The 230,686-nt window shown below is 43.9% G+C and carries 209 protein-coding genes, 1 tRNA gene and 1 pseudogene (2 of these 211 cut by a window edge); 123 read left to right on the forward strand and 88 right to left on the reverse strand.

Annotated features, from left to right (window positions below; all coding sequences use genetic code 11):
* A protein-coding gene (locus tag K7G75_RS02840; protein ID WP_222982582.1) for a hypothetical protein crosses the window boundary here: on the forward strand, positions 1–51 show its 3' end. It extends 558 nt beyond the left edge of the window; 51 of the gene's 609 nt are visible here — the last part of the coding sequence; its start codon lies off the left edge, out of view; its stop codon occupies positions 49–51.
* On the opposite strand, the gene K7G75_RS02845 is transcribed toward K7G75_RS02840, so the two are convergent.
* Genes K7G75_RS02845 through K7G75_RS02855 form a run of 3 tightly spaced genes read right to left on the reverse strand, consistent with a single transcriptional unit; the run spans position 48 to position 1,843 of the window.
* Positions 48–524, reverse strand: a complete 477-nt coding sequence (locus tag K7G75_RS02845; RefSeq protein WP_262420227.1) for a GNAT family N-acetyltransferase — start codon at positions 522–524, stop codon at positions 48–50. The two genes, K7G75_RS02840 and K7G75_RS02845, sit on opposite strands and share 4 nt — an antisense overlap.
* The gene (locus K7G75_RS02850) at positions 491–1,408 is read right to left on the reverse strand and encodes a cation diffusion facilitator family transporter (RefSeq protein WP_222982583.1); all 918 of its coding nucleotides are present in this window, start codon (positions 1,406–1,408) and stop codon (positions 491–493) included. Before K7G75_RS02850 ends, K7G75_RS02845 begins: the two co-directional genes overlap by 34 nt.
* A gap of 3 nt (positions 1,409–1,411) precedes the next feature.
* Positions 1,412–1,843 carry an RpiB/LacA/LacB family sugar-phosphate isomerase gene (locus K7G75_RS02855; protein ID WP_222982584.1) on the reverse strand — a complete coding sequence of 144 codons (432 nt, stop codon included), beginning with the start codon at positions 1,841–1,843 and terminating at the stop codon, positions 1,412–1,414.
* Between the two features lie 591 nt (positions 1,844–2,434).
* On the opposite strand from K7G75_RS02855, the gene rnr reads away from it, so the two are divergent.
* The 3 genes and pseudogenes from rnr to K7G75_RS02870 form a co-directional block, all read left to right on the forward strand.
* The gene (gene rnr / locus K7G75_RS02860) at positions 2,435–4,618 is read left to right on the forward strand and encodes a ribonuclease R (RefSeq protein WP_222982585.1); all 2,184 of its coding nucleotides are present in this window, start codon (positions 2,435–2,437) and stop codon (positions 4,616–4,618) included.
* Positions 4,619–4,673: 55 nt separating this feature from the next.
* Positions 4,674–5,354 (forward strand): head GIN domain-containing protein, encoded by a 681-nt coding sequence (locus K7G75_RS02865; protein ID WP_222982586.1) that lies wholly within the window; start codon positions 4,674–4,676, stop codon positions 5,352–5,354.
* A gap of 1 nt (position 5,355) precedes the next feature.
* A pseudogene (locus K7G75_RS02870) lies at positions 5,356–6,006 on the forward strand (LysE family translocator); the annotation flags it as partial.
* Positions 6,007–6,046: 40 nt separating this feature from the next.
* Here K7G75_RS02870 and K7G75_RS02875 read toward each other — a convergent pair.
* The 6 genes from K7G75_RS02875 to K7G75_RS02900 form a co-directional block, all read right to left on the reverse strand.
* A tRNA-Cys gene (locus K7G75_RS02875) sits at positions 6,047–6,117 on the reverse strand.
* 52 nt (positions 6,118–6,169) lie between these two features.
* On the reverse strand, positions 6,170–6,526 hold the full coding sequence (folB, locus tag K7G75_RS02880; protein WP_222982588.1) for a dihydroneopterin aldolase: 357 nt from the start codon (positions 6,524–6,526) through the stop codon (positions 6,170–6,172).
* Positions 6,527–6,571: 45 nt separating this feature from the next.
* Positions 6,572–7,528: a PorP/SprF family type IX secretion system membrane protein gene (locus tag K7G75_RS02885; RefSeq protein WP_222982590.1), complete on the reverse strand. Its 957-nt coding sequence runs from the start codon at positions 7,526–7,528 to the stop codon at positions 6,572–6,574.
* Positions 7,529–7,551: 23 nt separating this feature from the next.
* Positions 7,552–21,213 (reverse strand): T9SS type B sorting domain-containing protein, encoded by a 13,662-nt coding sequence (locus K7G75_RS02890; protein WP_222982592.1) that lies wholly within the window; start codon positions 21,211–21,213, stop codon positions 7,552–7,554.
* Between the two features lies 1 nt (position 21,214).
* Positions 21,215–23,284, reverse strand: coding sequence for a PorP/SprF family type IX secretion system membrane protein (locus K7G75_RS02895; protein WP_222982599.1), 2,070 nt, complete (start codon positions 23,282–23,284; stop codon positions 21,215–21,217).
* A gap of 5 nt (positions 23,285–23,289) precedes the next feature.
* The gene (locus K7G75_RS02900) at positions 23,290–25,551 is read right to left on the reverse strand and encodes a T9SS type B sorting domain-containing protein (RefSeq protein WP_222982600.1); all 2,262 of its coding nucleotides are present in this window, start codon (positions 25,549–25,551) and stop codon (positions 23,290–23,292) included.
* A gap of 263 nt (positions 25,552–25,814) precedes the next feature.
* On the opposite strand from K7G75_RS02900, the gene K7G75_RS02905 reads away from it, so the two are divergent.
* Complete coding sequence (locus K7G75_RS02905; RefSeq protein ID WP_222982601.1) at positions 25,815–27,500, forward strand: glutamine--tRNA ligase/YqeY domain fusion protein; 1,686 nt, start codon at positions 25,815–25,817, stop codon at positions 27,498–27,500.
* Positions 27,501–27,752: 252 nt separating this feature from the next.
* Here the strand turns inward: K7G75_RS02905 and K7G75_RS02910 are convergent, their stop codons facing one another.
* The 3 genes from K7G75_RS02910 to K7G75_RS02920 form a co-directional block, all read right to left on the reverse strand.
* Complete coding sequence (locus tag K7G75_RS02910; protein ID WP_222982602.1) at positions 27,753–28,679, reverse strand: SPFH domain-containing protein; 927 nt, start codon at positions 28,677–28,679, stop codon at positions 27,753–27,755.
* An 87-nt stretch (positions 28,680–28,766) separates the two neighbouring features.
* Positions 28,767–30,284, reverse strand: coding sequence for a glutamate--tRNA ligase (gene gltX, locus K7G75_RS02915; protein WP_222982603.1), 1,518 nt, complete (start codon positions 30,282–30,284; stop codon positions 28,767–28,769).
* 57 nt (positions 30,285–30,341) lie between these two features.
* On the reverse strand, positions 30,342–31,388 hold the full coding sequence (locus tag K7G75_RS02920) for an alkane 1-monooxygenase (protein ID WP_222982604.1): 1,047 nt from the start codon (positions 31,386–31,388) through the stop codon (positions 30,342–30,344).
* Between the two features lie 320 nt (positions 31,389–31,708).
* On the opposite strand from K7G75_RS02920, the gene K7G75_RS02925 reads away from it, so the two are divergent.
* The 5 genes from K7G75_RS02925 (at position 31,709) to K7G75_RS02945 (ending at position 38,927) form a co-directional block, all read left to right on the forward strand.
* On the forward strand, positions 31,709–34,861 hold the full coding sequence (locus tag K7G75_RS02925) for a DUF4175 family protein (protein ID WP_262420228.1): 3,153 nt from the start codon (positions 31,709–31,711) through the stop codon (positions 34,859–34,861).
* Complete coding sequence (gene ybeY / locus K7G75_RS02930) at positions 34,854–35,273, forward strand: rRNA maturation RNase YbeY (RefSeq protein WP_222982618.1); 420 nt, start codon at positions 34,854–34,856, stop codon at positions 35,271–35,273. The genes K7G75_RS02925 and ybeY overlap by 8 nt, the downstream gene beginning before the upstream one ends.
* Before the next feature lie 2 nt (positions 35,274–35,275).
* A complete protein-coding gene (mnmG, locus tag K7G75_RS02935; RefSeq protein ID WP_222982620.1) occupies positions 35,276–37,144 on the forward strand; it encodes a tRNA uridine-5-carboxymethylaminomethyl(34) synthesis enzyme MnmG in 1,869 nt (622 codons plus the stop codon).
* A gap of 206 nt (positions 37,145–37,350) precedes the next feature.
* Complete coding sequence (locus tag K7G75_RS02940) at positions 37,351–38,181, forward strand: class I SAM-dependent methyltransferase (RefSeq protein WP_222982622.1); 831 nt, start codon at positions 37,351–37,353, stop codon at positions 38,179–38,181.
* A gap of 239 nt (positions 38,182–38,420) precedes the next feature.
* The gene (locus K7G75_RS02945; protein WP_222982624.1) at positions 38,421–38,927 is read left to right on the forward strand and encodes an OmpH/Skp family outer membrane protein; all 507 of its coding nucleotides are present in this window, start codon (positions 38,421–38,423) and stop codon (positions 38,925–38,927) included.
* A gap of 69 nt (positions 38,928–38,996) precedes the next feature.
* Here the strand turns inward: K7G75_RS02945 and K7G75_RS02950 are convergent, their stop codons facing one another.
* On the reverse strand, positions 38,997–39,392 hold the full coding sequence (locus K7G75_RS02950) for a DoxX family protein (RefSeq protein ID WP_222982625.1): 396 nt from the start codon (positions 39,390–39,392) through the stop codon (positions 38,997–38,999).
* An 11-nt stretch (positions 39,393–39,403) separates the two neighbouring features.
* Positions 39,404–40,555, reverse strand: coding sequence for a DNA polymerase III subunit (locus K7G75_RS02955; protein WP_222982626.1), 1,152 nt, complete (start codon positions 40,553–40,555; stop codon positions 39,404–39,406).
* A 131-nt stretch (positions 40,556–40,686) separates the two neighbouring features.
* Here K7G75_RS02955 and K7G75_RS02960 point away from each other — a divergent pair, with 131 nt between their 5' ends.
* From K7G75_RS02960 to K7G75_RS02970, 3 genes are all read left to right on the forward strand, one after another.
* Entirely contained in the window at positions 40,687–41,877 is a 1,191-nt protein-coding gene (locus K7G75_RS02960) for a phosphoglycerate kinase (protein ID WP_222982627.1), read from the forward strand.
* Positions 41,878–41,994: 117 nt separating this feature from the next.
* Entirely contained in the window at positions 41,995–43,575 is a 1,581-nt protein-coding gene (locus K7G75_RS02965) for a lytic transglycosylase domain-containing protein (protein WP_222982628.1), read from the forward strand.
* 12 nt (positions 43,576–43,587) lie between these two features.
* A complete protein-coding gene (locus K7G75_RS02970) occupies positions 43,588–44,577 on the forward strand; it encodes a DUF4837 family protein (protein WP_222982629.1) in 990 nt (329 codons plus the stop codon).
* An 88-nt stretch (positions 44,578–44,665) separates the two neighbouring features.
* Here the strand turns inward: K7G75_RS02970 and K7G75_RS02975 are convergent, their stop codons facing one another.
* From K7G75_RS02975 to tatA, 3 genes are all read right to left on the reverse strand, one after another.
* Positions 44,666–44,836: a DUF6747 family protein gene (locus K7G75_RS02975; protein WP_222982630.1), complete on the reverse strand. Its 171-nt coding sequence runs from the start codon at positions 44,834–44,836 to the stop codon at positions 44,666–44,668.
* A gap of 236 nt (positions 44,837–45,072) precedes the next feature.
* A complete protein-coding gene (locus tag K7G75_RS02980) occupies positions 45,073–47,121 on the reverse strand; it encodes an OmpA family protein (RefSeq protein WP_222982631.1) in 2,049 nt (682 codons plus the stop codon).
* Between the two features lie 222 nt (positions 47,122–47,343).
* Positions 47,344–47,538, reverse strand: a complete 195-nt coding sequence (gene tatA, locus K7G75_RS02985) for a twin-arginine translocase TatA/TatE family subunit (RefSeq protein ID WP_313777801.1) — start codon at positions 47,536–47,538, stop codon at positions 47,344–47,346.
* A 164-nt stretch (positions 47,539–47,702) separates the two neighbouring features.
* Between tatA and K7G75_RS02990 the strand changes: the two genes are divergently transcribed.
* The 25 genes from K7G75_RS02990 (at position 47,703) to purD (ending at position 73,750) form a co-directional block, all read left to right on the forward strand.
* Positions 47,703–48,572: a M23 family metallopeptidase gene (locus K7G75_RS02990; RefSeq protein WP_222982635.1), complete on the forward strand. Its 870-nt coding sequence runs from the start codon at positions 47,703–47,705 to the stop codon at positions 48,570–48,572.
* A 3-nt stretch (positions 48,573–48,575) separates the two neighbouring features.
* Entirely contained in the window at positions 48,576–50,072 is a 1,497-nt protein-coding gene (locus K7G75_RS02995) for a GH3 auxin-responsive promoter family protein (protein WP_222982642.1), read from the forward strand.
* Positions 50,073–50,129: 57 nt separating this feature from the next.
* The gene (locus tag K7G75_RS03000; protein ID WP_222983441.1) at positions 50,130–51,815 is read left to right on the forward strand and encodes a DUF6909 family protein; all 1,686 of its coding nucleotides are present in this window, start codon (positions 50,130–50,132) and stop codon (positions 51,813–51,815) included.
* A gap of 1 nt (position 51,816) precedes the next feature.
* The gene (locus K7G75_RS03005; RefSeq protein ID WP_222982643.1) at positions 51,817–52,818 is read left to right on the forward strand and encodes a hypothetical protein; all 1,002 of its coding nucleotides are present in this window, start codon (positions 51,817–51,819) and stop codon (positions 52,816–52,818) included.
* Positions 52,819–52,828: 10 nt separating this feature from the next.
* Complete coding sequence (rfbD, locus tag K7G75_RS03010; protein ID WP_222982646.1) at positions 52,829–53,605, forward strand: dTDP-4-dehydrorhamnose reductase; 777 nt, start codon at positions 52,829–52,831, stop codon at positions 53,603–53,605.
* 52 nt (positions 53,606–53,657) lie between these two features.
* On the forward strand, positions 53,658–54,728 hold the full coding sequence (gene rfbB, locus K7G75_RS03015) for a dTDP-glucose 4,6-dehydratase (RefSeq protein ID WP_222982648.1): 1,071 nt from the start codon (positions 53,658–53,660) through the stop codon (positions 54,726–54,728).
* Positions 54,725–55,594, forward strand: a complete 870-nt coding sequence (gene rfbA / locus K7G75_RS03020) for a glucose-1-phosphate thymidylyltransferase RfbA (RefSeq protein WP_222982662.1) — start codon at positions 54,725–54,727, stop codon at positions 55,592–55,594. The genes rfbB and rfbA overlap by 4 nt, the downstream gene beginning before the upstream one ends.
* Positions 55,594–56,124, forward strand: coding sequence for a dTDP-4-dehydrorhamnose 3,5-epimerase (gene rfbC / locus K7G75_RS03025; protein ID WP_222983442.1), 531 nt, complete (start codon positions 55,594–55,596; stop codon positions 56,122–56,124). Before rfbA ends, rfbC begins: the two co-directional genes overlap by 1 nt.
* Before the next feature lie 22 nt (positions 56,125–56,146).
* A complete protein-coding gene (gene cysQ / locus K7G75_RS03030) occupies positions 56,147–56,968 on the forward strand; it encodes a 3'(2'),5'-bisphosphate nucleotidase CysQ (RefSeq protein ID WP_222982666.1) in 822 nt (273 codons plus the stop codon).
* The gene (locus tag K7G75_RS03035; RefSeq protein ID WP_222982667.1) at positions 56,969–57,403 is read left to right on the forward strand and encodes a DUF2061 domain-containing protein; all 435 of its coding nucleotides are present in this window, start codon (positions 56,969–56,971) and stop codon (positions 57,401–57,403) included. It abuts the gene before it with no gap.
* Complete coding sequence (gene cysC, locus K7G75_RS03040) at positions 57,385–57,978, forward strand: adenylyl-sulfate kinase (protein WP_222982668.1); 594 nt, start codon at positions 57,385–57,387, stop codon at positions 57,976–57,978. The genes K7G75_RS03035 and cysC overlap by 19 nt, the downstream gene beginning before the upstream one ends.
* Positions 57,975–58,880 carry a sulfate adenylyltransferase subunit CysD gene (gene cysD, locus K7G75_RS03045; protein ID WP_222982669.1) on the forward strand — a complete coding sequence of 302 codons (906 nt, stop codon included), beginning with the start codon at positions 57,975–57,977 and terminating at the stop codon, positions 58,878–58,880. The genes cysC and cysD overlap by 4 nt, the downstream gene beginning before the upstream one ends.
* Positions 58,881–58,886: 6 nt before the next feature.
* A complete protein-coding gene (locus K7G75_RS03050) occupies positions 58,887–60,140 on the forward strand; it encodes a sulfate adenylyltransferase subunit 1 (RefSeq protein WP_222982671.1) in 1,254 nt (417 codons plus the stop codon).
* 52 nt (positions 60,141–60,192) lie between these two features.
* Entirely contained in the window at positions 60,193–61,476 is a 1,284-nt protein-coding gene (locus K7G75_RS03055; protein ID WP_222982673.1) for a flippase, read from the forward strand.
* Positions 61,477–61,640: 164 nt separating this feature from the next.
* Entirely contained in the window at positions 61,641–62,780 is a 1,140-nt protein-coding gene (locus tag K7G75_RS03060; RefSeq protein ID WP_262420261.1) for an oligosaccharide repeat unit polymerase family protein, read from the forward strand.
* A gap of 80 nt (positions 62,781–62,860) precedes the next feature.
* Positions 62,861–63,457: a LamG domain-containing protein gene (locus tag K7G75_RS03065; RefSeq protein ID WP_222982677.1), complete on the forward strand. Its 597-nt coding sequence runs from the start codon at positions 62,861–62,863 to the stop codon at positions 63,455–63,457.
* A gap of 83 nt (positions 63,458–63,540) precedes the next feature.
* The gene (locus K7G75_RS03070) at positions 63,541–64,650 is read left to right on the forward strand and encodes an O-antigen ligase family protein (RefSeq protein ID WP_222982679.1); all 1,110 of its coding nucleotides are present in this window, start codon (positions 63,541–63,543) and stop codon (positions 64,648–64,650) included.
* Positions 64,643–65,692, forward strand: coding sequence for a glycosyltransferase family 4 protein (locus K7G75_RS03075; RefSeq protein WP_222982681.1), 1,050 nt, complete (start codon positions 64,643–64,645; stop codon positions 65,690–65,692). Before K7G75_RS03070 ends, K7G75_RS03075 begins: the two co-directional genes overlap by 8 nt.
* Before the next feature lie 5 nt (positions 65,693–65,697).
* Positions 65,698–67,602 (forward strand): heparinase II/III family protein, encoded by a 1,905-nt coding sequence (locus K7G75_RS03080; RefSeq protein ID WP_222982683.1) that lies wholly within the window; start codon positions 65,698–65,700, stop codon positions 67,600–67,602.
* Between the two features lie 72 nt (positions 67,603–67,674).
* Positions 67,675–68,538, forward strand: a complete 864-nt coding sequence (locus tag K7G75_RS03085; RefSeq protein WP_222982685.1) for a sulfotransferase — start codon at positions 67,675–67,677, stop codon at positions 68,536–68,538.
* Positions 68,539–68,543: 5 nt separating this feature from the next.
* Positions 68,544–69,560 (forward strand): polysaccharide deacetylase family protein, encoded by a 1,017-nt coding sequence (locus K7G75_RS03090; RefSeq protein ID WP_222982687.1) that lies wholly within the window; start codon positions 68,544–68,546, stop codon positions 69,558–69,560.
* 45 nt (positions 69,561–69,605) lie between these two features.
* Positions 69,606–70,304, forward strand: a complete 699-nt coding sequence (locus tag K7G75_RS03095) for a WecB/TagA/CpsF family glycosyltransferase (RefSeq protein WP_222982688.1) — start codon at positions 69,606–69,608, stop codon at positions 70,302–70,304.
* A 114-nt stretch (positions 70,305–70,418) separates the two neighbouring features.
* Positions 70,419–71,462 (forward strand): MraY family glycosyltransferase, encoded by a 1,044-nt coding sequence (locus K7G75_RS03100; protein WP_262420230.1) that lies wholly within the window; start codon positions 70,419–70,421, stop codon positions 71,460–71,462.
* Positions 71,459–72,427, forward strand: coding sequence for a UDP-glucuronic acid decarboxylase family protein (locus K7G75_RS03105; protein WP_222982690.1), 969 nt, complete (start codon positions 71,459–71,461; stop codon positions 72,425–72,427). Before K7G75_RS03100 ends, K7G75_RS03105 begins: the two co-directional genes overlap by 4 nt.
* A gap of 51 nt (positions 72,428–72,478) precedes the next feature.
* A complete protein-coding gene (gene purD / locus K7G75_RS03110; RefSeq protein WP_222982691.1) occupies positions 72,479–73,750 on the forward strand; it encodes a phosphoribosylamine--glycine ligase in 1,272 nt (423 codons plus the stop codon).
* Here the strand turns inward: purD and K7G75_RS03115 are convergent.
* Positions 73,745–73,966, reverse strand: a complete 222-nt coding sequence (locus K7G75_RS03115; RefSeq protein WP_222982692.1) for a DUF6341 family protein — start codon at positions 73,964–73,966, stop codon at positions 73,745–73,747. The genes purD and K7G75_RS03115 overlap by 6 nt on opposite strands.
* Positions 73,967–74,143: 177 nt before the next feature.
* On the opposite strand from K7G75_RS03115, the gene K7G75_RS03120 reads away from it, so the two are divergent.
* The 4 genes from K7G75_RS03120 to K7G75_RS03135 all read left to right on the forward strand — a co-directional run bounded on the left by K7G75_RS03120 (position 74,144) and on the right by K7G75_RS03135 (position 77,786).
* Positions 74,144–74,938: a hypothetical protein gene (locus tag K7G75_RS03120; RefSeq protein ID WP_417949948.1), complete on the forward strand. Its 795-nt coding sequence runs from the start codon at positions 74,144–74,146 to the stop codon at positions 74,936–74,938.
* A 37-nt stretch (positions 74,939–74,975) separates the two neighbouring features.
* Positions 74,976–75,581, forward strand: a complete 606-nt coding sequence (locus K7G75_RS03125) for a DUF4254 domain-containing protein (RefSeq protein ID WP_222982695.1) — start codon at positions 74,976–74,978, stop codon at positions 75,579–75,581.
* Entirely contained in the window at positions 75,565–76,614 is a 1,050-nt protein-coding gene (locus K7G75_RS03130; RefSeq protein ID WP_313777803.1) for a glycosyltransferase family 9 protein, read from the forward strand. The genes K7G75_RS03125 and K7G75_RS03130 overlap by 17 nt, the downstream gene beginning before the upstream one ends.
* 251 nt (positions 76,615–76,865) lie before the next feature.
* The gene (locus K7G75_RS03135) at positions 76,866–77,786 is read left to right on the forward strand and encodes an SMI1/KNR4 family protein (protein ID WP_222982697.1); all 921 of its coding nucleotides are present in this window, start codon (positions 76,866–76,868) and stop codon (positions 77,784–77,786) included.
* 293 nt (positions 77,787–78,079) lie between these two features.
* Here the strand turns inward: K7G75_RS03135 and K7G75_RS03140 are convergent, their stop codons facing one another.
* Positions 78,080–78,700: a TetR/AcrR family transcriptional regulator gene (locus tag K7G75_RS03140; protein ID WP_222982699.1), complete on the reverse strand. Its 621-nt coding sequence runs from the start codon at positions 78,698–78,700 to the stop codon at positions 78,080–78,082.
* A gap of 326 nt (positions 78,701–79,026) precedes the next feature.
* Here K7G75_RS03140 and K7G75_RS03145 point away from each other — a divergent pair, with 326 nt between their 5' ends.
* Positions 79,027–80,373, forward strand: coding sequence for an amidohydrolase family protein (locus K7G75_RS03145; protein ID WP_222982701.1), 1,347 nt, complete (start codon positions 79,027–79,029; stop codon positions 80,371–80,373).
* Between the two features lie 170 nt (positions 80,374–80,543).
* Here the strand turns inward: K7G75_RS03145 and arsM are convergent, their stop codons facing one another.
* From arsM to K7G75_RS03165, 4 genes are all read right to left on the reverse strand, one after another.
* Entirely contained in the window at positions 80,544–81,512 is a 969-nt protein-coding gene (gene arsM, locus K7G75_RS03150; RefSeq protein WP_222982702.1) for an arsenosugar biosynthesis arsenite methyltransferase ArsM, read from the reverse strand.
* A 102-nt stretch (positions 81,513–81,614) separates the two neighbouring features.
* Positions 81,615–82,703: an arsenosugar biosynthesis radical SAM (seleno)protein ArsS gene (gene arsS / locus K7G75_RS03155; RefSeq protein ID WP_222982703.1), complete on the reverse strand. Its 1,089-nt coding sequence runs from the start codon at positions 82,701–82,703 to the stop codon at positions 81,615–81,617.
* 35 nt (positions 82,704–82,738) lie between these two features.
* Entirely contained in the window at positions 82,739–83,074 is a 336-nt protein-coding gene (locus K7G75_RS03160; protein WP_222982704.1) for an arsenosugar biosynthesis-associated peroxidase-like protein, read from the reverse strand.
* Positions 83,075–83,267: 193 nt separating this feature from the next.
* The gene (locus K7G75_RS03165) at positions 83,268–83,960 is read right to left on the reverse strand and encodes a TIGR04282 family arsenosugar biosynthesis glycosyltransferase (protein ID WP_222982705.1); all 693 of its coding nucleotides are present in this window, start codon (positions 83,958–83,960) and stop codon (positions 83,268–83,270) included.
* 301 nt (positions 83,961–84,261) lie between these two features.
* Here K7G75_RS03165 and K7G75_RS03170 point away from each other — a divergent pair, with 301 nt between their 5' ends.
* Positions 84,262–85,053 carry a patatin-like phospholipase family protein gene (locus tag K7G75_RS03170; RefSeq protein ID WP_222982706.1) on the forward strand — a complete coding sequence of 264 codons (792 nt, stop codon included), beginning with the start codon at positions 84,262–84,264 and terminating at the stop codon, positions 85,051–85,053.
* 25 nt (positions 85,054–85,078) lie between these two features.
* Here K7G75_RS03170 and K7G75_RS03175 read toward each other — a convergent pair whose 3' ends face one another.
* On the reverse strand, positions 85,079–86,128 hold the full coding sequence (locus K7G75_RS03175) for a ferredoxin--NADP reductase (RefSeq protein WP_222982707.1): 1,050 nt from the start codon (positions 86,126–86,128) through the stop codon (positions 85,079–85,081).
* 118 nt (positions 86,129–86,246) lie between these two features.
* On the opposite strand from K7G75_RS03175, the gene K7G75_RS03180 reads away from it, so the two are divergent.
* Together K7G75_RS03180 and K7G75_RS03185 are read left to right on the forward strand one after the other, a co-directional pair.
* Positions 86,247–87,716, forward strand: a complete 1,470-nt coding sequence (locus K7G75_RS03180) for a DUF5687 family protein (RefSeq protein WP_222982708.1) — start codon at positions 86,247–86,249, stop codon at positions 87,714–87,716.
* 9 nt (positions 87,717–87,725) lie between these two features.
* Complete coding sequence (locus K7G75_RS03185) at positions 87,726–88,421, forward strand: ABC transporter ATP-binding protein (RefSeq protein ID WP_222982709.1); 696 nt, start codon at positions 87,726–87,728, stop codon at positions 88,419–88,421.
* A 53-nt stretch (positions 88,422–88,474) separates the two neighbouring features.
* Here the strand turns inward: K7G75_RS03185 and K7G75_RS03190 are convergent, their stop codons facing one another.
* The 4 genes from K7G75_RS03190 to K7G75_RS03205 are packed head-to-tail and all read right to left on the reverse strand — an operon-like array spanning position 88,475 to position 90,190.
* Positions 88,475–88,843, reverse strand: a complete 369-nt coding sequence (locus tag K7G75_RS03190) for a nuclear transport factor 2 family protein (RefSeq protein WP_222982710.1) — start codon at positions 88,841–88,843, stop codon at positions 88,475–88,477.
* 38 nt (positions 88,844–88,881) lie between these two features.
* The gene (locus K7G75_RS03195) at positions 88,882–89,541 is read right to left on the reverse strand and encodes a DUF2461 domain-containing protein (protein WP_222982711.1); all 660 of its coding nucleotides are present in this window, start codon (positions 89,539–89,541) and stop codon (positions 88,882–88,884) included.
* A 6-nt stretch (positions 89,542–89,547) separates the two neighbouring features.
* Positions 89,548–89,874 (reverse strand): TfoX/Sxy family protein, encoded by a 327-nt coding sequence (locus K7G75_RS03200; RefSeq protein ID WP_222982712.1) that lies wholly within the window; start codon positions 89,872–89,874, stop codon positions 89,548–89,550.
* Positions 89,864–90,190: a hypothetical protein gene (locus K7G75_RS03205; protein ID WP_222982713.1), complete on the reverse strand. Its 327-nt coding sequence runs from the start codon at positions 90,188–90,190 to the stop codon at positions 89,864–89,866. Before K7G75_RS03205 ends, K7G75_RS03200 begins: the two co-directional genes overlap by 11 nt.
* Positions 90,191–90,301: 111 nt before the next feature.
* Here K7G75_RS03205 and K7G75_RS03210 point away from each other — a divergent pair, with 111 nt between their 5' ends.
* From K7G75_RS03210 to K7G75_RS03300, 19 genes are all read left to right on the forward strand, one after another.
* Positions 90,302–91,312 carry a GlxA family transcriptional regulator gene (locus K7G75_RS03210; RefSeq protein WP_222982715.1) on the forward strand — a complete coding sequence of 337 codons (1,011 nt, stop codon included), beginning with the start codon at positions 90,302–90,304 and terminating at the stop codon, positions 91,310–91,312.
* Between the two features lie 118 nt (positions 91,313–91,430).
* Positions 91,431–93,983 (forward strand): type IX secretion system periplasmic lipoprotein PorW/SprE, encoded by a 2,553-nt coding sequence (gene porW, locus K7G75_RS03215; RefSeq protein WP_222982717.1) that lies wholly within the window; start codon positions 91,431–91,433, stop codon positions 93,981–93,983.
* A gap of 7 nt (positions 93,984–93,990) precedes the next feature.
* Entirely contained in the window at positions 93,991–94,425 is a 435-nt protein-coding gene (locus K7G75_RS03220) for a bactofilin family protein (protein ID WP_222982719.1), read from the forward strand.
* Entirely contained in the window at positions 94,403–94,630 is a 228-nt protein-coding gene (locus K7G75_RS03225; protein ID WP_222982721.1) for an AtpZ/AtpI family protein, read from the forward strand. Before K7G75_RS03220 ends, K7G75_RS03225 begins: the two co-directional genes overlap by 23 nt.
* Positions 94,630–95,046, forward strand: a complete 417-nt coding sequence (locus K7G75_RS03230) for a hypothetical protein (protein WP_222982723.1) — start codon at positions 94,630–94,632, stop codon at positions 95,044–95,046. The genes K7G75_RS03225 and K7G75_RS03230 overlap by 1 nt, the downstream gene beginning before the upstream one ends.
* A 94-nt stretch (positions 95,047–95,140) precedes the next feature.
* The gene (gene atpB / locus K7G75_RS03235) at positions 95,141–96,274 is read left to right on the forward strand and encodes a F0F1 ATP synthase subunit A (RefSeq protein ID WP_222982725.1); all 1,134 of its coding nucleotides are present in this window, start codon (positions 95,141–95,143) and stop codon (positions 96,272–96,274) included.
* Positions 96,275–96,341: 67 nt separating this feature from the next.
* A complete protein-coding gene (gene atpE / locus K7G75_RS03240; RefSeq protein ID WP_045801726.1) occupies positions 96,342–96,533 on the forward strand; it encodes an ATP synthase F0 subunit C in 192 nt (63 codons plus the stop codon).
* An 83-nt stretch (positions 96,534–96,616) separates the two neighbouring features.
* Entirely contained in the window at positions 96,617–97,117 is a 501-nt protein-coding gene (locus tag K7G75_RS03245; protein WP_222982726.1) for a F0F1 ATP synthase subunit B, read from the forward strand.
* Positions 97,118–97,123: 6 nt separating this feature from the next.
* A complete protein-coding gene (gene atpH, locus K7G75_RS03250) occupies positions 97,124–97,663 on the forward strand; it encodes an ATP synthase F1 subunit delta (RefSeq protein ID WP_222982734.1) in 540 nt (179 codons plus the stop codon).
* Between the two features lie 55 nt (positions 97,664–97,718).
* Entirely contained in the window at positions 97,719–99,299 is a 1,581-nt protein-coding gene (atpA, locus tag K7G75_RS03255; RefSeq protein ID WP_222982736.1) for a F0F1 ATP synthase subunit alpha, read from the forward strand.
* 82 nt (positions 99,300–99,381) lie between these two features.
* On the forward strand, positions 99,382–100,242 hold the full coding sequence (atpG, locus tag K7G75_RS03260) for an ATP synthase F1 subunit gamma (protein ID WP_222982738.1): 861 nt from the start codon (positions 99,382–99,384) through the stop codon (positions 100,240–100,242).
* A 131-nt stretch (positions 100,243–100,373) separates the two neighbouring features.
* On the forward strand, positions 100,374–101,843 hold the full coding sequence (locus tag K7G75_RS03265; RefSeq protein WP_222982740.1) for a lipopolysaccharide biosynthesis protein: 1,470 nt from the start codon (positions 100,374–100,376) through the stop codon (positions 101,841–101,843).
* Positions 101,833–102,267, forward strand: coding sequence for a dUTP diphosphatase (gene dut, locus K7G75_RS03270; RefSeq protein WP_222982742.1), 435 nt, complete (start codon positions 101,833–101,835; stop codon positions 102,265–102,267). The genes K7G75_RS03265 and dut overlap by 11 nt, the downstream gene beginning before the upstream one ends.
* Before the next feature lie 3 nt (positions 102,268–102,270).
* Positions 102,271–103,221: a tetratricopeptide repeat protein gene (locus K7G75_RS03275; RefSeq protein ID WP_222982744.1), complete on the forward strand. Its 951-nt coding sequence runs from the start codon at positions 102,271–102,273 to the stop codon at positions 103,219–103,221.
* A 3-nt stretch (positions 103,222–103,224) separates the two neighbouring features.
* Positions 103,225–104,241 (forward strand): sugar phosphate nucleotidyltransferase, encoded by a 1,017-nt coding sequence (locus K7G75_RS03280; RefSeq protein ID WP_222982745.1) that lies wholly within the window; start codon positions 103,225–103,227, stop codon positions 104,239–104,241.
* A gap of 11 nt (positions 104,242–104,252) precedes the next feature.
* Positions 104,253–105,173 (forward strand): tetratricopeptide repeat protein, encoded by a 921-nt coding sequence (locus K7G75_RS03285; RefSeq protein ID WP_222982747.1) that lies wholly within the window; start codon positions 104,253–104,255, stop codon positions 105,171–105,173.
* Positions 105,170–105,961 (forward strand): lipoprotein insertase outer membrane protein LolB1, encoded by a 792-nt coding sequence (gene lolB1 / locus K7G75_RS03290; protein ID WP_222982756.1) that lies wholly within the window; start codon positions 105,170–105,172, stop codon positions 105,959–105,961. Before K7G75_RS03285 ends, lolB1 begins: the two co-directional genes overlap by 4 nt.
* A 1-nt stretch (position 105,962) precedes the next feature.
* Positions 105,963–107,189, forward strand: a complete 1,227-nt coding sequence (locus K7G75_RS03295; protein WP_222982757.1) for a murein hydrolase activator EnvC family protein — start codon at positions 105,963–105,965, stop codon at positions 107,187–107,189.
* 4 nt (positions 107,190–107,193) lie between these two features.
* Positions 107,194–108,027 (forward strand): aldo/keto reductase, encoded by an 834-nt coding sequence (locus K7G75_RS03300; RefSeq protein WP_222982759.1) that lies wholly within the window; start codon positions 107,194–107,196, stop codon positions 108,025–108,027.
* On the opposite strand, the gene K7G75_RS03305 is transcribed toward K7G75_RS03300, so the two are convergent.
* Both K7G75_RS03305 and K7G75_RS03310 read right to left on the reverse strand, forming a co-directional pair.
* A complete protein-coding gene (locus K7G75_RS03305) occupies positions 108,024–108,536 on the reverse strand; it encodes an acyl-CoA thioesterase (protein ID WP_222982762.1) in 513 nt (170 codons plus the stop codon). The two genes, K7G75_RS03300 and K7G75_RS03305, sit on opposite strands and share 4 nt — an antisense overlap.
* A gap of 57 nt (positions 108,537–108,593) precedes the next feature.
* The gene (locus K7G75_RS03310; RefSeq protein ID WP_222982764.1) at positions 108,594–109,538 is read right to left on the reverse strand and encodes an HU domain-containing protein; all 945 of its coding nucleotides are present in this window, start codon (positions 109,536–109,538) and stop codon (positions 108,594–108,596) included.
* A gap of 105 nt (positions 109,539–109,643) precedes the next feature.
* Between K7G75_RS03310 and dprA the strand changes: the two genes are divergently transcribed.
* Positions 109,644–110,750 carry a DNA-processing protein DprA gene (dprA, locus tag K7G75_RS03315; RefSeq protein WP_222982768.1) on the forward strand — a complete coding sequence of 369 codons (1,107 nt, stop codon included), beginning with the start codon at positions 109,644–109,646 and terminating at the stop codon, positions 110,748–110,750.
* Between the two features lie 123 nt (positions 110,751–110,873).
* Here dprA and trpS read toward each other — a convergent pair whose 3' ends face one another.
* Both trpS and K7G75_RS03325 read right to left on the reverse strand, forming a co-directional pair.
* The gene (gene trpS / locus K7G75_RS03320; RefSeq protein ID WP_222982769.1) at positions 110,874–111,842 is read right to left on the reverse strand and encodes a tryptophan--tRNA ligase; all 969 of its coding nucleotides are present in this window, start codon (positions 111,840–111,842) and stop codon (positions 110,874–110,876) included.
* An 88-nt stretch (positions 111,843–111,930) separates the two neighbouring features.
* Positions 111,931–112,173, reverse strand: coding sequence for a GlsB/YeaQ/YmgE family stress response membrane protein (locus K7G75_RS03325; protein ID WP_222982770.1), 243 nt, complete (start codon positions 112,171–112,173; stop codon positions 111,931–111,933).
* A 56-nt stretch (positions 112,174–112,229) separates the two neighbouring features.
* Here K7G75_RS03325 and K7G75_RS03330 point away from each other — a divergent pair, with 56 nt between their 5' ends.
* On the forward strand, positions 112,230–112,982 hold the full coding sequence (locus tag K7G75_RS03330) for a lysophospholipid acyltransferase family protein (RefSeq protein WP_222982779.1): 753 nt from the start codon (positions 112,230–112,232) through the stop codon (positions 112,980–112,982).
* Between the two features lie 40 nt (positions 112,983–113,022).
* Here K7G75_RS03330 and K7G75_RS03335 read toward each other — a convergent pair whose 3' ends face one another.
* The 5 genes from K7G75_RS03335 to recA all read right to left on the reverse strand — a co-directional run bounded on the left by K7G75_RS03335 (position 113,023) and on the right by recA (position 117,978).
* Entirely contained in the window at positions 113,023–114,192 is a 1,170-nt protein-coding gene (locus K7G75_RS03335; protein WP_262420233.1) for a histidine kinase, read from the reverse strand.
* 168 nt (positions 114,193–114,360) lie between these two features.
* On the reverse strand, positions 114,361–115,869 hold the full coding sequence (locus K7G75_RS03340) for a ring-infected erythrocyte surface antigen domain-containing protein (RefSeq protein WP_222982781.1): 1,509 nt from the start codon (positions 115,867–115,869) through the stop codon (positions 114,361–114,363).
* A gap of 12 nt (positions 115,870–115,881) precedes the next feature.
* A complete protein-coding gene (locus tag K7G75_RS03345) occupies positions 115,882–116,412 on the reverse strand; it encodes an RNA polymerase sigma factor (protein ID WP_222982783.1) in 531 nt (176 codons plus the stop codon).
* Positions 116,413–116,440: 28 nt separating this feature from the next.
* Positions 116,441–116,881, reverse strand: coding sequence for a hypothetical protein (locus tag K7G75_RS03350; protein WP_262420234.1), 441 nt, complete (start codon positions 116,879–116,881; stop codon positions 116,441–116,443).
* An 89-nt stretch (positions 116,882–116,970) separates the two neighbouring features.
* Positions 116,971–117,978 (reverse strand): recombinase RecA, encoded by a 1,008-nt coding sequence (recA, locus tag K7G75_RS03355; protein ID WP_222982786.1) that lies wholly within the window; start codon positions 117,976–117,978, stop codon positions 116,971–116,973.
* A gap of 288 nt (positions 117,979–118,266) precedes the next feature.
* Between recA and trhO the strand changes: the two genes are divergently transcribed.
* The 7 genes from trhO to K7G75_RS03390 all read left to right on the forward strand — a co-directional run bounded on the left by trhO (position 118,267) and on the right by K7G75_RS03390 (position 125,656).
* Positions 118,267–119,298, forward strand: a complete 1,032-nt coding sequence (trhO, locus tag K7G75_RS03360) for an oxygen-dependent tRNA uridine(34) hydroxylase TrhO (protein WP_222982788.1) — start codon at positions 118,267–118,269, stop codon at positions 119,296–119,298.
* A 102-nt stretch (positions 119,299–119,400) separates the two neighbouring features.
* Entirely contained in the window at positions 119,401–120,558 is a 1,158-nt protein-coding gene (locus tag K7G75_RS03365) for a PSP1 domain-containing protein (RefSeq protein WP_222982789.1), read from the forward strand.
* Entirely contained in the window at positions 120,548–121,030 is a 483-nt protein-coding gene (locus K7G75_RS03370; protein ID WP_222982791.1) for a gliding motility lipoprotein GldH, read from the forward strand. Before K7G75_RS03365 ends, K7G75_RS03370 begins: the two co-directional genes overlap by 11 nt.
* A gap of 2 nt (positions 121,031–121,032) precedes the next feature.
* Positions 121,033–123,360: a transglycosylase domain-containing protein gene (locus K7G75_RS03375; RefSeq protein WP_222982793.1), complete on the forward strand. Its 2,328-nt coding sequence runs from the start codon at positions 121,033–121,035 to the stop codon at positions 123,358–123,360.
* A gap of 98 nt (positions 123,361–123,458) precedes the next feature.
* Positions 123,459–124,160: a CoA transferase subunit A gene (locus tag K7G75_RS03380; RefSeq protein WP_222982795.1), complete on the forward strand. Its 702-nt coding sequence runs from the start codon at positions 123,459–123,461 to the stop codon at positions 124,158–124,160.
* A 3-nt stretch (positions 124,161–124,163) separates the two neighbouring features.
* Positions 124,164–124,817, forward strand: a complete 654-nt coding sequence (locus tag K7G75_RS03385; RefSeq protein ID WP_222982797.1) for a CoA transferase subunit B — start codon at positions 124,164–124,166, stop codon at positions 124,815–124,817.
* A 320-nt stretch (positions 124,818–125,137) separates the two neighbouring features.
* Positions 125,138–125,656 carry a GNAT family N-acetyltransferase gene (locus K7G75_RS03390; RefSeq protein ID WP_222982799.1) on the forward strand — a complete coding sequence of 173 codons (519 nt, stop codon included), beginning with the start codon at positions 125,138–125,140 and terminating at the stop codon, positions 125,654–125,656.
* Here the strand turns inward: K7G75_RS03390 and K7G75_RS03395 are convergent.
* Positions 125,642–125,962, reverse strand: coding sequence for a hypothetical protein (locus tag K7G75_RS03395; RefSeq protein ID WP_222982800.1), 321 nt, complete (start codon positions 125,960–125,962; stop codon positions 125,642–125,644). The two genes, K7G75_RS03390 and K7G75_RS03395, sit on opposite strands and share 15 nt — an antisense overlap.
* A gap of 144 nt (positions 125,963–126,106) precedes the next feature.
* Here K7G75_RS03395 and K7G75_RS03400 point away from each other — a divergent pair, with 144 nt between their 5' ends.
* The gene (locus K7G75_RS03400; protein ID WP_222982801.1) at positions 126,107–126,814 is read left to right on the forward strand and encodes a helix-turn-helix domain-containing protein; all 708 of its coding nucleotides are present in this window, start codon (positions 126,107–126,109) and stop codon (positions 126,812–126,814) included.
* Here K7G75_RS03400 and K7G75_RS03405 read toward each other — a convergent pair.
* From K7G75_RS03405 to K7G75_RS03420, 4 genes are all read right to left on the reverse strand, one after another.
* Positions 126,798–127,277, reverse strand: a complete 480-nt coding sequence (locus tag K7G75_RS03405) for a very short patch repair endonuclease (RefSeq protein ID WP_222982802.1) — start codon at positions 127,275–127,277, stop codon at positions 126,798–126,800. The two genes, K7G75_RS03400 and K7G75_RS03405, sit on opposite strands and share 17 nt — an antisense overlap.
* Before the next feature lie 72 nt (positions 127,278–127,349).
* Positions 127,350–128,096: a succinate dehydrogenase/fumarate reductase iron-sulfur subunit gene (locus K7G75_RS03410; protein ID WP_222982803.1), complete on the reverse strand. Its 747-nt coding sequence runs from the start codon at positions 128,094–128,096 to the stop codon at positions 127,350–127,352.
* A 7-nt stretch (positions 128,097–128,103) separates the two neighbouring features.
* On the reverse strand, positions 128,104–130,107 hold the full coding sequence (locus K7G75_RS03415) for a fumarate reductase/succinate dehydrogenase flavoprotein subunit (protein ID WP_222982804.1): 2,004 nt from the start codon (positions 130,105–130,107) through the stop codon (positions 128,104–128,106).
* A 2-nt stretch (positions 130,108–130,109) separates the two neighbouring features.
* The gene (locus tag K7G75_RS03420) at positions 130,110–130,778 is read right to left on the reverse strand and encodes a succinate dehydrogenase cytochrome b subunit (RefSeq protein ID WP_222982805.1); all 669 of its coding nucleotides are present in this window, start codon (positions 130,776–130,778) and stop codon (positions 130,110–130,112) included.
* Between the two features lie 240 nt (positions 130,779–131,018).
* Here K7G75_RS03420 and K7G75_RS03425 point away from each other — a divergent pair, with 240 nt between their 5' ends.
* Positions 131,019–131,906, forward strand: a complete 888-nt coding sequence (locus K7G75_RS03425) for a RimK family alpha-L-glutamate ligase (protein ID WP_222982806.1) — start codon at positions 131,019–131,021, stop codon at positions 131,904–131,906.
* A 74-nt stretch (positions 131,907–131,980) separates the two neighbouring features.
* Here K7G75_RS03425 and K7G75_RS03430 read toward each other — a convergent pair whose 3' ends face one another.
* From K7G75_RS03430 to K7G75_RS03440, 3 genes are all read right to left on the reverse strand, one after another.
* Positions 131,981–132,421: a hypothetical protein gene (locus K7G75_RS03430; RefSeq protein WP_222982808.1), complete on the reverse strand. Its 441-nt coding sequence runs from the start codon at positions 132,419–132,421 to the stop codon at positions 131,981–131,983.
* A 100-nt stretch (positions 132,422–132,521) separates the two neighbouring features.
* A complete protein-coding gene (locus K7G75_RS03435; RefSeq protein ID WP_222982810.1) occupies positions 132,522–132,911 on the reverse strand; it encodes a DUF2721 domain-containing protein in 390 nt (129 codons plus the stop codon).
* Entirely contained in the window at positions 132,912–135,755 is a 2,844-nt protein-coding gene (locus tag K7G75_RS03440) for a sialidase family protein (protein WP_222982812.1), read from the reverse strand.
* An 88-nt stretch (positions 135,756–135,843) separates the two neighbouring features.
* Here K7G75_RS03440 and K7G75_RS03445 point away from each other — a divergent pair, with 88 nt between their 5' ends.
* The 4 genes from K7G75_RS03445 to K7G75_RS03460 all read left to right on the forward strand — a co-directional run bounded on the left by K7G75_RS03445 (position 135,844) and on the right by K7G75_RS03460 (position 139,509).
* Entirely contained in the window at positions 135,844–137,136 is a 1,293-nt protein-coding gene (locus tag K7G75_RS03445; protein WP_222982815.1) for an aminopeptidase P family protein, read from the forward strand.
* Between the two features lie 269 nt (positions 137,137–137,405).
* A complete protein-coding gene (locus tag K7G75_RS03450; RefSeq protein ID WP_222982816.1) occupies positions 137,406–137,987 on the forward strand; it encodes a hypothetical protein in 582 nt (193 codons plus the stop codon).
* Positions 137,988–138,047: 60 nt separating this feature from the next.
* A complete protein-coding gene (locus K7G75_RS03455; protein WP_222982818.1) occupies positions 138,048–138,224 on the forward strand; it encodes a hypothetical protein in 177 nt (58 codons plus the stop codon).
* A 346-nt stretch (positions 138,225–138,570) separates the two neighbouring features.
* Entirely contained in the window at positions 138,571–139,509 is a 939-nt protein-coding gene (locus tag K7G75_RS03460; protein WP_222982820.1) for a tetratricopeptide repeat protein, read from the forward strand.
* Positions 139,510–139,558: 49 nt separating this feature from the next.
* Here K7G75_RS03460 and brnQ read toward each other — a convergent pair whose 3' ends face one another.
* A complete protein-coding gene (gene brnQ / locus K7G75_RS03465) occupies positions 139,559–140,839 on the reverse strand; it encodes a branched-chain amino acid transport system II carrier protein (protein ID WP_222982822.1) in 1,281 nt (426 codons plus the stop codon).
* Between the two features lie 245 nt (positions 140,840–141,084).
* Between brnQ and K7G75_RS03470 the strand changes: the two genes are divergently transcribed.
* A complete protein-coding gene (locus K7G75_RS03470) occupies positions 141,085–141,339 on the forward strand; it encodes a hypothetical protein (protein WP_222982824.1) in 255 nt (84 codons plus the stop codon).
* A 134-nt stretch (positions 141,340–141,473) separates the two neighbouring features.
* Here K7G75_RS03470 and thiL read toward each other — a convergent pair whose 3' ends face one another.
* Positions 141,474–142,520 carry a thiamine-phosphate kinase gene (thiL, locus tag K7G75_RS03475; protein ID WP_222982826.1) on the reverse strand — a complete coding sequence of 349 codons (1,047 nt, stop codon included), beginning with the start codon at positions 142,518–142,520 and terminating at the stop codon, positions 141,474–141,476.
* 64 nt (positions 142,521–142,584) lie between these two features.
* Here thiL and K7G75_RS03480 point away from each other — a divergent pair, with 64 nt between their 5' ends.
* The 12 genes from K7G75_RS03480 to K7G75_RS03535 all read left to right on the forward strand — a co-directional run bounded on the left by K7G75_RS03480 (position 142,585) and on the right by K7G75_RS03535 (position 153,327).
* Positions 142,585–143,874 (forward strand): choice-of-anchor B family protein, encoded by a 1,290-nt coding sequence (locus K7G75_RS03480; protein WP_222982827.1) that lies wholly within the window; start codon positions 142,585–142,587, stop codon positions 143,872–143,874.
* A 4-nt stretch (positions 143,875–143,878) separates the two neighbouring features.
* Positions 143,879–145,219 carry a hypothetical protein gene (locus K7G75_RS03485; protein ID WP_222982829.1) on the forward strand — a complete coding sequence of 447 codons (1,341 nt, stop codon included), beginning with the start codon at positions 143,879–143,881 and terminating at the stop codon, positions 145,217–145,219.
* A 116-nt stretch (positions 145,220–145,335) separates the two neighbouring features.
* Entirely contained in the window at positions 145,336–145,665 is a 330-nt protein-coding gene (locus tag K7G75_RS03490) for a HesB/IscA family protein (RefSeq protein ID WP_222982831.1), read from the forward strand.
* A 44-nt stretch (positions 145,666–145,709) separates the two neighbouring features.
* Entirely contained in the window at positions 145,710–147,155 is a 1,446-nt protein-coding gene (gene sufB, locus K7G75_RS03495; RefSeq protein WP_222982832.1) for a Fe-S cluster assembly protein SufB, read from the forward strand.
* Between the two features lie 13 nt (positions 147,156–147,168).
* Positions 147,169–148,044, forward strand: a complete 876-nt coding sequence (locus tag K7G75_RS03500; RefSeq protein ID WP_222982838.1) for an N-acyl homoserine lactonase family protein — start codon at positions 147,169–147,171, stop codon at positions 148,042–148,044.
* 19 nt (positions 148,045–148,063) lie between these two features.
* Positions 148,064–148,816, forward strand: coding sequence for a Fe-S cluster assembly ATPase SufC (gene sufC / locus K7G75_RS03505; RefSeq protein WP_222982839.1), 753 nt, complete (start codon positions 148,064–148,066; stop codon positions 148,814–148,816).
* A 72-nt stretch (positions 148,817–148,888) separates the two neighbouring features.
* Complete coding sequence (sufD, locus tag K7G75_RS03510; protein ID WP_222982840.1) at positions 148,889–150,205, forward strand: Fe-S cluster assembly protein SufD; 1,317 nt, start codon at positions 148,889–148,891, stop codon at positions 150,203–150,205.
* An 85-nt stretch (positions 150,206–150,290) separates the two neighbouring features.
* The gene (locus K7G75_RS03515; RefSeq protein WP_222982841.1) at positions 150,291–151,532 is read left to right on the forward strand and encodes an aminotransferase class V-fold PLP-dependent enzyme; all 1,242 of its coding nucleotides are present in this window, start codon (positions 150,291–150,293) and stop codon (positions 151,530–151,532) included.
* Positions 151,533–151,559: 27 nt separating this feature from the next.
* Complete coding sequence (locus tag K7G75_RS03520) at positions 151,560–151,982, forward strand: SufE family protein (RefSeq protein WP_222982842.1); 423 nt, start codon at positions 151,560–151,562, stop codon at positions 151,980–151,982.
* A gap of 6 nt (positions 151,983–151,988) precedes the next feature.
* Entirely contained in the window at positions 151,989–152,318 is a 330-nt protein-coding gene (locus tag K7G75_RS03525; protein ID WP_222982843.1) for a DUF59 domain-containing protein, read from the forward strand.
* Between the two features lie 99 nt (positions 152,319–152,417).
* Positions 152,418–152,792 (forward strand): four helix bundle protein, encoded by a 375-nt coding sequence (locus tag K7G75_RS03530; RefSeq protein ID WP_222982844.1) that lies wholly within the window; start codon positions 152,418–152,420, stop codon positions 152,790–152,792.
* Between the two features lie 28 nt (positions 152,793–152,820).
* Positions 152,821–153,327 (forward strand): DUF2480 family protein, encoded by a 507-nt coding sequence (locus K7G75_RS03535; RefSeq protein WP_222982845.1) that lies wholly within the window; start codon positions 152,821–152,823, stop codon positions 153,325–153,327.
* A 215-nt stretch (positions 153,328–153,542) separates the two neighbouring features.
* On the opposite strand, the gene K7G75_RS03540 is transcribed toward K7G75_RS03535, so the two are convergent.
* Together K7G75_RS03540 and K7G75_RS03545 are read right to left on the reverse strand one after the other, a co-directional pair.
* Positions 153,543–155,297: an Ig-like domain-containing protein gene (locus K7G75_RS03540; RefSeq protein ID WP_222982846.1), complete on the reverse strand. Its 1,755-nt coding sequence runs from the start codon at positions 155,295–155,297 to the stop codon at positions 153,543–153,545.
* Between the two features lie 230 nt (positions 155,298–155,527).
* Positions 155,528–157,423, reverse strand: a complete 1,896-nt coding sequence (locus tag K7G75_RS03545) for an Ig-like domain-containing protein (RefSeq protein WP_222982847.1) — start codon at positions 157,421–157,423, stop codon at positions 155,528–155,530.
* A 402-nt stretch (positions 157,424–157,825) separates the two neighbouring features.
* On the opposite strand from K7G75_RS03545, the gene K7G75_RS03550 reads away from it, so the two are divergent.
* Positions 157,826–158,758, forward strand: a complete 933-nt coding sequence (locus tag K7G75_RS03550; RefSeq protein WP_222982848.1) for a DUF3078 domain-containing protein — start codon at positions 157,826–157,828, stop codon at positions 158,756–158,758.
* A 270-nt stretch (positions 158,759–159,028) separates the two neighbouring features.
* Here the strand turns inward: K7G75_RS03550 and hflX are convergent, their stop codons facing one another.
* Entirely contained in the window at positions 159,029–160,240 is a 1,212-nt protein-coding gene (gene hflX, locus K7G75_RS03555) for a GTPase HflX (RefSeq protein ID WP_222982849.1), read from the reverse strand.
* Between the two features lie 33 nt (positions 160,241–160,273).
* Between hflX and K7G75_RS03560 the strand changes: the two genes are divergently transcribed.
* Both K7G75_RS03560 and K7G75_RS03565 read left to right on the forward strand, forming a co-directional pair.
* Complete coding sequence (locus K7G75_RS03560) at positions 160,274–161,278, forward strand: endonuclease/exonuclease/phosphatase family protein (protein WP_262420235.1); 1,005 nt, start codon at positions 160,274–160,276, stop codon at positions 161,276–161,278.
* A gap of 155 nt (positions 161,279–161,433) precedes the next feature.
* Positions 161,434–163,629 carry a S8 family serine peptidase gene (locus K7G75_RS03565; RefSeq protein ID WP_222982850.1) on the forward strand — a complete coding sequence of 732 codons (2,196 nt, stop codon included), beginning with the start codon at positions 161,434–161,436 and terminating at the stop codon, positions 163,627–163,629.
* Between the two features lie 81 nt (positions 163,630–163,710).
* Here the strand turns inward: K7G75_RS03565 and K7G75_RS03570 are convergent, their stop codons facing one another.
* Positions 163,711–164,424, reverse strand: a complete 714-nt coding sequence (locus tag K7G75_RS03570; RefSeq protein WP_222982851.1) for a 3'-5' exonuclease — start codon at positions 164,422–164,424, stop codon at positions 163,711–163,713.
* Positions 164,425–164,507: 83 nt separating this feature from the next.
* On the opposite strand from K7G75_RS03570, the gene K7G75_RS03575 reads away from it, so the two are divergent.
* Complete coding sequence (locus tag K7G75_RS03575; protein ID WP_222982852.1) at positions 164,508–165,611, forward strand: hypothetical protein; 1,104 nt, start codon at positions 164,508–164,510, stop codon at positions 165,609–165,611.
* Here K7G75_RS03575 and K7G75_RS03580 read toward each other — a convergent pair.
* From K7G75_RS03580 to hemA, 10 genes are all read right to left on the reverse strand, one after another.
* Positions 165,608–166,078 carry a methylated-DNA--[protein]-cysteine S-methyltransferase gene (locus tag K7G75_RS03580; protein ID WP_222982853.1) on the reverse strand — a complete coding sequence of 157 codons (471 nt, stop codon included), beginning with the start codon at positions 166,076–166,078 and terminating at the stop codon, positions 165,608–165,610. The genes K7G75_RS03575 and K7G75_RS03580 overlap by 4 nt on opposite strands.
* Positions 166,079–166,098: 20 nt before the next feature.
* Positions 166,099–167,199 (reverse strand): CNNM domain-containing protein, encoded by a 1,101-nt coding sequence (locus K7G75_RS03585; protein ID WP_222982854.1) that lies wholly within the window; start codon positions 167,197–167,199, stop codon positions 166,099–166,101.
* A 76-nt stretch (positions 167,200–167,275) separates the two neighbouring features.
* Complete coding sequence (hemB, locus tag K7G75_RS03590; RefSeq protein ID WP_222982855.1) at positions 167,276–168,265, reverse strand: porphobilinogen synthase; 990 nt, start codon at positions 168,263–168,265, stop codon at positions 167,276–167,278.
* A gap of 54 nt (positions 168,266–168,319) precedes the next feature.
* The gene (hemF, locus tag K7G75_RS03595) at positions 168,320–169,222 is read right to left on the reverse strand and encodes an oxygen-dependent coproporphyrinogen oxidase (protein WP_222982856.1); all 903 of its coding nucleotides are present in this window, start codon (positions 169,220–169,222) and stop codon (positions 168,320–168,322) included.
* Complete coding sequence (locus tag K7G75_RS03600) at positions 169,212–169,742, reverse strand: GNAT family N-acetyltransferase (RefSeq protein ID WP_222982857.1); 531 nt, start codon at positions 169,740–169,742, stop codon at positions 169,212–169,214. Before K7G75_RS03600 ends, hemF begins: the two co-directional genes overlap by 11 nt.
* Positions 169,743–170,237, reverse strand: a complete 495-nt coding sequence (locus K7G75_RS03605; RefSeq protein WP_417950007.1) for a DUF6973 domain-containing protein — start codon at positions 170,235–170,237, stop codon at positions 169,743–169,745.
* The gene (gene hemE, locus K7G75_RS03610) at positions 170,234–171,259 is read right to left on the reverse strand and encodes a uroporphyrinogen decarboxylase (RefSeq protein ID WP_222982859.1); all 1,026 of its coding nucleotides are present in this window, start codon (positions 171,257–171,259) and stop codon (positions 170,234–170,236) included. The genes K7G75_RS03605 and hemE overlap by 4 nt, the downstream gene beginning before the upstream one ends.
* Positions 171,252–171,917 (reverse strand): uroporphyrinogen-III synthase, encoded by a 666-nt coding sequence (locus K7G75_RS03615; RefSeq protein ID WP_222982860.1) that lies wholly within the window; start codon positions 171,915–171,917, stop codon positions 171,252–171,254. Before K7G75_RS03615 ends, hemE begins: the two co-directional genes overlap by 8 nt.
* Complete coding sequence (gene hemC, locus K7G75_RS03620; RefSeq protein WP_222982861.1) at positions 171,895–172,821, reverse strand: hydroxymethylbilane synthase; 927 nt, start codon at positions 172,819–172,821, stop codon at positions 171,895–171,897. Before hemC ends, K7G75_RS03615 begins: the two co-directional genes overlap by 23 nt.
* Complete coding sequence (gene hemA, locus K7G75_RS03625) at positions 172,818–174,074, reverse strand: glutamyl-tRNA reductase (RefSeq protein ID WP_222982862.1); 1,257 nt, start codon at positions 174,072–174,074, stop codon at positions 172,818–172,820. Before hemA ends, hemC begins: the two co-directional genes overlap by 4 nt.
* 210 nt (positions 174,075–174,284) lie before the next feature.
* Here hemA and K7G75_RS03630 point away from each other — a divergent pair, with 210 nt between their 5' ends.
* The 3 genes from K7G75_RS03630 to K7G75_RS03640 are packed head-to-tail and all read left to right on the forward strand — an operon-like array spanning position 174,285 to position 177,328.
* Positions 174,285–175,163 (forward strand): helix-turn-helix transcriptional regulator, encoded by an 879-nt coding sequence (locus tag K7G75_RS03630; protein ID WP_222982863.1) that lies wholly within the window; start codon positions 174,285–174,287, stop codon positions 175,161–175,163.
* Positions 175,164–175,173: 10 nt separating this feature from the next.
* Entirely contained in the window at positions 175,174–175,938 is a 765-nt protein-coding gene (locus K7G75_RS03635) for a ThuA domain-containing protein (protein ID WP_222982864.1), read from the forward strand.
* Between the two features lie 10 nt (positions 175,939–175,948).
* Entirely contained in the window at positions 175,949–177,328 is a 1,380-nt protein-coding gene (locus K7G75_RS03640) for an MGH1-like glycoside hydrolase domain-containing protein (protein ID WP_222982865.1), read from the forward strand.
* Here K7G75_RS03640 and K7G75_RS03645 read toward each other — a convergent pair.
* Both K7G75_RS03645 and K7G75_RS03650 read right to left on the reverse strand, forming a co-directional pair.
* Positions 177,318–178,157 (reverse strand): N-acetylmuramoyl-L-alanine amidase-like domain-containing protein, encoded by an 840-nt coding sequence (locus K7G75_RS03645; protein WP_222982866.1) that lies wholly within the window; start codon positions 178,155–178,157, stop codon positions 177,318–177,320. The genes K7G75_RS03640 and K7G75_RS03645 overlap by 11 nt on opposite strands.
* Positions 178,147–179,214, reverse strand: coding sequence for a mechanosensitive ion channel family protein (locus tag K7G75_RS03650; protein ID WP_222982867.1), 1,068 nt, complete (start codon positions 179,212–179,214; stop codon positions 178,147–178,149). Before K7G75_RS03650 ends, K7G75_RS03645 begins: the two co-directional genes overlap by 11 nt.
* 151 nt (positions 179,215–179,365) lie before the next feature.
* On the opposite strand from K7G75_RS03650, the gene hemH reads away from it, so the two are divergent.
* Together hemH and K7G75_RS03660 are read left to right on the forward strand one after the other, a co-directional pair.
* A complete protein-coding gene (gene hemH / locus K7G75_RS03655; protein WP_222982868.1) occupies positions 179,366–180,400 on the forward strand; it encodes a ferrochelatase in 1,035 nt (344 codons plus the stop codon).
* The gene (locus tag K7G75_RS03660; RefSeq protein WP_222982869.1) at positions 180,401–181,789 is read left to right on the forward strand and encodes an MATE family efflux transporter; all 1,389 of its coding nucleotides are present in this window, start codon (positions 180,401–180,403) and stop codon (positions 181,787–181,789) included.
* A gap of 2 nt (positions 181,790–181,791) precedes the next feature.
* On the opposite strand, the gene K7G75_RS03665 is transcribed toward K7G75_RS03660, so the two are convergent.
* The 3 genes from K7G75_RS03665 to K7G75_RS14815 form a co-directional block, all read right to left on the reverse strand.
* On the reverse strand, positions 181,792–182,220 hold the full coding sequence (locus K7G75_RS03665) for a nuclear transport factor 2 family protein (RefSeq protein ID WP_222982870.1): 429 nt from the start codon (positions 182,218–182,220) through the stop codon (positions 181,792–181,794).
* A 12-nt stretch (positions 182,221–182,232) separates the two neighbouring features.
* The gene (locus tag K7G75_RS03670; protein ID WP_222982871.1) at positions 182,233–183,396 is read right to left on the reverse strand and encodes a PQQ-dependent sugar dehydrogenase; all 1,164 of its coding nucleotides are present in this window, start codon (positions 183,394–183,396) and stop codon (positions 182,233–182,235) included.
* A 72-nt stretch (positions 183,397–183,468) separates the two neighbouring features.
* Positions 183,469–184,485 (reverse strand): helix-turn-helix domain-containing protein, encoded by a 1,017-nt coding sequence (locus tag K7G75_RS14815; protein ID WP_222982872.1) that lies wholly within the window; start codon positions 184,483–184,485, stop codon positions 183,469–183,471.
* Between the two features lie 66 nt (positions 184,486–184,551).
* On the opposite strand from K7G75_RS14815, the gene K7G75_RS03680 reads away from it, so the two are divergent.
* Positions 184,552–185,658, forward strand: coding sequence for a lactonase family protein (locus K7G75_RS03680; protein ID WP_222982873.1), 1,107 nt, complete (start codon positions 184,552–184,554; stop codon positions 185,656–185,658).
* An 8-nt stretch (positions 185,659–185,666) separates the two neighbouring features.
* On the opposite strand, the gene K7G75_RS03685 is transcribed toward K7G75_RS03680, so the two are convergent.
* From K7G75_RS03685 to K7G75_RS03730, 10 genes are all read right to left on the reverse strand, one after another.
* Entirely contained in the window at positions 185,667–186,953 is a 1,287-nt protein-coding gene (locus tag K7G75_RS03685; RefSeq protein WP_222982874.1) for an SMP-30/gluconolactonase/LRE family protein, read from the reverse strand.
* Between the two features lie 96 nt (positions 186,954–187,049).
* Positions 187,050–187,511, reverse strand: coding sequence for a nuclear transport factor 2 family protein (locus tag K7G75_RS03690; protein WP_222982875.1), 462 nt, complete (start codon positions 187,509–187,511; stop codon positions 187,050–187,052).
* A 93-nt stretch (positions 187,512–187,604) separates the two neighbouring features.
* Positions 187,605–188,366: a LytR/AlgR family response regulator transcription factor gene (locus K7G75_RS03695; protein ID WP_222982876.1), complete on the reverse strand. Its 762-nt coding sequence runs from the start codon at positions 188,364–188,366 to the stop codon at positions 187,605–187,607.
* 140 nt (positions 188,367–188,506) lie between these two features.
* A complete protein-coding gene (locus K7G75_RS03700; protein WP_222982877.1) occupies positions 188,507–189,127 on the reverse strand; it encodes a hypothetical protein in 621 nt (206 codons plus the stop codon).
* A gap of 18 nt (positions 189,128–189,145) precedes the next feature.
* A complete protein-coding gene (locus tag K7G75_RS03705) occupies positions 189,146–189,352 on the reverse strand; it encodes a hypothetical protein (protein WP_222982878.1) in 207 nt (68 codons plus the stop codon).
* 65 nt (positions 189,353–189,417) lie between these two features.
* Entirely contained in the window at positions 189,418–190,509 is a 1,092-nt protein-coding gene (locus K7G75_RS03710) for a TFIIB-type zinc ribbon-containing protein (RefSeq protein WP_222982879.1), read from the reverse strand.
* Between the two features lie 152 nt (positions 190,510–190,661).
* A complete protein-coding gene (locus K7G75_RS03715; RefSeq protein WP_222982880.1) occupies positions 190,662–191,789 on the reverse strand; it encodes an SPFH domain-containing protein in 1,128 nt (375 codons plus the stop codon).
* Positions 191,790–191,899: 110 nt separating this feature from the next.
* On the reverse strand, positions 191,900–192,988 hold the full coding sequence (locus K7G75_RS03720) for a DmpA family aminopeptidase (RefSeq protein WP_262420236.1): 1,089 nt from the start codon (positions 192,986–192,988) through the stop codon (positions 191,900–191,902).
* A gap of 57 nt (positions 192,989–193,045) precedes the next feature.
* The gene (locus K7G75_RS03725) at positions 193,046–194,470 is read right to left on the reverse strand and encodes a Gfo/Idh/MocA family protein (RefSeq protein ID WP_222982881.1); all 1,425 of its coding nucleotides are present in this window, start codon (positions 194,468–194,470) and stop codon (positions 193,046–193,048) included.
* Between the two features lie 10 nt (positions 194,471–194,480).
* Complete coding sequence (locus K7G75_RS03730) at positions 194,481–195,272, reverse strand: 3-keto-disaccharide hydrolase (protein ID WP_222982882.1); 792 nt, start codon at positions 195,270–195,272, stop codon at positions 194,481–194,483.
* 108 nt (positions 195,273–195,380) lie between these two features.
* Here K7G75_RS03730 and K7G75_RS03735 point away from each other — a divergent pair, with 108 nt between their 5' ends.
* The 9 genes from K7G75_RS03735 (at position 195,381) to K7G75_RS03775 (ending at position 207,270) form a co-directional block, all read left to right on the forward strand.
* Entirely contained in the window at positions 195,381–198,515 is a 3,135-nt protein-coding gene (locus tag K7G75_RS03735; RefSeq protein WP_222982883.1) for a WD40/YVTN/BNR-like repeat-containing protein, read from the forward strand.
* Between the two features lie 87 nt (positions 198,516–198,602).
* A complete protein-coding gene (locus K7G75_RS03740) occupies positions 198,603–199,151 on the forward strand; it encodes a CopD family protein (protein WP_222982884.1) in 549 nt (182 codons plus the stop codon).
* A gap of 182 nt (positions 199,152–199,333) precedes the next feature.
* A complete protein-coding gene (locus K7G75_RS03745; protein WP_222983448.1) occupies positions 199,334–200,758 on the forward strand; it encodes a sensor histidine kinase in 1,425 nt (474 codons plus the stop codon).
* 33 nt (positions 200,759–200,791) lie between these two features.
* Positions 200,792–201,574: an enoyl-CoA hydratase/isomerase family protein gene (locus tag K7G75_RS03750; RefSeq protein ID WP_222982885.1), complete on the forward strand. Its 783-nt coding sequence runs from the start codon at positions 200,792–200,794 to the stop codon at positions 201,572–201,574.
* 27 nt (positions 201,575–201,601) lie between these two features.
* Positions 201,602–203,155 (forward strand): hypothetical protein, encoded by a 1,554-nt coding sequence (locus K7G75_RS03755; RefSeq protein WP_222982886.1) that lies wholly within the window; start codon positions 201,602–201,604, stop codon positions 203,153–203,155.
* Between the two features lie 322 nt (positions 203,156–203,477).
* Positions 203,478–204,212 (forward strand): collagen-like protein, encoded by a 735-nt coding sequence (locus tag K7G75_RS03760; RefSeq protein WP_222982887.1) that lies wholly within the window; start codon positions 203,478–203,480, stop codon positions 204,210–204,212.
* Between the two features lie 134 nt (positions 204,213–204,346).
* Positions 204,347–205,414, forward strand: a complete 1,068-nt coding sequence (locus K7G75_RS03765; RefSeq protein ID WP_222982888.1) for a PA0069 family radical SAM protein — start codon at positions 204,347–204,349, stop codon at positions 205,412–205,414.
* Positions 205,415–205,604: 190 nt separating this feature from the next.
* Entirely contained in the window at positions 205,605–205,955 is a 351-nt protein-coding gene (locus K7G75_RS03770) for a YciI family protein (RefSeq protein WP_222982889.1), read from the forward strand.
* Positions 205,956–206,010: 55 nt separating this feature from the next.
* Positions 206,011–207,270 (forward strand): RNA polymerase sigma factor, encoded by a 1,260-nt coding sequence (locus tag K7G75_RS03775; RefSeq protein ID WP_222982890.1) that lies wholly within the window; start codon positions 206,011–206,013, stop codon positions 207,268–207,270.
* Positions 207,271–207,279: 9 nt separating this feature from the next.
* Here K7G75_RS03775 and K7G75_RS03780 read toward each other — a convergent pair whose 3' ends face one another.
* From K7G75_RS03780 to K7G75_RS03805, 6 genes are all read right to left on the reverse strand, one after another.
* The gene (locus tag K7G75_RS03780; RefSeq protein ID WP_222982891.1) at positions 207,280–207,951 is read right to left on the reverse strand and encodes a hypothetical protein; all 672 of its coding nucleotides are present in this window, start codon (positions 207,949–207,951) and stop codon (positions 207,280–207,282) included.
* An 84-nt stretch (positions 207,952–208,035) separates the two neighbouring features.
* Positions 208,036–209,493, reverse strand: a complete 1,458-nt coding sequence (locus K7G75_RS03785) for a vanadium-dependent haloperoxidase (RefSeq protein WP_222982892.1) — start codon at positions 209,491–209,493, stop codon at positions 208,036–208,038.
* An 81-nt stretch (positions 209,494–209,574) separates the two neighbouring features.
* The gene (locus K7G75_RS03790; protein ID WP_222982893.1) at positions 209,575–210,999 is read right to left on the reverse strand and encodes a Gfo/Idh/MocA family protein; all 1,425 of its coding nucleotides are present in this window, start codon (positions 210,997–210,999) and stop codon (positions 209,575–209,577) included.
* A gap of 54 nt (positions 211,000–211,053) precedes the next feature.
* The gene (locus K7G75_RS03795) at positions 211,054–211,713 is read right to left on the reverse strand and encodes an HD domain-containing protein (protein WP_222982894.1); all 660 of its coding nucleotides are present in this window, start codon (positions 211,711–211,713) and stop codon (positions 211,054–211,056) included.
* A gap of 1 nt (position 211,714) precedes the next feature.
* A complete protein-coding gene (locus tag K7G75_RS03800; protein ID WP_222982895.1) occupies positions 211,715–212,446 on the reverse strand; it encodes a lysophospholipid acyltransferase family protein in 732 nt (243 codons plus the stop codon).
* 87 nt (positions 212,447–212,533) lie between these two features.
* Complete coding sequence (locus tag K7G75_RS03805; RefSeq protein ID WP_222982896.1) at positions 212,534–212,944, reverse strand: BrxA/BrxB family bacilliredoxin; 411 nt, start codon at positions 212,942–212,944, stop codon at positions 212,534–212,536.
* A gap of 124 nt (positions 212,945–213,068) precedes the next feature.
* On the opposite strand from K7G75_RS03805, the gene K7G75_RS03810 reads away from it, so the two are divergent.
* The 4 genes from K7G75_RS03810 (at position 213,069) to K7G75_RS03825 (ending at position 216,561) form a co-directional block, all read left to right on the forward strand.
* Positions 213,069–213,803 (forward strand): tellurite resistance TerB family protein, encoded by a 735-nt coding sequence (locus K7G75_RS03810; RefSeq protein ID WP_222982897.1) that lies wholly within the window; start codon positions 213,069–213,071, stop codon positions 213,801–213,803.
* A gap of 9 nt (positions 213,804–213,812) precedes the next feature.
* Complete coding sequence (locus tag K7G75_RS03815; RefSeq protein ID WP_222982898.1) at positions 213,813–214,397, forward strand: HupE/UreJ family protein; 585 nt, start codon at positions 213,813–213,815, stop codon at positions 214,395–214,397.
* Positions 214,398–214,481: 84 nt separating this feature from the next.
* Positions 214,482–214,919 carry a deoxycytidylate deaminase gene (locus K7G75_RS03820; protein WP_222982899.1) on the forward strand — a complete coding sequence of 146 codons (438 nt, stop codon included), beginning with the start codon at positions 214,482–214,484 and terminating at the stop codon, positions 214,917–214,919.
* Between the two features lie 13 nt (positions 214,920–214,932).
* Positions 214,933–216,561 carry a S41 family peptidase gene (locus tag K7G75_RS03825; RefSeq protein ID WP_222982900.1) on the forward strand — a complete coding sequence of 543 codons (1,629 nt, stop codon included), beginning with the start codon at positions 214,933–214,935 and terminating at the stop codon, positions 216,559–216,561.
* On the opposite strand, the gene K7G75_RS03830 is transcribed toward K7G75_RS03825, so the two are convergent.
* Both K7G75_RS03830 and K7G75_RS03835 read right to left on the reverse strand, forming a co-directional pair.
* The gene (locus tag K7G75_RS03830) at positions 216,558–216,761 is read right to left on the reverse strand and encodes a hypothetical protein (RefSeq protein ID WP_222982901.1); all 204 of its coding nucleotides are present in this window, start codon (positions 216,759–216,761) and stop codon (positions 216,558–216,560) included. The genes K7G75_RS03825 and K7G75_RS03830 overlap by 4 nt on opposite strands.
* A 16-nt stretch (positions 216,762–216,777) precedes the next feature.
* Positions 216,778–217,356, reverse strand: coding sequence for a MarC family protein (locus K7G75_RS03835; protein ID WP_222982902.1), 579 nt, complete (start codon positions 217,354–217,356; stop codon positions 216,778–216,780).
* A 119-nt stretch (positions 217,357–217,475) separates the two neighbouring features.
* On the opposite strand from K7G75_RS03835, the gene K7G75_RS03840 reads away from it, so the two are divergent.
* Complete coding sequence (locus tag K7G75_RS03840; protein ID WP_222983450.1) at positions 217,476–218,048, forward strand: DUF3109 family protein; 573 nt, start codon at positions 217,476–217,478, stop codon at positions 218,046–218,048.
* Here K7G75_RS03840 and K7G75_RS03845 read toward each other — a convergent pair.
* Both K7G75_RS03845 and K7G75_RS03850 read right to left on the reverse strand, forming a co-directional pair.
* A complete protein-coding gene (locus K7G75_RS03845) occupies positions 218,038–220,005 on the reverse strand; it encodes a tetratricopeptide repeat protein (protein WP_313777808.1) in 1,968 nt (655 codons plus the stop codon). The genes K7G75_RS03840 and K7G75_RS03845 overlap by 11 nt on opposite strands.
* A 14-nt stretch (positions 220,006–220,019) precedes the next feature.
* Positions 220,020–220,754: a LytR/AlgR family response regulator transcription factor gene (locus K7G75_RS03850; protein ID WP_222982903.1), complete on the reverse strand. Its 735-nt coding sequence runs from the start codon at positions 220,752–220,754 to the stop codon at positions 220,020–220,022.
* 889 nt (positions 220,755–221,643) lie between these two features.
* Here K7G75_RS03850 and K7G75_RS03855 point away from each other — a divergent pair.
* Positions 221,644–222,630, forward strand: coding sequence for a ribonucleotide-diphosphate reductase subunit beta (locus K7G75_RS03855; protein ID WP_222982904.1), 987 nt, complete (start codon positions 221,644–221,646; stop codon positions 222,628–222,630).
* A 121-nt stretch (positions 222,631–222,751) separates the two neighbouring features.
* Positions 222,752–225,220 carry a ribonucleoside-diphosphate reductase subunit alpha gene (locus tag K7G75_RS03860; protein WP_222982905.1) on the forward strand — a complete coding sequence of 823 codons (2,469 nt, stop codon included), beginning with the start codon at positions 222,752–222,754 and terminating at the stop codon, positions 225,218–225,220.
* 166 nt (positions 225,221–225,386) lie between these two features.
* Here the strand turns inward: K7G75_RS03860 and K7G75_RS03865 are convergent, their stop codons facing one another.
* Entirely contained in the window at positions 225,387–226,046 is a 660-nt protein-coding gene (locus tag K7G75_RS03865; RefSeq protein WP_222982906.1) for a gluconate 2-dehydrogenase subunit 3 family protein, read from the reverse strand.
* Positions 226,046–227,764: a GMC oxidoreductase gene (locus tag K7G75_RS03870; RefSeq protein ID WP_222982907.1), complete on the reverse strand. Its 1,719-nt coding sequence runs from the start codon at positions 227,762–227,764 to the stop codon at positions 226,046–226,048. Before K7G75_RS03870 ends, K7G75_RS03865 begins: the two co-directional genes overlap by 1 nt.
* Before the next feature lie 141 nt (positions 227,765–227,905).
* On the opposite strand from K7G75_RS03870, the gene K7G75_RS03875 reads away from it, so the two are divergent.
* The 4 genes in view from K7G75_RS03875 to K7G75_RS03890 are tightly spaced (at most 24 nt apart) and all read left to right on the forward strand, a layout consistent with a single transcriptional unit that may run on beyond the window.
* Positions 227,906–228,904, forward strand: coding sequence for a sugar phosphate isomerase/epimerase family protein (locus tag K7G75_RS03875; RefSeq protein WP_222982908.1), 999 nt, complete (start codon positions 227,906–227,908; stop codon positions 228,902–228,904).
* Positions 228,905–228,926: 22 nt separating this feature from the next.
* Complete coding sequence (locus tag K7G75_RS03880) at positions 228,927–229,370, forward strand: DinB family protein (protein WP_222982909.1); 444 nt, start codon at positions 228,927–228,929, stop codon at positions 229,368–229,370.
* 24 nt (positions 229,371–229,394) lie between these two features.
* On the forward strand, positions 229,395–230,621 hold the full coding sequence (locus K7G75_RS03885; RefSeq protein ID WP_222982910.1) for a nucleoside permease: 1,227 nt from the start codon (positions 229,395–229,397) through the stop codon (positions 230,619–230,621).
* Between the two features lie 4 nt (positions 230,622–230,625).
* Positions 230,626–230,686, forward strand: the 5' portion of a protein-coding gene (locus K7G75_RS03890) for a Gfo/Idh/MocA family protein (protein ID WP_222982911.1). Its footprint extends 1,076 nt past the window's final position; 61 of the gene's 1,137 nt are visible here — the first part of the coding sequence; it begins with the start codon at positions 230,626–230,628; the stop codon falls past the right edge of the window.

Raw genomic sequence — 230,686 nt, forward strand, 5'->3', positions numbered from 1 at the left:
TTGAAATTGGATTATTTGATTGCCGTTGGCGTGGCAAAAAGATTAATTTAACTTGTCTGGAGCATCCTTACGTGCGGAATACCATCCTCCAAATACTCCTCCCCAATCGCCTTAAAGCCCAATTCCGTATAAAACTTGGTCAAATAGGTTTGGGCGGAAATTTCTATGGTAGGATGTGTGTACCTTTCCTTGGCAGCGGATAAAGAGGCTTGCATGATTAGTTTCCCATAACCGAATTTTCGTTGGTCCGGGGCCACAACCACCCTGCCAATGCTGGTGTTTTCAAAATAATCTCCCGGAGCAAACATCCGTGTGTAAGCAACAAGTTGTCCATCATCCTTGCCCATTACATGGATTGCCTTATGGTCCTTGTTGTCCAAATCCTGGTATACACAATCCTGTTCCACCACAAAAACGGCGGATCGCAATCGCATTATTTGATATAATTCGCTTGTGGAAAGCTCATCGAATGTCTTGACCTGTACCTGCATCAGTCCTGAACTATTACACTTTTGGAATCGCATTTGTCAAATTCCGGTTGGATATTGACATGGTTGATACCGTGTTTATGGTAAACATGTTCTTCTATTTCTTCCAAGATCTTATCGAACTCCGATAGCTTAATGTCTTCCTTGAAATCAATGTGGGCTTCCATATGGACTTCCTCTTCATTGAGCTGCCATATATGCACATGGTGCACATTTTTGATGGGCTCTAAGGTGCAGATGGACTCCACAATTTCCTGAACAACTATTGACCTGGGGGTGAACAGCATCAAGACTTTTGTGGATTCCTTCAGCAGATCATAACCCATATAAATAAGGTAAACACCTATCAACATTGTTAACACCGCATCCACCCAATACACCTGATATAACTTCATTAACAATCCCCCTACCAACACCGCCACTGATGCCATCATATCCGTCAATAAATGCAGATAGGCCGATTTCATGTTCATGTTTTCCTTGGAGTCCTTTTTTAGCAGCAATACACTGAAACCGTTGGCCACAATGCCCAAAATGGAGAGCCATATTACAAGGTTTGATTCTATTTCTTGGGGTTCCAAGAGTCGCTCTACTGCTTCTTTCATCAATACTACGGCCACCACGATCAAGGTGGCGGCATTGACAAAGGCTGCCATGATCTCGGCCCGTTTATATCCGAAGGTCTTTAAACTGGATGCTCTTTTTTTGCCCAATCGTGCTGCCACATAGCTGATGATCAAGGAAAGAACATCACTGAAGTTGTGCAAGGCGTCCGACAACAGTGCCAAACTCCCTGAAATGATTCCGCCCACAACCTGGGAAACGGTTATGGCGATGTTTAGAAAAATGGATATAAGAAGGTTCCTTCCCTTTAAGTCGTTATGGGAATGTGAGTGATCATGGTGATGGTGGTGGCCCATAGATTAGCGACAGGATATTTTCTCTATTCTTCGTTCATGACGACCGCCATCAAAATTGGTGTTCAAAAACGTTTCCACCATCTCCAATGCCTGTGGCAAGGAGATGAACCTTGCCGGAAGGCTTAGAATGTTGGCGTCGTTGTGCTCTCGGGCCAATGCGGTAATTTCCTTGTTCCAACAGAGCGCACCACGAACTTTTTGGTGCTTGTTTATGGTCATTGTGGCCCCATTTCCACTACCGCAGAGCACTATGCCCATATCCGCATTGCCCTCTTCCACATCTTTGGCCACGGGATGGGTAAAATCAGGATAATCCACACTGTCCGTCCCGTCCGTCCCATAATTTATTACCTCTATGCCCTTGGATTTTAAAAGTCCGACAATGGCCAGTTTATAGTCTGTTCCTGCATGATCGTTTCCTATGGCAATTTTCATATCCCTTATATTAAAAACCTATATTACAAAGGTACAATTCTTTTTAAGCAGGGTTGTTGATATGATTATTTAAAATATATCCACTGGGTTAAAAAACAGTTGATTACATTTTTCAGTTGCTTGTTGATCATTTGATGAAAACTTACAAAAAATGAATTTTGATTTCTGGGAATATTTTTGGAATAGACTATTTTTTTATTTGGTCAAACAGAATTGATCTAAAAACAATCAACCAGTTAAGAACACGTTTTGTGAGTAATCAACACTAAAAGCTGTATTTACTTTTCAATAGAATGTTGTTGAAACCATTTATTAAAAACCGTTCATAAAACACCTAATCTTTTGATTTTGAAATCAAACATGGGCTGAGAAATTGTGGATAAACTCTTTTACCTGTTCAAGACAACTATTTGGATGGAAATTTATACCACAAATCAACAAGCTATCATCACCACCATTTTATATTAAATTTTAAAAAAGGAAATATTTAGTATTTAATTAATGTTGATAAATACGTATTTGGACGTGTTGCTCTTTATTTCCTGTGTATGCCGGTTTATAATTTGTATTTTTCGCAAAACAAAAATGTAAATGTCAAAGCAAAGAAAGCGGGTAAGGAGTCAGAGGAAGAATGAGATTACAAAGGGCATTTTCAAAGTATTGGAAAAAGATCCGAACCAAAGCTTTAATTACAAACAGCTTGCCACCAAACTTGGGATAACGGATACCCAGGACAGGAATTTGCTGATTAAGCGCCTTGGCCAACTGAAGGCCACGGACAGGATATCGGAACCGGAAAGAGGAAAGTATAAAAAGAAAGCTACCTCCCACACTTTTTTTACAGGAAGGGTAGACTTGACCAGTAGTGGTAACGCCTATATTTTGATAGATGGGGTGGATGATGATGTTTTTGTGCCGAACAATAGATTGAACAGAGCGTTGCATGGCGATACCGTGGAAGTATTCATAAAACCAAAAAGGAACGGAAGAAAGGCTGAGGGAGAGATTTCCAAAGTTTTGGAACGTAAAAAGGACACCTATGTGGGTATAGTGGACAAACAAAAGACCTTTGCCTTTGTTCGACCAACGGATTCTCGGATGTATACCGATATTTTTGTTCCCCTTGACAGATTGAAAAAGGCCAAGGATGGTGAAAAAGTTTTGGTGCGTTTGGGTGACTGGCCGGAGGATGCCGATTCACCTTACGGAGAGGTAATTGACGTTTTGGGAAAACCTGGGGAGCACCATACCGAGATACATTCCATACTGGCTGAATATGGACTGCCCTATGAGTTTCCCTATGAAGTGGAACAGTATGCAAATTCCTTGGATACCTCTATTTCTAAATCTGAGATTGCCAAACGAAGGGATATGCGCGAAGTACTCACCTTTACCATAGACCCTAAGGATGCGAAGGATTTTGACGACGCACTCTCTTTCAGCATCTTGGATAATGGGAATTATGAAATAGGTATCCATATTGCCGATGTGTCCCATTATGTAAAAACGGACACTATTCTTGAGGAAGAAGCCTATAATAGGGCCACTTCTGTATATTTGGTGGACAGGGTCGTGCCCATGTTGCCCGAAGTACTGTCCAATATGGCATGCTCGCTCAGGCCCCACGAGGAAAAATACACTTTCTCTGCCATCTTTGAGATGGATAAAAACGCCCAGATACGGAATCAATGGTTTGGAAGGACTGTAATCAACTCCAATGAGCGTTTTGCATATGATGAAGCACAACACATTATTGAAACCGGCGATACAACAATTCCTGGGGAAATATCTATCAGAGGGGAGGCTTATTCTGTGCCCAACGAGGTAAAGGAAGCGGTCCTGACCATGGATAGATTGGCAAAAAAGATGCGGAAAGCGAGAATGGATGCCGGAGCCATTTCCTTTGATAAAATTGAAGTGCGTTTCAATTTAACGGTGAACAATGAGCCTGAAAGTGTGTATTTTAAGGAAGCCAAGGACGCAAATAAGCTCATTGAGGAATTTATGCTCTTGGCAAACCGTAAAGTGGCCGAGTACATTGGAAAAAAGAAAAAAACGTTTGTCTATCGCATCCATGATGAACCCGATGAGGAAAAGTTGATTGCCCTGAATGGTGTTATATCAAGATTCGGACACAGCATCAACCTGAGGGATAGAAAAAGCATCAACAGCTCTTTGAACCAACTTTTGGAAGATGTAAAAGGCAAAAAAGAACAGAATTTAGTGGATACCCTGGCCATACGAAGTATGAGCAAGGCCATTTACACTACCGAGAACATAGGTCACTATGGTCTGGGATTTGAATACTATACCCATTTTACATCGCCCATTAGAAGATATCCCGATGTAATGGTACACAGGTTGCTTCAGCATTATTTGGATGGCGGCAAGCCACCTAAGGCCGTATTGTATGAAGAAAAGTGCAAACATTCCACAGATATGGAGATACTTGCCTCCAATGCGGAAAGGGACTCCATTAAGTACATGCAGATCAAGTTCATGGAAGACCATAAGGACCAGGAATTTTTGGGAGTCATTTCGGGGGTTACGGAATGGGGCATTTATGTAGAGATCATTGAGAACAAATGCGAGGGCATGGTTCGGATTAGGGACATAAAGGACGATTATTATGTGTTTGATGAGCGTCAATATGCCATTGTGGGCGAACGGTTCAAACGCGTTTATCAACTTGGTGACGAAGTTTACGTCATGGTAAAGGATACAGACCTCATAAAAAGACATTTGGATTTTTCCTTAATTGGGAAAAAGGAGTAATCGATACTATATTGTAATATAATTTGTTATCGTATCGACAACCAAATTTTGCCGTATGAAATCTATTACATTATTGTTTACAGTGCTGTCGATACAGTTGTTGGCGGCCCAAGAGACGGAAATCATCAAAAATCTGGAAAAGTTTACGGAAATAAAGGTTTTTGATGGCATATCGCTGCAGTTGATAAAGTCCAATGAGAACAAGGCCGTTATTTCGGGTGCAAATACCGATAAGGTTGCCGTGGTGAACAATGAAGGCGTTCTTAAAATAAGAATGGAATTGGACAAAATGTTCAGTGGTTATAGAACCTATATTGATGTGTATCACAAGGAAGACCTGAAGGTGATAGACGTAAATGAAGATGCCAGAATCTCCTCGGACCAAACCTATGTTCTGGATGTTTTGGACCTAAGGGCCCAGGAGGGCGGGGAGATAGAGTTGAATTGTCAAGTGGATCAACTTTTGATCAAAGCGGTTTCCGGAGGAGAAATTACAGTTTCCGGATTTGCAAACACCCAGGATATTATCATAAATACCGGGGGTACATATAATGGAAAAACGTTCAAGACCAAGTATACCACCATTGATGTGAGTGCTGGGGGCAATGCGGAAATTTATGCCACTGACTACGTAAAGGCCAATGTAAAGGCGGGTGGAGGGGTGTTGGTCCATGGAAATCCGGCCAAAATGGACGAAAAGAAAGTTTTTGGAGGAAAAATAAAAAGGATGGACTAGTATGATGGAGGATATCCAAACGGCGATTCCACTGGGATTCCTATTAAGTTTTATGATAGGCCCGGTGTTCTTTGTGCTGTTGGAAACCAGTGCCACCAAAGGTTTTAGGGCTGGAGTCTGTTTGGATGTTGGGGTCATCATGGCCGATATTATTTTCTTGCTGATAGCTTATTTTACCAGCTTTCAACTATTGGAGAACCTGAGCAATCAACCCGGACTATTCGTGTTTGGGGGGATGATACTTCTTGTATATGGTATTGTAATCTTTACAAAAAAGGAATCAAAAAAGGCCAGTTTAAAGGTCACCAAGGGAACTTATTTCACATTGATCGTAAAAGGTTTTTTGCTGAACTTCATTAATATTGGCGTGCTCGCCTTTTGGTTGGGGCTCATAGTCATCGTGGGCCCAAGTCTGGACAATGATTCACAAAGAATCTTTATTTTTTTTAGCACGGTCCTCGGCGTTTATTTTTTCACTGACCTTATAAAGATTGTATTGGCTAAACAGTTAAAAAAATACCTTACAAAAGAGAGGATAATCTTGATTAAAAAGGTACTTGGCATTGTACTGATAATTTGCGGTATCTTTTTGATTGTCAAGGGTTTTTTACCAAAAGACAAGTTTGATATCCAAGAGGGCATCGAGCGGATAAGCGGCACAAAAAAACCCAACGAAAAGTTGGGTTTTCCAGAGGCATCGAGCGGATTCGAACCGCTGTACAAGCTTTTGCAGAGCTGTGCCTAGCCACTCGGCCACGATGCCATTTTTACGCTGCAAATGTACTACTTTTTTTAGCTTGCCAAAACCCCTAATGTTACCTTTGGGCATTCAGTACAACGGCTACGCTCTCTACATCACCACCAATGGGGGGGTTTATTTTGGATACAATTACTTCCACGTGGGTAACCTGGGATATTTCGGACAAAATTCGGTCTATAATACGTTGTGCCACATGTTCCAATAAATTGGACCTAGTGGCCATCTCATCTTTTACAATATTGTTCAGGTGGACGTAATCAACAGTTTCGTTGAGTTTGTCGGATTTTGAAGGCTTGGTCAAATCGGCATCTACTTCCAGGTCTACCCGATAGTCACTGCCAATAAGCATCTCTTCTTTAAGGCACCCGTGGTTGGAATGCACCCTTATGTTGTTCAGCCTGATCTTGCCCACTATGGTTTGGTTTTGCCGCACAAAAATAGGGCAAAAACCATCAAATCAGTACATACACCTACAATTGCTAATACCCTGGAAGAGATCCATACCTATGGTCACCACATGCGTACCTATGTTGTAACCGGATATTTCATTGGTCAAGATTTGATAGGAATATCCAAAATATAGGTTGTTTTTCTTGAGTCCCGCCATTGGGGAAAGATAAAGAGGGGTCAAAGGTTGACTTGGGTCATTGAGAAAACGGTACGTGGCACCCACATAATAATAATCCTCAAAATCATGAAAACGGAACTTGGCATTCAAATCGGTTACGGACCTGCTGTCGCTTTCAAACCATTGGAAAAAAATGGAAGGCTCGATCTCCAACTTGCTGTTCTTGTTTTTCATAATGCTGTAGCCCGTGTAAACGTAATAGTTTCTAAGGGTATTTGGTTCAAAAACCGGATTAAAACTTTCAAGGTTTTTAGGCAGGATGTTGGCTGCATTTACGGTCACAAAGAAACGGTCCTTTCTATATAAAAAACCGATATCAAAATTATGGTTGGTGGTTGCCCTATCGTCCGTGGGAAGCTGACCGTTTTGCTCTGTAAAGTTTTCCGTGTCGATACGAAATTGATTGAAATTATATGAAATACCAAAGGATAAAAACTGATCATCATACCGATCCAAGGTTAAATGGTGTGCAAACGACACCCTGGCCCCTCGCTGTTTGGTGAACCCATTGCTGTCGTTGTACAAGAACATGCCCAAGCCTGAGCGGTTTCCAATACGGGCGTCGGCACCCAATGTTTGTGTGTCCGGGGCATCCTCAATACCCACCCATTGGGTAAGGCCGTTCAATCGAACTTTTATGTGGTCTCCTATTCCCGCATAGGTTGGCGATATCAAGAACGGATTATCAGCATTGTACTGGGAATGCTGGGGCAAGGTCAACTCCTGACCACGGGCCAAAAAGGCCAGGAGCATTAAGATCACGGTTGAATATACTTTTTTGAACATTGGGCTCAGTAGGTTAAGCATTGTTATCTATAGAGGGTAAAGTGACCAACAAATTCACGGTCATCGTTCTCACCATTAAGGCGTATCACATACCAGTAATCTCCGGTTGGAAGGGCTTTTCCATCATATTCCCCATCCCATCCTTGGGAGTCGCGTGTCATCTTCTCCACTACTCTACCATAACGATCATAAATGGTAATTAGTACGTCTGGGAAGCCTTCCATGTTGTCAGGAATCCACATATCATTCAGACCGTCACCATCTGGCGTGAAGAAGTTGGGCATCTCAATATCAATGAACTCCATAAATATTTCCGCCCGAACCTCACAACCATTCTGATCAATTACAGTGACCATGTAGGTGTCCGTTCTGTTGATAAAGAAGGTATTGTCCGTTCCATTATTGACATCGCCAAAATAGAAGGTGTAATCCTCCAAGCCGCCTTCTGCCACGGCAGTTATTTCATTGATGTTGTTGTTTTCAAGCACCAAGGTCAAAGGCTCGTATCCCTGAATGGTGAAGTCATAGGTCACCATGCAGCCATTGGCGTGTGCAATGGTAATATAATGGTCACCAGCGGGGATGTTGGTAAAGTCTGCCGATAATTGCATGTCGGCAGGGTCAGTTGAATCCAGCGCATAGAGCACATCGGCAGAAACGGTTGGGTCTTCAAAAACGATTTCCAAAGCGTTGTCGGGAATGTTGCCCGTACACTGGTACATTGGGGTTACCGTGGCCTCCAGGTTAACACCGGGCTCTATCTGCACAAAAACGTTGGTATCGCACCCTTGCGAATCACGGATAAATACCACATGGGTTCCCGCAGGAAGGTTTTGGAACAGCACTTGGTCTTGGACATAATCGGCATCGGCATTGGAATTCAACGCAGTTTCGTATGGCGCCGTACCTCCCATAATTTGAAGTTCAAATGAACCATCAGCACTCTCAAAACAAACTTCGTGCATGATGTTTATGGCCTCAGCCTGAACAGGTTCTGGTTGAAGGATCTCAAATTGGAAAGTCATGAAACATCCATTCTGGTCCTGTGCGATGACATCATAGATGCCAGGAGCCAAATCTTCAAAAACATTCACCGTATCAAACTGATTAAGGTTAGGTGTGATGGCATAGAAAATCTCGCCCGTACCACCTGAAACCTCTACCGTGATTGTTCCATCGTTCAGCCCCGCACAAGTTACATTGGTAAACTCTTCACGGTCTATCTGCAACGGAGCTGGGTCCGTGATGATTATCTCTGGGGAAACTTCCACACAATCCTGGCTGGTAACCCGCACGTAATAGCTTCCCGCCACTAAACCGCTAAAGGTGTCATTGGCTTGAGGACCAGCTATTAGGTTGGTCAGGGCAGCATCCCCGAAGAGTTCATAGCTGTAGTTGCCCAATCCACCCGTGGCGTTGGCAACAATAGTGGCCGAAGCTTCTGCTGTACAGTTGATCATTGCTGCAGAATCGTCTATGTCTATGGTCAAAGGCGGAACCATGTCAACACTTATTTGGTTGGAAATTTGGGCTTCACAGCCAAAAGCATCCCGCACATGGTATTGGTAAACACCGGCACCAACGCTGAATGTGTGGGTGCTTCCACCGCTCATGGCAAAATAGGCAACCCCATCCGTGCTGTATTCGTAAGGTCCCGTTCCCCCTGAAGCGGTAAGTCGCAACTGGGCTTGATTGGTACAGGTAAGTGCACTCAACTGGATCAATGAAGCCATTACATCTGTTGGCTCGCTGATGGTCACCTGAGCCGTCTCCACATCACAATTCCAATTGTCAGTAACTGTAATGCTATAGATTCCGGCACCCAAGTTGTTGAAGGTTGGGGACGACTGTTCACCAGAAGTAAACACTATGGTTGTCCCCGTAGGATCGTAGACATTGAGTTGATAATCATAAACACCCTCACCTCCGGCCATGTTTTCGGCCCAGACCGATGCATTGGTATCACCATAGCAGACCAAGGTTGTTGGCGTAGCATTTATATCGGCAGTTATCGGAACAGGTTGAACAAGTACAATTGGCTCGTTAATGATGCATCCATTATTGTCGGTCACCTGCACATCAAACGTACCAGCAGACAAACCAGTGAACAAGTAGCTTGGCACATTATTGACGGTATACACCTGTGCTGTGGTAGTGTTTGTCAATATAATATCGTAAGGAGCATAACCACCCGTAGGTGCCACCAACATTTCGCCCTGATCGTTGCTACAGGTCACATTGGCGACTTCCTGGGGAATTAGCGCAAGGGCGCTGCTAGGCGAAACGATGGTAATGACATTGGAGTCCTCCACGCATAGCGGGTTGGCGGTCTGCGTTACCCTAACAAAGTAGTTGCCACCCACTAGTAAGGGGTCTGTAATGGACAAGGGGTTGGTGGATGTGTTTCCACTTCCAGTGATTCCCGTCACAGATCCGTCACCCCTGAAAACCTCATAGTCGTAAGTGCCCGAATATCCTGTTACGTTGATTTCCAAAGCACCCGCATCACCAAAACATATGGCAGGAGCCGTTGCCGTTGCAACAACGTCTATCAAATCATACGGAGCAATAGTGTGTATGGCTTCCACGTAGCAACCTGTTGCGTTGTCCGTTACCCTGAATGTGTAATTCCCAGGGGAGGTCAAATCAAATGTGGCCGTGGTGTTCGTGGGTGTTGCGGTCAAGGAACCATTTGGATTGCCCAAGGGCAGTAATTCAAAAGTATAGGTGTTCCCTGGGTTTCCATCATCAGAAACGGTCAACAGCACCTCTTCTGGATTGACACAGCTAATGGCCACATTTTGTGTAATGCCTAACGTAAATGTGTTTATGGTAGGCACAAACACGGGGGCTGTGGTTGTACATCCATTGGCATCTTCAATAAAGATGGTAATATTTTGGTCCGCTCCAGTGTCAACTATACCAAACGTGTTGGCCGTCTGGAAGTTTATATTGTCCATGCTATACAAGTATGGACCTGTTCCACCGCTGGCTGTTACCGTTACGGTCGATGTGTTTACGGTGTTGTTAGGGTTACACACGAAGGCCGTAGCTGCGGCGGAGGCAGACAATGTGGTTGGCTCAGTAACAGTAACATCAAAAAAGTCATCACAAGCCCTGGAGGATATGACACGCACGCGATAGTCTCCTGCAGGGAGATTATCAAACGTTGGACTGGTCTGCGCAAATCGATACGGGGTCACCAAATTGGACATTTGGTATAGCTCATAGGTATATACGGGATCAGCCATGGTGGCAGGATCCAAAACCACGGTCAAACTACCATCGGAGCCACCGTTACAATTCACTGGGTCCATGGGCACATCATCGATAATCGGGTCAACCTTATCGTCAAGTTCTTGGGTAACCACAAATGTACAAGGTGTAGCAGTGTCATTGTCGGTTACCGTAAAAGTGTATATGCCAGGCTGCGTGAGTCCGGTAAAGACCCCTGTTGTGTTGTTCGCCGTGGTGAGCCCATCGGGGAAGAGCACATCAAAAGTAAGGTTGGAAGAACCTCCATTTACCGTTACCGTAACGTGACCACCAGGATCAAGAGTACAGTCAATCGGTTTCACAACTGTGGTTGCTGCCGTCATGGCATTTGTTAGTACTACAGGCCCTATGGTTGTGGCACATGACCATTGGTCGGCAATCAAGACTTCGTATGAACCGGCACCTAATCCTGAGAAAACAGGACTTGTTTGTGGCGACCCAACATTTGAACCGTTTCGCATTAATTGATAGGTGTAATTGGCGCCTTGTCCACCCGTTGTTCCAACCACCTCGATTTCACCTTGAAGGTCGGTACAGTTTTCCTGGTTGATTTGAAGCACTGCAGCTATAAGAGCAGGGTCTTCCAGGGTAACATTTGGCAATTGGAATACACATCCATTTTGATCGGCCACCCAAACTTGGTAATCCGTGCCCGGTGTAGCTCCGCCAGAAAGATTGGAGAACAAAGGAGATGCCTGATAGCTTCCAGGATAAATCGGCGCTGGATTTGAGGCAAGGTCCACAAAATAGGTGTAGCCTCCCCAACCCCCAGAAACGTTGATGATTTCAATGGCACCATCATTTAGGGCACAAGTAACCGGGGTAACCGACGTATTTGCGGCAATGGGTGCACTTGGGCCGGCAATATTGAACACAGCACTGTAAACACAAGCGCTTCCAGGAGGGTTTGTGTCTGTGACCTCTATATAATATGCTCCTGCGGCAAGACCTGTAATGGTGAAGCTGCCATCAGCATCAGAACCTGAAGAGGTGACATCGTCAGCCAAATTACCCGGAGTGTTGTTAATGTCATAATAAAGGGTGTAACTAGTGGCACTTGGATAGGTAACGCTGGAAGCGTCGACCAAATTGAGCTCCACAGAACCATTGGAATCACCAAAACAAGTGATGTTTACCGTATTGTCCACATTAAGATCCAACACTTCAGGGTCGGCCACCGTGTGAGAAACGGTGATGACACATCCGGTAACCGTGTTTCTCACTTCAAAATTGTGCGTTCCAACGGCAAGGCCGGTAAAACTTCCCGAAGCTTGGAAAGTACCCGCGGGCAATATCCTAAACTCATAGTTTGCTGGATCTGTTGTTGAATTTGTGATGGAACCGATGGCGGTTATCGTTATGTCTTCGCCCGCAACGCAGGTCGCCACGGCATCGACAACAATATTCGCAGAATCCAGGCTATCAAATGGAGCAATAACCGCAGTTGTTGTTCCCAAACAGCCATTGGTGTCATATACATTTACGATATAGCTTCCACCCACGAGAGCGGTTTCAATATAAACATTGTTGGACCCGGATTGGACCACAACATCATCACCAGTGGCAGGTGTTCCCTGATCGTTGATGAATTCGTAGATCACATACGTGCCGCTGCCTCCACTGATTGAGGCCGTGTCAATAGTGATAGAAGCATTGTCCGTATTATTTCCGGAAGTGCAGCCAAATTCTACAACGTTGGCATTGACATTGGCAATTGGGTTGGGTTCGTTAATGATGATGTCAAAAATATCCACAAAACAGCTGTTGGAACCAACACCCCGCACGCTATAAGTGCCAGCTGGAAGGTTTTCAAAAGTTGTTCCGTTCAACACGGCACCTGCCGGCATTGGCGTAAGTGTGTACACCAAGGGGTTGATGCCATTGTCCACTTCGGTAAGCGTTATGCTTCCATCATTGGCCCCGTTACAGGTAACATCCATATGTGTTTCCGTGAAGCTTGGGAGTGGAGCATCGGGCACGCCCACGGTTATTGTTTGCGAACAATTTGGCGGAGCGGTTCCTATGTCGAACACAGTTACCTGATAGCTTCCGGCGGCGGCCGCCCCGGTCCAAGTAAATGGATTGGAAGGAAGCACTATTCTGGCTTGGTCATTGGCCCCAGGGCCATCAATAATGAACTCGTAGTTTCCAGATCCGGAAGTCACTTCTATTTCTATTTCTGCATTGGCCGCAGACCCAGGCTCGCAGTCCAGTGCCACAGTTTGAATGGCGGTGAACTCCAATAGCGGATATACATCGAAGGTGTCTGTGTCTGTACAACCGTTGCTGTCTATGATGGAAACATTGTAGGATCCAGGGGCCACATTGTTGAAAACCCCTCCATTATCCACATAGGTAACGCCTCCATCTATAGAATAGAAAATCTGTGGAGCGGTGCTCGTGGCATTTATGGTCACAGAAATTGGAGTTGTACAGTTATTTACAACAACAGAGTCAACTGTTGGGTTTGGTGTTAGTGTCAATGGAACTGTTCCCAAGTTCACGGAACAACCATACTGGTCCTCCATGGTCACATCGTAATTTCCAGCAGGTGAGTTCGCTGGAATTTCAATGGGATTATCCGATGTGGACACGATGGTTACAAATGGAGCGGGCCCGGTTACGGTATAGGTGTATATTCCACCACCGCCCAACGGGCTTTGGATTTGGATCAACCCCGGAGTGTCACAGGTTATGTTTTGTAAAACTACAGGAGTTCCGGTAAGCGGATTTAATTCCAGTAGCAATTCGTTCTCGGTTGCGCCGACACAACTATCCGCACCTCCATCAACTTCAATGACCTCAATGAAATAGTTTCCTGGAGACAGTCCGCTTACGGTCACATCTTGAGGAGAGGAATAGGGAACGTTGCCGCCACTGTTAGCCACCGCAACAGCAGAGCCAGAGGACATATCGTACACCGTCCACCTAAATTCTGTTCCAAAGGGCGCTTGATTGTCGGTAACGGTATACGTTATACTACCATTATTTGCACCATCACAGCTTGGGGTAATGGCAGAGGTTATTTCCAAGGGAACCGTGATAATGTCATTTACGTTCACATTACTTTGACGCACGCATCCCGCAGCATCCCGCACATAGAATGTATAGGTCCTACCAGGAACCAATCCTGTAAAAGTATGTGTAGTTCCCAAAGGCAACGGGGCCGTCCAGGTTGTGGTTGCTGGGTTAAAGTTTGCAGGGTCATCCGAATAGGCATATTCGTATGGCGCCGTACCATTCTGTCCCCTTACGGTCACCTGAAGTTCATTACAATTGACAACGATTGGCAAAATGGTAATGTCCAGGTCATCCAAGGGATAAGGAATTATGTAGGGCAGCAAGTCTGTTTGACACACCGTGTTGCCAAAACCATCAACCGTTCTCATGGAAGGATAGACAGTTTGCCCCGAAGTATAACCCGTAAATTGGTCTGAAGTTCCAGGGGTTGTATTGTCACCAATCCATGTGGCACCACCATCATCACTGAATTCAATAGTTCCCAAGGTGGTTGGGTATCCTGTGAAACCAAATCCAAAATCATTAGGGTCTCCGGTACATGTAGCTGGGGTTATACCAAACACGCTTCCAGTAAGCTCATCAGGATTATTGATGGTTACCGGGGTCTCAGTGACCACGCATCCTGTTGCATCGGTCACGTTTATGGTGTAGTTGCCCGGCATCAAATTATAATAGGTTCTGCTGGTATTCAGCACGTTGGTATCGGTTTGATCTCCAGCGCCCCCATTATCCAGATCAATTACTTGAATGATAAAAGGAGCGATTCCAGAGGTAACATTCACCAAAATGGATCCCGTACCATCATGACAAAGCGGGTCTGTCGGGGTAGCGGTAATTGTCAGCGGCGTAGCCGGATTCACAGTTACTGTTTCCATGTATTCACAGAACGGAACAGTAGCGGAGTTGTCCCTTACATAAACATCATAGTCTCCTTCGTTACCAGCAGTTACAGCGAACACATTTGTTGTGGAGAACAGACCGGTAGGGTCAGTTGTGGTTGGCACAAAGGCATATTCCAGTGTAGGAGCGCCTCCCGAAGCGGTTACGGTTATGCTTCCATCGGCACAAGGACTTACATCCACAACATCCACGGTGGCCACCAAGTCGTCGTTTATGGTGACATTTTGAAGCGTTCCCACACAACCAAAACTGTCCCTGACATTGATGGTATAGTTTCCTGCAACAAGATCGGTGAACGTGTGTGTTGTGGCCGTAGCGGGCGATGGTGTAATCCAAGGCCCTCCGTTAAGGCTAAATTGGTAATCCCCGTTCCCTGAGGTAACATCAACCTGAATGGTTCCATCATTGTTTCCACTATAGCAGGCAGTTGGGGTTGTAGTAAATGTTATTGTGGCTGCGGGAACGACCGTTATCACCGCATCAATGGGGTCTTCACAAAGGTTGGTGTCCCTGGCACGAACAATATAATTACCCGCTGCCAACCCGTTGAACACAGTAGAAGATTGATAAGGAACCAAAATTGCTCCCAAATCGTCCTCCAATTGGTACTGATAAGCTGGGGTTCCACCGGTTGCTGAAGCGGTGATGGTTGCCCCACCATTGGTACAGGTCATTACATTGGTTATTGAGGCGGATGCTGTCAACACAACAGGTTCAGACAGTGTCTGATTTAACACTATGACACATGTTGGGTCCCTAAGATCAACAACGGTAATCGTATAATTTCCGGCACTGAGTCCATTTATGGTGAGGGGACTTGCGAATTGCGATGGGGATACCGGACCGGCATCAACTTGGTAAGTAAAGCCGATTCCAACAGCGAAGTTTTCCACCTCGAAGGTAATTTCGCCATCTGCGCCTCCATTACAGGTAATATCCGAAAAGGCAGTAATTGCCGCATCGAAGGCATTGCCGGGCTCCACAACAACAGAAGTTTGCGTGATGCAATCGCTGCCATAGTTGACATCGATAGTATGGGTGCCCACTGCAACGTCACTGAAAATGTTTCCAGCTTGAAAAGCACCTCCATCAAGACTGTAGGTATAGGAAGGGTCATTGGGCAGTACGGTGATATCTCCAGTCCCATCACAGTTATAAACCACGGAAGTGGTTAATGTGGGTTCAGCTGGAAGAGGCGCAACAATGACATCTGGCAAGGTGATGAAACAATCTATTTGATTGGCATCCCGCACACGAATGGAATAGGTTCCATCAGTTAATCCACCAAAGACGGTTCCGCCAGTGGTTGAGGCCGTCCATGGACCTCCATTCAAACTATATTGATAGTCACCAGAACCACCAGTGGTTGGGGTGACGCTTCCAACGGTTATTTCTCCAAGCTGAATACAAGTATAGGCTTGGGTCAAGGCTGCTTCGGCAACAATTTGGTTTGGTTGATTTACTACAACTGTCAGCGTGGCCTCGCAGTTGTTGACATCCCTGATCCTGGCATCGTATGATCCGGCACTGAGGTTTGCAAAACTGTTGGAGGTTTGATAGTTGGCACCATTGTCTATGCTGAACAAATAAGGACCTTCACCTCCGGACGCGCTTAGGGATATTGCTCCATTTGAACCACCGAAACAAGTAACATCGGTCACCGTTGGTGTTATGACAAGAGGTGCATCTTGTATAATTGAAATGTCGTAGTTTGCTTCACAGAAGCCAGCGGCCCCGTTATTGTCCCGAACGTAGACGTCATAATCCCCAATCGCGGAGACGGTCACAGGGTTAGTGGTTGAGAAATCCCCAGCCACGGGCGTAACCCCATCGGCGACCACAGCGTATACATAATTCCCGTCTCCACCGGCAGCTGTAATTGTAATATCGGTGTCGGTACCGCAAGCGGTAATGTTTGGAGCTGAAGCAATCACACTCAATTCAGGATCAATGGTAATGGTTGCCGAATCGGTGCAATCATTTCCATCACGAACATCAATGGTATGGGTTCCGGGAGTTAGACCGGCAAAAATATTGCTGACTCCAAAAGGACCACCGTTAAGGCTATATTCAAAGTTTCCATCGCCACCGGAGGTAACGTTGGCGGTAAGTGTCAATCCTACCACATCATCATAACAAGGATTGTTGGGCACTATGGCAAGGACAGGTGCTACTGCCGGATTGAGCGTAAATGTGGTCGTTGCCACACAGCCGTTGGCGTCCGTCACCGAAGCGGTATAGGTCCCGGTCTGGGCCAATCCGGTGAATATACCAGTGCTATTTGTTCCAAAAGGAGTAGTGTCTGGATTGGTCAACGAGAAAGAATTGCCTCCCCAGCCCCCGTTTGCGGTGAGCGTTACGTTGCCCGCTGATACACAGGTGGGTTGGACTTCTGAGGCGGACAAAGTCAAAGCTGCTGGAGGCGCATTGATAGTAACGCTGGCCGTATCGGTACAGCTGGTTAGGTTATCGGTAACAGTGATGGTATATGTGCCATCATCCAAACCGGTCAATGAAACAGTTCCACTTGATTCGTTACTTCCCGAAAAGCTCGCTGGTCCGGTAACGGAATAGTTGTAATCGGTATTGAAGTCGGTTATGGTAAACAACAACTCTCCATCCATATCATTAAAACAGGTGATGTTGCTTATGAGCTGTCCGCTGACATTTATTTCGGTAACCGGGCTTATGGTAAATGACTCATCATAAAAACAACCCTTGTCATCGGTAACCCTAAAAGTGTATGTGTTTGGTGCCAATCCGTCAAAATTAGCCGTACCTCCGGTTATGGAGGTGGCCGGTATGGCGGCAGGGGCTATGATTTCAAAAACATAGGGTGCATTGCCATCCACAACAGTTACCGTAACATCAGAAGTGAATGTGGGGCAGTTTGGTGCCGATGCGGTAAAGGTAAGATCGGTTGGAGGATTAAGTGGATCTAAGGTAATGGAGTTTGTTGGGAATGTACATCCATTGGCATCCCTAACGGTTATGGTATATGTGCCATCAGTTAAGTTGCTGAAAGTTGGACTTGCCCCAAAGCTTACACCGTCAATGCTATATTCGTAGGGTGCTGTACCGCCTGTAATATTTTGCGCTTCTATAATGCCGTTTTGCAGACAGGTATAATCCTGAATGAGGATCGCATCCGCATCAAGCCCATTGGTTGGACCAGAAATGGTATGGTACTCGAAATAGTCACAAGCGGCACTTCCTTTACGTTGGTTGATTACCACTACATAATCTCCAGTTGGCAGCCCTGGGAAATTACCTGAAGCATTGGTGGCCAACGCATTGGTTATGTCAAAGTTGTCCTCATCAAAACCAGCGGCATCAAACAGGTAATAGGTGAGCTGGTAACCATTGCTGCTTACCAGATTGAAGTTTATGGATCCTGTGGAATCACCAAAACAAGAAACGTCAACCACGGAGGTTGCATTAAAATCTGCGGCCGGTCTAAACTCAATAGTTACTGTGTTTGAAATGTCATGACAGTTGTTCCTATCGACCACAACAAAGGTATAATCTCCGGGATCTAAGATGTCAAAAATGACGCTTGTTTGATATTCGCTTGGTGGAATATCATTTACCGAGGGATAGGAAATGATGGTGTTGCCCCCGTCGTCCACATAGGACCAAATGGCATAGGTGTGGGGCGTACGCCCGCCTGTGGATTCCATTTGAATGTTCCCTTCCCTACAGGTAATGTGCTGTGAAACCCGAGCGGTAAGCTCCAGGTCGTTAAGATCTTGAATGGTAACCTGTTCGGTATAGGTACAGTTGTCATCCGTTCTTACGGAGACATCGTAAACGCCGTCGTTAAGGTTATTAAAGGTATAGTTGTTGTCGTTGGATGGGCCAAACGTATCCACAATGGTTCCGCCTTGCGATATTTCATAGTAGTATTGTGGAAACACGTTCAATGCAGAGATGGATATGGACCCAAAGCCATTACAGTCCGTATCGGTAGTGGTCACGTCAACCTGAAAGTTCCTTTCAAGTATTCCAATGTTCTCCAGGATGAAGACGCATCCATCAGTTACGCCTTGCTGTCTCATTTCAACACGGTAGGCGCCGTTATTGGCTATGTCGAAGCTTGGGCTGGAATTGTATGGAACAATAATGTTGCCAGTGGTTTGGTCTATGAGCTGAAACTCATAGTTCAACGGCATGTTCGTCACAGTGATGTTTCCATCCGTGTCACATACAATATCCCTTGTTGTGTACTGGGGGTCCAGCGGGTTTTTAAAAATATTGAAGTAAAATCGGCTGAAACACCCATTTTGATAGTTGATGACCAATCGATATTCCCCCGCATCCGAAGCGGTGAAATCATTTCCTGTGTCAACGGTGTTCCAACCACAGGAAGGGTTGGTGTTGGCACAGTCCTGCGTTGCTGCAGCACAACTCGACTCGTCCAGTTGTTGCCATTCAATGCTTTGGGCATCTGGAATGTTTACTTGGATAAGCTCAGTGTCATTTAATCCGCAAAGAAAAATCTCTGGCAGTTCGCTACCGTCGTTAGGGCAGATAACGATTTCACCCTCCACCGTATTCGAAGGATCGTTTATTAGGGCAGAGATTGGATTGGATTGTGTGGCTCCAAAAAGCTCAACAATGATTATTTCTTGGAATCCTTTACAAGGATCTGCCACTTCTTTGTCCACAATATAGGTTCCTGTATCGCTTACGATCAAGGTGCTGGGGTCACCATCGGGGTCTCCGTCGCTGATGACAGTGTCAATACCGAGGTCTATTAAGCCGTTTCCGTTTTCATCCCTATACCAAGTGTAGGCGTCAAAATTATCACCTGCATCCAAAAGCACGGTATCACCACAAAGCTGAACCGTTCTGGTGAAGTCACAGCTTTCTAAGTCATCCAGCAGAAAGTTGGTGGCTCCCGGGGTGGTAAATCCACAACTATCAAAATCCGACACACTGGGGTCGTCGGATATTTGGTTGTTGTTGATGACTCCTTGATAGGTGGAATAGGCCAGGTTTTGGATTTGATCGGTACATGCATCGATAAAGTCAAAGCAATTTTCCGCCACTTGTACCCGCATCCTTATTTCGGAAATGGGATCACCTGCCTCAACGAGGTTATCTGGAATCATGAAAACAATCTCGCGGGTCGGGGCATTGTAAGTATAGGTTACGCCAGGGGGCAATGTAATGGCGGTTTCATCCAGGGCGGTATTGATGGGCAACACATCCCTGATGGTATAGTTGGTCGCATCATCGTTTCCAGTGTTCTCAAAGGACAGGACATAGTCCAGATATTGTCCAAGGTTCACCCCAGCTCCAGTGATATCGTTTCCAGCAATGTCCTCAACACGCTTTTCCAATACAATTTCCGGTTCAATAATCTCAATATTGAAGGAATTGAAAAAGGGGTAGTACTGGTCACCACTGGATGTGAAACGAAACGTTGCCGCCGTTTCACTGTTTGGGATTACGGAGTTTAAGGGGTTGTTGAGCAAGAATATATCCGTGTCATAACCCAAGGTGTTGATGCTATTGACATCCCTGTTCGTGGTAACCACGCCATCCAGGGTGATATTACTGTTGAAAAAGTTGTTGGCCGGATTGGTGGCATTGCTAATGGTGGTAAAGGAACCGTTACTGGCTGCCCGTATGCGCATACCATCCCCGGTAATTCTGTTATCACCTTCAAGGGCCGCGACACCAATATTGGCGTTCACTGGTCCTGCGGGAATGGTGTTGAATCCACTATAGTTTATATTAACCGTAGGGTTGCCACTGTTTACACGGGCAAAACCATCAAAAGTGGTGATCAATTTCCCCGTCAAAGTCGGGTTTTCATAAACAACGATAAGGGTCCATCCAGCGGATGCTCCACCACCAGGGGAGAGCGAGCCTGTGACCGACCGAACGTTGGCGATTGTATAATCTCCCTGGGGATTGCCCAAGGGGGCCACCAAAGCGGTAACATCCGCATAACATGCATAAGGACTGTTTTGCCTCATGGAGGAATCACCACTGGTAAAACCATCATATATTACTTCATCGGCGGTAATGTCCACATAGGAACCACCGGGCACCATGAACTTTACTTGGTTAAAGTCGGTTTGCCTGTTTGTGCCCACTGCCTGTCCTGCTTGTTCGCTGGGATACGTTCCTGCCCAATACAGACCTGCGTAGCGGATTAGGTTACAACTGGCTTGTGGAAAGGTAAACGTTGCCCTACTGGAACTGAACGTGGTTGGGTCGCTGTCCACATCAACGTATTGCATATCCAGCCAATCGTTGTACGTAGAGGAGTTTCCTGTAACGTTGTATGGGTCTTCAGGTTCCGTTGAGCCAGTACCCCCATCTCGGTTGACAATATTGTTGGCTATAAAGGTAAGGTCACCCTTAATGTTATCCTGATAGCGTATATCAAAACTGTTGTATTCCTGCGATAAGAGGGTGTGGGAAATAAGCCCTACAGCTAGGGTTAGAACCGATTTTACAATATGTTTTGTCATTTTAGCTGTTGAAGTTTGGTTTTACTCGCATGATCCACATTTCGTCATCATACGAGGCATTTAGTTTGGAGTAGTATGAGGTTAGGGCATTGCTCCAGGTTTCATGTTTTTTGAGATAAACGTATCTTAGGTTATCTTCTGGATTGATGAAATAACTGGCATGAAGGCCCTTGGCATTCAAATCTTTTACAAAACGGGAGGCATCCGAGGCGGACTCGAACACGTTGGCAATGATATAGTACCCCTCTGGAAGCCCGTTCACCTTGTGAGGCGCATAGGAAACCTTGGCTACATTCCCCTTGGAGCGTGCAATGTTCTTACTGAGGAAATCGTCCCCGTACTTGGATTCGGCACGATTTTTTACCGCCACATAATTAATGTGTGAACCAACATCCATGTTGTTCACGTTCATTACCCAGGCATCACCTTGGTACGAACCTTTAAATTGGGTGTTATGTGCCTTTATGGCCTCTTCCTTGTTTTGATAATTTTCAAGGTAAACGTAGTTGAGTCCGTTCTTTGGATTTTTAAAGTAATCGGCATTTATTCCCTTAGAACGCAGTTCACCTATAAAGGCCGTAACATTTTCTGGGTTCTTGAAAACGTTGGCAATCAAATAATGTCCGCTTTCCACTGCCGGGATTTCGAAAGCCTTGAAACGGGCCCTGCTCTTGGTAACACTTCTATTTGTTCTATCCTTTTTGATGGATGTGTTTTTGGCTATAGCCGTACTGGTTTTTGGGGCTTCATCCAATCGAATTACCTTTTTGGTGGCAGCAGTGTTCGACAGGCCATGGTTTGCCAAGGGCTGTGAAGGACGTTTGGTGATGATATCCATACTGTCCATATTGGCAAAATAGACCTCTTTGGCTTTCTCTTCCAGTTCTGGACGCTCACCGCGGGTCTCGCGCCGTACCATTTTCATGACGGTTTCGAATCGTTTTTCAAGATCGGTCCTTCTTGTGGTTTCAATGGAATCTTGACGAAGTAGCAGCTCGTCCAAAATAGCATCGTTTTCAGCAAGCTTTTCTTTTAGTTCCGCTATCTGAATGTCTTTATCGGTCAGGTTCAGTGTTTCTTCAGGCGCAGTGTCTGCATCCACCAGATCTTCATTTTCTTTTTCAAGGAGCACCCTGTCTTCGGTCAAGTTTGGCGTGAAGGAATAGGCCAAGGAAATTTCATGGCTCACCCCAAAGTTTTCGAAGTTGTTTGTCAATCCTTTTTCCACGGTGTAACCTAGGGAAAGGTTTTTGTTAAGGTTGAAACCCAATCCGGCGGAAGCACCATAGAAGTCGTCGTAACCTGCTTGGATCCAACCTAGTTTGGGCAGGTCTAGAATTAGGTTTCCTCCCAGCACAAAATTTTCTTCACCAATTTTTCTAACTCGTGCCAAAGGCATTAACCGGCCTTGTTCCATGATGCCCGCGGCATTTTTAAACTGATGGGTATATTGCAGATGACCAGAATAGGTCTTTTCATTGAATTCTGTAACGGATTCGCTGCTTTTCAAGTTATAATCGAAGAGGTTTTCGGCGAAACCACCAATATCAAACTGACCAAAAGAAAGGTTGAAGCCTGGTTGAAAGCTTATCAGGGAGGAGCTCTCCAAGGTGTTCAGCAAAGGGTCTTCTTCCAGGGCGTTGGCCCGGTCTTGGTTAAATGCACTTTGATAATAGGAAAAATTGGCCCCAAAGGTGAAGTTGCTTTTTGGACTAAGGCGAACACCATACGCGTAGTTTGCATGTACACCAAAGTTGTTGAAAAGCCCTTCCCGATTGGTGAACAAGCTAAGTCCAACCCCACTCCTATCACTTACCCTACCGCTATAACTCAGAAAGTAAACCTGGTTGTTATCATTAAATGATACCGATTGGTTTCTATGGAATAGATTGATGTAGGACTTATCTTCCCGTACGGTGGAAAATGTTGGGTTTATCAAGAACCTGTTGAATTTTAGCAAGTTCTGTGATGGAACATTGTAATCCACAAAGGGCGCTTCCTCTTGGGCCTTTATTCCTGAAAAGGCCAAGAGGAAGAGCAAGATAAGAAGTTGAGGTTTTCTAGGTTGCATTAGTTTTATCTAATAACGGTTATGGTTCCCTGTTTTAAACTGGACCCGCCTTTGGTGATTTTGTAATAGAAAATCATGCTGGATCGGTTAAAAGAGGTTGTTGATTGCGGCCAATTGTTTTCGTAATTGGTTTGGCTGAATATTTCTTTTCCGGTTTCATCAAAAATGGTCACCAGAACATCGCTGTTCCTGGAATAGGTGTTGGGCAATACCCATAGATCGTTGATGCCATCGCCATTCACGGTTATTACGTTGGGCACCGCAAACGTATCCCTATAGGTGACCGTGATAACCTTGCTTATGGTACAGTTGCCAAAACTTGCGACCAGGAGATACTCTCCCTCTTGGTGGAAAGGGAAAAAGTCTTGGGTGGTCAGTAAAGTATTGTTTGCATCGAACCATTCGTAGGATTGCGCACCACTAGCTGTAACAGTTTCGGTCTCACCTTCAATTAGGATAAGATCTTGCGGTTTATCCAAGGAAAGCAAGGATTCATCAAAAGCATTCACCGCAATTGAATTTGAGGTCAAGGGACAGTCATTGGTAGTGATCACCAATTGATAATCGCCTACTGCATCGGCAACAATACTGTCAGAAGAAGTATCAACAACTTGTCCGTTTCGTAACCATTGGTAGGTTTTGTTGGTCAAATCCGTGGTCGTTGATAGCACTATGGGACCTGCACCTTCACAAAGCACAGTTCCGGTTGAGGAAATCAGCAACACTTCATCTGTTGGTAGTTTAACCTCAAGATTATTGGATGAGGTGTTGTAGCTGTTCAAGGCACCATCCAAAATATAGGCTCCGTTGTTGGCAGAATCCGATAACGTTATCGTTTTAGATGTCTCAGCGGGAATAATGGCATCGTCTTTTTTCCATTGATAGGCAAAGGAAGATTGTAGTGTGCCAGTAACATCGGTTTTGGCCCCTGAGGCACTTACTGCGTTTATTGTTGTAAGGCTAAGAGTCGCATCGGCGCTTTGGCAGGCGGTGTAGGTACCTACATAATCAATTACAAACTCAAATGAATCTGGGGAGGCGACCATTGTGGTTTCAGAAGCTATGGGAGAACCAGAGCATCCACCACTTGTTTCGGAGACCCTTGCATGATAGGTCCCTGTTTCCGTTATGTTTACGGAACTGGCCGTGGCACCCGATATGGGCGCACCATCCTTGTACCATTGATAAGTTGGTGATGTTGCGGTGGTGGTTACAGACAGTGTTGTGGTCTGTGATGGCAAGAGTACGATTTCGGCCGCATTTTGTCTTGTGACCTCAAAATCTCCAAGGTTATTGATGGTAACGGCGGCTGAACGCTCTACGCAAGCACTTGCCCCACTGATCTCAACTTCATAGCTTCCATCAAAACCACTTACTGAAGTATTCACGGGGTACGAATCTCCCTCCAATGTTGGGCCGGCCACAATTGCGCCATCTTTGTACCAAGTATAGGTCAGCCCCATTCCGATTAAACTGGCCTGCAAGGTATAGGCGTCCCCAGCACATAGCCCCACATTGCTAGAACCATTAATGGCAATGCCCATACTGCTGCCCGTTGTAATTTCTATGGTGTTGGAAAGCGTATTGGCCGATCCGGAACAAATTGAACCGTAATCAAGCTCTACGTAGTACATTCCCGCTGTTGACACGGTAATGCTTTCGGATTTTTCGGCTAAAGGCGTGCCGCTTCTATACCAGTTGTATTGGTAGGAGGATGCATTGGGAATGTTATGCGGTGCTAGGGTTACCGAAGCGCCCCCACAAAGCTGAATGGTCCCTCCAGGAGGAATGGAACCATTGCCATCCTGACTGATCAGTAAAGGTGAATTATAGTCTACGTAATACATGGAATAGGCATCTGAAGCCGGACTGGTTTTAACAGGGCTGGTACTACGCACCCTCATTTTATAGCTTTCTCCCCTGATATCCGTTGGCACGGCAAATTGGAATTCAAAATCAAAAACAGTGTTTTTATCACTTACACGGGCCAATTCTCTTGGGGAACCAAAGTTTCCATTGGCGTCGGAAAGTTCCAGGACAAATTCATTGTCGGAGTTTACCAAAGGCGGGCTCCAAGTAAAGTTTACGAAGTATTCGTTGAAACTTCCTGAGGCACAGGCGGCGGTCCAGGCAGAATTACCGGCAAGATTGGGATTGTCTGCGGCCACGGGCTTGTTCAGCACTTGGGCGTCAACTGGGTGGATACCGGCGACAATAATGGCCAGCACCAGTACCAGAATGTTACAGAGTGAACTACTTTTTTTCATCAGCGTTAGTTTTAAGAGGTTGTGGGCAATAATGCCCATAGTTTGTGCCCCTTAATCTTGTTTAGTTCGTTGAGACGTCTTTCGACGACGCATTTTCATATAACATTCCTAATAACAAATATGCCTTTATTTTGGTCGAAAGGAAAGATATTGTTGTAGCCGCTGCCAAAAGTGTTGTGAAATGGCTTTCTTTGTATACTCTGTGGGCGGATAAATGGTTGGGAACAGGGTATTTTACTACATTTGCCCTTCAAATTTTAGGTATGGCTGAAGATGTCAAATCACTGAATTTTATAGAGCATATCATCGAGGAGGATTTGCGTAGCGGATATGCCAAGGACAATCTGCGCTTTCGGTTTCCTCCAGAACCCAATGGCTATCTGCACATAGGCCATGCCAGCTCCATTTGTTTGAATTTTGGCCTGGGTCTGCGTTATGGTGCTCCGGTCAATCTACGTTTTGATGACACAAATCCCACCAAAGAGGAAAAGGAGTATGTGGATGCCATAAAAGAGGATGTTGCCTGGTTAGGATATGAGTGGGAGGCGGAGTGCTATGCATCGGACTATTTTCAACAGTTATATGATTGGGCTGTGGAGTTGATAAAAAAGGGAAAGGCCTACGTGGACAGCCAATCTTCCGAGGAAATTGCAAGTCAAAAAGGAACACCGACCGAGGCGGGAAAAGAGAGCCCTTATCGCAACCGTGCCGTGGAAGAGAACCTTCGCCTTTTTGAAGGAATGAGGAATGGTGAGTACAAAGAGGGAACCCATGTACTTCGCGCCAAGATAAACATGGCATCACCCAACATGCTAATGCGGGATCCGGTGATGTACAGAATATTGCACAAACCCCACCACAGGACAAATACCGATTGGTGTATTTATCCCATGTACGATTGGACGCATGGGGAAAGTGACTACATCGAGCAAATATCCCATTCGCTTTGTACGCTGGAGTTTTTGCCTCACAGAGAGCTGTATGACTGGTTTTTGGACCAATTGGTAGATTCTACAAAACTTCGCCCCAAGCAGCGGGAATTTGCGCGGAGAAACCTTAGCCATACTGTGGTTAGCAAACGGAAGTTGTTGCAATTGGTGGAAAATGGCGTGGTAAGTGGTTGGGACGATCCAAGGATGCCAACGATATCAGGTTTGCGCAGAAGGGGATACACACCAGAATCCATTCGTAATTTTGCGGACACCATTGGCATTGCCAAAAGGGAAAATGTGGTGGATGTGTCGTTATTGGAGTTTCATGTGCGGGAACACTTGAACAAGATTGCCCCTCGGGTAATGGCCGTATTGAATCCATTGAAAGTTATCATCACCAACTATCCTGAAGGCAAGGAGGAGTGGCTGGATGCGGAGAATAACCCGGAAGATGAGGATGCGGGAATGCGCAAGGTGCCGTTTTCCAGGGAGCTGTATATAGAGCAGGAGGACTTTAAGGAAGAAGCAAATCGAAAATTCTTCCGGCTCAAGTTGGGTGGCGAAGTTCGATTGAAGAACGGATATATCATCAAGGCTGATAGATGCACGAAAGATGCCAACGGAAAAGTTGTGGAGGTACAATGCACCTATGATCCAAGAAGCAAAAGCGGATCAGGAACGGAGGAGAGCCAAAGAAAGGTCAAGGGAACATTGCATTGGGTTTCCATTCCCCATGCGGTAACAGCCGAGGTCAGAATATATGACCGCCTTTTTACGGATCCTACACCTGATGGATACAAGGACAAGGATTTCATGGAATTTATTAATCCAGAATCACTGACTAAAATCACGGGCTATCTTGAACCGAGCTTGGGGCAAGCCAAGATTGGGGAGCAATTCCAATTTCAGCGTCTCGGTTATTTTAATGTGGACAAAGATTCAACAAAGGACAAACTGGTTTTTAATCGAACGGTTACTTTGAGGGACACCTGGGCCAAATTGGAACAAAAAGAGTAGCATAAACATTTTTTATCATCGACGGATCAAAGAATCTATTTTGTCTATAGTGAAGGCGTAAAAGAGGGGCTCACTATTGCGTTTTTTCTTTTTGGCCGATAAAGAACATGACGAGACACTTCAAGATTTCATACAAGGCCTTAAGATCAATTTTTTTTACTGAAGCACAAATTGTACGCTTCATGGAAGGCCATCGGGACCGAAGAACAAAAAAAGAGCCTTTAAGGCTCTTTTTTTTAGATGTGGTTCAAATTATTCTTCTTTCTTTTTGTTGTGCTTCTTCATGGCCTCTCCAATTTGGTTGCTCGCGGTAAAGGACGCCACCATATTGTTCAGCATGTCGCTACCGGCCTGTGGAGAGTTGGGCAACAAGATCAGGTTGGTGTTGGTTTCTTCACCAATGGCCTGTAATGTATCGTAATGCTGTGTCACAACGATCAGTGCGGAAGCTTCCTGTGAATTGATGCCCACTTTGTTCAACACTTCAACGGACTCTTCCAACCCACGGGCAATTTCCCTTCGTTGGTCCGCTATACCCTGCCCTTGCAAACGTTTGCTTTCGGCCTCGGCCTTTGCTTTTTCAACGATCAGGATACGCGCTGCGTCCCCTTCAAACTGGGCGGCGATCTTTTCCCGTTCGGATGCGTTGATCCGGTTCATGGCTGCTTTTACCTGGGCGTCGGGATCAATATCGGTGACCAAGGTTTTAATAATGTCATAACCGTAATCCAACATGGCGTCCTGCAACTCAGATTTAACGGCAATGGCTATATCGTCTTTTTTGACGAATACATCATCAAGTTTCATTTTGGGAACCTCGGCACGGACCACATCAAAAACATAGGAAGTGATTTGATCGTGCGGATACTCCAATTTATAAAAAGCTTCATAGACTTTGTCCCTAATGACCACATACTGAACGGACACCTTGAGCTTTACAAACACATCATCCAAGGTTTTGGTTTCAACGATTACATCCAATTGTTGGATTTTTAGGCTAAGCCTTCCTGCGATTCGGTCAATAAGGGGAATCTTCATTTGAAGACCTGAGTTTCGAATACTCTGGAATCGACCAAAGCGCTCAATTACAACAGCCGTTTGCTGTTTTACGATAAAGAAGAACTTAAACAGAATGATAAGTCCAATGAAAATAATAGGTATGTAGAAAAAATCGCCCATGGTGCTTAAGATTTAATTTTAGAAATGGAAATTACAAAACTCTGGCGCATTATAAGTGGCCATCCGTCAAGTTTTGTTACACATCCGTCAATTGGGCAAGTTGGAAATAGCTGTTTTTATCCGATGAACACTTTCCTCTTTACCCAAGAGTTCCAGAATATCGAACAAATGGGGACCTTTCATGTCTCCGACGATTACAAGCCGAAGGGGGGGCATTACCTTGCCAAAGGACAGCTCTTGGTCCGCTATCCACGTCTTCACTATGGTTTCTATATTGGAAGATTCAAAAGCGTCAATTTTTTCCAAGAGCGGCACTATTTGCTCCATTATTTCTGAAGTTTCCGCCTTCCATGCCTTGTTTACCGCCTTTTCATTGTAGGAAGAGGGCGTTAGAAAGAAGTAGCTTCCCAATTCCCAGAAGTCGGAAACGAAGGTCGCACGTTCTTTGATCAAGCCGATTACCTTGGTGAGATAGTCAAGATCCAAAGTCCTAACTGAAAAGCTCGTAAGGTTTTCCTGGACATAACTTAAGAACCATTCGGCAAGTTCGGGATTACTTTTCTTTTGTAGATATTGGTGGTTGTACCACTTGGCCTTCTCTGGATCAAACCGGGCCCCTGATTTGTTTACCCGGTCCAGACTAAATGCTTGGACCAGCTCATCCAACGAAAACAATTCCTGTTCCGTACCAGGGTTCCACCCCAGAAGAGCCAAAAAGTTGACCAGTGCCTCGGGAAGGTATCCTGCTTCTTTATACCCAATGGAATCATTCCATGAAAGTGGGAATACGGGAAAACCACCCTTTTCCCCGTCCCGTTTGCTCAGCTTGCCTTTTCCCACGGGCTTCATGATCAGGGGAAGATGTGCGAACTGCGGGGCTTTCCACCCAAAAGCATCATACAACAGCTGATGAAGGGCTAAAGAGGGCAACCATTCCTCTCCTCGGATAACATGGGATATGCCCATTAGATGGTCATCCACAATATTCGCTAAATGATAGGTCGGCATGCCATCACTTTTGAAGAGGACCTTGTCATCAAGAATATTGGTGTCAATGTTTATACGGCCCCGAATGAGGTCGTGTAGCACCAATTGTTCGTCCTGCGGCGATTTGAATCGGATGACATAATCTTCTCCTGCATTTAGTTTGGCCTTTAGCTCCAATGGAGATAGGGACAGGGAATTGGAGAGTTTTAAACGATTGTGCCAGTTGTAAATGAATGTTTTGCCCTTGGCTTCATGGTCTTTTCTATGAAAATCCAATCGTTCCGGAGTATCAAAAGCATAATACGCCTTACCTTCCTCAACCAGCCTTAAGGCATACTGATGATAAAGTTCCTTCCGCTCACTTTGTCGGTAGGGACCGCAATTGGATTCTTTACCCGGGCCTTCATCAAAGGGAATCCCGCACCAATTGAGCGCATTTATGATGTATTGCTCAGCACCTTCCACATAACGACTTTGGTCAGTGTCCTCGATTCTCAGAATGAAATCCCCTTTGTGCCGTTTGGCGAACAAATAATTGAACAATGCGGTGCGGACACCTCCGATGTGTAAGGGCCCCGTGGGACTGGGCGCAAAGCGCACCCGAACTTTTTCATTCATCGTTACTGCGATTAAGGCGTAAAGATACGGTGTGTTTTGTGATGAAAAAAGGAACCGTTATGCACTTGGTTTCATTTCCTGTGGAATTCTAGGGTTCATGATGCGGAACCACAGGGGAGGCACGAACGACAACACCATGGAAGTGGGATAGCCATAGGGCATTTGGGGCGCAATGTCATGACAATCCAACACTTGGTACTTTTTGGACGATTTATAGTGATGGTCACTGTGCCTAGTGAGCTCGTAAAGGATAATTCTTCCAATGACATGATTACTGTTCCAGGAATGACTTTCCCGTACCCGCTCATATCTGCCGGAAGGAAGTTTTTTTCGCATAAGGCCATAGTGCTCAATATAATTGACGGTTTCCAATAGGAGAAAACCGATGACCCCGGCAATCAAAGCAAAATATAGACCAGGGGCTCCAAAAAACAAGTAGACAGCAACAAGATAAGCGGATTGAAACAGTAAGTACCAAAGCATATCATTCTTTAGGCTGAGAAAAGGAAGCTTTGAACGTTCAAGAATCTGGGACTGTAATTTCCATGCGCTCAGGTATTGGCCAAAAACAGAAGTAAACCAAAAGGAATAAAGGCTCTGTTTATATTTAGCCGTGGCGGGATCTGTGTGTGTGGCGGCATTGGCATGATGGCCAAAATTGTGCTCAATATAAAAATGCATGTAAAAGGAGGGCAATAGCAGTAATTTGCCCAAATAGCGCTCAAAACTATGCTGGCGGTGTCCCAGTTCATGGGCTACATTTATGCCATTGACCCCAAGGACAATACCTATGGAAAGGCTCAAGCCTATAATTTCATATAGGTCATAGCTGTTGGATGAAATATTCCACAAGGTATAGATCAAGAAACCAAAGACTAGGGGAATATTGATGTATAGCATCCAATCGAAAATGGAGTTTTTGGACTTCGCATCGGCGACCTCTTCAGAAAGATTGTTCGCATCCAAAGGCATGAGCAGTTCCAGAACGGGAATAATGACAAAGGCGTAGACTGGCGTGAGGAAACTCCAGTAACCTTTTAGGTAAACCCCGATGGCACAAGCTAGGGGTATGGAAAGTGCTGATAGATACTTGAGGTCTTTCATAATAGGATTTAACAAAAATTTTCAGCCGAATTCAGCAGTATCAGGTATCTTGGGAATAAATATAGCACAATTTGGGCAGTTACGATCAGATATTGCATAAGCTGAATAGCTTCATTAGGAAGTACCACATTAAGCAATTGATTAAGGGGAGTTTACTTTTTATTGCTTTGGGACTACTTTTTTGGATAGTGGTCACATCTTTTGAGTTTCTACTTTGGCTTGACGGAGGATGGAGGCTTGCCCTGTTTTGGATTTTTGTTCTGATTGAACTTTTTTTGGCGGTCAGATTTATCATCTTTCCCTTGTTGCAACTCATCAGAATGCGAAAGGGACTGACCGAAAGGGAGGCCTCAAGGCTCATTGGAATTCATTTTCCAGAAGTGGGGGACAAATTGCAGAATCTGTTGGATTTAACAGAGAACAAGCAGAGATCTGAGCTTCTTTTGGCCAGTATCGAACAAAGAGCCAAGGCACTTGGTCCGGTTCCATTTTCGGAAGCGGTTGACCTTAAGGAAGGTTTTCGACACGGTAGGTATGTGTTGTTACCGATTGCGGTGTTGGGCTTCATTTGGGTATCAGGAAACATTGCCTCTTTTTTTAATTCGCACCAGCGTGTCGTAAACTACGACATGGCTTTTGAACGCCCCGCACCATTTCAGTTTAGGTTGATGAATGACAAACTGGAAATACTCGACACAGAACCGCTTACAATTTTAGCAGGTGTGGACGGGGACATGGTGCCCGAGGATATGTATATCGTGATCAATGGAGAACGATTGTTGATGAAGCGCCAAGGCGAGTTTTTTGCCCATACCATCGATGCCCCGGTATTGGAGGGTTCGTTTTTTCTTACTGCCAATGGTTGGGATTCGAGGGGTTACGATTTCCGAAGTTTACCAACACCATCGCTGTTGGATTTTGAAATGAAGTTGAACTTTCCGAAGTACTTGGGAAGGGATGAAGAGGCGATAAGCGGCACCGGAAATGCGATTGTTCCGGAAGGAACCTTGGTCACATGGACCATTAAGGGAAAAAATGTTGATGAGATTGGCTTCGTGGAGAGGGATACAACTGAGGCATTGGTACGCAGCGAGAACGAATTTGTCGGTAAGCGTAGGATTTTTAATGACCTGGAATACCAACTTAGTACATCAAACTTTCATGTCAAGGCTTATGAGAAACTAGAATATGCCTTACAGGTCATCAAAGACCGTGCACCTACAGTTAAGGTTGAACAGTATTTGGATTCGCTTAGCCCGAATGTTTCCTTTTATACCGGTCAGGCCTCGGATGATTATGGAATAAGAGAGGTCCGGGTTATTTGTTATCCTGTTGATGACAGAAGCCATAAGCAAGAACTCCTGATTGAATCACCAAGTGCCAATGTGCATCAGTTCTATTATACATTTCCTAGCGGGATGCGACTCGAGGAAGGAAGGAGCTACGAACTTTATTTTGAGGTGATTGATAATGATGGAATACGGGGCGGAAAAACTGCACGCAGCCAGGTGTTCAGAACAAAACTATATAATGTTAATGAATTGATTAACAAAGAGTTAGATGCGAAAAATGCTCTTATACGAAATATGGACAGAGAACTTAAAAACTATAAGGAGCAAGAAGAGACCTTATCCGAGATAAATAGGGATCAGAAAGAGGAGCGTACACTTTCATTTGAGAACAAGGATAAGATCAAGAAGTTTCTAGAGAAACAAGAAGAACAGGAAAGGTTATTTGAAAAGTTTAGTTCACAGTTACAAAAGGGCTTGGAGAAACAAGGAGAAGACAGCGAGATGAAGCGGCTGTTGCAAGAGCGTTTGGAACGACAGGAGAAGGAGGCGAGAAAGAACGAAAAGTTGTTGGAAGAACTTAACAAGTTGGCAGATAAAATTGAGAAAGAAAACCTTCAAAAAAGGTTGGAAGAATTGGGAAAGAAACAAAGTTCACAGGCCCGCAATTTGGAACAGATCCTAGAGCTTACCAAAAGATATTATGTTACCGAAAAGGCCGCACAGTTGGCAAAGGAGTTGGATGAACTTTCAAAAGAACAGGGTAAACTGGCCAATGAGATTGAGAAAAACACATTGGAGGAACAAGGGAAGCTTAACGAAAGATTTGATAAAACAGCAGAAGAACTCGAAGAGCTTAGGAAGGATAACGCATCTCTAAAAAAACCCACTGAGATTGAAGTAAGCAAGAAGGATGCGGATCAGGTAAAAGGCGATCAACAATCTGCCAAGGAACATTTGGAGAAAGGCATGAAGGATATGAAGGATGATGAAAAGGGCTCGAACGGAGAAGCCAAAAAGAAGCAAAAGGCGGCTTCCGATAAAATGAAGGAGATGAGCGAGAAGTTGGAACAGGGGGCTTCAGGAGCCGGAGGCTCATCGGTTACGGAGGATGCTGAAATGTTAAGGCAGATTTTGGACAATTTGGTTACTTTCTCATTCAAACAAGAGGCCCTATTTGATGAGTTGGAGGCTTCCGATTTCGAGATTGGAGAGTTTTCGGGCACGGTTAGGGAACAAAAGGAGTTAAGGAGAATGTTTGAGCATGTGGACGACAGCCTGTTCTCCCTTTCTTTACGAAGGGCCGAGCTGTCCGAATTTGTGAACGAGCAGATCACCGAGGTATATTACAATATTGACAAATCATTGGAAAGTATAGCGGAGGACCAGATGTATCAAGGAGCGTCTTATCAGCAATATGTGATGAATGCCACAAATGTGCTGGCGGATTTCCTGGCCAATATTTTGGAGAATATGCAACAGAACATGAGTATGGGCTCAGGAAAGGGTTCAGGCAGCGATTTTCAATTGCCTGATATTATTAAGGGACAGGAAGGCATCCAGCAAAAAATGGATGGCTCAGGTGAAGGCAACAAGGGGCAGGAAAGTCAGCAACAGGGAAAGGAAGGTCAGGGAGAGAAACAAGGCGAAGGCACGGAGGGGGAATCTCCTGGCGGAAATGATGGGAGAGGTCAGGGTAAGGATGGAGAAAATGATAATAGAGGAGCTGGAAACGGTGAACAGGAAGGAGGATATGGACAGGACGAGTTGGGCCTCAATGAGATTTATGAGATTTATAAGGAGCAGCAATATCTAAGACAGCAGTTGGAGAATCAATTACAGGACATGATAAATAACGACGACCGTAATTTGACCAAGAAATTGCTGCGTCAAATGGAGGACTTTGAGAATGATCTTTTGGAAAACGGCATTACAGAGCGCACAAGAAGTAAGTCAACTGCGATTCAAAGTCAGCTGCTAAAGTTGGAGAATGCTGTTTTAAAGCAGGGGGAAGAGAACGAGCGGGAGAGCAACACCAACAAGAGCGATTTTAGCAACCCAATTACGACCAAGCCGGAGCTTCTTAAGGAACAGCAGAACAATATTGAAATATTAAATAGACAAGCATTACCTTTGCGGCAAAATTATGAAAGGAAGGTAAAGGTCTATTTCAAAAATGATTGAGTTCCATTTTGAGTCGGATTTTGTATTGGAGAAGGAATCCATTTATTCCGATTGGGTAAGTAGAATTTTGATGTTTGAAGGGTTTAATGTCGGCCAAATTGATTTTATTTTTTGCGCCGACGAGTATCTTCTGAAACTTAACAAACAATATCTTCAGCATGACACCTACACGGATATTATCACCTTTGATTATACCAAAGACAAAACGGTGTCTGGGGACATTTTTATTTCAACGCAGAGGGTGATTGAGAATGCAGAAATCTATGGAACCACACCGGATGATGAGATGTTACGGGTCATGAGCCATGGCATTTTACATTTGATGGGATATGGTGATAAGTCGGAAAAAGAACGCATAGTGATGCGGGCGAAAGAAGAAGAAAAGATTAAAATGTTCCACGTGGAACAATAGCTATGTTTGAAAAGGAATATGATGTGATTGTTGTCGGCGGCGGGCACGCTGGAGCAGAGGCAACCGCGGCGGCCGCGAACATGGGGTCCAAAACACTGTTGGTCACCATGAACCTTCAGACTATTGGGCAAATGTCCTGTAATCCGGCAATGGGAGGAATTGCCAAGGGACAGATTGTTCGAGAAATTGATGCGTTAGGGGGCTATAGCGGAATCATTACAGACAAGTCCGCCATTCAATTTAAGATGCTAAACAAATCGAAGGGACCAGCCATGTGGAGCCCCAGGGCTCAGAACGATCGTATGCGATTTGCTGAAGAATGGAGGTTGGCCCTTGAGAACACACCTAATGCAGACTTCTATCAGGAGATGGTTTCCGGTATTTTGGTGGAGGGCGACAAGGTTGTCGGCGTCAGAACATCTTTGGGCATTGACATCAGGGCCAAGGCTGTGGTGCTTACCAATGGCACTTTTCTCAATGGGCTTATCCATATCGGGGAGAAGCAATTTGGCGGCGGAAGGGCAGGTGAAAAGGCTGCAACGGGAATCACCGAGCAGCTGGTTGATTTCGGTTTTGACAGTGGTAGAATGAAGACGGGAACACCTCCAAGGGTCGATGGGCGTTCGTTGAATTATGATAAGATGATACCCCAACCAGGGGATGAACATCCGGAAAAGTTTTCCTATTTGAACACGCCTGTGTTAAAGGAGCAACGAGATTGCCACATGACGCACACTAGCGCGTTGGTGCACGATTTGCTGCGTGAAGGGTTTGACCGCTCCCCCATGTTCAACGGACGAATAAAGAGCATTGGACCAAGATATTGCCCATCTATTGAGGATAAGATCAACCGCTTTGCGGACAAAGATTCACATCAAATTTTTGTGGAGCCCGAGGGCTGGCACACGGTAGAGGTTTATGTCAATGGGTTTTCCACATCATTGCCAGAAGACGTACAGTATCGTGCTCTGAAATCGGTAAATGGATTTGAGAATGTCAAGTTTTTTAGGCCGGGCTATGCCATCGAATATGACTACTTTCCTCCAACGCAGTTGAAGCACACTTTGGAAACCAAGTTGGTAAATAACCTATATTTTGCTGGACAGATAAATGGAACCACGGGTTATGAAGAGGCTGCTTCACAGGGATTGATGGCTGGTATTAATGCGCATTTAAAGGTAAATGAACAGGAACCCTTTATCTTGAAAAGGGACGAAGCCTATATCGGAGTTTTGATTGACGACCTGATAACCAAGGGAACGGAAGAACCGTATAGAATGTTTACATCCAGGGCGGAATACAGAACCCTTCTACGACAGGATAATGCGGATTTGAGGCTTACACCGAAAGGATATGCCCTTGGCTTGGCGAAGGAAGAACGTATGCGCAGAATGGAGGAAAAGCTGAACAAATCCAGAAGCTTTGTGGAGTTCTTTAGAAAAACAAGTTTTGCACCGGAGGAAATCAACCCGATTTTGGAAGAGGTGGATTCAGCTACGGTGAAACAATCGGATAAGCTATTCAAGGTCTTTTCAAGACCAAAGGTAACCATGGACCATATGCTGCAATTGGAGTCTGTGGCTGAATTTGTGGCCGAGAATGAGTTGAACTCTGAAGTTTTGGAGCAGGCGGAAATAGAGGTCAAGTATTCTGGATATATTGAAAAGGAGAAGAATAATGCCGATAAGCTGCACCGACTGGAAAATGTGAAAATCCCCGAGGATTTTGACTACTCCAAATTGAAATCTTTATCATTCGAGGCGAGGGAAAAGCTGGAAGACATTCGTCCCGTGACCATCGCACAGGCTTCCCGAATAAGTGGCGTCTCGCCATCGGATGTAAGCGTTTTATTGGTCTATCTGGGAAGGTAGAAAAAATGTTCCACGTGGAACAGTACCTGATGAAAGGCAAGCGCGAAATGAAATAGGTGGACTGATTCTGACCAAAAGTTTACCGGAAGCATTACAACTTGATTACATTTTGCACAACCGCAAAACAGAAACTCCTTTTTAATGAATATAGTTTTACCGTATTTTTGAAACCTGGGAAAACGAATACTTCTCCTCTTATAATAACTATGAAGTTGTTTTTAAAGACTAGAGATTTTTCCGTTACTGGCGAGCCCTTTGAACTTCATTGGGACAGCGATAGGGATATGCTCGTTACACATCCGCAGCCTACTGATATGGATCCATACTATGACAGTGAGGCTTATATTTCACACACGGATGCCAAGGAATCCTTTACAGATAAGCTCTATCAGACCGCAAAGCAGCAAAATCTCAAAAATAAAATTCAACTTATTGATAATCAGACACATAAAAACAAATCATTGCTAGATATCGGCGCTGGCACGGGAGATTTCCTAATAGCGGCGAAATCGGCTGGATATCAGACATCGGGAGTGGAACCTAACACCAGGGCGAGGCAATTGGCCACCGACAAGGGGATTACGCTACAATCTAGCATGAAGTATTTTGAGGGAAAGACGTTTGGGGTAATTACGCTTTGGCACGTATTGGAGCACCTTCCCGATTTGGAGCGGCAAATTCAACAAATGATTCAGCTTTTGGAGGAACAAGGCACCCTTATCATAGCCGTGCCCAATTTCAAGTCCTTCGATGCAAAATACTACGGCACGTACTGGGCAGGATACGATGTGCCTCGACACCTTTGGCATTTTTCAAAAACAACCATGGCCAAGCTTTTCAAGAAACATGATTTTGAAATCGTTGCCACACGCCCCATGTGGTTTGATGCTTTTTACGTTTCCATGCTCTCTGAGAAATATAAGGGAAGCAGGTTGTATCTTTTAAGAGCTTTTCTGATTGGTTTTTGGTCAAACCTTATGGCGCTTTTCACCGAAGAACATTCTTCACTCATTTATATCCTTAAAAAAAGAAAATAACCGTTCTCAGCCTTGCTCTTTGATTAATAAAACCCGAATGGCGGATTAACCCTAATAAGAAGAGAAAGGAACACAGAGGACCTTTTTTACGCCTCATTTTCAATAGAGAAAAACAATTGTTCTCACCCCGTTCAATTACTGTTGGCTATAAGGTCATCAAAAACCTTTTGTTGATTTCAGAAAAAGATAACCCCCATTTCAAAAGCTTTTCTATTTTTGCCCATCAATAAAACAGAACAATGAAGAATTATTTACTGTTGGTCATAGCAATCTTTGCCATGGGATGCCAGCAAAACAAGATTGGATACGTGAACAGCGTTAAGCTGATGGACAAATACCAAGAGAAAATTGATGTTGAATCCCGTTTCAAAACCAAGGCAGATGCCATGGCAAAGAAAAGGGATAGTATTTCCCAGGCTTTTCAATTAGAGCTACAGGAGTTCCAAACAAGGGCACAGCGCATTTCGCAACAGAGTGCGCAAGAGGAATATGCACAGCTTCAGCAAAGAGGTCAGTTTGTGGGTCAACAGTTGCAACAGGAAGAGCAGCAATTGCAACAGCACAGCCAGGCCGAAATGGATACTTTGGTCAAAAAAGTAAAAGAGGAAATACAAACGTATGGCAAGGCCAATGGGTACACGTATATTTTAGGTGGAGGTGAGGGTGGCGCCGTACTTTATGGGGAGGACACCCAAGACCTTACAGAGGCCATTCTCAAAATCTTAAACGACAAGTACAAAAAGTAACATTCTTGCTTATTAAATTGTAAAAGCCCATTCTTAAGAATGGGCTTTTTTGTTATTTCAAGGTCATCCCTACTGCATCAAGTACAACAAAAACACCGTGGGGATAAAATACACCACAATGGTTTGGGCCCCTGCGTAGTCCTTGGCCACACGTTGCCCCAATAAAAGCATCAGTAGTGTAATGGCGGATAGGATCGTCCCATAAAAACCGATTGGACTGTTTCCGTCAAAAAGAAACTGAAAAATGCCAACGGCACAAAGGGTCCCAGAAACCACTTCGAAAAAAAGTATGACACCCAATAATAGGGCAACCATACCCTTAAAGGGGGTCTGGGAAAAATGGTCGTTGAGCCACGACAGATTTCCTTTCCAATCCATTACCTTGTCCACGCCACTTTGCAAAAATGTGATGGACAAAAAAGCTAGCAGTATGATTTGTGCGGCATGTGCTGTAAAATTTTCCATTCGTAGTTTGTTTAGGCGGCCTTTATGTGCAAGAGCCGGGTTAATTTAATAGAGAGATCTGTAAAAATCAACTTGGAATTTCCGTTCCGTTCCACGTGGAAAATGGCAGTTTCCAATTCCTCCACAATATCCAAAATGTTGTTTTCGTGCACAAAGGGCGCGAATTTGTTCAGGTCAAAACCCTCCAAATGGATCCTGGCATATACCAGGTCGTTGGCCATATAATTGAGCAACAGCGCTTGGCGCATCATGGTAAGGCAATATCCCAGGAACTTTTTTTGTACCTCCCGGCCAGTTTTGGCCACCTCATCGCTCCATAAAATCAATTCCTGTACCGCACCTTTATTGCCCTTGGCCTTAAAGGCACTTCGCACCCACTGCACAAACCAACGTTCAAAAACCAAATCCTCCGAATCCTTGTTGAGCAAGTCCAGCGCTTTGTTAAAATTACCATTGGCCTCTTGGGCAATGGTATGGGCGTCACTTGCACTGACCCCTTTGCTCAAAAGGGCATCAATGATATATTGTTCCGACAAAGGGGGAAAATGCAAAATTTGGCATCGGGACCGTATAGTGTTGATTATCTGCTCCTCATCTTCCGCAAGTAAGAGCAGCACGGTTTTCTGGGGAGGTTCTTCGATCAATTTTAGGAGTTTGTTGGCCGCGGAGATGTTCATTTTTTCAGCCATCCAAAGTATGAGCACCTTGTAGCCACCCTCATAGGATTTAAGGGACAGCTTTTTTACTACATCCTGGGCTTCGTCCACCCCAATCTGCCCCTGTTTTTTTTCTATGCCGATGTGGCGATACCAATCAAACAAGTTGCCATAAGGTTGTTCCTTTACAAACTCGCGCCATTCCATTAAAAAATTGTCACTTACCGCATGCGATTTTACCTTATCCGAATTGGAGACCGGAAACGCAAAATGCAGATCGGGATGCGTCAAGGAATTGCACTTGGCATTGCATGCCACATTATCGCCTTCATTCTCCCCTCCCATATTCCTGCAAAGCAGATACTGCGCATAGGCAATGGCCATGGGTAATATGCCAGATCCCTCGGGCCCAACGAACAATTGGGCATGGGCCACCCTGCCGGCATCGGCAGTGGTAACCAGATGTTTCTTGAGGTGCTCCAGGCCTAAAACATTTTTGAACAGCATGATTCAAAGATACATTTTTTAGTTTCCACAACTTTTCCATCTTTTTTGTTGAAACCCTAAAATATGCCCCTGGGTTTCGAGGCAAAACATAGGAAATCTTTACATTTGGACTTCTTATAAAGACACAGCGGATGAAAACCTTGGACGATTACAATTTTGAAGATAAAAAGGCATTGATACGCGTTGATTTCAACGTGCCCCTGGATGGCGATTTCAAAGTGACCGACACCAGTCGGATTGAAGCGGCAAAGCCGACTATTTTGAAAGTGCTGGAAGATGGTGGCGCTGCCGTACTGATGAGTCACTTGGGCAGGCCGAAGGGAAAGTCCAATCCGGACATGTCCCTTTCCCATATTTGTGAAACCGTATCCGAAATCATAGGGGTAGAGGTAAAATTTGCATCGGATTGCGTGGGAAAAGCTGCTGATGACGCCGTGGCTGATCTGGAAATGGGCGAAATACTACTGTTGGAAAACCTTCGGTTTCATGATGAAGAGGAAGCCGGTGACGAAGCTTTTTCCAAGGCCTTGGCGAAACATGGCGACATCTATGTGAACGATGCCTTTGGAACGGCACATCGAGCGCACGCCTCAACAACCATCGTTGCTAAGTTTTTTCCTGGAAAAAAGTGTTTTGGGTATTTATTGGCCAAAGAGATCAAGGCCATAGAAAAAGTGATGCGGACCGGAGAAAAATCGATTACCGCCATTTTGGGAGGCGCCAAGGTTTCCTCCAAGATCACCATTATAGAAAACATTCTGGACAAGGTAGACAATTTGATTATCGGCGGCGGAATGACCTATACCTTCATCAAGGCCCAGGGCGGCAAAGTGGGCGACTCTATTTGTGAGGATGATAAGATGGATTTGGCTTTGGACATTCTAAAACAAGCTGAGGCAAAAGGGGTACAGGTTTATATGCCTGTTGATGTTTTGGCCGCTGATGCCTTTGACAACAATGCAAAAACCCAATTTGTCGATGTAAATGAAATCCCTGAGGGATGGCAAGGACTGGACGCCGGGCCCAAGAGCCTTGAAATCTTCAAACAAGTAATCTTGAATTCCAAGACCATACTCTGGAATGGCCCTGTGGGTGTTTTTGAGATGGAAAGCTTTGCGAATGGCACAATTGCAATCGGCAACTATATTGATGAAGCCACACAAAATGGGGCATTTTCCCTTGTCGGTGGCGGGGACTCTGTGGCCGCTGTGAAACAATTTGGTTTCGAGGACAAGGTGAGCTATGTGTCCACTGGTGGAGGTGCTATGTTGGAAAGTCTTGAAGGGCGCACGCTCCCCGGAATTGCCGCAATATTGGACTAAGTCGAACGTTATGGATTAATGGGGATGATCCACGTTTTGCTGTTTTAGCGCTAAATACTTTATTTTTTCAAAAAAAAACACCAAATTAGGCAGCCCCAGGAATCAAACCCAATCCAAATGAACCGAAAATTTAAGATTGCCGCATGGATAGCGCTGGTTTTCTCAGGTCCTTGCCTGTTGGCGCAGCAGGTAGATGAAATACAGACCGGTTTGACTGAACCGGAACCGCTGACCATCACCAATCCCATGATCGATGGTGAATCTGTGGCTTTGGGCCCCACCTCAAATGGCAAATTTGAATTGCATGATGTAGAGGAGGCCTCGCGATATGATAGTTTATGGCTCAGGGAACTTCACAAGAACGCCTCTCTTTTTAGCGACCTGCTTCTGGAAGTTTCCAATCCTGTGGAACTGGACTCAGGGATGGTTGACCTACCCACCGATACACTTAAGGCAAGGTTGGCCCGCATGAATGAAAAGACGCCTTTCAACATTGCATACAATCCATCCTTGGAAAGTGTTATAAAATCCTTTTTGGTTCGCAAAAAAGACTTGATGCAGCGGATGATCACGGCGAGCCAGTTCTACTTCCCTTTGTTTGAACAGGAATTGGACAACCACGACGTTCCTTTGGAGATCAAATATCTAGCCATCGTGGAATCGGCCCTAAACCCAAGGGCTCGGTCCCGGGTTGGTGCAAAAGGGCTTTGGCAATTTATGTACAGCACTGGAAAAATGTACGGACTGGATGTGAGCAGTTATGTGGACGAGCGCCACGATCCCATTATGGCTACCAAGGCCGCCTGCAAATACCTCTCCAAGCTACATGAAATTTTTAACGATTGGGATTTGGCCTTGGCAGCGTACAATTCTGGGCCAGGCAATGTGAACAAGGCCATCCGACGCTCTGGCGGCTATGAGAATTATTGGAACATACGCCCCTTTCTTCCGAGGGAAACTGCAGGATATCTTCCGGCCTTTTTGGCTACCATGTACATTTTTGAGTACGCGGATGAACATGGATTGCAATACAAAAAAGCGGAAAGGGCTTATTTTGAAACGGACACGGTCCATGTAAAAAACCTGATCACATTTGACCAAATATCCAAGCTGGTGGACGTAAGCCAGGAAGAGCTTGAAATGTTGAACCCCGCCTATAAATTGAACATCATCCCCAAAGTTAAGGGCAAGGAATATGCGCTCCGGCTTCCCAAATCAAAAATTGGAAAGTTTGTGGCCAATGAGGAACAGATCTATGCGTACGCGAAAAAGGAACTGGACTCCATTGAAAAACCATTGCCCCAGCTAACAACTGCAAACGACCAAATCCGCTACAAAGTGAAAAGTGGCGATTATTTGGGGAAAATTGCCGAGCGTTATGGTGTGGGAGTGAGCCAAATAAAACAATGGAACGGACTGCGAAGCAATAACCTGCGCATAGGACAGCGGCTTACCATCTACCCAAGGAAACCCTATATACCACAAAAAACGGTGGCCAAGAACACCACTTCCAAGTCTTCTTCGGGAACCGTGGCCAGTGGTTCAAAAGTGCACACGGTGCAACCGGGCGATTCACTTTGGACCATATCAAAAAAATATCCTGGAGTTTCTGTGGAAAACTTACGAGAATGGAACGGTCTTAGTGGCAATAACTTAAAACCGGGCACAAAACTTAAATTGTGCGATTGTTCTTCGTAAATTTAACTTGACATGAAAAAATTTGGAACACTAGCAAGCGCCATTCTTCTTTTGGTGCTCTGGTCCTGTAATGAATCTGGGACCAAACAACGATTTCTTCCGCCCTCTACTGGGGGCATCAATTCCTTGATGGTGGTAATGGATACCGAGCTTTGGAAGGGCGAGGTCGGAGATAGGGTTCGGGAGCATTTTGCCGCCCCTGTCCGAGGACTCCCTCAGGGAGAGCCCAAGTTCAGCATCACGCAAATTCCTCCCCAAGTATTCAAAGGGGCCACCACCTATTCCAGATCTGTGCTTTTTGTGGAACTGGATACCACAAACTTGGCCCATATCAAATCCGATGTTTCCGCAAAACCCCAAAAGATTGCCGTGGTCAAGGGCGAGACATATGCAGATTTGACCCATGGAATAGATTCATTGGCTTCAAAAGCAATAGCAGCTTTTAAAAAAACAGAGCTTGAAGAGGCCCAGAAAAGGTTTACCCGTTCATTGAGCAAGGATATGGCCTTCTGGGAAGAGTTTGGAATAAAACTGAATGTCCCCTCACTGTATAAGGTTGGAAAACGGGACAAAAACTTTGTTTGGATGGACATCCAGATTCCCAAGGGCACCATGAACATTGTGGCCTATGCCATGCCAGGGGATAGTTTTGCCAATGACTCAACTTTTGTGTCAGATATAGTGAAGATGCGTGATTCCATTGGAAAAAAGTATGTCCCAGGACCTTATGAGAACACCTATATGATTACCGAAAAAGCATTTGCGCCATATATTTTCCCTGCAAGGATAGATGGAAAAAAAGCTGCCGAGGTAAGGGGAATATGGGAAATAAGCGGTTACCCAATGGCCGGCCCCTTTCTGACCTATATCATCAATGACGAGGAGAATAATCGAAAGTTGGTGCTGGAGGGCTTCACATTTGCCCCTTCGGAAGAGAAAAGGGACTATATGTTTGAGCTCGAGGCCATTTTGAAGACCGTGGATTTTGATGCGACTCCGTGAGAGCGAATAATACGGTCCAATAAAATCAAAAAAGCCCGGAGAAATTAACTCTCCGGGCTTTTCCGTTCTTTAAATGCTTAAAGGTTAGTTAGTCAAAAGCAAAGCCAGTTGCCAATCTGTATACAAACGCATATAATACCACAAAGAACATCACAAAGCTGAACCAGGCAAAAGCCTTAAAGTATTTTTCTATAATGAAATGCCCCAAATTGCGGAATGCTTCTAAATAAATTTCTCTTACAAGTACTAGTTTTTTCATATTTCCGAGTTTTAAGATTTAAAGACACAGCAAAGATTGGCCCATGAAACGAGCAGTGAAAAACTATGGGGTGAAAAGCCAAAAAAGTCGGACGAAAGTTTTTTCCTATAAAAAATCTCTATGAAGCAATCAGTTTATGGGGTGTAATGCACCATTGGGAAAAGCCGTACATCGATGGGTTTCTCGATATAATGCATCTGGAACAAAAAAGAATGGAAAAGGCTTCTTTCCTCTACTTATTGGGAAACAATGATAAATTCCGAACGGCGGTTTTCCTGATGCTGGCTCCTAGAACATCGTATGCCATCACCACAGTGGTTCAAAAGACGTTCTTCCCCATAACCAATGGCACTCTGTATTCTTGAGGGCTCTATGCCCTGTGCAATGAGATAGTCCCTGGTGGACTTGGCCCTTCTATCCGAAAGGTATTTGTTGTATGCCTTGCGCCCAATAGCATCAGTATGGGATTCGATTTTAATGACCATGTCCCCATATTCGCGCATCACCTCCACCAGTTTGTCAAGCTCTCTTGCCGCATCGACTTTTATGTTGAAGCGGTCAAAATCAAAGTAAATCGTTTCCGTTTCCAGTTTCAATACGCCTTCATCCTCCTTGATTATGTCCTTCAACGGTTTCAACGGTTGCGAAATGGCAATATTGATGTTGCTCTGGGTATCCACGTTTTTCATGGCCTCAAAATATCCTTTTTTGGAGGTTTTGACCGTGTAGCGTACTCTTGGTTTCAGATTTTCAAATATAAATGTTCCATCTTTCGAGGTGCGGGCCTCGGCAATGGGAATCTGATCTTTGTCGAACAGCTGTACCAAGGCGTCTGGAATTGTATCACCGGTTATTTCATCGGTTATCAGCCCCGAAATGGCATTAAGATTTTCAAGGAACTTAAAGGAATAGATGTCATCATCACCTTTACCTCCTTTTCTGTTGGATGCGAAATAACCTTTTTCACCTTTGGTGTCGATTATATAGGAGAAATCATCCCTATTGCTGTTGATGGGTTCACCTAGATTGATTCCAACGCCAAAAATTCCGTTGGAGTGATCCGCTTTGTAGATGTCCAATCCACCCATTCCCATGTTTCTATCCGAGGAAAAGTATAGGGCATTGTCGGTAATGTAGGGGAACATTTCTTTTTTATCGGTGTTAACGGTCCTCCCCAAGTTCTGGGGTTCGGAAAATTGACCGTTTTCAAGCAGGTCCACCATGTAAATGTCGGTCTGGCCATAGCCACCTGGCCTGTCGGACACAAAGTAGAGCTTTTTCCCATCTGGACTTATGGATGGATGCCCGGTGGAATAGTTTTCGCTGTTGAAAGGCACTTCTTCTGCTTCGGTCCATGCACCTTCAATATATCTGGAACGGTAAATTTTTAGGTGGTTGATGCCATTTTTGCCTCGCTTGAGCTTCTTTTTGTAGTTGTTCCGGGTAAAATAGATGGTCTTTTGGTCAGGAGAAAAGGCAACGGAAGCCTCATGATATTTGGTATTGATGTTCTTGGAGAACTTTTTGGGCTGCCTAAGGTCGCCGTTTTCCTCATCTGCGCGAGCCACGTAAAGATCAAGGAAGGGTTGATTGGTCCACCTATATTTGCGGGTGGTAATAAAGGAAGAATCCTTGGCAGAGGCAAAGACAATATTGGAATCTTTATGGAACATGGGCGAGAAATCGGAATACTGCGAATTAATGGCCATGTTCTTTATTTCGACCAATGCTGGACCTTTCCAGCTATTATTTTCCCCACTTTGGTACTGGGCATTGGCGCCATTAAAGAGCTCTGTAAGTTTGGCGGCCCTCCGGTAGCGTCCAGTGCCCTTTAATATGTGGGCATACCTGAAGAACTTATCTGCTGTAATCTCATCTTTGTACAGTTCGTATAGCTGATGGTACCATTTGTGGGACTTTTCTAAATTGCCGCTGTAATAATGGGAGTCTCCTGCTTTGGAAAGTAGTTGGTAGGTTTGAGGCACATCCCCTTGCTCAAGTGCAATATCGTATACCCTGGCCGCTTCCGCATACCACATCTTATCGAAATATTCATTTCCCTTTTCAATAAGCTTGGCCGCGCTTCCCTTTTTCCGCAAAAACTCCTGCAATTCTTTATCCCCAAGAGCTTCTAGTTTAAGTGGGTGCACGCCATCAGCAGGGGCACCATCCTGTTTTTTAACCAGGTCGATGCTTGTATCATCCGTTTCCACGAGGGCAATCTCTTGCGACATCATGCCAAAGGCATAAAGCAAAAAGAAAAATGATAATAAGAATTGTTTCATTAACTACTCCGTCTGCGCAAATAATTCCCAAGGGAATCATTTGGAGGCTAAGCAAAAAGAGCTTAACATTCAGTTACAGAACCAAAAATAACATAAGCTGTAACGGAGCGTAACTTTTTGTTGTGAAAGAAGGGTTTTGTGGCGTGTACACGTAAAATATGTGGTTCTTCATCGATGAAGCCCTATGGGTAAAGGGCCTATCGCGAGGGAAAATCTAAAAAATCAGGACTTGGGCTCCTTGCCGCCTTCCAACTTTTCATCTTCCTTGGATGCATCCTTGAATTCCTTGATACCGCTTCCAAGTCCCCTCATAAGTTCCGGAATCTTTTTGCCCCCGAAGAGCAGAAGAACTACCACCACAATAAGGACAATTTGCCAAGGTCCGAGCATTCCCAGTAAAATAGTTTGAGCAATCATACAATCTACACCTTATAATTGAAAGTAAAATTACTAAAAAGAAGCGTAGTAAGCACGCAATTAACTAAAATTAGCATTGCATGTGCCAATTGGACCGCGTATTGACGTGCGATTTTTAAAATGCTTAACATCAAAATTAAAATCATGGGTTATCTTTGTCCATTATGGCAAAGCAAGGCAAAAAACGAAAGGAAATAAAACGAAAACTGTTGCACAAGTATCGTTTGGTCATTCTCAATGAAAGCACCTTTGAGGAGAAAATTTCTTTTAAACTGAGTCGACTGAATGTTTTTGTTACTGGAACGCTTTTTATCATTGCACTTATTGGCCTTACTACCCTGATAATCGCCTTTACCCCACTTAGAGAGTACATTCCGGGCTATTCTTCCACCAAACTTAAGCGACAGGCCACGGAACTGACCTACAAAACGGATTCCTTGGTTACTGTTTTAAATTATACCAATAGGTATTTGGATAATGTGCGCATGGTACTTCGCGGAGATGTTGAAAACAACGAGATGAACAGGGACTCGCTTTTTGAAAAATACAAGTTAGATCCTTCCTCAGTGGACCTAACCCCTATCCGCCAGGACCTACTCCTCAGGGAAGAAGTTGAATTGGAGGACAAATACAACCTTTTTGAACGGAACATTGATAATGTGGAGAACCTGTTGTTCTCTCCCGTAAGCGGAACGGTTACCCAAACTTTTGATCCGGCCAGCAAGCACTATGCTGTGGACGTGGTGGCACCAAAGGATACGCCGGTGAAATCCATTGCGAATGGAACGGTTCTTTTTTCCGAATGGACTTCCGAAACGGGTTTTGTCATTATCGTTGAACATCAAGATGGGCTCACATCGGTTTACAAGCATAACGGTTCGTTAACCAAATCACAGGGCGAACGGGTTCGAGCGGGTGAGGTCATAGCATCCGTGGGCAACACAGGGGAGCTCACAACCGGGCCACATTTACATTTTGAACTGTGGAGAGAGGGAAAGCCCGTTAATCCTTTGAACTACATCGACTTCAACTAGCGCATGTCACTTAAAGCGATAGCAGCAAAGCTTTTTGCCAGAAGAATTGCCCTCAAGACTGCAAAATGGGCAAAAAATCCTATTTCCACCCAACAAAGGATTTTTCAGGACCTCATTAAAAATGGCAAGCAGACCGCGTTTGGAAGGGCGCATGGCTTCGAAGGCATAGAATCACACCAGGATTTTGTAGATAACGTTCCAGTAAGGGATTACGAGGAGTTGAAGGATTATATCCAACAAATTATTGATGGTGAAAAGGATATACTCTGGCCTGGAAGGCCCATGTATTTCGCCAAAACCTCGGGCACCACCTCAGGCGCCAAATATATTCCAATTACCAAGGCGTCCATCAAACACCAGGTTGAAGCTTCACGCAATGCCATTCTAAGCTATATCCATGAAACCGGGAATGCGGATTTTGTGGATGGAAAGATGATTTTCCTGCAAGGGAGTCCCGTTTTGGAAGAAAAGGGAGGAATCAAACTCGGAAGGCTTTCTGGAATTTCGGCGCATTATGTGCCCAATTACCTTCAAAAAAATAGGCTTCCCAGCTGGGAGACCAATTGCATTGAGGACTGGGAGACCAAGGTGGATAAGATCGTTGAGGAAACCAAGGACCAGAACATGACGGTCATAGCTGGGATTCCATCCTGGGTTCAGATGTATTTTGAAAAACTCCACACGACCACGGGCCAGAAAGTGGGACAACTTTTCAAGAAGTTTCAACTTTTTATCTACGGAGGGGTCAACTATGAACCGTACAGGGCAAAATTTGAAAACCTTATAGGCCGAAAGGTGGACAGTATTGAGCTCTTTCCGGCCAGCGAAGGCTTTTTTGCCTACCAAGACTCGCAAAATGAGCAGGGTATGTTGCTCTTATTGAACTCTGGTATTTTTTACGAGTTCATAAAAGCGGATGAATTTTTTGATGAAAACCCAAGAAGACTGACGATTGCCGATGTAAAACAGGATGTGGACTACGCCATGGTCATATCGAGCAATGCAGGACTGTGGGCATATAACCTGGGAGATACCGTTCGGTTTGTTTCCATGGAACCCTACCGCGTGATTGTTTCGGGAAGAATCAAACACTTCATTTCAGCCTTTGGGGAGCACGTGATCGCAAAGGAAGTGGAAGAGGCACTGCAAATGGCAGTGGAAAGGACAGATGCCCTGGTAAATGAGTTTACCGTTGCTCCGCAGACCAGCCCTGAGGACGGAGAATTGCCCTACCACGAGTGGCTCATCGAGTTTGAAAGGCCGCCTTCCAATCCCAAGTTGTTTTCTGAATTGATGGAACAAAGCATGCAGAAACAAAACAGCTATTATTACGACCTCATCGCAGGAAATATTTTGCAACCCCTGAAAATTACCGAGATAAAACCAGGAGGATTTCAGGAATACATGAAGACCATAGGGAAATTGGGAGGGCAGAACAAGGTACAACGCCTTGCCAATGACCGTAAAGTGGCAGATGGCCTCCAGCCCTTCAAAATTTAGATACAACCAAATAGTTCCTCTTTCTTTGGAAATCGTGTATTTTTGCGCGAAGTTAGTATGGTATCAGAAATTAAACAGCCCACAAGGGCACAGGAATCCACCAACGCCATTGAACGTTTGTACATCACCATGAGGCATTTGCTGAACAGGGGATTCTACAAACCATCCGGAGTGTCGGGCAACGCCCTAAGGGACGCCCTTTTGGTGTTAAGACCTGAGATTTACGGGTCGGTTGCAGAGCAAAGAGCGGAACTTAACGGTTTGATCTATGTGCTGGAACGTTTGCCAGAGGGCATCGAGGAATGCCGATTCATCAACCTTACTTCGGACGAAGGCTTTTCCAAGTCACACTTAAAGCCCATTATCCCTCCAAAAAGAAGAAGAAATTGCTATCGCATTGACGGGGAGCAGATGAACATTGAGATTACCAGGGGACGAAGCGACATTTATGATATCCTTACCCACCTTACGTTTCTGTTCATTGAATCCGGGAAGATCAGTAAAAGGGTTTTGGTAGAGGATGGCAACGCCACAATTAGGGATTGGGAAAAATTGACCCAATTCTTAAATCAGAAGAAAAAAAATGCCGCCGAAAGGGAAGTGGCCATGATTCATGCCGCCAACATTTTGGGCAGGACCTTTGATGAAATTGTTGAAATGCAACAAAAACTGGGAAAACCCAACAACCCGGATAGATTTCTTCAAATAATCCATTGGCTTGGCAAATTGGCCTTAGAAGAGGAGACCACGGGCGATAAGCGCACCATTACCTTCAGTCCCATATTGCGGGAAAGATTGGGGCACCACATCCACGGGGAGCGCTGGGCATATAAAATAAAGAAGACCCTTTCGGAAAAGAAACTGTTGGATAGACCGATCCACATCATAAGTGCCAACATGCACAGTGTGATGAACTCGCTCTTTGCCAAGAAGACTCTGGCAAAGGAATTTCCAAGTGCAAAATCCCTAGAGATTTTTGAAGCCCTGAGTTCAGCCAAAAATGAGGGCCTTCGGGAAAAGATCAAGGCCGTTGGCGAAAAGAACGGCATGATTTTTATCGATGATAGAACCGGGGCCAATATCGATGTGCAGATTTTCGATACCTCAAAATTTGGTCAAGAAACCTGCTGCTACGAACTCCAAGAGGGCGTTTCTGATGAGGAAAAACCCGTTATCTTTGTTATGGACTATGCTTTTGGCGAGCAGGCCTATGAGACCATTGATGAGCTCTTGAAACCGATGGAAGAAAACGGGGAGAAAAAGTTTTTGAACGTACATTCCATTTCCATTATGGGAAAGGCCGGTATTTTGGAAGGAGGCAAAGGAGATTTGATGATTCCATCGGCCCATATTTTTGAAGGCACTGCGGACAATTACCCATTCCATAATGAGCTGAGCGCCAAAGATTTTGAGGGCAACGGGTTGAAGGTTATGGAAGGGACTATGGTAACGGTTTTGGGGACCTCCTTGCAGAATAAGGATATCCTCCGATTTTTTAACGAGTCCACATGGAACGTGATAGGTTTGGAAATGGAGGGTGTGCACTATCAAAAGGCAATACAATCCGCCTCAAAAATTAGGAAAAGCATTAAAAAGGATGTGAAGGTACGGTATGCCTACTACGCATCGGACAATCCCTTGGAAACCGGCAGCACTTTGGCCTCCGGTGGATTGGGAACCACAGGGGTAAAACCCACTTATTTGATCACGGACCGCATTCTAAAACAAATATTTAATTCATAATATGGCAGACCAACCAGTAAATCAGAACACATCGGATGAAATAGACCTAGGGCAACTATTTCAAATGATTGGAAAAGGGTTCAATAAGCTCGGAAATTTCTTCTTGCTAGTTTTTTTGTACTTAAAGAACAATGCAATTATCCTAATCAGCTTGGCTGTTATCGGTGCCCTTATCGGCTTCGGCCTGAAATTTATCACGGAGGACAAAAAGCAGATAGATGTAATAGTAAAACCCAATTTGGAAAGCAAGGACTATTTGTATGATGTGGTCGAGGAAATAGATGCCAACCTAAAGGACAGAAACGAGACCTTCTTCAATGAAATGGGAATTGCCATCGATGATACGAAAGGATTCCAAATTTCCATTGAGCCCGTTAAGGATGATGTAAAGAACACCGATAAGGAGCTGGAATATTTGCAGGTGCTTCAAAAGTTTGAGGGCACCGATTTGATTGCTGACGTATTGCGTCAAGAAGTATTGAAGAACACAGAATTGCACCATAGAATTAGTTTCTCATTCAAGGGTGACAAAGGAAATGAAATGGCAAAAAAGATGATGGAATACATTAATTCCAACGGCTATTTCAATGATTTGATTGCAGTGCAAACAATGAACTCATTGGAAACCATCGAGAGAAATGAGCGTTCCATAGCGCAGATAGATACGCTGATAGCAAACTATTCCAAAAAATTGAACAGGGAACAACAAGGAACCGATATTGGCAAAATAGTATTTGATAACGAAGATCGCTTGAACATTGGCTCTTTGTTGGGTTTAAAAAACCGAATGATAGGTGAGATACAGCTGGAGAGAATAGAACTTAAGTCCAAAACCACGCCATTGAGCATTGTCAATTTTGGAAAACCACACAAGACTTCCAAGCCCCTGTTCGGAAAAAAGATTGTTTTTATTCCTACCCTTCTTATTTCACTGTTTTTTCTTCTATCATTTTTAAAGTATCTAAACAAAAAGAGCAGTCAAATAGAGAAAAAAGCTCACTAACCATACTTTGATGGAAAGGGCAATCGTTACTGGATCTAATGGACAGTTGGGACGAACCTTACAAGAATTCGTGCTGGATGGGAAAAACGTGGTTTTTGATTTCTTCGACCATGAAAATCTTGATATCACGGACAAACAAAGCTTAGACCGCATTTTTAAAGAAAGGAAATATAATTATTGTATAAACTGCGCAGGTTATACCAATGTTGAACAGGCAGAAAAGACACCGGAAAAGGCATATAAAGTCAATGCTGAAGGGGTCAAGAACCTCGCGATGGCCTGCATGAAACATAAAACCATTTTGGTCCATATATCCACCGACTATGTTTTTGACGGCGAGAAAAAGGGGGCATATACCATTCACGATAAGACCAATCCTATTAACGAATATGGCAAATCCAAGTTAAAGGGGGAAGAACATATACGGGCACTACTACCGGAGCATTACATTATACGCACCTCTTGGCTTTACAGCAAAAAACATGGACATAATTTTTGTCGAACCATCTTAAAAAAGGCGATGGCCGGGGAAGAACTCCGTGTAACGGATTTACAAATAGGATGTCCTACGGATACCATGAACCTTTCCAAGTTTATTTTGGAAGGAATGGTTTTTGGGAAAAAGCCTTTCGGAACATATCACTTCTGCGACGGGGAAGCCATGTCATGGCATGGTTTTGCAAAGAAGATTTTGAGGGACCATGGCCTGGAGGAAACCGTTGAACTAATCCTGGACAGGAATTATCGTACCTTTGCCAAAAGACCAAAGAACAGTGTTCTTGCATAGAAAATTGCATAAAAAGATTAATGTAACCCACTGATTAGTTCTGAAAAGCTTCATGGGAAAGCACATCCAAAAAAAAATGTTGATCACAGGGGGAGCAGGTTTTATAGGCTCTCATACGGTAAGGCGCTTTGTAAGATCTTATCCGCAATATCATATCTATAATTTGGATGCGCTCACCTACGCAGGCAATTTGGAGAATTTAAAAGACATTGAGGGGGTATCAAACTATTCCTTTGTAAAAGGAGATATTACCGATACCCGTTTCATTTCGAAGCTGTTCGCCACTATAAATTTCGACGGGGTCATCCATTTGGCCGCGGAATCCCATGTAGATCGTTCAATAACGGATCCGTTATCTTTTGTCAAAACAAATATTTTTGGCACCGTGAATTTGCTCAATGCCTCTTTGGATTTAATCAAGCACAATAAAGATTTCGTTTTTTATCATATCAGCACCGATGAGGTTTATGGTACTTTAGGAGAAACAGGGCTTTTCGCCGAAACAACCCCCTACTGCCCAAACTCACCTTATTCAGCTTCCAAGGCGGGCGCGGACCATTTTGTAAGAGCCTACGGTGAGACATATGGTCTCCCTTATGTGATTTCCAATTGTTCCAATAATTATGGACCCAATCAGTTTCCGGAAAAGTTGATTCCCTTGTTCATCAACAACATCGTCAATAACAAACCCTTACCCGTTTACGGAGATGGGAATTATACAAGGGACTGGTTGTATGTGAAGGACCATGCTGTGGCCATAGATTTGGTCTTTCATGAGGGGAGAAAAGGCGAAACCTACAACATTGGAGGTTTTAACGAGTGGAAAAACATTGAACTTGTTAAGCTACTATGTGGCCTGATGGACAAAAAGTTGGGCAGAAACAAGGGAACAGCTGAAAAGCTTATCACTTTTACAAAAAATCGCCCAGGACATGATCTTAGATACGCGATTGATGCATCCAAAATAAACAGGGAATTGGGGTGGAAACCCTCGGTGACTTTCGAACAGGGCCTGGAAAAGACCATTGACTGGTACTTGGAAAACCAAGAATGGCTGAGCAACGTAACTACAGGAGGATATAGGGAATATTATAGTAAACAATATCACCAACTGGGCAAATGAAAGGAATTGTTTTAGCAGGGGGAACAGGCAGCAGGCTGCACCCACTTACCCTTTCGGTAAGCAAGCAGTTAATGCCTATTTATGACAAGCCGATGGTCTATTATCCTTTGTCCACCCTAATGTATGCGGGCATTCAGGAAATATTGATTATCTCTACACCAAAAGACCTTCCACTCTTTCAAGAACTGTTGGGGGATGGGAAAAAATGTGGCTGCTCTTTTTCATATGCGGTTCAAGATGCACCCAAAGGATTGGCCGAAGCATTTGTTATCGGAGAAGAATTCATAGGTAATGATAAAGTGGCCCTGATTCTTGGGGATAACGTTTTTTACGGGGCGGGGCTTGCAAAGCTTTTGCAATCCAACAACAACCCCGATGGAGGAATAATATATGCCTATAGGGTGAACGACCCTCAGCGCTATGGTGTCGTGGAATTTGATGAAAGTGGGAAGGTCATCAGTATTGAAGAAAAACCCAAAGTTCCAAAATCCAATTATGTGGTGCCTGGGATTTATTTTTATGACAATGAGGTTGTCTCCATTGCCAAGACCATTCAACCCAGTTCCAGAGGAGAATTGGAAATCACCGATGTCAATAAAGAATACCTCAAAAAAGGAAAGCTCAATGTAAGCATTTTGGACAGGGGAACCGCTTGGCTCGACACGGGGACATTTCAAGCATTGATGCAGGCCTCACAGTTTGTGGAGGTAATCGAGGAAAGACAAGGATTGGTAATAGGGTCTTTGGAGCTGGCCGCTTTTGAAATGGGATATATCTCGAAAACAGAGTTTATTGAGCTGGCCCAACCACTGACAAAGAGCGGTTATGGCAACAAACTATTGGGTATTTTGAACAAAGAGGTATGATCAAGGCCACTGAAACCAAATTGAAAGGGTGTTTTATCCTTGAGCCAGAAATCCATCATGATGAAAGAGGGTATTTTTTTGAGAGCTTCAATCAAAGAGACTTTTCAAAAGCCATAGGGATGGATGTAAACTTTGTTCAGGACAATATTTCTTTCTCCAAAAAGGGAGTATTGCGAGGGCTTCACTATCAAAAAGGAGAGCATGCCCAGGCTAAATTGGTTTCAGTGTTGGAGGGAAGGATTCAGGATGTTGTAGTTGATTTGCGCAAGGATTCGGACACCTATGGTCAGCATATCTCGATAGAACTGAGTAGTGAAAATAAAAAACAGTTGTTTGTTCCCAGGGTATTTGCACACGGATTCTTGACCTTGAGCAAAACAGCATCAGTATTCTATAAATGTGACAACTATTATAGCAAAGATTCGGAGGGGAGCATCATTTATAATGACGAGTCGCTTGGAATTAATTGGAAAATACCAAAGAATCGAATTATAGTTTCGGCCAAGGACAATATGGAAAAAGAGAGATAAGATCAAATAACGCGCAAGAACCATGAATCAAGAGATTACACACAATGACCTGACCAAAAACCTCGAAATAGCTATTCGCGCCTCCATTGATGCAGGAAAGGCCATTTTGAAAGTATATGATTCCTCTGATTTTGAAACGGTCCATAAAAAGGATGATTCACCTTTGACAAAGGCCGATAAGGATGCAAATGAGGTTATACTTTCATATTTAAAAAAGACACAGATGCCCATAATCAGCGAAGAGAATAAAACAATTGAGTATCATGTCAGAAAAAATTGGGAACTCTGTTGGATGGTCGACCCTTTGGACGGAACAAAGGAGTTTATCAAAAAAAATGGAGAGTTTACTGTAAATATCGCTTTAATTAGCAAAGGGGAGCCGATTTTAGGGGTCATTTACGCACCGGTCACTAAGGAATTATACTTTGCAAATGTGAAAGAAAGAGCCAGTTATAAAGTGATTGTGGACAAGATTGAGGAATTGCCGGAAAATCTTTTTTCATCTGAAAACCAAATCTCGGCCAAGAACGTAACAAATAATGTTGTGCGCGTGGTTGGAAGTCGTTCCCATATGAATGATAAAACGGAAGAATTCATTAGAGATTTGCAAAAAAAACAAAAAGAAGTATCCATAGTATCAAAAGGCAGTTCGTTCAAATTTTGCCTTGTCGCTGAGGGCAAAGCCGATGTATACCCAAGATTTGCGCCAACAATGGAATGGGATACGGCCGCGGGCCATGCCATTTGCAAGGCCTTAGGATATAAGGTCGAAAACTGGGAAACCAAAAACGAACTCACTTACAACAAAGAAAATTTACTCAACCCTTTCTTTTTAGTTCATTAAATGCCACAAAAAGTATCATATAAAAGGCACTTGGCAAAAACCGTAACATGGAGGGTGGTGGGCACTTTGGACACCATTGTTTTGTCCTGGATAATTACCGGTAATCCGTTCACAGGTCTAAAAATAGGAGTGGCCGAAGTCATTACCAAAATGGTGCTCTATTATCTCCATGAGCGGGCATGGATAAAAATAGGCATTGGGGATAGCAGGAGGCGACACATCCTTAAAACGATTACTTGGAGGGCCTTGGGGACCCTGGATACAATAATCCTGTCCTGGATTATTTCCGGAAACCCTTGGACCGGATTGAAGATAGGCTTGGCGGAAGTTATCACCAAAATGGTGCTGTACTATTATCATGAAAGGGCGTGGTATCGAATCAACTATGGACTTGACATTAGAAACAGAGCAAAAAGATGGAGGAGAACATCATAAAATATGATTATAAATTAGGGATAAAAGAACGGAGAAAGGTCAATGGGCACAGCTCCTTTCTAATTTTCTTTACTGGACTTTCCGGATCGGGAAAATCAACAATTGCCAATGCGTTGGAGCAAAAATTGTTCGAGCACAACATCAAGACTTATATTTTGGATGGGGACAATGTGCGAAGCGGACTAAATAAAGACTTGAGTTTTTCTCCCGAGGACCGATCGGAGAACAATCGAAGAATTGGAGAATTGGCCAATCTTTTTGTGGATGTTGGAATTGTAGTTCTGGCAGCTTTTGTGGCTCCTTATGAGAAAGACCGGAGTGTAATAAAAAATATTGTGGGCAAGGAGAACTATGTTGAGGTTTTTGTGAATACCAGTTTGGAGGAATGTGAAAGAAGAGATGTGAAAGGCCTATATGAAAAAGCAAGGAAAGGAGAAATAAAGGATATGACAGGGATATCCAGTCCTTATGAAGTACCTTTGCACCCTGATATTGTTTTGACGGAGAAAGATTCCATAGAGGAGTCCATCAAAAAGATATATGAATTGATTCAACCTAAATTACTGTTGAAGTGAGCAAGTATTATTTGAACTATTTGGATGAACTTGAATCGGAGGCCATATTTGTCCTCCGCGAAGTCTGGGCCCAGTTTCAGAACCCAGTAATACTATTTTCCGGAGGTAAAGATTCCATTGTTGTCACGCATCTGGCGCGTAAGGCTTTTTATCCCAGTAAGATTCCTTTCGCATTGATGCACGTGGACACAGGGCATAACTTCCCTGAGACTATAAAGTTCAGGGATGACCTTATTGAAGACCTGGGCGTTAGACTTATTGTCGGCTCTGTTCAAGAATCCATAGACCAAGGAAGAGTGGCCGAGGAAAAAGGCAAAAACGCAACTAGAAACGCACTTCAAATTACAACTTTGCTGGATGCCATAGAAAACCACAAAGTGGATTGTGCAATCGGTGGGGGGAGAAGAGACGAGGAAAAGGCACGTGCCAAGGAACGGTTTTTCTCGCACAGGGATGACTTTGGACAATGGGATCCAAAGAACCAGCGACCAGAACTATGGAACATCTTCAACGGAAAGCATTTTGAGGGAGAGCATTTCCGTGTATTTCCAATTAGTAATTGGACCGAAATGGATGTATGGAATTACATTAAGCGGGAAAAGATCGAGATACCCTCATTGTATTTCGCACATGAGCGTGAAGTGGTTTGGCGCAACAACTCCTGGATTCCAAATTCCGAGTTTCTAAAACTGGAAGAAGGGGAAGAGATATTCAAGAAAAAAATACGTTTTAGGACGCTCGGGGATATTACCATTACTGGGGGAATAGAGTCGGATGCAGACACAGTTGAAAAAATTGCCCAGGAAGTCTCTGCGATGAGACAGACCGAACGGGGCAACAGAACTGATGACAAACGTTCGGAAACGGCAATGGAAGACAGAAAAAAACAAGGATATTTTTAGAAATTTATGTTGGACAATAATCAACTTTTACGTTTTACTACGGCCGGTAGTGTTGATGATGGGAAAAGCACCTTGATAGGGAGATTGCTCTATGACTCCAAATCTATTTTTGAGGATCAGTTGGAGGCCATTGAAAATACCAGTAAGCAGAAAGGGCATGTTGGTGTGGATTTGGCTTTATTTACAGATGGTCTGCGTGACGAACGGGAACAGGGAATTACCATAGATGTGGCCTACCGCTACTTCACCACCCCCAAGCGCAAGTTCATAATAGCGGATACCCCGGGGCATATTCAATATACCCGAAACATGGTGACCGGCGCCTCCACTGCGAATGCTGCTATCATTTTGGTAGATGCCAGGCATGGTGTTATTGAACAAACAAAAAGGCACGCATTTATTGCATCATTGTTGCAGATTCCCCATGTGATTGTATGTATCAACAAAATGGACCTTGTGGATTTCTCTGAAGAAGCTTATAACAAGGTAATTGGTCAGTTTGAGGAGTTTTCTTCAAAAATGCTCGTCAGGGATGTCCGCTTTATACCCATAAGTGCCCTGCTTGGAGATAACGTTGTCAACCGTTCCGATAATATGACCTGGTATCAAGGTGCTCCACTGTTGCACACCCTCGAGACCATGCACATTAGTAGTGACATTAATAAAGTGGACGCTAGATTTCCCGTACAAACGATTCTGAGACCCCAAAGCGAAGAATTTAGGGATTACAGAGGCTATGCCGGAAGAGTGGCTGGTGGAGTTTTTCGAAAGGGCGATGAGATTACCGTGATGCCTTCAGGATTTACTTCTAAAATCAAGACCATAGATACCTTTTCAGGTGAGGTCGAGGAAGCGTTTGCACCCATGTCGGTTTCAATTACTTTGGAGGATGATATTGATATCAGTAGAGGAGATATGATTGTTCGTTCGAACAACAAACCTGAAGCTTTACAAGATATCGAGGTCATGCTGTGTTGGTTGAACAACAGTCCGGCCAAACCAGGGGCCAAATATACCATCAAGCATACTTCAAACGACCAAAAGGCGATGATTAAGCAGATTGTCTATAAAATAGACATCAACACCTTGAATCGAAGTTCTGAGGCTATTGAAATTGGAATGAATGATATCTGCAAGGTTAAAATCAGAACTACCAAACCGTTACTTGTAGACAACTACCGCGAAAACAGGACCACGGGAAGTGTTGTTTTGGTTGATGATGCGACCAACGAGACCGTTGCGGCGGGGATGGTAGTTTAATTGGAAACTTTGGTAATGCGGTTAACCGATGAAAGTATCTTGATGGATGACAATGGGAACCTCAAATAAAAGCGAGATTCTCAACAAAGGCGCCGGGGTATTTCTTATACGGGTAATCGGCTATGGAGCAGGATTTCTATTTGTGTGGGTCGTAGCTAACAAGTTCGGACCCAAGATTCAAGGAATATTCTCAATTGCTTTCTTGTTTTTGTCAGTAGGCGCTATGGTTGCAAAATTTGGCATTGAGACTGCATTGGTGAAGTGGATTGCCAACGCATCTACACTTGACCAGAAGAAGGGTGTCTATCTCAAATCGATAAAATTGGTCAGTATAAGTTCTGTACTGGTCGGAGGCACCATTTATCTATTGGCAGGGGCAATTGCCTGGATGTACGACAAGCCAGACCTCAAGGAAAGTATTGAATATGCCTCCATGGCGATACCATTTTTGGCTCTATTGGATGTTTCGGGAAGCTTTTTTAGGGGGGAACGGCGTATTAAAATTTTTGGAATTTACTTTCATTTTCTTAAATTTTTACTTCCACTGCTATTTGTCACTGCATTTTTTCTGGCAGGGGGGTTATTTAACGAAGCACCAATACTTGCATACCTAATGGGATTGTTTTTGGCGGCTTTCAGCATAATCACTCATATTGGCGTAGAACTCAGACACAGGGGCAATGAGGTTGAGTCACAATTTACAATAAGGTTCATGGTTCTGGAATCCTACCCTATGATGGTCTCATCGGCCATTGTCATGATAATGGGTTGGAGCGATGTGTTTGTTTTAGGGTTTTATGTTTCTATGTCTAATATTGGGGTATATAGCACGGCCATTAAACTGGCCACTATGGTATCTTTTGTATACAATGCCATTGCTACAATTGCGACCCCAAAGATTGCAGCTTTCTACAATAGCAAAGATCGGATGCAGCTCGAGGAGACCATATCGTATTCCTCAAAAATTATGTTCCTCTCCGGGATTCCCATGTTTTTGGCTATTTTTTGCTTCCCCGAATTCTTTTTAAGCTTCTTTGGCGAGGAATATGTTGCAGGTAAGCACGTCCTTCGCATCCTTTTGTTAGCTCAATTGACCAACGTGGTTACGGGACCTGTTGGACCCATTATGCAGATGACGGGGAAGCAAAGAAAACTGCAGCGATTCATTGCAATTGCATTATTCGTGAACGTTGCATTGAGCCTTATTCTGGTTGTTTTTTATGAAACGGTTGGAGTTGCAATTGCGAATGCTCTCGGCATGGTATTATGGAATGTCCTTGGGATGCTATATATTAGGAAAAAGCTAAAGTTGAAAACGTATTACAGCTTTAAATGACCATTGACAAAACCAGTTTTAAGATTTTATCGATTACAAGTGCACTTTTATGTAGCATATTGTTGTTTTATGGGCTAGTTTTTTTTGAAGCATCCATTGATCTTAAAATTGTGGGACAAGTCCTGATTTTCATGAACATCTTATGGATTCTCTGCTTGCTTCGGATGCATTTGTTCAAACCGTACCTTTTCATTCCCATTATCACTTTGGGATATGGGTTTTTCGGCGGCATAAACTTTATTAGAAGGGGGGAGTTTGTTGACTTCTATAATGAACTTTATTTCATGTTGTTCGTCTTTTTTATGATGCTTTCTTATACTATCCTAAAAATGTCAACTATACATAAAGCGACAACAAAATCGATATCCGGACCGTTCAACTTTGGTGCCACTACATTATTGTTGGATTTAATCGTGATTGCCGGCTTTGTAAGTGTTGCAATTGACTGGCACCTAATCGGAGGGATTCCGTTGCTGGGAGATTCAGAATCAAGGAAGGGAAGTGAGCCGCTGTTCAGGTTAATCTTTATAATATCCATGTTTTTTGCTTACTACAAAATGATTTTGAGTTATAAAACGCGCAATAAGCTCATATTGGGTGTGTTTTTGGTATTGGCAGTCCTTTCTGGCTATAGGACATCCATCTTTTTTATTTTGATAGTTCTTTTCTTCAACACTACCAGAACTGCCTATTTTAAAAGAAATGTCAAGAAAATTCTTCTAATATTCTTGTTGTTGTTCTTTGCTGCCAATCTGATTAAGCTCTATAGGGATGTGAATAGGTTTGGCCTGGAAGAATACTACGAGATCATGGACAATGAAGAGCTTTCAAGGACCTATTTTTTGGTCTCTCCAATAATCCATACCGTTAGGGAAGGACCTCAAATTTTCCAACAAATACGGAACAATATCGGAAATAACTATGGTGGAGGGAAGTATTTTTTGGAACATGTATCGACTGTGCTCCCGGGAGAACAAAGAAATTATGGCAAAATATACAATAACCTTATAAGTGCTGCCACCGAGAACACCAAAACGGGAACTATACTTAGCCCGTTCTATATTGATTTTGGAGTAGTGGGCATTTGTTTTTTAGGCTTACTTTTAGGTATTTTCAACTTTTTCCTTGATCTCAAGGGACGAAATTTACTTTATGCACATACTGTTTACCTCTTTTTCATTTCGTTTGAGATAACTTGGGTGCATGGTGGAGCTCCATTTTCCCCCACTTTTTTGTTGGCATTATTCACATTAGTATTGCTATGGCCCTTTCTTGGATTTTTACAAATAAAGTCTCCGAATTGATTATGCGTACATTAATATTAATAATGATTCTCCTTTTGGATTTGGGATGTGTGCAAAAGCAGAATAATCTTGAAACATTTATGACTAGTAAACAGCTAGGTTTTAAAACCGAACACGTGCAGGATCCCAGCCCAAAAAAGAAAACAACGGAACTTAATATTGGAAAACAAGGATTTACCCTTACCTTTTGGCTTCAATCCAGGAACAATTCCCGAAATGGGATCTTGGTTACATTGCACGAAAGGGGATTTTCGGGACTGAAAAACAGTTTCATTACTTTGTTGGTTTCCAAAGAAAGAATATCACTACTATCTGGAAAAAGGGATTATAGAAAAATTCATAATGAATTTGGCAATTACTTTTCAAAAAGCTTTCTTGACCTTCCTCATTTAAACCCCAATGAGAAATATTTTGTTTCCTGCACCTACACGCCGGCCACACGCACCATAAATGTAATGGTAGATGGAGAGTCATATTTTGAGCAGGTCTTGGAGGCAGGCACTCCCGAGGGGCCGGTAGCTCTTCGAATGGGCTACGCCACTGACAATTCGGTGAACAAATATTTTTTTAAAGGCCAGATAAATCAGTTTTACCTGTTCAATGAACTTTTGGATAAGAAGGAACAAGATTTATTGATGAATTTGACCTTAACGGAGAACTATCCTTTGCCTCAATGAAATCGTATCTCAGATCTTTTATTGCAACATATGGTTTTAGAAACCTGTTTTTTCTTGGATATGTTTTTTGCTTGATGTACCCCATGCTGGCAACCTCAACATTGTTGGTGCTGTATGCCATTGCTTCCGTGCTTGAGCGTAATAAGATTCTAGATAAAAAGATTGAAACCAAGGCAATTCTTTTTGGAGCGATTCCGGTTTTGATAGCGTTGGTGGCCTTATTGCGGTTTGGCTTTCAATACTATGGGCTAAAGGAACTTGAGAAGAACATCACCTTCTTGGTGTTACCCATATTTTGTACAACGGATTATAGAAATATCAAAAACTTAAATGTTTCCATAATCACCTCATTGTTCTTGGGGTTGGTATCGCTGGAAATTATTTCAACGATAAGCTTTTTGGCGAAAAATAATTTCAACACGCTTTCTTCATCTTTAGGAGCCATGCGTGCCTCCACATATCTTTCGGATTATGTAGATGTACACCACTCATATTTTTCTGTATTGCTTTCCATAGCCATATTAGGGGTTATCTATCATTACAAAAGCGTAAAAATTCCCAAAACCATCCTCAACGTTTTGATTCTATTCTCTATTTTTTATAATGTAATGTTGTTTGCCCGTACTCCACTGGTGCTTTTTTTGGGAGGCCTTGTGGCCGTGGCTATTATAAAAGAGCACTTCAAGCCCCAATTGTTGATTGTATTTGGCGTTCTTATTTGCTTGCTCTGGATGAATCGGGATTCCTATGCGGTAAGAAGAATCTATTTGGGTTCTGGAAACAGTGATGTTGAGAATAGGGTTAAGCTCAATAGGGCATCATGGGATGTTTTTTTGGAATCACCAGTGTTTGGTGTAGGGCCAGATAGGATACGATATGAGCGACTCGATAAGTATCGCGAGCTAAATCACGTTGCGGCTTACAAGTATCTTTACAATTCACACAACCAATACTTGAATTACCTAAGTGTGAATGGATTGTTCGGGCTTTTTCTTTTCTTGTTTATGATTGTGGTGACTATATATATTACTTGGAAAGAAAAACAATGGTTTTTGCTATTTTCCTTTCTGATTTTTTACCTTTCTTGTCTTGCAGAATCTTACCTTGCGCGCAACAAGGGAATAGTTATCCTAAGTTTTTTGATGGTTTTGTTTCTAGTATCCAATAGTAGCGTTTTCAGGAAAAATGAGTGAACAGTCAACTAAGAAAGTTTTGCTCATAAACAATGCATACCCAACTGAATTGTTTCCCAAAAGGGGCAACTATGTCTGGACTATTGAACAACGTCTCATTGCAGCGGATTTGGATGTAGAACGAATAGTTCTAGATTCTAGATACACCACTCGAGCACAAAAGCTATCATCCTATTTGAAGTTTTATGTCAAATTAAGTTCGTTCAAAGCATATGATAACTACGACTATGTTTATATTCATCATTTCCCCAATGTATTTATTGGCTTGATGGGAAAACTGGGGAAAATGAAAAATGTGGTCATCAATTTTCATGGAGGCGATATCGTCCCAACAGGCGGGTTTGCAAAATTGATGAACTCTATCGCATATCGCTTTTTGTCTCCAAAATATAGTTATATTGTTCCCTCGGAGTATTTTAGGAAACAGGTGATTCGGCGGATTCCTAAACTGGGGTCTTCTAAATTCCATGTTTCCCCTAGTGGAGGGATTGACACCACACTCTTTAGCGCTCATTATAAAACCAAGTCCAACCTAGGCAAGCCATTACATATAGGTTTTGCATCGGGAATCGATTACAATAAGGGTGTTGAGGAGTTGTTGCGTTTGATGGAAATGTACAAAACCAATGATTATCAGTTCCATATTATTGACTATGGCAAACACAGGCAAAAATACATTTCTAAGATAATCTCAAAGGCCAATGTTGTTGTTCATAAAACTTTCAAGAAAGTGGATATGCCTTATTTTTATGCATTGATTGATGTTCTGTTTTTTCCGACCAAGAGTGAAAGTTTGGGGCTGGTTGCCTTGGAGGCGATGAGCTGTAATGTTCCGGTAATTGGCCCGGACGATTTTGCTTTGAAGGAAATAATTGTTTCAAATGTTTCCGGTGAGAAATACGATCCTTCCATTACCGAGGATTACGTGGCCGCTTTTGATAGATTTATGGCCAACCAAGAAGTATATTCACCAAAAAAGTTGATTCAAAAATCTTTCTCAAAAGAATATGTTGTTCAACAGTTCAAAGAAATATTTGTTTAATTCTAATGTTAAAGAAAATCATTTGGCACTACAACAGGCTTAAACTTATGGGATTGAAGGAAATTCTAATCCATAGAATACCCCAGCTTGCACAAAAATTGATTTTCGGGCGCCTACAGAGCACAAGGTCCCCAAACCTGCTAAGCGTAAACAAACATTTTTTTGCGCCAAAATATGAAATTGGCCAAATAGAAGAACTATTCAAGGAAGCCCCATTTACTGCTACTTACGATTTTTTTGATGTAAGTATCAATGTCCTTGAAGTGGATAGTTGGAGGGCGGACTTGAAGCATGGGGTATGCTCGCCAATAAAGTACTACGGGAAAATTAAGCGACAGGATTTCAACACTTTTGGAGATATAAAGATTGTATCCGAACCTTCCCGATTCCACTTTCTTCCTTTTCTGGCATTTAAACATATAAGTGATCCGAAAGCACGTTACGATCAAGTATTGGAACAGATACTCTTTGATTGGATAGACCAAAACCCATATTTGAAATCCATACAATGGACCTCGGGCATTGAGGTTGGAATTCGAAGCGTAAACTTAGTATATGCCCTCATGATCCTTGCAGGATTCAATGCCCTTAGACCTACAACCGAGAGTGCCATTCTAACCCAATTGACGTTTAATTATGAGTTTTTAAAAAATCACTTGTCGCTCTTTTCTTCAGCCAACAATCATCTCATGGCTGAATTAATGGGACTCGTAGTAATCTCCTGTTACTGTAATGTCAAAATTTCAGAAAGGAACAAGTGGATCAAGATGCTTTATGGCCAAATTCATGCACAGATTAATGATGATGGGGTGCACATGGAACTATGTACCAGATATCATGCGGAAGTTTCGGATCAAGTATTGATTGCATTTCTCTTCACAAAAGCCTCTGGGAACGAAGTCCCATCCCATATTGAAAAAAAGCTCAAAAGCATGTACCGATTTTTGGAACATGTGGATTACCATGACTACAGTACAGTTTTTGGCGATAACGACGAAGGGTTTGTCATTAACCCCTATTTCCAACCAAATTTTTCGTTATATAGGTCGCAGTTGATGTCATGCAATTACCTATTTGGCACTAGTTACAGAAATGACGGAGTCATGGATTTCAGGAACTATTTGCTATTTGGGAACAAATTTAGGGCGGTGATGTCAGATAAATTGCCGGGAGATTCGTTTTTTAAAACATCGGGGTATTGCTTCATGTATCACCATAATTATGGAATAAAAATTGCTTTTGATGCTGGCAGGATAGGGGATTCCATTTCAGCTGCGCACGGTCATTCGGATTTGTTGCATTTTACCTTACAGCAATATACAGCTCCAATGATTGTTGATGCTGGAACCTACCAATACCATTCCAACCAAATTTTTTGGAGGAACTATTTTCGTGGCATTCATGCCCATAATACAATTAGTGTGAATGGAGCCAACCACGCCAAGATTAATAATAGGATGAGCTGGATTTCCCAACCTCGACCACCAAAATCTTCAACCAAATTTTTCCGGGATTACTCCATTTGTCAGGCTGAGCATGATGCATTTGAGGAATTGGGGATTGTACACAATCGGCGAATTGAGCTGGATAGGTCGCATCGCACAATCAAAATTATTGATATAATAAAAAAAAATTCGGAAACAGAGCAGAAAGGGGGCTTCCGTTTACATTTTCATCCTCGGGCAACGGTGCAAAATTCTGGAAATATACTTAAAGTTTGGATGGATAGTCAGGAGTTAACAATTGAAAACGATAGCTTTACCCAAGGAGAATTGGTTATTGGAGATAAAAAAGAACCACTTGGCTGGTTTTCTCCAAAATTCAATCTTATCGAACGATCCTGCTGCTTCCGTATGGATTTTATCATAGAGCATCAAATGCAATTGACAACATGTATTAAGTATCACTGAGTATTCACCTAAACGAACTATTTGGTTTGATGAGCGTAAGCTCTGGACTTACCGATATATAAACCTCTATTAATGAAAGAACAAGTTTCCATCAACTGCATATATCTTTTGGGCGCAGGTCGAAGCGGTACTACGCTTTTAGCCACTGTTATGAACAGCCATAAGGATATTTTGACTTTGGGGGAAATGAACCAATTTTATGAATACGTGGCGGAAAACAAGCCGGTCTCTAGCGGAGCGTTGATACTCGACTGTGAATACTGGGGCGAGGTTGTGCAACGTCTGGATATGGATGTGGAATTGGCCGCAAAATTGAATCAGATTTCCAAAGAGCAGGAGCATCATTCCAAAACTATCAAGTGGTTGTTGACCAAATCTAGCAGTAAGATATATTTCGAATATCAGAACAGTGTATTTCAGTCCATTCGGGTTTCGAGCCCAGGAAAGTGGTTCTTGGATTCCTCAAAATATATTAGCCGTTATTTGCTTCTTGGACAAAATCGACAGATTAGGACAAAAGGAATCTATGTGGTAAGGGATGTGAGAGGTGTAATCCACTCGTTTTCGAAAAAGGTCCAGACCTCGCGTTCACCCTTGTCAGCGATACTGTACTATACCGCAATAAACTTTTTGGGGCAAATGGTTTGTTGGGTGGACCGTAAGGTGATTAAAATCAAATATGAAGATTTTATGGACAATCCAGAAATGACGCTTGCAAAGATATATAACCATATTTTTGATAATGGAACAAGCCATGTTTCTTTACCAGCATCCTATGAGATGCCAATTATTATTGGGGGGAATAGAATGAAGGCAAACAAGAGCGTTGCTATTTCCAAGGATATTCAGTGGAAAAAGAAAATGACCCGTACACAGCAGATTTGCTACTATCTCTTTGCTTTTCCGCTTATGATTCTTAATGGATATAAAATGTAGGTGCATTGGATATTTTTATTACATTGGACTATGAACTTTTTTTTGGCAGTCTAAGCGGTACTCTGGACAATTGTATAATTAAGCCCACTGAGGCACTTATAAAAGTAGCGGATAGACATGGAATTAAGTTTACTTGCTTTGTTGATGTGGGCTACCTGGCACAATTGGAAGGTCAGAAAGGAAAACATGCTCAACTGGAAAGGGATTATGAAAAAATCTGCACGCAAATACGCTTTCTGGCGGACAAAGGACATGGAATAGAACTGCACGTGCACCCTCACTGGGAAGACTCATACTTTAACGGCGCAAAATGGATTTTTGACACCAAAAGGTATAAACTTAAAGACTTTGCTGATAACGAGGTGATGGAAATTGTGACGAGATATACCCAAATTCTACAAAGAATTTCTGGGAAGCCTCCAGTGGCTTATAGGGCAGGAGGGTGGTCCGCTCAGCCATTTGAACCTATTAAAAAAGCTTTGGAGGCCAACAAAGTATTTATAGATAGCACGGTTTATCCTCAGGGATTTTACGATTCTCAGAACCAGGCTTTTGATTTTAGAAAAGTTCGACCTTTTCAAGACGCCTACATTTTTTCCGATGACTTAACCGAACCGGATGAGAATGGACATTTTTTGGAATTACCCATCAGCTCCATTCGTGTAAGCCCATTTTTCTTTTGGAAGTTCTCCTTACAGAAATTGGGCAGGGCAAAACAGGACAAACCCTTTGGTGATGGACTTGCCTTGTCCTCATCAAAAAAAGAAATTTTACGTTTGTTGACCACATGGTCCTATTCTGTCGTTTCCGTGGATGGTTATAAGGCTTCTTTGATAGAAAGCGCATTTAAGAAATACGCAAAATCCTCTAAAGATAATAGGAACTTTGTGTTGATTGGACATCCTAAGGCTTTTTCAGCGTACTCTTTAAATAAACTTGAACGGTTTATCGAAAAAACGGTGGAGCAAAATCGGTATTCTACGTACTCAGATTTAGATTTTCTAATACTCCATGGAAAATAATAATTAGTGGTAATTTTGTTCCCTATCAAATGATCTGATACAACTATGCAAATTGAAAGTTGTCCTATCAATGGGAAACGGGTATTTGCGTTTACATCTAAAAAACAGTTTTTAGAATATATAAACGATCAAAAGAAAATTCTTGTGGCGCTTAATGCCGAGAAGCTGAACAAGAAGTCCAAGGTACTGGACAAAATCATCAATAGCAACATTGGATATCCAGACGGAATGGGTGCCGTTTGGGCGTTGAAAAGAAAAGGATTGGATTCTGTTAAGATTGCCGGGGCTGAGTTTTGGTTGGACATTATCAAAAAAAACCATAAAAACAAATCCATTTATTTGATGGGTTCAACTCAACATGTTATAGAACAGACTGTCGCCAAGCTAAAATCAGATTATCCAGCATTGAAAGTCACTGGCTATAGAGATGGTTTTCTAAAGGAGGGAGATAAAGAAAAATTAGTGGAAGACTTGAAACAACAAAAACCTGATGTAGTTTATGTCGCTATGGGTAGTCCTAGGCAGGAATTGCTAATGAATGAATTGATGTCTCATTATCCTGCACTGTATATGGGCCTGGGAGGCAGCTTTGACGTGTACATGGGTCTGAAAAAACGTGCGCCGGTCTTCTTCCAAAAACTCGGTCTGGAATGGTTTTATCGACTGTTAAAAGAACCTACCAGGATTTCAAGGCAAACATCATTAGCCAAGTTCCTGATTAAGGTTATATTTGATAAAATATAATTTACTTGAGTATTGTATTTCCTAGAAACCGCCATATTGGTCTTTATTGGGTCTTTTTTGTTGACTTACCTTACCATACCCAAAATTATCTGGGTGGTCGAGAAAAAACGGCTCATGGATGATCCTAATCATAGGAGTTCGCACCTTGCGAGGACACCTACCATGGGCGGCGTTGCATTTTTCTATACTATTATGTTGGCTTTATTTTTTATAAACGAAAAAGGTCTTTTCGAAGAAGCCACTTACTTGATGCCTGGCTTGGTTATTCTTTTTTTTGTTGGGATCAAGGATGATTTGGTAATACTTACTCCTGGAGCAAAACTAATGGCACAAGTTCTTGCCATAAGTTTTGTGTTAGCAAATGAAAGTTTTACCATTGAATCCTTGAATGGTTTCCTTAACATTTACGAAATCCCGTATTTTCTTTATTTGGGAATTGCCGGGTTTGTTATGCTCACCATCATAAACTCTTACAATCTAATAGACGGCATAGACGGTCTGGCCTCAATAGTTGGTATTGTGATTATGATTATCTATACCACTATTTTCTATTTGTCGCAAGAATATTTTTTTGCATTGACGGCTATAATTATGAATGCATGTTTGATGGCCTTCTTTGGATTCAATGTGTCTTCGGATAAGAAGATCTTTATGGGGGACACAGGATCTCTTATTGTTGGTTTTATAATCAGTGTTTTGACCCTGAAGTTCTTGGCACTAAAGCCAGAGTCTTATGAAGGATTGCCATTTCTTTTGGAAAATGCTCCCTTAATAGCCATTAGTATTTTGATTGTTCCGCTTTTTGATACAGCTCGGGTATTCACCATTAGAATTGCCAACAAAAGAGGGCCATTTTCTCCGGACAGAAACCACATTCACCATGTGCTAATAGATTTTTGGGGATTGTCTCATAAACAAGCAAGCTTCATTATAGGTTGTTTTAATTTGATCTTTGTGGTGCTTTTTATAATCTTGGGGAGTAAGGCCAAAAATTTGGGAATGGTAATAATGCTTGTCAGTGTCGTTATTTTTCTTGGATATATCTTCTTTAAATACAATTATAATTTTACCACATTGAAGCAAAAAATCCTCCTTAAACGGAAGATAGAGGCGTTGAAGGGAAAACAAGGAGCTGCTTCAAAAAAGAAAAAAAATTGAAAAAAACCCTAATAACAGGCGCTGCCGGATTTCTTGGCTCACACCTTTGTGACCGGTTCATTGCGGAAGGACACCACGTGACAGGGATGGATAATCTCATTACCGGCGACCTGAAGAATATTCAACATCTTTTCCATTTAGAAAGGTTTGAGTTTTACCATCACGACGTAACCAAGTTCGTCCATGTACCTGGCAAAATGGATTATATCCTACATTTTGCATCTCCAGCGAGTCCCATCGATTATCTGAAGATTCCCATTGAGACCCTAAAGGTTGGGTCCATGGGCACATTAAACCTTTTGGGATTGGCCAAGGACCACAAGGCCCGTATTTTGGTAGCCTCGACCTCGGAGGTTTATGGCGATCCTTTGGTGCATCCGCAAAGTGAGGACTATTTTGGCAATGTAAGTCCTATTGGGCCCAGAGGGGTATATGACGAGGCGAAACGCTTTATGGAGTCCATTACCATGGCCTACCACAGGCATCACGGTTTGGATACACGTATCGTTCGTATTTTCAACACCTATGGCTCCAGAATGCGATTGAACGACGGTCGGGTAGTCCCCGCCTTTATGGGGCAAGCGCTCCGGGGAGAGGACCTCACTGTCTTTGGGGACGGTTCACAAACACGCTCTTTTACCTATATCGATGATCAGATTGAGGGCATTTATCGTCTGTTGATGAGCGACTATGTGGAACCCGTGAACATTGGCAATCCGGATGAGACCACCATTCTTGAATTTGCACAAGAGATAATCAATTTGACGGGGACGGATCAGAAAATTGTTTTCAAGCCGCTGCCAAAGGATGATCCTGCTCAACGTCAGCCCGATATTTCAAGGGCCAAGGAAATCTTGGATTGGGAGCCCAAAGTGCACCGATCAGTGGGGTTAAAGAAGGCCTATGAATACTTCAAGGGACTTTCCCAAGAGGAATTGTGGCAAACACACCGAGATTTCTCCTGAAACGACTGGGCAAATCTTAATCTAGCCGTATTTTTGACAAAACCTTCATTTATGAACATCTTGGTCTTGGGTTCTGGTGGCCGCGAACATGCCATTGCCCTTAAAATTTCCGAAAGCCCAAAAACCTCCAAACTTTTTGTTGCCCCTGGTAATGCCGGAACAGCCAATATCGCCACCAATGTAGAGGTTGGGGTCAATGATTTTAAGGCCATAAAAGCACTTGTTCTCAAAGAAGACATCACTCTGGTTGTCGTTGGGCCCGAGGATTCACTGGTGAACGGAATCCACGACTTTTTTCTCGAGGATGATGAACTGCAGAAAATTTCCGTGATCGGACCGCGGAAAGCCGCTGCCGCACTCGAGGGAAGCAAAGAATTCGCCAAGGAATTTATGATGAGGCATCAAATCCCGACTGCGGCCTATCAGAGTTTTACCGCAGATTCCTTGACGAAGGGATATTCCTTTCTGGAAACCCTTAATCCACCCTATGTCCTCAAGGCAGACGGTTTGGCAGCGGGTAAGGGAGTCTTGATCATAAATGATTTGGAAGAGGCCAAAAAAGAGCTGAAATCCATGTTGGTCGATTCCAAATTTGGGAATGCCAGTGCCACCGTGGTCATAGAAGAGTTTTTGGATGGCATTGAGCTCAGCTGTTTTGTATTGACCGATGGCAATGATTACAAAATATTGCCCACCGCAAAGGACTACAAGAGAATCGGGGAAGGGGATACGGGTCTGAATACCGGTGGCATGGGCGCCATTTCCCCCGTTCCATTTGCCGATAAGGATTTTCTGGACAGAGTGGAGAAAGAAATCGTTAAGCCAACCGTAGAGGGGCTTAAAAAGGATAATTTGCCCTATGTGGGATTTATATTCATTGGATTGATCAAAGTGAATGGAAAGCCCAAGGTAATCGAATACAATGTTAGGATGGGCGATCCGGAAACAGAGGTCGTGATTCCGCGGCTAAAAACTGATTTGGTCCAAGTACTTTTGGCAATGGCCAATGGAACTTTAGGGGATATAACGCTTGAAATCGATGAGCGCGCCGCTACAACGGTAATGGCCGTTTCAGGAGGTTATCCAGGAGCCTACGGGAAGGGCAAGGTAATCACTGGGGTGGAGAACGTCAGTGAATCCTTAGTGTTCCATGCAGGCACCAAACTGGTGGACGGGAAAGTGGTCACCAATGGCGGCCGTGTTATGGCCATCACTTCTTTTGGCAGGGATTTTAGGGAAGCCCTTGAAACATCCTACAAAAACATACAAAAGATACATTTCGAGGGGATGTACTACAGAAAAGACCTCGGATTTGACCTATAGGTACGAGTGTGAGCTAATGCTCTTGTCCTCTTCCCCATTGTCGTTGAAAATTTTCAGTTGGTTCATCCAATAGACCATGGCCACGAACCCGATGACAAAGAATATCCAATTGATGCTGTTGGAACCCCACCAATTTTCCATGAAACGGAAGAAATCATAAGGGGCAAAAAGGTAGTTTACAAATAAGTCTTCTATACCGTAAAAAAACTTGCTCATCTTGGCTATATTTACTTTACAAAAGTAGCAAAAGATAGGATGTTTTCAAGCTTTTTCGCAAAAACTAAACCCATAAATTATTTTGTCCTATCCGGCTTTTTGTTGGGGCTCTATGCGTTATGCCTATTTTTTTCACTGAAGGGGGATTGGTCCCAAATGTTCCTGCCCCTCGAAATTATGGGGTTTGTAGCCCTATTGCTGTCCATTTTTGTGATAAATGAAATGGTGCGGACCGAAAAGGTCACCAATTTCAACTCCTTTGCCATGCTCTTTTTTGTGTTGCTGCTCCCCGCCTTTTCGGACACGCTTTCAGACAAGAACGCCATTTTTTCAAACTTTTTCCTGATGTTGGCGGTTTGGCGTTTATTGGGCATACGTTCCTTGCGAAATGTAAAGCACAAAATTTTTGACGCCACTTTTTTGATCGGGGTTGCCAGTCTTTTTTTTGATTGGGCCCTCATTTATCTGATTTTGGTCTTTTTGGTCATTAACCTCTATGATGGAAAAACGTTCAAGAACTGGCTGGTGCCACCAGTGGCCTTGGCCACCCTCTTTATTCTTACCCTCACATTGTTCATAGTATATGACAACCTTTCTTTTTTTGGTAACCAGTACCAATTTTCGCTTGATTTTTTGTTCAATGAGCCCTTGGCATGGTTATTTAGGCCAAAAGCTATGGTATATCTGCTATTGATGTTATTGGCAATCCTTTTTGTTTTTATGAGAACAAGAAAAAAGGGAGGTGGAAAGTTGGTTTCACTGCGTGTTGTGTTCATGGCCTTTATTCTGGGATTGCTCCTTGATGTGCTGAACAGTGACCAAACCTCCACCATTTTGTTCACTTTTTTCCCAGCATCCATTTTTTTGGCCAATTTCTTGGAAAGCGTCAAAAGGGAAAAAATACGTGAGGCGGTATTGGCCCTCTGCATCTTCATCCCTGTATTGCTTTTGGTCATTGAGTTGAACCGTTAACCGATAAAGCAATATCTTTGCCTCAAATTTGTTCACCATGTTCAGTGCCTTCGCCTTTAAGATTTTTGAAGAAAGCATCAATACGTATCACATTAAGGACGATGTGTACCAAGATTTTGTAAATCCGTATCCAAAGGATAAAGTGGAGCATCTTTTATATCGTAAAAATTGGATCGACACGGTGCAATGGCATTATGAGGACATCATCCGAGACCCCAACATCGACCCTGTTGCCGCGTTGGAGCTGAAGCGAAAGATTGATGCCAGCAATCAGGACCGTACCGATTTGGTGGAATATATCGACAGCTACTTTCTGGACAGGTATAGCGCTGTGCACGTAAAGGAAAACGCTACCATAAACACAGAAAGTCCTGCATGGGCCATTGACCGACTCTCCATTTTGGCATTGAAGATCTACCATATGCGCGAAGAAGCGGACCGGACTGATGCCTCACCAGAGCATATTGCAAAATGTAGGGAAAAACTTGCCGTACTTTTGGAACAGAAGAAGGACCTTTCCTCGGCCATTGATCAACTGCTAGCGGATATTGAAGCCGGGAAGAAGTACATGAAGGTCTATAAACAAATGAAGATGTACAACGACGACGAACTAAACCCGGTGCTCCGTGGGCAAAAGGGGTAAATCGACCCATATATTGGTCATTCGGCTTTCTGCCTTGGGCGATGTTGCCATGACAGTGCCCATTGTTCGTTGTCTCACCGAAAACTATCCAGAACTGCACTTGACCATTCTTACCAAGAAACATTTTGCCCCAATCTTCTCAGGATTGGAACGCGTAACGGTTCACCATGTTGATGTGAAAAGCGCCCACAAGGGATTTGTGGGACTTTGGCGTTTGTACAAGACGTTGAAAGCGTTGCATTTGGATGCTGTGGCCGATTTGCACAACGTATTGCGAAGCAATGTTTTGAAGCGCTACTTTACCTTGGAGCGAATCCCTTTTGCCCAAATTGATAAGGGACGCAGGGAAAAGAAGGCCTTGACCAGGAAAAAAGACAAGGTTTTTGAACAATTGAAGACCACGCATCAGCGCTATGCAGACGTATTTGCGGAATTGGGATTTCCCATTGATTTATCAAAGGCAAAATTTTTGGAACGAAAGCGGCTGTCTGAAAAAGTGGTGCAAGTGGTTGGAAAGGACACCAAAAAATGGATTGGGATAGCCCCATTTGCTGCGCATGAGGGCAAAATGTACCCCTTGGACTTGATGAAAGGAATCCTGAAAGCCTGTAATGGTACCGAAAAGTATAAAATTCTACTGTTTGGGGGAGGTGAAAAAGAAACCCAAATACTAGATGAGCTTTCCATAGGGTTCGAACACGCAACAAATGTCGCTGGGAGTCTGTCACTGTCGGAAGAGTTGGAGTTGATTTCCAATTTGGATGTGATGCTCTCCATGGATAGTGGCAATGCGCACATGGCAGCCAATTATGGCATTCCGGTAATCACTTTATGGGGAGTTACCCACCCCTATGCAGGGTTTTATCCATTTGGCCAGCCCTTGGAGCATGCCTTATTGGCCGATAGGGTCCAATATCCATTGATCCCCACGTCAATTTACGGCAACAAGGTTCCCAAAGGGTATGAAAAAGCCATGGGCACCATAAAACCCGAAAGGGTGATTGAAAAACTTTTCTCCTTGCTTGAGGGCTAGGCAAGCGATTCCTGCTCGGCTAACACCTTGTAGTACTGTTTGAGCTGTTGGAATTGAAGATCTTCACTATCCAAATTACTGGAATGTTTCTATCAATTAATGCGGGGGATTTGTCAATTGATAACGGCTATTGACCAATCCCCATTAATTTTTTGCAATAAAACTTGCCAACTTCAACCCACAGATACTCAAAGATAGAATCATATTGGCTCGGCTGCTGATAAAGCAAAATAATAAAGAACCATTGCACTATGGATTTTGATTTAATACTTAAACAACTTTCTTTCTTAAGAAAAAATGACACCGCCTTGATTGCATTTGGCTCAAGTGTGCACAAATACGAACTTAACCCAACACTAGAAGAGTCTGATATTCTCGCGTTTGAAAAAAAAGAGGGTGTAAAACTTCCAAAAGGTTATCGCGATTACCTAAAGAATATAGGAAATGGGGGAGCAGGCCCGTCTTATGGGTTGTATTCTTTGGAAGAAGCACGTAATGGAGCTGGATGGCATCATCCAATAAAGAGTTTAAACGATAAAACCGATGATGAAACGGAACATCCCGGAGAACTTTTGATTTCTCATAATGGCTGTGGCCTATTCACTTGGCTAAAAATTACTGGTTCCAATGGAGAAATTTGGTTTGATGGCAGGACAAATTGCCAAGAGCCTTATTGTATTGGGGATGATTTTTTAGTTTGGTATAAAAACTGGATCGATGGAATTTTTATGGAAAACTGGTTTATCACCAACTTAGGGAATGAAGCTTTGGAATTGGGCCAAAGAGGGTTGTTTAAGGAATCATTGGATTTGTTCAAAGTAGGGGTAAATATTGCATGTGAAGAGTATTTTGATGTACCTGATGAAGTAAGAAGCGCATATTTAGGCATATTTTGCAACGTATTGTATTTTCTTCAAAATGATAACACGGGATTACCAGTAGACAAGGAATTAAACAACTATTTTTTGGATAAATGTTTAATACATGCAAAAGACAATCCGGCAATTTACTTTAATGCTGCTTGTGTTTATAATGAAATGAAAGATTTTGATAATGTACTTATGTGTATTGAGTCTGCAAAAAAACATTATCCTGACTATGAAATGATGGCAGAGGCGATTAGGACCGAGGAATTGTTTTCTGAGTTTCGAGAAAAATACAGCTTCTATTAGTTTTTTATAAAAAGAGCCAAATCACACGACCATGCAATGTACTTTCCTCACCTGCGGTGCAGCCATTGCCATATTGGGAGATGATATCATGCGCAAAAGGCAAATTTTAAAGAATTCAAGGAAATTATTATACTACCCATCCGCTAGGATTATAATGAAATTGGTATAGAAAATAAAATCTCGAGTTCCCCTACTTCGGTTTATGGCAACAAGGCTCCCAAAGGGTATGAAAAAGCTATGGGCACCATAAAACCTGAAGAGGTGGTTGAAGAACTTTTCTCCTTGCTTGAGGGCTAGGCAAGCGATTCCTGCTCTGACAACACCTTGCAGTACTGTTTGAGCTGTTGGATGTACTGGTATTTGAGCTGTCCTTCGTTGCTATTGTCCATTAATAGGGAGCGCATGCCCAGATAGGAGGATATTATATAGGTGGCAACGCCCTCACAATCCACGTGACGGGCAATATGGCCATCCAATTTCCCCTTTTTCAGTACGGAGATGAGGTTTACTTCCCAAACATTCAGGATATCCTTTAAATACCGATGGATTTCTTTGTTCCGTTTATTGAACTCGGTCAAAAAATCATTCAGCATAAAGCCATAGGCCATTTCGTTGCCCTTGCTCGGTTCCAGGGCCCTTTCCAGGCTATCCACAATCACGTGCAAGGGATTGTCCTGGGTGTGCAGCGGCTCCACCAACAGGGCATATACTTTTTGGACCACGAGGTTCTGCACAATATTGATGAAAAAATCCTCCTTGGATTTGAAGTGGTGGTAAAAGGCCCCTTTGGAAAGGGACAATTCGTTTAAAATATCATCCAGGCTGGTATTGTAAAAACCTTTGTTATGGAAAAGTTCCAGTCCTTTTAAGCACAGCATGTGCATGGTTTCCCGTTTTTTCAAGGTTGTTTTCATAGGATTTGGGTTTAGGTTGAATTGGACCGTCAAGTCTGTTACAAAGATTTTACGGATTGGCCTTGCTTTGAAGAATTTGGGACGTAGCTGTAGGAAAAATCGTTTAAGTGCCCAAAAATTAAAGATTTTCACGATTTAAAAAATCAAAACCGACCAAGAGGTCGGTTTAATGGGATGTTTTACGGGGTGAATGAATGTCAATGGAAATGGGGCATTGGTCCATTTCATCTGGACTTAATCTTTTAAAATTCCTAACTTCACCTACCGCCGGATAATAAAGCATTGAATCGAGTCTATATCCTTAAAGGTTGGCGGTAATTAGATGAATGAAAATACTTAGCTTAATATTTCTCCTTTCTTTAATGGCCTGTTCTTCTGAAAAAGCGGAAGAATATGACTTAATAATTACAAATGTCAATTTGATTGATGGAACCGGCTCTGAAATTAGGAAAGGCGTAAATGTTTATATAAAAGAGAATACTATTGAATCTATCAATTCGGATAGGGTTGAGCAAAAGCGAAACACAATTGATGGCTCCAATAAATACCTAATACCAGGTTTGTTCGACTCTCATGTACATATTTCAAATTATCAAGATGAGTTTCCGAAGTTGATTCATTTTGGGGTAACTTCAATTTTTGTCCCTGGAGGTAAAATTGCCACAAACGATTATTATTCTCAGATGAGGGATTTGTCAAGTCAAGATTCTATTCCTGCGCCAAGAATTTACTACACTAGTCAAATATTTACAGTAGAGGGCAAACATCCTTCCTATGCAAACTCTTCAGGGGTTTGGCGTAATGGGGAAAACATTTATTTTATCTCAGATACTGTTCAAATTGAACAGCTGGTAAAGGAAGTAAACTTAGAGCCTATCCAAGGAATTAAGCTGGTAATAGAGGATGGTGTGCAACCACCTTTTTCTGAAAGAATTGAACAGAACATAATTAATAAAATAAATGATGAAGCGCTAAAGAATGAAACGAGAGTTTTTGCCCACATCAGTGATAATGTTGAGCTAAAAATGGCCCTAGATGCGGGTATTTCTAATTTTGTCCACTTTACAGGAGTTGATATTGATTCTTTGCGTGACAAACGATTATTAGAACAAATACGCGAAATGAATGTTTCGTGGGTTACAACTTTGATGTTGGATAAAAGTATGATTTACCCAAACCATCCTGAATGGGTGTCTTCAGAACTATTAGAAATTTATGACCCAGAAAATTTTAAAAATTTGACCAATCTTTTGTTCAAAGCTCGCGCCGCAGAAAGTATTCAATATTATAAGGATAATTATTCATTTGAAAACCCTACACTTAAAGAAATAATCAAATTTCAGGTAGATGACATGAAAATGCTCATTGAAATTGGAGTGAATATGGTTTCCGGTACTGATTCTGGCAATCCTTTTATTTTACCCGGCTATAGTATTCATGAGGAAATGCAGTTACTTGAACTAGGTGGAATGGACAGAATGAAAATAATTGAAATGACCACTCGAAACGCAGCAAAAATGTTAAACATTTCAGACAAATTAGGAACAATTGAAGTTGGAAAATTAGCTGACTTTTTGTTGTTGAATAAAAACCCTTTGGAATCGATTTCGAACACACTATCAATACATTCAGTATACAAAAATGGGAAAAAACAAACTAGAATTACCAATTAGAACTACCGCCAAAAAGCTGTATAATTAATAGCGATTTAAGTGATAAAATGAAAGTTCAAACATAAAACAAAGATCCATTCACATCTGAAAAGCTGTGAGTGGAAATTCGCTACCACTTATACATAAGACCGATAAGTGAACCCCAAATCTTTATGGGAAATCAGGCCAAACTAACAGCACCCTCCACCGTCATAATGAAACGTGGATTCACTGATAAAGATATCCTCCTTGCCCAAAGCGCCCAAAGCACCTGCGGTCTTGTCACAAACAGCCAACGGCTGGTTTTTTAACAGCACGTGCCCTTTTTGGTCGTCAAAATAATCTTCCCCACCATAGTAAATGGCCGCTTTGCCGGTAAAAACACACGGACCATCATCCGGCATGGGATCCTTTATCGCAGCCACTTCTATGGATTCAATGTACACCAGCTCTTCTGTTGGGTAATGTTTGGGGTCCAAAATGCGATAGGGTTTCCGCGCACGGATCTCAATGGTGCCAAAGCCTACATCGGTCAGGGCCTTTACATAATCTTTAATGGGAAGACTTCCACTTAGGCAAAGCGCCCGGAGCCGATCATCGTTTTTGAGGGTATCGTTCATGCCCTGTTCACAAACAGGGTCGCTCATAACCAGTCTGCCATGCGGTTTTAGCACCCGGTACATTTCCTCAATGGCGCGTTTCAAATCGTCCTCCTTAAAAATGTTGAAAAGGCAGTTCTGGGCAGCCACATCAATGGAGTTGTCTTCCACTGGAAGATTTAGGGCATCTCCTTTTCTAAGTTCCACAAACTCGGATTTGAACCAATCATTTTCTTCCTCTGCAATCTGGAAATTTTTCCTGCTGGCCTCCAACATTTCATCAACCACATCCACTCCAATCACCCCTCCCTTTTGCCTGCTGAAATAGGAAAACTGAAGCAATTCCATACCGCCTCCAACTCCAACGTAGAGTATTTTTGGGGTATTGGTAAGATCTCTTGCATGTACGGTACTGCCGCAGCCATAATTCATTTCCTGCATGATCTTTGGGATTTTGAGGCCGGGCAATTCCCAAATGGGATTGGTGGTGCAACAAAGGCCCACATCGGGCGTAATGGCTGCCTCTTTATAAAGGTCATGGGTAGCGTTCAAATAACTCATTGCTTAAAAATTTTGTCAGGTCGAGCGCAGTGGAGACCTAATTAATAGTGTTGTTTTGATGTTTTCTCGACTGCGCTCGAGAAAACATCGTGTTTGTTGTTTTTAGGCTACGGAACCCTGGCAGCTGCTTCCCGCACCTGCTGTACATCCATAGCAATGTTGTGATATAACAATGTTTCTGTCATTGAGAATGTCCTCATTGTAATCTTTGATGTGTTTTACCTTGCTGGCCACTTTCAATCCAAGCATTTGGTTAAAGTCACAGTCGTACAGCCATCCATCCCAGCTTACCGATATGGTGTTGGTGCACATTACATTCGCTACGGCAGCGGGATTGTAGGCATCGACCAAGGCGTACATATAATCCTCATAATTGTCCGAAGCAATGAGATAATCCAAAAAACGGGATATGGGCAGATTGGTTATGGCAAAAAGATTATGGAAATCAATATTGAAGTCTTCCTTGAGCGCTTTTTTAAAGTCCTTTTCCAAAGCGCCCTGGTCACTGGGCAAAAATGCACCCGACGGATTGTATACAAGGTCCAACCTTAAGGGGCTGTCTGGCAGACCATAGCCCACGGCATTCAGTTCCTGTAACGCTTTTATTGATTTGTCAAAAACGCCATCGCCCCGTTGTTTGTCGGTTTTCCCCTTGGTATAGTGTGGCATGGACGAAACCACGTGCACATTGTGCTTTTTGAAGAATTCCGGAAGGTCATGATATTTTTTGTTCGCTCGGATTATGGTCAAATTGGAGCGGACAATGAAATCTTGGATGCCCGCCTTGGCCGCCTCCTCCACAAACCACCTAAAGTCAGGGTTCATTTCGGGCGCACCGCCTGTCAAATCCAAAGTGTGCGCTCCAGTATTGCGAATTACTTCAAGGCATTGCTTCATGGTTTCCCGGGTCATGATCTCTTTTCTGTCAGGTCCCGCGTCCACATGGCAGTGCTCGCACACCTGGTTGCACATGTAGCCCACATTTATCTGCAATATCTCCAACGGCTTGGGCCGCAACGGAAACTGTCCTATTTCTGAAATCTTGTCCTTGAAAAAGGGAAGCTCGCCATCGGCAAATAGACCGCCGTTGAGAATTTCGAGCTGCTTGTTGGTTTTTGCCAGCTCATTTTCCCTGGCCTTCAACGATTTCTTGGCCGCTTTCTTAAGTTGTGGCATTATACTTTCTCCCATGAAATATTAATTTCAATTATAGTTTTGATGACAGCTTACATGGACAATTTGTTGTACTTGTTCATCATTTGCACGCCATGGACCAAGGTGGCCCCGCTTTCGATTGCAGCGCCCACGTGAACCGCCTCCATCATTTCCTCTTTGGTGACCCCACGCTGTAAACCATCTTTTGTGTACGCATCAATGCAATAGGGACATTTGACCACGTGGGACACGGCTAGTGCGATCAAGGATTTTTCCCGGGCACTGAGCGCACCCTCCTCGAATACCTTTCCATAATAGTCAAAAAATTTGGTGCCTAGTTCCTCACTCCATTCGGTGATTTTGGAGAACTTTCTCAGGTCTGCCGGATTGTAATAGGTATCTGCCATGATAGTTTTTATAATGATTGGTATAATTAATTGGATTCTTACGTGTTCCCTAACCAAGCGTGGTGCAATCCTCTCTTTTTTAAAGCACCCTGCATTTGGATACTTCTATTGTAATCAAAAAGTGTTGAAATCACCGTTGAAAGATGAGCCTGTTGGGTCATCCAAAAGAAATCAAGCCGCGTGGTTGGAAATTTCAGTGAAAAAGAAGTATTGGAGAGCCCTTGTTATGATTGGGACCAACATTTATGCGTTCCAAGATGGGAACAGGGGCATGGAAAGCTTGTCTTGTACGTTTAACAAAGCTTTTCAGTAGCTTGATGAGGTTTCCAGCTATGCTGTTCACGTGGTGCGATAGCAGAACAATATCGGCTTCCCTGTCCAAATCCTGCAATATGGGAAGCCTAAAAATGGCATTCCCCAAGCCTATGAACATTTTCTCCGTTGCGGCACGAAGCCCATAACGCTGCCAAGGGAGCTTGGAAAAGGAAAAGGCATCAAAATGGGAACGGTTCATACCCATCAGATAAAATCCACCATCCAAAGCGGGCCCCAGAACCGTTTTCCCCTGCTGCAACTCATAAAAGGCCTTTTTTATGTGCCAAGTTTTTAACTGGGGACTATCGTTGCCAATGGTGATTATATTCTGGTAGCCTTTGGCATAAACGGATTGGACGGCATTGGCAAAACGCTGTCCAAACGTCCAGCCTTGTTGCTCATTCTCCGTAAAATGAAAATATGGGAGTCCGGTAGCCTTGACCACCTTTAATGTTTGGAGGGTCATGGCATCGAATAGGGCGGCCTTTGCGAGCATGTTTTTGGCAATGGCATCCCTGGATGCGGAATTCGCAAAAATGAGAACAGCGGTATCTTGGATAGATTCTTTCAACTATTCGATGTAGAATTAGTCTAAACTTACAATATTATGCGCATAGTTTAGGTCGAAAACATGGGTGTGGAATTACATTTTTTCCTGCTCTGCAAAAAATTTAACAAACAGACTGCCGGGTCGGTTCTGATAATGAGCCAATTATAGTAATAGGGATAAAGCACAGAAACATTTCGATGAAAGTCGCAAAAGGCCATGGGCAGAACAAAATACAAACTCATCGGTCGGTAAAATAGCATTAAAATAAACTTGAAAAATAACAGTTTTCGGGACTAAGGCGGTAAATTTATGGGGTCTATACATGACCATTGACACGCACATGAAAATTTCGCATGCAAAATCCATTGGTTTGGTGCTTTCCGGAGGAGGAATCCGGGGGATGGCACATATCGGTTTGATAAAAGCCATGCAGGAACACGGTGTGGAAGCCCAAATGGTGGCGGGAACCAGTGTCGGAGCACTGGTTGGAGCTCTTTATGCCAATGGGAACAAGGTAGAGGAGATGCTTCAGTTCTTTAAGGACACACCACTCTTTCAATACAGCTTTTTTGCCATAGGCAAGCCCGGGTTTATTGATACGGAACGTTATTTTGGGATTTTTAAAAGACATTTTCCAAAGGACACTTTTGAGGGTCTAAGGAAACCACTATTTGTTGTGGCCACGGATTTGCTAAAGGGCGAGGAGCGTGTTTTTACTTCTGGAGAGCTGATCAAACCCTTACTGGCCTCGGCAGCATTGACTCCTGTGTTCAGCCCAGTGGAAATTGAAGGGTCCCTTTTTGCGGACGGAGGCATCATGAACAACTTTCCCAAAGAATATCTGGATGGTCAAACGGACTATATAATCGGGAGCAATGTTTCCATTGCCGGGGAGGTTCAAAAAAAAGACCTAAAAAACTCATTGCAACTGGCCGGTAGGGTCACCAGTTTGATGATTTATGCCTCCAATCACGGCAAATTGAGGGAATGCGACCTGTACATGGAGCCCAAAGAATTGGAAAAAATAGGTGTTCTGGACAAAAAAGGGATTGAAAATGCGTTCACCATAGGATATGAACACGGGAGCAGAATCCTGGAAATTGCCTTATCCTAAGCGGAGAAACCAGCCAGTTTGTACACTACACATCATCATAATCCAACTTTAAAGTGGGTGTCAATGGATGTGCCTGGCAGGTAAGGATCAACCCCTCGGCCACTTCGCCATCGGTCAAAATCTGATTTTTTACCATTTCGGCCTTACCTTCCTTGATACGGGCAATACAACTGCTGCATACACCGCCTTGACAGGAATAGGGTGCGTCAATGCCTTCCTTTAGGACGGCATCAAGCACAAGTTGTTTTTTGTCCATGGTAAGGGAAAAAGTCTCATCATCCACAACGACCTCCACTTGGGTTTTTCCCTCCAGTTCCTCAGCCAGCACATCTTCACTGTCGGAACTGGTGAAAAGCTCAAATAGGATTTTTTCCTTGGAAACACCATGCTCCATAAGAATTTCGCTGACGGTATTGATCATGGGTTCTGGGCCACATAGATAATGCGCATCAAATACGATATTCTTGAATTGGTTTTTGATCACAAAATTGACAGTGGAGCGTTCAATGTGGCCAAATAAGGCACCTTCCTCTCGAGTCCTACTGTAAACATGCTGAATAAAAAACCTATCGGTATATTGTTTTTTCATTCGCCGGATACTGTCAAGATACATGGTTTCGGAGGGACTCTGATTTCCAAAAACCAGAACAAAAACATTTTCTGGATGACCTTCCAATACGGTTTGTGCAATGCTCATTATGGGAGTAATACCGCTTCCTGCTGCAAAGGCGATAATGTTCTTTGGATTTCCAGCTGGCTCAAAAATGAAACGACCCTCCGGGGGCATTACCTCTAAAGTATCACCTTCTTTTAGGATTTCATTGGCGTAAACAGAAAACATACCATTTGGCATTTTTTTTACGCCGACTGTCAATATTCCCGAGGATGGAGCGCAGGAAATGGAATAGGCACGCCGTATTTCCTGTCCATTCATTTGATGTTTTATGGTGATGTATTGCCCAGCTTTAAAGGAAAACGTATTTCTCAAGGATTCGGGAACGGTAAATGTAATGGCAACCGAGTTGGGGGTCAATTTCTTTACAGCAGAAACTTGCAGCGCATGGAAATCACTCATAAAATTTTTTGCTGCAAAACTAAGGATTCCATGCTTTTCTAAAGGATAGTTTCCCGAAAATGACACAGAATGTAACATTTTTATGGTTCTTTATACTAACCAAACGAAAACCGCCAACATGTTCAAACAATTCATCGAACTGCAATGGAAGTCCTTTTTCAGGTCTTCTTCCATGGGCAAGGGTCTGATCCTGAAACTGCTCATGGGTTTCTTTGCCATTTATATATTGGCGATCCTTGTGCTCACAGGGGGTGGCCTATATTTCTTGCTCAAGAAGATATTTCCGGAGGCAAGCCCCATGTGGACATTGAGCCAGTATATGGTCTACTGGGTATTGGCAGAACTGTTTTTCAGATATTTCATGCAAAAGCTTCCCGTTATGGACATTAAGCCCTTACTGCTGTTGCCCATCAAAAAAAGTACAATAGCCCACTATATTTTGGCCCGCTCGGGCGTATCTGCCTACAACCTTATGGCACTTTTCTTTTTTATCCCCTTTGGAATGGTACTGCTATACCAGGGTTATGCCCCCATTAATGTAATGGTTTGGCTTGTTTCCATTCTTGGGGTTGTGCTCAGCATTAATTATATCAATTTTTTGGTGAACAAAAGTGAAAAGGCATTGATCTTGATCGGGGGTTCCATTATACTGCTTTTGGCCCTGGACTATTTTGAGATATGGTCCGTAACGGCCTTATTTGGGCCCATTTTTCATGGGCTGTATGCCTATCCATTCACAGTTTTCATTCCCCTAGCACTCGCGTTGTTGGCCTATGTTGTCAATTTCTCTTTTTTAAAGGATAGAATTTCGTTGGATCAATCTTTAAGGACAAAGAAGACCGAGGCCAAGGCCTCAGACTTGACCTGGACAAAAAGATTTGGCGACATGGCCCCATTTTTACAGCTGGACCTTAAATTGATTTGGCGTAACAAGCGCACCAAGACACAGGTCTTCATTTCCTTGCTTTTTGTTTTTTACGGATTGATTTTTTACACGCAAGAAGTATATGCCCAGATGTATTCCATATATGCGTTCCTAGGAATTCTTATGACAGGGATATTTTTGACCAATTTTGGGCAGTTCATCCCTGCTTGGGACAGCGCCTATTATAATTTGATGATGGCCCAGAACATTCCGCTGCGGAAATATCTCGAATCCAAGGTGCTGCTAATTTCCGTGAGTGTGGTTGTCATGTTCTTGCTGACCATTCCCTATGCCTATTTTGGATGGGATGTGTTGGCGATAAATTTTGCCACCGCCCTCTACAACCTCGGGGTCAATATTCCGGTGATTCTGTTTTTTGGCTCGTTCAACAAAAAAAGAATTGATTTGGACAAGAGCCCCTTCGGGAACATGCAAGGCACCAGTGCCACACAGTTTTTGATAATATTGCCCATTTTGGGTCTGCCCATTTTGTTATTTAGCGGGCTTTATTTTCTGTTTTCCTTGGAAGTGGCTGTAATTGCCCTTTCCCTTTTAGGGATAGCAGGACTGGCCCTTAGGACCAAACTGGCCCATTTGATTACACAACAATATCACACAAAAAAACACGGCATGATTGCCGGGTTTAAAGAAAAAAACGGCTAATACAATACTATGATAACCGTAGAGAACCTGACAAAAACCTACGCCTCCCAGACGGTGTTGGACCTTGAGCATCTTGAAATTCCAAGAGGGCAAAGTTTTGGATTGGTGGGCAACAATGGAGCTGGAAAAACCACCTTTTTTAGCCTTATGTTGGATTTGATACGCCCCAGCTCAGGTAACATAATCAACAACGGTATCCAAGTGAACACAAGTGAAGCCTGGAAACCGTTCACTTCTGCCTTTATTGATGAGAGTTTCCTTATTGGGTATCTTACCCCCGAAGAATACTTCTATTTTGTGGGGGAGCTTCGCGGCAGGAACAAGGCCGACGTAGATGCACTGCTCGCCCGATTCCAGGATTTTTTCCACGGGGAGATTCTGGGCCAGAAGAAATATTTACGTGACCTTTCCAAAGGAAACCAGAAAAAGGCAGGAATAGTGGCTTCCTTTATCGGCAAACCCGAGGTGGTCATCTTGGATGAACCCTTTGCCAACTTAGATCCCACCACCCAGATCAGGTTAAAATCCATTATAAAGGAATTGACCCAAAACAAGGAGGTTACTGTCTTGATATCCAGTCACGACCTGATGCATGTCACCGAGGTCTGCGAGCGCATTGTGGTGCTGAACAAAGGAAAAATTGTCAAGGACATGGCAACATCGGACCAAACCTTAAAAGAATTGGAAGCCTTTTTTGCCGGATAAAGTCTGGATAAAAAAGGGCACCCGGTTTTCAGGCGCCCTTTGCAGTTATGGTTTTAAAACATGGTGGAAGGATCGTAGTGAAATGAAGCTTTTTTGATCTTTCCATTTTCAACTTGATACATGCAAAGCTCCTCCATGTTCACCCTTCGGCCATCCTTAAAAGTCACATCGCTCGTCATGGGCACCACAAAATGGTTGCCTGCGACCACGGGTTCACCAACCGTTCCACCATGTGCCTCTTGAATATTGCCCGCCCATTCTTGAAAGCCTTTCAAAATATTGTCCAATCCTTTGGTCACCTCATTGGGCACTCCGGGCATTTCCATGCTTACGGCGTCCTTGGCGTAAAGGCCATACGCCTGATCATACTTGCCTTCCCTGCAAAGGCCCACTAGCTTGTCTGCAACTTCTTGTGTAGTCATCTTGTTTCTGTTTTTATGATTAATAAATAAACTTCAAATTAGGTCAGTGCCCCATCCAAATAAGAATTTAGGGGCTTAACGGCCTCAAAATGGTCGAGTATTTCCCCGACCAGTCGCTCCGAACCATAAAACGGCTCTAAAGGAAATTCGGCCATGGCATAGAACTGCTTGTTGAAAACCAAATCCGTTCTTTCGGTCGCCGGCATCAATTCCTTATCCAGGCGCTTGGCCTTTTCCCCTTTCAATCTCCCAAAGCTTGATGCAAATGACCTGGATTCCACAATGGACAAAAAAGTATCCGTATCCCCGGCGATGAACGTTCTAACCCTTTTCAATAAGGGAGGAGTCATCATAAAAAGACCTCCACCCACATGCACACTTTCAGCATCGATGCCCAAGTAGTACCCGGGCAGCTCCGATTTTTTCCCACCCGCTGAAAAACCGGCTTTCATAATGGTATTGTAAGGGGATTTGTCCTTGGAAAACCGGATATCCCGATTGATGCGGAACAGTGCTTTTTTGGGATCGGCAAAAATTCGATTGTCCCAACTCCGTAGTGTGGGAAGCAATTCTTCAAGCACATCCAAAAACGGACCCTTCACATCCGATTCGTATCTCTTCTTGTTGGCTTGAAACCAAGCCGTGTTATTGTTAAGTGTCAGTTCTTTAAAGAATGAACTGTAATGGGCATTGATCATTTGTTTTTATTTTTTTGATAGTTCAATGGCTTCTTTGGCCCATACCAATAAGGTTTCCGGGTCGTCCAAGATTTTATCGGGAACAGAATGATAGGGCATCTTACCATGTTTTTTCGACAAAAGAGCCTCATATTTTCCATATGACGAATCATCGGTCTTAAAATGGACAATTCCTTTCGAATCTACAATTCCGAACATTTTTCCCTGGTGGAAAACACCATGGCCGCCAAACATCTTTTTGATAGTCACACCCTCAATCCGCCCAAGCTTGGAAACCAGTAGATCGGCGGCCAGCTGACCTTCAGATGTGGCCCTGTCCCCTTTACTTCCCATGTGTGTCCAGTTTTATTTTCTCCAGTGCGGCCTGGGCCAGCAATTCCCATTTTTCATGATGTTCAAAATCCAGTTCATACCAACCTGTCAACGGTTTTTTGTTCTTGAAGGGATTGAACTCGGAAAGCGGAACATTCAAAACATTAAAAGAATGATCTGTACCCAACTTGAAGACCATTTTATGTTTGCGTGAGAAAAAGGCAAACACCTTTCCAGCATAATGTATGGCTGGGGAGCGCATCATGTTGCCCTCGGTGACCAAAGGGTGGTCGGCACACATTACCTTCCGGATTTCCAAGAATTTTTCAAACGCCATGCATCAAAGCTACAAAAGGGATTTCCGCATCAAGATGGCAGAACAAGCCAGTTTTAAGGGTTGATTCTGCCAACAATAACCAGTATCTTTAAAACATCAAAGCAAAGGGTTATGAAGCATGTTAGCATATTGGTGCCAAGGGGGAATTCCATATTGAGCAGTGTGGTGGGTCCCTATAAGATATTAATGGCCACAAATCAGTTCTTGATTCAGTCGGGAATGCGAAACGACAATTATTTTGATGTCCACTTGGTGGGTTTGGACCATGATCAGTCGTTGTACGAAGGACTTTTCAGCATTCATTGCGACAGCACAGTCCAAGAGACGCACAAAACCGATCTGATAATGATTCCCGCCCTTAGACCGGACAAACTCATGGAGGATTTGGAACAGAATGAGGCATTTGTTCCATGGATCAGGGACCAACGGAGCAGAAACGGGGCCGAGGTCGCCAGCATGTGCATGGGCGCCTTCGTTTTGGCAAAAACAGGCCTGGTTGATGGCAAACAGTGCGCCACGCATTGGGCTGCTATGGACGTGTTCAAAAAAATGTTCCCAAAGGTGCATTTGGTCTCCAATAAGATTGTGACCGAAGAGGATGGGATATACACCAGTGGGGGTGCCTTTTCATTTTTGAATTTGATGGTCCATTTGGTGGAAAAATATTGTGGCAGGGCTGCTGCCATCCATATTTCCAAATACTTTGAGATAGAAATAGACAGAAAGGACCAAAACCAGTTTGCCATTTTTCAGGGGCAGAAGGACCATGAAGATGAAGCCATCAAAGAGGCACAAAGCTATATCGAGAAAAACGTTCAGGACAAAATTTCTGTGGGTGAATTGGCCGAAAAATATGCCATCAGCAATCGAAACTTTGTCCGACGGTTTAAGAAAGCCACCCAGAACACACCCTTGGAATACATTCAACGGGTAAAGATAGAGGCCGCCAAACGCAGTTTGGAATCCACGGGCCAGAACATCAACGAAGTCATGTACCAAGTGGGATACATGGACCAGAAAGCCTTTCGTACCGTCTTCAAAAAATATGTTGGCCTTTCCCCAGTCGCCTATCGCAGCAAATACAATAGGCAACATGCCAACTTAGAGCGGGCCATGCTCTAATGCACATGCACGAAAACGGCAAAATGGCGAAGGGATAAAAAAAACTTGTATTTTGTCGATAACCCCTATAATAATCCACGTTTTTTTTAGTTAAGGATACACACGATCAACGTTGATTTTGAAGCTTCGGAAATTTCTTTTTATCGCAACCGCTTTTGTTGGGCTGTTTTTTAGTTCCTGTTCCACGCAAAAAGACGGTTTTGTCAATCGCAATTGGCATGCCCTGAACACCAAGTACAACACCTTGTACAATGGCAACATTGCTTTTGAACAGGGCCGTGAGGAATTGAATGCTACATACCGTGATGATTTTTGGGAAATATTGCCCGTGGAACGGCTTCAGGTGTCCAACGAAATCAAATTGGATTCCGAGGACAACAATCCCAACTTTATCCGGGCCGAGGAGAAGGCCACAAAGGCCATCCAAAAGCATAGCATGGACATAAAGGACGAGGAGCGCAACCCCCAGACGGACGAGGCTTTTCTGCTTTTGGGCAAAGCCCGCTACTTTGATGAGCGCTACATACCTGCACTTGAGGCTTTTAACTATATCCTTCGAAAGTATGCGGAGAGCAACAAGCTGAACGAGGCCACCATTTGGCGGGAAAAAACCAATATGCGGCTGGATAATCCAGAGGTTGCCATTAAAAACCTTAAGCGACTTTTTAAATATGAGTCACTGAAAAAACAGGAATATGCGGATGCCAATGCTGTTTTGGCGCAGTGCTATATCAACCTCAATGCTCCGGACACCGCCATCCAAAAACTTAAGATAGCCCAAGCCTACACAAAAAAGAATGCTGAAAAGGGAAGGTACCTGTTCATCATTGGGCAACTGTACAATCAATTGGGGCATAGGGACAGTGCCAATTATGCCTTTGATAAGGTCATTGACTTAAATCGAAAATCTCCTAGGGTTTACATGGTGAATGCCCATTTGAAAAAAATCCAGAATACGGAGCTTACCGACACCAACAGGGAAGCGATGTTGGAATACCTAACCGATTTGGAGGAAAACAGGGAAAACCGGCCCTTTTTGGATAAGATTTATAGGGAAATAGCACAGTTTCATTTAATGAACCAATCCGACAGCCTAGCGTTGGTTTATTATAACAGATCCTTAAGGGCAACCCAGGGCGAACGTAAACTAAATGCCCTCAATTACGAAAGCCTAGCAGAATATTATTTTGAAGAGGATGCCTATAAAACCGCAGGGGCCTACTACGATAGCACGCTTACCAACCTTACCGAAAACACGAAAACATATAGGAGCATAAAGAAGAAACTCGACAATTTGGAAGATGTGATCCAATATGAGGATGTGGTACAATATGCGGACAGTGTTATCACCCTATATGAAATGCCAGAGGCCGAGCGCACAGCCTATTTTGAGGACTACATAGCTGAGTTGAAAAGAAAGGAAGAGGCAGCCGCGGAAGAGGAATTGAAACGCACCACGGCCGGTTTCGCAACCTTTGCCCAGAGCAAGGGCGGCAAGGAGAACCAGGGCAAGTTCTATTTCTATAACATTACCAGCCTGGGTTATGGAAAGAATGACTTTAAAACCCGATGGGGAAGTAGGGCTTTGGAGGATGATTGGCGTTGGAGCAACAAGAACAAGATCTTGATTTCCGAGGCCACTGGAGAAGAAGTGGCCGGCACGGTACAGGCCAAACAAATCACCGAAGACCAAAAATACTCCATCGATTTTTATCTGGAACAGGTACCCACAGAAGTTTCCGTGATCGACAGTTTAAGGGCAGAACGAAATTTTGCCAATTATCAGCTTGGACTTATATATAAGGAAAAATTCAAGGACAACCTTTTGGCAGCGGCCAAACTGGAACGGGTTTTGGCATCCGATCCCGAAGAGCGGTTGATTTTGCCCTCCAAATACAACCTATTCAAAATTTATGAAGAATCGGGGAGTGCACTGGCGCAGAACATGAGACAGGACATCATCAGAAACCATCCTGATACCCGCTACGCTGAAATTCTTTTGAACCCACAGGCCGTATTGGAGGGAAACACGGACAGCCCCGATGCGCGATACGTGGCGCTTTACAAATTGTATGAACAACAGGAATATCTCCAGGTCATTACCCAGGCAGAGGCCTATATCAGCAAATTTACCGGAGACCCCATCGTGCCAAAGTTCGAAATGCTGAAAGCCAATGCCATAGGCCGGCTTCAAGGGTTTGAGGCTTTCAAGGAGGCCCTCAATTACGTGGCCTTGACCTATCCCAACAATCCCGAGGGCAAAAAGGCGGAGGACATGGTGGCCAACCAATTGCCAAAATTACAGGCAACCGATTTTTCAATTGAAACCGGAACCTCCGGCACTGGAAATTGGAAAGTGGTGTTCCCGTTTAAAATAAGGGACAACGAAAAAGCGTTACTATTGAAAGAACGGTTGGTGGAAGTGCTGGATGATCTGAACTACAAAAATTCGGTTTCAAAGGATATTTACAATCTGGAAGACCAATTTGTGGTGGTACACGGATTTAGATCCAGGGATTTTGCCCTGGGCTTTGCGGAGCTCATAAAAAACAATAGGGACTACCGCATCAAAGATGAGAATTTTGTAGTTTTATCCAACAATTATAAAATCATTCAAGTACACAAAAACCTAGACACGTACAAAGCACAAATTTTAACCCCAAAACCCTAGAACACAAATGTTTTCTGACAACAAAAAACCTCGACCTATGAACGAATTTGGAGGACAACCCAACAGAATTGAAAAGAACACCAAGATAAAAGGAGACATCACTTCCGAAGCCGATTTCAGAATTGATGGAAAATTGGAAGGCAATGTAAAGACATCCGGAAAAGTAGTCATTGGCAAAGATGGCTACATCAAGGGCAAAGTGGAATGCGTAAATTCCGATATTGAAGGAAAGTTCAACGGAGAGCTCATTGTAAAGGACCTGCTCTCGCTGAAGGCATCGGCGGTTATTGAGGGCACCGTTAGCGTGACCAAACTGGCCGTTGAGCCCGGAGCCACGTTCAATGCCTCCTGCACCATGGGCAAAGGCGCCATTGCACCTTCACCCGGCGTAGCACCAAAATTGGAGCCGACCAAAACCAATGAACCCGCAAAAATCTCCTAAAAAGGAAAAGTTTAAAAACGCAGCCATACTCACCGGCATCGCCTTTGAGATGGGTATCATAATCTATTTGTCCGTACAAGGCGGCAAATGGTTGGATGCCCAATATGAAAATGAGAAAAATATTTTCACCGTTATTGCCACGCTTGCGGGAGTGGCAATTTCAATTTGGCTAGTTTTGCAACAGTTGAAAAGGATTAAATACTGATGACAAAACTAAATCTGACCGCCAAGTTCTTGCTGCTATTGGATGCTTCATTACTTGTTTCATTTGCGGTCCACTTGTTCATTTTATATATGCGGGGAAATCCGCTTTTCGACAATTTGATCATTCAGTCCTACGTGGTCAATGGGTTTTTGGCCGCACTCATTTTTGTGCTGTTGTATCGTTTTCGGGAGCGGTTCAGAAATCAAATAGGCTTTTTGTTTATGTCGGGAAGCTTTGTAAAGTTTGTGGTTTTCTTTCTTCTTTTTTATCCTACCTACAAGCAAGATGGCGAACTTTCCAAACTGGAATTTGCAGCATTTTTTGTCCCCTATGCGCTCGCACTTTTTTGGGAGACTTATTTCGTGTCCAAACTAATGAAAATCATGGAGCAAAAGGACAGGGAAAAGCAGCCCTAAGATCCTTTAAAATAAAAGTTTGAAAGCTTTTTTCTTTTTAAGAGAATGGCTTACATTTGCACCGATTTTCAGAGACCGATATTTTTTGAGCGAAATGCGAAAAACTTTATTTACCAGATTTCTGCTTGTTATGATGCTTTGTGTTGGCCCGTTCGCTTTTCCGGCTGAAAAGGAAAACGAGCAGCATGGAGAGCAAGGTAAGGACCTAAAAACAGAAATTAAGGAATACATCTCCCACCACCTTCAGGATTCCCATGATTTTTCCTTGTTTTCCTACACCAAGGACAATGGTGAGCATGTTTATGTTGGATTCCCATTGCCAGTAATTTTGTGGGATAATGGGCTAAAAGTATTTTCCTCCTCCCAATTTCATCACGGTGAGACCTTGGCCGAGGTTGATGGGCAACATTATAAACTTTACCATTCCAAGATATATAAAACAGATGCCGAGGGCACTATCAATTATGATGAAGACCATCATCCGACCAATGCAAAACCCTTGGATTTCTCCATCACCAAAAACGTGGTAATGATTTTTATCACAGGTTTGTTGATGTTCTGGTTGTTTTCGAGCTTGGCGAGATCTTATGCCAAGAACAACGGTGTTCCAACAGGAGTGGGCCGTTTCTTTGAGCCCATAGTCCTATATATTAGGGATGACATCGCCAGGCCCAATATCGGAGAAAAAAGATATAAAAAGTACATGCCGTTCCTATTGACCATATTCTTCTTTATATGGTTCTTGAACATGTTTGGGATGACACCGCTTGGCATCAATGTGACTGGAAATATTGCCATCACAACAGCGCTGGCCATCCTTACTTTTGTTATTACCAATTTCACGGGAACCAAAGACTACTGGATGCACCAGTTCAATCCATTGGGCGATTCGTTGCCATGGTACGGAAAAATACCTTTATATATAATATTGGTGCCCATTGAGATGTTGGGATTGATCATCAAGCCTTTTTCCCTGTTGATTCGTTTGTACGCAAACATGCAGGCGGGCCACATCGTTATCGGAAGTTTGATTGGGCTGATGTTCATTTTCAAGAGCTGGATTGGAAGCCCATTATCATTTGGACTGGCTTTTGCCATTATGCTGATTGAAGTTCTTGTAGCTCTGCTGCAAGCATATATTTTCACCATGTTGAGTGCACTGTACTTCGGATTTGCCTCTGAGGAACACGAGCACGACCATGAGCACGAGGCAGAGATTGCCCATTAACAAGAATGTCATTTCTGCGAAAGCAGGAATCCAAATAGTGAATATTTAATTTTTAAACTAGATAGATATGGAAATTCCAGTAATGGTAGGTGCAGGTTTGGTAGTTATCGGTGTTGGTCTTGGTATTGGTAGAATCGGTGGTTCTGCTATGGAGGCCATTGCCCGTCAGCCTGAAGCTTACGGAAAAATCCAAACAGCGATGTTGATTGCAGCAGCGTTGATTGAAGGTATTGGTTTTGCTGCACTTTTTGCGGTATAATCAAAACATGTAAAAACGAAAGGCTGCAACGGTTGGTTGCAGCCCTAGTTTCAGTTTAAAGATTGAAGAAATAAATACAGAATATGGAAAAGTTATTGGAAGAGTTTTCGTTGGGATTGTTTTTCTGGCAGACCCTTTTGTTCGTGTTGTTGTTGCTCTTGCTTTACAAGTATGCATGGAAACCTATTCTTAATGCAGTCAACGATCGCGAGGAAGGCATCAAAAATGCTTTGGATGCCGCCGAGGCTGCCAAAAAGGAAATGCAGAATGTCACTGCCGATAGCGAAAAATTACTGAAAGAGGCCAGGGCCGAACGTGATGCCTTGTTGAAGGAAGCACGTGAAATCAAGGAAGGGATCATCTCCGAAGCCAAGGAACAGTCCAAGATAGAAGGGGACAAAATAATAAAGCAGGCCCAAGCCGCAATAGAAAGTGAAAAGAAAGCTGCCGTTGCCGATATCAAGGCACAAGTGGCCAACCTTTCCTTGGATATAGCGGAGAAAGTGATCAAAGAAGAGTTGTCCGACAAGAAAAAGCAGCAGAAGTTGGTAGAGGACATGTTGGGAGATATCAAACTGAACTAGTATTAGATGAACCAGAACAGGGCAGCAGTACGCTACGCAAAAGCAACTTTGGATTTCGCCATAGAGAAGAAAGCGGCAGAAGCCGTTGAAAACGATATGCGCAATATTGCCAAAACAATTTCCGAAAGCGGCGAGTTGCAAAATCTTTTGGACAGTCCGGTCATAAAAGGGGAGTCAAAGAAAAATGCACTCCAGGAGATCTTTAAGGGATCCAACGAGATTACCAAAGGGCTCATCAACACCTTGACCGACAACAAAAGAATTGCAATGTTGCAGGAAGTGGCCTATAAATACATTATTCTACACGAGAAGATAAAAGGCGAGGATGTGGCTTATGTTACCACGGCCGTTCCCTTGACCGCCGATCTTGAAAAGAAAATATTGGCCCAAGTGACAAAGCTTACGGGAAATAAGGTCACAGTGGAGAACAAAGTCGATGAAAGCATTATAGGAGGATTCGTGCTGCGGGTTGGGGATCTACAGTATGATGCCAGCATCGCGAACAAATTGAAAGGATTACAAAGAGAATTTACAAATAGTCTATAAATAAAGGACTTGGGATGGCTAACATCTTGGGTCTAACTTCTTATATCTAAATAAAATGGCAGGAGTAAAAGCCGCTGAGGTATCAGCAATATTGAAAAAGCAATTATCTGGGTTCGAAGCCACCGCTACTTTGGACGAAGTGGGAACCGTGTTACAAGTTGGGGACGGTATTGCCCGTATTTACGGACTTTCCAATGCCCAATATGGAGAATTAGTGGAGTTTGAAGGCGGAATGCAAGGTATTGTACTGAACCTGGAAGAAGATAATGTTGGTGTGGTATTGTTGGGTGCATCCAAGGAAATTATGGAAGGTGCCACAGTAAAAAGGACGCAGCGCATCGCATCCATCAATGTGGGTGAAGGTATCGTTGGCCGGGTTGTGGATACCTTGGGAACTCCAATTGACGGCAAAGGCCCCATCTCTGGCAAAACCTATGAGATGCCGTTGGAGCGCAAGGCGCCCGGGGTAATCTACCGTCAACCGGTAAACGAACCGTTGCAGACTGGGGTAAAAGCCATCGACGCTATGATCCCTGTTGGTAGAGGACAGCGTGAGCTTGTCATCGGTGACCGTCAAACAGGAAAGACCACGGTTTGCATCGACACCATCATCAACCAAAAAGAATTTTACGATGCCGGTGAGCCTGTATACTGCATCTATGTTGCCATAGGTCAAAAAGCATCTACAGTGGCCGGAATCGCCAAGATATTGGAAGACAAGGGAGCCTTGGCCTATACCACTATTGTGGCTGCCAACGCATCCGATCCTGCACCCATGCAGGTGTATGCTCCTTTTGCAGGTGCCGCAATTGGTGAATATTTCAGGGATACAGGTCGTCCAGCATTGATCATTTATGATGATTTGTCAAAACAGGCGGTTGCCTACCGTGAGGTGTCCTTGTTGTTGAGAAGACCTCCAGGTCGTGAAGCTTACCCGGGAGACGTTTTCTATCTTCACTCAAGATTGTTGGAACGAGCTGCCAAAATCATCAATGATGATAGTGTGGCAAAAAACATGAACGATCTTCCGGATGTATTGAAGGACAAAGTGAAAGGAGGCGGGTCCTTGACGGCGCTTCCAATCATCGAAACACAGGCGGGTGACGTATCGGCATATATTCCGACCAACGTGATTTCCATTACGGACGGACAGATATTCTTGGAGCAGGATTTGTTCAACCAAGGGGTGCGTCCGGCGATCAACGTGGGTATTTCGGTATCCCGTGTGGGAGGTTCCGCGCAGATCAAGTCCATGAAGAAAGTAGCAGGTACCTTGAAGTTGGACCAAGCCCAGTTCCGTGAATTGGAAGCTTTTGCCAAGTTCGGTTCCGATTTGGATGCCGCTACCTTGAACGTCATTGAAAAAGGACGAAGGAATGTGGAGATCTTGAAACAAGGCCAGAACGATCCGTTTACCGTTGAAGATCAGGTGGCCATCATCTTTGCAGGTTCCAAGAACTTACTTCGTGATGTTCCCGTGGACAAAGTAAAAGAATTTGAAAGGGATTACTTGGAGTTTTTGGGTGCCAAGCATAGAGATGTTTTGGACGCACTGAAAGCAGGAAAATTGACTGACGAGGTCACCGATACGCTTACTGCTGTTTGTAAAGACCTTTCAGGAAAGTACAGAGCATAGCATACAAATTGTCATTCCTGTGAAAACAGGAATCCAAAAACAAAAAGATTCCGCATCGAGTGCGGAATGACAAACGAAAAGAATGGCAAACTTAAAGGAAATACGGAGCAGAATATCTACGGTTTCTTCAACCATGCAGATAACCAGTGCCATGAAAATGGTATCTGCTGCTAAGTTGAAAAAGGCCCAGGATGCCATTACGGCCATGCGACCCTATTCGAATAAATTGACAGAATTACTGCAGAACCTGAGTGGTAGCTTGGATGGTGATTCTGGAAGCCAATATGCCAACAATAGGGAAGTGAAAAAGGTGTTGGTGGTTTCCATAACCTCGAACAGAGGACTTTGTGGGGCTTTCAACTCCAACATTATCAAAGAGAGCGTTTCCCTGTATCATGGCAAATATGGTGGGAAGCAGGTTGATTTTATGACCATCGGCAAAAAGGGCAACGATATTTTAAGAAAGAAGTTCAACATCGTGGGCAATCATGGAAAGATCTATGATGATTTGACCTTTGATAATGTCGCTGAGATTGCAGAGAATCTGATGCAACGTTTTATAGAAGGAGAATATGACCGTATCGATTTGGTCTACAACCGCTTTAAAAATGCTGCTACACAAATTGTGACGACTGAGCAGTTTTTGCCCATTGTTCCCATGGAAGGGGATACCTCAGCTAGCGCGGATTACATCTTTGAGCCTTCAAAAGAAGAGATTGTGGAACAATTGATTCCAAAATCCTTGAAGACCCAATTGTACAAAGCTATTCGGGACTCTTTTGCCAGTGAGCACGGTGCACGAATGACGGCCATGCACAAGGCCACGGACAATGCCGGCGAAATGAAGGCACAGTTAACATTGACCTACAACAAGGCACGTCAAGCAGCCATTACCAACGAGATTTTGGAAATTGTTGGGGGTGCGGAGGCACTGAACAACTAGGAATTCCAATATGATATCATGGAAAGCCACTTTCAAAGTGGCTTTTTTTATTGCCTTATTCGTAGCTAAAAGACTAGCACGTTTTGCGTAACTTGCATTTGCAATAAAGGAAAGTAAAGAACACGCACGCATTGAACCCTTTAAAAAGGCTTTTTAAACAAACATTTATCTACGGTGTGGCCACGGTATTTCCGAGGGTCATTTCGTTTTTCCTGCTTCCATTGTATACCTCTGTTTTTGAAAATGCGGCAGGGTATGGCCAGTACACCAATATCTATGCATGGATTGCTATTTTCAATGTGTTCCTGGCCTACGGCATGGAGACCGCTTTTTTCCGATTTTATCATAAAAGGGATGATAAGGAGAGCGTGATTTCCACATCATTTATTTCCTTGTTGGCTACCTCCCTGATATTTTTTGTGGTAGCATTGGCCATTAGGGATGGCCTGGCGGAATTCACCAACATTGATGCGGATTATATAAAATTTACCACGTACATTTTGGTGTTGGATGCCTTGGCAATTATTCCATTTGCCCTGATTAGGGCGCAGGAGAAGCCTATGAAGTATGCCCTGCTAAAGACGGCCAATGTGGCCATTAATCTGGGCTTTAATGTGTTTTTCCTGCTTATTTTGCCCAAGTTGGCAACAACTCCATCCGAAGGAGTATGGTCGTCAATTTATAAAGAGGGTTGGGAAATCCAGTACATTTTCATTTCCAACATCATTGCCAGCGGGGTTACACTTTTGATTTTGTTGCCGAGTTACTTTAAGGTTTCCTACAGGTTCAACGCAGTCCTTTGGAAGCAAATGTTGAAATACGCCGGACCGGTCATGGTGGCAGGTGTTGCGTTCACGGTAAATGAAGTGCTGGATAAAATACTGCTTACAGAATTGTTGCCAAGCGATGTGGCCGAAACCGAAGTGGGAAAGTATGGGGCCTGTTATAAATTGGCGCTTTTTATGACCCTGTTCGGAACGGCATTCAGAATGGGCGTTGAACCCTTTTTTTTCAGTCACGCCAAAACGGATAAACCACAAAAGACGTATGCCCAGATCACTAATTATTTTGTTGTTCTGGGGAGTGTAATTCTATTGGCTGTAGTGGTATTTGTTGAGCCATTGGGCAAGCTCCTTATCCGAAACCCGATTTATTGGGAAGCTTTGGATGTGGTACCCCTCATCTTGTTAGGGAGTTTTTGCTTGGGGATTTATCACAACCTTTCCGTTTGGTACAAGGTCACAGACCAGACCAAGTTTGGGGCCTACATTTCTTCAATTGGTGCCCTGATCACTTTGATCATAAATATTGGATTGATCCCCAAAATAGGGTATATGGCCTCTGCTTTGGCCACCCTCGCAGCATATGGTATTATGATGGTGCTATCCTATTTCTTTGGAAAAAAATATTACCCAGTACCCTATAATATGAGAAAAATACTTTTTTATATGGGTGTTTCAATAGGTTTTTCGGCACTCTCCTTCTACGCTTTTAATAGAAATTTAATAGCTGGGAGCATACTACTTTTGCTATTTTTGATGTTAGTTTACAAGATGGAGGGAGATAGATTAAAGACCATACTACTGCGGCGTGAAAATTAAGATTATCAATAGATCAGAATATCAATTGCCCAATTATGAAACCTTGGCCTCGGCGGGTATGGACCTAAGGGCCAATATTGCCAAACCGATAACGCTTAAATCGTTGGAGCGTGCCATAGTGCCAACAGGAATTTTCATGGAGCTTCCCGTTGGTTATGAGGCCCAGGTTCGACCACGAAGTGGTCTTGCGGCTAAAAAAGGCATATCGGTACTTAACGCACCCGGCACCATCGATGCAGATTACCGAGGTGAGGTAGGGGTCATTCTGGTGAATCTATCTTCTGAGGATTTTACCATTGAAAATGGGGAACGTATTGCCCAAATGGTCATCGCAAAACATGAAAGAGCTGAGTGGGAAGTTGTTGAATCACTTTCCAATACGGCTAGAGGCACAGGTGGTTTTGGAAGTACCGGTAAAAATTAGCAGATGCTGAAAAATTTTTTCACATTCTTTTTTTTGGTAGCAACTAACGTAATTTTTTTTGCACAGAATCAGATAGATAAAGTTTCTGACGATGCTTGCCCATGCATTTCACAAATCAGTACAGAAATAAAGGAAAAGAAGAAATACAAAAAGATAAAAGAGTGCATTTCATCATCCATTTTGAAGATTCAGATGAAAAATAGCCTTATAAAAATGACATCGAAGACAATGGACACTCTTAATAAGTATGCCTCAGAGGAATTGCCTGACTCTACTTTGTTAATGGAGGACAACTATATCATCGTAGTGGACAAAGATTATAAAGAAGTCGAAGAAAACCTTCTTCGAAATTGCCAGTCCATGAAAGTCTTACTAGCATCCCATGATCAAAAGAGACGGAACTCGGTCTCCAATAAGAAAACCGCGAATGAGCATTATGACCTTGGACAAATGTTCTTCAAAGAGGGCAAATACGCAATTGCCATAGAGCACTACAAAAATGCAGTTGCCGTAGACCCAAAGTTCGCTTTTGCCTGGGACATGATTGGATATAGTTATCGAAAACTGAATGAGTACAATGAAGCTATATATTATTATAAGAAGTCTCTTGAGATAGATTCAAAAGGCAAAATGCCCTTAATCAATATTGCGTATGCCTATGAATATAACAAAGATTATGATGAAGCTATAAATGCAATGAACAACTACATACATATTTATCCAAATGAGGGAGAGGGATATTATGGAAGGGGGCGCTTATATCATATAAAGGGAGATTATGAACAAGCACTTGATGATACGATCAAAGCATATTTGATGTATTCTGAAATAAATTCGCCTTATGCTAGAGACGCAGAATACAATATTAGTTTATTTTATAATGAACTTAAAGAAGCTGAGAGATTGGAAGTTTTTGACAAAATTGCGAAAAGGTATAATTTACAGATAGACTAACATATGAAAATAATTGTCCCCATGGCGGGAAGAGGTTCTCGATTGCGACCGCATACATTAACCGTACCCAAACCATTGATTCCAGTTGCGGGCAAACCGATTGTACATCGGTTGGTGAGCGATATTGCAAAGGTTTTGGGAGAACCCATTGATGAAGTGGCCTTTATTTTGGGCGATCCGGCCTTTTTTGGGGACGATGTGGTGGAAAGCCTACTGCAATTGGCAAAAAGTCTTGGGGCAAAAGGATCTATTTACAGACAGGACGAACCTTTGGGAACCGGGCACGCCATTATGAGCGCCAAGGATTCCCTGAGTGGGCCTGCAGTAATTGCCTATGCCGACACCTTGATCCGGGCCGATTTTGATTTGGATAGATCGGCAGATAGTGTCATTTGGGTGAAACAAGTGGGCCATCCGGAGGCCTATGGCGTGGTAAAGTTGAGTGATGACAATGAAATTGTGGAGCTGGTTGAAAAACCAAAGGAATTTGTTTCCGATTTGGCGGTGATTGGAATCTATTATTTCAAGGATGTAGGTGTGCTCAAGAAGGAGCTACAACATGTATTGGACCACGACATAACCCATGGGGGAGAGTATCAGATAAATGATGGCATCAAGCGCATGATGGAGAAGGGCATGAAATTTGTGCCTGGAAAGGTAAATGAATGGATGGATTGCGGAAACAAGGATGTGACCGTGGAAACCAATCAACGGATGCTTGGATTTCTGGAGAAAGATGGGGAAAACCTGATTGCAGATTCGGTAAAAAAGGAAAATGCCAACATTATTGAACCGTGTTTCATTGGGGAACATGTGGTAATCAAAAATAGCACGATAGGGCCCTATGTTTCCATTGGGTCTGGCACAGTGGTGGAAAACGCAACAATCAAGAACAGCCTTATCCAGGGCAACAGTAAGATCACAAATGCCAATTTGGACAATGCCATGATTGGCAACCATGTGGTTTTTGATGGCAACTTTGAAACTATCAGCATCGGGGACTACTCGGTTTTGGAATAAAAGAATGAAAAATGGACATGAAACAGCTTCTTGGAATGGGATTGATGGTGTCGCTATGCACCTATAGCCCGAGCTATGCCCAAGAAGAGGAAAGCGCAGAGGTGTATCTGGAAGAATATACCGATGAGTTTCAAGAGAATTTCTTTGAAGCCCTGAAACATAAGGGCATCCAAAACTACGATAGGGCCATAGCCTTGTTCCTGAAATGCAAGCAATTGCAGCCTTCATATAGCGTAATAGATTATGAGTTGGCCAAGGCGTACTATAGCGACAGACAGTACGTCACTGCCCAGGAATATGCCATAGAAGCGGTTAATGCGGAGCCCGAGGATTTCTGGTATCTTGAGAATTTGATGAAAATTATGGACGCCCAGGGCAATGCCATCGATGCGGTTGTGCAAAACATTCCCTTTGGCAATCAAAAGCTTCAGGAAAATCTAGCTTTGGTATTTTTCAAAAGCAAGAAGTACCAAGAGGCGCTAAAGGTGATTTCAACCCTGGATAATCAGATATGGGCTTCGGAACTTAAGGCGAAAATCAATGACTCGATAAACCAAAAGGGCGTCAACGCAAAACCCACGTTGCCAAAAATAAAAGAAAAGGAACCGGACGATAATCCAGTTACCGAATATCAGAAATATCTGGAAAGGCTATTGGAGGAGAAGGAATATGCGAAGCTAGTGGATGTTTCCAAAGAAGCGCTGGATGCTTATCCGCTGCAGCCCTATTTTTACTATGCCCATGGCGCCGCTTTGAACAACACAGGTGATGCCAATAAAGCCATAGAGGTATTGGAAAGTGGATTGGACTATCTTTTGGACGATGATGATCTGGCCAATTGGATGTATTCTCAACTGGCCAAGGCCTATACCACTGTCGGGAATGCAACCAAGGCGAACGAGTATATCAGCAAAATGAAAACAGGACTATGAGATTGCCCCTAAACATATTGAATAGCATAAGAAAACCCCTTGCGCCTGTCCTATTACTTATTGTGATGGGATCCTGCAAAAGCACAAAGAGCATAGCTGTGGGCGAAGCTGACACCAAAATGTCCACAAAGAGCATTATCAATCGGCATTATAGCAACCAGCCCAACTTTAAGACCCTGCGTGGTAGGGTTAAGATTGATTATTCCAACGGAAAGGAAAGCCAAGGCGTGAATGTAAGCCTTAGGATGGAAAAGGATAAGGTGATATGGATGAGTGCCCCTTTGGGTGTGGTAAAAGCACACATTACCCCAGAGAAAGTCTCTTTTTACAATAAATTACAAAATGAATACTTTGATGGAGATTTCAGTTATTTGAGCAGTCTCTTGGGAACGGAATTGGACTTTGAAAAGGTACAGAACATGTTGCTCGGCAATGCAGTGTTTGATCTGAGGAAGGAAAAGTATACGTCAGATATAAGCCAGGGCAACTATCAGCTTAAACCAAAAAATGCCGATATGTTATTTAAGACCCTGTTCCAGTTGGAACCAAAAAGTTTTAAGATAGCAATGCAACAAATCTCACAACCTGAAACCTATAAAGAACTCAACGCAAAATATACCTATCAGGATATTGCTGGAAACATTTTACCCGAAGAAATCCAGATATTGGCCGCCGAAAACGGGAACAAGACAAAGATAGATTTAAGTTTTAGGAATCTGGAACTCAACAAACCTTTGAATTTTCCGTACAAGATTCCCGATGGATATGATAAAATATCATTAAAGTGATATGATAAATAAAATTTCATATTGTGTTGTATTTTATCTAGTTATTTTATTTTTTCCCCTACTATCCTTTTCCCAGACCAGTGAACAGAAGGCGCTGGAGGCCAAGCGGGAACGACTACAAGAGGAGATAAAGGAAATTAACAGACTTCTTTTTGCCGAACGCAAAGAAAAGGGCAATGTATTGGATCAAATGGATGCATTGGACCAACGGATAAATGTCCGCCAGGAGCTCATTCGGGTAACCAATCAGCAATCCAATCTGCTCAATAGGCAAATCAATGTCAACATTAGAAATATAAGCAAGCTTCGAGAGGATTTGAAAATCTTGAAGGAAGACTACGCCAATTTGATTCAGCGGACCTATCAAAATAAATCACAGACCAATCGTTTGATGTTCCTGCTTTCCGCGGAGAATTTCTTTCAGGCGTTCAAGCGATTACAGTACATGCAGCAATATGCCAAGCATAGGAAGAAGCAAGGAGAGAGCATTGTAAAGAAAACGGAAGAGTTGGCCGGGTTGAACCAAGAATTGGTAAGGCAGCGCAAGGAAAAGGAACAGCTGCTAGCAGAGAACAAAGCCGTAAAGGACAAATTGTACAAAGAAATAGAAACACAGAAAACACTGTTGCGCAGCATTAGACAAAACGAAACACGATATGCCGCTGCAATTGAAGAAAAGCAAAAGGAATCCAGGAAGATAGATCGCGAAATAGAGCGACTGATCCGAGATGCCATTGCCAATTCAAACAAAGCATCGGGAAAGGCCAGCAGTTCCGTTACTTTTGCCCTTACACCCGAGGCCAAACTGATAGCGGATAATTTTTCGGCAAACAAGGGAAGACTTATATGGCCCGTGGAAAAAGGAATCAAAAGCCAGGGCTACGGTGTCTATGCCGACAAGCTATATCCCGGCATAAAGCATCGAAACAATGGGGTAACCATTACTACGGACCAGGGGAGCAAGGCAAGGGCCATTTTTGAAGGCGAAGTAATTGCCATAATTTCAGTTCCGGGGGGTGGCAAGGGCGTGACCTTGAAACATGGCAATTACATATCTGCCTATTACAACCTTACCAACATCTATGTTAAAAAAGGGGATAAAGTAGCTGCCAAGGAGGTATTGGGGGACATTAATACCAATCGGTTTGATGGCGCTACCAAATTGAAATTCTATTTATACAGGGACTCCGATAGATTGAACCCAGAGGAATGGATCTATCAATTGTGACAATATGAAAAAAATAACAGACTTACAAGGCACATTCCAATTGCACAATGGCGTACAGATGCCCTATTTTGGACTTGGAGTGTATCTCTCCAAAGATGGAAATGAAGTGATAAGTGCAGTAAAAAATGCCCTTGACCATGGTTATCGCCATATTGATACGGCCTCTATCTACAATAATGAAGAAGGTGTGGGAGAAGGAATAAAGCAGAGCAATGTAGGCCGGGGCGATATTTTTCTGGTCAGCAAGGTCTGGAACACCGATCAGGGATACGATACTACCCTAAGGGCCTTCGATGCAAGTTTGGAACGCTTGGGAACCGATTATCTGGATTTGTATTTGATACATTGGCCCAAGGAAAAATCCAGGGAAACGTGGAAGGCCATGGAAAGATTGTACCAGGAGAAAAGGGTACGTGCCATTGGAATCAGCAATTTTTTAAAACACCATGTTGAGGATTTGCTTGTTGAAGCCGACATTGTGCCCATGGTGAACCAAATGGAGTTTCACCCGTATCTAGTCCAGCAAGAATTAGTAGACTTTTGCCATTCAAAAGGCATACAGTACGAAGCTTGGTCACCCTTGATGCAAGGCCATATTTTTGATTTGGACAACATGAAACAGTTGGCCGAAAAATACAAGAAGAGCATCGCCCAGATTGTGTTGCGTTGGGATTTGCAAAAAGGAGTGGTAACCATTCCAAAATCCTCCAAAAAGGACAGGATCATTGCCAATGCCGACCTTTTTGATTTTGAAATTAATAATCAAGACATGCAACTGCTGGACAGTTTGGAACGTGGAAAACGATTTGGTCCGGACCCTGACAATTTTGATTTCTAATCCAAGAACAAGGCCTTGAGCTCTGTGGCTTCCGACGGAGGGAGTTTTCCGGCCAGTACCAGGCTCAGTTGTTTTCTTCGCAAGGCAGCAGCATAGCGCTCCTTTTCCAAATCGGTTTCAGGAGCCAGCGGGGGAACTTCGGTAGGTTTTCCAGTATCATCAACCGCCACAAAAGTATATATGGCCTCATTGGCCTTGGTGCGGTCCCCAGTGAACCGATCCTCGATCCAAACATCGATAAAAATTTCCATCGAAGTTTTAAATGCCCTGGAAACGGCTGCCTCAACGGTCACCACACTCCCTAGCGGAACGGCATGGTTAAAGGCTACATGGTTCACAGAGGCGGTAACGGTGATCCGACGACTATGCCTTCTAGCAGATATACTGGCTGCCCTATCCATTCGGGCCAACAGTTCACCCCCAAAAAGATTGTTCAAGGGATTGGTTTCGCTGGGCAAGACCAAATCCGTCATAATAGTCCGTGATTCACTTGGAGTTTTTGGGCGCATACCTCTGAATTTTGCGCAAAGATATTGAAGGGGAGACTGGTATTAAAGAAAAGCCGCTTATTTCTCCGAAAGTAGCCAAGCATCCTGGGAATCGGTGGTTTTTACTTTTCTAAGAAAGGCCAAAGCTTCCTTTGGATTCTCGAAACTGTCGTAGGCCACTTGGTGCAGTCCATATCTATTTTGCCCCAAATAAAAGGCATTATATCCTTTGTCCTTGAGTTGCGCAACCTTTTTCTCGGCATTTTCCGCTACCCTGAACGCGCCTGCAATGACATGGTGCTTGCCAAGCCGTCTTTTGGTCACATTGATGCTTATTGGAGGAAGTTCCAACGGAGCACTTTCAAAAAATGTAGCTTCTTGGATCAATCGAGATACCTGTTCCTGCGCCGCTTGCTGCACCACTACTTGATTCTGCTGAAAATCATCGTACATGCGATATCCCGTAACACCGAGTGAAAGGCACAAAAGAAGTACCGCGGCATATTTGAGCCAGGGCCGGAAAGCAGATGCCTCCCTTTTCTCAGGGGTGATGATGAACGGAATCCTTTCTTCCAACTCTTCAACAGCTTCCTTCATCACTTCACGCTGGATTGGCGTGGCCACAAAAGAAGTAAGTCCAAAAGAAGAAGTCAAATAATTGATTTTTTCCTCAGGCTGAAACTGGATGCGATTCTCCTTGTTGGCCCAAAGCTTCCCAATATTGAAAAGTTCGATGCTTTCACCACGTTCGAGCTTCTTTTTCCAGGTCTCTCCCACCAACTCAACCTCGTGCAACAGTTCCTCGTAGCCCAATCTCTTTTCTTGGGCGATATGGGACACCAAAAGCCCATCATTCTTGCTCAACTGGGCATTGAAGGAAATGGTCTTGAAAGGCGGGGTCAGGGTATGGGTCGAGGCATCCAGCTTTGCAGACTTTGCATGTGATAGGAACGCTCCAAAACCAGGTACAACGACGCAGTTGTGATTATAAAGCAACTGCTCTATGTAGAAATCAATCCGCATAGCCACAAATATTGTAAAAAAAGAAAGAGAACAAATTATGGAGTATCACTTTTTATTAACATTTGAAAATCTGTATTTTGTGAACAACTTAGAGTCCCGAATCAAATGACTGAACCTGAAATTATTGCAGCCCTTAGGTTGCAGGCCGTTCCCAATATCGGAGATATTACCGCCAAAAAGTTGATTGCCCGTTGTGGCAGTCCAGAAGCAGTTTTTAAGGATAAACGACAGCACCTACTAAAAATAGACGGCATAGGCCAACAAATCTTGAAGCATTTGTTCGATACTGCTTATTTGGACAAGGCTGAGGCTGAGATGTCCTTTTTAGTCCAGCAGCAGATTGAGACCTCCTATTTCATGCACCAAGACTACCCCGAGTATCTTAAACATTGCCCGGATGGCCCTATTTTGTTGTTCAAAAAAGGAAACATCGATTTAAGGAACAGGAAAATCATCAGCATAGTGGGCACCCGCAATATTACCAGATACGGGGAGGCTTTCTGCGAGACTTTTATTGAGGAAATTGCACCCTTGGACCCGGTCATTGTAAGCGGGTTGGCCTACGGAGTGGATATAACCATCCAAAAAGCGGCTATGGAGAAGGGTTTGCAAACTATTGCATGCCTGGCCCATGGAGTCAACCAGATTTATCCTCGAGCACATCGGAAATATGCTGATCGGATTGCCAAAAATGGAGGGTTCTTGACAGATTTTTGGAGTACAAGTACACCTGAAAGGGAAAACTTTTTAAAACGAAACCGGATAATTGCGGGCCTCAGTGAGGTCACAGTGGTCGTGGAATCTGCCGAAAAAGGGGGAAGTCTGGTCACCGCGGACCTTGCCAATGGATACAACAGGGAGGTTTTCGCAGTTCCGGGCCGCAGCACGGATAAGTACAGTAAAGGATGCAACGATTTGATCAAGCGCCAGAAAGCCCACCTACTTTTGTCGGCCGCCGAACTGGTCTATCTGTTGGGATGGGAATTGGAAGATCAAAAGCAGGAGAATACCATCCAAAAGCAACTTTTTGTGGAATTGACAAGGGAGGAAAATGAAATTTACGCGTACCTGCAATCAAATGGCAAACAACTCTTGGATGTGATCTCCTTGGAATGCAGACTGCCCGTGTACCAGGCTTCATCCACCTTGTTGAACATGGAGATGAAAGGAGTGATCAGGCCCTTGCCCGGCAAACTCTTTGAAGCGATCTGAAGTATTGATCGGAACCAAATCTAATTTTTAATGCCGCTTGGAATCTAATGAATGGGCGTTATTTAAAGCTAGGAATTGTCCATCATTACATGGGCAGGGCTTAAAAAAAGTGGGTGCGTTTAATCAATAACCAAGGTTCTTCCGTACCCTTTCCAAAACCCCATCGGCCACTTTTTTTGCTTTTTCGGCACCAATGGCCAAAACCTCATCCACTTCATCCAAATGGTGCATGAAGTATTCAAATTTTTCCCTGGGCCTCTCAAACTTGTTCAAAATCAATTCGTAAAGTGCCTGCTTGGCATGCCCATACCCATAATTTCCGGCAAGGTAGTTGGCGCTCATCTCCTCAATTTGCTCTGTGGAGGCCAACAATTTGTATAGGGCAAACACATTGTCCTTACCCGGGTCTTTGGGCTCCTCCATCGGGGTGCTGTCCGTAACAATGCCCATGATCTGTTTGCGCATTTTCTTGTCCGGCTGAAAAATATCGATGAGGTTGCCACGGCTCTTGCTCATTTTATGTCCATCGGTTCCAGGCACGTACATGGTCGATTCTTGGACCTGAGCCTCTGGCATTACAAAAGTTTCTCCCATTTGATTGTGGAAACGTGCGGCCACATCACGGGTCATTTCCAAATGCTGCAGTTGGTCCTTCCCTACGGGAACTATATCGGCATCGTACAGCAAAATGTCTGCAGCCATGAGCATGGGATAGGTAAAGACTCCTGCGTTTACATCTTCCAACCGATCCGCTTTGTCCTTGAAGGAATGCGCCAAGGTAAGCCGCTGGTAGGGAAAAAAACAGCTTAGGTACCAAGCTAGCTCGGCTGTTTGGGGCACATCACTCTGCCGGTAGAAAACCGTTTTCTCTACATCAATCCCGCAAGCCAACCAGGCGGCAGCTGTGGCATAGGTGTTGGTCCGCAGCAATTCCCTGTTTTTTATTTGTGTGAGGGAATGCATATCAGCGATGAAGAGAAAGGAGTCATTTCTTGGATCCTGCGCCATTTGTATGGCGGGCAAAATAGCTCCCAAAATATTTCCCAAATGTGGGGTTCCTGTGCTTTGGATTCCGGTTAAAATTCGGGCCATGCTAAATTTTTGTCCGTAAATGTAAGCAACCAAGGGGGATTAAAAAAGCGGCCGGAGCCGCTATTTCACATCAATATGGATAGGGTATCTATTTCTTGAAGAGTCCTGCGATGAAAAGAATTACAACTGCACCTATGACACCGGTTATAAGGTCGCCAACAACACCCGAACCAATATGCACGCCCAATGCACCAAAGAGCCAATTTCCAACCGCTCCACCGACAATTCCGATAATAATGTTCAAAAGCACGCCAAAACCACCGCCTTTCATGATTTTACCGGCCAGCCAACCGGCCAAGCCTCCTATTAATAAAGCATAAAGAATACCCATGTTCCAAGATTTTATGGTTAGTCCTCTAAAGATATACAAAAATTCTACTTTTGCGCATGCTGTTGTTTTTTAAAAATGTTGGTCACGCTGCGTATAGGATATGGTTCTATATTCTGGTTGTAGTCCCCATTTTTGTGTTTATGCCTTTTCTTGTGCTTGCCACCCTTTCTGAAAAAACCTATCCGCAATTTTTTTGGATGGCCCGTAATTTATGGGCTAGGACCATTGTATACGGCATGGGTTGCATCCCAAAAATAAAAAAGGAACAACAGCTTGAAAAAGGCAAAAGTTATATGCTCGTGGCCAACCACACCAGCATGTTGGATATAATGCTGATGTTGCTCGTGAGCAAAAACCCTTTCGTGTTTGTGGGAAAAAAGGAATTGGTGAAGATTCCCGTTTTCGGTTTTTTTTATAAACGGGTTTGCATTATGGTGGACCGCGAGGATGTCAAAAGCCGAACAGGGGTCTATCGGCGTGCGCAAAGGAGGCTGGACCAAGGACTCAGCATCTGTATTTTCCCCGAAGGTGGCGTGCCCGAGGAGCACATTCTGTTGGACGAGTTCAAGGATGGGGCATTCAAAATGGCCATTGAACACAAAATACCTGTAGTGCCCATTACTTTTTATGATAACAAGAAACGGTTTTCCTTTACCTTTTTAAGCGGTGGCCCAGGAAGGCTTAGGGTAAGGGTACATCGCTTTTTTGAAACAGGTATCTTGGGGGTGGAAGATAAGTCAACACTTCGCGAAGAAGTCAGGGAATTGATACTCAATGAACTGGAAAGTGATCAAGGGGGGAGGTCATGAATTGATGGCCTTATTGGGCCAAATTGCATCTCCTCTGTGTTCAAAGATCCCTTTGAAAGTTAGGTAGGGTTAGGACAATCATTTTTCCGAAGGCGGCATCATTTTTCCCTGTAGACGTTTCATAGGCAATGCCAAAGCCCTTTACATTATTGAGCAGTTCAATTTGCTCCTGCCACCGGACCATTCCTTCCCTATATTCCGGAGGGGTAGAGTTCTTCAAATTGTTCTCTTGATATTGGAGCTTCAGCATAACGTGGCCCTCCCCAACATGGAATTGTATGTCAAAGTATTGTTCCTTCTGTTGACTGAACATGGACTGTTCTATAATGTTCTCAAAGAGCGTAAGGACAACAAACGATGGAATAACGACCTTGTTTAAGTCCTTCCCATTATCTTCCAAGGAAATGGTATAGTCAAAGGAGTCGTTGTATCTAAGGCTTTGTAGTTTTAGGTAACTCTTTAGCATGTCGATTTCATCAGCCAAATGGATTGTGTCTTTTTCCAGCGTTTTTAGGTAAAACCGAATCAAATGGCTGAACAGGGACAAATATTCCAGAGCCTTTCTTTTGTTCTCAGAAGTCACAAAATATTGAATCGCGTTCAAGGCGTTGAACACAAAATGGGGATTCAGCTGGGAATTCAGCGCTTTGAGTTTCAACGCCACTATTTCTTCCCTTATTTTTAGAAGGTTCTCCTGTTTTTCACTGAGTTCCCTGTTGGCCCTCACAGCCTTGATTTTGATAGCACAAATGGAGGCCACAGCCGAAAGCATTTTAAGGTGGTGTTCGGTGAAGAAGTTCTTTTTGGGATGCTCGCAGTCGATCACCCCGTAGATTATGTTTTCATGGGCAATTGGGACACAGATTTCCGAAAACCGCATGGCATCATCTTCAATGTAGCGGGGATCTTTGGAGGTATCGTGCACCAATTCGGGAATACCAGTTTTGGCAACGTGGCCGGTTATTCCTTCTCCCAGAACTATTTCCACGGGGTTGTACAGTGTATGATCCTTGGGACTTTTTGGTCCGTAAGCTGCCTTTTGAACAAGCAATTGGTTGTTATCATCCAATAGATAGATCACGCAATCCACAAAACCGAGCTTGGCAATGCAGTTTTTGGCGAGATCCCAAAGAATGTCATCCTCATTTTCCTTGCCCAGCAATGATTCGGAAAAATAGATCAAAATGTCTTCGAATAGGTTGTCTTTCAAAACAATGCCATTTGCAGGGAAGGGTTAAATTAGTGATTTTTTTGTCTGATTGGATTACAGAGGGCAAATAACTGGTTCAACCACAGTGCAATAAAAACACCCCACAGGAATGTGGGGTGCTCGATTGATTGCTTAAAGGAGCAATCTTCCTAACCAACTTCTTTATATCTAAAACCTTAAACTTACACCACTGTAAACGCCAACCGAATAGGGCCTGAAAGGGCCGGCAGTTTCTGAAAACGTGTTCAGCTGATATTTAAAGACTGGCTCCAAGTTGAACTGGAGTTTTGGTGAAATTTCATAATTAAGCCCTATTCCAATATTGGTACTGTAATTTACCGAGTTGGCGTTGTTGGCCTCTCCCATTTCGGTCACAAGGTCCTGTGATTCCAGTAGCACGGAATTCTCCACAAGGAAAAGGGAACTTACTCCACCAATGAGGGCCACGCCCAGTTTTTTGTCCACCAAAGTATAGTTGAGTTCCAAAGGAACCTCTATGTAGCCCAACTGTTGGACCATTTTGCCCTCTAAGGCCGGAACTTCATTGGCGGCCAGCTCCACCGAAGCATCGTTCAGGGCCCTGCCCTGGAAATCATTTTTACTTTGCACCACGAGGGTACGTGATGTTTCACTGTAGTTAATATTGTCTATGGTCTGGTTCGTGGAGGATTCCAAGGAAGAGGAGAAAATCACATCGTTTGTATCATAACCGTAATTGACCCTGTGCACGCCGGACCGCACCTTGAGTCTTTTTCCAATGTTGTAGGCCACGGTCAATCCATAACTGAGGTTCACGTTACCGGATTTGGAATTTGAGGCAAAATTGGAATGTATGGGCGACCCCTCACCGGAACCGTTGAAATACACCGGGGCCAAGGACGGGCCGACAGACCATTTGTTTTGGGATGCATCCGCCACTTCAATTTCCTCTTCTTGTTCCGCAATGGCATCAAAAATGGATTTCTTTTCAAGTTCTTTTTCCTCCGGATCATTTTGTGCCACAACTTCCTCGACCTCCTTCTCATTGTCCAAGGACTTGTATTGAAAATTCTTTTTGGAATTTGGATTCTCGCTGGTCCGCTCGGCAATGGCCTCCTTACCTTCCACGTTTTCTAGAATTATGGACTCCTTCTCTTTGTTAGCATCACTGTCCGACACTAAAGAGGTCTCCTTATTTTCTTGGAAGTCGGAAACGTCCGAAGCTGCATTTTTTACATGGTTTTCTTCTTGGTCATGGGTCCGTGTTGCCAAGCCATCTTTGGAATCAAAATGGGGGCGGTTATTATTGCCGGAATGCCCCGTGTTCCTGTCATCGTTCTTTTGGGTTTCCTTGGAAGCATCCGTAACGGTCTCTTTTTGTGTTCCATCAAATGGATCCTTTGCGTTCAGGCTGTCTTTGGTCACAACTTCTATTTGAGGTGAAGCATCCTCATTTTCCACCTCGGTGATAATGGTTTCCACGCTTCCATCGGCTTTGTCCAATGGATTTATCACATAAAAGAGAAGTGCCAAAAGTGCTGCCACTCCTCCAAGGCGCCACCAAATAGGAACAACGCGCTTTTTTTGTTTCTTTCTGTCCAAAGTGGCTTCAATGGAATTCCAAACCTTTTCATCCGGTTTTTGATGAAAATCCTTAAAAGTGTCTTTGAACAATTGCTCTAAATTCTTTTTCCCCATCGTTATTGGTCTTTAAGCAATGTTTATGTTTTCTTTTTCAATTTTTTCCCTCAAGATCATTTTGGCCCTGGCCAAATTTGATTTTGAGGTCCCCGTGGATGTCCCCAACATCTCACTTATTTCCTTGTGGCTATATCCATCCAGAACATAGAGGTTGAAGGTCAACCTATACTTGTTTGGCAATTCTTGGATATATCCCAGAAGAGTGGACAGGCTTATGTCCAACCTTTCCGTATCCACCTCAACCTCTTCCCCATGATTTTCGGAAACTATGTTGAGGTGTTGTTCCTTTCTGTATTTCTGCAATACCGTGTTCACGGTGATTCTTTTGATCCAACCCTCAAAAGAACCTTTAAAACGATATTGGTCGATTTTGTTGAAAATGGTCACAAAACTGTCGTGCAGATTGTCTTCCGCTTCAGCCTTGTTTTTAGAGTATTTAAGGCACATACCAAAGAGTACGCCGGAATACCTGCGGTATAGTTCGGCCTGTGCCTCCCTTCTTCCTTTTTTACAATTATGTATGAGCTCTTCAAGATCCAAATGTTGGTCAATTTTGGATTGTTTTTGCCTAGTTTGTCGGTGCTTCCTCCACAGGAACCGTGTACTCTAAATATATGGAATCATTGTTTTCATCCTGTCCGCCATAGAACCTAAAATGATATTCACCTGTAAAAATCACATTGAACTTAAAAATCGCCGTGACTTCCTCAATGGCTTGGGTGCATGCGGTATTTTCATCGGTCAAAACGGTTCCAATGGCAACAACCTCCCTGTCTGTGTCACCCGTTTTGGTGACCTCGAAACCCTCAAAGAATGTACAGCCGTCGGGCCTTAAATAGGTCACTTCAATATCGTAGGTCCGGTTTACCTGGAACACCTCCGGAAAAGAGGCGGCCACAACGTTCAATGTCGTAAAATGAAAATTCGGAGAATCGTCATCAAGATCACAGGCATTGAACAGACTGGACAGCACAACTAGAAATATAGGCACTAAACCCTTTTTCATCATCAAAATCTTTTTTCTTAGATGATTGCAGTGTTTAAGGGTTGCGTGGGACTTTCACAACCTTTGCCTAAGCCAAATGGGAATTCTGAGGCCTATTGCCCAATGGCCGAAATGGCTTCCTTAATTTTGTCCTCCAGTTCTTCGGAAAGTTCGGGATTGTCCACCAAAAGGGCCTTTACCGCATCCCTTCCCTGGCCAAGCTTGGTGTCGCCGTAGCTGAACCAAGAGCCACTTTTCTTGATGATCTCGTAAGCAACGCCCAAATCCAACACTTCGCCTACCTTGGAAATGCCTTCTCCGTACATGATGTCAAACTCCGCGGTCTTGAATGGGGGCGCCACTTTGTTCTTCACCACTTTGACGCGGGTTTTGTTTCCTTGAATATTTCCATCCGTATCCTTGATCTGGGTAGATCGTCGAATGTCCAATCGTACAGAAGCGTAAAATTTAAGGGCATTTCCCCCGGTGGTGGTTTCCGGATTTCCGAACATCACGCCGATTTTTTCACGCAATTGATTGATAAAGATTACCGTACAATTGGTCTTGCTTATGGTGGAAGTCAATTTTCGGAGGGCCTGGGACATGAGCCGTGCATGCAAGCCCATTTTTGAATCGCCCATTTCCCCTTCAATTTCACTTTTGGGGGTAAGCGCGGCCACGGAATCCACAATTACAATATCAATGGCCCCTGACCTGATCAAGTTCTCTGTAATTTCCAAGGCCTGCTCTCCATGATCGGGTTGGGAGATGATCAAATTGTCGATGTCCACACCCAATTTTTTGGCATAAAAACGATCAAATGCATGCTCGGCATCGATAAATGCGGCAATACCCCCGGCTTTTTGTGCCTCTGCAATGGCATGCAAGGTCAAAGTGGTCTTTCCCGAAGATTCGGGACCATATATTTCAATGACACGGCCTCTGGGATAGCCTCCCACGCCCAAGGCAATGTCAAGACCTATTGATCCGGACGAAATCACCTCGACATCTTCAACCACACTGTCCCCCATTTTCATCACAGCGCCCTTTCCATAGGTTTTGTCCAGCTTGTCCAATGTAAGTTTCAATGCCTTTAGCTTTGCCTCTTTCTCGTTGCTCATGGTATTCGATTGTTAGGAAGGCTAAATTACACTTCTTTCGGCATGCGACAAAAGAGACGCAACCTTTTTCTAAGATTGAATCTAAAGTGTACTAACTCAAAATCCATATAGCGGATTTGAATTTAAAGTCCGCTCTGGTAGGCAATGGGAAAAATTGCGCTATGGAAAAGAGGATTTAAGTTAGAAAGGGCTCTATATGGAGCCCTTTTCTTTTTGGGCATTCCAGAATTTTTATCTTTGCAGAAACATACAGAATAAACCATTCTTTAACTTAAATATTGGTATAGCATGCAACTGTACAATACGTTAAGTGCCAAGGAAAGGGAGAAGCTCATTGAGGAGGCCGGTAAAGATCGGCTTACCATCTCTTTCTACAAATATGCGCACATCGGCAACCCTCAGATTTTAAGAAATCACTTGTTCATAGCCTGGAACGAAATGGACGTGCTGGGGCGGATTTATGTGGCCCGTGAAGGGGTGAACGCCCAGCTTTCCGTTCCCGCTGAGAACTTCAACATCTTCAAAGCACATTTGGACAGCATAACCTTTCTGGAAAATGTGCGATTGAACATAGCTATTGAACAAGACAACAAATCATTCCTGAAATTGAAAGTGAAAGTCAGGGAAAAAATTGTGGCCGATGGGCTTAATGATGACGCCTTTGACGTAACCAATAAAGGGGTGCACGTTGATGCCGAAAAGTTCAATGAGCTCATAGAAGATCCGGAGACCGTTTTGGTGGACATGAGAAACCATTACGAAAGTGAAATAGGCCATTTCAAGAATGCCATAACTCCCAATGTGGATACTTTTAGGGATTCGTTGGACATTATTGAAGAGGATCTGTCAGAGCACAAAGAGGACAAAAAATTGGTCATGTATTGCACAGGTGGTATTCGTTGTGAGAAGGCCAGTGCCTATTACAAGCATAAAGGATTCAAAAATGTGTACCAGTTGGAAGGGGGCATTATTGAATACGCAAGACAGGTTAGGGAAAAAAATCTCGAAAACAAGTTTTTGGGCAAGAACTTTGTCTTTGACCATCGAAGGGGAGAGCGCATTTCAGAGGATGTCATTTCCAACTGCCACCAATGCGGAAAACCATGCGACACCCATGTCAACTGCGCCAATGAAGCGTGCCACTTGCTCTTTATCCAATGCGAGGAGTGCGCAAGGGCCATGAATGAATGCTGTTCCGATGCGTGCAAGGAAATACATGCCTTGCCCTATGAAGAACAAAAGAAGCTGCGCAAGGGCAAAACCGTAAGCAACAAAATATTCAAAAAAGGGCGTTCCCCGGTATTGAAATACAAAAAGTAGCATTTCACCACTGCCACAATTTATGCTATATTTACATCTAGTAAATTTATGAACCCTATTTAAGGGAAAACTTTATCGATCCCTTAAACCAAGATACAAAATATGGGATGTAGCAGTTGTTCAACCGGAGGGGATGGACAGCCGCGTGGTTGCAAGAACAATGGTACTTGTGGCACAGATGGTTGTAACAAGCTAACAGTCTTTGACTGGCTTTCCAATATGGCGCTGCCCAATGGTCAAAAACCCTTTGACTGTGTTGAAGTGCGGTTTAAGAACAGCAGAAAGGAATTCTTCAAAAATGCGGACAATACCCCGTTGTCCATCGGGGATGTTGTGGCCACCCAATCCAAATCTGGACACGATGTCGGCATTGTGACCCTCACAGGAGAGTTGGTAAAGGTGCAGATGAAACGAAAGAAGGTTTCTGACGATAAAACGCTCCCAAAGATATACCGAAAAGCCACCCAGAGGGACATAGATGTTTGGCAAAAAAGCCGGAGCAAAGAAGAAGAAATTAAAAAAAGGGCCAGAGAGATTGCCATTTCCCTGAATCTTCAGATGAAATTGAGCGATGTGGAGTTCCAGGGGGACGGCTCCAAGGCTACCTTTTACTACACCGCAGAGGACCGTGTGGATTTTAGACAACTTATCAAGGACATGGCCCGCGCTTTTACGACAAGGATTGAGATGCGGCAAATAGGATATAGGCAGGAGGCCCAACGCCTTGGAGGCATTGGATCTTGCGGGCGCGAACTTTGCTGTTCAACTTGGTTGAGCGATTTCAGGTCGGTGAGCACGGCATCCGCACGATATCAACAATTGGCATTGAATCCCCAAAAGTTGGCCGGCCAGTGTGGCAAGCTCAAATGCTGCCTCAACTATGAGCTGGACACCTATTTGGAGGCCTTAAAGGATTTCCCTCCGCAGGACAGTAGATTGTTGACCAAAAAAGGACTGGCCTTTTGTCAAAAAACAGACATTTTTAAAGAGACACTGTGGTTTTCCTACAAGGACGACCCAGCCACTTGGCATGCACTCAAAAAAGACCAAGTATTGAAAATCCTGGAGATAAACAAGACCAATGAAAAAGTGGACAGCCTGGAGGAATATGCCCAGGAGAACATGGAGGATGAAAGCACGGTCTTCGAAAATGTTGTGGGACAGGATAGCCTGACCAGATTTGATAGGCCCAAGAAGCGAAGAAACAAGAAAAGAAGAAACAAAGGCCCTAAAGCAAAAGCCTCTCCCAATGCGAAATAGTCTGTTTATCCTCTTTTTTTTGGGATTTTTATCCTGTAATTCAAACTTGGTTTTTTCCGAATACCTATCCATGAAAGATGGAAAATGGGGAATGGACCGACCCGCCGATTTCAAGATTTCTGGATTGGACACGACCCAAACCTATAATCTGTACATAAACATTCGAAACGATGATGCCTATCAATTCAGCAACCTTTTTTTGATTGCCGAGTTGGAAGACCCCAATGGAAAAACATGGAAGGACACTTTGGAATACCGTATGGCGGAACCAACGGGAAAGTGGCTTGGGAAAGGGTTGGGCAGCATCAAGGAAAACAAACTATGGTTCAAGGAAAAAACCGTTTTCCCTGATTCTGGCGTATATACCCTGAGCATTGCCCATGCCATGCGCAAAAATGGAAATGTTGAAGGCATACAGGTGCTGCATGGGATTACCGATGTTGGTCTTGAAATAGAAAAAAGCAACCAATAAAAATGGCGAAATCTAAACAGCAAGAACAAAATGGCTACTTCAAATACATTAAGTGGTTCTGGATCTTATTTGGATCTGGTGTTCTTTTCATTACATTGATTTTTCTTTTGGCCTCATGGGGAGCTTTCGGCACCATGCCCACGTTTGAACGTTTGGAAAACCCAGAGACCAATTTGGCAACAGAGTTCATATCATCCGATGGGGAAACCTTGGGCAAACTGTACCTAAACGATAACAGGACACCTGTTGCCTATGAAAATTTGCCACAAAATTTGGTGGATGCTCTTGTGGCCACAGAAGATGCTCGATACTACAAACATTCCGGGATCGATGCCCGGGGAACTCTAAGGGCCTTGATCTTTTTGGGAAGCAAAGGAGGAGCAAGCACCATCTCGCAGCAATTGTCAAGACAACTTTTTGTAGGCGTTAGGTCAAAGAACAAGTTTCAGGCAGTAACACAAAAAATCAAGGAATGGGTAATTGCAACCCGTCTGGAGCGCAATTATACCAAAGAGGAGATCATAGCAATGTACATGAACATCTATGATTTCAATTACAATGCCGATGGAATCCGATCTGCGTCCAGAATATATTTTGGCAAGGAACCTTCAGAATTGAGGGTGGAGGAGTCAGCTGTATTGGTTGGCATGCTGAAGAATTCCTCACTTTACAACCCGATCCGTAGGCATGATCTGGTGTTGAACAGAAGAAACACTGTTTTGGCCCAAATGGCCAAATACGACTACCTAACTGAAAAAGAAAAGGATTCCCTCCAGCAGTTGAAAATGAACATTAATTTCAATCCGGAATCACATCGGGAAGGGTTGGCCACCTATTTCAGGATGTACATGCAACGGTTCCTGAATGATTGGGTGGAGAAAAACCCCAAACCTGATGGCGAGAAATACAATATATATTTAGACGGACTGAAAGTGTATACCACAGTGGATTCCCGTATGCAAAAGAATGCAGAGGACGCCGTACAGGCCCATATGAAGAACCTACAGGCCGAGTTTTTCAATCAAAACAAACCTGACAGGAACCCTACGGCTCCTTTTTTGGACCTGACCTCAGGAGCTATCGACACCATCATGCGGAGCGCCATGAAACGTTCTGCCAGATGGAGACATTTAAAAAGGGATGGCATGTCCGAAGAAGAAATTACAAAGACCTTCCACAAAAAAACGGAGATGACCGTCTTTGACTGGAACAGTGATTCCTTTGAAAAGGATACGATAATGACACCCGTGGATTCCATTAGGTACTACAAAACTTTTTTGAGAACTGCCATGATGTCAATGGAACCTCAAACGGGACACGTAAAAGCCTGGGTGGGCGGAGTGGATTACAAACATTTTCAGTATGACAACGTCATACAAGGGGCCAGACAGGCCGGGTCAACCTTTAAACCCTTTGTGTATGCTGCTGCCATCGATCAGCTCAGGTACTCCCCATGCGATTCACTTCCTGACAATCAATATTGCATAGAGCCATTAAAACACGGTAACCCCGAAGCATGGTGCCCAAAAAATTCCAATGGAAAATATACGGGTGAAAATCTTACGCTAAAAAGCGCATTGGCCAATTCCGTGAATACGGTCACTGCCCAGTTGATAGATAAGGTGGGTCCAGGATCTGTAGTTTCCATTGTAAAGAACATGGGACTGACGCGGGAAATTTTGGAAGTTCCAGCAATTGCATTGGGAACACCGGAGTTCAATGTGTATGAAATGGTGGGTGCCTATGGTACATTTGCCAATCAGGGAGTTTACGTAAAACCCGTGATGGTGACCCGGATAGAGGATAAGAACGGAACAGTACTCTACGAGTACACCCCCGAGACCAAGGACGTACTGAGCAAAGATGTGGCCTATGCCATGGTCAACCTAATGGAAGGCGTCACACAATACGGCTCTGGTGGCAGGTTAAGGCACTCGTTTGCCAAAAACCAGACCGTGTACAAAGAAATCATCACCGGTTATCCCTACGAACTGACCAACCCCATTGCGGGCAAAACAGGCACAACGCAAAACCAGAGTGATGGTTGGTTCATGGGAATGGTACCAAATCTTGTGACTGGGGTTTGGGTAGGAGGAGAGGATAGAGCAATACACTTTAAGAGCCTTACCTATGGGCAGGGGGCTTCCATGGCGCTTCCCATATGGGCCATGTATATGAAGAAGAATTATGAAAACGAGGAATTGGGCGTCTCAAAAGAAGCATTTGAAGAGCCAGAGGAACTGACCATAAATGTTGACTGTACCAAAGTGCTCGAAGATCGCAAGGAAGATCTGGACACCGAAGATGATTTGGAGGAAATTGACTTCTAACCTCCGAGACATAAAAAACAATGGCCCCGGGCACAATAAGTCTTGGGGCTTTTTTATTTAAATCGTATTTTCAGACAATAGGAAAACACAAGAATCTTATGATTAATAAAACAGTTTCGGACGTGCGAAAAGCCCTGGAAGGCGTTTCAGACGGAATGACCTTTATGTTGGGTGGTTTTGGCCTCTGTGGCATACCGGAAAATGCGATTGCCGAGTTGGTTCGCTTGGGGACAAAGGATATCACATGTATCTCCAACAATGCCGGAGTGGACGATTTTGGCCTGGGCCTGCTCCTTCAAAAACATCAAATAAAAAAAATGATATCCTCCTACGTGGGAGAAAATGATGAGTTTGAGCGCCAAATGCTCAGTGGGGAACTGGAGGTGGAATTGACCCCCCAGGGAACACTTGCGGAAAAATGCCGGGCAGCCCAAGCAGGCTTTCCAGCTTTTTATACCCCTGCAGGTTATGGCACCGAAGTGGCAGAGGGAAAGGAAACCCGTGAATTTGATGGTAAAATGTACGTTTTGGAACCCGCCTATAAAGCTGATTTTTCTTTTGTGAAAGCATGGAAAGGGGATGAGGCCGGGAATCTCATATTCAAGGGAACGGCGCGTAATTTTAATCCGTGCATGTGTGGGGCGGCAAAGATTACCGTCGCGGAGGTCGAGGAACTTTTTCCGGCCGGGAGTCTGGACCCCAATGAAATACACATCCCCGGAATTTTCGTGCAACGCATTTTTCAGGGAGAACGCTACGAGAAAAGAATTGAACAAAGAACCGTGAGAACAAAAGCATAACCTATGTTGGATAAAAACGGAATAGCAAAGCGAATAGCAAGGGAGGTAAGGGATGGTTACTACGTGAACTTGGGAATTGGCATCCCCACCCTGGTCGCCAATTTTGTTAGGGACGATATCAGCGTGGAATTTCAAAGCGAAAATGGGGTTTTGGGCATGGGACCCTTCCCATTTGAGGGAGAGGAAGATGCGGATATCATAAATGCGGGCAAACAAACCATTACCACGCTGCCGGGAGCTTCTTTTTTTGACTCGGCCATGAGTTTTGGAATGATAAGGGGGCAACATGTCCACCTGACCATTTTGGGAGCTATGGAGGTTGCCGAGAATGGGGATATCGCCAATTGGAAAATCCCCGGAAAAATGGTAAAGGGTATGGGAGGAGCCATGGACCTTGTCGCTTCGGCAGAGAACATCATTGTTGCCATGATGCACACCAACAAGGCAGGAGAATCCAAATTGCTTAAGCGGTGCACACTTCCCCTTACGGGAGTGGGCTGCGTAAAGAAAATTGTCACCAATCTGGCTGTACTCGAGGTTACGCCAGAGGGCTTTAAATTGTTGGAAAGGGCCCCCGGAATCTCAGTTGATGAGATTAGGCAAGCCACCGAAGGCAGACTGGTCGTAGAGGGCGATATTCCGGAAATGAAAATTTAACACCGACCGATGGGTCGGTTTGACAACAAAAATCCTGACTTTTGCAACATAAATTTTAGCAGCAATATAAGTTGGGTAAATTTGTAGGTATAGATTTTCACCCAAATTAACATCATAAAAAAACAACACCATGGCACCCGAACTAAACCACACCGCAATGGATGAAAATGTACAGATCTACAGAAACGATTTCTTTGCAGGGTTTGTACTCTTGATCAAGAAGCTTTTCATGCTTTAAAAACAAACAACAACGGAAAACACTTGAAGCCCACAATTTTGTGGGCTTCTTTTTTTATGATATTTTGGTAAAAAACCACACAATGGCGCTTCGGTTTCAAAAATGTGATGTTTCCCATTTGGAAGCATTGGTTCGGATTGCAAGGGAAACCTTTGTGGCCGCATTTGAAAAGGACAACGACCCGAAAGATTTTCAGGACTACGTGCAAAAAGCGTTCGATCCAGAAAGGATAAAACGGGAACTGAAGAACAAAGACTCCATCTTCTATTTCGTGTATGGGTACCAAGAGTTGGTGGGCTATTTCAAGTTGAACGTGGGTGACGCCCAAACGGATGTGCATGATGCCAATTCATTGGAGATAGAGCGTATTTATGTTTTAGAAGCCCATCAGGGAAAAAACTTGGGAAGCTTGATGTTGGCTAAAATTCAGGAGTTGGTACGGGAACTGGACAAGGAATATGTGTGGCTCGGGGTGTGGGAACGCAACTTGGGGGCCATACGTTTTTACCAACGTCACGGGTTCCAGAAGTTCGGGGAACATCCTTATTATATTGGAAGGGACCGACAAACGGATTGGCTGTTGCGCCTAAACGTTCAATAAATTGTTCAAAAAAATGATATCGGCTTCAGCTCGTAGTTTATAGGCCATGGAATTTTCAAACGCGGCATGCATCAGCAAACAAATGGCCGTGGCATTGGACTTTGTAAGACTGTTGGTGCGATAGACCACATCCCGAATCGTGGAGAAGCTCACATTGCTCCTAATGGCGATGTTGGCATAGTCATTTTTTGAGACATTTCTTCTCAAGATTTGCGAAAGGCGTTCGCTAATGGGCTTACCATAATCTTCTTCTTGGAAAATGTCCTCCCCCCTGATTACCAGCCCCAGATTTTTTGTTGATCCCATGGCAATGAATACGTGTTTTGTTGATTAAGTTCTCGGGGTCTGATCCGATTTTCTATATTTGGTTTGTAATCCAATTACAGAAATGTGGCGGATTGCTGCTAAAAACACATGATGTGTAATAATATTACACAATATAGTAATTTTATGTACATAATAAAACAATTACGCCGAAAAAAAAATATAAGTCAAACTGATCTGGCACGGGAAATAGGTGTAAGCCTAAGGACCATACAGCTTTACGAAAAAAAGGATGCCAACATCCCCATTAAAAACTTGACCCGGATCGCGGATTATTTTGAATTGACCATTGCCGAGCTCTATCTGCACGAGGTTAACGACATGGGTGAAAGCTACATCCGAAAGCAGCCATTCACAAAATATGGCAGCGTGTTCTATCCGTTGGACCATGGCAAGTACCTCATCATGGCACCTCTTGTGCTAATGGAACAATATAGCGGTTACCTGGAAAAACTCAAGACGGACACTTCCAAGAAGACGCCTTTTCAAATCGGTTTTGTGATCGACTTTTTGGAAGATCAGCGCTATACTGCATTTGAGATTGCAGGCGATTCCATGAACGACCTTGGTTTTGAGGCCATACCCAACAAAGCAATAGTTCTGGGCTTGGGTCTTGAAAAAGAAACGTTCACAAAGGACATGGACGACTTATGGTACAAATCGTACGTATTGGTATGCCAAGACCGCATTATTTGCAAGCAAGTCGTTGGATATAATAATAACAATGGGACCATCAAATGCCATAATTTGAACACGTCTCCCGAATACAAGGATTTTGAGCTTTCCCTTAACGATGTACTCCAGGTCTTTAAAGTTATCAAAAAGCAGCTTTGACGGATTCCAGATGTTCCAAAACAGTTTTTAAGGATGCATCAAGATTTTTTTTCACCTCACTTTCCCAAAAACGGAACACTTTATAGCCCAATTGTTCCAACGCTTTATTCACTTCGGCATCACGCTGCATGTTGCGCTCAATTTTTGGGATCCAAAACTCACGGTTGCTCTTTATTTTATCCCTGCGCTCTTCCCAGTTATGGCCGTGCCAAAATTCACCATCAATAAAGACCACGGTCCGATATTTTTTTAGGGCAATGTCCGGTTTTCCGATCAGTTTTTTATAATCTATCCGATACCTATACCCTTCGTTCCATAAGGCTCTTCGGAATGTGAGTTCGGGTTTGGTGTTCTTGCCCCGGATCTGTCCCATGATCTTGGAGCGCTCGGGGGTGGTATAAAAACCATCCTCCTCACGAAAACGGGGGACTTTTATTGTTTTCTCTGCATAGTTCTTGCACATAGACTGAAGATAATAAAAAACCCAAATTCCAAACGGAGTTTGGGTGTCTTGTGTGCTATAATGATTAATGGTTTACCCCTTCAGCGTGGCGGATAAATACTCCCGGTTCATACGGGCAATGTTTTCCAAGGAAATGCCCTTCGGGCACTCCACTTCACAGGCCCCGGTATTGGTACAGTTGCCAAAACCTTCCAAGTCCATCTGACGGACCATGTTCTGAACCCGTTCTGCAGCTTCCACCCTTCCCTGGGGCAAGAGTGCAAATTGGGAAACTTTGGCCGAAGTGAACAACATGGCACTTGCGTTTTTGCAGGCGGCCACACATGCCCCACAACCGATACACGTGGCTGCGTTGAAGGATTCATCGGCCTTGTCCTTTTCAATGGGGATGGCATTGGCATCCACGGGACGTCCTGAGGTATTTACCGAAATATAACCTCCGGCCTGTTGTATGCGATCAAACGCACTCCTGTCGGTAATAAGATCTTTGATGACCGGAAAAGCTGTGGCTCTCCATGGCTCAATCACAATTTCATCGCCATCGTTAAAGCTGCGCATGTGCAATTGGCACACGGTGATCATGGAGTCTGGACCATGGGGCCGGCCATTGATCATGAGCGAACATGTTCCGCAGATACCCTCACGGCAGTCATGGTCGAACTCCACAGGTTCCTCTCCTTTTGAAATCAATTCCTCGTTGAGTACGTCCAACATTTCTAGGAAAGACATGTCGCTCTCAACCCCATTAAGGGTATAATCTACCATGGCTCCCTTGGAGTTCGCATCTTTTTGACGCCATATTTTTAAATACAATTTCATAGCAATCTTATTTATATGAACGTGTCTTTACTTCTATATTCTCATACACCAAATCTTCCTTGTGCAGCTTGGAATCTTTTGGTTTGCCTACATATTCCCATGCGGCAACGTACTTAAAGTTCTTGTCATCGCGAAGCGCTTCGCCCTCCTCCGTCTGGTATTCCTCACGGAAATGCCCTCCGCAGGATTCGTTTCGCTTAAGGGCATCTAGGGCAAAAAGTTCCCCAAGTTCCAAAAAGTCCGCCACACGTCCTGCTTTCTCCAATTCTTGGTTTTTGGAATCCGGAGATCCAGGCACCTTCACATTTTCCCAGAAATCTTTACGCAATTCGGCGATTTCCGTAATGGCCTCTTTGAGTTCTTTCTCGTTCCTGGACATGCCACATTTGTTCCACATGATTTTGCCCAGTTTTTTATGGTAGTAGTCCACGGAATGTATGCCTCGTCCGGACATAAGCTTTTCAATGCGCTCCCTAACCTCTTTTTCCGTTTTTTCAAACTCGGGGGAATCGGTGGGAATGGCCCCGGTCCTGATATCGTCCGATAAATAATCGCCTATGGTATAGGGTAGTACAAAATAACCATCGGCCAAACCTTGCATTAAGGCCGATGCACCCAATCTGTTGGCACCATGGTCGCTAAAATTGGCCTCACCGGCCGCATAGCATCCCGGGATGGTGGTTTGCAGATTATAATCCACCCAAAGGCCGCCCATGGTATAATGCACAGCGGGATAGATTTTCATTGGGGTTTTATAAGGGTTTTCGTCCACGATTTTTTCATACATCTGGAAGAGGTTGCCGTATTTGTTCTCGACAACTTTTTCACCAAGCTCGCGGATTGTCTTTTCGTCTGGATCCTTCATTCCGGAGGTCAATGCTTTTTCCCTTCCATAGCGCATAATTGCCGAAGTGAAATCCAGATACACGGCTTCACCGGTTTTGTTGACACCATAGCCAGCATCACAGCGTTCCTTTGCAGCTCTCGATGCCACATCCCTGGGCACCAAGTTTCCAAATGCGGGATAACGTCTTTCCAAATAGTAATCCCGTTCCTCTTCGCTTAACTGTGTGGGCTTTAGCCTTCCTTCCCGAATTGCTTGTGCATCTTCCAATCGTTTGGGCACCCATATTCTTCCATCGTTCCGAAGGGATTCCGACATCAGGGTCAGTTTGGATTGATGGTCCCCGGAAACGGGAATACAGGTGGGGTGTATCTGAGTGAAACAGGGGTTGGCAAAGTAGGCCCCTCTACGGTGGGTTCTCCATGCCGCCATTACGTTTGCTCCCATGCAATAGGTAGAAAGAAAGAACAGGTTGCCGTATCCTCCGGACGCGATCACTACGGCGTGGGCCGAATGCCTTTCAATTTCACCGGTAACCAAATCCCTGGCAATAATTCCACGTGCCTTGCCATCGACCAAGACCAGATCCAGCATTTCATGTCGGGTATAGGATTTTATTTTCCCCCGTTGAATCTGACGGTTCATGGCGGCGTAAGCTCCTAGCAAGAGTTGCTGACCTGTTTGTCCCTTGGCATAAAAAGTTCTTGATACCAACACACCACCAAACGAACGGTTGTCCAAAAGACCGCCATATTCCCTGGCAAAGGGAACGCCCTGGGCAACACATTGATCGATAATATTGGTGGAGACTTCGGCCAGGCGATACACATTGGCCTCACGGGATCGGTAATCCCCGCCTTTAATGGTATCGTAGAATAGTCGGTAGACACTGTCCCCGTCGCCCTGATAGTTTTTTGCGGCATTGATTCCGCCTTGGGCAGCGATGGAGTGTGCCCGTCTAGGAGAATCCTGATAACAGAAAGTCTTCACATTGTAACCCAACTCGGCCAGGGTAGCGGCAGCGGAGCCACCGGCAAGACCTGTTCCAACCACGATGATATCTATATTTCGTTTGTTGGCGGGGTTAACAAGGTCAATTTCATTTTTATGTTTGGTCCATTTGTCGGCCAGTGGCCCCGATGGAACTTTTGAATCCAATTTGCCCATATTTAGTGTGTTATTGGGTTAAGGTAGTGATAGATGGCTATGAATGCGAATGCCAGGGGTACGACCACCGAGAAAAGTTTTGTAAATATTGTGATGCCCTTGCTGTACTTATTGTTTACCCCCATGGTTTGAAAGGACGAGGCAAAACCATGCCATAGATGCAGTGCCAAAAGCACGAACGATACCACATACAGGGCGGTTCTCCAGAAGGGAGCAAACTTTTCCACTGTTTCATGATAGTACCGTGTTGGGTCTTGGGGAAGTGCCTCCACATATTTATAGGTCATTTCATGCACCCAAAAGTCGTAAAAGTGAAGTCCCAAAAAAGCAAGTATCACCAATCCGGAATAGATCATATTTCTGGAAACCCATGGCGCATTGGCGCTACCCTTGTATTTTACATAGGCGATGCCACGGGCTTTTTTGTTCTGTATCTCCAGAACAAAACCCATAACAAAATGCACGATTACCCCAGCAATGAGGATGGGCTGCATCAAGAACTGAACAATAGGGTTGTATCCCATAAAATGGGAAGCCTCATTGAAAAAATCAGGTGAAATCACCGAAGCAAGGTTAATGGTCACATGGAGCACCAAAAAAATGACCAAAAAAAGACCCGAAAGTGCCATTACAAATTTTCGGGCCAGCGAAGACTTAATCAATCCACTCATTCGTCGTTGGTTTTTAACAAATTTAAGGCACAAACCAGTTTCTAACAAGTTTTAAACATTGGAATGGGCCATATTTAGATTAATTATAAGAATGCACAAATTCTTGTTTGATCCAGGGGTCATGATCATTCACATTAAAGACATTTGTGTTGAACATTTTTGGTGCTGATGGGAATCCCCTGAACACTTTTCTGGGATTTTTGCACGATATTACAAATCATTTTGAACCAAAACAATCGCATGGACATTGCCATTCTATCCGTTAGCCTCAATGTATATTCCACAAGAAGGATTGCCATGGAAGCACAAAAGGCGGGGCATTACGTGGAGCTTATTGACCACACCAAATGTTCTGTACGATTGGGTCATGGAAAACCCCAAATTTATTTGGGAGAGGAAGATGTTACCAACGAGTTCGATGCCATAATTCCCAGAATTGGAGCGAAGGTGACTCGACATGGAGCTGCCATTGTCAAACAGTTTGAGATGAACAATGTGTTCAGCACGGCAAGGTCGCTGGGGATAACACGGGCTAGAAACAAGGTGCGCACCCTACAGATTATGTCACGAAAGGGAATTCCCATACCGGAGACCTTGTTTTCCATCAACCCGGATAATATCGGGGAGCAGATTCGATTGCTCGGAGGACCACCGGTCATTATCAAACTGCAGGAGGGGACACATGGCCAAGGGGTGATTTTGGCAGAAAGCAAAAAATCGGCCAAATCCATTATAGATACGTTTTACAAAATGGACACAAGTATTCTTTTGCAACGATATATTGAGGAGGCGAATGGAGAGGACATACGCATTATTGTGGTCGGGAACAAGGTGGTAGCCAGTATGAAGCGTACTAGTGATATTGATGATTTCAGGTCCAATGTGCACCGAGGAGCAGATACGGAGGCCATCAAGCCAACGCCCAAAGAACAGCAGATTGCCTTGAATGCCACCAAATATTTGGGGCTTGGAGTCGCGGGTGTCGATTTAATGCGTTCCAAAAACGGACCTGTGCTCATTGAGGTGAATGCCTCCCCTGGACTCAAGGGAATTGAGGAAGCGACAAATATCAATGTTGCCAGTCACATCATTAAATATACAGAGCGAAATGCCTTGCGAAGAAAATAGTGACCACAGCAGAACAACTAAATGCTATACCGCTAACTAAAAGGTTTTCAGATTAATATGAATAAAGAGGGGCTTTATCCCACTGGGGAAGCAAGATTGCTTTTTTTGGATTTTATTTTCCCCAAGCTCCATTCAACCGCCTTGTCCAGTTCTGAAAACTGACGGATGGAGTTTCTAAAGAAGACCCGTTCAAGCACTAAGCTGGCAAAACTACCTTTGGTGTTCCCTACCACGCAATAAAAGTCCAACTGGTGCCTGTGGGAGTAGAACTTAACCCAATCAGCGGGCACAACATGGTAATTGTTCACCCTGTTGGAGATATAGGCAATGGGCATATCCTCACCAAAAATCTCATGCGCTGCATCAATCGCCTTTTTTGCCATTTCCCAACCAAAGGTTACCCCTTCGTTGATCTCGGAGATGACCAGACCATCAAAAAAGTAGAAGGTACCGAACTGGTATTCACGGATTTCCTTGATCTTTTTGAAAAACGCAAGTTGCTTTACACGTTGCATACAAATGTGATATACCCCAGTTTAATGTAGGGATGTAAAAATAAGAATATATTATATTTTTTAGTGTAAGAAATTATGGCGCTTGCCAGGTCATTTTTCCTCAGTTTTCCATGTTTTTCAACTGAATGCCCAATGCCTTGGTGGACAATTGCACCTCGAGTAGGGAAAGGATAAGGGAAATGACCAAAAAAACCAGACTGATCCCAAAAACAGCATTGGCCCAAATGGCCATTTCCACATAAATCAAAAACATGGTCACCGTGGCCAACAAAAAACTTATGATGGCTGTGGCCTGCATGTTCTTGATGATGCCCAAGCGCTTGCGCAATTGGTTTATCTGTTGTTTCAATGGAGGGGCCGAGGTCTCCTCAAACTGTTTGTGCAACTGCCTGATCAGGGCGGCAATTGCCAGGTAACGGGCATTATAGGCCAGCATGGTCAAGGAGATGGCCGGAAACAATAAGGCTGGGATACTAAGAGATAGTTGCATCTATTCTATTTTAAAATCTATTTTTTCCGTATGCCCGTTTCCGGAAATTTCAATGGTATATGCCCCCTTGGGCAGATAGGTCTTGCCATTTTTGGCTTCAGTCAACTTCATCTTGTTCTTCTTTAAAAAGCTGCTTTTGCCCTTTTTGGAAAAAGCTAAATCGTAGGACAAAAAATTCAAGCCTCTATCTACTTCCACTGATGAGGAACTGACTTCGGTACCGTCGGAGGATTTCACACTCGAGGTAAAAGTTCCGGGAGACCTGGAATAAAAGTGAACATCAAGCCCTGGGGTATCCGGTTTTTCCCAACTGCTCCAGGCGTTGCCCCAATTTTCGGAATGTGTAATATTTTCGGGTTCAAACATCACCAAATCTTTGGACAAAACCTCAGCGGTCATTTGTTGCAATGCCGATATATCCGCCTTGTATATACTCCTGCCATGGGTGCCCACCAATAGATGTTTGGCCTTGGATTGGATTACCAGGTCGTGCACCGCAACATTTGGCATGCCATTTTGAAACAGTTCCCAAGTACTGCCCCTATCAAAACTGGCATAAAGCCCGTTGTCCGTTCCAGCGAACAAGAGGTTCTCACTTTCAGGATCTTCCAATAGGGCATTCACTGGAGAAGACGGAATGTTACCCGCAATGTTCTTCCAACTTTTACCATAATCTTCGCTTACATATATATAAGGAGTAAAATCATCCCATCTATAACCGTTCAAAGCGACATACACGCGCTCTTTTTTATGCTTGGAAGCAGCCACCTCACTTACCCATAAATCCTTTGGAAATGAATCTGAAATTCTCTCCCAGCTCCCCCCTGCGTTTTTGGAAATATGGACCAGGCCATCATCGGTGCCTACGTAGAGGAGTCCAAACCTAAAATGGGACTCTGAGATACTTGTTATGGTTCCGTAAGCCACGTTCCCCTTTTTTCCTCCTTGCGTGAGGTCATCGGAAATGGCCTCCCAACCGTCTCCTTGGTTTAGGGAACGATGCAGTTTGTTGCTTCCCAGGTACAGAATATCCTGATTGTGGCTTGAAAGGAGAATTGGGGTTTGCCAGTTGAATCGATACGGGACCTCCCCTAGCTCATGCTTGGGTTGGATGGGTTTGCTTTTTTCCTCGGCCAGATTCAATCGATAGTAGTTGCCAAATTGGAACCCTGTATAAACGATATTGGAATTACGACTGTCAATCTGAACCTGCATGCCATCCCCACCCATTATCATCTGCCAGGGATTTTTACCGCTCTGCTGCCATTCGCTGTTTTCCTCGTTGTTGTGGGCTCCTTTCCACACTCCATTGTCCTGTAGGCCCCCGTATACATTGTACGGTTCTTCATGGTCCACATTGATGGCGTAAAACTGGCCTACTTTGGGTGAATTGTTCTTCATCCAATGTTCACCATCATCATACGTTATATTTACCCCGCCGTCGTTTCCGTTGATGAGGTGTCCCGGTCTGTTCGGGTTTATCCATATGGCATGATGGTCTGCGTGCACATTTTCTTTATCAATGTTGTTGAAGGTCTTTCCACCATCAGAGGAAGTGATCAAAGGCACCCCGGCAAGATATATTTTGTCCTTATTGGAAGGGTCTACACGAATTTGTGCAAAATAATATCCATAGCTATAGAAGAGATCATCAATATATTTCTCGTTCATTTTTTTCCAGCTTTTGCCACCGTCATCACTCCTATATACCTCCGCACCAATAACAGGAGTGTCGAACAAAAGGGAGTTGGCATCTTCCAGATATTTGGCCAGGTCTATGGGCCTTACCGCCCCATCACGCACCATGTTCTTAACGTTTTCTGCCCGATATTTTTCATGAAAGCCGTTGGTCTTCAGATAATCATTGAGCTTATCGTTGTCCAAGGCCAAAAAAGTGGCTTGGTCCATGGACTTGAAAGCATCTTTGGTGAGTTTATCGCCATCCTCTTTTTCCACGTCCTGTCTTCTAAACTGATTGTCGTGTACGACATAAACCTTATTATCATCAAAAACGGACAAACCGATTCGACCCACGCCATCTCCGGAGGGGAAACCACTTCCTGGGCCAGAGGTCAAAGTCCACGTGTTGCCACCGTCAACACTTTTATAGATACCGGAGGAAGGACCATTCCCAGTAAAATTCCAGGCCTTCCTATCCTTTTCCCATGCAGCGGCATATTGAATGTTGAAATTATTCGGGGCATGGGCCACATCAATAATTCCGGTGACGTCGTTTACAAAAAGGGTCTTTTGCCAGGTTGCCCCGCCATCTGAAGTTTTGTAGATGCCCCGTTCCTGGTTAGGTGAGTACAGATGCCCGGTGACCCCTACCACCACTTCGTTTGGATTGGCAGGGTTGATAATGATCCTGCCAATGTGATGCGAATCGTGCAAGCCCATATTTTGCCAAGATTGGCCACCGTCAGTAGATTTTAAAATCCCGATTCCTGCGTAGGAGGAACGGGAAGAATTGTTTTCTCCGGTACCTACCCAAATGACACCGTTGGTCCAATCCACAGCAATGTCGCCAATGTTCTGGGTACTTGAATTATCCAAAATCGGGGAAAAGGAAATACCGTTGTTTTGGGTATGCCAAAGTCCGCCGGATGCGTAGGCCACATAAAATTCAGTAGGGTCGTTTGGGTTCACATCCAAGTCCACCACACGCCCGCTCATGATGGAAGGGCCTATGTTTTTCAAGGAAAGATTTTTTACAATGGAATTTTCCGCCATTTTATCCTTTTCCACCAAGGCTTGCAGAACCTGGTCCGCAGTGGTTGAGGACTGTTGACTTAGGATGACATTAAAAAAGAGGGCAAAAGTTAGAAGGATTGCTTGTTTCATTCTAGGTTGGAATTTTGTTTGCATGGGGAAGGTATGAATTTGTCTTCAGCAGCGCAATTACCTACATTTGAAGAAACCATTTTTCAGTATGAAATATCATCCAATAGATAACCAACTCTTCATAAAGAACAGGAAGAAGTTCATGGCACAGATGCGGCCCAAGAGCCTAGCAGTGTTCAACTCCAATGATATTTATCCCATCAGTGCGGACAGCACCATGCCTTTTGAGCAGCACCGGGATATTTTTTATTTGAGCGGAGCGGATCAGGAGGAAACCATTTTGCTTCTCTTTCCCGATGCTTTGGACAAAAAGCACAGAGAGATATTGTTTGTTCGGGAAACCAACGACCACATTGCCGTTTGGGAGGGCGCTAAGCTGACCAAGGATCAGGCGACCGCGGTTTCTGGGATCGTCACCATTTATTGGCTGACCGATTTTGACAAGATCTTTTTTGACTTGATGACGGAAGCGGATACCATCTATTTCAATACCAATGAACATTACCGGCAAGCCGTGGTCACCCAAACTCGGGAGGATCGTTTTATAGAAAAGTGCAAGAAAGACTTTCCGGCGCACCAGTGGGCCAAGAGCAACACCATTCTTCAAAACATTCGTGGAGTAAAGGAACCCGAAGAATTGGATTTGATGCAACAGGCCTGCGACATCACCGAAAAAGGATTTCGAAGAATCCTGGAATTCACCCGGCCCGGGGTTTGGGAATATGAAATGGAGGCGGAGTTTCTGCACGAGTTCATAAGCAATCGGTCCAAGGGATTTGCCTATACACCAATTATTGCTTCGGGGAACAATGCCAATGTGCTCCACTACGTGGAGAACAACCAACAGGTAAAAGATGGGGATTTAATTCTAATGGATGTGGGAGCGGAGTACGCCAACTACTCCAGTGATATGACGAGGACAATCCCTGCAAATGGAAAGTTCACAAAACGACAGAGAGAAGTATATGAAGCCGTACTTCGGGTAAAGAACCAAGCCACAAAAATGTTGGTTCCCGGGACCATTTGGGCCGAATACCACAAAGAAGTAGGTAAGATCATGACCTCCGAATTGTTGGGTTTGGGCCTGTTGGACAAAGCCGATGTGGCAAATGAGAACAAAGATTGGCCTGCCTATAAAAAATACTTTATGCACGGCACCAGTCACCATATAGGTCTGGACACCCATGATTATGGTGAGTTGAAGACGGCAATGAAGCCCAACATGGTCTTTACCGTGGAACCGGGAATCTATATTCCAGATGAAGGATTTGGTATTCGAATAGAAGATGATGTAGTCATTCAAGAAACCGGGGAACCCAATAATTTAATGCGCAACATCCCCATTGAAGTGGAAGAAATAGAAGATTTGATGCGCTCCTGATTTTAAAGCAAGGATTTTTTTGTCATGTTAATTGGTGGATATATCCATTGATATGACGCATCCATCAATTTGGCCATTGGCGAAGACTTCAAAGACATAAATTTGGTTTTATTCAGGCTCACTTGTGAGGGCTCCAACAAAATAGATATAAATCAAATATTGGTCGTAGTATGGAATTTTTTATAAGGCTACTTGATTTTTTATCAAGCAATCGCTTTGTTTTTTTCACGTTCGCCATATTGTTTTTTTTGGTGCTTAAAGGAATGGCAATGTCAAAAACTCTTTCAAGTTCAATGAGGAAATTCATTAATTGGATAGCTGCTCTTTTGATGTTGTCATCAATTCTTATTTTCATTTTCGGCTCGGATTTCACGAACCTGCTCGTTCATCAATATGGACAAATTGGAGAGGGATTGGTTATTGATAAAGCTGAAACTGGAGACATGTATAACGAAGAGCCTATAGTGCAATACGATGTTCTGATTAAAACCAAGGATGGGGAAATGGTAAAGACGACTTTTAAAAACACCGATTTCAATTTGTACCCCACTCCAGACGGGGGGTATAGCTATCCACCCCAAGGGGTGGCTTTTACAGTGAAATACATGGAGAGTGGTCCAGAAACATTTATAATCATTACGGATGACAATAGTGAATATGCTACCAAAAAAACCTGTGCAGAACAACTTAGGAAGCTAAATATAGCAAAGAGTCAATACGATTTTGCCCCTGATAATGCTTCATATAGAGAAGACTATCTCAGAGCAATAGAGTTATATCTTCAACTTAAGTGTGCCAACAATTCTTCTGTTATTGATTTTTATGAGCAAGAAAAATCCGATCTCAAATAGTTTTGCCCGGCTATTTTGGACAAAAAGAGTGTATATTCGGAAAGATGAATATTACATATAATGGCGACCCTATTTTCCACTTTACAACAAACCGATATTGAAAAGAAGATGCAGGAAGCACCTGACAGCGCGTATGAAATAGGAGTTGTTATTGGAAGCTACCTGCCTTTTGTGGTATTGGTGGCTATAGCTTATGGGATATATTATTACAATAAAAAGAAAAAAGAATCAGAGTAGGAACCGGTATAGTGAATGATATTATCCTATTTGAGTGACCGTCCCATAGCATCATCGTTAAAAAGCTCTAGTGGTAGGATTTCACTTTGTTTTTTTATTGTTCTAACCCTTTTCTGCACGCAAACAACCCATCAAAGCTTTTTCAATTGATTCCTTTCTATCTTAGGAAGAGAGGTCAAAACATATCTTCCTAGAAAAGATTGTATCCGGTAGGACATCCGTCAACTAACATGGCCCATACATCAAATGGACAAGAATATTTTTCCTTTAAAATATTTACTTGATCTGTAATGTGGCCCATAGTGATAATCCGAGGGCACCTATCAATTAATCTTAATCAAGTAATATGGATCATAACAATGACATTGAGCTGATAAATGAAGGTATTTCCAACATGAGAAAAGGGAATTACAGCATAGCGGAACAATTTTTTAATAAGGCAATTGAGATGAAGGGAGCAAACTTGCCCATGGCCCAATATAACAAAGGTGTTTTGTACCACAAGCATCTCAATGATATGCAATTGGCTTTGGAGTGCTATAAAGAAGCGACATCCTTGCAACCAAATTATGGATATGCATGGCACAATCTCGGGGAAGTGTTATGTCATTTTAATTATTATGCTAAGGGGAAAGAAATGTTTCAAAAAGCAATAGATCAAATTCCCGATGAGCTTCCGCCACGTTTAGGGTTGGCCTATGCCCAAAATAGATTGGGCGAGTTTGCCAATAGCATCAATATCTTGGAGCAACTTTTGGAAAGGGATAACCAAGACAAAGAACTGCTCGCCAAAATAAACAGCGAGTTGGGACTGGCTTTGTTACAAACACAACAAGCGCAAAGAGCCTACAAACACTTTAAAAAGGCTTTCGACCTAAATGAAAAAGACTATCAGGTTTGCTACAATATTGCCTTTATAGCAGATGCATTTCAAAGTTACGAAGAGGCAATTGAGTTTTACGATAAGGCTATTGCTTTGAACGGCAAAGAGGCGAAGGGGCATCAGGGAAAAGCCTGCACCCTAATCCATACTAAGAGATATGGGGACGCTTTGGAATATATACAAAAGGCCATTGAACTAAATCCAGAAAATTTTGAAGGATATTATAATTTGGCTTGCATCCATGCTGGTTTGGGAGAAGAAGATGAATTGCTGAGCGCAATCAATAAAACGATAGCGTTGGCGCCACGTCAAATAGGAATAGAACGGCATATCCTAAACGACCCTGACTTCTTGCCATTTACCAAGCAGCAAAATTTTATTGCGGTTCTAACAAGGAACTAGCATGGCAGTGATTGATTAAAACAAAACTCGATTCAGAAAAGCCATAAGTTTAAGGATTTTTATCCCTAGACCGGCTTATTCCGTTTCCAATTATAAAAGTCAAAAAAGCAGGTAACAACCATCCCAAATGATATGCCCTTAACGGAATCCATCCCACGTATGGAGTTATTGAACTCCCTAAACCTATGGCGCCCAAAAAATCGGGGACGCTAAAAAAGATTGTGGCAACAACCACCCAACGGAACACTTTGGGCGATGTCAGCTTCTCTGGAGCTACATTCAATAAAATCAAGACAATGGTTATGGGGTAGATGAACATCAATGCGGGCAGGGCCACGGTAATGATGTACCCCACATTGAATTGCCCTACCAGTACGCCCAGTATGCAACCCACCAATGCGGTGATACGGTAGGCCATTTGCGATTCATTGAACCTACCTTTTACAAAATCTGCAGTTCCGGTAACGATTCCCACAGCGGTAGTGAAACAAGCCAGGCTAACCAATACGCCCAAAAAGAATGTGGCGTTACTGCCAAGGGTCACATTGCTTATGCCACTCAACAGTGCCGTGCGTGTAATATCCTGGTCAAAAGTGCCATTGAACGCGGCGCCCGTAAAAATGAGTCCAGCATATACCAAAAACAGTCCTAAACCGGCAAAAATACCAGCTTGGGCTATCAGTTTTCTTTTTATTTCATAAGTAGCATCATGTTGCTTCAGGTTAATGGATATGATAATTACCCCACCTACCACCACAGCGCCAATGGCGTCAAAGGTTTGGTAGCCCTCCAGCAGACCATGGCTCAAGGGATTTTCAAATTGCGAGGTTCCAAATTGAAACTCCTGGCCAAAAACGGTCATCAGCACAAGCAGCAATAGAATAAGGAGAATGGCAGGAGTGAGCCATTTTCCCACAACATCCAAGATCTTTGATCGATTGATTACAAATACATAGACCAAAGCGAAGTAAATCAAACTTGTCAACAAAGAAGGTGAATCCCAAATCGGTTGTATGGCCATTTCATGGGTCACCGATGCCGTTCTTGGAGATGGCAGCGCAATGGATATGACATAAACAATGTAACAGTAGACCAAACTGAATGTTGGGGAAACCTTTTTGGCAAAATCGAACATGGTCCCCTGTAGTTTTGCATGTGCCAAAATTCCCAGAATGGGAACCAATACGGCCGAAATACAGAAACCCAAAGTGACCCAGCCCCAGAGACTACCGGAATTATACCCTAATAATGGTGGAAGAATGAGGTTGCCAGCACCGAAAAAAAGAGAGAAAAGGGCAAAGGCCGTTACCGCAACGGCTTTTTTGTTCATAAACTGTTGATAATTATTTTTCAATGTCCTATATTTCAGCAAGGAAAGATAACCATTTGTTCACAGTGCATTTTATCGAAAAAAAGTTTTTAGTGTAACTGCGACAAAATAAAAAGTTATCAACAATCGTTCTGCTAGAAAGCCTTTAATTCAAAACTAAACGTATAAAGAAAAATTACAATAATCTAAGTTGCATTGCCGATCCCCAAATCGCATGAATGCTCCCCCAAAACAACACCAAACCTATGAAGACTTCTACTATCCAACATGGCAACAAATTTTCCTCCTTCTTCTGCAATCTGTTCGGTCACCACTACGTGGTATCCAAAAAAGTGACACAGCACATCAAAGAATACAAATGTGTGCATTGCCAAAAACAGGTCACTACCGATGTTAGCGGCAAGCTTTCGGCGCTTACTCCACAAATGCAGGAAATAAACAATACATTGGAAGATATGTATCAAAAAAGAAGGAGCAGGGTTGTGCAGAGTGTTGCATGATCTTTTCCTAGCCTTAGTTTTTAGAAAAGAAGTTTCCGAGTCTATCCCGAAAACTTGAGCAGTACCTTATGCTATGCGTCGCGTGCCCCAAGACCTACTAGTGAAGTTGCGCTCGATTTTCGGGATTTTTTGTTTTACGACTTGAAGGAGTTCCAACCTTGGGCCGTAATGGGGATTTTGGTGTTGGCCCTGGTGATTATATGTGCACCCTCCGTCTCTCCGGTCATGTGACCAATAACAGTAAGGTTTGGATTTGCTTTTATTTTATCAAAATCCTTTTGGGCAATGGTGAACAATAACTCATAATCCTCACCGCCACTCAGGGCAACCATGGTGGAATCCATTTGGAACTCTTCCGTGGTGGAAATAACCGAAGGGTCTAAGGGAATTTTGTCCTCAAAAAGATTGCATCCGACCCCACTTTGTTTGCACAGGTGCAAAACTTCAGAAGAAAGCCCATCGCTGATATCAATCATGGATGTGGGCTTTACCTTCAAGTTGTATAGCAGTTCCACAATATCTTTGCGCGCCTCGGGCTTCAATTGTCGCTCTACAAGATAAGCGTAAGGTTCAAGGTCGGGCTGACTGCTCGGATTCACCTTGAACACCTCTTTTTCCCGCTCCAAAACTTGTAGCCCCAAATAGGCTCCTCCCAAATCCCCGGTAACCACCAAAAGATCATTGGGGCCGGCCCCACTTCGATAAACCAAATCCTCTTGATTGGCCTCTCCTATGGAAGTAACGCTAATGATCATTCCTTTTGTAGATGAGGTTGTATCCCCACCCACCAAATCGATCTTATATAACTTGCAGGCCATAGCAACCCCTTCATAGAATTCTTCCAGGGCCTCAAGGGGAAATCGGTTGGAGACCGCAATGGAAACCGTAACCTGCGTGGCCATGGCATTCATGGCATAAATGTCAGAAAGGTTTACGATCACCGATTTATATCCAAGATGCTTAAGGGGCATATAAGCAAGGTCAAAATGAACGCCTTCGACCAACATATCCGTGGAAACAACAGTCATTTTGCTGGCAAAATCCAATACTGCGGCATCATCCCCTATACCTTTTACGGAAGAAAGATGTTTCAGCTCAAAGTTTTGGGTCAAGTGCGCAATGAGTCCAAACTCGCCCAATTCTTCCAAAGATGTACGTTGCGGATTCTTGTCTTCTAGCATGGCGCAAAAGTAAACAGGATAATTATAAATTGTATCTTTAATAGAAACTTAATGTTCCCTTGCTATGTGGAAAACTGCACTGCTTACCTTGCTTGCTGTGATTTTTGTTTGGGGCTGTTCCAACGATAACGGTACGGATCCCATGGGCAATAATGATGGCAATCCCAACTCGAATGGCAATGATGGCCCTACGGGGGATATGCCCAACATTGGAAATGGCAATGTAACCCTGGGCGCAACACCTTGCGAGGGAGGAATGGCCTCCGTGTATCCTTGTGACGGATACGATTTACTTTTTCAAATGAACTTGGCGGCGTTCAATGGAAATTCTGGGAATGACATTTGGGGGTGGACCGATACAACAACAAACAGGGAATATGCCGTAGTTGGTTTGGATAATGGAACCGCCTTTGTTGATATCACGGATGCTGGTGCACCCGTTTACCTCGGAAAACTGATGACTGCAACCACGGCAATTCTCTGGAGGGATGTTAAGGTTTATGGGGATTATGCTTTAATTGTTTCCGAAGCCCCGAACCACGGGATGCAAGTGTTCGACTTGAAACGATTGAGAAACGTGGCCAATCCACCAGAGGTTTTCACGGCTGATGCGCGATATACTGGAATTGGCAATGCCCATAATTTGGTGATCAATGAAGAAAATGCATTTGCCTATATCGTGGGCACGGCCCGCAATGATGCTTTCAATGGAGGCGTCCATTTTATCGACATACAAAACCCATCCAGTCCTAGTGCAGCCGGAGGATATGGTGCGAATGGATACACACACGATGCTCAGGTGGTAACCTATAACGGACCGGATGCTGATTATACGGGCCGCGAAATATTTATCGGTGCCAATGAAGACCAGATAGCCATAGTTGACGTTACGGATAAATCCAACCCTGTTGAGATAGAAACCTTGACCTATTCCGACTTGGGCTATACCCATCAAGGCTGGTTTACCGAGGACCAGCGTTATTTTTTGTTGGGAGACGAATTGGACGAGCTTCAGATTGGTGTCAATTCAAAAACCTTGGTGTTCGATTTTTTGGACTTGGACAACCCGGTGCTGCATACTACCTATGAGGGCCCAACTGGTGCCATCGACCACAACGGGTATGTTTTGGGAGATGAGTTTTTCTTGGCCAATTATGCAGCGGGCATACGCGTTCTGGATATTTCCGATATAGCCAATCAAAACATTACGGAAAAAGCCTTTTTTGATACCTACCCCGCCAATAACACTGCGGGTTTTGATGGGGTTTGGAGTGTATATCCCTATTTCGAGAGCGGAAAAATATTGGTGAATGACACTGCCTCGGGATTGTTCGTGCTTCAAAAATCCAATTAACGCTATGCAAAGAGGCCTCCTTTTTATCCTGGGGATTGTTTTGGTCTCCTGCTCAAGTGATGACAATGCACCTAACCTGATCGAGGAACTTGTAATTTCCGGAGCCGTTGAATGGGTCAAAAACTTTGGAGGTTCCGGAGAAGAATCTGCACAATCCATAATACAGACTACGGATGGGGGATTCGCTGTTCTGGGTTACACCAATAGCACCGATGGCGATTTGACCGGAAAAATGTTGGCCGTGAATGATTATTGGCTATTGAAGTTGGATGCCGACGGTAATCTGCAGTGGAACAAAACATATGGGGGCAGCAAGGACGATAGGGGGCAGTCCGTAATCCAGGCCGCAGACGGGGGCTATGCCATAGTTGGTTATGCCATGAGTGATGATGGCGATGGAAGCAACAACGAAGGCTTTCACGACAATTGGATTTTACGTTTGGATGGCCTGGGAAATGTGCTTTGGGAACAAAGTTTTGGATTTTCTGGACACGATCATTCGTATGATGTTATCCAGACCGATGATGGCGGCTTCTTTTTTGCCGGTTTTTTGGATGTGACCCAATCCAATGGGGAAGGGAACTTTGGAAAAGGGGCATACCTCACCCGACACGGGGTTGGAGAGTTTTGGGGGACCAAACTGCACGCCGATGGAAGTTTGCAATGGCGCAGGTACTTTGGAGGCACCAATAACGACAGGGCACATGGAGTCGTTCAGGCTGATGATGGGGGATTCGTTATGGCCGGATTTTCCGAGAGTGACGATTTCGATATTTCCAATACCAAAGGGAGCTATGACTTTTGGGTGGTCAAGGTCGATAAAAACGGAACCATGCTTTGGGAACGCTCGTATGGGGGCACCGGAATAGAGATAGCCTACGACATTGCCAAAACCCATGATGGAGGCTATGCCATAGTGGGAAATACCTTCAGCACGGACACCGATGTTTCCAAAAACAATGGCGAATCCGACCTGTGGCTCATTAAGATTGATGACAGCGGAGCCTTGCTTTGGGAAAAGACTTTCGGAGGTTCCGGATTTGAAGCCGGCCATGGTGTTCGCACCACGGCAGCCGGGGGTTTTGCCATCGCCGGAAACTCAAAGAGCAGTGATGGCGATGCTACCCAAAATCTGGGAGAGAATGACCTTTGGCTCCTGAAAACAGACTCCGAAGGGAATCTCGTCCATCAACAATCTTTTGGGGGATCACAATTGGATTTTGGATTTGACGTACTGGAAACCGAAGATGGCGGTCTGGTACTGGTCGGGGAGATGGGTAGCGAGGACTTCTTGGACCTGGATTTAAAAGGGATGACCGATCTGGTGGTGATCAAAATAAAGTAAGCCCTTCCCCATAGAAAACCCCTATGTAATTATTCGTTATTATAATGTTAGGAAACATGGTAAAACCCTACATATATCCTATATTTGTAGACTATTTAGAATAAATCCAAGTAAGAATGATCAAAGTTTCGGAGACGGCCAAACAGAAAGTCATCACCCTGATGACGGAAGAGGGGTTTGATGCTTCTACAGATTTCGTTCGCGTTGGTGTGAAGAGCGGGGGATGTAGCGGACTTTCCTATGAACTCAAGTTTGACAAATCACCCTCAGAATCGGACAAGGTGTTTGAGGACAATGCAGTTCGAATCATTGTGGACAAAAGAAGCTTTTTGTACCTAGTGGGAACTGTCCTGGAATATTCCGGAGGACTGAACGGCAAAGGGTTTGTTTTCAACAACCCCAACGCCCAACGCACCTGTGGTTGCGGAGAAAGCTTTTCGCTATAGTTGAATTGATAATTGGATATTGCCAATTGCATTATTGAAATAATATGGCATACACAGAAGAAGAACTAAAAAAAGAACTGGAGACCAAGGAATATGAATATGGTTTCTACACGGATATCGAGTCGGACACCTTGCCCAAGGGACTGAACGAAGACATTGTCATTGCCATTTCCAAAAAGAAAGAAGAACCTTCATGGATGACAGAATGGCGTTTGGAAGCTTTTCGCTCCTGGAAGGAGATGAAAGAACCCGAATGGGCCAATGTCAACTACCAGAAACCCAATTTTCAAGACATTTCGTATTATTCCGCGCCCAACAAGAAGCCCAAGTACAATAGTTTGGACGAGGTGGACCCCGAGCTGTTGGATACGTTCAAAAAACTGGGCATTTCCTTGGATGAACAAAAGAAACTGGCTGGGGTAGCCGTTGATATTGTGATGGACTCCGTTTCGGTTGCCACAACCTTCAAAAAGACCCTGGCCGAAAAAGGTATTATTTTCTGTTCCATTTCGGAAGCCATCCAGGAGCATCCAGAACTCATAAAAAAATACATAGGCTCCGTTGTTCCGCAAAAGGACAATTTTTATGCCGCTTTGAATTCAGCCGTCTTTTCCGATGGTTCTTTTTGTTACATTCCTAAAGGGGTCAGATGCCCGATGGAGCTTTCCACCTATTTCCGAATCAACCAGGCCGGAACAGGGCAATTTGAAAGAACATTGGTCATTGCAGATGAAGGAAGTTACGTAAGCTATCTTGAAGGATGCACGGCTCCCATGCGTGACGAAAACCAGCTGCATGCCGCCGTAGTGGAACTGATTGCCTTGGATGGAGCCGAGATAAAATATTCCACGGTACAGAACTGGTATCCCGGCGATAAAGAAGGTAAAGGAGGGGTATTTAATTTTGTTACGAAAAGAGGTCTTTGCGAGAAGAATGCCAAAATTTCCTGGACCCAGGTAGAAACAGGTTCTGCCGTAACCTGGAAATATCCATCCTGTGTTTTGAAAGGCGATAATTCCATTGGGGAATTCTATTCCATCGCGGTGACAAACAATTTTCAGCAAGCAGACACCGGGACCAAAATGATCCACCTTGGAAAAAACACCAAGAGCACGATCATTTCCAAAGGAATTTCTGCAGGGCATTCGCAGAACAGTTACCGAGGGTTGGTACAGGTGAACAGCCGCGCGGAGAATGCCAGGAACTTTTCGCAATGTGATTCGTTGTTGATGGGCAACCGCTGTGGCGCTCACACCTTCCCCTACATTGAGGTGAAGAACAAAACGGCACAGATCGAACATGAGGCCACGACCAGTAAAATTGGGGAAGATCAAATTTTCTACTGCAACCAACGCGGTATCGACACGGAAAAAGCCATCGCGCTGATTGTAAACGGTTTTAGCAAAGAAGTATTGAACAAGCTGCCTATGGAATTTGCTGTGGAAGCACAGAAATTGTTGGAAATAAGCTTGGAAGGATCAGTAGGATAATAAACACCACACCATGAAAAGAACACTTGCACTATTTCTTATTATCGCCATGGTTTCCTGCAAGCAAACCAAGAGGGAGACCGCTTCAAATAAGGATGAAAACCTTGAGATGGCCAAAACTGAGGTAAAATTATACACTTTCAGCGGAGGCACGGTCAACGCCAACAAGTTGGAGCTTTTTTCACAGGACACCACCTACACCGGACAGTCCCGGGAGTTTGCGGATGCCTTTTATGTGATCAGTCATCCCAAAGGGAATTTGATGTGGGATGGCGGACTTCCCGAAGGCTTGGTGGGAATGCCTGAGCCCTTCACTTCGCCCGACGGGGCATTTACGGTTTCCAGAAAAGATTCCGTTGCCCATCAACTCGCCAGTATCGGCATGACCGTGGATGACATTGATTATTTTTCAGTTTCCCATACCCATTTTGACCATATCGGGCACGCGAACGTTTTCAAGGGATCCACATGGTTGGTTCAGGAAAAGGAATATGATTTCATCACAAGCGAGGAGACACAAAAGAACAATCCGGACAACTATAACGCCATCAAGGAACTTACCAACATCAAGAAAATCAATGGGGATTATGATGTTTTTGGAGATGGCAGTGTTATTATGAAATTTATGCCGGGCCATACCCCGGGGCACCAGGTACTTTATCTGAACCTGGCGGAACACGGTCCACTTTTGCTTTCAGGGGACCTCTATCATTTTGATGAGAACCGCGAGTACCGCAGAGTGCCCATTTTTAATTATGATGTGGCCCAGACCAAGGAAAGCATGGCAGCTTTTGAAGCTTTTGCCGAGGAAAAGGGGGCCAAGGTGTACCTACAGCACTCCAAGGCCGATTTTGAAAAATTTCCCAAAGCACCCAATTATTTAAAATAAAACTTGAAGAAGAGATAGCATGTTAGAAATCAAAAATTTACACGCCAGCGTAGAGGACAAGAAAATCTTGAAAGGAATCAACCTTCAGGTGAATGCCGGTGAAGTGCATGCCATAATGGGACCGAATGGTTCTGGAAAAAGCACCTTGGCCTCCGTGATAGCAGGAAAGGAAGAGTTCGAGATAAAAAAAGGAACAATCACACTTGAGGGTGAGGATTTGGAGGAATTGGCCCCAGAAGAAAGAGCGCACAAAGGAATATTCCTGTCCTTTCAATACCCTGTGGAAATACCCGGGGTTTCCGTGACCAACTTCATGAAAACGGCCATCAACGAATCAAGAAAAGCCCGAGGATTGGAAGACATGCCTGCCAATCAAATGTTGAAATTGATCCGCGAAAAATCGAGCATGTTGGAGATAGACCGCAAATTTTTATCACGGTCATTGAACGAAGGATTCTCCGGAGGAGAGAAAAAGCGCAATGAAATTTTCCAAATGGCCATGATGGAACCGAAGTTGGCCATTTTGGATGAAACGGATTCCGGTTTGGACATTGATGCACTCCGTATTGTCGCCAATGGTGTGAACAAGCTTCGGGGCAAGGACAATGCCATTATCGTGATTACGCATTATCAGCGCTTGTTGGAGTACATCGTTCCCGATTTTGTGCATGTGCTTCACGATGGGAAAATTGTGAAATCAGGATCCAAGGACCTCGCCCTAGAATTGGAGGAAAAAGGATATGATTGGATCAAACAGGAAGCCACTGTATAGAGCTAATAAGACTTCTGATATCAGATTTCAGAAAATTGTTAACTGAACACTGATAACTGACAACTGATTAATATGGATTTGAAAGATAAATTATTGTCATCCTTTTTGGCTTTTGAAGATTCCGTGGATTTGGACCATCCAGTGCACGAAGTCCGCTCGGAAGCCATAAAGACTTTTGAGGCCAAAGGCTTTCCTTCAAAAAAAGAGGAGGCCTGGAAATATACTTCGTTGAACAATCTCCAAAAGGTGGATTTCAGCATTTTTCCAAAGGCGGAGAATACGCTGGAGTATCGGGATATCAAAAAATATTTCCTGCATGAGATAGACACCTACAAAATCGTGTTCATTGACGGCGTGTACAGTTCCTATCTATCGGAAACGACACATGATGGAGTGGATGTGTGCTTAATGAGTTCTGCGCTGACAAAACCACAATACAAGCCCGTCATTGATGTGTACTTTAACAAAGTCGCTTCCAAGGATGAGTCCCTTACCACATTGAATACCGCTTTCAGTCGGGAAGGTGCTTACATCTATATTCCAAAGAACAAAGTTCCCAAAAAACCCATCCAAATTTTGCATTTGGCGACCGGCAACGAGGCAGCTTTGATGTTGCAGCCCCGAAACCTGATCATTGCTGAAGAAAATGCCGAGCTTCAGGTGATTGAACGCCATCAAAGTTTGACAGGCAATGAAGTGTTCACCAACTCGGTGACCGAGATCTTTGCGGCCAAGGATGCCATTGTGGACTACTACAAGGTACAGAATGATGCCAATACCGCATCATTGGTGGACAACACCTATATCTCCCAAAAAGATAACAGTGTGGTTCGCGTCCATACCTTTTCTTTTGGAGGAAAGCTGACTCGAAACAACCTAAACTTCTATCAAAATGGGGAGCGTATTGACTCGACCTTGAAGGGCGTTACCATTTTGGGCGAGAAACAGCACGTGGACCATCATACCCTGGTGCACCATGCGAATCCCAATTGTGAGAGCCATCAAGATTATAAGGGAATATTTGGCGAAAGGTCCACCGGTGTTTTCAATGGAAAGATCATTGTGGACAAGATTGCACAGAAAACAAACGCTTTTCAACAGAACAACAATATTCTTATCAGCGATAAGGCAACCATTAACACCAAACCGCAATTGGAGATTTTTGCCGACGACGTAAAATGTTCTCACGGATGCACCATTGGCCAGTTGGATGAGGAAGCCCTTTTTTATCTCAGGTCACGGGGAATTCCCAAGAAGGAAGCCTCGGCTTTGTTGATGTATGCATTCGCAAACAATGTACTGGAAAGCGTTCGAATTCCTGAACTAAAGGCCCGAATAAACAAGATCATTGCCAACAAGTTGGGAGTTCGCGTTGGTTTTGAACTTTAACACCATAATTGAAGGTGTCCTTTCGAGCCGTTATCCTGCGGGTAGGCAAGAATCGTCCCAAAACTAGATTTTCACCTTGTTCAAAATGACAAATAAGAACACCATAGCAGCCAAATTAGATGTCGATGTGATCCGAAAGGATTTCCCCATCCTTAAACGGAAGGTAAACGGGCAGTCTTTGGTGTATTTGGACAACGCAGCCACCTCACAGACCCCGCAACAGGTGATCGATGCCATAGTCGATTACTATCAAAACTATAACGCCAACATCCATCGAGGCGTGCACAGCTTGTCCCAAGAGGCAACGGACGCCTACGAAACTGCCAGGGAAAAAATTCGAGCACATTTTAATATTGGAAAAAGGCATGAGGTAATCTTCACTTCGGGGACAACGCACGCCATCAATTTGGTGGCCTCTGGATTCACTCATTTTTTGAAAGAAGGGGACGAAATATTGGTTTCCGCCTTGGAGCACCATTCCAATATCGTACCCTGGCAAATGCTATGCGAGAGAACGGGGGCCAAACTGAGGGTAATTCCCATGACTATGAATGGGGAGCTGAAAATGGAAGAATACCATCGACTGCTTTCCGAGAGAACCAAGCTGGTTTTCTGTAACCATGTTTCCAATGCGCTTGGGACCATCAACCCTATAGAGGGGATTATTGGGGCTGCGCACAAAGTTGGTGCAGCTGTTCTGATTGATGGAGCCCAGGCCGCGGCACATATTAAATCCGATTTGCAAAAATTGGACGTTGACTTTTACACTGTTTCGGCCCATAAAATGTGTGGTCCTACCGGTGTGGGCATTCTATATGGAAAAGAGAAATGGTTAAACAAGTTGCCCCCGTATCAGGGCGGTGGTGAAATGATTGCCGAGGTTACTTTTGAAAAGACCACCTATGCCAATCTGCCGCACAAGTTTGAAGCGGGCACGCCCAATATCTGTGGAGGCATTGCCTTTGGTGCTGCCTTGGACTATATGAACACCATCGGGTTTGAAGCCATTTCGGAGTACGAAGATGCACTCGTTGACTATGCCACGGAGCAATTACTGGCCATTGATGGGCTCAAGATTTACGGAACTGCCAAGCATAAGACTTCGGTTGTTTCCTTTAATATAGAAGACATTCACCCCTATGATATTGGAACCATTCTTGATAAAATGGGCATAGCGGTCCGAACTGGGCACCACTGTGCACAGCCCATTATGGATTTTTATCAAATTCCGGGAACGGTCAGGGCCAGTTTCAGCTTTTATAACACCATGGAAGAAGTGGACAAATTGGTGGAAGCAGTCAAAAAGGCGAAAAGCATGTTGTTGTAATGCAGGCTAGTATAAAAAGGAAATAAGATGACGATTCAAGAAATACAGGAGGAGATAGTGGACGAATTTTCCATGTTCGAAGATTGGATGCAGCGGTATGAGTATATGATTGAACTTGGAAAATCGCTTCCGTTGATCGATGGGCAATACAAGACCGAGGACCATATCATAAAAGGATGCCAGAGCAAGGTTTGGGTGCATGCCGAAATGAAGGATGACAAAGTTGTTTTTACGGCAGATAGTGATGCCATCATCACCAAAGGCATCATTGCTATTTTGATACGGGTGTTCAGTAACCAAAAACCGCAAGACGTCATCAATGCAAGTACTGATTTTATTGACGAAATTGGACTGAAGGAACATTTGTCGCCAACACGGGCCAATGGGTTGGTGAGCATGATCAAACAATTGAAACTCTATGCGGTGGCCTATCAGGCGCAGCTAAATTAAAAAGGAATGAGCGAAGAAATCACGATAGACACGCAAGAACTGGGCGAAAAGATCGTAAGGGTACTGAAAACCATTTATGATCCAGAAATCCCTGTAGACATTTACGAGCTTGGATTGATTTATGATGTATTTGTAAATGAGGCCAATGATGTAAAAATCCTGATGACCCTTACCTCGCCCAATTGCCCTGTGGCGGAAACATTGCCCGTGGAGGTTGAGGAAAAAGTAAAATCTTTGGACGAATTGAACGATGTGGAAGTGGAAATCACCTTTGATCCCCCGTGGACCCAGGATTTAATGAGCGAGGAGGCAAAGCTGGAGTTGGGGTTGTTGTAGTTTTTCAGACATCAGACATCAGACATCAGACATCATAGAATTGACTAAATAATACAAACAAAGCATATATCGAACCCCAGATATTGGCAAAACAGATACATGGAAAAGGGGTTTGAACAACTAGTTTCGTGGCAAAAAGCTCGAAAACTAAACATAGAGATTTATAGAATTTCAGGCTTAGCAGAATTTTCAAGAGATTTCGGATTAAGAGATCAGATTAGAAGGGCTTCCATTTCAATTTCATCAAATATTGCCGAGGGATTTGGAAGAAAGTCAAACAAACAGTTTATATATTTTTTGAATGTTGCTTTGGCCTCCTGCTATGAAGTGAAATCTCAGCTATATCTTGCTATGGATATTGAATATGTGGAAAAGGACGAATTTGAAAAAACCTATAGATTGTGTGATGAGATTTCAAAAACCATATACGGGTTGATTAAGCATTTGGAACTAAAAGTAAAAACTGATATCTGATTTCGGATGTCAGAACGCTATTAAAAAAATGGAAAAAGAAATCATAAATAGGGTAGCCCAAAGCAAACTCATCACCTTCGATCTTGAAGATTACTATCCGGAGGGGAGAAGAGTAACTCTGGACATAAAGGACTGGTTGCACGAGGGGATCATCTTGCGCGAAAAAGAGTTCAGGGCTCACTTGGACGAGGAAGATTGGACATCCTATAAAGACACCTATGTTGCGATAACCTGCTCTTCAGAGGCCATTGTCCCAGGGTGGGCCTTCATGTTAGTGGCTTCAAGGTTGCAGCCATATGCCAAAAAAGTGGTGGTTGGGAGTTTGGAAGATTTGGAAACTTCCTTATATCAAGCTGTGTTGGGTGATTTGGATGTTTCCCAATTTGAAGATAAGCCCGTGATCATTAAAGGATGTTCCAACAAACCGGTTCCCCAAAACGCCTACATCATGGCAACCCTGAAAATACAAGAAGTGGCCAAAAGTGTAATGTACGGTGAGGCCTGCTCATCGGTACCACTTTATAAAAGTAAATAATTCGGAATTTAGCAATCGGAGGTCAGATATTGGATGTGAGTTCGAGCGCAGTGGAGAACTAATTAAAAGAAGACCAATCTTTGTTATTTCGAAATGAGTAAAGCGATTGGGAAATCTTGGAGCCAGATTACAGAACCATATAAATGAAGAGGGGCTACCTAAAAGAATAAAGAAGCCCGGCTAAAAGCCGGGCTTTTAAAATTTTATATAAAAGATTAATCAACAAAAACCGCACTGCTACCAAAAATCCCCGCATCATGGTTTGGGTTGTGTGCTAGATTGATGGAAGTCCCATTTTTCCACAATCTAGGCTCTATAATCCCGTTATTACGTGATTGTCCAGCTACATAAACATCCGATCCGTGCACAAACACTGAATGGCCCCAAGAGGTAATATCCCCCCCTTGCAGGTGGAGGGGCACTCCATTGGTCCATAAGGTAGCCCTCATATAGCCATTAATGAATTCATAACCAACCACATAAAGATTATTGTTGGCCATAACCACAGCTTCGCAACTACCACTTTGCTGGCTCAAAGTAGCTGGCATGCCATTAGTCCACAATCGGGCAGTTATCGTATTATTAACTATTTCATTTCCAGCGATATATATATTGTTGTTCTCCGAATAAATAGACCTGCCATTGGCATTGGTAAGACCCATTGTAAGATCAGTTTGAACCCCGTTGATCCAGAAACAAGCAAGATCATTGCCGTTCGATACCCTGGAGCCTGCGGCATATACATTTTGAGCACTTACAAAAACATCCCATATATGGGCATGATTAATTCCGTTGGAATAGACATTTTCAACCCCGTTGACCCATAACTTGGCCACACTGATGCCGTTTTCGAATTCACCACCTCCAGTATAAATATTATTTCCTTCTTTAACCACAGCGTAAAAATCTGAAGATAGCTGTCCATTTATTGGATTTGTCGGGTTGCCATTTACCCATAACTGGGCCTTGACTATCCCATTTATAGATTCTTGCCCTGCAACATATACATCGCCTTGATCTACCCACACAGAGAATGCCTGGGAATCTTCCATAGCATTGCCTAAAGGATATGCCACTCCATTTTTCCAAAGGGTGGCCACTTCCACGTTACCGTCATACTGAAATCCTACCACATATACATCGGGCTGTACGGTCACCTTACAACTCGCGCTGGCATTGTCTACGGTGACAAAAATGTTTGCCGTTCCTTTGGTAATAGCAGTCACATTCCCTTGTTGGTCCACGGTGGCTACTTCATCATTGTCGGTGCTCCATACCGGGTCACCGGGATCGGAGACATTGGCCTTTAGGGTGGCTATGGACAGGGTGGCACTTTCTCCAGTATACAGGTCAAGTTCGGTTTGGTCCAACGTCAATTTGGTCACAGGGCCATCGGCCACGGTCACTTCACAATTTCCAAAGGAGGTGCCCGCGCTAGCTGTTATTATCGCTGTACCAATGGTAAGAGGGGTCACCAGTCCATTCTGGTCCACGGTGGCGACGTTTTCGTTGCTGCTGCTCCAAACCACGGGACCGTTCACCTCGGTAACGACCCCCAATTGCTTTGCGTAGCGAGGGAAGGGATACAGTAATAACTCAGATTTACTTAGGACCAGCCCACCTTTAGGTGGTTTTCCAGTCATTGTGAAACTTCCACCTGTCACGGTATTCCCGTCAATGGTAATGCTCACCGATCCGTTGGTTGCACCTTTGGGCACAATGGCGCTGATCTCGGTATCTGAGATACTGGTGATGTTAGCCAGGACATTCCCAATCCTTACTGTGGTGGCCTCGGCCACGTTGGAAAAGTTCTGTCCGGTAATGGTGATTTGGGTACCTGAAGGCCCGGAAGCAGGGCTGATACCTGTGATCGAGGGTGAACCCTGCGGCACTTGATCTTCCTGGGAGCAGGAAATTACAAAAATCCCCAGCAAAAGGGCAAGGGATGTAAAAAAGATGATTTTTTTCATTTTCTCTTAAGTTTTATTAGCGGCCGCAATTAATATCATTTATGGCCTGTTGCAGTCTGCCAATTGATGTATAGGGGATTGGAATTGATGAATGCCTGTAACCGAGGGTTGGATTCTTACGATGAAAACAGATTTTGTAAGGGGAAAAGTACAGCTCAGGAGGACCCATAAAGAAAAAAACCCGGCCAAGCTTGGCCGGGGTCTTTTAAAGCAAACTGAATTTGGTCATGCTATTTCACAAATACTGAAAGGCCATATCCAGCGCCCAGGTTAGTTGGAACTCCGTTAATCCACAATTTGGCCACTAGCAACCCATTTTCAAAATCTTGACCAGCCACATAAACATCGGTGCCATGAACAAACACAGAGTTTCCACTTCCGGCAACGCCTGAGCTAGGCAGGTCTTCCACAATTCCATTTTTCCAAAGTTTGGCTGTATAAATCCCGTTCACATTTTCAAATCCCGTGACATAAACGTTGGAACCATCAATGAAAACTGAAATTGCATTGGCCGCGTTGCTCCCATCACTGAGGTCGGTTGCTACTGAGTTTTCCCAAAGTTTGGCCACATTATTGGATGCATTTGGATCATAGTAGAATCCGGCTACATAAACATTGCCACTCCTTACAAATACGGAATTGGCATTGCCGTTACTTCCTACCATGGTGAGATTTGTTGGCGTACCATCTTCCCAAATCCTGGCAATGGTATTATTATTTATGATCTCATATCCAGCAATATGAACCGTCCCGTTTTCTTCGACAAAGACGGAATTGGCCCTGGCATCTCCGAGTCCTGAGGAAGGTAACTGATTGGCGACCTGGTTGCGCCATAATACAGCTGACTCTGTTCCACCGTTGGTCAAATAGCCGACTACATAGGATATACCATTATCATCCACAACGACCGAATTGGCGTGTGCGTTGTTCACTCCATTGGAAAGTTGAATTGGAGTGCCATTTTTCCATATAATGGCCACATCTATTCCATTCACATTCTCATATCCGGCTACATAAATATCCTCATTGTGGATATATACGGAATGTGCTCGAGCATTGTTAAAGCCATCGGTAAGGTCCGTGGCATTACCATTTTTCCAAATCCGGGCCACATCTGTTCCATTTAAGGTTTTGTAACCCGCCACATACACATTTGGGTTTACCGTTACTATGCAGTTGGCAGAAGCATTATCCACTGTAACGGTGATGGTAGCGGTGCCAGCCGCTACAGCAGTAACGTTTCCATCTTGATCTACAGTTGCCACGGTCTCGTTATCAGAATTCCAAATAGGGTCACTAACTTGGGCCACGTCGGCCTCTAGTGTCGCAATGGAAATGCTTTCAGATTCACCGCTATATAGTTCTAGTTGAGTTGGGTCCAGTTCTAATTTGGTCACAGGACCATCAATGACCATAACTATACTTTGGGCCGAACCGTTGGCTACCTCCGCGGTTATTATAGCGTTGCCAATGGTCAATGGCGTAACCAAACCATTCTGGTCCACAGTGGCCACGGTCTCGTCGCTACTGCTCCAGACTACACTGCTCCCTTCCAAATCTGAAGTGACCATAAGTGTTTCGGCGTATAGGGGGTAGGGATATAGGGTAAGCTGTATTTTATCAAGTGTTACAGCTGTAGGTTCAGTAATGGTAAAGATATTCCCTGTCGCGGTATTTCCATTTACGGTGACACTAAGTTCCCCAGTAGAGGCCCCTTCGGGGACTATACATCTAAGCACCGTAGAGCTTGCACTGGTAACAGGTATTTCGGTATCACCAATTTTTACAATGTTATCTTCGATGGTACTGGAAAAGTTTTGCCCAGTTATGATGACTTTTGTTCCCACCGGACCTGCTTGAGGCGTTGAAGTAAAACGATTCAGTGATAAAGTGCCTTTTGTTACCGGTTTACTGGGAGTAACGGGGTCTTCGTTGGAACAGGATATGGAAAAAAGCCCAAAGAAGAGTAAAACTGCTAAGAGACATAAAGGTTTTTTCATGATTTTTTCGATTTTTAAGTGAAAGAAAGGATAATTGCCGAGAATCTGATCGGAGGAATTGATGAACACCTTTTTTGAATTGACGCATTGCCCTAAAATGGGTACAATACCCAAAATATTATCCATTTGCATGGGATTGGATTTACAACGAACAGTATGGAATAATTGAAATAAAAATCCGGCCAAGACAGCCGGGCTTTTTTGAAAGTTCTGAACTTTTTTATAGCATTATTTTGCAAAAACAGCATTGATTCCGTCTCCAAATACTGATTTTTCGGATCTAATGGTAGTGGCATCTATTGGGGGGTCCGGGCTGAAGCCTATTTTTATAGTTGCGGTGAGGGGCTATCACTTTTAAAACAGCATATTGCAATAAGCTAAAGCGAGAACACTAATAAAAAGAGAGATAAAAAAGAATCTTTCCAAAGTTTGGGCTGGAATTGGGTATAATGGTTTTCAATAGATGAAAACAAGAAATAAGATGGCATTTCTTACATTTACAACGCTATATTAAAAACCCTTGACACTATGAAAAAACACTTGCTATTAACTATGACTTTTTTTGGCTTTCTGTATGCACAGGCACAGACCGCCGAGGAGCTCAAAGCACAGATTGCCCCAAAAAAAGATTCCATCGCTGCCATTCAGGGTAGGGTGAACGCCCTTCAATCACAATTGGATGCCCTGCCAGGATGGAAAATCGGTGCCTTTGGCACCATCGGGGGAAGCATATCCGAATTTAACAATTGGTTCGCGCAGGGTATTCCCAATAACTCCTCGGGGAATATTGGCTTTACGGTGAATGCTTTTGCCAATCTACAACAGGAAAAATTCTTCTGGCGCAATGCGGCCAATGTGAATCTGGCCTGGGTGAAACTGGACGATAAAGATGACCCGACCGACAATGATGGTTTTCGTGAGGCGACGGATGTATTTAACCTATCCTCATTGTATGGAAGAAAATTGAGCGAAAAGTTTGCCATTTCCGGTTTGGTGGAATATCGTACCACCCTGTTGAGCAATGTGAACAATCCCGGATATCTGGATGTGGGTGTAGGAGCTACGTGGACCCCCATTACCAATTTGATAGTGGTAATCCATCCGCTGAACTACAATTTTGTGTTCAGTGATGAGGATACCATTTTTGAATCGTCCGCAGGGGCGAAGATTTTGGCGGACTATACCAGAAAAATAGGTGCGGTGAATTTTAAGAGCAACCTTTCGCTCTTCCAAAGTTATGAAGACGGTGATCTGAGCAACTGGACCTGGACCAATTCCTTTGCCTACACCTTATGGAAGGTCATAGGTGTTGGTTTTGATTTTGGGTTGCGGAACAATAGGCAGGAAACACTCAATTATATTGTGAACAATGCCCCGACCCCAGATCCGACCGCTACATTTGACACCATTGACAATGAACTGCAAACATATTGGGTGCTGGGCCTGAGCTATTCCTTTTAACGTGGGCCGCTGGATTGATATAAATAAAAAAGCCCTCAATGTTGAGGGCTTTTCTATGGGGTTAATGATTTGAGGTTGTTTATAAAGCCATGGTCTAAGTAGGTTAAGCTCGTTGAGATTTGGTTTGGACACTAAGACTTAAAAACAATATGAAAATAGACATTGGATGGATGTGCTTTGAATTTTTGTTGTGAACACCGCAAAAGTTGTGGTGGAAACATCCAAGGGGAGTCGTTTATCGATGAATATGGCAATTTGGCCCAATCATCCTCAGTATTCATCCAGGTGTTCCGGATATAGGAAGTTGTTGTACGGAAATCGGGTCACATGTATGTCCCTTACCTCATCATATACCCGTTTTCTGAATTCCTCCAGATTTTGTTTGTTCAGTGCAGAGATGAAGATGGCCCTGTCCCCTATTTTGTTGAACCAGGTATTTTTCCAGTCCTCAATGGTGAAGTGGACCGTGGTGCGTTCGGTTACCAGGTCATCCTCATCAATGGTTTCGGGTTTGTACTGATCTATTTTGTTGAAAACCATGATGGTTTTTTTGTCTGAGCTTTCTATTTCATCCAGAATTTGGTTCACCGAATCGATGTGTTCCTCAAAATTAGGATGCGAAATATCAACTACATGAAGCAATAGGTCTGCCTCCCGTACTTCATCCAGGGTACTCTTGAAACTTTCCACGAGTTGGGTGGGAAGCTTGCGTATGAAACCGACCGTGTCGCTCAACAAAAAGGGAAGGTTGCCGATGACCACCTTCCTTACCGTAGTGTCCAATGTGGCGAAGAGTTTGTTCTCCGCAAAGACATCGCTCTTGCTGATAACGTTCATTAGTGTGGATTTTCCCACATTGGTATAACCCACCAAGGCCACTCTCACCAGGGCTCCCCGATTGCCCCGCTGGGTTTCCATCTGTCGGTCTATTTTGGAGAGCTTCTTTTTTAGTAAGGCAATCCTGTCCCGAACGATTCTTCGGTCCGTTTCTATTTCGGTTTCACCGGGGCCACGCATTCCGATACCGCCCCGTTGTCGTTCCAAGTGCGTCCAAAGCCCTGTTAATCGAGGCAGAAGATACTCGTATTGGGCAAGTTCCACCTGGGTACGGGCATAACTGGTCTTGGCCCGCTGCGCAAAAATGTCCAGGATCAGCCCCGTGCGATCCAAGATCTTGCAGCGCAACAATTTCTCAATATTGTTTTGCTGCGCGGGCGAAAGTTCATCATCAAAAATAACGGAGCCAATCTCGTGTTCTTTCACGTACTGCTCTACCTCCTCCATTTTTCCGCTGCCTATGTAGGTCTTGGGATTGGGCACCTCTATGCGCTGGGTGAACCTCTTTTTTACTTCCCCACCAGCGGTAAAGGTCAAAAATTCCAGTTCGTCCAGATATTCATTCACCTTGGTCTCATCTTGTTCGGAGTTGATCACACCAATGAGTACCGTTTTTTCATATTCTATGGACTTTTTCTCTAGCATTGTTTCGATTAAAGTGCAAATCTAATCAATGTTTTGGAAGCGCTTTTTCGTACATTGGATTTAAATTGGAACAACGTTCCAAACACGGGTATTGTGGAAATCAAAGAGCATAAATATACCATAGCGTTCTATAACCTAGAGAATTTTTTTGACACGAAGAATGACCCAAATGCGCTTGATGATGATTTCACCCCCGACGGCTTTAAGAAATGGAACCTATCCAAGTTTAGGAAGAAGGTAAAGAAGATGGCCAAGGCCATATCGCAGATTGGGCTTGAGGAAACGGGAATTCCTCCGGTGCTGTTGGGCATGGCGGAGGTGGAAAACAAGGAAGTGATCAGGGAATTGCTTCTGGCCAAAGCGCTTCGGGATGAACCATATCATTTTGTGCATTTTGACTCGCCGGATGAACGGGGTATAGATACTGCCCTCATTTATCATAAAGACCATTTTGAGGTGCTGCATGCGGAAACTTTGCCGTTGCTAATCTCCGACAATAATGGAATAAGGGACTTTACCCGTGATATATTATATGTACATGGGCGGCTGCACCAGGAAGAGGTGCATGTGTTCGTTAACCACTGGCCGTCCCGAAGGGAAGGAGAGGAGGAAACGCGCTACAAAAGAGTTATGGCCGCAGAAACGGTTCTTCGGAAACTCAATAGCCTTGAGGAGGAGCACCACAGCATTATTATGGGAGATTTTAACGATGACCCCAATGCCGAAAGCATCCAGAAACTTATGGAAACAGGTGGCTTCATCAACCCGATGCAAAAGCTCTTGTCACCCGTTGCAGGAAGTGCGAACTATAAGGGAGCGTGGAGCCTTTTTGACCAGATATTGATTTCCTATACCTTTTTGAACCCTATGAAAGACACCCATAGTTTTGATAGCGCCAAAGTTTTTGCCCCAAATTTTTTAAAGGAATGGAAGGGAAAGTATAAAGGAAATCCCTTTAGAACTTTTGTGGGAAGAAAGTATTTGGGAGGATATAGCGATCATTTCCCGGTATATGTAGTCCTAAAACAGCACATTTGAAAAGAAAGAAAAGGATTACAAACCACATGAATCTGCATTTTCACAACAGGTTTGTGGTACAGGATGTGTAGTTCATCGAAATAAGCGGGGTTTTTATCGATAGTATTTTGTAGTCCATTTATATTTGTAGTCCAAATCTTACTTAAACTTATCCTATGGATTACAAATCAGTTTTCGACGCTATCGGAATTTATTCCTTGGTGTTGTTCCTTTTTCTAGGCGTTACCGACGTAGCTGGACAATCCAAAGTTACAAAGGAAAGTATCAGTTCCTCCTACAATCAAGACAAAATAAAACAATTGATTTCCACTTGGGAAGATGAGCAAGTTTCCAAAGCGGGAAAAATTGGTTTGGCACTTAAATCCAAAGGGTGGAAAAAATCAGAAAAAATGATGGATGGGTCCATTGTTTCCGTTCAGGAAATGGGAACTGATGGCACGCCCATTTTTTATACTACCCTGAGCACTTCAACAGGACAGTCGTCCCGAGCCAATGCCTTGCATACCAATGGACTGTTAAATCTGGGATTGGACGGTAGTGGCATGGAAGTAGGTGTTTGGGATGCAGGAGCTGCCCTAAGCACACACCAAGAGTTCGGTGGCCGTGCATTCAACTCGGACCATTCGGATGAAATAAGCCTGCATGGCACCCTGGTTACAGGCACTTTGATTTCCGCCGGCGTTAAGCCAGATGCCAAGGGAACTGCCTATGGTGCAACTGCCTTGACCCACGACTGGACGCGTGACAAAATTGAGGTGGCCCAGGCCGCTGCCCAAGGCCTTTTATTGAGCAACCATTCCTATGGAATAAAGACGGATCGTGTACCTGATTGGTATTTTGGTTCGTACATCAAAGTTTCCCAAGATTGGGACAAGATCATGTACAATGCACCTTATTATTTGATGGTCACCGCCGCTGGAAATGCACAAAATTCCTTTGACAATGCTGCACCCAATTTTGGCAAGACGGCGGATGGGTTTGATTTGCTTTTGGGATTTGCCGTTTCAAAAAATGGGCTAACCATTGCCGGTGCAAACACCCAAGTGGACAACAAGGGAGAACTGAAGGAGGCAACAGTTGCTGGTTACAGCAGTTTTGGCCCTGTGGATGATGGAAGGATAAAACCAGATTTGGCAGGTGAGGGATCTGCCATCCTTTCAACAGGTTCGGCGCACAATGCAAGTTATGAGGCATCCGCTGGAACCTCAATGGCGGCTCCCACAGTCACCGGATCATTGTTGTTGCTCCAGCAATATCACGAAGAACTTTTTGGAGGTTTTATGAAAGCGGCTACGCTGAAGGGCCTTGCCCTGCACACTGCTGATGATGTTGAAGGCAAGGGACCTGACTACAAAATGGGGTGGGGGGTGATGAATGCCAAGACCGCTGCAGAGGTTTTGCAGAATAGGGAATATACTACACTCATCAACGAAGAAAGTATTGCTGATGGGCAAACATTTTCAATTACCGTAACCGCCAACGGGCATGAACCTTTGATGGCTTCCATTTCGTGGACCGATCCAGAAGGGGAACATATCAATAGGGGCGAGTTGAACGCGACGACCCCATCCCTAATGAATGATTTGGATATCCGAATCACCAAAGAAGGAGAAGCCCATTTGCCATGGAAACTGAATCCCGCAAAGGCCAATGATGCAGCAACCCGTGGGGACAACAAAGTTGATCCTTATGAGCGCATTGATGTCCCACAGGCCCATGGTGTGTATACGATTACCGTTTCGCACAAGGGAGCGCTTAAAAATGGGATTCAAGATTTTTCCCTTATCGTAACAGGTGCACAAGTTTCACTTTGCGATGTGGAAATCCCCTCTGGGTTGGATTTGGCCTCATCAAACAGTGAAAGCACTACAATAACATGGTCCGAAGCAGAGGAGACTCTATTTGAAGTACAATACAGGATGTACGATACCGATTCATGGAACAGTGAATTGCTATGGGAGAACAGTGCGGTCCTTTCCAACTTGGAACCAGGAAAGATCTATGAGGCACGGGTTCGGTCCATTTGTTCTGAAAATGCCGTATCCGATTTTTCCGAAACCATCGAATTTGAATTTAACGGTGAGGAGACCCAATTGTACAACTACGAGACCTTGTCATTTACTAATGGACTTGAAGTTTCCGTATACCCCAATCCAGCTGTTGAGCAATTGACCGTGCATGCCGAACTCTCGAAAGATGCTGAATATTGCATAGTGACCACTTCAGGAAACATTATCAAAAAAGGAGGACTCAATGGCTCCATCAATGTTTCTTCCCTGTCTTCTGGACTATATGTGCTGGTTGTTCAGGACTATGCGGGCATCAAAAGCACCAAGTTTTATAAAAACTAGATGATGTTGGCTTCAATACAACAAAAGATATTTTCTGAAAGCGGGAATGCAAAACTATATGTGGCTGGTTTCCCTTCACCATCATACTTTTTTGATTTCTCTATCGCCCAATAACTCCTCATTGCGCAACCGCAGAAAAACCTGTGCTGTGGTGACCACGTCCAGTTCGCAGTAGTTGACAATGCGATCCAAATCCTTCTCAATATAAAATACATCCTTGACCATGCTGCCATCCATATCTTCCTTCGGGGATGGGATGCCGAGCACATGGGCCAACAGTTTCAGGGAGGTATAATGCTTATAATCGCCAAATTTCCATAGTTCCATAGTGTCCAAATGGGGCACTTCCCAGGGCTTTTTGCCAAATAGATCTAATTTATAGGGAAGCTCCATGCCATTGATGACCATTCTTCGGGCAATATAAGGGAAGTCAAATTCCTTTCCGTTATGGGCACAAAGCAGGTGCTTTGCTTGGCTGAAATGGCTTAGTAGAAGGTCCTTGAATTGCTTTAGGATCTGTAGCTCCTCACCATGAAATGAAGTGACCCTGAAGGTCCGTTGCGACCCTTTCAATGCGAAAAAACCGACCGAAATGCAAATGATTTTTCCAAACTCTGCCCAAATCCCAGCCCTTTCATAAAAATCCTCTGCCGATATCTCGTCTTTTCGCTGGTACGACGATTTTTGTTCCCAAAGCAGTTGGGTGGTCTCATCCAAGTCGGGGAACCCTGGTTTTTGTGGAACAGTCTCTATGTCCAAAAAAAGGACATGCTCCAAAGGTATTTTTTTGATCATGCGGTAAAATACTAATTTGGAAGGTACGAGGAGGGGGTGAATCAATAAATCGTATATTGTAATTGATAAAAAGTGCTTTGAAATTGAAAAATTGGATATGGCCGGCAGCACTGCTGTTACTTGGAGGATGTTCCAATGATGAAAATCCTGCTCCCAATGCCACTAATGCCGAAGCAATGGCATTTACGGTAATCGGGGAAGATTTGAACAGGGTATTCCAATTTTCATATGATTCCGAAACAAAGTCCGAGATCACTATTGACCTTTCCCAAGACCTGGGTGTCGGGCCCAATTATTTGACTTTAAGGCAAACCGATGACCTTTTGTCCTTCTACAGCTTTTCAGGGGGAAGGTTTTCAATTTCCCTTAAAGAGATTACTACCGGAAACACCAGGGTGTTCGATGATTTCTATACCAATACACCAGAGCGTTCCATTACATGGGGCATAAACAATGCCAACAAGGTATTTTTTGGATATTTCGGTCCTTTTGGCAATTCCAATTTGGGCCTACAGGATGTGGAACTTGAAGGACCGAACAGTTCGGACGTGGTGGTGGAGTTCAACGTGGGTGCCACCTTTGACCCATTGCTCTATGACAACAAGGTGTATATGGCGTTTAGGGACAATTTGGGCAACCATAAGCTGACCTATTACAATGTGGAAACCAAGTCCATGGGCCCTTCCTTAAGTTTTGGAACCACCCCTTTCGGTTTTTTTATCACAGGAGAAGGGGAGTTGGCCATAGTGAAAAACGAAGCCAATCCATCCTTGGAGCGCTATGATGCCCTGGACCTGTCGTTTCTGGAAAGTAGAACGTTAAATGTTGCCTTGGGTTTTTCCATAGGGGCGGTCAATGATGCCGTGCTTATCGAAAACCAACTTTATTTTAATTTTATATATCCACAGCCTTCCAGGTTTATTAAGGGACCTGCCATCTATGATTTGGACACCCAAGAAATCACATTGTTGGATATCGGGGGATTGGTGAATCAGGCGGAGGCGGAGGTTGGAAAGGCTATTCAGATCATTTCGCTGATATACGACCCTACGCAAAGCATTTTTTTGATTGGATATGGCACACTGGAAGATGAGGTAGAAGGTGGCGTGCTCGTGGTTTCAGAAACCGGTGACCTATTGAAGCAATTTTCCTTGCCCTTTTTCCCAACGTATTTTGTCAGAAACTAAAAAAGTGATTGCTGCTTGGCCGGATTTTCATGTTCCAGCAACCATTTTTTTCGATGGAGCCCCCCGGCATATCCTGTCAAGTCTCCGTTACTGCCAATTACCCGATGACAAGGAACCACAATCCAAAGCGGATTTTTACCATTGGCGGCAGCCACGGCCCGAATGGCTTTAACATCTCCCAACTGTTTGGAAAGTTCCAGATAGGAAATGGTTTTGCCGTACGGAATTTTCATAAGGGCGTTCCAGACCTTTTTCTGAAAATCGGTGCCCTCTGGATTCAAGGTTAGGTCAAAATGCTTTCGAGTTCCTTCAAAATACTCTCGAAACTGGTATACGGCATCTTCCAAAACCTCAGGGACTATACCAAAAGGTCTATTTTCGTCAATAACAGTGATGGAAGTCAATCCCTCTTCATGTCCCTTAAATTCGGCAATACCTATAGGTGTCTGTAAGTAAGCAACTTCCATTACCTTATCTTATGTAAATTTTAAATTATTCCCAAACGCTTCGCGCGGCTTTCCCAGTTCTTTCTTGCCAGCATTTGAAGGTCCTCCACGTTATCGCTCTCATCCATGATTTCCAATCCCAATAGGGTTTCAATAACATCTTCCATGGTTACCAGGCCACTTACTGAACCGTATTCATCAACGACCAATGAAACATGTTCGCGCTTCTTTACAAATTCCTCGAAAAGGTCGGGAATGGGCTTGTTTCTATTGGTAACAAGTATTTCCCTCTTCAAGGTTGCCAGTAGTTTGCTTCCATTTTTATTGATGATGGCCTCCATCAATTCATCTTTTAGAAAAAAGCCGGTGATATTGTCCATTCTGCCCTGATATAAGGGAATCCTTGAAAATCGCAATGGCCTGTTGGCCTCAAAAAATTCTTTGATGGTCATGTCCTCCGAGGCAATTTTCATTACGGTTCTGGGTGTCATTATGTCCTTGGCCAGGATCTCATCAAACTTGAGTAAGTTTTTAATCACCGTGGATTCCGATTCCTCGAAAACCCCTTCTTTATGGGCAATCTCGGTCATTGCTGTAAAATCTTCCCTGCTCAGCACACTTCCATGATGTCCTTTTTTCCCGATAAGGCGAGTGAAAAGTTGAAGCAACCACAAAAGACCTGTCCATTTTAACACAAAGACCATCAATGTCAATGCTTTTGAGGTAAAATTGGCAAGCTGTTTCCAATAGGTGGCACCAATGGTTTTGGGGATGATTTCGGAGGCAACCAGTATCAGTATGGTCATCACAGTGGAAACCAAGCCGACCATAAGGTCTTCCGTGAGCTTGAGTCCTAGGACAGTGCGTGTTGTTGTTCCGTACATATCCACATAGGCCACCTTGGCCTGCACACCCACCAAAATGGCGCCGACGGTGTGGGCTATGGTATTTAGTGTGAGAATGGCGATGAGCGGTTTGTCCACATCCTTTTTCAGCGATTCAAGAATGGTGGCATACTCTTTTCCCGCCTGTTTTTTCACATTGATGAATGTTGGCGTAACGCTCAACAGGACTGCCTCCAAAATGGAGCATAAAAAGGAAAAAAAGATGGAAATAAGGGCATAAAAGAATAAAAGTCCCATGCGTATTTATCTTAGGGACCAAGATAGCGAATAGCTATCAATTTTGTTGATGGAAAGTTTATTCTTATCGAAGACCTTAACCACAGACTCGAATGAAATCCTTTGCAAAATAACTGGCTATGATGTTGGCACCAGCCCTTTTTATGGCGGTCAACTGTTCCAACATTACGGCATCGTGGTTCAGCCACCCTTTTTCCGCCGCGGCCTTTAGCATGGCATATTCTCCGGAAACTTGGTATACGGCCAAGGGAACATCCACTTGGTTCCTGAGTTCACGGACGATGTCCAAATAACAGAGCCCTGGCTTTACCATCACAATATCGGCCCCCTCATCAATGTCCATTTGGGTTTCCCGAATGGCCTCATAACGGTTCGCAAAATCCATTTGATAGGTTTTTTTGTCCTTTGGTACGTTGACTTTATCAACGGGAGCGGAATCCAAGGCATCCCTAAAGGGACCGTAAAACGCACTTGCATATTTTGCAGAATAGCTCATGATGCCGGTATTGGTAAAGCCTTCGTCTTCCAAAGCTTCGCGTATGGTAAGTATGCGGCCATCCATCATATCGCTGGGCGCAACAAAATCAGCTCCTGCATTGGCATGGGATATGCTCATCTCTGCCAGTACCTCGGCGGTTTCATCGTTTAAAATCTGTCCGTTTGCAACGATACCATCATGTCCATAGGATGAGTAGGGGTCAAGAGCAACGTCCGTCATCACCAGCATTTCGGGGCATGCATTTTTTATGGTTTTTATGGCAAGTTGCATCAATCCATTCGGGTTGATGGCCTCGGTTCCCTTATTGTCCTTTAGTCTTTCATCCACTTTTACAAATAGGAGCACGGCACAGAGCCCCATTTGCCACAATTCCTTGACCTCTTTTTCCAAAAGGTCCAAGCTTAGGCGGAAGTAATTGGGCATCGAAGGGATTTCTTCCTTTATGCCCTTGCCTTCGACCACAAAAAGCGGCACTAAAAAATCGTCGGGTGTCACTATGGTTTCCCGGACCAATCTACGAATGGATTCGGACGTGCGGAGTCTTCGGTTTCTTATGAATGGATACATGGTATCTTAAATAGTTAGTATTGTATAATGGACGGTCTTCAACAAAGCTACATATTATACCCAACTTTTTGGAGCACAAAGGACATCGAGCAGTTTCTCTTCTTCACTACCAGCCTCTGGATGATGGTCATATTTCCATTGTACGTGCGGAGGCAAACTCATCAAAATACTTTCAATTCGACCATTGGTCCGCAGGCCAAAAAGAGTGCCCTTGTCGTGTACCAGATTGAACTCCACATAGCGTCCACGCCTAATTTCTTGCCAACTCCGTTGTTTTTGTGTGTAAGGCAAGTCCTTTCTTTGAAGAACAATAGGGACGTAGGCTTCTAAAAAACTATCGCCGACTTCAGTCACAAATTGGTACCAATCTTCCATTTGCATGGTATCGGTTGCTTTGCAATAGTCAAAGAAAAGTCCGCCAATTCCCCGGGCCTCGTTGCGATGGGCGTTCCAGAAATACGCATCGCATTTCTTTTTGTAGTTGGGATAAAATTCTAGGTTATGGGCATCGCAAGCCTTTTTACAAACGCTGTGAAAATGCTTTGCATCTTCCTCGAACAAATAATAGGGAGTAAGGTCCTGTCCCCCACCAAACCACTGGTCCACAATCTTGCCATCTTTATTGTACATTTCAAAATAGCGCCAATTTGCGTGTACGGTGGGCACCATGGGGCTTTTTGGATGGATGACCAAGCTAAGCCCGCAAGCAAAAAAGTCGGCATCTTTAACGCCAAAATACTCCCGCATGCTTTTTGGAAGTGCTCCGTGAACCTTGGAGATGTTTACGCCACCTTTTTCGAAAACAGCACCATTTTCTATCACCCGGGTCCTTCCACCACCACCTTCAGGTCGTTCCCAAAGGTCCTGTTTAAAGCTTGCCTTTCCATCCACTTCTTCCAGTTTGGAGGTGATGGTATCCTGCAAATGTTCTATATAGCTATAAAATTTATCCTTCATACGTTAGTTCATAAAGCTCCATGTTCAGGGGTTCTTCGTTGGGGGGTTGAAAGGATTTTGACAACGTTTTTTTCCATTTAAATCGACATTTTTCTGCCACTCGAATACTGGCAATGTTGGACTTGTGAGCGATAATTTTCAAAACCTTCAGTCCAAGTTCTTCAATTGCAAAACTAGATACTTGCTTTACGCTGGAGGTCGCCCAGCCCTTTCCATGTGACCTTTGGTCCAAACAATAGGCCAATTCGCCTTCAAGTGCTTTCCAATCTATATTCTTAAGAATAACCAACCCGGCCAGTGAGTTGTCATTGTTGCTCCTAATGGCAAATGTGTATTCGGATTTGGATTCGATTTCTTTTATTTTGTTCAGAATGAACGATTGAGAATCGGCAATACTTTGGTTTTGTTCCAAAGTTTTTGGGAAAAAGCGTTGGAAAGCTTCCGAGTTTGATGTCATCAACAAGCACAAACTTTTTGCATCGTTGGCACTCAGATAATTAAGTTTCAGTTCCTCTTTCATCTATTCTTCCGAAGTTATGTGCACTAAACACCTTTGAAGACCGGTCAAATCGGTATTGGCATCCACTTTTATGGACTTGTGTGCCATTTTTTTAAACAGCTCTACAATTTCCGTTTCAACGGTGTCTATATTTTCTTCAAAAATAAACCGTCCTACAGCATTGTTGTGCAAATCCATTTTTTTGGCCAATCCACGGTTTGGAAAAGCATTTTCATGCCAATCCGTAATTTTTTTGGTCCATGCCACAACTTTATGCTTGTTTGCTTTCCAATGATAGCATCTTTTGGCAATCAAAAAGTTCCACAACGCATGCCTAAATGCATTTGAAGGGCCATTTTTATGATGTAACCGCCCATAAAGGTCAGTGGAAATTTTCATGCACTGCTTGGTGGCCTGTAGGGTTGGCACTATATAGAGGGGATGACCCAAACCAATAAATATAACTTTCAGTATATTTTTAAGATCTACCCTTTTTAATACCGTGATAGGGTTCACTCTTTATATTCTTTTACCGCATCAATAAAGGCCTTGGCATTTTCCACGGGAATATTGGGCAATATACCATGACCTAAATTAACGATATATCTGTCCTTTCCGAATTCGCTGATCATCTGTGTGACCATTTTCCTGATTTCAGCAGGAGGTGACAGGAGTCTGGCAGGGTCAAAATTCCCTTGAAGGGTAATATTCCCACCGGTTAGATAACGGGCATTTTGAGCAGAGCATGTCCAATCAACTCCAACAGCTGAGGCCCCGGATTGTGCCATTTCCTTAAGGGCAAACCAACATCCTTTTCCAAAAACTATAACAGGGGCAATATCTTTGAGCGCATCCACAATTTGCTGAATGTAAGGCCAAGAAAATTCCAAGTAGTCCTTTGGGGAAAGCATACCCCCCCAAGAATCGAATATTTGCACTGCATTTACGCCAGCCCTTACCTTGGCTTTTAGATAAGCAACTGTGGTGTCCGTAATTTTCTGGAGCAATTCGTGCGCTGCTTCAGGCTGCGTAAAACAAAAACCACGGGCCTTGTCAAAACTTTTACTGCCCTGTCCTTCCACACAATAACACAGAATGGTCCAGGGGGAGCCTGCGAAGCCAATCAAAGGGACCTCATTGTTCAATTTCTCTTTGGTCACATGGATGGCTTCCATCACATAGCCCAAAGCATCCTCAACATCTGGCACAATTACCTTTTCCACATCTTTTTGCGAACGGACGGGTTTGGGCAAATAGGGTCCAAAATTGGGTTTCATCTCCACTTCAATATCCATAGCCTGCGGAATCACCAGGATATCGCTGAAAAGAATAGCGGCGTCCATGCCATATCTGCGAATGGGCTGTACTGTTATTTCCGATGCCAATTCTGGGGTCTGGCAACGAGTAAAGAAATCATATTTCTTCTTGAGTTCCATAAATTCGGGAAGATATCGTCCTGCCTGACGCATCATCCAGACCGGTGGGCGATCAACGGTTTCACCTTGCAATGCCCTTAGGAACAAATCGTTTTTAATCATACTTTTTAAAATGTTTTATCGCTTGGACCAAGACATTCTCCACGGTTGGTTTTGTGGCAACAATGATTTGGTCCGAATATTTTTTGGCCTCGGAAGCAGTGGTGCTACCGATGCAAAACAGCATTTCATTTTCTATGCAATTTTCCAAAAGATAACTCCTGATTCCACTTGGACTGAAAAAGAGCACACCATCAAACGCACGGGCAAATCTTTTTGGGACCAATTGAGTCTCATATAAGACCACTTCTTTGTACCGAACGTTATTTTTGCCCAGGGCTTTTGGCAATTCTTCCCTCCTTTGATTTCCAGACAGGAACAAGAATTGCTCGTTTTTATAATTTTTTACAATAAAATGGGCCAATTCAGACGCATTTTTAGCAGTTTTGACCACATTCAGTCCATTGTCCGCTAAAATATGAGCGGTTTTATCACCAACACAAAAAACCTTGTAATCGAAATAATTCAAGTCTCCGGTTAAATTAAAAAAGCCTTTAACGGCATTTTTGCTGGTAAAAATAAGGTTTTGATATCCCATTGGAATTTGGGCTTCCACAAAATCAATTCGCAGGGCATCATATTCCACCAAACCCAAACCCGAGTTTAGGAGCAACTCCTTTTGGGGAGAGGTCAATATTTTAGTGGATAGCACTGTTCTCATTTCTGATTTTCTGCATCAATCTGTCACCGCCTTTTTGCAAAACCTCGTGTGCGCATTTGGCTCCAAAACCGTCGATGGCAGATAGGGCGATGTCCTTTTTCACATCAAATTTTTGCTTTCCGTCCAGCGAAAACAGCACGCCTTCAAAATAAACCGATTGGTCTTTTATTTGTGCCAAGGCTCCTATAGGTGCCGTACAGCCACCTTCAAGGGTGCGCAGGAACTCCCGTTCCACGGTAGTAGCCATCTCAGATTCTTTGTGGTTGAGTTTTTTCAAGGCTTCCCTTGAATGGGAATCTTCCTTTTTCGCAACCACAACCATGGCACCTTGCGCGGGAGCTGGAATCATCCAATCCAGCAAAAGGGCATCCTTGGGCATCAGTTTTATGCGTTCCAGCCCCGCCTGCGCGAAAATGGCACCGTTCCAATCACTTTCAATGAGTTTGATTAGCCTTGTATTTACATTTCCTCTCAGGTCAACAACTTTGTGGTTTGGATATTTATGCAGCCATTGTGCTTTTCTTCGCAGACTTCCTGTGGCGATAGTGGCCGGGCGGGCGGATTTTAAAAAATCCACGCCCTTGTGCACCAGAATATCGTATGCTATTGCACGCTCAAGTACTGCGGCCTGAACAATTCCTTTGGGTAATTGTGTGGGGACGTCTTTCATGGAGTGCACGGCGATGTCTATTTGGCCCTTCAGCAGGGCAATATCCAAGGTTTTTGTGAAAATCCCAGTAATCCCAAGTTCATAAAGTGGCTTGTCCAGCACCTGGTCTCCGGTAGATTTTATGGGAACCAAGGAAGTATCGTATCCCAAACCTTCGAGTTTTTCCTGTACCGTGTTTGCTTGCCATAGTGCCAACTCACTATCCCGGGTACCGATTCGTATGATCTTGCTCATTTTGAATCGATTTCTAGCTGAAAGACTTTTTGGATGAGTTCCAAACTGTCCTCGGTATCAACTTCGGAACTTTTCAGGTGGTTGGCAAACTGTTTGGTAATTTTTTGGATGATGCGCTCGGATATGATCTCTGCCTGATCTTGGTTGAAATCGGATATTTTTTTGGAGTGAAAGTCAATTTCCTCCTCCTTCATGGTCTTTAGTTTTTCTTTTAAGGCATTGATCACTGGAGCAAATTTTCTGGTTTCCAGCCATTTTAAAAAATCTTTTTTGACCTTTTCTATAATGGCCTCGGCCTTGGGGACATATTCTTTTCGTTTGGATAAGGTATCGTCCGTTATCTGCGAAAGCTGATCTAGATGCACCAATGAAATGTTCTCTAGATCCAGAACGTCATCCGATACATTTTTGGGCACGGAAAGATCAAGGATAAGTAGAGGCTTTTTGGTGTAGATCAGTGCCTTGGAAACTGTGGGCAACTGTGCACCAGTGGCCACTACAAGAATGTCGGTTTTCCTGATTTCGGTCTGAAGGTCACCATAATCCTTTACAGTCAAATGAAATTTACCGGCAATATCTTCCGCCTTTTCCCTGGTTCTGTTTATTAGGGTGATATGTGAATTGTTGGAATGTTTGATAAGGTTTTCACACGTGTTTCTTCCTATTTTACCCGTTCCGAAAAGCAAGATGTTTTTTTCAGAAATGTTGGGGACATTGTCCAGGATATATTTGACCGACGCAAAAGCCACGGAGGTTGCCCCCGAGGATAATTCAGTTTCAGTTTTAATGCGCTTGCTTGCTTGGATCACCGCATTGCACAGACGTTCCATGAACGGGTTGGCCATATCGTGCTTCTTGGCACGAAAGAACCCCTGTTTTATCTGGCTGATGATTTCAAAATCTCCCAATATTTGGCTGTCCAGACCGGTCCCTACCCTGAACAAGTGCGAAATGGCATCATGGTTTTTGTACACATAGGCCACATCCTGGAATTCTTCCACAGTTCCCAGAGTTTGGTCGCAGAGTAGCTTTATAAGTTGGTAGGGGTGTTGCGCAAAACCGTACAGTTCGGTACGGTTGCAGGTAGAAATGACCAAAAGGCCATCTATTCCAAGCACTTTGGCCTTTGCCATAATAAGGTCTATGGCAGGAACATCCAAACTAAACTTCCCTCGCACCTCGGCATCTGCCTTCTTGTAACTCAGCCCAATGGCATAGAAGGAATTGTGTTTTGATATATGGTAACTCCTCATAAAAGGATTAAATCGCAGCACAAAAATAGGAGTGTTATTGATGAAAAAATAACGCTAGGGGAACTATGTCCCAAATGTCTCTGCCTTTTCCATGCACATGATATAAAAAAACTTCAGAAGCATTGATTTTATTACTAACTTTGATGTAATATAAATTTATTTAGAGTCATTCTAAATTGAAATTTTAATTTCATTTAATCAAGTTTAGCCATGGAAAATGTCGCCAAAGGTTCGTTTGATGAAATTCTGGTGGATGATGGGTTCTTTATCCTTAAAATTCAGAACGACACAAGGGAACCAAAAGAAATTGAAAGGGAAATTGACAGTTCCCACATCCAGTTTCATTTTTGCCTGAAAGGCAGGTCCAAGTTCAATTTTAATCAAGGGAACTACCATTTGGAAGTAACCGAGGAAAACTCATTGCTGCTTTATAACACCCAAAAAGATTTGCCGCTGCACCTAATGGTATACCCAAATTCTTGGCTGTTGTCCGTTGTAATGACCATCCGTATGTTCCATTCCCTTTTTTCCAAGGAAGCGGATTACATTCCCTTTTTAAGCAGTGACAATAAGGAAAAAAAATACTACGCACAAGAAATGGTGTCTCCTGCCATAGCTGTGGTCCTAAGTCAACTTATGAATTACAACCTTCACCCTTCAGTAAAACAACTGTACGTTAAAGGCAAGGTGTACGAGCTGGTTTCCCTTTATTTCAACAAAACGGAAGAAGCAGACCTCGAACAATGCCCATACCTGGCGGACGAGGACAATGTGAGGCGCATTAAGATGGCCAAGGAAATCATGATTTCCAGGATGGTAGAACCTCCAACCTTGACCGAACTTTCAGAGGAAATAGGATTGAGCCTAAGAAAACTTAAAGAGGGTTTCAAACAGATTTATGGCGATTCCGTCTACGGGTTTTTGTTCGATTACAAAATGGAGTACGCCCGCAAAATGCTCGAAACAGGAAAGCACAATGTCAATGAGGTAGGACTTAAAGTGGGATATAGCACCGCGAGCCATTTTATAGCCTCCTTCAAAAAGAAATATGGCACCACCCCCAAAAAATATTTAACTTCAAATGCTTAAAACCGACAGAATGAAAATGATTGTTCCATCCATAATTTGGATTGTCTGCGCTATTTTTCAGTTAAGTGCACAAGAAAATTCATTACCCAACCAAAACGACAGTATAAAAATGCCCGAACTCGTACTGGTTTTTACAAAAACCACGGGCTACCGACATACATCCATTGAAAAAGGGGTGCGAACCTTAAGGGAATTGGGTCGGGCAAACAGATTTGTAGTGCTACAAACAGATGCGGGAGAAGACTTCACCAATGAAAACCTCAAAAATTACAAGTTGGTCGTTTTCTTGAGCACCACTTTGGATGTATTGGACGATGCGCAACAAAGGGCTTTTGAAAACTACATCAAGAATGGAGGGGCTTTTTTGGGAATCCATGCAGCTGCCGATACCGAATATGATTGGCCGTGGTACGGCAAATTGGTGGGAGGCTATTTTGAAAGTCACCCCAACAACCCCAATGTGCTGGAAGCAAAAATCGATGTCCTGCGTAAAGACCATGCCTCCACGGCCCATTTAAACGATGAATGGTCCAGAAGTGACGAGTGGTACAACTATAAAGACTTGAATCCCAATGTCACGGTCCTACTCAATTTGGACGAAAACAGTTATTCCGGAGGAACCAATGGCACAAGCCATCCCATAGCCTGGTACCACAAATTTGATGGAGGCAGGACCTATTACACTGGAGGAGGGCATACGGAAGCCTCTTTTGATGAGCCTGCGTTTCGGCAGCATCTCCTGGGAGCAATTGAATGGTGTTTAAAAAGAAATTAAATCCAATATTATGGAACGAAGAGATTTTTATAAGACCTTGGGCTTGGCAACCTTGGGAAGTACTGTGGCTATAAGCTGCAAGGATGGTATTTCAGAAGAAGTTAAGTCCGCAACGCCTCTAGGCTTTCAAGTGACCCCAGAACTGAGCGAAAGAATGTATGCCAAGGCGTTGGAGATTACCAAGAGCAAGGTCCGGGGCGGGGATAGCGAAACTTTTTTCAAGAAACCCTTTGTTGATGCTGCCTTTTCAGATAACATATTTCTTTGGGACTCCTGTTTCATAGCTTGCTTTGCCAAATATCATATGGATGAATTGCCAGTGTATCAGGCGTTGGACAATTTCTATGAAAGGATGGAAGAAGATGGCTACATCTGTCGGGAATACCGAAAAGATGGCAGACCACTTTGGTCCAAGGAACACCCGGTGTCAATAAACCCACCTTTGTTGGGTTTGGCCGAGACGGAGATTTACAACTTGAAGCAAGACAAGGATAGATTGCGCTACGCCTATCCCTTTCTAAAGAAAAATTTTGAGTTTTTGGTGAATACCTACCAAGGTGAGGACAAGCTTTTTTGGGGAGATACCCTTGGCATGGGCATGGACAACATACCCCGCTCGCCCCGAAACTGGACCACAGACGAAGGCAATGGCATGACCCATCATGAATTGGGTGACAAACTTGGAAAAATGGGCGGTTCCACGGCGGAGGAAAGACTAAACATGTTCATTGCGGATTATGTGGAAACCTTACAGGGCGTTTGGAACAAACAGGGCAGATTGGTTGATTTCACCGCGCAAATGGCCATGCTTTCCAAGCAATTGCATTTCATTGCCAAGGAAATAGGTCGAACCGAGGACCTTGGGCAGTATGCTGCCTTTCATCAAGAAGTAAAAGAAGCACTGAACCAACTTTGCTGGGACGACCAAGATGCTTTTTATTATGATTTGGGTTATGGCAAGCAAATCAAAAGAAAGCATATCGGCATGTACTGGACCCTGCTGGGCGAATTGGTTCCGGAGGATAAGTTAGATGCCTTTGTCGCCCATTTGACAAATCAAGATGAGTTTTATCGAAAAATTCCACTCCCCGCACTTTCGGCTGATGATCCTGATTACAAAGGTTGGGGCGATTATTGGTTGGGGGGCGTTTGGGCACCTACCTCTTATATGGTTTTAAAAGGGCTGAGTGTAGTAGGAAAGGATGACTTGGCACAAGACTTGGCCGAAAAGACCTATTCGGCTATTGCCGAGGTGTTTGATGCCACGGATACCTTTTGGGAAAACTATGCTCCCGATTTAATATCCTATGGGATGCCTGCCAAGAAAGATTTTTGTGGGTGGACCGGGCTGGTTCCGATTGCCATGTATCACGAATACATCAAAACGTAGGGCGAGCTACAATAATTCCAATATTGCTTTTGATGCCCTTCAAATAGTCGGCCAAGGGTTCTTCCGTTATTTCCACTTCGCCATTTTTGCTGGAAGCGTGCAAAAGATGCAATCTCCCCTTATGTTGGATTGCAATTCCTGTATGGGTAACATCCAATCCTTTTATGGATGTTGCAAGTGCAATTATATCTCCGGAATAAATTAAATGTTCTTGTTTTTCAATTTGGTCCTTGGGCAAAATACAGAGTGTTTCTTCCGCCAGCTCCCTTTCCACTGCTTGCATTGCGGTAAAGTTGGCATCATTGGCCAAAAAGGGATATAAATTTCGGTGTGTTCCCATAAAGTTGATGGCTTTTTTCAACTCAGTTCCGCCCAGCTCAGAGGTTATGTCTCGTACAATACCCTTTTTCTCATTGTTTCGAATCCAATCCGTAAAATAATGTAAACGAGAGGGATAGCCATCCAAATTCCCATCACGATACCGAATGGTTTTTAAATTTTCCGTGAAATGGCTGAACGAACCTTCTTCCTGTTTCAATGTTAGCGCAAAGGCCAGCACATTTTCCACAAAAGTGGTACAATCAAGCCCCCCAAAATTAATCACCAAGGTTTCGGTTTCGCCCACTTCCAAGGTTTTTTCAACATAGGGAGTTCCCATGAATGATTTCCCCAATTGGATTATCATATCTCCCAAACTGGAAGTGTTGATTTTTTCTAGAGTTTTCATTTTTGCCCCAAATCGAACACTGTCCTCTGGGGAGCAGGTGATATGTTGACCGTTCACAAATACCGCCCAAAGCAAACAAATAAGGATACTCCTATTTTTCATTTTCATCTCCAACTTGCTGTAACATAACCCTGGTCCTTGCAATGCTTTCAGGATAGTTTTTTTGAAGGAATTCAATCAATTTTTCCCGCACGTGTACGCGAAGCTCCCAGGCCGTTGGGGAATCTTTGGCACTCATCAAGGCCCTAATCTCAACATGGGTGGGCTTGGAATCGGTAACCTGTAATACATTCACCTCGCCATCCCAATGTTCCGTATTTTCAAGTATCCTTGTCAACTCCTTTCGCAATGCATCAAACGGGACCATATAATCCACATACAGAAAAACGGTGCCCATGATATCCGCTGAGGTTTTTGTCCAATTTTGAAAAGGTTTGTCAATAAAATAGGGCGTGGGTACAATCAATCTCCTCTTGTCCCAAATACGCACCACCACATAGGTCAAGGTTATTTCCTCAATGCGGCCCCATTCACTTTCCACAATAACCACATCATCCAACTTAATGGGTTGGGCAATCGCTATTTGAATGCCCGCCAAAATGGTCCCGATAAACTTTTGTGCAGAAAACCCAATGATGATACCCGCAACCCCTGCTGAAGCAAAAATGCTGATACCAACTTCACGAATTTCCTGAAAGCTCATCAACGCCAAGCCAATCGCGAGGACAATTACAACAAAAATGATGATGCGCTCCAAAATGGTAAACTGGGTATAGATCTTCCGTGCTTTCAGATTGTCGGTTTCACCGACATCGTAATTCCTTAAAATAATTTCTTTGGCAATCGTTAGGACCCTTATCACCAACCAGGTCATGGCAAAAATGAAAAGCAAAGTGCTCGCCTTTCGGAACCAAAGCGTATAGTCTTCCAGGTTCAATAGGTCCCTCAGGGCATTCATCCGTAGGATGATAGATAGGAAAATCAGTACCAAGGATGGCGCCAATTTCCGGAAAGACCCATCAGGGAGCAAGTATTTTGGATTTTTGCCCAGACGTTTCAAAAGAAATGAGATCATCCAATACAAAAAAACCAGAACGGCAAGGGCAATTCCCAAGTATAGAAGGGATTCCTTGGAAACGTTTTCATAGAAGCTGTCCATAGAAACAAAAATAAGGTAGAAAAGTATACCAAGGGAAAGGGCAATGCCAATTCTGAATTGAAATTCATTATCTATCCATAAGAAAGTAATTTGTGCGGAAAAATGTTAAATGGGTGCCATGTCGTATTTTTGAAGCTTAAAAGAAATAGCCGTGCCAAAAGGAGTTCTATTGATCAATTTGGGTTCGCCAGACAGCCCAACCCCAAAAGATGTAAAACCATACCTGGATGAATTTTTGATGGATGAGCGGGTAATCGATGTCAATCCCATTCTTAGAAACATCATTGTAAGGGGGATTATCCTGAACACCCGACCCAAGCGCTCGGCAAAAGCTTATGCCAAGATTTGGCGGGAGGAGGGCTCTCCGCTCATCATTATTTCTGAAAGATTTACCGAAAAAGTGCGTCAACAGACTAATATTCCAGTTGCATTGGGGATGCGGTATGGCTCCATGAGCATCAAAAACGCTTTGCAGCAATTGAATGACCAAGGGGTGGACGATGCACTTTTGGTCCCCTTGTATCCACATTACGCCATGTCGTCCTACGAGACTGTGGTGGTAAAGGCGATGGAAGATCAGGAGAATCATTTTCCAGAAATGAAATTGACCACCCTTCCTGCTTTTTATCATAATGCGGATTACATAAAGGTACTTTCCAAAAGCATCAAAGAAGGCTTGGTTGACTTCGACTACGATCACATCCTATTTTCGTATCATGGGATACCCGAAAGGCACATAAGAAAATCCGACCCAACAAAATTCCACTGCAAAATTGATGGGAAATGCTGCTCAACCAATTCCGTGGCGCACCATACTTGCTATCGCCACCAATGCTATGCCACAACAGAACTGGTAAAAAAGGAGCTGGGACTTGACCCAAAAAAAATCAGCACATCCTTCCAATCCAGACTCGGAAGCGACCCTTGGTTGCAACCTTTCACTGATAAGGAATTTGAACGACTGGCCGAGGAAGGGATAAAAAAATTAGCCGTGATAACCCCTGCCTTTGTGAGCGATTGTTTGGAAACTTTGGAAGAAATCGCCATGGAAGGCAAGGAAGAGTTTCAAGAAGCGGGTGGAGTGGATTTCATTCACATTCCGTGTTTAAATGACCGTGACGATTGGGCAGCTTTAATGTCGCAATGGATCAAAGATTGGCAGACTGAAGAAAAACTGCCAGTGTAAATGGCAAAGGTCCGATCAGACGAACTAGGGACTGAACCTATTGGCAGGCTTTTGATCAAGCAAGCGGTACCGGCATCTATCGGTATTTTGGTCATGTCGCTGAACATCTTGGTCGATTCCATTTTTGTGGGCAATTGGATTGGTTCCATAGCCATCGCTGCAATCAATGTAGTCTTACCCGTTTCATTTTTTATTGCCGCTTTGGGAATGGCCATTGGGATTGGCGGTTCCAGCATAATTTCAAGGGCCTTGGGCGCCGACAATCGGGAGAAAGCACTAAAGACATTCGGAAACCAAATCACATTGACCCTGTTGGTCACCGTTACCATGGTGGCATTGGGACTCTATTTTGTGGATGAGCTTATCCCTGCTTTTGGGGGCAAGGGGAGCATTTTTGACCCGGCCAAAGTGTATTACACCATCATTTTGTACGGAATCCCATTTTTGGCCCTCTGTATGATGGGAAATACTGTGATCCGTGCAGAGGGGAAGCCAAAATTTGCCATGATTGCCATGATCATACCGTCGGTTGGGAACCTACTGATGGACTACATTTTCATCTATGTTTTTGATTGGGGGATGCACGGTGCCGCTTGGGCAACCACCGGGGGATATCTCCTTTGCTTCTTTTACATTTTCTATTTTTTTCTATCCAAGAATTCCGAACTGAAAATAAACCTGTCCCATTTTGGGTTGGATAAACCCATTCTCCAAGAAATAGGCTCGTTGGGTTTTGTTACCCTGGCCAGGCAGGCCGTCACCAGTATCACATATTTGCTCATGAACAATATCCTGTTCAACCTTGGCGGAGAGGCCATGGTGGCCGTTTATGCCATTATAGGAAGGATGCTGATGTTCGCCCTTTTCCCCGTTTTTGGTGTTACACAGGGCTTTTTGCCCATTGCAGGCTACAATTATGGCGCGTTGAAATATGAAAGGGTTAAAAAATCCATATACACAGCGATCAAGTACGCAGCTTTGGTGGCTACATTGGTATTCATTGTCTTAATGGCGTTTCCAGCAGAGATTACATCTTTGTTCTTGAGTGATAAGCCCGGACTTTCTCCGGAGGAACTCGCCGCCAATGCCTTTGTTTTGGAACATTCCTCCTTTGCCATGCGACTCGTTTTTGCTGCCACACCCATTATTGCACTACAACTGATTGGCGCTGCCTATTTTCAGGCAGTTGGGAAGGCCGTTCCAGCATTATTGTTGACATTGACACGACAAGGTTTCTTTTTTATCCCATTGATTCTTTTGTTACCACAATTATTGGGTGAGATTGGAGTTTGGATTTCTTTTCCCATTGCTGATGTGTTGGCGACCATTGTCACCGGATACTTCTTGAAGAAAGAAATAGACAGAAGCTTGAGAACGGGAGCAGTCTAAGACTACTCTCCATTGGGCATTAAAGTGGCTGCTTTACTGATGATTTTCCATTCTCCCGATAGTTTTTTGAGCAAGAAAATATCAATAAATCGCATGTTCCTGGATGTGATCCTTATTTCCGCTGTGGCGGTTGCAATGTTGTGGTGCAAGTCAATCGATAGTATGGTTGTTTCACGACCGTTAAATTTTCCTTTGGGCCGCACTTCAAAAAGTGCAGAATACTCTTTAGGGGTCAACACCCATAGTTCCTGCCCCTCTTTGGACAGAAATAGGTCAGCTTCAACATAAAATGCAGATTGGATCATCTCCGGGTCGCTGTAGGACGAGCCCTCCAAGTACTTATTGAGTGTTTCACGGACCAAATCTTCCTCTGACTGAGCACATAGTTGTAGACATAGCACTACGGCGATTAAGAAAAAAGTTGTTTTCATTTTTAGCGGGATTTATTGTTGTAATTTGGGTTTGATTCTGACGATTTTCCCATCTTCTTCATCCGTGAGCAAATACAGTTTGCCTTCGGGACTTTGGGCCACTTTTCTTGAGCGAACCCGTTCATCTAAAAAGAGTTCCTCGACACTTTTGATGGTATCTCCCTTAATACGAAAACGCCAAAGACTGCCCCGGGAAAGACCAGGTACGATGAGGTTGTTTTTCCATTGGGGAAACTCATCTCCTGTGTAGAAGCACAATCCAGTTGGGGCAACGGTATGTTGCCAGAACCAAATTGGCGGGCTAAAAACCACATCTTCGAGTTTGGGCGGGCTGTATTCTTTACTTCGTAAGCTACCTGTGGTTCGATTGGGCCAACCATAGTTTGCGCCAGCCTGAAGCAGGTTGATCTCATCCCCTTGGAGGGTACCATGCTCTGTAAACCATAAATTACCTGTTTCGGGCTGTAGGGCAATACCTTGCGTATTCCGGATACCTAAGGCAAAAATGCTTGGAACCGCATCCTTACCCAAGTCTGGATTATCTTTGGGAATGCTTCCGTCCAAATTAAAACGATGGATTTTACCCCGAGGATCTGATACATCCTGTGCAATTGGCATTTCAGGTTCGTCGTGCTCCCAGAACAGGCGTTCTCCTACGGTAAGATATAATTTGCCATCCGCTCCAATGGCCATTCCTCCGCCATAGTGATAATCGATGTCTGAATAGGGCTCAGCAACCAAAATGGTCTTCAAATCTTGAATTGAATCTTTGGAGAGTGTGGCCTGCGCAAACTTGGTGGTTTTGCCCTCACCTGGTTTTTTTGCGGCATAGGAAAAATAGATTTTCTGATTTTTTTTGTAATCCGGGTGAAGTAATACCTCAAAGATTCCTGAGTTATCACCAAAATGAACGGCACCTATACTGTCCGCGAGGTCAGTAGGGAATCCCTTGATGGTTCTTTTGGTCTTGGCAACTAGGTCTACTAGGACCATATCCCCATTTTTTTCGGTAACAAGTGCTTCCGTTTCATTGAGGAAAGCAATGCTCCAAGGGCGGTTCAATCCTTCAAATACCACTTCTTTTTTCGGGATAATAGGTTCTGTTTTCGATGCTAACTTTTCATGCTGCTGGCATGCGGTCAATATCAAAAGTAGGATGGTCAAAGCGTGTTTCATGGCCAAGAATTTTAGCCAAAGCACATGATTCTAACTCAAAGGGACTTTAAAAATCATGATTTTAAAAACGAATTATCCACTGTTCTTATGTTTCTTTTTGAATTCGGAAGGGGTCTGTTGAGTAAATGATTTAAATGCCAAATTGAACGAAGTGACATTGCCAAAACCTGAGTCATAGGCGATGGATGCCATTTTTTCATCAGAACTTTTTGGTGAAGAGAGCAATTTTTTGGCTTTTTCAATGCGATGATAATTCACAAACTCAGAGAAATTCATTCCTTTTTGCTGGTTGATTACCTGTGACAGCACTCTCGGGGATATTTGCAAAGTTTCGGCAACTTCGGACATTGCCAATTTGGGGTTTAGAAACACTTCGTTCTGCTCCAAAAGCATACCCAACGATTCCATTGCACTTTTGGCAGAGTCTGCATCAATCTTCGAGCCCTGGTATTTTTCAAGGGAAAAAGTATGATTGCGGAGCAATAAAAAAGAAAACATATAGACTAATAAAGTAAAGAAGAGCGCACCACCAATATAAAAGGGAATCAATCCAGTGATATTGCCAATATAGAACAACCAAATGAGGCCTACTCCAATAACTAGGTTTCGATACCATTGATGAAGTTTTGGTTGTGCGATATATCCATATTTCCGTAACAGGGAAGCAGCTAAAATTAGATAGACAAAAAGATGGCCAAAGACTGCATAATAGATTACATAGGAAAGGAGATCGGCTCGATTGGGAATCAATGGACTGAGTAGCATAAACAGCACATAAGGCAGGAAATGTGCATATTGGACACCCTGTATTTCTTTGAACCTATGAAACAGTAAACCTCCATAGAGCCATAATGAGGGTCCCACCAAAAGTATACCTGCTATGCCGATGTTTCGTTGCCAGGGTTCCAGATCCAGATAGACGTTGAGTATGGATTTGCCAATCCGCAGGACGAGTCCCAAAATCACCAAAACCAAAATCCGGTGTGCCATTTTGTTCCCTTTCTGAAGCGTTAGCAGATAGGCACAGAGAAAAAGGCCCTGGGCAATACCAAGGCTACATAGCACTAGGATTATGGTTTTCTGTTCCACGCAATAAAGATAAAAATTGAAAGGATTGGTTTTCTTTCAGTAATTTAGAAAGCAAATGAATAACGGATGAGACATTTCACCATAGCATGCGGTATGGCTATCTTACTTATTGTAGCTTGCAACGACCAACCCGAAAAAGAAACTATGCACACCCTTTTTATAGGCACCTACACAGATGGGGAGAGCGAAGGTATTTATAGGTATTCTTTCAATGCTGGTGATGGAAGTCTGACCCAGGATACTTTGGCCGCCAAACTTCCCAATCCGTCGTACTTGACCATTTCCAAGGATGGTTCACATCTTTACGCTGTTCAAGAAACCGCCGATTTTGATAGTTTAGGAGGTGGAGTCACCACTTTTAAACTAGATAATGGAATTCTGAGCGCGCTTAACAGTATGGGATCTCAGGGAGCCCATCCTTGTCACATATCGCTATCCGGTGATGGGTATCTCGCTGTTTCAAATTACACGGGCGGAAACGTTGCCATTTTTAATTTGCAACAGGACGGCTCGTTGGGCGATAACCCGCAAGTTATTGATCATAAAGTTTTAGATTCGACCCTCACGCCGCATGCACATATGGCCCAGTTTATCAAAAATGGACTTTTTGTGGCGGATTTGGGGCTACATGCCATAATGCGCTACCAAGAAGGGAATGGGAAATTTGTTCCAGGGAATCAGAAATCCCTTGTTTTGCCAGAGGGTGCCGGACCAAGACATTTTACTTTCAATGATGACGGCAGTATACTTTATGTGATCAACGAGTTGAATTCCACCGTTACTGTTTTTCAGGCAAGTACTGATGACGGTTACCATGAAGTGCAAACCATTGGGACCTTAGATGAAAACTTCGACGGGAATAATTCTTGTGCCGACATCCATTTGTCGCCAGATGGTAAGTTTTTATACGGCTCGAACCGTGGGGAAAATACCATCGTAATTTTTGGTGTTGACCCCAATACAGGAATGCTCGATTTAAAAGGCAGGGAATCCGTTCATGGAGACTGGCCCCGTAATTTTTCTTTGGATCCTTCGGGTAATTTTCTATTGGTGGCCAATCAAAGGAGCAACAATATTGTGGTATTCAAAAGGGATTTTGAAACCGGAACTCTGGAATTCGCAAGTGAAACGAAACAATCAAGTCCGGTTTGCTTGGCATTTTTGAATCACTGAAACCAGCTTCACTCGCAGCGATAGGTTTTTTCATTTAATGAGAATGTATTTGAATCATTGGGCCTAAGGGCACCATGCCAAGAATCTTTGTACCATTTTTCCGGTTCGTTTTCATTGCGATAATCCGCGGTAAAAAATGAAAAGTCCTCATTAAAGGTGATGACGATATCGCCTTTTCCGTCGGCATCATGCCATCTTCCGGTCATGATGTTTCCCTTTAGCCGCCCCCATACACCTCCAAGGGCCTTCTTATGGGCAAGATAATAGGCCCCCGCGACTTCATCATTATCAATCAGCAGGTCAAATCGGCCAATCTCTGTGCAATACCTTTTGGAGAACACGGTATTTTTTTCTGATTCTTTACCCTGATCTACCATATTATGAATAATCAGGCGGTAGTTTTCCAAAGTAGAGGCATCAATAATTTCACTGGTTTCTTGATTCAACACATCCAATTGGGAATCCCCAATAAAAAAGATAGTGTCACCATGTAGATCAAAGGTGGTTGGGATATCCGAGGAGCGGGCAAAGTTTTTCAATTTCTCTTTTTGGACCACCTCCGAGTTTTTTTCATTTAGGTAAAATCGATAGATACCATTTTGGGTGGCATCCCGTTTGCTGTTCACAATGGCAATCAAACTGTTACCGTAGAATTTCATGCCGTCAATTCCTTTGTGATCATTAGGTTTGTTGATCAGTTTTTTAGTGGCAAGGTCCAAAATGCGAATACCATGGGTGTACGAGGCAAAATACAGCAACCTGTCATCCGGCGAAATAGCAATCCCGTTGGGGTGTTTTATTTGGTCATCGGAGAAAAACACCTCTAGTTGATTTTTGGACTTGTTGATGGTATATATGTTGTTGCTTTCTGAATCTGTAATGAAAACATCGCCTTTGGAGCTGATTGCAATATCGTTGAGATAGATAAAATCCGGTTGGTTCAGTGAATAGGATCCAATCAACCTCCCCGAAGTGATATCCAGTAACAGCAAAATGGATTTATTGTTGGTTTTTGCAAGACTGTTGCCCAGGGCGTACAAAGTGTCCCCTTTTATGGTCATGCCAAAACCGGAGAGGTACCCATATTGACCTGTGCTTATAAAATCTTCCGGATGGGATCCATCGAGATTGCTTCGAACAATTTTGTTCTTTACCAGACTGTTGAGGTATACTTTATTCGATGGTAAATGCACAGCGATCCCTTCTGGAATCAAATCTTTTTCAAAAGCTAAATCAACGGTCTGCGCCTTTAAGCTTAATGAAATAATCATGAAAGACCACAAAAGTTTTTTCATGGGTTGCTTGTTTAGTACAATTTACTTGAAAAATGGACCTGTGCTCTTGAATAAAATGTTAAACTGAACAAGAATTTGAATGGACCGTGCTTGGAATCATTCCACCTTCTTAATCCCAGATACATGGGAAGCTATAGCTTTCCATACGCCCTTCCGCTTGATCAAAACGTTGCTGGATTGATAGATGGTCTCAATAGAATCGTTGAAAATATGGCCTGTACCGCAGATCATCGCAGTACCGTTGGGCAACACATCCAAACGTTTTATCTCATAAAAAAAGGAATCGTTTTCCATTGCATGTTCTTTTATCCATTCGAGCTCCATGGCTTTATTGGACCATTCCCCACTAGCATCTACCATCTGAAAATCATCTCCGAGAATGGCGTTCAGCAAGACGGTATCCTGTTCCCGATAGGCCTTGGGCCATTGTACTTCTTTTAAGTTTCTCAGGATTTTTTGGTCTTCTTGGGGAATTGTTATGTAAGTAGGGTCGATCTCTTTTTTGGTTTGGCAAGAGATCAGTACAATCAATCCAAGGGCGATATGGTAATTTTTCATGTTTCGATTTTTAGGATTGAAATTACTATGGCAAACTAAAACTTAATAAAATTAAGGTGTAAGCTGCGGAAAAAAAGGGGTTAGTTGCGGAATCTAGATATGTGATAGTTCCTGAAGATAGGTTCTACTGAACTTAAGGTGGTCTCCGGTTTTTAAATGAATTTTGCCGTCTCCGTTATTGTTTTTTTGGATTTGATCAATGAATTCTGAATTCACCAAATAGGAACGATGTATCCGTTTGAACGTATTTGGGCAAAGCGTTCGCGAAAATGAACGGAGGCTTTGGTATTTTACAAACCGGCCTTTTTCCGTGTGCAGAACAATACAATTGTTGCTCGTCTCCACATATACAATCTCATTAGGTTCCAACAAAAATTGAGACCCTTTTTTTGAGACAGTCACCCTCCTTTTTTGTGCTATCGTATCGTTTTGTTGGGGCACATGTTGGTCTTTTTTGACACTAACAAAATAAAAGAGCAACGAAAAATAGCAAAGCAAGTTCACGGCCACATTGTTAGTAAGGCTGGCATTGAGTATATTGAAACTGGGCGAGGTGCATTGGTATACAGTGGTCATTAGAAAAACAACCAACAACTGCCCTATAAAAATATTGATAACAGTTGCGGAAAACCCTATCCCTCCCTGAACGAGTATACTTTTTCCTGTTGTATCAAAAGCCCATTTTTCTGCCCAGACCTTAATTTGATTGGAAGAAATGTTCCAAAAGAAAAAACTGGTAATAGCAAGAATTGACAACTCCGAAAAACAAGTGACACCCAAGCTTTCTTGGAACATACGGCCAATGCCCATGTTGAGAAGAACAAAAAGGGTGATCAATGTTAGGCGCCTCTGCATGGCATAAAAATACAGAATCTATTGGTTGGGATGTCTGGTCTTTAACACAGTTTTGCAAGATAGGCCAGTAAAAAAAAGCCCACCGTGAATAGCGGCGGGCCTTTCTCTTCTGTTAAGACGCTTTTGGCAAAAAAAACAAACTACTGCACGCCTTCCACTTCCATTATTTTCTTGAGCTGTTCCTTTTTCATCAGAATCATTTCTTTTCCTTTTTTGATGCTGGCATCCAACTCGTCCAATTTTTGCTCTGCTTTTTTTAGGCTCTCTTCTTTTTCCAGGATTATCTCGGAATCCTCTCCTTTTTCCCTGGACTCCTCAACCCTTTTTTTCGCATCATCCAATGCCCTTCTTCCGCGTATTAGGGTCTCTTCGTCCTCCACCAACTTCCTCTCTGATTTCTCGATCATTTCCTTGGCCTGTGATGCGCGGTATTGTCCAAACTCTTTACCGGACATATCTCCTTTGTTCTTTCCGTAGGCATTGCCCTTGTTTTCCTTCTGCTTGTGCAATGGTTTTTCATCCATTGGGTTATCCTCTTCATTTCCAAGCTCCCGCTCATTGCGGTCCTTTTCTTTTTCGGTCTTTTCCTTTCGCTCTTTTATTTTTTCCTCGGCCTGTTCCTCAACGGCTTCTTTTTCCTTTTTTGTTTTTTTCTGGACTTCCTCGATCTTTTGCTTTCCTTTTTCTTGGGATTTCCCCTGAGCATTTGCACCAGCAAGTGCTGCCAAGAAGAAAAGGCTTACCAATAGAATACGTTTCATAAGTTTTGAGTTTTTTGGTTAAATACTGTCTAGTTCCTTAATCATTTCTTCAACTTCTGAGGCTTTTTGCTCCACTTGGTTCAACGTGGAATCAACGGCTTGTTCCACCGATTCGATTTGTTCCAATTTTTGATTGAGTTCTTGTTCATCTTTTTCAGAATTTTTGCACGCAACGGCAAAAACCAGGATGATCATGCTGGTTGCGAATAGTTTTTTTGTGGTCATGTTAAAAAAGTTTAAATATATACGAACAAAAAAAGAAGCATAGATCATTTGCCATCAATAACCGTCTATTTGCCGGCAACCAATATTATGATGGCAATTAGTATCAAACCCAATAGCACAACAAAAAATATCTTCCAAAAACTATACGGCCGGGTTCCGGAGATTTGCCCGTTTTCTCCATTGATGAAAAAATTGTATTCCTTGCCCTGATAACGGTACGCACTGACATAAACAGGCAGCAAAATATGTTTGAAAGTCTCCTCGGATAATTTCATATCCATGCCGGTAACCCGTTGCGTGTCACCACCTATATCCCTGCGGCACCATCGCTCGGCGATATCATTGGCGACATCTTTGGCAAGTAAATGCCCGTCCTTTAATGGGATTGTATATTTTTCGGTGACAAATCCAGATAAAAAGCTGCTATGGAAAGGCTGAAGCTTTTTAAGGTCCCAATGCGCAATTTTCATCGGAATTCGACCTGATTTTTGTTGGGATGCCTTGATCAATGTGTCGTCCACAAAGCTGGAAACTTGCCCCGAGGCAGGATACCATCGCGTCTTTCTTACCTGCTGGGTCACCATCTTTCCATTGGCATTGCGAACCCTACGGGTTTCATAATAATATTCCCCCCTTTGTCCTGTGTAAGAGGCAAAAAGCTGGGCATCGAAAGTCCAGTAGGGTAAATACAGCCCTTTCGTAAATTGGGGGTCCAAGGCCGCTTTCTTCAATTTATTTGGAGCGAACCAAAGACGTTTTACCCATGTTTGGAAAATAGTAAACGACTTCCGTTGATCAATCTGAAATGGGAGCACCGCACCTGGCAAGATCCAATTTTCGGTGTAGGCATCCTCCAATATCAATGGCATGCTGCAATACACACAGTGTAGCGATTTGTAGTTTTCCTCCACATGTTGGTTGGCCCCACAATTTTTACAGTGCAACATGGAGATTTCCTCACCATGCCGTTGCGCACCCATTTCCTTTAGATACGGATACAGCTCCTGCTCTTCAAACCCATTTGCATCAATTTTGATGGTTTCTTGATGGCCACAATATTCACAACTGATGTTGGTGGTCCCGGGCAAGTATTTAAGCTCCGCCCCACAATTGATACAGGCTTTTTTTAGTTCGGTTGTTTTTACAGTTTCTTCCAAAAGCGCTATTTGTAATTCTTAATGAAAAGAAGATTCCCATACACTTCCTTGTCATACTGAACGAAGTGAAGTATCTCATTGGCCCTTGTAGGTTCCGTGGGATTCTTCATCAACCTTTTGGTCGATTCAGAATGACGGAACGAGCGTTATTGTCATGGTAATGGAGGTGGCGTGTTTCCTCCCAAAAACGATTTCAGTTCTTCAACTTCCCTCAGAGGAGCCCATGAGGCCATGCCCTGTTTCCAGATCAAACTGTCCCTATTGATGGTACGCCCAGCAAAAAGTGCCTGTAGTTGCTCAAAGGAAACAGGTCCTTGCTGGGTTCCATTCACCGCATAAAAATATTGGACAGCAATTGGCATCGGTGGAGGAACAGAAGCTCCTACATGTTGCACTTGTGAAGCGCCACCCATTTGCGGATTCATCATCTGTCCCATTTGTTGCGCCAATACGAAGCCCATTCCCATTCCCATTCCGGCCCCGGCGGTACCACCTTCGTTTTTAGCTGCGGCCTCCATGGCCTTGGCGGCCTTGAATTGGGCCAATTTTTGCATGTCAAGTTTGTCCAATCGGCTATACTCAAAAATTTCCTTTTTGAGGTCTTCGGGCATGGAAACATTTTCAATGTAGAATTTCTCCAACGAAATACCCACACTTTGAAATTCGGGGGCCATCACTTCACGACAGGTGTCTGAAAGTTCGGTGGTGTTTGCCGCGTAGAGTTCGATGGGTAGATTGGCCTGGCCCACTGTATCGGTAAACCGTGTTGCGATTAAGCTTTTAAGGTGCTCATTGATCTCAAAATTGGTGAAGTTGCTATCTGTCCCCACAATGTCCTTGATAAACTTTCCGGCATCCGAAATCTTGAAGGCATAAGTGCCAAACGCCCGAATCTCTACCAATCCAAAACGGTCATCACTTAAAGTGATGGGACTTTTCGTGCCCCATTTTTCATCAGTGAACAGATGTGTGTTCACAAAATAGACTTCGGCCTTGAAAGGTGAGTTGAATCCATATTTCCAACCCTTCAAAGTGGCCAATATAGGTAGGTTTTTGGTGGTCAGGTCATAGGTGCCCGGGGTAAAGACATCGGCCAACTGGCCTTCGTTCACGAAGACAGCGGTTTGCCCTTCCCTTACAATAAGCTTCGCTCCGTTCTTGATCTCGTTTTGATAGCGTTCAAATCGGTGCGCAATGGTGTCGTCGGTATAGTCGAGCCACTCAACAATGTCAATAAATTCATTCCTGAGTTTTTCCTTGATTTTTCCAAAAATATCCATGGTGGTGTTTTTTAATGTGTTTGACCTTTAAAGCTATAAAAAAAGTATAAGGTTTTCATAAGGTTAGTATGAAATCGGGGCAGGTTGTTACAGTAAGTGATGTTGAAACCTCAGTCTACTTTTCCGGCAGCTTTCAATAGCTCCAAAACTTTTTTCTTGGGAAGTGCTTCAATGGTATGGCCACCCCTGCCTACCATGGTTTCCGCTGCGAACAAAGAGTTCAAAATGGCCTCTTCTGTGGCTTCAATGGTGGCCAGAAACAAAGGGGTCATGGCCTCATTTCGTAAAGAGGGCACAGTTTGAATGGGTTTGTCGCTTTCATACGGAATCCGGCAAGCATCCGCCGTGGAAGCGGCAATAACATAATCACCACTGCCATTGCTGGCTATGCCTCCTGTCCTTGCCAGACCCAACATCGCCCTTTTGGCCAAGCGTTCCAAATTTCTGGAGTCCAAAGGCGCATCGGTCATTACCACCATCATGCACGAGCCGTCCACAGCATATTTGAAGTTATCGGAATAATGTCCCAATTGTTTTCCCACATCAACTCCGGCCACTTTAATCATTCCCCCAAAATTGGTCTGTACCAGTACACCTACGGTGTATCCTCCCGATTTTTTTGGCAATATTCTGGATGATGTGCCAATGCCTCCCTTAAAACCAAAGCAGATGGTTCCGGTTCCGGCACCCACATTTCCTTCAGTAACTGGGCCAGATTTTGCACTTTGGATGGCTTTCAGCACATCTTTTTCTGATACATGCATACCACGAATATCGTTGAGATGACCATCATTGGTTTCTCCCACAACGGCATTGACCGAACGCACATTTTCATTACCGGAAAAATTTAAGGTATACTCTACCACTGCATTCACCGCAGTGGCCACCGAAAGGGTATTGGTCAAAACAATTGGGGTTTCCAAATTGCCCAATTCCCTTACTTGGGTATAGCCGGCGAGTTTGCCGAAACCATTGCCAATATAAATGGCAGCAGGAACTTTTTGTTGGAAGATGTTCCCGTCATAAGGTAATATTGCCGTGACACCGGTACGGATGCTATCACCCTGAATCAAGGTTGTATGACCAACTAGTATACCGGGGACATCGGTGATGCCATTTAAGGGACCGGGATGTAGTGCGCCAATTTCAATACCGTAATCCCGAAGGCGGTTTTGGGAAAAGGAAAGGAGTGGCGCCATGATGAAGACAACTAAATAATTTTTCCAATTCATGAATCGCATGTCCTGCTTCAAACTTTAAAAATCCCGATAATCCCCAGCTAGATATTGGTTGGCTTTTTCCTCTTTGAATCGTGCAGATTCTGCATCCCAATGCAGGGTCTCTCCGGGAAAACGGCCAGCAATGGTGCCCAACAGAATGGTCTCCGTCAATCGCGCAGCATAGGCAAAGGGGGCCGTGGTCTCTCCTTTGCCCAAACAGGCATCCACAAATTGGTGATAATGCTTGGGTCCTTCGGTATCATAGTTCCGAATGGGCTCGCCCAAATTATGCTCCTTGGAAACCTTTGCGATTTCTTTGGAAATATCGACATATTTACCCTTTCTAATTTTTTTGGGCAACTGCATAAAGTGGGGCAACAGTAAACGCCCCTTTTCCCCAACGAACATGGCACCTTGTTCTGGAAGCTCATTTTCAGCGGCCACTTTCGCATCCAAGGAAATTTTGTCCTTCATACGCTCATCATCGGATTTTTTGTCCTTTTTCACCTGCATACCGGGCAACATGAGGTCTTCATGCATCTCTGGTGCTCCCGGGCCATCATACCAAATCCATTTCAAGGATTCTGTGGTGTATTCGGTCGCTGGAAACTCGTAGGTAACGGTGTTGTTTTCGGGATACCCAAAACCATTGGATGGTCGACATTCGGTCATGATGGTTCTAGGCACATCCAGTTGAAGGGCGTTGTATGGGGTGTCAAAAATGTGAACACCCATATCACCCAGTGTGCCGCAGCCGTAATCCATCAGTTTGCGCCAATTTCCGGGATGGTACATGCCCTCTTTGTAAGATCTTTGTTTTGAGGTTCCCAACCAAAGGTTCCAGTCCAATTGCGGTGGAACGGGGTCTTCGCCTTCGGGCAATGGCCCATCGTACCCCCAGTTTTTGGGAGACCAGGCATGAACCGTATGCACTTTTCCAATAATTCCAGATTGAATCAATAATGTGGCCAATTTATAGTCATAGAAGGAATGCACCTGAATGCCCATTTGGGTCACCAATCCTTTTTCGGCAGCCAACTTTTTCATGGCACGGGATTCCGACACGTAATGTGTCAATGGTTTTTGGCAATATACGGGTTTGCCCATCTGCATGGCCAGCAAGGAAGCCGGGGCATGGGTATGGTCTGGCGTTGACACGATCACAGCGTCAATTTCATCGCCCATTTCTTCCAACATCACTCGATAATCAAAAAATATGCGGGCTTTGGGTTGCAATTTATGTGCTGTTGCCAAATTGATGGCATCTACATCGCAAAGGGCCACAACATCCACAGCCTTGTGCGACGAAATGGCATCAAGATCGGCGGCACCCATGTTTCCGACACCGATATGTGCCGTCCGTAACCTTTCTTTGGCCACAGATCCTTTCAGTAATGAAGGGACCATCATGATTCCCAAGGCGCCTACGCTGCTTTTTTTGATGAATTCTCTTTTATTCATGGTTTGGTGGTTATAGTTTTTTAATTTTTATGTTGCGGAACCAAATTGGGCTGGCATGGTCCTGAAGGGCGATGTACCCACTTTTAAACTTACCATAATCAGGGGCATTGTCCCATTTTCCCGAATTTTTTTTGGCGTTCCATTCTTCTGACCATGGTACAAATTCCAATAGTTTTTTGCCATTGAGCCAGTGCTCTACCTTCTTAGGGGTAAATACAATTTTGGAGGAATTCCATTCTCCGACCGGATTCAATTGCTTTTGTGATTCATCGGCGGTATGCATTGCATAATCGGCCCCAGTTTTCTGCCAATCTTGGAGCAACTCAGGATGCTCGGCACCAAATAGCGAGTTGTACCCCACCAAATCATGGATGTTGGCATAATTTTCATCATCGATGAGCTGGTATTCAGGAGCCACTACCGGAGGGCCATCATAGCCCTCCTTCACATGGTAGAAAACACCACTATTTCCCCCTTCGGGGATTTTCCACTCGAGGTAAAGTTCAAAATTATCAAACTCTTCAGCCCCGTACAGAATGTCCTTTCCACCAGTATAATTTTGCTCTAAACCCAGTTCGGTATCAAAGGTCAAAGTACTGTCCTTAATGGTCCATCCGGGAGGGAGGGAGTCCATGTTATAGCCCCGCCAGCCTTCCGTGCTTGTACCATCAAAAAGATAAACCCATTCGGAATCTTTTTTTGCTTCGATATGGGAAGTTTGTTCCTCTTCTGTTTGTTTGGATTGGTTCTTACAGGCCGCAATGAGTAAAATGAAGAGGGCAGCCTTGAAATAATTTGTCATGGAAATGTAATTGGGTTAAATACGGAAGGTTAAAGTACAAAATATTGGGAAACCTTTTTTCTCCCTTTTTCACTACATTTAATGCTGACTAATTCAACAAATACGAAAATGAAGACTTGCTTTCCGAAAGTCGGTTTAATGTTACTGGCTTTTTCACTATGTATTCCATCTGTTCAATCCCAACGAAGAAAGAATACCCAAACATCGCCTGAATACCCAAAAGAACTCTATTCCAGTTTGGAGTACCGTTTGGTGGGTCCGTTTCGGGGAGGTCGTTCCGCAGCAGTTACGGGTGTTCCTGGTGAACCCAATCTCTTCTATTTTGGGGCCACGGGTGGCGGGGTCTGGAGAACCACTGATGGGGGACGTACCTGGGAAAATATTTCTGACGGCTTTTTTGGCGGGAGCATTGGCGCTGTTGAGGTGGCCAAAAGTGATCCCAATGTCATTTATGTGGGAGGCGGTGAAAAAACCGTAAGGGGGAATGTATCCTCCGGATACGGTGTCTGGAAAACAGAGGATGCTGGAAAGACGTGGAAACCCATGGGGCTTGAAAAAAGTCGCCATATTCCCCGAATCAAAGTGCACCCGACCAATCACGATTTGGTCTACGCCGCCGTTATGGGCAACATCTATAAGCCCACAGAGGAAAGAGGAGTGTACAAAAGCGAGGATGGGGGGAAATCTTGGAAAAAAATACTGTACGTGAACGACCAGGCTGGAGCGGTTGATTTGACCTTGGACCCTACCAACCCACGGATTTTATATGCCTCAACTTGGAGAGTACAGCGTACCCCATACAGTTTGAGTAGTGGAGGTGATGGTTCGGCTTTGTGGAAAAGCACGGATAGCGGCGAAACCTGGACAGAAATTTCCAAGAATGAAGGCTTTCCCAAAGATACCCTGGGTATTATCGGAGTTGCAGTGTCTCCCAAAAACAGCGATCGAGTATGGGCCATCGTGGAGAACAAAGAAAAAGGAGGCTTGTACCGTTCTGAGGATGGAGGAAAAAAATGGTCACTGGTCAATGATGAACGCAAGCTAAGGCAACGTGCTTGGTACTATACCCGTATGTATGCCGACACGGAGGATGAGGATGTTGTGTATGTGCTCAACGTTCAATATCACAAGTCTACGGATGGTGGAAAGACCTTCAACACCTTCAACGCCCCACATGGGGACCATCACGATCTATGGATTGCCCCTGAAAATTCCAAACGCATGATCATTGGGGATGATGGCGGAGCACAAGTGAGCTATGATGGAGGTGAAACATGGAGTACGTACTACAACCAGCCCACGGCCCAATTCTATCGGGTGACCACGGATAACGCATTTCCATATCGGATCTATGTGGCGCAGCAAGACAATTCCACCATTAGGATCAACCATCGAAGTGATGACGAATCCATTGGCGAAGACGATTGGGAGGAAACAGCCGGAGGTGAATCGGCCCATATTGCCGTGGACCCTTTGAACAATGATATTGTTTATGGCGGAAGTTATGGTGGATTTTTGACTAGGGTGAACCATAATAACAATACCGTTAGGGGGATCAACGTATGGCCTGACAACCCCATGGGTTATGGAGCAGAAGGCATGAAATACCGATTCCAATGGAATTTCCCCATCATTTTTAGCAAGCACGATCCCAAAAAATTGTACACCTTTTCCAATCATGTGCACATGAGCACCAATGAGGGTCAAAGTTGGACCTTGTTAAGTGAGGACCTCACCAGAAATGACCCCGCCAAATTGGTCTCCAGTGGAGGACCTATCACACAGGACAATACCGGAGTGGAATATTACTGCACTATTTTTGCAGCCAATGAAAGCCCTTTAAAAGAAGGTCTGCTTTGGGTGGGCAGTGATGATGGATTGGTTCATGTGACAAAAGATGGGGGCAGTACATGGGAGAATGTAACCCCGGCAAATATGCCCGAGTGGAGCATGATAAATAGTATTGAACCCTCAGCTTTTGACGAAGGGACCTGTTATTTGGCGGCAACACGATATAAATTAGGAGATTTTCAGCCCTATTTATACAAAACCACGGATTTTGGAAGAACATGGGCAAAAATCACCAACGGGATAGATAATGAGCACTTTACGCGGGCACTACGTGAAGACCCAAAACGAAAGGGGCTATTGTATGCGGGTACTGAGACCGGAATGTACATTTCCTTTAATGATGGTCAAAATTGGGAAAAATTTCAATTGAACCTGCCCATTGTTCCCATTACCGACTTGACTATTAAAGACAATAATTTAATTGTGGCAACACAAGGGCGAAGCCTTTGGGTCATTGATGACCTCACCGTGCTCCATCAATTGGATGCTTCAAAAAAGTCGGCCAACGCCGTTTTATATCAACCTAAGGATAGCTATAGAACCAAAGGCGCCGTGGCAAAGGAACCCTCCAAGACGGAAGGACAAAACCATCCCAATGGCGTTATCACCCATTTTTATCTAAAGACTTTTTCGGAAAAAGACAGTATTGCACTTACCTATACCAAAATGAACGGTGACACATTGGCTTCGTATAGCACGTATGCAGAGGACAAGGACAAAAAGCTTAAACCGAAACAAGGGGGAAACACCCATGTTTGGGATACCCGGGGAAAGGGAGCTGAGAAACTGGACAGAATGATCCTCTGGTGGGCCAATTTGAACGGCGCCAAGGCAGTTCCAGGATCATACAAAGTTCATTTGAACGTCAATGGGGAAAGCCAATCACAAACCTTACGGATTCTTCCTGATCCGAGGGCTGAGGTTTCCGTGGCCGATATGCAAAAACAATATGATTTTATATCGGATATTAATGAAACAGTGGACAGGTCCCACCAGTCCATAAAAAAAGTACGGAAGATTACCAATCAGTTGGATGCTTTTATGAAGCAGTACAAGGACAATGGGACCACCAAAGAATTGGTTGAAAAAGCCAAAAAAATGAAGGAAGATTTCGGGGAGATCGAAAAAGCGCTATATCAAACCAAAAATAGGAGCAATCAAGATCCGCTGAATTTCCCCATTCGGTTGACCAACAAGCTGGGACATTTGAACAGCTTGGTATCCATAGACGATTTTCCGCCAACGGAACAGGATATTGCGGTCAAAAATGAACTTTCCACCAAGATCAAAGCACAACTAACCGCTTTTGATAAATTGGTGGATGATGAGATAAAGGCTTTCAATGCTGAGTTTAACAACCTAAAATTGAATTATCTCTTTGTTGAAGACTAAATTTGGTATTGGTGAAAAGGTAAAGGGTAAATGGGATTGGTTTCACATCTACTTTTTACCTTTAGCCTAAACACTTTACACATAGCCATGGAACTATACAATTATATCAAATCCCTGCACCTCATTTTTGTGGTCACATGGTTTGCCGGTTTATTCTATATTCCCAGGCTGTTCATCTATCACATTGAAGCCTCCCACAAGCCTTCACCGGATAAGGAAATCCTTTCTACGCAACTGAAGCTAATGACTAAACGATTATGGTACATCATCACCTGGCCTTCCGCTATTCTTTGCACCATATTCGCCATTTGGTTGCTTCTATTGATTCCAGAATGGCTCCAACAACCATGGATGCACGTAAAATTGGCATTTGTGGCGCTGCTCTTTGTATATCACTTGAAATGCCATCAAATGTTCAAGCAATTGCAGCGTGATGAGATCAAATACTCCTCAGATTTTATGCGGATTTGGAACGAGGTGGCTACTCTGGTGCTTTTTGCAGCTACATTTTTGGTTGTGTTGAAAAACGCATTCAATTGGATCTATGGCACGGTAGGAATTTTTGTGCTTGCCATTCTTTTGATGTTGGGAATACGACTGTACAAACGTATCAGGAACAAAAACCCCAACGCCTAATAAGTTCTAGCCTTAAGCTCAAACACAAAATTCAAGTGCAAATCAAAGCCCTTCACTTTTTTGAACCAGAACATGCACTTGGACCATAAAGGAGTATCATGGCTCGATAATTGCTTAAATTTACTCCAAATACGATAGGCTTGTTCAAGAAACTCTCGCTACGATCCCGGATTTTTTTCTCCATGATCCTTTTGGTGGTCATCGCTTCGGTATTGATTGCCGGGGTCACCATTTATCAATATAGGGAGCAGAGCCAGGACTATCATGAGAATAGGCTGGAGCGGAAAGAGGAACAGATCCTTCAAAGCGTAGCCTATGTTTTCCGGGAAACCACATATCCCATAACCGAGGAGAACCTGCAGTATATTTTTATGGACGAGATCTATAAGATTGCCGACGTCCAGAATGTCAATTTCAATATTTATGATTTGGAAGGAGGATTGGTGAAAAGTTCAAGGCCCAGCTTCGAAGCGGACTCCATTTCCAATTGCCTCGATGCTGAAATCCTGAACAATCTTTTGATCAGTCCCGATAGGCGGTATATGGAGGAAAAAACGGCGGCGGGGGACAAGTACAAATCGTCCTATACCTATATAAACGACAACAAGTTCAAGCCCATTGGCATCATGAACCTTCCCTATTTTGAGGACAATTCCTTCAACAACATGGAATTGAGGGAGTTTTTGTTCCGACTGGGAGGAGTATATTTATTGATGCTTCTTTCAGCCATTATTTTGGCCTATTTCATTTCAAAGTACATTACCCGTTCGCTACAGACCATTTCGGACAAGATGCAACAGACCAAGTTGACGGGGAGCAACGAAAAAATCAATATAGAGAATCCGGGAGAGGAAATCGGCAAACTGGTGGACTCGTACAATCGCATGATCGACAAGCTCGAGGAAAGTGCCGTGAAACTGGCCCGTAGCGAACGCGAACAGGCCTGGAGGGAGATGGCAAGGCAAGTGGCCCATGAGATAAAAAACCCATTGACCCCACTTCGGTTGACCGTACAAAACTTTGAAAGAAAGTTCGATCCCACGGATCCCAACGCACAGACCAAGATCAAGGAGTTTTCCAAGACATTGATCCAGCAGATAGACACCATGAGCAACATTGCAGGGGCGTTTTCAAACTTTGCGAATATGCCCGCACAGAAAAACGAGACCCTCAATGTGGTGAAGATCGTAAAGCTGGCTTTGGAAATATTCCACGAGGAGTATATCCATTTCATAAGCGATGAACAGGAAATCATTGCCAAGCTAGATCGCACCCAATTGATCAGGGTCATCACCAATTTGGTAAAAAATGCCATCCAGGCTTTACCCGATGTGGAATCGCCCCGAATTTTGGTCACGGTGGCCAGCGAGGGCAATTTTGTCAAGATTTCTGTGGCCGATAACGGAGTGGGAATTTCAGACGACCTGAAACATAAGATTTTTGAGCCGAAGTTCACTACCAAATCCAGCGGTATGGGACTCGGCCTTGGGATGGTAAAGAACATTGTGGAAAACTACAGGGGAACCATAAACTTTACCTCCCACATTGGGAAAGGAACGGTTTTTACCATTAAATTTCCGAAGGAAAAAAACACAAAAGAAGCGTGACGGGGCGTTGCCCAACTATTTAAAATTACACTTATGGACTTCGAAAATATCTATATCGAGGAAGAGAACCAGATTGGTACCATTACCATTGATCGGCCACAAAAATTAAATGCACTCAACAAAAGAACCATTGAAGAACTCCATGTGGCCTTCAAGGAGTTGGATGATGACGCGCAGATAAAAGTGATAATCATCACGGGAAGTGGGGAAAAGGCTTTCGTAGCAGGGGCCGATATCTCCGAATTTGCGGATTTTTCGGTTAGCGAGGCAAAACGGTTGTCGGCCGAAGGCCAAGAAAGACTTTTTGACCTAGTGGAGAATCTGTCCACTCCGGTAATCGCGGCCATAAATGGATTTGCACTAGGCGGGGGCCTAGAACTGGCCATGGCCTGCCATTTTAGGGTGGCCAGTACCAACGCCAAAATGGGACTGCCCGAAGTGTCGTTGGGGGTTATTCCCGGATATGGGGGCACGCAACGATTACCGCAGCTCATAGGCAAGGGAAGGGCCATGGAACTCATTATGACAGCGGGGATGATTGATGGCGGCACCGCCGTGGAATATGGATTGGTGAACCACGTGGTTTCTCCCGAGGAACTGTTGCCCCTATGTGTTAAAATCGCGGGCAGGATATCGAATAACTCATCCGTTGCCATAAAACATGCAATAAAAGCGGTAAATGCTGGTTTTAAGTATGATGTCGACGGCTATGCCGCGGAAATTGAAGCTTTTGGCACCTGCTTTGGCACCGATGATTTTAAAGAGGGAACATCGGCCTTTTTGGAAAAACGTAAAGCGGACTTTCCCGGATCATAGTGGTTGGCGGAATAACCCAACTGAGCTATGTTAAAAAAACAAACCGTCTTTTTGCTTTTATTTTTGGCAATATGGGGCATTGCTGCCCAAAATATGCCAGTTTCCTATGATTTTGGCGAAAAATACAGTGACCGGTATCGCTACTCCAACCTCCTCACTTTGGAAGAGGATGGTGCAGGGGGATATATTTTGGTCCGTGCATACTATCAAGGGCTGATTTTAAGGCCTAAAGGATACCTTATAGAAAGATACAACGACAAGTTGGAGCTTATGGAAGAGTACAACTATAAGTTGAAGGGCTTGGATTTTGTCGATGGATTTTTTAAGAACGGCCAGCTAAACCTGTTGTTCTTGAATTATAATTATAACAACGGCCAATACGAATACTGGGTACATACCAGTCCCATTATAGCCTTCAACTTTAAAGCCAAAAAGCTACTTTCCATAGCATCGGAAGAAGTGGAAGACCCGGTGGGCAAAAACTATTATAACCGAAACTTTTCCCGTGGGTTCTCAACTGCGGTGCTTTTTAACGAAACCAAGACAGGATTTATCATAAGCACCCATCACAAACGCGGAAAGACTGACAAGCACATGATCCATGTCTACGATACCGGGCTTAACAAAAAGTTCGAACACGATTTTTCCAACGAAATAGAGGAAAAAAACTACGCTTTTGAGAATGTGACCTTTTCCCAGGATCTACAAACGGCCTATATTGTTGGAAAAGCCTATTTTAAGAAAAAGCGTTTCAGTGTGGATGAGCGCAAGTTTCAATATGAGCTGGTAAAGGTTTCCCAAAATGCGAATAGTACACAATCCTTTGTGGATCCTGGTAAGTATCCAGAGGCACTTTACCCTATCTGGCTCAAGAACAGACTGGTCTGTGTAGGTTTTTATGCAGACAGAAAGGACAATCGCTATAACGGCATAGCCTATTTTGATGTGAATCCCGCTTCTTTGGAGGTGAACTCAAAAAGATACAACCCTTTTTCAGAACAATTCATGGAGGATAAATTCGGTCGCGAAGAAGAAAAAGTGATCAAGAATCTGGTGTTCAAGGGTATAGAAGTGACTGAGAACCAGGACATATTGTTCAATGCAGAAGAGTACTTTGTCACCACTGGGTTGGAGGTAACTGGAGCGGGCCAGCGCGTAAAAATTGAACGTTTTCACCATAACGACATCGTCAGTATAAAGCTGGAATCCAATGGTGAGATGATCTGGGCACGCAACATAAACAAGACCGAGGTCACCCAAGGTGATGGCGCCTATGCCTCTTACAGCTCTTTCTGCAAGAACGGAAAAACTTATTTCTTCATCTGCACGGCGGCCGACAATCCACAGTTGATCAACAACGAGCGCTTGATCTTTAAACAGGGACTTACAAGGAACCGCAACGTATTTCTGATTTCGCTGGATGAACAGGGCAAAATGGGCTATGAAAAGATCATTGACAGCCAAGAGGCCCGCCTACCCTTAATGGTCTCCAAACCCCTGAAGAACGATACCGATGACAACATGCTTTTTTACGCCAAGCGTGCGGGCAAAAAGCAGCTGGTAAAGGTGGCTTTTGACTGAAGGTAAAATACTGATTGCTCCTAAGCCGTAATAATTGTAACAGATCATGACAAAGGAACTATTCGTGGTTACAAAACATTGTTTTCACTATTGAGCGAATAGATCTAGCCATTTTTTAGCCTCCCGCATTCAATACGGTACTACCCCTACAATAATCTCAAGAAAATGGGAAGCGCTCCATTTGGAAGTGCCAAACAGTATCCTACCATCAACTCAAACAGTTGTTCTATCAAGCCGTAGCCATATTAAGTCAATTGAGGACCATGAAGCTCTATATGTCTTTTTAGCTTTGGTCTTATTTTGAAAACTAAAATTAAAAATTATGAAATCACTTAACATAATATTTTTGTGTGCTGTGTTGATTATGGTATCATGCTCCAAAGGAGAGGACGGTGCCACAGGACCTACTGGGCCAGCGGGAGCGAATGGAATTAACGGCACTGATGGTGTCGATGGAATAGATGGTGCCAACGGCACTGATGGTATAAGTTGCTGGGATCTCAACGGGAATGGTATTGGAGACCCGGAGGAAGACATGAACACAGATGGCAACTATGATGCCTTAGACTGTCAAGGTGCGGAAGGTCTACAGGGAGAGCAAGGTCCACAAGGATTACAAGGACCCAAAGGGGCTGATGGGAATGCAAATGTGGGTTACGCTGACTATGATATCTCAAATTTCTCTGGCAATCAACTGACCATAAATACTGGATATACCATATTGGAATTGAATACACGTGCTTTTCTTTTCTACCTTAAAAGGTTTAATCTTTGGTATTCCGTACCTGGTCCACTGGGTTTAAATACAACATATACTAGAGTGTTCCATACAGAAAGTCAAAATGGCAGTGATTTGGTGATTAACTTTTACCGCACTTCTGATGATACAGACTTTAATGTTGCTGTAAATACATATAGTTTCTTAAGGGTTGTAGAAATCGAGTTCGGATTCAATATTAATAAGGGAAGCCATGAGGACATTATTCAGCAACTTAAAGACAAAGGAGTTGATATTAACGACTACAATGCCGTGGCCAAGTATTTTGGTTTAGAATAGGACAAGGCTTACACCTCTTTTTTCATATAAAAGGCCGGGGATTCTCCGGCCTTTTTAGTTGACTTAGCATAAAAACCTCTCATTTGAATTTTTGGATAAAATCCATATATTTGGATAAAATCCAATTTTTTATCATGAACAAGCTCCTGAAAGGAAGAGGCGCCCAAAAAAACACACCCAATAAGTTCCTTCGGCATGTGTATGAAATGCGAGAGGATTTTTTGGAGTTCTGCCATAGGGAGGGAGAGGAGGCCGAAGACAACAAAACACAGTATATCCCAATTTTCCCCAAGACCATTGTGAACAAAGTGGACAGTCCAGATGTAGGGATGCTATATTCCATGAACCCTTACCAAGGATGTGAACACGGTTGTGTCTATTGCTATGCCCGCAACGCACATGAATATTGGGGATACAGTGCTGGGTTGGATTTTGAGCGAAAAATTTTGGTAAAGAAATCAGCTGCGGAATTGCTGGAATCTAAAATCAAACATAAAAATTGGAAGGCAGAGACCATAGTGCTTTCCGGAAACACCGATTGCTATCAACCTGCCGAACAAAAATTCAAGATTACCAGAGCTTGTTTGGAAGTGTTCCTAAAATACCACCACCCTGTGGGCATCATCACCAAAAATGCCACCATATTGCGCGATCTGGACCTGTTAAGCGAGCTTAATGCCAATCAGCTGGTCGGAGTCCATATTTCGGTGACTTCCCTTTCTGAAAAAACCAGGAGAAAACTGGAACCAAGGACGACATCCATCAGCAAAAGATTGGAGACCATAAAAAAGCTTTCGGAACATGGGATACCTGTGAATGCTATGCTAGCTCCCATTATACCGGGGATAAATAGCCATGAACTTTTACCCTTGGCCAAAACGGTTGCGGAACATGGTGCTCTTTCCTTCGGATTCACCCTAGTGCGATTAAATGGTGCCATTGGTCAAATATTTACAGATTGGATTCAAAAGGCCATGCCGGACAGCGCTCAAAAAGTCCTAAAAATGATCCAGGACTGCCATGGGGGCTCCCTGAATGATAGTCGTTTTGGACTCAGGAACAGGGGAGAGGGCAAAATTGCGGCCCAAATCCATGACACGGCCAGGTTGGCCAGTCAACGCTACTTCAAGTGCAGGGTGTTTCCAGATTTGAACAAAGATTTGCACGCCCAATATAAAAATGGGCAAATGCGCTTGTTTTGATTGTTGCTATGAATCGTTATTTCTGGAGATGGTTGTGGGAGTTCAAAAGGGGAATTTTCATATCCGTTCGAAAATGGCAGAACGATTTTGAATATATTTAGAGAACTGTCCAAAGCTGGTTTTGCTTTTCGTCGTACTAATGGAAACAAAGTATAACCAGTTCTAGTTATAGGACACAAAACGTAGACCAATGAGTAATTTTTTGTATTTGTTTAGAGGTGGGGATGAGGCGTATGCCAAACTCTCCCAAGAAGAAAAACAGGCCCATATGGAACTTTGGGGACAATGGATGGGCGGCCTTAGAGAGCAGGGCACGCTTTTGGACGGATTGCCCTTGGACAAAGGAGGTAAGGTGGTTCGGGATCGAGGGGATGTTGTCACCAATGGACCATTTGCCGAAGGGGCAGAAATGGTTGGAGGCTACCTGATCGTTTCCGCAAAGGATATTGATGAAGCCGTTGAAATATCCAAAGGATGTCCCATTTTTGATTATGAAGGGGCATTTGTGGAAGTGCGGGAGATTCTTGATCTGGAACATTAAAATGCGCTCGGATTGGAATAGAACATCGCATCAGTTATGGTGAGTAGTTGTGCTTATGGAAAACCGTCAAAACCTAAATGAAACCATAGACCACCTTTTCCGCACGGAATATGGAAAGGTGGTTGCGGTTTTGACCCATAAATATGGCACCGCACACCTAGAAAAGATTGAGGACGTAACCCAGGATACTTTTATAAAGGCCATGCAGGTATGGGCATATAAATCGGTTCCGGATTCACCTACCGCATGGCTATATAGAGTGGCCAACAATGCATTGATCGATGTGCTCCGTAGGGAAAAAAAGTTGAGTCCCAAAGACCCTTTGGAAGTAGGGAAGAGTGGCAATGGAGATGTGGAAAAGGATCCAATTCTGGATGATAGCATTTCAGACAGTCAGTTAAGGATGATATTTGCCTGTTGCCACCCAACACTTTCCCAAGAACATCAATTGGTGCTCAGTCTAAAGCTTATTGGAGGATTTAGTAATAAGGAACTTGCTGAAGCTCTGTTAAAGAAGGAAGAAACGGTGGCCAAGTTGTTTACCAGGGCCAAAAAAAGATTTAGGAGTAAGGTTCAGTTGCTCCAGATACCGGTTCAAATGGGATTACAATCCCGCTTGTTCCGTGTGTTGCAAGTTATTTATCTAATGTTTTCAGAAGGATATAAGGCCACTTCGGGAACCCAGATCGTAAAACGGGACATTTGTTACGAGGCACTTCGTTTGGCTTTGCTGTTGAGGGAGAACAAATACTGCAGACACCCAAATTTGGAAGCTTTGATAGCCCTGATGTGTTTTCATGCCTCGCGATTTGATGCCCGCTTGGATGACCAGGGAGCATTGGCAACCTTGGAATTCCAGGACCGTTCCAGATACAATCAGGAACTGATACAAATAGGGATTTATCATCTTGAAAATGCCGGTACCTTGGACAAAAAACCATCCAGCTACCATTTGGAAGCTGCCCGATCTTACTATCATTGTATGGCCAAAAGTTTTGAAGAGACGGATTGGAAAAGCATCCTGTATTTATATGATGTACAATTGAAATTATGGTATACCCCGATGGTAGCCTTGAACCGGATAATTCCATTGTGCAAAGTTCGTGGACCCCAAAAGGCCTTGGTTGAACTCGAAAAGCTTGAAAAAACTTCAGATTTGGAACAGCAGGCCTTGTTTTATGCTATCAAGGCCGAACTATTATCGGAACTAAACCGCTCAAAAGAACAACGGCAGGCCATAAAAGATGCCTTAAACCTTGTTGAAAATGAATTGGTCAAGGAATATCTGGAAAACAAACTTAGACTTCATTCTTAGCGATGAAAGCTAAAGATTTTCCGGGTTATCGATTTTATATCTGAACTCAAGTTTTTGTGCCTCCTCTGACCCATTATCTATTTCAAAAAAATCTTGCCAGTTGGAAAAGGAAGTGACCTGGGGTTGGTATGGAATCTTCAACACATGTTTTTGGGTTTTGATTCCAGCCCATTCAACATAGAAAAATCTATCGTAAGCCGAAGAAATTGCGTTGCTCTTCTCATAAAAATGAAACCCATCCCTATCACCCACATAACTTAATATACCCGAGCTACTTCCTGAAGAGGATTTGAACATGAGCCTGGGGGCATCCAGTTTTTTAGAACTTCTTATCTCAAAAGTCAGCCTAAGTTCTTGAACATCCATGGACATGGCCTTTGGAACACCAATTTCAAAGTATGTTATTCCAGCTGCCATCATAGGCAACAATAATGGGACAAAATAAATAAGCCTAACCCATAAAAGTGATGTTTCCTTGAATTGAACCCTATTTACCAGGGCAAGAATTATGGCTATCAAAAATGCACCTCCCAATCCATACAAAAGTATAAAGCCCCGCTCCATCCCCCTTCCTGCGGCATCACTTCCTGAAAAATTCATATTATAATACAAGAAAACAGCTGTGATAAACAAAACAGTGTATATCACTGCCGACAGAATTATTGCTTTATTGGCAATCATTAATTGAATTTCATTTGTATCCTAAATAATTAAGCATAATAACTCAAAAAACCATAGGTTATATTAAGGAGCAAGTCTTTAATATTAGAGTTCCTCCCCTACATGTTTTTTGTAGAATTTCCAAACTTCCTTGGCCACATCGCGTCCCAGTTCCAGTCCGGCAATGTTATCAGCCTGAATGTGATACCCTCCCAAAACGCGGGATATCCCAGCCATTTCTGCGGTTTTGGTAAAAGTGGGGAATTTAAGTGTTATGGTATCGCCCAAATTGTCTGGTTCTGTTAAATAGCCTGCCACCAACTGCACCTCTGAACCAAATTCGTCACTACCTGTCCACAGTTTTAAGGCTTCTGCACATCCACCACTAATGGTGCTGTGTCCGGAAACATAACTGGGAAAAGGAGGGCACAAAAAAGTGTCGGGAGAATAGGGCCGCCATTGTCCTCCGTCAATTTCCATAACACCTTTTCCAACTCCGCCCCATGCCTTTATTTTTTGCTTGTCGTAATATTCGTGAACCAAAGCGTAGGGCCTTGCATAATCATAGAACATCTTGGAATCCCAGGAGGCTATGAAGGCATCCATGGCCACGACTTGGTTGTAAAAGAACATTTTTACATCTTGATCCAATGTGTGGTTGTCCCTTATGGAAACTTCTTGGGCAAACTTCAACCAATGCCCAGCCTGTTGCACGGATTGCGGACCATCGCGCATAAATTCTACCAAGGCTTTTTGCTCATCGGTAAGGTTCGCCTGCATTTCAATTACTTCCTGCACTTCTTTTTCCAACTGCTCTGAACCAATCATGGGTGGTGGCCCTGGCCTAAATTGACTACCCGACTTAAGTGCAATGGGTTCCACCTTATCCCAAAACGGGGTAAGGCATCCAGGTGCAAACTTACCTCCTTTGCCATCGGAAAAATATTTAGGTTGCCAGCGGTTGGGATCCACATTCTGGTCCGCCGAGTTAATGGGCTCATACCCCACGTAATTGAAATAAGGTTCGCCGTTGGAGCCTTCCTCCTCGCCATATTGGTTGGCACCGTCCCCTTTTCTTGTCTCAATGACCGCTTTGGCGGCTAAATTTCCAATGCCCTCAGGTGTAGTGGGGTCCAGTGATTCATTATTGGGATCCAAGCCCAGCTCTTTCATGAAATTTGTAAAGAGTACTTGGTCCGTGTAATAGTATTCATTCATTGCCCTAAATGCGGCATAACTAATGGCAATTTCCTTGTTCTTTAGTGTTTGTTCACCCGCCGGCCTTCTTTCCACATTTTCCAGATAAACAGGAATGGATTTTTCATCATAGCGGGTCCAGGCATCAAACATGGAAACAAAAATGAGCCCCAAATAACGGGAGGTAATGGTTGGACGCGGACTGAATCTATCCGTATCATTGGCGGTTGCCTTAATGGCCATTTCACTCCAACGATAAGCAATATTTTCGGAACCTTTTGGTTCCTCGACAGTGGTCTCTTCTTGTTTTTGTTTGCAGGCAAAAAAGGTCAATGCTGCGAACAGCAGTACAAGTAATCTTTTCATTTTATGGGTCTTAGGTTGTCAAAATTCTAACAGCAAAGATAATTTTTTCCCCACTTCTATTAAAAACAACTAGGCCCAACCTTAAGTCAATTCCCAACCTTTTCGATATTCCCTGGAGACCCATTCGTTGGCTTTTTCGTAGTTGGTGATTTTCATGTTTTCACCGTCCCAAAGCAGTTTCCTTCTACCAGGATAATCGTAGGGAGCCCAATCTCCAATCTGTTTGCCTTCTTTCAATACTTTGTATTGGTAGGCTTTTACTGCCAAATTTCCCATAAGCACGGTTTCCGTGAGTGGGCCCGCTTTTGAGAAGTCAGACGCGGTCTCACCTCCTTGGATGCAGGCATCGACAAAACTGGCAATATGGCCATCCATGCTATTGGGTATTCTCGGATATTTTGGGCTGGGCGCATTGAAGAGTCCCATCAATTCGGAAGGCAACAATCGTGCATTTCTCGAGTAGGTGTCACAAACGATGGTGCCTTTATCCCCATACATCACTGTTCCGCCACCACCATCTCCAATGGTTTCATTGTCCTTAAGTTCATCAGGGAGATCAGGCTTAAGTCCACCGTCATACCAATTCAAAGCGATGTTTCCATGATGTTCATGCTCAAATTTTAAATGGATTTTGGAAGAAGGAGGGCAAGATGGGCTATAATCCGCCTCAATAAAATCACCGACCCAAACGGTAGTACAACTTGCTTCGGCTTCGGTGGGATAACCAAGATTCAAAACACTGAAGGGTGTTTCCATGATATGACAGCCCATATCACCAAGGGCTCCGGTTCCAAAATCCCACCAACCTCGCCATTTAAAGGGTAGATAGGCATCGTTGTAGTCCCGTATTGCCGCAGGGCCCAACCAGAGGTCCCAATCCAGTTCACGGGGGATGTGTTGTTTTTCGGATGGTACGGGAACACCTTGGGGCCATACAGGGCGGTTGGTCCAGCAATCTATGGTATGCACTTTACCAATAATGCCAGATTCTACCCATTCCCGTGCAATACGGCTATCATCGCTGGATGCCCCTTGGTTGCCCATTTGGGTCACAATTCCATTTTCTGCAGCCACTTGGGTCATCAATCGTGCCTCATGAATATTATGGGTCAATGGTTTTTCAACATAGGCGTGTTTTTTTTCACGCATAAAAGGAAGTGCAATGGTAGCATGAGTATGGTCTGGAGTGGCAACCATTACTGCATCGATATCCTTTACATGTCTATCGTATACCTTTCTGAAATCCTTGAAGCGTTTTACATCTGGGAATAGCTCATATGTGGGTTGCGCACGTCGGTCATCCACATCACAGAAGGCAACAAATTTTACCTTGCCCGTAGCCGCCAGTCCATTGATGACACCATTCCCTCGACCTCCAACACCAAAAGCGCCCACATACAGTGTATCGCTTGGTGGAACATGGGTTTTTCCAAGTACATGACTCGGCACAATTGAGAAAGCTGCGGAAGCTGCTGCTGCGTTTTTGAGGAATTTTCTTCGTTGCATAATTTGTATACTTGGTTCGGATGAGTAAGATACAAAAACAACTTTGGTTTTTAGTTATTCATAACCTGTCCATTCGCTATGGAAGCGATCCAAAAAGGCCATCATAAACCTGTGCCTGCCGTCTGCAATTTTTCGGGCGGTTTCCGTGTACATTCCATCTTTTAGTAGCAGGAGTTTTTCATAAAAATGGTTGATGGTCGGGGCGTTGGATTTTTTATATTCCTCTTTGGACATTTTTGGTTTTGGAGGAATTTCAGGGTCGTGTAATGGTCTGTTTTTAAACCCACCATAGTTGAAGGCGCGTGCAATGCCTATTGCCCCCATCGCGTCCAAACGGTCTGCATCTTGAACCACTTGCAGCTCTTTGGAGGAGAAATGATCGGAATTTTGATCCAAGCTGTTTTTAAAGGACATATGCTTTATGATATTGACCACGTGAAGCACATCATCGTGATCAAGATGTTGGGACTCCAAAAAGTTGCGGGCCATGGACGGTCCCAGTGTTTCATCCCCACCATGGAACTTTGGGTCCGCGATGTCGTGCAATAGTGCGGCCAGAGCAACCACCCTTACATCCACTTGCTCGTGTTCTGAAATCAATTTTGCCGTGTTGTAGACCCGTTCAATATGGAACCAATCATGTCCTCCCTCTGCATTTTGAAGGGTCTGTTTAACGAAAGCAATGGTTTTCTCTATAAGTTCTGAATCTTTCATGTTAGGAAGCCAGGTGTTTTGTAATTTCCTCCTCGACTTTGGCAATCAATGCTTCCGGACCCTCACTGTTTTCTATAGGTTTATGGACCTTAAACTTTAAATAGGTCCCAAGGCCCATGGGAAATTTTCCATACCGGAGCAGCTTCCACGAATTGTTGATGCTTATGGGGACAATAAGTGCCGAAGGCGCATTTTTCATCAAAACTTTGAGCCCTGTGGTTCGGAATGCTTTTGGGGTTCCGTCCCTGCTTCGGGTCCCTTCCGGGAAAATAACGGCACTTCGATTATGTTCTTCAATATACTTTCCCAATTTTTCAAGTTCGGAGATGGATTGTTTGGGATCTTTCCTATCTATCAATATGGAACCGCCATGCCTAAGGTTGAATGACACGCTTGGGATTCCCTTTCCCAGCTCAATCTTGCTCACAAATTTTGGATGATGTTTTCGCATGTGCCAGATTATGGGAGGGATATCGTACATGCTCTGATGATTGGATACGATGATTAAGGGCCGGTCGGCCGGAATGTTGAAGGGGTTATCAAACTTGTACCGCGTGCCCAAAATGTTCGTACAGCGCATGATGAACCAATTCAAAACGGAAACACTCCGTTTATGTGCATTATATCCAAAAACATTGAGGCAAAACCACTGGATGGGATGGAAAACAATTAAAGTCAAACCAAAAAAAATGAAGAAAACGGTGGTGAAAAAATAAGACAGTACTTTTTCCATGATACGATGATGCGACAAGGTCAATATTTAGTATAAAAATAAAAAAACCACCCTTTAGGGTGGCTCAAATTTTTAAGGGGCATCAAATCAACAAAATTCGTTGTAGGCCTCCATCAAGTTTTCGGCAATCAGTTCGGCAGGCCTTCCCTCAATGTGGTGCCTTTCTATCATATGGACCAGCTCACCATCCTTAAAAAGCGCCATGCTCGGTGATGATGGGGGAAACGGCACCATATGGTTTCTTGCGGTTTCCACGGCCTCCATATCCACCCCGGCAAAAACAGTGACCAAATGGTCTGGATTCTTTTGATTTTGCAAGCTTAATTTGGCCGCAGGGCGGGCATTGGCAGCGGCACAACCACAGACGGAATTTACAACGACCAATGTAGTGCCCTCTTTTTTAAGTGCGTTCTCAACGGCCTCACTAGTATATAACTCTTCAAACCCAGCAGAAGCCAAGTCCTGCCTCATGGGTTTAACCAATTCTTCTGGATACATAGTCTATTTTTTTATTTGGTTTTCAAAGATACGGTTTTTACACTATTTTTTAATGTCTGTTAACATCCCATAAAGCTTTCCTTGTTGGTCAAAACCCTATATTTGGGCTTTAAATTTTTAGCGAATGATCAAGTGGGTGGCGGCTGTGCTTGGATTTTTTTTATTTCGCCTTCCAGGTGCGGTACTGGGGTTTATAATCGGAAGTTTTTTGGACGGTATGGGCAAATCCAGGCAAGGTAGCACCCTTTTTGAGGATTTTACCCGGCAAACCGTATCCCCGGCAGATTTTGAACTGAACCTTTTGTCGCTCTGCTCCATAGTCATTAAGGCCGATGGAACGGTCAGCCAGCGGGAACTGGATTATGTGCGGCAATATTTCATAAGCACGTATGGCAAAGAAAAGGCCAATGCCATTTTCAGGACCTTTAACGAAGTGATAAAGAAAAGGGAAGTTTCCGCACAGCGGATCTGTGCCTATCTGGTGCAGCGAACACGGTATGAGGTTCGTTTGCAATTGTTACATTTTCTGTTCGGTATTGCCCAGGCGGATGGTCAGGCTAGCAAGGCAGAGGTGGACAAACTGAAGGAGCTGGCCGGATATCTAAGGATTGGGCAGTACGATTTTGAGAGTATCATGGCCATGTTCATAAAGTCGGCGGACAATGCCTATAAAATTCTCGAAATTGAAAAAACGGCCACGGATGAGGAAGTAAAAAAAGCTTATCGGCACATGGCCAAAAAGTACCATCCGGATCGCGTGGTCACAGAAAACGAGGCCATAAAGAAAGGAGCGGAGGAGAAGTTCAAGGAAGTACAAAAGGCTTACGATACCATTCAGAGAGAACGTGGAATTTCATAAAAGTTTGATATGCAAGAATTTTGGTTTTATATAAAATTGGGATTGAACCACGTATTGGATTTGGGCGCTTATGACCATATATTGTTTCTATCCGCCTTGGCAATCCCCTTCACATTCAAATATTGGAAGCGCGTGGTGATTCTGGCCACCATATTCACCATTGCGCATTGTGCCTCATTGGCCTTTTCAGTATATGAAGTTTTCACTGTTGATGTGGCGATCATAGAGTTTTTGATTCCGGTCACCATTCTCTTGACCGCCCTGTTCAACTTTGCCTATGTTTTTAAAGAGGCCATGCAGGTGGGCCTTTGGCTTCATGTTGGGGCAACGGCATTTTTTGGATTGATTCATGGTTTTGGATTCTCAAATTACTTTAAGATGCTCATGGCCGAGGAAGAAGACAAATTGACCCCGCTTTTGGGTTTCGCGGCAGGAATAGAGGTGGCACAGGTCACTATCATTTTGATTGTCCTGGCAATCGCATTGTTGGTTTTGGATCTTTTGAAGGCAAAAAGGGCCCTATTTATAGCAGTCGCTTCAATTTTGATTATCATCATCACAATACCCCTGCTCATCGACACGTTTCCCTCTTAGGGTCCGCGTTAAATTTAATGGAATAAGGTTGTAGGGGTCTTGCAAAGCAGGTATATTTAATTAAAAGTCCATTTTATATCGGTAATGAAGGATAGAAAACAGGAAAAATACGACAAGGCCTATTTGCGCATGGCCCAGGAATGGGGCAAATTGTCCTACTGCAAAAGGAAGCAAGTAGGGGCCATCATCGTTAAGGACCGTATGATCATATCCGATGGGTACAACGGTACCCCAACTGGGTTTGAGAACTTTTGTGAGGATGAGGACGGGTATACAAAATGGTACGTGCTTCATGCCGAGGCCAATGCCATATCCAAGGTGGCATCGTCCACACAGTCTTGCGAAGGGGCCACATTGTATATTACCCTGTCCCCTTGCAGGGAGTGCAGTAAGCTCATACACCAATCTGGCATAAAACGTGTGGTATACCAACAAGCCTACAAGGACGACTCTGGCTTGAGATTTTTGGAGAGAGCCGGCGTAAAGACGCAGCATTTACCCATTTTGGAAGAAATGGTTTAGTTGATTTAGCCCCATGGAAAAGAAAAATAATTATTTATGGCCCACCTTGTTCGCCCTTGCCGTGGCTGTTGGTGTTTTTATAGGGGGCAAGCTCCATTTCAATGATACTCCGGAAAGACTTTTTTCCACAAATTCCAAAAAGGACAAGCTCAACCGATTGATAGACTATATCGATTATGAGTATGTGGATGATGTGGATACCGACAGCATCGTGGATGTTACCGTGAACAATATCCTTGGCAAGCTAGATCCGCATTCGGTCTACATTCCAAAAAGTGAGATGCAGGAAGTCTCGGAGAACATGAAGGGCGATTTTGGCGGCATCGGCATAAGTTTTTATATGTTCCGGGACACGATAACGGTGATACGTGCCATCAAAAATGGGCCAAGCCACATAAGTGGCATCATGCCGGGCGACCGTATTTTGATTGCCGATGGCGATACCCTATATGGAAAAAGAACACCCAACGATACCGTGGTTTCCAAATTGAAAGGAAAAATAGGCACCAAAGTCGATTTAAAGGTGTTTAGAAAAGCGGAGGACAGAATAATGGATGTGACGGTGACCCGTAGCAGGATCCCCATCAAGAGTGTGGAGGCTTACTACATGCTGACCAAGGACCTTGGATATATCAAAATAAACCGATTTGCGGAATCAACCTTTAAGGAATTCAAGGATGCCCTCAGAAAACTGAAGATCCGCGGGGCCGAAAAACTGGTGTTGGACCTTAGGGACAACCCTGGAGGATATTTGGGAATAGCCGAAAAATTGGCGGATGAGTTTTTAGAGGAGGACAAGTTGATTCTTTACACAAAGAACAAAAAAGGCAGGGTCAAAAAGGCCTTTGCCACGGACAAGGGCGATTTTGAGGACAAACCGGTATATGTCCTGATCAATGAAAGATCGGCTTCGGCAAGCGAGATCATCGCTGGGGCGCTACAGGACAACGATATCGGGACCATTGTCGGCAGGCGTTCCTTCGGCAAGGGATTGGTACAGCGGGAAATGGATCTTGGGGATGGTTCTGCGGTTCGTCTAACGGTGTCAAGATATTATACCCCAACGGGGCGTTCCATCCAAAGGTCCTACGATAATGGCCATCAGGATTACTATCAAAGATTCATTGACCGGTACCGATCCGGCGAGATGGTTTCTGTAGATAGCATTAAGGTTGCCGATTCGCTAAGGTTTGTGACCCCAAAAGGCAAGATCGTGTATGGCGGCGGCGGAATCATTCCAGACGTGTTCGTGCCCATAGGCAGTAATGAGGAGGAGGCCATAGAGAGCATGGACGATACCTATCAATTTTTTTCGCGGTTCATTTTTGAACATTTGGAGGAGGATAGGGGTCGTTATGCAGATTATACCCAAAACCAGTTCTTGGAGGAATTCAGGGTGGATGATATCCTCTTTGACAATTTCATTGAATTTGTGCTCAATAGAAAGATCAGACTTGATTTTTATGCACAGGAAGAAAAGATAAAGGCCTATCTGAAGGCCAATTTGGCCGAGCAGCTTTTCTCACCCAATCTTTCTGCGCAGATAAAGGGTGAGCACGATGCCATGTTGAAAAAGGTCTTGGACCTGGATGCACTTGCACTGGAATCCGATAAGGCGGAAATCTCACAATATCAGGATTAATCCTCCTTTAACTTTTTCTCTATCTTTTTTGAAGTGATAAAGATCAAAAGCAATACCACTGCGCACAAAGAGGCCAAAATGCCAATAAGGGCAATGGTACTGTCTCCCTGAAAGGGGTTATCAAAATCCACCAAGGTCACATTATAGGCAATGAGGGCCAGGGCCAATACAATTAGGATAATACTCAGTGTTTTGTTCATGGTGGCTAAGATTCGATCAATTTCCAAACAGTTGGTTGATGTTCGAGGCAAAAAGCTTTACGGCTATGGCCAACAAAACCACCCCAAATACCTTCCGGATAACACTGAGGCCGTTTTTGCCCAACACACGTTCTATCTTGGAACTAGATTTTAGAACGATGTATACAAAGATAGTGTTTAGGATGATGGCGACAATGATGTTTTCCACATGGTATTCTGCCCGCAAGGCCAATATGGAGGTCATGGTTCCCGCCCCGGCAATCAACGGAAAAGCAATGGGAACGATAGAGGCGGTTTCAGGTTCATCATCTTTATATAGGGTGATGCCCAAGATCATCTCAATGGCCAAAAAGAAGATGATGAATGCCCCGGCCACCGCAAATGAATTCACATCGATGCCAATAAGGTGCAAAATACGTTCTCCCACAAATAGAAAAGCGACCATAATGCATGCAGCGACTATGGATGCTTTTTCAGATTGTATATGCCCCACCTTTTTTCTTAGCGAAATAATTATAGGAATGCTCCCTACAATGTCGATGACCGCAAAAAGAATCATGCCAGCTGTTGCGATTTCCTTAAAGTTCAAATTCATTTCTTCACATTTTAGTCCGCAAATTTACGTTTAAAAAGAACTCTTGGATTACAAAAAAATGGTTTGGAAAACATCAATTTTAGGTTTTGGATTACCTTTATCAAAAATTTGACCTGCCCATGTTCCAAATAGGGAAAACCGTTGTGTCCGAAGAGATCATAGCACATGATTTTGTCTGCAATTTGACCGCCTGCAAAGGGGCCTGTTGTGTGGGCGGGGAGTACGGGGCCCCATTGGAAGATGAGGAGACAGCCATGCTGCAAAATATCTTCGAAAAGGTAAAGCCTTATCTGAGACCGGAGGGGATTGCGGCCATAGAGGAACAGGGGGCTTTTGTGAAAGGAGAGGACGGTGAATGGGAGACCCCTTTGGTCGGGAACCAGGAATGTGCCTATGTTACATTTTCAGATGCGGGAGTGGCCAAGTGTGGTTTGGAGACCGCTTATGAAGCTGGGGCAACGCAATGGAAAAAACCCATATCCTGCCATTTGTACCCTGTACGCACACGGGCCTATTCTTCTTTTACCGCAGTGAACTACCATAGATGGGAGATCTGCGACCCGGCTTGCGTTTTGGGGAAAGAATTGAAAGTGCCCATTTATAAATTTGTAAAAGAAGCCTTGGTCCGAAAGTTTGGTGAGACATGGTACAGGGAATTGGAAGAAGTGGCAGCACAGATGGCTAAACGATAGGGATGTCCAAAATGACCTTGGTACCCTTGGGTTCTCCATGCTCGTCAAAAAGGTCCACAATGTCCACATCAAAGTTGTTTTGGTAGTCTTTTGCAAAGTTGGCCAAACGCTCCTTGGTGATTCTGATACCGACGGATTTTCTTTTTAACACCCTTTTTTCCTTGTTCACCTCCGCGGCTCCCCTGCCTATCCCATTGTCCTCAATCTCAATGGACACATGGTTTTTGTTCTTTCTTTTTACATTGATATGGATTTTTTTCTCCCCATCTTTTGGGGAAAGTCCGTGCCACAGCGAATTTTCCAAAAATGGTTGCAATGTTAGGGAAGGCATCTTGATCACATCGGGGTTGATGTCATCGGCAAGCGTGATCTTAAAATCGATTTCGTTTGAAAACCTAATGTTCTCGATGTTCATATACAGTTCAACGGTTTCCAGTTCATCCTCCAGGGAAATCTCCTTAACGGAAGAGGCCTCCAATATTTTGCGTACCAATTTGGAGAACTTGTTCAAATAGTGCACCGCGTTCTTTTGCTCGTTGTTGATGATGTAGAGCTTGATGGAGTTGAGTGAATTGAACAGGAAGTGGGGATTCATCTGACTGCGCAGCATGCTCTGTTCCAAGGTCAGCACTCTTTTTTCATTCTTGTTCTGGTACTGTCGGTACAATATATATAAGATCGATGCTACCAGCCCCACAATAAGCGCACTCACCAGCAAGGTGGTCTGGTTTTTCCTCAGCCTTAAACGCACAATCTCATTTTCCTTGGCCAATACCGAGATCTGGTTGTTCTTTTTGTCCGCTTCATAACGAACAATGATATCACTCATATACCTAAGGTTGGTGGAACTCGAAATATCTTCATCAAGCTGATCCGCCTTTGTGTAGTATTGGTAGGCTTCTTTAAAGTTGCCCCTTTTGCTTTCCAGCTCCGAAAGCTTTTGAAATCCATAGAGCACATTACTTGGCATGTTATGGTTTTGTGCCATTTCCAGTCCTTCCTTTATAAACTGCTCTGCTTTGTCATATTCGCCCAAAACGGTATGGGCCCACCCGGTGTTGATGAACACCGAGGAAGTCACAAAAAAATCCCCGACCTCCCTGACTTGTTCATACAGGGGTTCCAACAGGACCAGTGCGGCATAGGGCATATCCTGCTTAAGATAGATTTGCGCCAGACTGTTCTTGCAGATTATCCTTCCTATGTCCGAGTTGATTTCCTCGTTATAGGCCAAGGATTTTCGATAGTTTTCCAGGGCTCCTTCCAGATCTCCCTTTTGTTCCAAACAATCCCCAATATTTTGATGGTTTATGGCCAGCCCAAGCTTGTTTCCAAGTTCCTCCTCAAGTTTAAGGGCCCTTCGGAATTGCATTATGGCCAGATCATACTGTTCCAGGGTCTGGTAGAGGTTGCCTATACAGTTCAGCGAAACGTTGATGCTCCTTTTAATATGGTGCGATGGGTTCTCCACTTGCTCTGCCAGTTCCAAGGCCTTTTGGTTGTAGTCCAGGGCCGTTTTGATGGCATCCGTGCGCCTGTACACCACCCCGAGCATGTTCAGGCTGAGCACCTTCAGCTCGGTATTATTGGCTTTTTCCGATAATTGCAGGGCTTCCTCGTGCAGGTCGGCCGCCTTTTTAAATTGGGAGATGTTTCGGTACTTGGTGCCAATCTGGTTTAGGGCATAGGCCTGGCCCTCAAGATAATTCTGTTCCTTGGCCTTATTTGCAAAATACCGGAGCAGGGTAGTGTCCCTTTTTTCATCCTTGAGTTCCTCATCCAGGGACAAGTACGTTTTTGGCCCCATTTTCACCACTTTTTCCGCTTTGCTCTTGAATGCCTCCGGAATTTGCTGGGCATGGTTAAAATTAATGACGAGCAGGAAGAAAAGGACCGATGAAAAGATCTTTTGCTGTATTAAGGTGTGTGTTTGTATTAAAGAATCAATATTGAGCACGGGTGAGGGGGAAGTTACAGCATATCCAGAAAGTCGGATTTTTTTTGCCGGGAAACAGGGATTTTATGATTGGATTCGAGGACCACATAGCCGTCCGTTTTAAGGAACTCCTTGATCTTGTTAAGGTTGATGATATAGGAGTTGTGGATTCTGAAGAAACTGTTGTCTGGCAAAAGGGCGTTTACTTCTTTCAATTTTTTGGTGAGCAGCATCTTTTGTCCATCGCGTAAAAAAATGGTGCTATAGTTTCCGTCGGACTCGGCATACAAGATGTCATCACTGTTCAGGAAAACCAGTTTGCCGTCCGTATTGATTGTAATTTTTTTACTGTGTGATTCCGCATTGAAGTTCAACAGGATTTTTTCCAGTTTTTCAACAGTGAGGTTCTTAGCGTTATGTTTTTTGATCTTTTCAATGGTAAGCTCCAGGTCGTCCGTGTCAATGGGCTTGAGCAGGTAGTCTATGGCCTCATTTTTCAGTGCCTTTAGCGCATATTGGTTATATGCTGTGGTAATGACTACCGGGAAGTTCTTGTTTTTCAGGTTTTTGATGAACTGGAATCCGTCCATTGCCGGCATTTCAATGTCGAGGAAGAGACAGTCGGGCGTGTGGTGTTCCAAGTACTTTAAGGCCTCGTGCGCATCGGTAAAGGAAGCAACTATGTCCACTTCATCACTAAGGTTGGTCAATTCCCAACTCAGGCTCTGTAGGGCCTTTACCTCATCATCGACTATAACCGCTTGTAACATCCTCAAAAAATGGTAATTCCATTCAAATTTAGGATTATTATGTATACAGTTTTCAAAATTATGTGCTGATGGATCTTTTACACGTATAACTGGATGGAAAAGCACAACATGTGGAATTCATTAAATAAGGTATGGAATTCGCGTCCATTTAAAAAAGTGCCCGCCTATGGCCCAAAACCAGAAAACCGATTATACAGAAAACAGCACCGTCCATACAAATGGACAAAATGCAGGGCGCCCACTTGGTTAACTTTGAACCGTCAAACTAGGAAAACTAGTGTAAAGAAGGAGTCTTATGAGAAAATGTGTCATATTGTTTGCCGTTTTTGTGGTGACCCTGATTTTGGCAGCGGTGGTTTTGCAATAAGAACAAGTGTTTATACCAATCCCCGCTAAGATAAGTTCATAACATATTACCAAAGAACCGTACGGCCGAAGCAACCAATCTCCTAGTACTAATGGGAACCGCTTGTAAAACACAACTTCGGTCGGACCATTGCACAGGACCGATTTTAGGTTTCGGGGGAACTACCTAGCATCAATATCCTGGTAATGGACAAGACACGAAGTGGCCGTACAGGTTGGTAATAGGGACTTGACAGAACCTAGAGCGTAATACCCATTCATAGATAAGACCAAGAAGTATGTTCGAATATACTTTTTGGTCTTTTTTTTCTTGTTCATCATTGGAAAAAAAACTTTCCAACATTTTCAATTGCGAAAGCCCAACGAACATCACTGGCCACCTTAGATTTCAACATATTGTGTTAAAAACTTTGCTCCCGTTTTGGTAAAACAGGCTTTATAGTCTGATAACATTTTTAAATCTTTGTTAGCCCTGTTCACAGGGAAATTTCCTTCCAAAATATTAACATTATAACACGCAATTATGTCAGCAGCAGTTGAGCCCATATTACAAGAAAACGAGGATAGATTCGTAATTTTTCCAATACAGCACCACGATTTATGGGATTGGTACAAAAAACAGGAGGCCTGCTTTTGGACCGCGGAGGAGATAGACCTGCATCAGGATCTTGCTGATTGGAACACCAAGCTGAGTGACGACGAGCGTTATTTCATAAAACACATACTCGCCTTTTTTGCGGCCTCTGATGGAATTGTGAACGAAAATTTGGCCGAGAACTTCGTGAACGAAGTGCAGTACTCCGAGGCCAAGTTTTTCTATGGATTCCAGATCATGATGGAAAACATTCACTCAGAGACCTACTCCTTGCTCATCGACACCTACGTGAAGGACGAAAAGGAAAAAAACATATTGTTCAAGGCCATTGAAAACTTTCCTGCCATAAAAAAGAAGGCCGATTGGGCATTAAGGTGGATAGAATCCCCAAGCTTTGCAGAACGTTTGATAGCCTTCGCCGCCGTGGAAGGCATCTTCTTTTCTGGAGCCTTCTGTTCCATTTTCTGGCTGAAGAAGCGCGGTTTGATGCCAGGACTTACCTTTTCCAACGAATTGATCTCAAGGGATGAGGGAATGCACTGCGACTATGCCGTGCACCTGCACAACAACCATTTGGTTAACAAAGTGTCCAAGGAACGTATCACAGAGATCATCACAAATGCACTGGACATTGAAAGGGAGTTCATAACAGAATCCTTGCCGGTGAGCCTAATTGGGATGAATGCCAAATTGATGACCCAGTACCTTGAGTTTGTGGCCGACAGGCTATTGGTGGAACTGCAATGCGATAAAGTTTACAACTCCACCAATCCTTTTGATTTTATGGAGATGATTTCCCTGCAAGGGAAGACCAATTTCTTTGAAAAACGCGTATCGGAATATCAAAAAGCCGGAGTGCTGAACAAGGAGAAGGATGTAGATTCACAGAAAATAAGCTTCGACGCAGATTTTTAACAAGACCAACGACCCGGGCCCCAAGGCGTTATTGATCTTGACCGAACAGTGGATTTCCACTGGCTACAAAATGCAAAATGGCATAACCAACAAGCACATCAACTAAAAAAACTCGTAGCGTATGTATGTAATTAAAAGAGACGGAAGAAAAGAGCCGATCATGTTCGACAAGATCACGGCCAGGGTCAGAAAACTTTGTTATGGGCTCAACGATTTGGTAGATCCCGTAAAAGTGGCCATGAGGGTCATAGAAGGTCTCTATGATGGGGTAACCACCTCCGAGCTGGATAATTTGGCAGCGGAAATAGCCGCCACCATGACCACCACGCACCCAGATTATGCAAAGCTGGCAGCCCGCATATCCGTTTCCAACCTGCATAAGAATACCAAAAAATCCTTCTCAGAGGCCATGAAGGATTTGTACGAGTACATCAACCCTAGAACAGGAAAGAAAGCACCCCTATTATCCGATGAGGTCTACAAGGTGATTTCTGAAAATGCCGACATATTGGATTCCACCATCATCTACAACAGGGATTTTGGGTACGATTATTTCGGTTTCAAGACCCTGGAGCGCTCCTATCTGCTAAAGATTAATGGAAAGATTGCGGAACGTCCCCAACATATGCTCATGCGGGTGGCCGTTGGAATCCATCTGGATGACCTGGATGCTGTCATCGAGACCTACGAGTTGATGTCAAAAAAATACTTTACGCACGCTACGCCCACCCTGTTCAACTCAGGTACTCCAAAACCGCAGATGTCATCTTGTTTTCTTTTGACCATGAGGGAAGACAGTATAGATGGTATTTACGACACCCTCAAACAAACGGCAAAAATTTCACAATCGGCCGGCGGAATCGGACTGTCCATACATAACGTTAGGGCCACGGGATCCTATATTGCCGGCACCAATGGAACTTCCAACGGAATAGTTCCCATGCTTCGCGTTTTCAACGATACCGCCAGATATGTGGACCAAGGCGGTGGAAAAAGAAAAGGCAGCTTTGCCATTTACGTGGAGCCATGGCACGCCGATATTTTCGACTTTTTGGATTTGAAAAAGAACCACGGAAAAGAGGAAATGCGCGCTCGCGATTTGTTCTATGCCATGTGGATTCCGGATTTGTTCATGAAAAGAGTGGAGGCCGATAGGGATTGGACACTTATGTGCCCCAACGAATGCCCTGGACTGTTCAGCTCACACAGTGAGGAATTTGAGGCCCTGTACACCAAGTATGAAGCCGAAGGAAAAGGACGCAAGACCATAAGGGCACGCGAGCTTTGGGAAAAGATATTGGAATCCCAGATTGAAACGGGAACACCCTATATGCTCTACAAAGATGCCGCCAACAGAAAAAGTAACCAAAAGAACCTGGGAACCATACGTTCCTCAAATCTGTGTACCGAAATTTTGGAATACACCTCGCACGATGAGGTGGCCGTGTGCAACTTGGCTTCCATAGCTCTTCCCATGTTCGTTAAAAAGGGAGAGTTTGACCACAAGGAACTTTTTAGGGTAACCAAGCGGGTCACCAAAAACCTCAACCGGGTCATAGATCGCAATTTCTATCCGGTAAAGGAGGCCGAGAACTCCAACATGCGCCACAGACCCATTGGATTGGGCGTGCAGGGATTGGCAGACGCTTTTATCATGTTACGATTACCGTTCACAAGCGACGAGGCCAAGAAATTGAACCAAGAAATTTTTGAAACCCTCTATTTTGCCGCAGTAACCGCTTCCATGGAACTGGCCAAAGAGGAAGGCCCTTACTCCAGTTACAAAGGTTCGCCCATTGCCCAGGGAGAGTTTCAGCACAACCTGTGGGGAATCAAGGATGAAGAACTATCTGGTCGCTGGGATTGGGGCAAGCTCCGAAAAGATATCAAAAAACATGGAGTGCGCAACTCCCTATTGGTGGCTCCCATGCCAACAGCTTCCACCTCTCAGATTTTGGGCAACAACGAATGCTTCGAACCGTACACTTCCAATATATATACCCGAAGGGTATTGTCTGGAGAGTTCATTGTGGTGAACAAGCACCTTTTGGAGGATTTAGTGAGTTTGGGCCTATGGAATGAAGGACTTAAACAGGAACTGATGCGGGCCAATGGCTCCGTGCAGCATATCGATGTGATTCCGGATGAGATCAAGGAACTCTACAAAACCGTTTGGGAACTCAGCATGAAAGATATTATCGATATGAGCAGGCAACGCGGTTACTTCATCGACCAAAGCCAATCCTTGAACCTGTTCATGGAAAATGCGAACTACTCCAAACTCACCTCAATGCATTTCTACGCATGGAAAAGCGGCCTTAAAACGGGAATGTATTATCTGAGGACCAAAGCGGCCGTGGATGCCATTAAATTCACATTGGACAATACCAAAAAGAAGGAAGTTCCAATCAGTGTGGCGGCAGAGGCCGAAGTGGAAGCTGCAACGGCAAAGACATTGGACGTGCAAACCTCACCGGTGAGCCCACAAGAGGTGGATGTTAGGCCAATGACGGAAGCCGAAATGAAGGAATTGATCTCGCGTGCCAAGGAAGGTCAGGCAGATGACGATTGCTTGATGTGCGGATCATAGTTTTGTACTGAATTTTTTTAGTATGTGATAGTGTTTATTGATTTTAATGCCTCGGAGAGTCCCACCCCACAAGAAAGACCTCCGAGGTATTTATTTTGTACGGATTCAGTGAAACAAACAAAAAAGCCTCCAATTTGGAGGCTTTTTTGTTCCTGAGTATCCAGGTTTAATAGAAGGGAGACCAGTCTTTTCCGCCAGTAAGCGTATCAACATCTCCACAGGCTATGTATTCGCCGGGAATAGGGGCATAGGCCAAAACCTCTTCACCAATATATTCTGAGGATTTATAGGCCCAAATGGCAATATTCCTTAGATCAGTGGCAAATGAAAAACGGGCCACATCGTCATCCAAAGCAGCTTCGCCCCCTTGCATAACAGCTTCCATATAGCTATTGATACTTTCTATTTGTGCTTCCTCCTCCTCGTCCGAACGTTTTAGCAAATAAGCCTTTAAAGTCGGCTCAATATCTTCCGCTTTCACATCCATCAAGGTTTCTTTGCCAGAATCGGCTAAAACTTTATCATAAAACCTATCCATTTTCATCTTCACAAAATCTTGCTGTTCCTTTGGAAAAACCTCATTGATAAAGGCATCGATAAAAACATGGACGTTCATTTCGGTGGCCGAGGGGGTATCGGTCTTTGGCAGAATGACATCAAGGGTCTGCGCGAGGGCGTAACCTTTGTCCTTTTCAAAGAAACTGGGGATCCATTCAGCATAATTGGGTTTCTTTTCACAGCCCTGCAGAATTCCCAGAAGCGTTGGGGTGGCAACGGCATAACCAAATGCCAAGCCCATATTTTTTAGTGCAGATCTTCTTTCCATTATAAATTTCCTTTTTTAAGTTCCTGGGCTGCATGGTTTGCCGCCCTTGCCGTAAAGGCCATATAGGTCAACGAGGGGTTGACACAGCTCGCCGAGGTCATAAAGGCCCCGTCCGTTACATACACGTTATTACAGGTATGTACCTGATTGTATCCATTGAGCACTGAGGTTTTAGGATTTAATCCCATGCGGGCAGTTCCCATTTCGTGGATTCCAAGCCCAAGTGCCCCTGGATTGTCGTGAGGCTTGACGTCTCTCAGACCAGCTTTTTCAAGCATTTCCACTGCCTGTTCTTTTATATCCTCCCGCATTTTCCATTCATTGTCCTTAAGCTCGGCATCAAAAGTTACCGTGGGCAATCCCCATTGATCTAATTTATCATAGTCCAGGGTCATTCGGTTATCTTCATAAGGCAACACCTCACCAAATCCGCCTATACCAAAGTTCCAGCTACCAGGCTTTAGTATGGCATCTTTCAATTCTTTTCCGTGCGATGTCTCAGCAATGATATCCTCCCAGTTGTTGCGGGTGGCACCACCCTGATATCCATAGCCTCTAATGAACCTATCCGTATTGGAACTGCCTCCAAGATTTCTGAACCTGGGAATATAGACCCCGTTCGGTTTTCTGCCTTTATAAAATTTATCCTCAAAGCCATCATATTTTCCCGAAGCTCCGACATTCAGATGGTGATCCATGATGTTTCTTCCCAATTGGTCAGAATCGTTGCCCAAACCATTGGGGAACCTGTCGGATTTCGATTGCATCAAGATCGCTGTAGAAGCGATTGCAGATGCGCAAAGGAAAATCACCTTCGCCTTAAATTCGAATTCTTCCTTTGTTTCCCGGTCTATGACTTTGACGCCAGTAGCCTTTTTGGTATTTGGATCATAGATTACCTCGTGAACAATGGAATCTGTTCGGAGCGTCATGTTCCCGGTCTTTTCAGCGGCAGGCAATGTGGAGGAAACACTGCTGAAATAGGCCCCAAAAGGACATCCCCGAATACATCGGTTCCTGAACTGGCAACGGGACCTTGCATCACCTTCAAATTTTTTGTCACTGTTTATGTGGGCCACACGACCAGCTGTGACCACACGGCCATCAAAGTGTTCGGCCACCTGCTCACGCACATGTTGCTCCAAACAGTTTAGTTCCATCATGGGCTCAAATACACCATCTGGCAATTGTGGCAGGCCCAAGGTCTCCCCGGCCACACCGATATAACTTTCCACCCGGTCGTACCACGGTGCTATATCCTTATACCTTACCGGCCAATCCACGGCAATACCGTCGTTCTTGTTTGCCTCAAAATCTAGATCACTCCAACGATAACTATGTCTACCCCACATGATGGAACGCCCACCTACATGGTATCCGCGCATCCAGTCAAAACGCTTGGTTTCATTGTAAGGATGGTCGATATCATCCACAAACCAAAAGTTATGGGGTGCCCTAACGGTGTACCCTGTCCTGGCCTGTTTTTCTTGCCGTGTAGCTTTTTCTGCGGGAAGTTCACCTGCATGGGGGAAATCCCAAGGGTCTTTGTGGGCTGTCGGATAGTCTTCACGGTGCTTTACCATGGGCCCTCTTTCCAATACCAAAGTCTTCAGTCCATTTTCACAAAGTTCCTTGGCGGCCCAGCCTCCACTGATACCCGTTCCAACCACAATGGCATCATAGGAATCCTGCTCCTCGTTGTAATAAAATTTGTTCATTTATGCGAATTGTTTAATTCCTAAATGTATTAATTATTAAATTAATTTTCTACATTTAAACCCTATGTTTATTGAGAATTCGGCACTATAACGTTGTAGTTTTTGAATTCTATATCAAATCAACCTAATAACACTAAAGATATGGCCAGTAAAGGCTTAGCACAGAAAAGTATTGCAGTAATAATGACAGTGGTTCTTTTTGGATTTCATTCCTGCAAACAAAATTCCAAGAAAGAAACTGCAGATGAGACTGCCGAAGAGGAAGTTGCCATGGAACAGTCCAAACCCGATATTAAACTTTCTTTGGCCCAATGGTCGATGCACAAAATGATTTTTGATGATGGCGTGGACCCATACACTTTTGCGGAAAAGGCAAGCCAATGGGGCTTTGAGGGCCTGGAGTATGTCAGTGCCCTTTACTACAAGGAACTTCAAGCACAGGATTTTTCCGAAGAGGCCATGAACAATTGGGTAGAAAAGAGCAAGGCGGAAAGCGAGAAATACGGGCTCACAAACCTTCTAATAATGATTGATGGCCAAGGGGACATCGCTGTAGAGGACGAAACCAAAAGAAAAGAAGCTGTTGAAAACCATTACAAATGGGTCGATGCTGCCGCTGCATTGGGATGTCATTCCATTCGGGTAAACTTGAACGGGAGCAAGGATCCAGAGGTTTGGATACCCACATCTGTCGCTGGTTTAACCCAATTGGCCAGCTATGCCAAGGGCAAGAACATCAACATTATTGTTGAAAACCACGGGGGACCATCTTCCAATGCCCAGCTTTTGGCCGAAGTAATGCAAAAAGTCGGCATGGACAACTGCGGCACCTTGCCCGATTTCGGCAATTTCTGCATCAAAAGGGAAGACGGGTCTTACTACGAATCAAAGTGTTTGGAAGAGTATGATAGATATGAAGGCACAAGGGAGTTGATGCCCTACGCCAAAGGAGTAAGTGCAAAGTCCTATAGTTTTGATGAGGAAGGGAATGAAACCAGAGTGGATTATCCGAGAATTATGGAGATTGTTTTGGAATCAGGGTACTCCGGTTTTGTGGGTGTGGAATATGAAGGCAGCGAACTGAGCGAGGAAGAGGGAATATTGGCAACCAAAAGGCTTTTGGAAAAGATATTGGATTAACCCATATAATTTGAGAGGGTAGATGAAGGCATTTTTACAGCAGCTCTTCGATTACAACTTTTATTGCAACAAAAAACTGATCGAGCAGTGCACTTCCCTGGAAAGGATTCCCGAGAAGAGCGTGCAGCTTTTCAGCCATATTTTGAACGCACACCTTGTTTGGAACCAAAGGATCCTGGGCAACCCAACAAAGGTGGATGTATGGCAGGTGCACGATGTGGCCCTGTGGGGCGATATGCACTATGACAATCAAAGAACATCATTTGAGATCATTACCAATACAGATGATTTTGCCAAGCGTGTGGATTATGAAAACAGTGAAGGAAGGATTTTTGCCAATGAGCTGAAGGACATCCTTTATCATATTGTGAACCATTCCACCCATCACAGGGGACAGATTTTGACGGATTTCAGGTCCGCCGGCCTTGCCCCCGAACCTTTGGATTATATCTTTTACAAACGATAATCAACTAACTACTAAATTGACACCATGAATTTAACAACGAAGTTTCAACTCTCCCTTATGATGTTTTTGGAATTCTTCATTTGGGGTGGATGGTTTGTAACCATGGGCATTTATTTGCCCAACACATTGAAAACTTCCGCAGGAGAAATCGCCATGGCCTATTCCACCCAATCCTGGGGCGCCATCATTGCTCCGTTCATTATTGGGTTGATAGCAGACCGCTACTTCAATGCAGAGCGTATTTTGGGAATTTCCCATTTGATAGGGGCGGTCCTAATGTATCAATTGGCGAACGCTGTGGATTTTGGGGCGTTCTATCCCTACGTTTTGGGTTACATGATCATTTATATGCCAACCTTGGCCTTGGTAAACGCTGTGGCATTCAACCAAATGAAGGACCCTTCCAAGGAATTTGCCTTTGTACGGGTTTTTGGCACAATCGGATGGATCGTGGCCGGACTGGCCATAAGCTACTTTGGTTGGGACAGTGAGGTGGGAGTTGCCGAAGGCTTGCTCAAAAACACCTTTCTGATGGTTGCCGGGGCATCGGCCCTGCTTGGCCTGTTTAGCTTTACGCTACCCAAAACCCCTCCCAGGTCATCAAGGGGAGATAAGGTTTCGGTCTCCGATATTTTGGGATTGGATGCGCTTAAATTGCTTAAAGATCGCAACTTCTTGATTTTTTTCCTGGCCTCCATTCTCATCTGCATCCCTTTGGCATTTTATTATCAACATGCAGGACAGTTTCTTGGTGAGATCGGTGTGACCAATCCAGCGGGCAAAATGACCATCGGACAAATTTCTGAAGTACTCTTTATGCTCTTATTGCCCTTTTTCTTCAAACGGTTTGGATTTAAGATGACCATTTTGGCAGGAATGCTTGCTTGGACGGTCCGTTACCTATTGTTTGCTTATGGGGATGCAGGCGAACTTGCATTTATGCTGCTGATAGGAATAGCCCTTCATGGCATCTGCTACGATTTCTTTTTCGTCTCAGGGCAGATCTATACCGACTCCAAAGCCGGCGAAAAATACAAAAGCGCTGCACAAGGCCTAATTACCTTGGCCACATATGGTGTGGGCATGCTCATAGGATTTTGGGTGGCCGGAAAAATCACAGATTCCTACTCCGTATCGGAAAATGCGCACGAATGGATCAATATTTGGACGTTCCCCGCTATTTTTGCCGCAGTTGTGCTTGTGCTTTTTGCCATGCTCTTTAAAAACGAAGAAATAGAATACAAAGAATAGAACAATGCCGAAAAAAATCAGACTGGGAATACTTGGAGGTGGAGGCGATTCATTGATAGGTGTGC

It is taken from the genome of Flagellimonas meishanensis (assembly GCF_019880545.1).
GTDB classification, from domain to species: domain Bacteria; phylum Bacteroidota; class Bacteroidia; order Flavobacteriales; family Flavobacteriaceae; genus Flagellimonas; species Flagellimonas meishanensis.

Coding starts and splice junctions, on each gene's coding strand:
- K7G75_RS03190 (WP_222982710.1), bottom strand. CDS start 88,843: ATGACTACACAAGAAGTTGCAGACAAGCTAGTGGGCCTTTGCAGGGAA.
- K7G75_RS03840 (WP_222983450.1), top strand. CDS start 217,476: ATGTTCCAAATAGGGAAAACCGTTGTGTCCGAAGAGATCATAGCACAT.
- rfbD (WP_222982646.1), top strand. CDS start 52,829: ATGGAAAGGGCAATCGTTACTGGATCTAATGGACAGTTGGGACGAACC.
- K7G75_RS03535 (WP_222982845.1), top strand. CDS start 152,821: ATGGAAAAAGAAATCATAAATAGGGTAGCCCAAAGCAAACTCATCACC.
- K7G75_RS03735 (WP_222982883.1), top strand. CDS start 195,381: ATGAAGACTTGCTTTCCGAAAGTCGGTTTAATGTTACTGGCTTTTTCA.
- K7G75_RS03790 (WP_222982893.1), bottom strand. CDS start 210,999: ATGCAACGAAGAAAATTCCTCAAAAACGCAGCAGCAGCTTCCGCAGCT.
- K7G75_RS03415 (WP_222982804.1), bottom strand. CDS start 130,107: ATGGGCAAATTGGATTCAAAAGTTCCATCGGGGCCACTGGCCGACAAA.
- K7G75_RS03490 (WP_222982831.1), top strand. CDS start 145,336: ATGATCAAAGTTTCGGAGACGGCCAAACAGAAAGTCATCACCCTGATG.
- K7G75_RS02885 (WP_222982590.1), bottom strand. CDS start 7,528: ATGTTCAAAAAAGTATATTCAACCGTGATCTTAATGCTCCTGGCCTTT.
- K7G75_RS03650 (WP_222982867.1), bottom strand. CDS start 179,214: ATGGACAGCTTCTATGAAAACGTTTCCAAGGAATCCCTTCTATACTTG.
- hflX (WP_222982849.1), bottom strand. CDS start 160,240: ATGCTAGAGAAAAAGTCCATAGAATATGAAAAAACGGTACTCATTGGT.
- K7G75_RS03500 (WP_222982838.1), top strand. CDS start 147,169: ATGAAAAGAACACTTGCACTATTTCTTATTATCGCCATGGTTTCCTGC.
- K7G75_RS03700 (WP_222982877.1), bottom strand. CDS start 189,127: ATGAAACGTATTCTATTGGTAAGCCTTTTCTTCTTGGCAGCACTTGCT.
- K7G75_RS03665 (WP_222982870.1), bottom strand. CDS start 182,220: ATGAAAACAACTTTTTTCTTAATCGCCGTAGTGCTATGTCTACAACTA.
- K7G75_RS03600 (WP_222982857.1), bottom strand. CDS start 169,742: ATGAAAGAGGAACTGAAACTTAATTATCTGAGTGCCAACGATGCAAAA.
- rfbB (WP_222982648.1), top strand. CDS start 53,658: ATGGGAAAGCACATCCAAAAAAAAATGTTGATCACAGGGGGAGCAGGT.
- K7G75_RS03715 (WP_222982880.1), bottom strand. CDS start 191,789: ATGGATATTTTTGGAAAAATCAAGGAAAAACTCAGGAATGAATTTATT.
- K7G75_RS03065 (WP_222982677.1), top strand. CDS start 62,861: ATGACTAGTAAACAGCTAGGTTTTAAAACCGAACACGTGCAGGATCCC.
- K7G75_RS03685 (WP_222982874.1), bottom strand. CDS start 186,953: ATGAAAAAACTTTTGTGGTCTTTCATGATTATTTCATTAAGCTTAAAG.
- K7G75_RS03885 (WP_222982910.1), top strand. CDS start 229,395: ATGAATTTAACAACGAAGTTTCAACTCTCCCTTATGATGTTTTTGGAA.
- K7G75_RS02905 (WP_222982601.1), top strand. CDS start 25,815: ATGGCTGAAGATGTCAAATCACTGAATTTTATAGAGCATATCATCGAG.
- lolB1 (WP_222982756.1), top strand. CDS start 105,170: ATGAGATTGCCCCTAAACATATTGAATAGCATAAGAAAACCCCTTGCG.
- K7G75_RS03305 (WP_222982762.1), bottom strand. CDS start 108,536: ATGCGCCCAAAAACTCCAAGTGAATCACGGACTATTATGACGGATTTG.
- K7G75_RS03430 (WP_222982808.1), bottom strand. CDS start 132,421: ATGCAACGTGTAAAGCAACTTGCGTTTTTCAAAAAGATCAAGGAAATC.
- K7G75_RS03795 (WP_222982894.1), bottom strand. CDS start 211,713: ATGAAAGATTCAGAACTTATAGAGAAAACCATTGCTTTCGTTAAACAG.
- hemF (WP_222982856.1), bottom strand. CDS start 169,222: ATGAAGGATAAATTTTATAGCTATATAGAACATTTGCAGGATACCATC.
- K7G75_RS03080 (WP_222982683.1), top strand. CDS start 65,698: ATGTTAAAGAAAATCATTTGGCACTACAACAGGCTTAAACTTATGGGA.
- K7G75_RS03275 (WP_222982744.1), top strand. CDS start 102,271: ATGCTGAAAAATTTTTTCACATTCTTTTTTTTGGTAGCAACTAACGTA.
- K7G75_RS03720 (WP_262420236.1), bottom strand. CDS start 192,988: ATGGCGCCACTCCTTTCCTTTTCCCAAAACCGCCTTCGGGATTACGGT.
- K7G75_RS03140 (WP_222982699.1), bottom strand. CDS start 78,700: ATGAAAACAACCTTGAAAAAACGGGAAACCATGCACATGCTGTGCTTA.
- K7G75_RS03425 (WP_222982806.1), top strand. CDS start 131,019: ATGGACATTGCCATTCTATCCGTTAGCCTCAATGTATATTCCACAAGA.
- K7G75_RS03295 (WP_222982757.1), top strand. CDS start 105,963: ATGATAAATAAAATTTCATATTGTGTTGTATTTTATCTAGTTATTTTA.
- K7G75_RS03100 (WP_262420230.1), top strand. CDS start 70,419: ATGGATGATCCTAATCATAGGAGTTCGCACCTTGCGAGGACACCTACC.
- K7G75_RS03645 (WP_222982866.1), bottom strand. CDS start 178,157: ATGAAAAATAGGAGTATCCTTATTTGTTTGCTTTGGGCGGTATTTGTG.
- K7G75_RS03300 (WP_222982759.1), top strand. CDS start 107,194: ATGAAAAAAATAACAGACTTACAAGGCACATTCCAATTGCACAATGGC.
- K7G75_RS02890 (WP_222982592.1), bottom strand. CDS start 21,213: ATGACAAAACATATTGTAAAATCGGTTCTAACCCTAGCTGTAGGGCTT.
- rfbA (WP_222982662.1), top strand. CDS start 54,725: ATGAAAGGAATTGTTTTAGCAGGGGGAACAGGCAGCAGGCTGCACCCA.
- hemB (WP_222982855.1), bottom strand. CDS start 168,265: ATGTATCCATTCATAAGAAACCGAAGACTCCGCACGTCCGAATCCATT.
- cysC (WP_222982668.1), top strand. CDS start 57,385: ATGGAGGAGAACATCATAAAATATGATTATAAATTAGGGATAAAAGAA.
- recA (WP_222982786.1), bottom strand. CDS start 117,978: ATGAGCAACGAGAAAGAGGCAAAGCTAAAGGCATTGAAACTTACATTG.
- K7G75_RS03810 (WP_222982897.1), top strand. CDS start 213,069: ATGATCAAGTGGGTGGCGGCTGTGCTTGGATTTTTTTTATTTCGCCTT.
- K7G75_RS03860 (WP_222982905.1), top strand. CDS start 222,752: ATGTATGTAATTAAAAGAGACGGAAGAAAAGAGCCGATCATGTTCGAC.
- K7G75_RS03375 (WP_222982793.1), top strand. CDS start 121,033: ATGGCGAAATCTAAACAGCAAGAACAAAATGGCTACTTCAAATACATT.
- K7G75_RS03855 (WP_222982904.1), top strand. CDS start 221,644: ATGTCAGCAGCAGTTGAGCCCATATTACAAGAAAACGAGGATAGATTC.
- K7G75_RS03125 (WP_222982695.1), top strand. CDS start 74,976: ATGTTCAGTGCCTTCGCCTTTAAGATTTTTGAAGAAAGCATCAATACG.
- K7G75_RS02945 (WP_222982624.1), top strand. CDS start 38,421: ATGAAGAATTATTTACTGTTGGTCATAGCAATCTTTGCCATGGGATGC.
- K7G75_RS03220 (WP_222982719.1), top strand. CDS start 93,991: ATGTTTTCTGACAACAAAAAACCTCGACCTATGAACGAATTTGGAGGA.
- K7G75_RS02920 (WP_222982604.1), bottom strand. CDS start 31,388: ATGAAAGACCTCAAGTATCTATCAGCACTTTCCATACCCCTAGCTTGT.
- K7G75_RS02990 (WP_222982635.1), top strand. CDS start 47,703: ATGGCAAAGCAAGGCAAAAAACGAAAGGAAATAAAACGAAAACTGTTG.
- K7G75_RS03850 (WP_222982903.1), bottom strand. CDS start 220,754: ATGTTACAAGCGGTTATAGTCGATGATGAGGTAAAGGCCCTACAGAGC.
- K7G75_RS02940 (WP_222982622.1), top strand. CDS start 37,351: ATGAAGTTGTTTTTAAAGACTAGAGATTTTTCCGTTACTGGCGAGCCC.
- sufD (WP_222982840.1), top strand. CDS start 148,889: ATGGATTTGAAAGATAAATTATTGTCATCCTTTTTGGCTTTTGAAGAT.
- arsM (WP_222982702.1), bottom strand. CDS start 81,512: ATGAGTTATTTGAACGCTACCCATGACCTTTATAAAGAGGCAGCCATT.
- K7G75_RS03680 (WP_222982873.1), top strand. CDS start 184,552: ATGAGACATTTCACCATAGCATGCGGTATGGCTATCTTACTTATTGTA.
- K7G75_RS03730 (WP_222982882.1), bottom strand. CDS start 195,272: ATGACAAATTATTTCAAGGCTGCCCTCTTCATTTTACTCATTGCGGCC.
- K7G75_RS03585 (WP_222982854.1), bottom strand. CDS start 167,199: ATGGGACTTTTATTCTTTTATGCCCTTATTTCCATCTTTTTTTCCTTT.
- K7G75_RS03175 (WP_222982707.1), bottom strand. CDS start 86,128: ATGAGTGATTTCCATGCGCTGCAAGTTTCTGCTGTAAAGAAATTGACC.
- K7G75_RS03135 (WP_222982697.1), top strand. CDS start 76,866: ATGGATTTTGATTTAATACTTAAACAACTTTCTTTCTTAAGAAAAAAT.
- K7G75_RS03160 (WP_222982704.1), bottom strand. CDS start 83,074: ATGGCAGATACCTATTACAATCCGGCAGACCTGAGAAAGTTCTCCAAA.
- trpS (WP_222982769.1), bottom strand. CDS start 111,842: ATGGCCCGAATTTTAACCGGAATCCAAAGCACAGGAACCCCACATTTG.
- sufB (WP_222982832.1), top strand. CDS start 145,710: ATGGCATACACAGAAGAAGAACTAAAAAAAGAACTGGAGACCAAGGAA.
- mnmG (WP_222982620.1), top strand. CDS start 35,276: ATGTTTGAAAAGGAATATGATGTGATTGTTGTCGGCGGCGGGCACGCT.
- K7G75_RS03615 (WP_222982860.1), bottom strand. CDS start 171,917: ATGAGAACAGTGCTATCCACTAAAATATTGACCTCTCCCCAAAAGGAG.
- K7G75_RS03390 (WP_222982799.1), top strand. CDS start 125,138: ATGGCGCTTCGGTTTCAAAAATGTGATGTTTCCCATTTGGAAGCATTG.
- dprA (WP_222982768.1), top strand. CDS start 109,644: ATGACTGAACCTGAAATTATTGCAGCCCTTAGGTTGCAGGCCGTTCCC.
- hemC (WP_222982861.1), bottom strand. CDS start 172,821: ATGAGCAAGATCATACGAATCGGTACCCGGGATAGTGAGTTGGCACTA.
- K7G75_RS03195 (WP_222982711.1), bottom strand. CDS start 89,541: ATGATCAATGCCCATTACAGTTCATTCTTTAAAGAACTGACACTTAAC.
- atpB (WP_222982725.1), top strand. CDS start 95,141: ATGCGAAAAACTTTATTTACCAGATTTCTGCTTGTTATGATGCTTTGT.
- K7G75_RS03765 (WP_222982888.1), top strand. CDS start 204,347: ATGAACAAGCTCCTGAAAGGAAGAGGCGCCCAAAAAAACACACCCAAT.
- K7G75_RS03330 (WP_222982779.1), top strand. CDS start 112,230: ATGCTGTTGTTTTTTAAAAATGTTGGTCACGCTGCGTATAGGATATGG.
- K7G75_RS03435 (WP_222982810.1), bottom strand. CDS start 132,911: ATGCAACTATCTCTTAGTATCCCAGCCTTATTGTTTCCGGCCATCTCC.
- K7G75_RS03145 (WP_222982701.1), top strand. CDS start 79,027: ATGAAAATACTTAGCTTAATATTTCTCCTTTCTTTAATGGCCTGTTCT.
- K7G75_RS03690 (WP_222982875.1), bottom strand. CDS start 187,511: ATGAAAAATTACCATATCGCCCTTGGATTGATTGTACTGATCTCTTGC.
- K7G75_RS02865 (WP_222982586.1), top strand. CDS start 4,674: ATGAAATCTATTACATTATTGTTTACAGTGCTGTCGATACAGTTGTTG.
- K7G75_RS03830 (WP_222982901.1), bottom strand. CDS start 216,761: ATGAACAAAACACTGAGTATTATCCTAATTGTATTGGCCCTGGCCCTC.
- K7G75_RS03570 (WP_222982851.1), bottom strand. CDS start 164,424: ATGATCAAAAAAATACCTTTGGAGCATGTCCTTTTTTTGGACATAGAG.
- K7G75_RS03210 (WP_222982715.1), top strand. CDS start 90,302: ATGAAGCATGTTAGCATATTGGTGCCAAGGGGGAATTCCATATTGAGC.
- K7G75_RS03875 (WP_222982908.1), top strand. CDS start 227,906: ATGGCCAGTAAAGGCTTAGCACAGAAAAGTATTGCAGTAATAATGACA.
- K7G75_RS03780 (WP_222982891.1), bottom strand. CDS start 207,951: ATGATTGCCAATAAAGCAATAATTCTGTCGGCAGTGATATACACTGTT.
- K7G75_RS03055 (WP_222982673.1), top strand. CDS start 60,193: ATGGGAACCTCAAATAAAAGCGAGATTCTCAACAAAGGCGCCGGGGTA.
- K7G75_RS02955 (WP_222982626.1), bottom strand. CDS start 40,555: ATGCTGTTCAAAAATGTTTTAGGCCTGGAGCACCTCAAGAAACATCTG.
- K7G75_RS02850 (WP_222982583.1), bottom strand. CDS start 1,408: ATGGGCCACCACCATCACCATGATCACTCACATTCCCATAACGACTTA.
- K7G75_RS03445 (WP_222982815.1), top strand. CDS start 135,844: ATGAAATATCATCCAATAGATAACCAACTCTTCATAAAGAACAGGAAG.
- K7G75_RS03705 (WP_222982878.1), bottom strand. CDS start 189,352: ATGACCACAAAAAAACTATTCGCAACCAGCATGATCATCCTGGTTTTT.
- tatA (WP_313777801.1), bottom strand. CDS start 47,538: ATGATTGCTCAAACTATTTTACTGGGAATGCTCGGACCTTGGCAAATT.
- K7G75_RS03310 (WP_222982764.1), bottom strand. CDS start 109,538: ATGCGGATTGATTTCTACATAGAGCAGTTGCTTTATAATCACAACTGC.
- K7G75_RS03775 (WP_222982890.1), top strand. CDS start 206,011: ATGGAAAACCGTCAAAACCTAAATGAAACCATAGACCACCTTTTCCGC.
- K7G75_RS02910 (WP_222982602.1), bottom strand. CDS start 28,679: ATGGGCGATTTTTTCTACATACCTATTATTTTCATTGGACTTATCATT.
- K7G75_RS03760 (WP_222982887.1), top strand. CDS start 203,478: ATGAAATCACTTAACATAATATTTTTGTGTGCTGTGTTGATTATGGTA.
- K7G75_RS03525 (WP_222982843.1), top strand. CDS start 151,989: ATGAGCGAAGAAATCACGATAGACACGCAAGAACTGGGCGAAAAGATC.
- K7G75_RS03630 (WP_222982863.1), top strand. CDS start 174,285: ATGGAAAATGTCGCCAAAGGTTCGTTTGATGAAATTCTGGTGGATGAT.
- arsS (WP_222982703.1), bottom strand. CDS start 82,703: ATGGGAGAAAGTATAATGCCACAACTTAAGAAAGCGGCCAAGAAATCG.
- K7G75_RS03365 (WP_222982789.1), top strand. CDS start 119,401: ATGGGATGTAGCAGTTGTTCAACCGGAGGGGATGGACAGCCGCGTGGT.
- K7G75_RS03750 (WP_222982885.1), top strand. CDS start 200,792: ATGGACTTCGAAAATATCTATATCGAGGAAGAGAACCAGATTGGTACC.
- K7G75_RS03380 (WP_222982795.1), top strand. CDS start 123,459: ATGATTAATAAAACAGTTTCGGACGTGCGAAAAGCCCTGGAAGGCGTT.
- K7G75_RS03865 (WP_222982906.1), bottom strand. CDS start 226,046: ATGGAAAGAAGATCTGCACTAAAAAATATGGGCTTGGCATTTGGTTAT.
- K7G75_RS03245 (WP_222982726.1), top strand. CDS start 96,617: ATGGAAAAGTTATTGGAAGAGTTTTCGTTGGGATTGTTTTTCTGGCAG.
- K7G75_RS02970 (WP_222982629.1), top strand. CDS start 43,588: ATGAAAAAATTTGGAACACTAGCAAGCGCCATTCTTCTTTTGGTGCTC.
- K7G75_RS03340 (WP_222982781.1), bottom strand. CDS start 115,869: ATGGGGAAAAAGAATTTAGAGCAATTGTTCAAAGACACTTTTAAGGAT.
- hemA (WP_222982862.1), bottom strand. CDS start 174,074: ATGAGGAGTTACCATATATCAAAACACAATTCCTTCTATGCCATTGGG.
- K7G75_RS03035 (WP_222982667.1), top strand. CDS start 56,969: ATGCCACAAAAAGTATCATATAAAAGGCACTTGGCAAAAACCGTAACA.
- K7G75_RS03225 (WP_222982721.1), top strand. CDS start 94,403: ATGAACCCGCAAAAATCTCCTAAAAAGGAAAAGTTTAAAAACGCAGCC.
- K7G75_RS03545 (WP_222982847.1), bottom strand. CDS start 157,423: ATGGATAATATTTTGGGTATTGTACCCATTTTAGGGCAATGCGTCAAT.
- K7G75_RS03410 (WP_222982803.1), bottom strand. CDS start 128,096: ATGAAATTGTATTTAAAAATATGGCGTCAAAAAGATGCGAACTCCAAG.
- K7G75_RS03485 (WP_222982829.1), top strand. CDS start 143,879: ATGCAAAGAGGCCTCCTTTTTATCCTGGGGATTGTTTTGGTCTCCTGC.
- K7G75_RS03565 (WP_222982850.1), top strand. CDS start 161,434: ATGGATTACAAATCAGTTTTCGACGCTATCGGAATTTATTCCTTGGTG.
- K7G75_RS03825 (WP_222982900.1), top strand. CDS start 214,933: ATGGAAAAGAAAAATAATTATTTATGGCCCACCTTGTTCGCCCTTGCC.
- K7G75_RS02950 (WP_222982625.1), bottom strand. CDS start 39,392: ATGGAAAATTTTACAGCACATGCCGCACAAATCATACTGCTAGCTTTT.
- K7G75_RS03660 (WP_222982869.1), top strand. CDS start 180,401: ATGGCAAAGGTCCGATCAGACGAACTAGGGACTGAACCTATTGGCAGG.
- K7G75_RS02960 (WP_222982627.1), top strand. CDS start 40,687: ATGAAAACCTTGGACGATTACAATTTTGAAGATAAAAAGGCATTGATA.
- K7G75_RS03470 (WP_222982824.1), top strand. CDS start 141,085: ATGAAGACTTCTACTATCCAACATGGCAACAAATTTTCCTCCTTCTTC.
- K7G75_RS03005 (WP_222982643.1), top strand. CDS start 51,817: ATGGCAGACCAACCAGTAAATCAGAACACATCGGATGAAATAGACCTA.
- atpH (WP_222982734.1), top strand. CDS start 97,124: ATGAACCAGAACAGGGCAGCAGTACGCTACGCAAAAGCAACTTTGGAT.
- K7G75_RS02845 (WP_262420227.1), bottom strand. CDS start 524: ATGCGATTCCAAAAGTGTAATAGTTCAGGACTGATGCAGGTACAGGTC.
- K7G75_RS03515 (WP_222982841.1), top strand. CDS start 150,291: ATGACAAATAAGAACACCATAGCAGCCAAATTAGATGTCGATGTGATC.
- K7G75_RS02995 (WP_222982642.1), top strand. CDS start 48,576: ATGTCACTTAAAGCGATAGCAGCAAAGCTTTTTGCCAGAAGAATTGCC.
- K7G75_RS03400 (WP_222982801.1), top strand. CDS start 126,107: ATGTACATAATAAAACAATTACGCCGAAAAAAAAATATAAGTCAAACT.
- K7G75_RS03075 (WP_222982681.1), top strand. CDS start 64,643: ATGAGTGAACAGTCAACTAAGAAAGTTTTGCTCATAAACAATGCATAC.
- K7G75_RS03440 (WP_222982812.1), bottom strand. CDS start 135,755: ATGAAACAAGCAATCCTTCTAACTTTTGCCCTCTTTTTTAATGTCATC.
- atpG (WP_222982738.1), top strand. CDS start 99,382: ATGGCAAACTTAAAGGAAATACGGAGCAGAATATCTACGGTTTCTTCA.
- K7G75_RS03200 (WP_222982712.1), bottom strand. CDS start 89,874: ATGGGAAGTAAAGGGGACAGGGCCACATCTGAAGGTCAGCTGGCCGCC.
- K7G75_RS03540 (WP_222982846.1), bottom strand. CDS start 155,297: ATGAAAAAAATCATCTTTTTTACATCCCTTGCCCTTTTGCTGGGGATT.
- K7G75_RS03170 (WP_222982706.1), top strand. CDS start 84,262: ATGACCATTGACACGCACATGAAAATTTCGCATGCAAAATCCATTGGT.
- K7G75_RS03785 (WP_222982892.1), bottom strand. CDS start 209,493: ATGAAAAGATTACTTGTACTGCTGTTCGCAGCATTGACCTTTTTTGCC.
- K7G75_RS03120 (WP_417949948.1), top strand. CDS start 74,144: ATGGGGTTTGTAGCCCTATTGCTGTCCATTTTTGTGATAAATGAAATG.
- sufC (WP_222982839.1), top strand. CDS start 148,064: ATGTTAGAAATCAAAAATTTACACGCCAGCGTAGAGGACAAGAAAATC.
- K7G75_RS03285 (WP_222982747.1), top strand. CDS start 104,253: ATGGACATGAAACAGCTTCTTGGAATGGGATTGATGGTGTCGCTATGC.
- K7G75_RS03745 (WP_222983448.1), top strand. CDS start 199,334: ATGATCCTTTTGGTGGTCATCGCTTCGGTATTGATTGCCGGGGTCACC.
- trhO (WP_222982788.1), top strand. CDS start 118,267: ATGCAACTGTACAATACGTTAAGTGCCAAGGAAAGGGAGAAGCTCATT.
- K7G75_RS02855 (WP_222982584.1), bottom strand. CDS start 1,843: ATGAAAATTGCCATAGGAAACGATCATGCAGGAACAGACTATAAACTG.
- K7G75_RS03725 (WP_222982881.1), bottom strand. CDS start 194,470: ATGAATAAAAGAGAATTCATCAAAAAAAGCAGCGTAGGCGCCTTGGGA.
- hemE (WP_222982859.1), bottom strand. CDS start 171,259: ATGATTAAAAACGATTTGTTCCTAAGGGCATTGCAAGGTGAAACCGTT.
- K7G75_RS03185 (WP_222982709.1), top strand. CDS start 87,726: ATGATAACCGTAGAGAACCTGACAAAAACCTACGCCTCCCAGACGGTG.
- K7G75_RS03095 (WP_222982688.1), top strand. CDS start 69,606: ATGCAAATTGAAAGTTGTCCTATCAATGGGAAACGGGTATTTGCGTTT.
- brnQ (WP_222982822.1), bottom strand. CDS start 140,839: ATGAACAAAAAAGCCGTTGCGGTAACGGCCTTTGCCCTTTTCTCTCTT.
- cysQ (WP_222982666.1), top strand. CDS start 56,147: ATGAATCAAGAGATTACACACAATGACCTGACCAAAAACCTCGAAATA.
- K7G75_RS03060 (WP_262420261.1), top strand. CDS start 61,641: ATGCATTTGTTCAAACCGTACCTTTTCATTCCCATTATCACTTTGGGA.
- K7G75_RS03740 (WP_222982884.1), top strand. CDS start 198,603: ATGGAACTATACAATTATATCAAATCCCTGCACCTCATTTTTGTGGTC.
- K7G75_RS03530 (WP_222982844.1), top strand. CDS start 152,418: ATGGAAAAGGGGTTTGAACAACTAGTTTCGTGGCAAAAAGCTCGAAAA.
- K7G75_RS03820 (WP_222982899.1), top strand. CDS start 214,482: ATGAAGGATAGAAAACAGGAAAAATACGACAAGGCCTATTTGCGCATG.
- K7G75_RS03420 (WP_222982805.1), bottom strand. CDS start 130,778: ATGAGTGGATTGATTAAGTCTTCGCTGGCCCGAAAATTTGTAATGGCA.
- K7G75_RS03695 (WP_222982876.1), bottom strand. CDS start 188,366: ATGCAGAGGCGCCTAACATTGATCACCCTTTTTGTTCTTCTCAACATG.
- K7G75_RS02900 (WP_222982600.1), bottom strand. CDS start 25,551: ATGAAAAAAAGTAGTTCACTCTGTAACATTCTGGTACTGGTGCTGGCC.
- K7G75_RS03115 (WP_222982692.1), bottom strand. CDS start 73,966: ATGAGCAAGTTTTTTTACGGTATAGAAGACTTATTTGTAAACTACCTT.
- K7G75_RS03370 (WP_222982791.1), top strand. CDS start 120,548: ATGCGAAATAGTCTGTTTATCCTCTTTTTTTTGGGATTTTTATCCTGT.
- K7G75_RS03480 (WP_222982827.1), top strand. CDS start 142,585: ATGTGGAAAACTGCACTGCTTACCTTGCTTGCTGTGATTTTTGTTTGG.
- thiL (WP_222982826.1), bottom strand. CDS start 142,520: ATGCTAGAAGACAAGAATCCGCAACGTACATCTTTGGAAGAATTGGGC.
- K7G75_RS03640 (WP_222982865.1), top strand. CDS start 175,949: ATGGAACGAAGAGATTTTTATAAGACCTTGGGCTTGGCAACCTTGGGA.
- K7G75_RS03180 (WP_222982708.1), top strand. CDS start 86,247: ATGTTCAAACAATTCATCGAACTGCAATGGAAGTCCTTTTTCAGGTCT.
- K7G75_RS03395 (WP_222982800.1), bottom strand. CDS start 125,962: ATGGGATCAACAAAAAATCTGGGGCTGGTAATCAGGGGGGAGGACATT.
- K7G75_RS02895 (WP_222982599.1), bottom strand. CDS start 23,284: ATGCAACCTAGAAAACCTCAACTTCTTATCTTGCTCTTCCTCTTGGCC.
- K7G75_RS03880 (WP_222982909.1), top strand. CDS start 228,927: ATGAAGGCATTTTTACAGCAGCTCTTCGATTACAACTTTTATTGCAAC.
- K7G75_RS03670 (WP_222982871.1), bottom strand. CDS start 183,396: ATGAAACACGCTTTGACCATCCTACTTTTGATATTGACCGCATGCCAG.
- gltX (WP_222982603.1), bottom strand. CDS start 30,284: ATGAATGAAAAAGTTCGGGTGCGCTTTGCGCCCAGTCCCACGGGGCCC.
- atpA (WP_222982736.1), top strand. CDS start 97,719: ATGGCAGGAGTAAAAGCCGCTGAGGTATCAGCAATATTGAAAAAGCAA.
- K7G75_RS02925 (WP_262420228.1), top strand. CDS start 31,709: ATGCGAAAGGGACTGACCGAAAGGGAGGCCTCAAGGCTCATTGGAATT.
- K7G75_RS03325 (WP_222982770.1), bottom strand. CDS start 112,173: ATGGGTATTCTTTATGCTTTATTAATAGGAGGCTTGGCCGGTTGGCTG.
- K7G75_RS03455 (WP_222982818.1), top strand. CDS start 138,048: ATGGCGACCCTATTTTCCACTTTACAACAAACCGATATTGAAAAGAAG.
- K7G75_RS03870 (WP_222982907.1), bottom strand. CDS start 227,764: ATGAACAAATTTTATTACAACGAGGAGCAGGATTCCTATGATGCCATT.
- K7G75_RS03800 (WP_222982895.1), bottom strand. CDS start 212,446: ATGGAAAAAGTACTGTCTTATTTTTTCACCACCGTTTTCTTCATTTTT.
- K7G75_RS03815 (WP_222982898.1), top strand. CDS start 213,813: ATGCAAGAATTTTGGTTTTATATAAAATTGGGATTGAACCACGTATTG.
- K7G75_RS03550 (WP_222982848.1), top strand. CDS start 157,826: ATGAAAAAACACTTGCTATTAACTATGACTTTTTTTGGCTTTCTGTAT.
- K7G75_RS03450 (WP_222982816.1), top strand. CDS start 137,406: ATGTCAAAAACTCTTTCAAGTTCAATGAGGAAATTCATTAATTGGATA.
- K7G75_RS02980 (WP_222982631.1), bottom strand. CDS start 47,121: ATGAAACAATTCTTATTATCATTTTTCTTTTTGCTTTATGCCTTTGGC.
- K7G75_RS03230 (WP_222982723.1), top strand. CDS start 94,630: ATGACAAAACTAAATCTGACCGCCAAGTTCTTGCTGCTATTGGATGCT.
- K7G75_RS02965 (WP_222982628.1), top strand. CDS start 41,995: ATGAACCGAAAATTTAAGATTGCCGCATGGATAGCGCTGGTTTTCTCA.
- K7G75_RS03205 (WP_222982713.1), bottom strand. CDS start 90,190: ATGGCGTTTGAAAAATTCTTGGAAATCCGGAAGGTAATGTGTGCCGAC.
- ybeY (WP_222982618.1), top strand. CDS start 34,854: ATGATTGAGTTCCATTTTGAGTCGGATTTTGTATTGGAGAAGGAATCC.
- K7G75_RS03580 (WP_222982853.1), bottom strand. CDS start 166,078: ATGGAAGTTGCTTACTTACAGACACCTATAGGTATTGCCGAATTTAAG.
- rnr (WP_222982585.1), top strand. CDS start 2,435: ATGTCAAAGCAAAGAAAGCGGGTAAGGAGTCAGAGGAAGAATGAGATT.
- K7G75_RS03070 (WP_222982679.1), top strand. CDS start 63,541: ATGCTGGCAACCTCAACATTGTTGGTGCTGTATGCCATTGCTTCCGTG.
- K7G75_RS03000 (WP_222983441.1), top strand. CDS start 50,130: ATGGTATCAGAAATTAAACAGCCCACAAGGGCACAGGAATCCACCAAC.
- K7G75_RS03280 (WP_222982745.1), top strand. CDS start 103,225: ATGAAAATAATTGTCCCCATGGCGGGAAGAGGTTCTCGATTGCGACCG.
- K7G75_RS03350 (WP_262420234.1), bottom strand. CDS start 116,881: ATGATGAAAAAGGGTTTAGTGCCTATATTTCTAGTTGTGCTGTCCAGT.
- K7G75_RS03635 (WP_222982864.1), top strand. CDS start 175,174: ATGAAAATGATTGTTCCATCCATAATTTGGATTGTCTGCGCTATTTTT.
- K7G75_RS03460 (WP_222982820.1), top strand. CDS start 138,571: ATGGATCATAACAATGACATTGAGCTGATAAATGAAGGTATTTCCAAC.
- K7G75_RS03085 (WP_222982685.1), top strand. CDS start 67,675: ATGAAAGAACAAGTTTCCATCAACTGCATATATCTTTTGGGCGCAGGT.
- K7G75_RS03835 (WP_222982902.1), bottom strand. CDS start 217,356: ATGAATTTGAACTTTAAGGAAATCGCAACAGCTGGCATGATTCTTTTT.
- K7G75_RS03050 (WP_222982671.1), top strand. CDS start 58,887: ATGTTGGACAATAATCAACTTTTACGTTTTACTACGGCCGGTAGTGTT.
- K7G75_RS03755 (WP_222982886.1), top strand. CDS start 201,602: ATGTTAAAAAAACAAACCGTCTTTTTGCTTTTATTTTTGGCAATATGG.
- K7G75_RS03520 (WP_222982842.1), top strand. CDS start 151,560: ATGACGATTCAAGAAATACAGGAGGAGATAGTGGACGAATTTTCCATG.
- K7G75_RS02975 (WP_222982630.1), bottom strand. CDS start 44,836: ATGAAAAAACTAGTACTTGTAAGAGAAATTTATTTAGAAGCATTCCGC.
- K7G75_RS03805 (WP_222982896.1), bottom strand. CDS start 212,944: ATGTATCCAGAAGAATTGGTTAAACCCATGAGGCAGGACTTGGCTTCT.
- K7G75_RS03385 (WP_222982797.1), top strand. CDS start 124,164: ATGTTGGATAAAAACGGAATAGCAAAGCGAATAGCAAGGGAGGTAAGG.
- K7G75_RS03770 (WP_222982889.1), top strand. CDS start 205,605: ATGAGTAATTTTTTGTATTTGTTTAGAGGTGGGGATGAGGCGTATGCC.
- atpE (WP_045801726.1), top strand. CDS start 96,342: ATGGAAATTCCAGTAATGGTAGGTGCAGGTTTGGTAGTTATCGGTGTT.
- K7G75_RS03405 (WP_222982802.1), bottom strand. CDS start 127,277: ATGTGCAAGAACTATGCAGAGAAAACAATAAAAGTCCCCCGTTTTCGT.
- purD (WP_222982691.1), top strand. CDS start 72,479: ATGAACATCTTGGTCTTGGGTTCTGGTGGCCGCGAACATGCCATTGCC.